Genomic DNA, 230,686 nt, shown 5'->3' on the forward strand with positions numbered 1-230,686 from the left:
ATTAAATATATAGCTGTTTTTATTTTCAAGAAGATCTTTACTCAGTGCCTGAAGTTCCGGTTCTTTGAACCATTCTTTTACGGAAGCTGCGAAACCGTTCTTGTGGCGTTTTGCAATTTCCTCTGTCCATGCCTGGGAGTAGGCTTTTCTCAATATAATTTTATCTTCGGTGGAATTTACTTTGTACTGCCATGGCATCTGAATACAGAATTCAGCGAAATCAATATCCAAAAACGGAATCCTTACCTCCACAGAATTGTACATGGAAGTCCGGTCGCCTTTAAGAAGCATATTGCCGGGAACATATTTTTCAAGGTCTATCCTCATCAGATCATTAAAATCCTCATTGGTAGGCTTAAAACTGAAATCCTGTCCGGGAATTTCATCATTGATTCCTAGTTTTCTGATTTCAGCGACAGAAAAATAATTCCGGACTTTATTCTGATGATAATCTATTGTGTCGCTGGATTCCGCTCTTAAACGTCTTTCCGAGCCAATATCCTTAAATTTTCCAGCCAGAAGCAACATCTTTGAGAGATAGAACGGATAATAGCCTTTTTGGGAAAGATTGATGTTGTATTTATAGAAAGTGTATCCTCCAAACAGTTCATCACCCACATCTCCTGAAAGGATTACCTTCAGGTCTTTGGAAGCTTCCTTGAAAATAAGATGGGTAGGAAGAAGGGAAGAGTCCATTAGCGGCTCATCCATGTAGGAATATACTTCCTGCAGTGTTTCGGAAATCTTCTGCTTTTTATCTAAAAGAATGTGGTGGTCTGTTTTGTATTTATCTGCAATGGCCTGTGCATAGGGCATTTCATTCAGATCGCCGCTTTCGTAGCCGTAAACCAGTGTTTTGATATTTTCTTTATATTTTGATGCAACCGCAACAATGGTACTGGAATCCAGGCCTCCTGAAAGAAAAGATCCTACGGGAACGTCTGCTACCAATTGTTTTTTTACGGCATTGTCCAAAAGGTGTTTAAATTTCTCAATACTTTCATCCAGGCTCAGTTTTGAGGTCTCTGTAGGAATCGTCCAGTAAGGCTTTTCGTCTATTTTACCATCTTTAAATACCAGTGTATGGGCAGGTTTAAGATTAAAAATGTTTTTATAAATCGTTTTGTGAGGGTGGATGTATCCGTTTTTCAGATAATAGGCGATCTGTGCTTTGTCAATTTCAGGTTTTATAAGTCCTGATGCCAAGATAGCCTTGATTTCGGAAGCGAAGATAAATTCACCGTTTTTTCCGATGGTATAATAAAATGGCTTTTCCCCGAAACGGTCTCTCGCACAGAACAGCTCCTGTTTTTCTTCATCCCAAATGGCAAAAGCAAACATTCCGGGAAGGTCATGGATAAGGTTTTTCCCTTTTTCTGATACATGGCAAGAACTACTTCAGTATCTGAACTTCCGCGGTAAGGATAATCGGAGTACTGATCTTTTATCTCCTGATAGCCATAAATTTCACCGTTCAGCACAATACATTCCTTTTTTGTGCTGGAAAACATGGGCTGTTTCCCGTTTTCGGAAAGATCTATAATAGAAAGCCTTCGATGGCCTAAAGCGGCATTAGCATAAAATTCGTGATGGGAAGAATCGGGACCGCGGTAGGCAATGGCATCCGTCATCCTTTGTATCTCATTCTGATAATTTCTGGCATTATGGGTTATAATTCCGGCTATTCCGCACATAACTTATAATTTATTTATTTTTTTGATTCTCTTTTGCAAATCATATTTTATTTTAATGGCATAGATTGCTTTGAAAAAATTTCTTTGATTAATATAAATTTTACTGAAATTTAAATTAATATCAAAACCGTTTCTCCATATAATCTCGCGGTATTTCTTTAATAGTAATTCAATGAAATTTTCAGGGAATATTTGGGCATAATTTTTAATAATATGCTCACAAAACAAGTAAGTTGCCAATTGCTTATCTCTTGTAGAATTATCCATTCCTGAGATGCTGTCAGCTGAAATTCTTACCCCTACTTTTGCATCGTTTATGAATAAGAAATCCTTCAGATCTGAAAATTCTAGGATTGCCAGATCATCTGAGTGCCATGCCAAAGGAAATTTTTTAAACTTATATTTCTCATATATTTTTTTACTGAAAATATTTTCTGACAGGCTATTGGGAAACCGACTGCTTATTTTTTTGACCAAAAAATCTTTTGAAGAAACAATATTTTCCATATGAGTAGGATTTCTTGTTTGAAATCCATTTTCATCTATTATATATTGAGAGAATTTTACTAAAGAAATTTTATTTTCCTGAATTTTTTTTAAATTTTTATAAAACATTTCCACTACATTATTCTCCAATATATCATCGTCTCCCAGTATCATTATCCATTCCTCAAGTTTGGCTTCATCAATGACTCTTTCCCATTGTAAAGCCAGGTTTTTGCCTCCCAGATTTTCTTTGTATGAAAAATATTTATAATGGGTATTTTTTAGTATTTCATTGATAAGATCTTCAGGATCTTCCGGACTAGCATCATTTCCTATATATACATTAAATCTTTTATCGGTTTGTGCTTCAATAGATTTTAGTGTTTCCGAAAAAAATTTTTTCTTGTAATAAGGAACTACAATTGCTAACATATAAAAAACGATTTAAATTTATCAAAAGAAACTAGATTCAGGCTTTCTTTTCTATACTTGTCAAAGGTATGGTATTCAAAAAAGGATTTTCAATTTTATTGGAAGGTCCAAAATTTACTTTTCTTGAAATAACTCCAATACCCCAGTCTGTATCAATGCAGCAAGAATAAATATCTTCTCTTTTTCTGTTTTTAACAAATGCTTTCCATGTTGTACCATTCCAAAGGGTTGAAGCCGGGGACAAAAGATAATCATAATTTTCTGAAGCATGAAATTCCGTAGGAGGATTACAATCGTGCATCACAATAAACCCATCTTCTTTAAGATAATTTAAAGAGTTTTGTATGTCTTTTTCCACCTGTTCTGCAAGGTGAGAGCCATCAATGAAAATAACGTCAAATTTTATATCACTTCTAAGGGCTTTTCCGGTTTTCAGCATTTCAAAAAATTCATCGCTGGTGACTTTAAAATCTACATTGTTTTCAGAATTTTCATATCCAGGGTCAACACTGTATTTTTCTTTAGCAGAAATCTTATTGAAGTTGTCATTAGGATTTCTTACACCTATTTCCAAATAGACTGTCTGTGTAGTAAATTGTTCCAAAAGAAAACGGATAATGTCAGTTCTTAAAGGAGTTTTTTCGATTTCTTCAACAAACTTCTGCTTAGCATGGATGTGATATTTATTATTAAGATATTTGTTGGCTAGTTCTAATTTTCTAAATTGATACTTAATAGCATTTACTCCGGGTATTTTCATAATTTTAGTGTTTAATTGTGTATTTATTTAATTTTTTATTTGAGAGGGAATGTATAGAAGTAAATCTGTCTGTTTTTATTATTTTATATTGTTCAGGATGGTTTAAATTTTAAAGGTACGAATTCTTTTGACTGAAAAGCTAGTCGTTACTTTCAATATAATCATCCCGTGTTTTATTCAACTTTTTGGTTCATATTAATCAATAAATACTTTTTTAAATTTGTCCATCACCGGATCAGGTAAGAATTTCTCATATAGTTCCCTGGCAGACAAACTTAAATCCGAATCCAGGAGTATATTTTTAAGCTCCTTTGCATCTTTATAGTAATAAGCCTGATCTTCCAGATGATTGTTATGGGCTTTTTCAGGAGAATCTGCAAAAGTGATAACAGGTTTTCCCTTGATGGCAAATTCCGCAACAGTAATCCCGAATGTTTCCCCTCTTTCGCGGGCGTGAAGTAAAGCATTGCATGTATTGATGAATTTGAGCTTCATCAGCACATCCGAGCTTGGTGGTAAAAATTTAATATTGGACGGGACAGATTTCCACCATCTTTTTTCACAAACGGATCAACTCCCATGAAGATAAAATAAATGTCTTTGTATGCGGAGGCAATCTTTTCCACGATTTTCTGTACAAAACCGATATTGAAGCTTTGTCCGCCTCCGTAATATCCAAATACTTTGGCATTTTTAGGAATATGAAGTTCAGCTCTGAGATCTTCATGGGTTTCGTTTTCAAAATTGACCATATGGGGAACAAACGGAGATTTACTCTGGGTCATTTCCTCGCTGAGCCATTGTGATACATAAGCATAAACATCCCCGTGAGGTTCAAAATATTTGAAAACACTGTGAACAACTGTTTTACATTCTTTAGTTTCTATATCATCATAAAAACCGTTTTTAATAGCATAAAACAAGTCAATATTATTGTTTTTTATAATAGTATCTACCTCTTTGAAATCCGAATAACCGAATACCTGGAATCTTTTTTCAAATTTTTCAATTCCGAGTGGATGGTTGGTAGGCAGGGTCTTATTGTATACGATAACAGATTCATTTCCCAGATATCTTTCATTGAAATCTGCGTAGTCATATAATGCGATGGAAGTCCCTCTGTAATTGAGTTCATTCTCATGGAAAAGGATTCTCATTCGTCTTTATTTTAATTTATTTTTTAATCGGTTAAGTATTTTCCGGAACAGGCTTTTCTTTGGATATTTTACAAGGTCCTTATGCGTGAAAAGTCCTTCACCCTGTGCTATTTTAAAATCTTGTTTCACCCACCATGAAGCAATATTTCTCTCCAGTGAAACGGACTCTCCTGCGAAAGGCAGAATTTTTTCAAGAAGGAAGTTTTTTCGGACCAGATAAGGATTATTCGTCCAGTTGGCCCATCTCGATGTGGTTACAAAAAAAGCTCCCTGTTTCTGTATCTTATCTGGGAATTCTGTTGCCGGATCTAGCCAATGCAGGGATTCCAGCAGGTGAGGGAGGTGCATTCGTGCCAGTCGTCATAATAATCCAGCTCTTTGCCTTTATTTCTAATGGATATCAATGGGTAGCCGGGATTTTTTCTGCTTCTGAAACGTACGACATCAAATCCATTATTTAATAGATCCAATCCTCCTTTAAGTTCGAAAAACAGTGTGTTTTGATCTTCAATAAGCTCCCAGTCATGTTCAAGGAAAAGTATATTTTGGGTAGATGCATTTTCAGCAAGCATTTTCATCCCTTTACCAATTCCTACATTTTCCTTTAAACCGATATATTTAATCTTATATTTTTCGGCTATTTTTTTATCATCATCATTCACTTCCTGAAACAGAATCGTAATATCATCCACCATATCCAGAAGACCGTACTTTTTGTATGATCTTAAAGTGTTTTTCAGATTGGAAGCACTTTTCCAAGAGAGGATGCAGATGCTTACGGGTAACTTTTCCATTTTAAATGTTTTAAATATTCAAATAAGGGTGGTTACCACTCATGGATTGTTTCCTGTAAGCGTCGATCTCATCAAATCTTTTTGAAAAGAATTTGTATTGGTCTTTGTAGAATTTATATTCGCTGGTATTTCTCTGAATACCGTGCTTCATAAGAGAGGTGATAAAAGCTTTTTTCTCCCGGCCGATATTGTAATCAAAATTGGGATTCATATACCTTGTTTCCCTTTGCATCTGCATGGAAAGTCTTTTCATTGCCAGTGCTTCAGCGGGATCTTTTATTTCATCTTTCTGGAAATCCTGGACTTTGGCATCGTGCACCACTTTACTTTTCGGGCAAACAAGGATCTTTAACCCGAAATAAGTAATTCTGTTAATGTAATCGTAATCTTCGGCACCATGAAAGAAATAAGGATTAAATCCGCCCACTTTTTCCAGCACTTTTCTGGGAATAAACCAATGAGCAGCATTCACAAACTTTATTTCATAAAAAGGCTTTACTTCATGAAGGAAAACATCGGATAGGAATCTGTTGTTCTTACAGTCCTGTGCAAGATAGTTTTCAAAATGAAGGTCAAATTTTTTCCGGTCCCATCCATATGCATCGGGCTTAAAATCCCAATTTTGTCCTGATCCGGATAATGATTGTAAACTTCCAGTAATTGTTCTACACTGTCAGGGAAAATCCAGGCATCCTGATTCATAAGATATACAAAATCAGCTCCTTCTTTATAAGCTTTTTCTATTCCCAGATTATTGGCTTTTCCGAAGCCGGAATTTTCGGAAGACTGTATAAAATCTACTTCAGGAAAATTATTTTTAATGTATTCCTGGGTTCCGTCGCCGGAGCCATTATCAATAACTATTGATTTTACGGGAATGGTGGAGTTCCTTAAGCTTGTAAAACATCTTTCCGCCCATTTCATGGCATTGTATGTAACAATAATAAAATAGATCTTCATTTTTTTGCAGCTTATATATACTTATTGGCCAAAGATTCTATATAGTCTTCAGGATTGATACCGGAGAAGAACTGATTGACATTTTCTTCAAAGGAAACCTGGTAGAAATCTCCTTCGTCTATAGTATCGTAAACGGCTTTTTTATTTACTTTTTTCTCAATAGCTCCTATGATTTCCTGTAAATTATAATAGTACGGAAAAGCATAGCTGATAATTTTATTCTGTATAGAAGGGCAGATTTCCACTAAAAATTTGTTGATATCGTCCATATCAATCAGCAGCCTTCTGGCATGGCTATGAACATTAAATTTATGATCGTGGGTAATCTGAGTCTTTAAATAGTTGAATAATGTATTGGGATTTCCTCCTTTCCCTACAATATTTCCAATCCGGAGAATAAGATAGTTCTGGGAATTATCTTTGATGTAATCCTCCATTTTAAGTTTATGCAAGATATAAGGACTGTCCTGTTTGGATTGGTCATGTATGCTTAATGTTGAAAAATAGATGAATTTACTTTGGCTGTGTTCTTCCAAAGTATTTTTAATAAGGCTGAATTCTCTTTCAAATTCGGAGTTTTTGGTTTCGAGGGAATTTGAAACACCGGAAGCAAAGAACAAATAGTCCTTTGAATCAATATTTCTTAATGAATTAGCAATAAGTCCGTTTCCTATAATCATTTATGTATGTTTTTTTGGGAGTGTTTATGCTCCCTTGTGTTTTTTATTTATTTGTGATGAGTATTTAATATAGCTCATATATTTTTTTGCGATGGAGAAATAATCTCTAAAAATAAGGCTTTTCATTGGAAAGAATTGTAATGTGAATCCAATATTTTTGAGGGTAACCGGATAGTATCTGAAATATGCGTGCAGGAAAGACAAGAAAATTTTTTTTCGGTCTCCCGGTCCTTTTTTTCTGAAAATCAGCGCCTAGTTTTTGTTTTATCAGGATATTGGTATCAAACCAATTTTTATCCGGACTTCCTTTTGAAAAATGTTCTACCAAGATATCATCAATAATGAAATTTTGCCGTTTTTTGGAAACTCTGAGGCTGAAATCCAAGTCATATCCATGAAATCCGGTTATATTTTCATCGAATCTAAACTGATGATACACTTCTTTTTTATGGCGAGAAATACTCCGTCTACTGCAAATACAGGATTAATATTTGCCGGGGTCCTATTGAGTAAAACAACCTCCTGATTGTCTTTATTTCCTTGAAGAATATTGATGAAGTTATACTTCTCAGTTACTGTCCAGCTACAAGGTGCAGCAGGAACATAATTGGATCCTGCCAATCCTAAAATTCCCACATTAGGAATTGAAAAATGTTGTAAAAGTTTTGCACCCCAGTCTTTTGTGTGAAAAACAAGGTCTTCGTGAAGGAACAAAAGATTTTCAAATTGTGCTTTTTCGGCTCCGAGGTTATATGCTTTCGTAATACTCATCGTATTAGGATTCCAGATTTGAATAATTTCATATCGAAAGTCCTCACCAATGGTCTCGCTAATATTTTTAACGAGCTGATCATAGTAATGTTGTTGATATGATGAGATAACGATGGATATCATAATTAAAGAAAACTGTCAATTAGTGTAAAAATCTTATTGGTAAGTTCTTTATCGGAATATTCATTTTCCAGTCTGTTATTGATACTTTTTCCATAAGTTTCTCTTAGTCCGGAATCTTTCATAAGTTTTATAACTTCATCTGCCATTGCATCAAGATCAAGATAAGGAGCCAGAATTCCATGACCGTTTTCTAAAAATTCTACGGCGCCACCGCTTTTGTCAAAAGCAACAATAGGCTTCTGAAGTTTTGCCGCAGTCAACATTACCAAGGGAAAAGGATCTTCTCTTGATAACAAAAGAAAAATGTCAAAAATATTGATGTAATCGTTTGGGGTTTTATTGTGATCTACATATATTATTTTATCTTCAACGCCTAATTTTTCAGCATCAATTTTAGAGCATTTTACAGGGCCGCTTTTGGATGAACCACCCAGATTGATAAATTTAAAATTGATATCTGTTTTATCTGAAATCTTTTTTACTAAAAGTGGAACAAGATCGGTTCCTTTTCTTAATTCCTGAGAACTTGCAATACCCAGAATTATATCGGATTCAGGGATATGTAATTCCTTTTTTATTTGTTCCTTATTCTTCTGGATCTCTAACTTTTCATCTACAAAAGAATGAATGGCGGTTACTTTTTTCGGATCGGCGTTGTATCTGTTGATGAGGTTGTCTGCCACAGCGTTTGAACCTGCAATAATCATAGAAACATTGGAAATGTTTTTTAAAATAAAATCTTTCGGATAAGAACTTTCCATACCAAAAGTAAGCTCATGAATAGCAACAATGGTAGGAATGTTTTTCTTGTAAAACGGGATGGTCCATTCCAAAGATTCTGCCGTATTGGCGTACACCAGGTCATAATTATTTTCAAGAAGTTTCCCTGTTACTTTTTCAATTTGTTCTTCCTTGCTTTCCTGTTTTGGGAAGAAAGCATTCTGTAATTTTTTAAAATTTCTGTTTACAAAAGATAAGGACTGGTTGAAGTGATTGGCGACAACAATTTTATTATCAGAAAGCTTTGCAAAATCTTCGTACAACTGCCCCGGTCTTAATAGCAGAACATCAATTTTATAGTCTTTTCTTTGCTGCTTCAGTTTCTTTAACAAGCTTAGGACCAGAATAGGCGCTCCTGATAAAGATGCTTCATGGGATATTAATAATATCTTTTTTGTTTCACTCATTTTTGTAAAGATTCAGGGATTAAATTTTGACTGTTTTTTATAATTGTGTTGGCAGGTACTGATTTATGGATCACACATCCTGCTCCAATGATGCAGTTGTCTCCGATTTCCACGCCTTTCAGAATGACTGTATTACTGCCAATCCAGCAATTTTTACCGATGATGACCGGTGCTTTTGTATAATCATTTTTGAAGACTGAAAAATCAGGAATAAATCCGTATTTATGGTTGTGATCGTATATTTTTACACCTTCTCCAAAGATAGAATTATCTCCGATAGTTATACTTTCCAGACAGTTAATAGAAGAATAATTGTTGAAAAAACTCCCTTTCCAATGTTTAGTGTAGCACCCGGTAGAACTGAAATATTGCAGCAATCTCTCACAAAAAAGTTTCATCAATACTAATATTTCCAAATTCTCCTTCGTTTCCTTTAAATATATTTACATCTTTAGGAGCAAAGGTGTGATGAATGTTGATATTCGGTTTCGAGGTAAATCGCCACCAACTTTTTTCTTTTCAAGCTCTTCAAAATCTTTAACCATCTTGAAGAGTTTTTTATGCAGATAATTTTTTATTTTTTGGAACATCTGATAATTCGAGTTTCTATTTTTTAAACTTCTTAACAATCTTAATTTTTGCCATTTTTAAAAGGCAGCTAAAAGATGTTATACTTTCAAGATAGTTATAATCTTTAATTTTTGTCTCCAATAATTTTTTTCATCAAAAGGTCTTACAAGTGCTTTTTGAAAATTAGTATATTGTAGTTTAAGATGATCAAAAACTTCTTTATTATTTTTAAAATGCTGTAATAAAAATCTTAATGAAAACATTGTATTTACAATTTGATCTACAGTATTTTGAGTGCTCCACATTCCGCTTCCTACTCTGTAAACTGCCATTTCATCGGGGAAATATTTTATAAGGCCGTGTGAAGCATTCAACAAATGCAGTGGATAATCTCCGATGGGGGAGTATTGCAGCCAGTCCGGCAGTGTTTCTATATTTTTTTGAAAACTACAGAAACAGTTATGATAAAATTCTCTTTTGAAAGATCACCAATGGTATATGTCTTTTCTTCATCGGGATTGGGATATGTAAATTTTTCTTTTCTGTCTGTAAGCTCTTTGATTTTATGAAATGTAAGACTGTACTCAGGATTTTTCTCCAAAAAATCGACCTGTTTTTTTAATTTTAAGGGATCGATCCAGTAATCATCCCCTTCGCATAAAGCAATATATTTACCTCTCGCCTGAGAAAGTGCCCAGACAAAATTCGGAATAGCCCCTTTGTTTTCTTTATGCCTAATATATTTTATCCAATGGCCATTTGGGTGATTGGCAATTATATTTTTTACTACATTTTCAGTGTTGTCGGGAGAACAGTCATCGGAAATGATAAGTTCTATTTCAGCATCAAAATTCTGAACTAAAACGCTGTTAATGCTTTCTTCGATATAATTTTCATGACCATAAGTGATCATTACAACACTTACCAAGGGATTCATCATTTAATTCTGTTTTATAATTTTTGAAGGAATTCCCACTGCAGTACAATTATCTGGTAAATCTTTCGTAACAACTGTTCCTGCACCTATTATTACATTGTTTCCAATTTTTATGTCAGGGAGAATAATTGTACCTGCTCCGAGCTGACAAAAGTTTCCAATTGTTGCCCTGCCCAATATTTTTACATCTGGAGAAATTTCTACAAAATCTCCAATTTTTACATCGTGAGTTATAATTGAATTATAATAAATAATTGGTGCACAGCCAATCACTACATCATTTGAAATTTTTACTCCATCCATGATATTGGCACCTTCTCCGATTTTTATTTCGTAAGATCCAATATCTGCTTTTGTACTGATTGTAGAGGCAAGTTCACCTCCAATATTTATAAATTTGTCAACTAATTTTTTTCTTAAATATGGATTTCCGAGGCCTAAAGTAAATCTTTGGTCTATCGTTCTGAAATATTTTTCTGCAGCATCTATACTCTTTAGAATAAGGAATTTTTCATAAAGAAAGTCAGCACTTTCATTAACATCATCATAGAAAACAAGATTTTCCAATTCGTTTTTCTGATGACAAATCTCCAGAATTTCTTTAGCGAAGCCTTTAGCACCTACGATTAGCATGATTAATTATTTTGTATTCTTAACATTAATCTTGCAATATATTCAACCTCTTCAAAAGTGAGGTCATAATAAAACGGAAGACATAAAACCCGTTTGGCGATATCTTCAGTAATAGGAAGTTCCAGTTTTGGCAAATATGGCAATGCCGAAGCTAAGCTTGGATAAAAATATCTTCTTGTAAAAATTTCCTGTTTATCCATTTCCTTTCTTAATTTAAGTAATAATTCTTCACTTTCCAGAACAACAGGATAATAAGAATGATTATTATTAGCTTTTGAATGCCAGAGAGGTTTTACAGCGTGTAAATTCTTAAGTTTTTCATCGTAGAGCTCAGCAAGTGCTTTTCTTTTTTCATGTATCTGGGAAATGTATTTGAGATTAACAAGTCCCATTGCAGCATGAAATTCTGAGTTTTTTCCATTAAGACCCAACTCTGAGAATGAATCAAAGCCTGAAATTCCGAAGTTTCTGATGTAAGCCAGTTTTTTTAGTAATTCAGGGTCTTTTGTTACCACTAAACCACCTTCAACTGTATGATAAAGTTTGGTAGCATGAAGGGAGCAGGTGGAAATGTCGCCATATTCAAAGATAGACTTTCCGTTCACTTCTATACCAAATGCATGTGCAGCATCGTAAATTACCTTAAGGTTATGTTTTTTAGCAATGGCTTCTATGGCGACCACATCACAAGGGTTTCCATAGACATGAGTCGCAAGAATAGCGGTTGTTTTCTCCGTAATCGCTTCTTCTATTTTGTTTGCATCGATGCACAGAGTTTTATCATCTATATCAACAAAAACGGGCGTACATCCTTCCCAAACAATTGTGCTGGTGGTTGCAATAAAAGAAAACGGAGTAGTAATGACTTCACCTGAAATTTCCAATGCTTTTATTGCCATCTGGATGGCAACAGTTCCGTTGGTTACAAACAGCAGATGATTGAGCTTTAAATGATCTTTGAGCTCCATTTCAAGCTGGCTGGCCAGTGGCCCCATATTGGTAAGCCAGTTTCTTTTCCAGATGCCGTCTATATATTTTTCATATTCTTCCTGAGGTGGAAGAAAGGGTTGTGTTACGGGAATCATAAATAAATTTTTATTGTAAAGTTATGATATTTTCGCTATCAAGCTCAAGCGGGATCCATTGTTCTTTTTCTCCACCTACCGTAAACTCCAGAACATTATTGATCCGAAGATAAGGGGATTCTGTGGCAGGGTTATATAATCCTACATCCATAATATATTTTCCTAAGGTGAAAAGAGGATTTTTTACAGTCGTTTTGTAAACAATTTTTGCAGATTGGTTTACATCTTCCCGGTATTCCTGAACGGAAATTCCGGCAATTGGTTTTTGCTCTTTATCTTTAAATTCCAGATATAAAGTTGGTAATTCGTCAATTGGTTTATTGATTTTGAATTCAAAAGTAAGGTTAAAGTCCTGATGACGGTGTATTTCATTATTCATAAGATCCGTTTGTACGGAAATCAATTCTAGCATACCATTATCATATACTTTATTTTCGCTATTGTTTGAGAACTTGTTGTAGTAAAGTTGTATTCCTTTTCCTATTTCTTTTCCCTGATATTCAACTTTACCATGATCCATTAAGATTATTTCGTTGCAGATGCGGGAAACCATAGGCATACTGTGAGAAACAAAGATTACGGCTGTATTAGGAAGTAGTTCGTCAATTTTACTAAAGCATTTTAAGACAAAGCCTAAATCTCCCACTGCCAATACTTCATCAATAATCAGAATATCCGGCTCAAGATGAGCCGCAACAGCAAAGCCTAAACGCACCTTCATCCCTGAAGAATAGTTTTGTACGGGGGTATCTATAAAATCATTTATTTCCGAAAAATCGATTATAGATTGTATTTTTTCTTCAACTTCCTTTTTAGTAAATCCTAAAATGGAGGCGTTGTTATATATATTCTCCCGACCCGTAAGTATCGGATTAAAACCGGCACCTAATTCTATCAGTGCTCCTATTTTCCCTTTCATGACAATCTGGCCCTTATCCGGAGCATATAATCCGTTTAGAACCTTTAAAAGAGACGATTTTCCGGCACCGTTATGGCCAATTAAGCCAATGCATTCTCCTCTTGCTAATTCAAAGCTGACATCTTTTACAGCCCAGAATTCCTGAGGGCGTAGTTCTTTATTTATTGATAAGCCAAATGTACTGCGGATAATATCTGAGGCTCCATACTTAAGTGAACTCCTCAGGTTTTTGCTGAATTTTTTAGATACATTCTGTACCGAAACTAATACCTCTCTGTCTTTTTTCATTATCCTGCAATTTTTTCAATAACTATTGGCATTGATTTTCTAAAAATAACCAGGCCGATTAATAAAACAATAAAACTGACAACCGTTATAACAATTGTGAACATCAAAGAATGTATTTCTGCTCCTACCAAAGTATTTCGGGTATCATTAATTAAATAGGTTAATGGGTTAAGTTTAAATAAAAATTTAAAAATTCCTATTGTAGGTACAGCGTATACTACAGGCGTAACATACATTAAAAAAGGAATACCTGTAATGAGTAGTTTGCTTATATCGGTGTAGATTAATCCCAGTGGAGTAATAATTAGTCCTATGGTAAAAGCGAAGAGGGTCAGAGCCAAAATATAAAAAGGAAAAAGAAGCAGATTCCAGGAAGGAGAGATTTTATAAATTATTAAGATACCTATAATAGGCACCATTTTTATAATTAAATTGAAAAGGGAAGTATACAAACCTTTCATTAACAATGCTTCTTTGGGAAAATTGATTTTTGAAATAATGGTTCTTCCTGTATTTACCGCAAGAATAGGGCTTTGGATGGCTTCAGAGAAGATACTCCATATAGTGGTTCCTAAAATAACAAAAACAGGATAAGGTGTTCCGTCGGGAGTGCTTACTTTTACTACGCCTGAACCATTCAGGAATAGCCAAACCAGGGAATTTATAATGACAGGGGCCAGGATCCAAAAGAAACCCAGCAAAGATTGTCTGTGCTGAGATTGTATATCTCTTTTGGTCATTTGATAGGCTAAAAAATTAGAGGATTTAATATCCCGCCAAATTGCCTTAAGCTCCTGGAAAAAATGTGTTTTTTTATCAGATGTATATACTACGGTTTTCAAAGTAGATTTTTTTACAAATTTATAATAATTAAATATCTTCACATTTTCAGGCTTATGAATTATTATTTATATAAGCCAGAAAACAACAACTACAGTATCGGTATTTGTTGTTATAGGTGGAAACTATTAATCATAACGATAAATGGTTTGTAAATATTTAAAATAGAATTGCTGTTTATTGATGATTTTAGCTATTCATCCTATTCGCTTTCCAACTTTTCGGCTGTTTCAAGCAGCTGGTTTCATTGATTAATGAATTGTACAACCAATTTAAATCCTTGTATTTTTTCTTGATTTTCTGGAAAAATGGTTTTCTTATCTGAAGTACAAGTTAAATTGCGTGTATTTCATAAATTAATTATGCTGTTATATTGAAAAGCGTGGGAATCAGATGAGAAGGCTACATTCGTAGGGATTTTTGAAAGATTCTGAAATAATTATGTAGCCCATCGGTTTTATCCAACTTTTGTTGTGTTTCATTCATTTGTAATGTTTTTGCAAATTTAAAATATTTAATTCTTATTCAACTTTTTTGGGAGTGAAAAATTGTTCACATTAAATAGAAAATAACAACTAATATATTAATATTTGTTATTATGAACAAAAAACTATTAGCCATAAAGCCAATAGTTTTTTTAATTTATAATACGAATTATTATTTTGTAGACAGATTTTCGAATATTCCGTGATAACCAATGCGGGATTATTCACTTAACCTAGAAGTTGTTAACCGCTTCTATGATTGCCTGGATCTCTTTTTCCTCTAAAACAGAAGAAATGGGAAGGCTCAGTACTTCTTCATGCATTTTTTCGGTAACAGGGAATGAAAGATGGTTATATTCTTTGTAAGCCTCCTGTTTATGTGGCGGAATAGGGTAGTGAATGATCGTGCTGATCCCTTTTTCAGTTAAATAGGCCTGAAGTTCGTCTCTTTTTTCCGTTCTTACCACAAAAACATGCCACACGTGTTCATTTTCATCGGCAGGATTTTCGGGAAGAATGATTTTCGGGTTTTTGATTTCAGCAATAAAACGCTTTGCGACTTCTCTTCGGGTCCCGTTTTCGTGGCCTATATGTTTCAGCTTCACATCCAGAACGGCAGCCTGAATTTCATCCAGTCTGGAATTTAATCCTTTATAAATATTAACATATTTCTGATTGGATCCGTAGTTGGCGATAGCCCGTATGGCCTCAAACAATTCCTTATCATTCGTGGTTACAGCGCCTGCATCACCTATTGCTCCCAGGTTTTTTCCAGGGTAAAAGCTGAAACCAGCAGCATCACCGAGATTTCCTGATTTGATTCCTTTCCATTCTGCGCCAATAGCCTGGGCATTATCTTCTACGATTTTAAGGTTATGTTTTGCCGCTATATTTTTAAGCTCTTCTGAAAAAACAATCCTTCCCTGAAGGTGAACAATCAGGATGGCTTTTGTTTTAGGCGTTATTTTCTCTTCAATTTTTGAAATGTCGATATTATAAGTGCTGGCATCAGGCTCTACAAATACAGGAACCAGTCCGTTATCTGATAAAGCCAGTACTGAAGCGATATAGGTGTTGGCCGGTACTATGACCTCATCACCCGGCTGCATGAACCCTAATTCTATATAAGCTCTGAAGATAAGGCGTAAGGCATCCAGTCCGTTGGCTACTCCCAAAGCGTATTCCGAACCGATATATGAAGCCAGATTAGTTTCAAAGTTTTTAAGTTCGCTTCCCAGCAGATACCATCCGCTTCGGAAAACACTTAAAAGCCTGTTTTCAATTTCTTCCTGATGCTGTAAATTGACCTTTTGAAGATCAAGGAATTTTATCATAATAATATTTTTTAACGCTCAATTATTTTTTTCTCAAACAGACTGCTCCCCAGGAGTAGCCTACGCCAAAACCTACAAGCATTACATTTTTGGAATCTCTTGTTGCAAATGAATTTTTAAAAGCAATAGGAATGGTGGATGATACGGTATTGCCATAATCCAGCATATCGATCACGAAGTTTTCCTGTGGAATATTAATTCTTTTTCTCAGGAAATCCAGCATGAAAGTATTGGCCTGGTGGAAAATGAAAGTATCAATATCACTTTTTTCAAATCCGTTTTTTTCAGGTTGTCTTCTACAAGACCGGGAATAGCTTTTGAGGTAAAATCGAAAATCTTCGGACCGTTCATGTAAAGATAGTTGTCTTTATCCTGTTTGTCTTCTGTTTTTTGATTTCTGACGGCACCGTTTTTAACGATCAGGTTTTTAGCTCCCTCACCATCGGTTCCCACAGAGAATTTCAGGATTTCATAATCTCCGTCTTCAGAGATCAGGGTTGCAGTGGCTGCATCTCCGAAAAGACTGATATTACCTTTGTCATCTTCGTGAATGTGTTTTGAGTAGGTTTCTGCCGTTATCAGAACTACATTTTTCATCATTTTGGAATCGATAAGGGCATTGGCTAAGGATAATCCGTAAATATATCCTGAGCATCCCTGGTTGATATCTATTGCCCCGCAAGTGGTATTTAACCCGGCCTGAGCCTGTACAATACAAGCTGTAGCAGGAAGAAAATAGTCAGGGCTCTGTGTGCAGACGATGAGGTAATCTATGGCAGATTTGTCAAGCTGGTATTCTTCAACGAGTTGATTGAGGGCTTTAACAGCTATATCTGAGGTGAATTCATCTTCACCGGTGATATTTCTGTTTCTGATTCCTATTTTTTCCAGAATTTTATCACTTTCCCAGTCAGGAAATTTTTTGGAGATCTCCTCATTGGAAATAACTTTTTCAGGAATATATGTTGAAATATGTTTTATAAAAGCCATTGTCTGATGTTACTGTTTTTTCTCAACAATAAAAGCGTAAAGTTCATTGATGTCTTTGAACGATGTGATCTGCTCGGGCTCAATATCTACTCCATATTCATCCTCGATCATTACTTTGATGACCATTGCGGTAAGGGAGTCCCAGTAACTTTCCTGGCTGTATGCAGTTTCAGGTTCTATTACTGTATCTGTATTTTCCAGCTGAGACTGGAAATTTTTGATAAATTCATTGATTGACATAAGTTTATATTTTAAATTTTTTAAGAATATCCGGAAGTATCCTGTTAAAAGTATCTCTTTTCAGCAGGTAATAATTGTTTTCGTCATCACTTCTTACCAGTTCCGGCTGGAAAAGTTTATGATAGCTGTTGACTGATGTGTTCTGTTTTCTTACTTCAAACTGAAGAGTGTCGAATTTCAATTCATTCAGGACAAAGTCTTTTACAGCAACATCTACTTTTATCGAATTCTTGATGTTTGAGTAATCAGGTTTTGAAACCCAGCTTCCTATTTCAGGCAGTCCGGAGTCTATTTTGTAAACCCTGTACGTGGCATAATCCTCATTTTTTTCATCAACTGCAATAAAATAGTATTCTTTTTCCTGCTGTTCACGTTCTTTATAATCCGAGATCCATTGCTTCTGAGCGTCCACATCCTGAGAAGTTTTTGAAATAAATCTTGATTTTTTTTCATCGTTTCTGATGGATACTATAAATTCGGCATCATCAGCCTCAACAAATCTTAGTTTAATTCCTTTATATTCAATTATCATTTTCTGCTATTTTATGAAAATTATTTTTGTTGAGTAGCCTCCTTAAAGCTTTCATAATCCCTGAAATAATCTTCCTCATCATATACTTCCGAAGCCAGGCAGAGCAAAACTGCATTATGAGAAAACTGGATGTCTCTCCATACCAGTTTAGGAATATATAAACCTTTTGTAGGATGGTCTAAGGTAAAAGTTTCTTTATGACCGTTTTCATCTTCCGTATTAAAAGTGATGGTTCCTGAGACTGCAAATATCATCTGCTGCAGAGCCTTGTGGGCGTGCCCGCCTCGGGTTACATCGTGAGGGGTATAGTACGTCCAGTAGACCCGTTTGATCTCAAAGGGGACATTGTTCTGCGTTTCGGCAATAGTAATATAGCCCAGCTGAGATGATCCTATTTTATCGAATGTGATGATTTTTGGTTTATTGTATTCCATTAATGTGATAAAAAATTCTTTAAAGCCTCAAAGTTAATTATAAAATTACTATCGGACTACTTCTGCTGCTATTATCTATCTATGCGTGGAAGATATATGTCATATGTTCGGACCAGAAAGGTGTTATATTAAAAACAACTATTAGCCAGAAAGCCAATAGTTGCTGAAATTTTATAAATTATAATTTTTTATTTTCTGACAAGTTGTTTCAGGTATTCCCCGTAACCGCTTTTGCCGTACTTTTCAGCTGTTTCAAGCAGCTTTTCTTCATTGATGAATTTATTTCTGAATGCAATTTCTTCAATACATCCAATCTTGAAGCCCTGTCTTTTTTCAATAACGCTTACAAATTCAGAGGCGTCATTCAAGGAATCAAATGTTCCGGTGTCAAGCCAGGCAGTACCTCTGTCCAGAACCCCTACCTCAAGTTTCCCTTTGCTTAGATACACATTATTGACATCCGTAATCTCCAGCTCTCCTCTTGCGGAAGGCTTGATGTTTTTGGCTATTTCAACTACTTCATTATCATAAAAATATAAGCCGGGAACCGCATAATTCGATTTTGGGTTTGAAGGTTTTTCTTCAATAGAAACTGCTTTAAAGTTATCATCGAACTCTACAACCCCATATCTTTCAGGATCGGTAACATGATAAGCGAAAACAACTCCGCCATTAGGGTTAGTTTTGTTTTTTAGCAGGGTGCCCATTTCAGAACCATAGAAGATATTGTCTCCCAATACCAGAGCCGCAGGATCATTGCCGATAAATTGATCACCTAAAATGAAGGCCTGAGCTAGTCCGTCTGGGCTTGGCTGCACTACATATTCAATGTTGCATCCGATCTGGGAGCCGTCACCTAAAAGCTTAATGAACCCCGGCTGATCGTGAGGGGTTGTAATGATCAGAATATCTTTAATCCCTGCCAGCAGTAAAGTTGAAAGAGGATAATAAATCATTGGTTTGTCGTAAACAGGCATCAGCTGCTTGCTTACGGCAATGGTAAGAGGGTAAAGTCTTGTTCCGGAGCCTCCGGCTAATATAATTCCTTTCATTTTTTGTGTTGTTAATTATATTGCTTTTCGTAATATTTCTGATAGTCACCGCTGGTCACATTCTCAAGCCATTCTTTATTCTCAAGATACCAGTCAATGGTTTTAGAAAGTCCTTCTTCGAAAGTTACAGACGGTTTCCAGCCTAAATCTTTATTAAGCTTAGTGGCATCAATAGCATAACGCTTGTCGTGTCCCGGTCTGTCTTTTACAAACGTGATTAATTTTTCAGAATATCCTTCAGGTTTTCCAAGTTTGGAATCCATTTGCTTGATCAGTTCTTTCACCAGATCAATATTCTGCCATTCGTTGAACCCTCCGATGTTATAGGTCTCACCGGTCCTGGCTTCATTAAATATTTGATGAATACCTTTTGCGTGATCAATTACAAATAACCAGTCTCTTGTATATTTTCCGTCACCGTAAATTGGCAGCGGTCTTTCGTTAATAATATTTGAAATACAAAGGGGAATTAATTTTTCCGGGAAATGATTCGGACCGTAATTGTTTGAACAATTGGATATAATAAATGGCATTCCATAAGTATTCCCATATGCTCTTACTAAATGGTCGGAGGCTGCTTTGGAAGCAGAATAAGGTGATTGCGGATCATAAGCAGTAGTTTCCAGAAAGAATCCGGTTTCACCAAGACTCCCATATACTTCGTCCGTAGAAACATGATAAAATAAATTGGTTCTCTTTTCGTCAGGGAATCTCCCGTGTGTATGATCTGGGTTAAGAGTCCAGAATTCTTTGCATAAATTAAGAAGATTCGCAGTTCCGTTTACATTGGTATTAATGAATGCCATCGGGTCTGTAATACTTCTGTCCACATGGCTTTCTGCTGCCAGGTGAACTATAGCATCTGGATTATATTTTTCGAATATCTTTCTTAGTTCTTCAGGTTTTGTGATATCTGCCTTTTCAAAAACATAATTAGGCTCATTTTCAATGTCCTTAAGGTTCTCTAAATTTCCTGCATAGGTGAGAGCATCAAGGTTGATGATTTTGGTGTCCGGATTATTTTTTACAAATTCTCTTACAACATGGGAACCTATGAATCCGGCTCCTCCGGTAATAATTATATTTTTCATCTGTTAATTTTCTATGGTTTTTCTTCCGATACTTTTATAATGAAATCCGTTTTGTTCCGGGATTTCAAGCGGATACATATTTCTTCCGTCAAAAATGACTTTGTTTTTCATTTTTTTAGCCATCATTTCAAAATTCGGATTTTTAAACTCGGGCCATTCTGTGGCAATAAATAAGGCGTCTGCATCTTCAAGAGCATCATACATTCCTTTTGCATATTGTATCTTATCACCCAGCAGCTTTTTTACATTGCTTTCTGCTACCGCGTCATACGCAGCAATTTTTGCGCCTTTTTCTAATAAAAGGGCAATATTGTCCAGAGAAGAGGCCTCCCGGATGTCGTCTGTGTTAGCTTTGAAGGCCAATCCCCACATTGCAATTTTTTTCCGCTGATACTTCCTCCGAAATATTTTTCGATCTCTGAAACAAGAATTACTTTCTGTGCCGTATTTACTTTTTCCGTAGCTTCCAGAATCTGAAAATTGAAATCTTCCTGTATTCCGGACTTTATAAGTGCTTTCACATCTTTAGGAAAACAGCTTCCGCCGTATCCTATTCCGGGGAATAAAAATCGGTGCCCAATTCTGTCGTCACTTCCCATTCCTAATCTTACCTTATCTACATCAGCGCCTACTTTTTCACAGTAGTTGGCTATTTCATTCATAAAGGTAATTTTTACGGCAAGGAATGAATTGGCAGCATATTTTGTAAGTTCCGACGATTTTTCGTCCATGAAAATAATCGGGATTCCCGTATTGGTAAATGGCTGGTAAATCTGGGCCATTATATTTTTTGCCTTTTCGGAGCTAGCTCCTACAACGACTCTGGAGGGATTCATGGAATCTTCCACAGCAAAGCCTTCTCTTAAAAATTCCGGGTTGGAAACCACATCAAAAGGGATGTTTGTTTTAGAAGCGATTACTTCCCTTACCTTGTCTGCCGTTCCTACGGGAACTGTACTTTTATTTACGATGACCTTGTATTCTGTCATCATTTCTCCGATATTATTGGCAACCTGGATAACGTATGAAAGATCTGCAGAGCCGTCTTCTCCCGGCGGCGTTGGAAGCGCAAGGTATATGACTTCACTTTTGTCCAGGGCTTCTTTAAGATTGGTGGTGAAAAATAATCTTTCAGATTGAATGTTTCTCAAAAACATTTCTTCAAGGTTCGGCTCATAGATGGGAACTACGCCGTTTTTCATACCTTCTACTTTCTTTTCATCAATGTCAACACAGTATACTGAATTGCCAAGTTCTGCCAGGGTAGTACCTGTTACCAGCCCTACATAACCTGTTCCTACAATTGTTATATTCACAATGTCTGTTTTTAAATTTTAAGGCAAAAATAATAAAAATACTTTCACCCGCCTGTTTAATTTACCTTAATGAAAATTTTAGGGTATTTGCTTGATAACGAAGTAGATTTTGCTTTTTTAGAAAAAATGCGTATATTTGCAGTGGATTTACAGGAAAAAATGGGAAGGCTTCGGAAGAAAGCCTTTTTTCGTACTGGTAAATCAAGATAATTAATGTATGGAGTTTAAAAAAAGAATTGAAGAATTATTAAATGAATTTCTGGAGAGCAGAAAGGATTTATTTCTTGTGGATCTGAAGATTTCTGCAGGAGATGATATTACTGTGATCCTGGATGGTGATAATGGGGTGACTCTTCAGGACTGCCTTGATGCAAGCCGTGCCGTAGAGTTTAATATGGATCGTGAAGAGCATGATTTCAGCCTTCAGGTGATGTCTGCAGGACTAAGCGAGCCGCTTTCTTCTCCAAGACAGTACAGAAAAAATATAGGAAGAGAGATTGAAATATTGCTGAACGATTCTTCCAAAATTGAAGGAGAGCTGGCAAAAGTAGATGATGAAAAGATCACACTTGTTTTACGCTACCGTAAGCCGAAAGATATCGGAAAAGGGAAAGTGGATGTGGAGGAGGAAAAGGAAATTCCTTACTCTGAGATAAAAAAGGCATTAGTAATAATTAAATTTTAAAAGAAAAAAGAATAGATGGATAATATAGCGTTGATTGAATCCTTTGGTGATTTTAAAGACGAAAAAGGGATCAGTAAGATTGATCTTATGGCGATTATTGAAGATTCACTGAAAACTCTTCTTAGAAAGAGATATGATTCGGATGATCATTTTGATGTAATTGTGAACCCTGATAAAGGAGATTTTCAGATATTTTTAAATAAAACGATTGTAGAAGACGAAATGTCTGAAGATGATGATCTGGAAATTGAACTTTCTGAAGCTAAAAAAATTGACCCTACTTTTGAGGTAGGTGAAGATTTCACAATGGAAATTCCTGTTGCCCAATTGGGAAGAAGGAATATTCTTACCTTAAAGCAGATTCTGGCTACCAAGCTTCAGGAGCATAACAATGCCATGCTTTATGAGCAGTTCAGAGATAAAATCGGGGAAATTGTTATCGGTGAGATCCACCACATCCGTCACAAACATGTGATTTTACTGGATGATGAGGAGAATGAATTTATTTTACCGAAAGAAAACCAGATTCCGTCCGACTTCTTTAAAAAGGGCGAAAATATCAGAGCTATTGTTGAAACAGTAGATTTTAAAGGTTCAAAACCACAGATTATTATTTCCAGAACTGCACCTAAATTCCTCGAGAAGTTATTGGAGCTGGAAATTCCTGAGATCCAGGACGGAACGATTATGCTTAAAAAAGTAGTGAGAATTCCTGGTGAGAAGGCAAAGATTGCAGTAGATGCTTATGACGACAGAATAGATCCTGTAGGTGCTTGTGTGGGAGTAAAAGGATCCAGAATTCATGGGGTTGTAAGAGAGTTGAGAAATGAAAACATCGATGTGATTCAGTGGTCTAAAAACCCTGAAATTATGGTGAAGAGAGCTTTAGGAAATGTTACCATCAATAAAATTGATATCAATGAGGAGGCGAACTATGCATTGGTTTATACTCCGGTTGAAGAAATTTCCAAAGTAATCGGAAAGCAGGGACAAAATATCAGACTGGCTTCTTGGCTGTCCGGATATGAAATTGATGTTTATAGAGAATCCAGCGAGGATGACGATGTTGATTTAAGAGAATTCAATGACGATATTGAGCAGTGGATTTTGGATGAATTTAAGAAAGTAGGTCTTACTACTGCGAAATCGGTATTGGATAAAGATACCGAGAGTCTTTTAAATATGGTAGATCTTGAAGAAGAAACCATTGAAGATGTAAAACGAATTCTGAGAGAAGAATTCGAAGATTAAGATTTTAATGAATTTTAATAAACAGTAAAAAAGAAATACTTTAATTTTAAGAATTAAAAAATAGTAAATAATATAGATGCCAAAAATAAGATTAAATAAAGCGGTTAAGGAATTCAATATTTCGATGTCCAGATTAGTAGAATTTTTACAATCCAAAGACTTCGTTGTTGAAAGCAATCCTAACGCTCAATTAGAAGAAGCGGCATATTCTGCATTGGAGGCTGAGTTTGCCAAAGACGGCGAACAGCGAAAAGCTTCCCATGAGGTGGTGATCACCAAAGTTCCGGAAGAAAAGCTGGAAATTGAGGAAAAGAAAACCCCTGAAGTAATAAGAGCTAAAGCAAATAAACCAGAAACTAAAATTTTAGGTAAAATAGATCTTGAATCTAAAGCGCCTGAAGTTGAGGAGGCTCCTGCGGCGCCAGCGCCTGTAGCAGCACCGGTTGAAGAAAAGAAAGAAGAAGTTGTGGCTGAACCGGAAGTTAAAGCAGCTCCTGAAAAACAGGAATTCAAAGTTCTGGATAAAATAGATCTGTCCCAAATAGAATCCAGAAATAGACCTGTAAAAAAAGATAAACCCAAAATGGAGGAGAAAAAAGAAGAGGAAAAACCGGCAGAACCTGTGAAAGAAACTCCAAAGCAGCCTGAGCCTGCAGAAAATAAGACAGAAGCTCAACAATCTACTGAGTCTGATTCTCAGGAACCTCAGAAAATAGAAACTGTTTATCAGAAGCTGGATGGTCCTAAGATCGTAGGTGAAAAAATTGACTTGACGCAATTTGCACCAAAACCTGGTTCAGGGGCTAAAAAGAAAAGAAAGAGAATTGAGAAACCTGGTGGCCCGAATAGCCAACAAGGCCAGGGAAATAACCAAAACTCAGGAAATAATAACAACCAAGGTGGCCAAGGAAACCGTCCTCACAATAACGGAGGCCCTGGAGGAAACCGTCCGCAGGGACAAGGAGGTCCTGGAGGGAACCGTCCGCCAGGTCAGGGAGGTCAAGGTGGAAACCGCTTTGGAAATAACCAAGGAAACCGTCCGCCAGGTCAGGGAGGCGGATTCAAAAAGGTCCTGGAGGAAACAACAACAGACCTGGACAAAGAACAATGCCTGTGGAGCTTACTGATGAGCAGGTTAAAAACCAGATCAAGGAAACTCTTGAAAAGCTTACCAATAAAGGAGGTAAATCTAAATCTGCAAAACACAGAAAAGACAAGAGAACTTACCGTAGAGAACAGGACGAACGTCAGCAGGAAATTGATGCTCAGGACAGAACTCTAAAAGTAACCGAATTTATCACAGTAGGTGAATTGGCGAGCTTAATGAACGTTTCTCCTACAGAAGTTATTTCTGCCTGTTTCTCCCTTGGTGTAATGGTAACCATGAACCAAAGACTGGAAGCTGATACCTTATTATTGGTTGCTGACGAATTTGGATTTAAAATTGAATTCTCAGATGCTGATCTGGAAGAAGTAGAGTCTGAAGAAGATATGGATAGCGAGGAGGATCTTTCTCCAAGAGCACCGATCGTTACAGTAATGGGTCACGTAGACCACGGTAAAACATCTTTACTTGACTACATCAGAAAAACCAATGTTATTGCTGGTGAGTCAGGAGGTATTACCCAGCACATTGGAGCTTACAATGTGAAATTGGAAAACGGACAAAGAATTACATTCCTGGATACACCGGGTCACGAAGCGTTTACCGCGATGAGAGCCAGAGGTGCCCAGATCACCGATATCGCAATTATTGTAATTGCTGCCGATGATGATGTAATGCCTCAGACGAGAGAAGCAATTTCTCACGCACAGGCGGCGGGAGTACCAATGATTATTGCATTAAACAAAGTGGATAGACCCAATGCCAATCCTGATAATATCCGTCAGCAACTTTCTGGGATGAATATCCTGGTGGAAGAATGGGGTGGAAATGTTCAGTCACAGGAAATTTCTGCTAAGTTTGGTAATAATATGGATATTCTTTTGGAAAAAGTATTGCTTCAGGCAGAAATGCTTGATCTTAAGGCCAATCCGAACAGAGCGGCTCAGGGAGTTGTTATCGAAGCATCACTGGATAAAGGAAGAGGATATGTTGCTACGATGTTAGTACAAACCGGAACTTTAAGAGTAGGAGATTATGTAGTGGCAGGTAAAAACCACGGTAAGGTAAAAGCAATGCTTGATGAAAGAGGAAGAAACCTTAAAGAAGCAGGTCCTTCAATTCCGGTAACTATTCTTGGATTGGATGGCGCTCCTACGGCAGGTGATAAATTCAAGGTATATGCAGATGAAAGTGAGGCTAAAACTATTGCCAATAAGAGAGAACAGTTACAAAGAGAACTTTCGATCAGAACGAAGAAGCATACTACGCTTGAAGAACTTGGAAGAAGAATTGCTCTGGGTGAATTCAAAGAATTGAACATTATCCTTAAAGGTGACGTGGATGGTTCCGTAGAAGCATTATCTGATCAGCTACAGAGATTATCTACAGCAGAAATCAATGTAAATATTCTTCACAAAGGAGTTGGGCAGATCACTGAATCTGACGTTAACCTGGCTACTGCATCTGATGCAATTATCATTGGATTTAACGTAAGGGCAGGTGCTAATGCTAAAGAACTGGCTGAGAAGGAAGAAATCGAGATCAGAACCTATTCGGTAATTTATGCTGCCATTGATGAGGTTAAAGAAGCGATGGAAGGTATGCTTTCTCCTGAAATTAAAGAACAGGTAATTGGTAACGTAGAGATCAGAGAGGTATTCAAGATTTCTAAAGTAGGTACAATTGCCGGATGTATGGTTCTTTCAGGTAAGGTAACAAGAAGCTCGAAAGTAAGAGTATTGAGAGACGGTATTGTTAAATTCGATGGCGAACTTGAAAGCTTGAAACGTTTCAAAGATGATGTAAGAGAAGTAACAAAAGGTTATGAATGTGGATTAAACCTTAAGGGGTATAACGATATTGAAATCGGAGATATTCTTGAAGTCTACGAAGAAGTAGCTGTTAAGAAAAAACTAAAATAAAATTTTTAGTATAAATATAAAAACCACTTTCCTAGGAAAGTGGTTTTTTTGTTAAATTTTTTCTTTTTGATTTATGTAATCTTCAGAGATTTCTATAAATATTTTTTTTATTGATAATTTAAATATGTAAAGACTTATAATGTTTCAGAGTTGTGGTTTGGATCTTATCATCAAAAACAAGACGCAATGCTGCGCTGAATAAGGCTTAGAACACTAAAAAGTGTCTAAATTTAAAGCTATAAATATGCCGTTTTAAATGCAATGGGAATGTGAAATAAGAGTATGAGAATTGTAAAAAATTAGAATATATTATTAATTTGAAATTTTTAGGTCTATCGAAATCATCTTTTTTGTAGTTTTTTCAAGTTATTATTTTGCTTTATTGTAATTTATATGCATTCTAAATAATATTTTATAAATTAATAATAATTTGTTAAAAAAAAGACATATGTGAAAAAAAATATTTATACAATAATGAGGGATGTTTTTACTTAATGTAGTTTATTTCACGCAATAGTTAAAAACAATATGGAAAATAAAGCTAAAGCTTACGAGGTAACTATATTTGTGAGTGTTAATATTTATTAACATATTTGCTAATTAAATATATTAAAATTTGTTAATATGAATGTTAAACTACGTGTATTAAGTGTTGGGGCATTGTTCTTTATTGGAACTACTGCTTTTGCACAAAAAACGAAAAAAGACACAGCTACTACAGAAATTGATGAAGTAGTAATGGTTGGATTCGGGCAGAAAAAAACAGTAAAAGAATTAACTGGAGCTGTAGGTACAATGAAAAGTGACGCAATAAAGGATGTTCCCGTTGCGTCAGTGGATAAAATGCTTCAAGGTAGAGTTTCCGGTGTTCAGACGGGGAATGCGTCGGGACAACCTGGAGGTTTTGCATCAGTTCGTGTAAGAGGTATAACTTCAGTAAATGGAGGTGTTAACCCTATTTATGTAGTTGATGGTATCAGAGTACAAAGTGGTGACTTAACAAGCGGGGCTACAACTGCTAACATTTTAGCCAATCTAAACAGTGATGATATTGAAAGTGTAACTGTACTTAAGGATGCAGCTTCAACAGCTGTATATGGAGCAGATGCTGGTGCTGGGGTAATCGTTATTACAACAAAATCAGGTAAGAAAGGCAAGCCAACAATTTCATTAAATTTCGAATCGGGAACAAACTCTCGTGCTATTGAAGGTATGAAAGGCTTAAATACAGAGCAATATAGATACCTTTTAACACATGTTTTTGGTAATTATTATGGTGACACTCCAGAGCAGGTTTATGCAGATATGGTAGCTGGAGAGTATGGAGCTACACCTCAGCAGATATTTACTACTACTAATAATACAAATTGGAGAGATGTAACTAGTAGAAGTGGATACCAGAACTCGGTAAATGCATCAATCAGTGGGGGAAATGATAAAATTACTTATTACAATTCTGCTAACTATTTCCTTCAGGAAAGTGAATTGAAAGGATCTGATTTCAAACGTTTGGGTTTTACTACAAAAGTTGATTACAAGGCTACAGATAAATTTAAGTTAGGAACTGACATACAGCTTTCATACAGTAGAATTAATACTCTTCCAAATGGAGGAGGATTTGCAAATCCTATTTTATTTGAATTATTTGGAAGACCCACAGATCAGGCATATAATGCAGATGGGACTTATTATTTAGGAACTAGTGGTAGATTAAGCAATAACTTATTTAACTCTGGATATGTACAGGAGAATAACTACTTCAGAGCTTCTACTGCAAGGGTTTTTGGTAACTTATATGGAGAATATCAAATCTTAAAGAATTTGTCATATAAAGTAGTTTTTGGAGCTGAATATAACAATATTGAAAACGACACTTACTATAACCCGATTCATGGTGACGGATATCAGGTAAATGGTAGAAAAACTGAATCTACTTCAAGATACTTTAACTGGAATTTACAGAATATTGTTAATTATAACTTTAAAATCGGCGACAAAAACAGATTCAATATTTCTGCTATTCAAGAGGCTTATCAAAGAAACTATAGATTTGTTGCAGGACAAGGTGTAAATGTAGGTTCTCCAAACTTGGAATCATTAAGTAATTTCATAAAGCCTATTTATGCACAAGGAGATAGATCTATGAGTTCAAGAAATGGTTATGCTGGAGTATTAAACTATGATTATGATAAGTTTATCTTAATTGATCTCTCAATAAGAAGAGATGCATTATCAAATTTTGTACCTGGTCAAAAATGGGGAACTTTTTATTCAGTTGGGGCTGGAGTTGATTTAGCGAGACTTCAATTCGTAAAAGAGTGGGATATGATTTCCCAATTTAAATTTAGAGGATCTTATGGTAAAGTAGGTAACACAATTTCAAGTATTCCATATTCTTTATACCAATATACAGGAAACTATAATGATGCACCTGCTGCTGCACCAAGATATGTTTATAACCCAGACCTAAGATGGGAAACTGTAAAGCCTTTGAGTTTTGGTCTTGATATGGGCTTCTTCAAAAACAGACTTACCATTACAGCAGAATATTATAACAAAAAGACTGAAGATTTAGTATTCAGTGTACCGTTACAATTGTCTCAAGGATTACCTGCTGAAACTACTCCAACATATCCTTATAAAGATATTAACGTAGGATCACTAGTAAATAAAGGATTTGAATTTACTGTAAATTATGATGTAGTAAGAAAAGAAGATTTCACTCTTAGTATTGGAGGTAACTTAAGTACCCTGAAAAATGAAATTACATCATTATATGGTGGGCAGGACGTGATTACAGGTTCTACAATTCTTAGAGAAGGGGAAGGCATTGGTACTTTTTATATCAGAAAATGGGCTGGGGTAGATCCTACAAACGGTGATCCATTATGGTATAAAAATGGAATGGATGGAGAAACGACTAACAAATATGCTGATGCAGCTCTTGCTGTACAAGGAAGATCTTATTCAAATGTATTTGGTGGTGTAAACCTTAATGTATTTTACAAAAACTTTACTTTATCTGCATTAGGTACATTCGGATTTGGTGGTAAGGTTCTAAATGATTGGGGCTCATATACTCAATCTGATGGTCAGTATACTTATTCTTATCCTGGTTCTACAGATGCTCTTGATTTTTGGACTCCTTCAAATCCGAATGCAGCAAACCCTAAACCAGTATATAATAATGCAACTAACTCGAATAGAACTTCAACAAGATTTTTAGCTAAGACAGATTATTTAAGACTAAGCAATGTCAGAGTTGGATATAAATTTAATGCTAAAATGTTAAAAGGAACAGGACTTCAAGGATTCGAAGTGTATGCTCAAGGAAATAATATCTTGACACATCGTTATGATAAGAATCTTAAGTTTGATCCTGAAAACAACTTGAACGCAACTAACAACCTTAACTTACCAGTTCAAAAGACTTATTCACTAGGGTTTAATATTCAATTTTAATTAGTAAAAAATGAAAAAATATATTTTAAAATATGGAATGCTAGCAGTTTTATCAACTGCTGCATTAACGTCTTGTAGTGATGATTTCATCGAAACTGAATTCTTTCAGCAGGTTCAACAGGGACCATTAAATACCATTGAAGAATTGGATGCGTTTGTAAAAGGACAATATCTTTCAATGAGAAGCGCCTCTTATTATGGATGTGATTTTTTAATGATTGGAGAACTTAGAAGTAACAATATGTATTCTGACTTTGCTAACGGTGCGGGTTATTATCAGACAGTTGCCTCATATTCTATGACTGCAGGAGATCAATATTCTTCTGGTCCATATGCAGAAATGTATAAGGTGATTGCAAAGGCTAATATTGTAATTAATAATGTGCCTTCAGGACAATTAACATGGAAACAATCTCAGGACCCTGCAGTGATTCAGGCAAGAGCTAATTACCTTAAAGGTCAGGCATATGCTTCTAGAGCTTTAGCTTTATTTGACCTATTGAGAATGTTTGGACAGGAGTATGCAGGAGGTACTACAGGAGTAGTTATTCCTACAGTGTACAATCCTGAAGCCAAGCAGGCTCGTTCTACAGTAGCTGAAACAAGAGCTCAGATAGAAGCAGATTTTGATAAGGCACTTTCCCTAATGGGAGCTCCAACAGCCAATATACATCTTACAAGAACAGAAATTAACCAATATGGAGTGAAAGCACTTATGTCAAGATATTATCTTTACAAAGGTGATTATGCAAAAGTTAGAACTTTGGTAGCTGATTTGGTTGCTTCAGGTAAATATTCTGTGATTGGTGCATCTGATTTCTCCGGAAGTTTTTCAAAACCGGATTCTTCGGTTAACTCAATTTTTGAAATTGCTGTAGGTTCCACTAACGACCTTGGAACAACATCTACTTCTAACAAACTAAACCTTGCTCCAAAAGGATACGGAAATATGAAGGTTGTTCCTGCATTAAGACTGTCTTATGTTGCGGATGATGTGAGAGGAGCAGTTATTTCATCAACAAACGTTCTTAATGGTAAATATGTGAATAGTTTTGATAATATTCGTGTTGTAAGATACGAAGAAGTATTATTAAACGGTGCTGAAGCTGAACTTCAAGCAGGAGGAAATGCTGCAACTGCATTGACTTACTACAATATGATTCAGGCTAAACGTGGAAAAGCTACAGGAGCTTTAACACCTGCAGTGACACTTACATTAAACGATGTTTACACTGAAAGACAGAAAGAACTTGTAGGAGAAGGATTTGGATATTGGGATTTATTAAGAAGAAATCAACCAATTATTCAAAGAAGCTCTAGCGGTGTTGCAGGTACTGTTAGAAACGTTGGAAACCAATTGTTAACTTTCCCTATCCCTAGAACAGAAATTAATGTTCCCGGAACATTAGTAACGCCTAACCCAGGGTTTGGTAATTAATACAAAAAAAGCCGCTCTAAGAGCGGCTTTTTAAATTAAAGATTAATATTAATATGAAAAAAAATACTTTTATTATCACAATACTTGTAGGGCAGAGTCTCTTTTCCCAAAACAGCGATATCCTGAATGTTGTTACAACACCAGACGGTTTCTATAGTAAACCCGGAAGAGTACATAAGGAGGATCGTAAAATCGATGGATCTCCATATTTAAATGGAGACAACTTCGAAAAAGTTATTATAAAGGATTATAGCAAAAATGTTCAGAATCTCCGTTATAATGCTTATGAGGATGAAATGGAATTCAAGATGGGGGAAGAGTTATATAATGCCAATAAAACAGAAGGACTTATAATTCATTTTCCAGCTCTTAAAAAAACGTATGAGTCTCTTACATACTCTTATGAAGGTAAAACAAAAGTTGGATATCTGGTAATATTAGTAGATAATCCTAAATTCTCTTTATATAAAAGAGAAAAAATGGAGCTTATGGGAGGGACGAAAAGTAATAATGGTTTTACTAAAGACGCTAATGACTACTATGAAAAAGATAAGGATCTTTATCTAATAGCTAAAGACAAAAAGTTCTCCAAATTCCCTAAAAACTCAGCAGATGCCGCTGCAATTTTTTCAGTAGATAAGAAAGATCTGGATAATTTTGTGAAATCTAATAAAATCAATTTCAACAAAGAACCAGACATGATAAAACTGGTAGAATTCATAAACAAGTAAACACCATATCTTGACCCCTGCTTCAAGCAGGGGTTTTTGTTTCCTTTTATTTCTTATTTTTGCTGTACCAAAATCAAGAATGAGCCTTTAGGGTCCAGGTGATTTTTGAACAATATAAATGAACACATGAAGTATATCCTTATTATAATCATCTTCTTTGGCTGCGTCGCAAAGGCGCAGGTCGTTAATAAAACAGATGTTAATCAACCCAAAAAGAAGAAGATACCCTTGTTATAGATACCGGGAAAAAAGATTCTTTGAAGATTTTTAAGCCTACCATTAATGATTACCAGTATCAGACCCAGTTTTCTGAAAAGAAGATTTTTGATACGGTAATGACTTTTGACAAAACCCATATCTTTTCACAATATAATAATACGGATAACTTCGGCAGAGCTCAGGTTGCCAATATAGGGGCAGGATTTAATCCTCTCGTTTATGAAGTTAATCCCGAACAGAACCTTTCTCTGCTTCCTTCCAACAAGGCATACATGATCATCGGTGCTGATGATGTAAAATATTACGATGTAAAAACCCCTACAGCTGCTTTCATTTACCATACGGCTATGAAGAATGGAGCTGCATTAAAATCTACCTATACCCAGAATATCGGGAAAAGATTCAACTTTGCATTGGAGTATATGGGACTTCGTTCTCAGGGATTTTACAGAAACTCCTTAGCTTCCAATAACAATACTTTATTTTCAGGACATTATGTGTCCAAAAGCGGGAACTATGAATTGTTTGCCCACTATCTCCATCAGAATGTAAACAATCAGGAAAGTGGGGGAATAACGGAAGATGATCTCTTTCAGAGTGGTGACAGCAATTACAGTAACAGACAGAACGCTCAGGTGAATCTGGCTTCATCAAGCTCACAGTTTTCGTACAGAAGGTATTATCTGAGTCACCAGTTTACACCTTTTAATTCGGAAAAATTCCCTTTTAGCATACGACATACCTTGTCCCATCAGGGGAATAAATATTTCTATAATCAAGGGACGGTAGAATCTTATTGGTATGATGATGCTGCCACAGAACTGACCAGTGGTTTTCCTCTTACAACAAAAAATATTCTGATAACTTCAGCAATACGGTAAGTCTTGTTTTTAATAATGAAAAATTCAAGCTTGATGGTGGAGTACGTTATCAGATGTTGAAATTTGGCGTTAGAGATCTTATGACAATAAATGGAATAACTCTTCCTACTGAACTTAAAGAAAACAGAATAGGGGCGGTAGGAAATCTTCAGGTAAAGCTTTGGGACAAATTTCAGTTGAAATCCTTTTTGGAATTTTCCAACGGAAGCCAATTCGGAAGCTACCTTAGAACAGCTAACAACATAAAATTTGAACCCGTAAAAGATTATTTTGTAAATGCAAAAGTAAACTTCCAAAGTGCTTATCCTTCATTTAATTATCTTCTGAACACTTCCGTTTACAACAAATATAATTATTACCTTGAAAATGCTAAGAACCAAACGGTAACGGAAATTGGAGGGAGTGTTAATCTAAAATGGTTTAAAACCGAAATTTTCGCCAACTATTTCAGAATAGATAATTACACCTATTTCAATGCTGACGGAGCGCCGCAACAAAGCAGCAGCTCACTCAATATCTCTCAGATCGGGGGTGATGCCACATTCAGCTTCGGGAAATTCCATCTGAATACAAGAGTTCATTTCCAGAATGCACTCACCAATAAAGAACTTCTGCCAATGCCAGGTTTCATCGGAAGAGCCAATTTCTTCTTCCAGAGCCAGGCGTTTAAAAAAGCGGCAGAAATCCAGGCCGGATTGAAAGTTTATTACTTCTCAAAATTTGCCTCAAGAGATTACTTCCCTATCTTAAACGAATATATTCTGCCTAATGCAGATTCATTTTCTATCGGCGGACAGCCTATCGCAGATCTTTATATCAATATGAAGGTTAAAAAAATGTTCTTCTATGTAGAAGGCCAGCAGATAGGAACAGTTCTTTCCAACAATAAAGCATATGCATTTCCACACTATCCGGTTTACGATTTCAGGTTAAATATTGGTATTGTGTGGTATTTGTTCAACTAAAAGCAAAACAAAGTTGAAAACAATAAATAAAATATCATTTAACGATATAGAAAGCATTCCTCAGCTGGTAAAAGATTTTCTGAATCAAAAAATTGAGGGCTTTGAAAAAAATACCTTTTCTCTGGATCACTTTAAAGATCAGATCCATCTCAAGCAAAACGCTTTTGCACAGGATCAGAGAAATGTTCTGTCTGAAGTATTGGAAGAACAGCTTTCAGAGCTTATCCTTTCATCAAAACAGAAAGAAAACCTGGAAGATCTGAAGTTGCCCAATACATTTACTATTACCACCGGGCATCAGCTGAATCTTTTTTCAGGACCTGTTTTTTTTGTTTACAAAATTTTGCAGACCATTAAAACATGTACTTATCTGAAAGAGAACTTCCCGGATTTTAATTTTGTGCCCCTGTACTGGATGGCTTCTGAAGACCACGATTTTGCCGAAATCAATCATTTTAAAACAGAACACAATTATTACGAGATCAACGAGAAGTCTGGCGGACCGGTAGGTAAGATCACCATCAGCGATACCTTTTTTATTTCAGAATTTGAAAAAGAATTCAAGGATTCTGTGTTCGGAACGGAGCTGATCCTGATGATGAAAGAAGCGTATAAAGCAGGAAATACACTTACACAGGCTATCAAAATATTAGTAAACAGACTTTTCTCTGAATTTGGATTACTGATTATAGACGGGAATTCCAGAGAACTCAAAAATCAGGTTAAAGATATTTTCAAAGATGAGCTGCTGAATTTCAGTTTACAGAAGAACTCAAAACAGAAAGTAGATTTTCTGACAGAGAAATATGGAAAGGTACAGGTCAATCCAAGGGATATCAACCTATTTTACCTTTCCGGAACAAGAGACAGAATCGATTTTGACGGTGAAAGATACATTGTAGTAGATACAGACATAAAATTTACAAAGGAAGAAATCCTTCGGGAACTTGAAAACCATCCGGAGAAATTCAGCCCGAATGCATTAATGCGGCCGGTTTATCAGGAAAAAGTACTTCCTAACCTCGCTTATATCGGAGGAAATGCTGAAATTATGTACTGGCTGGAGCTTAAAGACTATTTCAAAGCGGTCAATATCCCTTTCCCCGTTTTGATCCCAAGAAATTCAATGCTTTTCATCAAAGAAAAAACAATTGGAAAAATTGAGAAACTGGACCTTAATATTCAGGACTTCTTTGGAAACTTTACAGCAATTACCAATCAGAAAATTTTACAAGACAGCAGGGTATTGTCATTGCTTGAAGAGAAAGAGCTTCTTTTGGAGAAAAACTTCTCCGAGCTGAAAGCAATTGCTGAAACCACAGAACGCTCTTTCGGAAATATGGTAAAAGCAGAAGAAGTAAGACAACTGAAATCATTTAAAAGAATGAAAAAACGTCTGCTTCATGCAGAAAAAATAAAACAGGGCGAGCTGCTTGAAAGACTCGAAAAACTGTTTTTAGATGTTCACCCTTCAAAAACCTGGCAGGAAAGAGTCTATAACTTTAGCGTATTCTTTTCAGACTATGGCTATTCATGGCTTGAAAATTGTTGGGAAGAAATGGTGGTTCAAGAATCCAAATTAATAATTGTTGCCATTTAATTTTAAAGAAGTATTTTTGTAAATTATAATTATCGAGTATGATAAAGAGGTTTTTTATTTTGTCCAGTTTATGTATGGTTTTGGGGGTATCTGCCCAGAACTCTCACACCGTTGTAAAAGGAGATAATCCCTATAATATTGCAAAAAAATACGGAATTACTGTAGATGAATTGTTAAAGCTGAATCCTAAATATAAAGACGGTAAGCTGGCAATAGGCGATGTTGTTACGGTGAGAGCTGAGAAACATACAGCTCCTGCTTCCAAACCTGCCGTTACTGAAAAAGTAAAATCCAGTTCAGTAGGTCAGGTTGGAAAAATAATCCTTCAGCCTAAGCAGACTATTTACGGAATTACCAAACAATACCGTATCTCTGAGACCGATTTAAGAAAGCTGAACCCTGAGCTCGATTCCCATATGAAAATAGGAGACGAGATCGCTTTACCTCTTGAAAGCATTAAAAAATACGGCGGAGAACAGCAGGCGACTCCAGCCGCTGTAGTTACTAAATCTACAGAAACCCATACGGAAACATCCGCAGCAGTGACAACACCTGCAGAAGGAGAAGCGTATGTGATCCAGTCAAAAGATAATTATTACAGAATTACAAAACAGTTTGGAATCAGCCAGCAGGAACTTTTTGCCCTGAATCCGGGATTGGAAGAAAAAGGTCTTAAACCGGGTGAAACCATCAGAGTAAAAAAATCAAATACGGATACAGATGTGGTTTCCGAACCCGTAAATCCGAAAACAAAAATAGAATCCGGAAACGAAAAATCATCTGCAGGAACTGTAACTACAGTAGTTGATGATTACGTTACCTATACCGTTCAGCAGGGAGATACTGTGTTCTCCATTGTTAATAAGTTCGGAGTTTCGATTGATGAGCTGATCGCTTTGAATCCTGAACTTTCCAAAGGACTGAAAACAGGGATGGTCTTAAAGATCAAAAAACAGGATCCTGCTTATGTTAAGAAAAACGGAGATGCATTGAGCGTTGTTTTAATGCTGCCTTTTGGGTACAGCACCAACGAAACTCAGTATAGATCTATGGCACTGGATTTCCTTACCGGAGCTAAACTGGCCATTGAAAGAAATGCCAGTGGCGGACAGAAGCTTGACATTAAAATAGTAGATTCAGGGAACGAAGCCTCATTTAAAAATTCAATGGCCCAGATCAATCCTGAAAATACGGACCTGATCATCGGCCCATTCTTCAAATCCAATGTGATTGATGTCCTTGATTTTACAAGAAATCAGAAAATACCGGTAGTAGCACCATTTGCCAACTCACCGGAGCTATACAACTACAGCAACCTGATCATTGTTGAAACCAATGACCAGACCTACGCAGATAAAATTGTTGATGAAGTAAAAGCTGTTTATTCAGATCAGAAAATATATGTAGTGGCAGACAGCAAAAAAGAGATTGCGAGCTATATTAAAGGCGGTCTCGAAAAAGCAGTTAAAAATCCAAATATCATTATCGTTAATTCACCTTCAGAAATCCAGCTGGATAAGAACATGATGACCGGGCAGTCCGCTCCTGTTATTGCGATACTTGCCAGTGATAATGATGCTGCCGGAGAAGCTTTTGCCAACAAGACCATTGCTCTTTCCAAAGAAGTGCAGGGAGTAAAAGCCTTCAGCATGTATTATTCTCCTGTTTTCGAGAAGAAAGTGGATGAACTGAGCCAGGCAAGCCTTGTGTACCTGATGGACAGAAAGATTAATGCAGAAGGTAGTTTTGAGAAAGAAATCCTGGCTGCTTATAAAAGCAAATACTGTAAGACGCCTCCAAAATATGCTATCGTAGGGTTTGATGTTGTGAACGACATGCTGACGAGAGAAAATAAAAAAGGAGAGATCTTTAAACAAATGAATAAGGTTCAGACTCAGCTTGCTACCAAGTTTGAATTTGTAAAATCCAAAGCAAACGGAGCTTATGTAAACACCGGATACCGTGTGATCAGACTAGTTCCTTAACCGATTTATGCCTTTTTAAAGGAATATTTTTAACATTATCTTTATATTTGCATAATATTTAATTCAATACATGAAAGCACTTGTATTTCCTGGGCAGGGTTCTCAGTTCGTAGGAATGGGAAAAGAATTGTACGATTCTAGAAAAGACATTAAGGACTTAATGGAATCTGCCAATGAAATTTTAGGTTTTGATATTCTTTCCCTGATGTTCAACGGGACAGATGAAGATCTTAAAAAAACAGAGGTTACCCAGCCTTCAATCTTTATACATTCAGTTGCTGCTTTAAAAGCAGTGAACGGTCTTGGAGCCGAAATGGTGGCAGGACATTCTTTAGGCGAATTTTCAGCTTTAGTGGCCAATGGAGTTTTATCCTTTGACGACGGTTTGAAGCTGGTTTTCGAAAGAGCAAAAGCCATGCAGGAAGCATGTGATGCCAATCCAAGCTCTATGGCTGCAATTTTAGGTCTTGAAGATGCTAAAGTTGAAGAAATCTGTGCACAGATCAGTGGAATTGTAGTGCCTGCCAATTACAACTGCCCCGGGCAATTGGTAATTTCAGGAGAAACACCTGCTGTAGAAGAAGCCTGCATAAAGCTTAAAGAAGCAGGAGCAAAAAGAGCCCTGTTACTTCCTGTAAACGGAGCGTTCCATTCTCCATTGATGCAGCCGGCACAAGAAAGACTGGCCGCAGCTATAGAAAAAACAAAATTCAGAAAAGCAACTATTCCGGTTTATCAGAATATTACGACTACAGCGGTAATTAATCCTGAGGAAATCAAGCAAAACCTGATCGCCCAGCTTACCGGTCCTGTAAAATGGACGCAGTCTGTTCAGAATATGATCAAGGACGGCGCTTCTAATTTCGTGGAAGTAGGTCCTGGAAAAACACTTCAGGGACTGATCAAGAAAATTGACCCTTCTGTAGACGTTGCCTCTGCAATATAAATAAACAACGATGAGCGGAATATTTTCACCGGGAAAGCTTATGCTTACTTCAGAATATTTCGCAATAGACGGAGCTCTTGTCCTGGCGGTACCCACTAAGCTTGGACAAGAGTTTTTTTTTGAGGAAAAAGACGATGGAAAATCATTGATCTTTTGGGAAGCCTACCATCAGAACAAATTATGGCTGAAAGCTGTCATTGATTATAAAAACTGGCAGATCCTCGAAACCAACCTTCCTTCAAGCGCTGAATTTATTCTGAAAACCTTAAAAGACGTTCAGCAGCTTTCGGAAACCAGATTCAAAAATCATTTTACTTACCATCTGAAGACCAACCTCCAGTTTCCCGCAGACTACGGACTGGGGAGCAGCTCTACTTTAATGACCAACCTTGCAGAGTGGGCAGGCATTGATCCTTTCTACCTTAACAGCATCAGCCTGGGAGGAAGCGGCTATGATATTGCAGTTGCAAAAGAAAAATCTGCTGTTCTTTTTCAAAGCCAACCACAGATCAGTTATGAAAAGGTAGATTTCAATCCTCCATTCAAAAATGAACTGATTTTTATTCATCTGAATCAGAAGCAGGATAGCAGGGAAGGGATCAGTTTTTACAAGTCCAGATCGAAGTCCCAAATTTTGGTTGACGAATTTTCGGATATCACAAGAAAAGTTTTGTTATGCAGCGAATTGGAAAATTTTTCTGAGCTGATGATGATTCATGAGCAAAAGATTTCGAAATTCCTTGAAATTCCCACAGTTAAAGAAAGGTTTTTTGCAGACTGTCCTGTTTTCGTTAAAAGTTTGGGAGCATGGGGTGGGGATTTTGTGATGAGTGCCAAATTTCACGGCTATAAGGACTATTTTTGGGGAAAAGGTTTCAATACTGTTTTTGAATGGTCTGATATAATTAATTTATAATCAGTAATTTACAATCCTGTTTTTTTATTTGTCATTCTGACTTATATCATTATATTTAAACCACCTTTAACAAATAATTAATATTAATTTTGTTGAACCCAATAAAGAAATAGAAAATATAAGTAAAATGAAACACGCTAAAATCATCCAGGATTTAGAAAAATTAGGGATTAAAGGAAATTATGAAGTCGTCTATAACCCTTCTTATGAAGAGTTATATCAGGCTGAAATAGCTCCTGAAAATCAAGGCTTTGAGAAAGCTGAGCTTACAGAATCCGGTGCAGTATCAGTAAAAACCGGAGTTTTCACAGGTCGTTCACCTAAAGACAGATATATCGTTCAGGATGATGTTACAAAAGACACAATTTTCTGGGACGGAAAAGTAAACCTTCCTACAACAGCGGAAAATTTTGATTTTTGTAAAGGATTAGTGCTGAACCAGCTTTCTGAAGCTAAGAAAATTTATGTAGTTGATGCTTTTTGTGGTACCAACACAGATACAAGACTAAAAGTAAGGTTCATCGTTGAAGTAGCGTGGCAGGCGCATTTCGTTACCAATATGTTTATCCGTCCGTCTCACTATGAGCTTGAAAACTTCGGAGAGCCGGATTTCACAGTAATCAACGGTTCCAAAACAACCAACCCAAATTGGGAAGCTCAAGGGCTTAATTCTGAGAACTTTATCATGTTCAACCTTACTGAAAAACTACAGATCATTGGAGGTACATGGTATGGTGGTGAAATGAAGAAAGGGATGTTTGCCATGATGAATTACTATCTACCTTTAAAAGGAATGGCTTCCATGCACTGCTCTGCTAACGTAGGTGAGGATGGTGATGTGGCGCTTTTCTTCGGTCTTTCAGGGACTGGAAAAACAACTTTATCTGCAGATCCTAAAAGATACCTGATCGGTGACGATGAGCATGGTTGGGATAACAATGGGGTTTTCAACTATGAAGGAGGTTGCTATGCTAAAGTTATTGATCTTTCAGAAGAAAAAGAACCCGATATTTTCAGAGCGATCAAAAGAGATGCACTTCTTGAAAACGTAGTGGTGCACAACGGAATCGCTGATTATAAAGACGGATCTATCACAGAAAATACAAGAGTATCTTACCCGATTTATCATATCAACAAAATTGTTCTTCCTTCCAAGGCAGGGCATGCTAAAAAAATCGTTTATCTTTCTGCCGATGCATTTGGAGTATTGCCTCCGGTTTCTATTTTGGATGAAAACCAGGCACAGTATCACTTCCTTTGTGGGTACACTTCAAAACTGGCGGGTACAGAAAGAGGAATCACTGAGCCGGAACCATCTTTCTCTCCTGCTTTCGGAGAAGCTTTCCTTACCCTTCACCCAACCATGTATTCTAAAACATTGATCGGGAAAATGAAAGAACATGGAGCTAAAGCTTATCTGGTGAATACAGGATGGAACGGAACCGGAAAGAGAATCTCTCTTAAAGATACCAGAGCGATTATTGATGCGATCATTGACGGTTCTATCGAAAATGCTCCTAAAACTCAGGTTCCGATTATGAACCTTGAAATTCCTACACAGCTTCCGAATGTTTCCGAAGGTATCCTGGATCCTAGAGAAACATACAGCACTGCTGCGGAATGGGAAGAAAAAGCAAAAGATCTTGCTGCAAGATATATCAAAAACTTTGAACAGTATTGTAATACTGAAGAAGGGAAGAAGCTAGTTGCTTCAGGACCGCAGCTTCAGCAGCAGACTACTTAATAAAACAAAAAGCCTCATCAAGTGATGAGGCTTTTTTTATTTTAATAGTATCAGAAATGTTTTGCTGAGCGGAGTCGAAGCATATTCTTCAACGTTTATTATCATTTCAAACTTAAAATTGCCAGCCTGTACCCGTCCATTCCAAAACCGGACAACACAGCATCCGTATTGGCTGCCGTAACAGATTTCTGACGGAATTCCTCTCTTTTGTAAATATTACTGATATGAACTTCTACTTTCGGTTTTCTGATGTTTTTAAGGCAATCCGAGATAGCATACGAATAATGAGTATAAGCTCCGGGGTTAATTACCAGTGCATCAAAATCATCTTCCTGAAGTCTGTTAATAATCTCTCCTTCAATATTGGACTGATAATATTTTAATTCATAAGAAGGAAACTCAGTCTTTAATTTTTCCAAATAATCCTCCATGGAAAGGGTTCCATAGATTTCCGGTTCTCTTGTACCGAGCAGATTGAGATTGGGGCCGTTAATAATAAGGACTTTCATTGAAAATAATTTATTCAAAGATAATATTTTTTAAATACTGTTTTCGCTGTTGTTTTTCAGATTTTTCTGGAAATATTCTGATGGTGTGATTCCTTCAATTTGCTTGAAAACCCTGTTGAATGTCGATTGGTTTGAAAATCCGGCCTCAGTGTAAACATACATGAGTGTTGTTTTCTGAAAATCAACCTCTGTAAATAGTCTTTTTATATAATTTATCCTGTAGGTATTCAGATAGCTGTTAAAGTTCGGAAATCCCTTGTGTCGGATGGCTTTCGAAATATAGCTGCTGTTGACGTCCATTGCTACGCTTAAAGAAGACAGATTGAATTTTACATCTTTAAAAAGCATATTTTCTGTCATGGATTCCTCAATTTTATTGAAAAGATTTTCCATGTTTTCATTGTCTGTCTCAATATCTTCCGGAGCGGGTTTTGTGATGGTTATTTTCTCTTTTTCTGTTTTTTCAGCCTGGGAAAACCGTGACAGGATTTCAACTTTTCTGATTTTATCATTGTAATGAATTAATAACGCAACTACCAGAACATTTGAAATAATTAAAATCGTATCTGTGAAGATGATTTCTTTTTGAGTATGTTTTGGAAAGTTAAAAGCCACGTTGTTTGCTAAAAAATAGCCGGTTAAGATAATAAGGATAATATAAAAGGTATAGAATAATACTTCTTTTTCGTGAAAAAGATATAGGCTCCCAGTGGGACGGGCAGCAACCAGCAAAAACTTGCGACCGAGTTGTCCCAAAAAGCAAGCATGATGTAGAAATTATACAGAGTAGCAGTAATTAGATACAAATGAACGAGAGTACGGGTAGAAAACCTTTTTCGCATGATTGAATAGCTGTATCCTAAAAAAGCAATCCTCCGGTTAAATACCAGGGCATTACTTCATCATGAATATAAAACGTAAAGATAGCAGCATAAATTCCTAAAATAATAATCATAAGGAAGATATATCTGTCCATCAGCTCATGCTTTAATTTTTCTATTTGTTCATGTGTTGTGCTCATTTGTGGACGTAGGAAAGTTTATTTAAATGAAGGATCAATGAATTTCTGAAAATGATTTTGATAACTGATTGTTTTTCAGTGCTCTATTTAATTTAAGTCATTTTCGTGATTATCATTAATCTGATCTTTTTTTGATTTATCGTCAGCAATATTTTTGCAAATAGTTTTAAATCAAAAAATATTTCAAGAATGTTCTCTTTTCACTTTACAAAATTATTGAAAAAAGGGAACATATCTAAAAGTTTTTATTGAATAGATATCAGTAAAAAATTATGGAGATATTGAAATATCAAATGGTTTTGAAGCATAAGACGAAATTTAAAATTGTCTCAGAAATACACAAATGAATCTCAGGGAGAAGATTTCCCTCTTTAACTAAAAAAATTATCATGAAGAAAATTATTTTACTCATTACAGGCTTCGGCTTTGTGTCCATGTATTCACAAGTAGGTATTAATACTGCAAATCCACAAGGAACTTTCCATGTTGACGGTTCAAAAGATAATAATGCAACTGGTACCCCAACAGCTGTACAGCAATCCAATGATTTTACGGTGACATCATCCGGAAGTGTGGGAGTTGGCACTACAGTACCTGATGCATCTGCAATTTTGGACATTAATGTGGATGGGCTTGCGGTTGGAAGTAAAAAGGGCTTCTGGGACCAAAAGCAGCATTGACCTCTCAGACTGATCAGGTAACAATACCTTCACCTGCTGCGGGACTGCTTGTGTATAATGTAGGAACCGGAGGACTCGGTTATGTAGGCTATGTATTCTGGAACGGTACAGAATGGAGAACATTTAACAATGGCTCTCTTGCTCCCGGAACTTTAGGCTCTATTACCTGTAACGGGGTGACGCTTTCACCGGGAACTTATACTGCCGGAACACCTTATACGGGAACAATGACTGTTCCCTATACCGGAGGGAACGGTGGAGTTTATGCGGCACAGACTGTGGGACCTGTAAACGGGCTTACTGCAACACTGGCTGCCGGAAATTTCAATGTAGGTTCGGGAATTCTTAGCTATACAGTATCGGGTGTGCCTACTGTTTCCAGTCCTACACTTACCACCTTTGCAATCAACATCGGTGGACAGAGCTGTAGTGCAACGGTGGGAGCAGGAGCAGTAATTGCTCCTGGGGAGCTGGTATATTACCATTCTTCAATTCCGCGCAAAACAGCATCATTTCTTTTAAGCCAGTTTCTTAATGATCTTCCGGTAATCAACAATACTTTCAGGGTCGATGCTTTTATTACTGCTCCCAATGCATTTGATTCCAGTGGCGCGAGTACGAATTTTGATCCCCGTCTCTACAATATCACTGCAGCCAATGCAAAAGTATGGGTTTCTGAAGTATCTACCCATACCGGTGACTCACATGGAGCCAATCTGTTAGTCTTTCCAAATAATTATGCTCAGTTTGATGATGGCGTATATCTTACTTATGGTAGAAACGAAACGGTAACTTTTGACATTACTACTGCGGATAACAAATGGTATAGAGTTTATTATGCACTGCGTATAGATAATAAATCTTTCACCAGTGCTGGTAATGGTAATACTACTACAGATTCAAACAACTTAGATAATACATTGGAAGTCTTCGTATCCATTCAGAGACTGTATTAAATGATTTAAATTTGATTGCAACATAGAATGACGCTAACAGCGTCATTTTTTATTTTCCGATACTTATTAGAATAAAATATTAATTCAAGTATTATTAATGATATTTCTCATATTTAACAATTATGTAATATTTGTAAGTGCTTATTTATTGGGGTTTTAGATGAAATTTAAGTTAATTTTTGAAAATATTTCATAATAAAATTTAAAGTCTACTTGTTTTGTGGACTAATTGTTTTTAGATTTGCAGACATATTTCGATCGGCTTATAAAGAAAGATGGAGGGAACTGACCCTGTGAAATCTTAACAACCTGCCCAGAGCAAGGTGTTACATTCAGCCTATAAAGGAAAAATAAGCACTTGGTTTATCGTATTGAGCGATGCCCTTTGCTGTCTTTTCCGCAAAGGGTATTTTTTAAATATATGATAAATAAAATTGATTATGATTAGTAAAAATTTAATTAATTCTAAGGTTTGGGTTCCACCTGTTGCTATATTTTTCTTAGGAATAATGGGCGTACAGGCTCAGACCCAAACTAAGAAAGATACGGTTAACGAAAAGGAAATCGATGAAGTGGTTGTCATTGCTTATGGTAAGGCTAAAAGAACAAGTTATACCGGTTCAGTAGCTACCATATCCAGTGATAAAATCAACAATAGGCCGGTTACCAATATTACAAAAGCGCTGGAAGGGCAGGTTCCGGGGATCCAGGCAGTAAGTGCCTCCGGACAGCCGGGTTCTACCGCTTCTGTACGAATAAGAGGAATTGGCTCTATAAGTGCTTCAAGTGATCCATTGTATGTGGTAGACGGGATTCCTTTTGACGGAAACATCAATTCCATCAGCCCTAATGATATTGAATCCATCAGTGTTTTGAAAGATGCCACCGCAAGTTCATTATACGGTTCAAGGGGAGCTAACGGAATTATTATCATCACAACAAAATCCGGTAAGAAAGGAGAATCCAGGATCAATTTTAATATCAGCCAGGGATTTTCCAACAGAGCGGTAAAGGATTATAAGCAGGTAAGCACCGATCAGTATTTCCAGCTTTATTGGGAAGCATTGAGAAACGGTTATAAATCGGGGCAGATCAGCTCACAGCAGGCAGCACAGATGGCGAGTGATAACCTGACAACTGCTTTGGGAATCAATCCTTACGGAGCCGGTTTTCCCAACCCGGTAGGGACAGACGGAAAGCTTGTTCCTGGAGCAAAAGCTTTGTGGAATGATGACTGGAGAGATATTCTTCAGAGAACAGCTTCCAGAAGCCAGGTAGATTTTGATATCAGCGGAGGCAGTGAGAAAAGCAATTATTTCTTTTCGTTAGGATATCTTGACGATAAAGGAATTGCCATTGAATCCGGATTTCAGAAATTTTCCACGAGGTTAAAAATTAATTCAGAAGTAAAGAAATGGCTGAATGCAGGGGCCAATTTAAGCTATACCAACAGTATCCAGAATGCGCCGCCATCTTCAGACTCGAGAACTGACAATATCATCAATGCAGCCAGGGTTATTCCGTCTTTCTATCCGTATTATGAAAGAAATGCAGATGGAAGTTATGTGTTGGATGCAGAAGGAAACCGGGTTTATGATTTCGGGAAATACAGACCTACCAGCGCATTGCAGAACCAGAATGCTGCAGCAACATTACCTTTGGACAAGAACGAAAATAAAGAGGACAACTTCTCCGGGAAGGGTTTTCTAGAGTTTATTTTCCTTCCGGAACTGAAATTTAAAACCAGCTTTTCCGTTGATCTGGTGAATTATAACGGTCATTACTACTCTAATCCGCTTCTCGGGGAAGGAAGTGAAATTGGAGGTTCTGTAACGAAATCCAACAGCAGAACATTATCTTATACCACCAGTAATATTCTGACTTTTGATAAAAAGTTCGGAAAACACCACTTGAATGTTCTGGGAGGGCAGGAGTTCTACAAATATGATTATCAGACGATATCCGGCTCCAGAAGCCAGTTTTCTCTTCCTTATTATTATGAGCCTGATGCAGCTGCTTTATTGGGGAGCTTTAGTGGTAACAGTGACAAATTTTCTTTGTTGAGTTTTCTGGGAAGAGCGGAATATGATTTTAATAATACTTACTTTTTATCATTATCCGGAAGGGCAGACGGTTCTTCAAGGTTCTTTGCTGATAACAGATGGGGGAAGTTCTGGTCAGTGGGAGGTTCATGGAAAATTTCAAATGAAGATTTTATTAAGGATTTAAATATATTCAATCAGCTGACTCTGCGTGCCAGCTATGGTGGCCAGGGGAATGATAAATTACGAAGACCTAACGGATCCTCTCTGTACTATGCCTACCAGGAATTGTATAAATTTTATAATAACCTGGGTGAGCCGGGAACAGTCCTGGAAAAAGTACAGACCAATGATGTGAAATGGGAAACCAATCTTAATTTAAACGTAGGTCTTGAATTTGCTGTTCTTAATAACAGAGTGAAAGGGAATGTAGAATATTTTAAACGTAAGAGTCAGGATCTTTTGTTTAATATGCCGGTTGCCCCATCCCTGGGAATCAGTGACTTTCCTTTTAATGTGGGAACAATACAGAACACCGGTTTTGAATTTTCACTCTTCACAACGCCTATCAAAAATGATAATTTCCAATGGAATGTGGATGTCAACCTGAGTACTCTGACCAATAAAATAACAAAGCTGCCCAAAGGATCCGTGATCACAGGAACAAAACGTCTTGAAGTAGGAGGTTCTATTTATGATTTCTTTATTCCTGAATGGGTAGGAGTAGATCCTTCCAACGGAAAACCTCTCTGGAGATACATTTACCAGGATGCCAACGGAAATACAGTAGACGGAACCACTTCCGAGTATGCCAAAGCAACCAAAACAGTACAGGGATCCGCATTGCCTAAAGTAATGGGAGGGGTTACCACAAGTATTGCTTATAAAAACTTTGATCTTTCAGGATTGCTGACATTCAGCATCGGTGGGAAGATCCTTGATACGGATTATACATCATTAATGTCGAACGGAAGCGCCGGAGGACGTGCATGGAGTGCAGAAATGCTGAATAGATGGACTCCTGAAAATCCAAATACCGATGTTCCTGCGTTAAGCACAACAACGAATAACTGGACTTCCACGTCTTCAAGATTCTTATATTCCGGAACGTATGCCAGACTTAAAAATGTGAGCCTGGGCTATACACTTCCTTCCGATTATTTTGAAAAATTAGGATTAAAAAAATTCAGGATTTATGTTCAGGCAGAAAATTTCCTGACTTTCTACAAGCATAAAGGAATGGACCCGGAACAGGCACTGGATGGAACAACCTATTACAGATATCCTGCCATGAGAACGATAACTTTCGGTCTTCAGGCAACTCTTTAACCTATTTAAAATTGAAATAATGAAACAATTAAAATATATATCTTTTGCCCTGATCGCAGCATGGTCATTGACCAGCTGTGCAAACGAACTGGAAACGGCTCCTACAGACCAGGCTAACGGTGCAGAAGTTTTCAAAACGGCTGAAAGCGCAGAAACAGTGATCAATGGTGCCTGGGCAAAACTGAATGATGACGGTCCGACTTACGCCAATATCGGTTACTCAACAGTCTTGAGGACAAGTGATGCCATGGGAAGCGATGTAGCGGTTCTGACCAATAAATACGGGTTTCCGTCTGCCTATGCTTTTACGGAAATGATCAATAGTACAGCTTCGAGACCGCAGTTCATATGGTCGACATTATATTCAACCATTAATAATATGAATAATGTGATCACCCGTATTGACCAGACCGAGGGCAGCCAGGAAAAAAGAACCAGGTAAAAGGACAAGCTAAAGCATTGCGGGCCTTCTGTTATCTGAACCTGGTCAGCTTTTACCAGTTCAGTTATTTAAAAGATAAAACAGCTCTTACAGCACCCATCTATACGGAACCTTCAACCATCAGTTCAGTTCCAAAGAAAAGGGCTAGCCTGGAGGAAATCTATAACTTAATTAAAAGTGATCTTACGGAAGCAGATAATTTATTGGTCAATTATACCAGAAATAATAAAGATAAGATCGACAAAGCTGTGGTAAACGGACTTTTAGCAAGAACTTACCTGAATACCGGTGAATGGAGTAAAGCGGCTGCAGCGGCAAAAATTGCCAGAGGCGGTTATCCCCTCATGACAGCTGAAAAATATAAGGAAGGTTTCAACGACATCAGCAATGGCGAATGGATCTGGGGACATGGGCAGACCCAGGAACAGTCGGGGGCAAGCTATGCTTTTCACTATCTGGATGTGTCTTCTTCGGGAAGTTATTATTACAGTTTTATGGCAGATCCATTTTTCAAAAATTTATTTGACACCAATGATATCAGATCCCAGCTGTTCCAGTGGGATGGTCTTCCAGGTAGAGAAGGTCTGCTGAGGTATTCTAAATTTAAATTTAAAGCCGGTCTTATCGCAGATATCGTATTGATGAGAGCTGCAGAGATGTACCTGATCGAGGCCGAAGCTGAAGCAAGAAACGGAAATATCACCAATGCTGTGGCGGTTTTAAACCAGTTGAAAACGGCAAGAAATGCCAATCCTTACACTGGATCTCTTGCCCAGGATGAGGTAGTAAAAGAAATCCTGATCGAAAGAAGAAAAGAACTTTTCGGGGAAGGATTCTCTCTTTCAGATATTATCAGAACACAAGGTATAGTAGTAAGAAAGCCTTACGTAGATGCCAGCGGCCAGCCGATAAAAGTACAAGTCACCACTCCGGACGGAACGATAAAAACAGTAAATGGAAGAGGACACTCGGTCTTTAATTTCCCGGATCAGACTGCTTTTGCACCGAACAGTAAGTATTATCTGTTTAGTATTCCGCAGAAGGAGGTGGAGAATAACCCGAATTTATAGTTTTATTTAGATTTGATTTTTTTAGCCATCGTGTTTGCGGTGGCTTTTTTATCATTTTCTCTGCACAAAATAAACAATCTTCTCCTTTCTATTCTTATCCTTAAAACCGATCTTAATACTGTCTAAACTATTCCTTTTACTGATATCATTATAATATAAAACAATATTATCGTTGTTAATACCTCCGCAGAAATCACAGTGAAAATCAAGGAATTGACTGTGATCACTGTCTTCAAGGGAAAGACCTGCCTTACCTGTTTTTAGATTTTTAATTCTTACACTGAAGGCGAAGAAATTTTTATTGATTGTTTGATCATTTTTTGAATTAAACTTGAAAGCAGTAAAGGCTTCTACAATCTCATATTCTCCCTGGTTGATGATCACCTTATTTTCTGTGGGAAGATATTCTTTAATAAAAAGGTGTCTGCTCTTAGCTTCAGAAACAGTCTGAGGTAGAAACTCAGTATCAGATCCTACACAGGAGAATAAAGCTAAGCATAAAGAAATTAAAAAAGTTTTTTCATAGGTTATTTTGGATATAATCCATATCTCAAAAATAAAGAAAATACACATCCCTTTTTAAAAAATCAATTTGATGTTAAGAATATAATAAATGCTTAGATAAACTTTTCGTTATAGAAAAAAACTTTACCTTTGTCCATATGAATCTGTTAAGATGGATACTTGCATTCTATTTCATGGCTTTATCATTAATGCCCTGTGAAGATGTGCACCGTCCTGCAGGAGCAACAGTTACCAAACTTTCATTCAGTATTCAGGAGTCCCATTCAAAAGATAAAGGAGATATATGCTCGCCATTGTGTACGTGCAGCTGTTGTCAGATGACTGTATCTTCTTTCAAAATGGATCCGTTGTTTCAAGTTCAGAGCCATGTTCAGGCTTATTTTTCAAAGAAAATTCTTTTTCATAACAACAATTTTGCTTACCAGATGTACGACCATATCTGGCAACCTCCTAAAATTTAATTTTATTGATTATTAGAAAGTTATGCTTTCTGATCTATTGAACTTTGCAATTTTATTGCAGAGGTCTTCGTGATATTTTTGCATCGGCATTACCGCCGTATGCAGTAATTACCAATTAAAATTAAATACAGATTGTGTTAGATAAAATCATAAAATTCAGTATCAAAAACAAGGTGGTCGTCGGTATTATGACCTTGCTTTTGATCATGTGGGGAGTATGGAGTGCTACAAAACTTCCCATAGATGCCGTTCCCGACATCACCAACAATCAGGTGCAGATCATTACCGCATGTCCTACACTGGCAGGACAGGAAGTGGAACAGCTTGTAACTTTCCCTATAGAACAGAGTATTGCAAACATTCCGGATATCCAGGAAACGAGGAGTATTTCCAGGTTTGGGCTTTCCGTAATCACTGTGGTATTTAAAGAAAATGTGGATGTTTATTTTGCCAGACAGCTAATCAATGAACAGCTGAAACTGGCCGTGGAAGAAATTCCCAAAGGAGTAGGAACACCAGAACTAGCTCCTGTAAGTACCGGTCTAGGGGAAGTATACCAGTACATCCTTCATCCCAAAAAGGGCAGCGAAAAAAATATTCAGCCAAAGAACTCCGTACCATGCAGGACTGGATCGTCCGCAGACAGCTGAACGGAACTCCGGGCGTGGCGGAAATCAACAGCTTTGGAGGAGAATTGAAACAATATGAAGTCGGTATAAACCCGGACCGCCTTAAAGCGATGGGAGTAAGCATTACTGATATTTTTACAGCGTTAGAAAAAAATAACCAGAATACCGGAGGAGCTTATATCGACAAAAAACCAAATGCCTATTTTATCCGGGGAATTGGCCTTGTGGCTTCACTGGAAGACATTAAAAATATTTCCGTAAAAAATGAAACAGGAAGTGTTCCTATATTTATAAAAGATGTCGCAGATGTTCGTCTCGGGAATGCTGTACGTTACGGGGCATTGACTTACGATGGAAAAGTAGATGCAGTAGGTGGCGTAGTCATGATGCTGAAAGGAGCCAACAGTAACGAAGTGGTCAGCCGTATTAAAGCTAAAATCCCGACTATTCAGAAGTCCCTTCCGGATGATGTGGTCATAGAGCCTTTTCTGGACAGAACAGATCTTGTCGGAAGAGCAATTAACACCGTAGAAAAGAATCTTATTGAAGGTGCCTTAATTGTCATTTTTGTACTGGTAGTTTTCCTTGGGAATCTTAGGGCAGGACTTATTGTGGCTTCAGCCATTCCATTGTCACTGCTTTTTGCTTTGGGAATGATGAATGTTTTTGGAGTGAGTGCCAATTTGATGAGCCTTGGAGCAATAGACTTCGGCTTGATCGTAGATGGTGCAGTAATTATTGTGGAAGCCACCTTACATCATTTAGGACTGAGAAAATCCATGCGGACCCTTACCCAAAGTGAAATGGACGAAGAAGTTTTTCTCTCCGCATCGAAGATCAGGAGCAGTGCCGCTTTTGGAGAAATCATCATTCTGATTGTTTACATCCCGATCCTTACTTTAGCCGGTGTGGAAGGTAAAATGTTTACGCCAATGGCTAAAACAGTAGGATTTGCCATTTTAGGAGCATTGATTCTTTCATTGACCTATATTCCGATGATGAGCGCATTGTTCCTGTCTAAAAAGATTTCGCATAAAGAAACTTTCTCAGACAAGATGATGAATTTTCTGCAGAAAATCTATCAGCCTTTGCTTAAGAAAGCAGTTAAAGTAAAATACGTCATTGTATCTGCTACGATTTTCATTTTTATCGTTAGTGCTTTCATTTTCAAAAATATGGGTGGCGAATTTATCCCGCAGCTGCAGGAAGGAGATTATGCATTTCACTGTATCCTGCCACAGGGAAGCTCCCTCAGCCAGAGTATCGAAACCTCTATGCAGGCGTCAAGAATGATCAAACAGTTTGATGAGGTAAAAATGGTTGTCGGGAAAACAGGCTCTGCTGAGGTTCCTACCGATCCTATGCCTCCTGAGGCCTCCGACCTGATCGTTGTTTTAAAACCGCAAAGCGAATGGAAATCCAAAAAGTCATATACAGAACTGGCCGATGAGATCAGTGAAAAATTAGAAGCCATTCCGGGGGTGTTTTTTGAAAAGAACCAGCCGATCCAGATGCGTTTTAATGAGTTGATGACAGGGATCAGACAGGATGTTGCCGTTAAAATTTTTGGCGAAAACCTCGATTCACTGTCTATTTATGCGGATAAAGTTGGAAAAGTAATCCAGACCGTTGATGGTGCAACTGCTCCACAGATTGAAAGAGTAAGCGGGCTTCCACAGATTAACGTAGAATACGACAGAACGAGAATGGCCAATTACGGATTAAATATAGAAGATGTAAACAATGCCGTAAGTACTGCCTTTGCAGGTAAAACGGCCGGCCAGGTTTTTGAAAACGAAAGACGCTTCGACCTTGTGGTCCGTCTCGACAGTCTTCACAGAACCAATATCGATGATGTGAATAATCTAATGATTGCAACAGGAACAGGTACGCAGATTCCGCTTTCCCAGGTAGCTAATGTCAGCTATAAACTGGGGCCGGCACAGATCAGCCGTGAAGAAGGAAAAAGAAGAATTGTAATCGGTTTTAATGTAAAAGGCCGCGATGTACAAAGTGTGGTCAAAGATATTCAGACCAAACTGGACCAGCAGATTAAACTGCCTTCAGGATATTATTTTACGTATGGAGGGCAGTTCGAAAACCTGCAGGAAGCCAGCAAACGCCTCATGATCGCAGTCCCGGTTTCCCTGTTCCTTATTTTTATGCTTTTATATTTCACTTTTCACTCATTTAAACAAGCTGCATTAATTTTTACAGCGATCCCGATGAGTGCCATCGGAGGTATATTTGCCCTTCTTTTGAGGGGTATGCCGTTCAGTATCAGTGCAGGGATCGGATTTATCGCTCTTTTTGGTGTGGCAGTTCTCAACGGAATTGTTTTGATCGGAACCTTTAACCAATTGGAGAAAGATGGCGAAACCAATGTACTGAAAAGAGTATATGAAGGAACAAAGACCAGACTAAGACCCGTTCTCATGACTGCAACAGTAGCTTCATTGGGCTTTCTGCCCATGGCAATTTCTACAGGAGCCGGAGCAGAAGTACAGAAACCTTTGGCCACAGTGGTCATAGGAGGGCTGGTAACTGCTACATTTCTTACCTTATTTGTCCTGCCGATGCTGTATATCATTTTTAATACAAAGATTCCGCGAAAGATGAATAAAATTAAACCGATCATTACAGTTATTGTTCTTGGATTTCTGATGTTAGGACAGACCTTTAAGGCACAGGCCAGGCAGATTTCCGTGGATCAGGCAGTAGAAATGGCTATAGAAAATAATTTGTGGTTAAAATCAAAAGATCTCAGTATAAAATCTGCAGAAGCTCTGAAAGGCACAGCAAAAGAACTTCCCAAATTAAATTTTGAAGCCCAGCTGGGGCAATACAACAGTCCGAAATTCGACCAGTCATTTGCCATCTCGCAAAGCATTCCCTTTCCAACATTATTTAAAGCAAGGAGAGAATTGATTGCAGAAAATATCAAAAGCCGGGAGATCGATAAGGAAATCTCTGTCCATGAACTGACAAAGCAGGTTCGATCCTATTACTACCAGATCGAATATCTTCAGTATAATAAATTCAAACTCAAAGATCTTGACAGCCTTTACCAGGATTTTATCAGAATTGCAACCGTAAGATTTAAAGCGGGAGATATCAAGAAAATTGAAATTAATACAGCAGAAACCCAGAAAGGAGAGATCAGCCTGCTGCTGAGACAGAACGAAGTCTATCTGAATAATGCCTATAAAAACCTGAAGACATTGCTGAATACTTCTGAGGATATTGAAGTTCCTTTAAAAAGTAATTATGAACCTTTGAAATCAGAAAATATTCTCGACAGTTCATCTGTTGCCAATAATCCTTTAGTCAGAGCTTTCTATAACGAGATGGAAATTGCTGAAAAGAATAAAAAAGTTGAAAAATCACAGGGGCTTCCTGAATTCAGCATTGGACTGACCAGCCAGTCACTAATTGGTTTCCATACCAAAAACGGACAGGAGAAATTCTATAATGCCGGTGATCGTTTCAATTCGTTTTCTGTAGGCGTTGCCATTCCTTTGACATTTGGAGCGACAAAAGCAAGAATGCAGTCCCTGGAATATGAAAAACTGGCCGCCGAAACCAATGCAAAAATGAAGCAGAACCAGCTTTCAGCACAGCTTGAAAATGCTTTTGAACAATACCGGCAGGATACACAGCAGTATGAATATTATGTCAGCCAGGCTATTCCTAATGCTGAAAAAATTGTCAAAGCAGCCCAATTAGGCTATAAAACAGGGGAGATTTCTTATGTAGAATATCTTTTTGCCTTGCAGACTGCTACCAATATTCAGTTAAAGTACTTAGAATCCATTCAGCAGGTCAATCAGTCTGTCGTTACCATTAATTCAATCATCAATAAATAACATGAAAATAAAGCACAATATCATATATCTTACCGTCACGGCACTTTTACTTGTAAGCTGTGGAAAAAAGAGGTCCAGACCGGAACGTCCGAAGTAAAAACTGAAAAGTCAGAATCCGGTCATGAAGAAGCTCCTCAGACGATTGCTTCATTAACGGAAGAACAAATCAAATCAGTCGGGATATCCTTAGGACCAGTGGAGATGAAAGAACTGACCTCCACCGTTAAAGCGAACGGCCTTCTGAGGGTTCCCAATAATAATAAGGCAACCATCACTTCCCTGTATGGCGGAGTAATTAAAACCCTGAATGTACAGGTAGGAAGCATCGTAAAAAAAGGGCAGATAATTGCAACTATCGCGAACCCTGAATTTATCCGGTTACAGGAAGAATACTTAACGACAAACAGCAGAATTACCTATGCAGAGCAGGAGTACAGGAGACAGCGTGAGCTTTTTGACAACGATGCCGGAGCAAAGAAAAACCTGCAGAGTTCAGATGCCGAGCTTAAAACCCTGAGAACGAAAAAAGCCTCCCTTCTGAGACAGCTTCAGATGATGGGGATCAGTCCGGGAAAAGTGAATAATGGTAATATGAGATCAGGACTGGTGATTACAGCACCGATCAGCGGAACGGTCAGCAGCATTTCAGCACAGATCGGAAGCTATGTAGATGTTTCGTCACCCGTGGCAGAAATTATTGATAACAATTCTATCCATCTGGATCTTCAGGTTTTTGAAAAAGATCTTCCTAGAATGAGAGTAGGGCAGATCGTCCATTTCAAACTGACCAACAATCCTGAAACCGAATATGATGCAATGGTTTACAGTGTGGGCTCCTCATTTGAAAACGAAAGCAAAACTGTTTCGGTGCATGGTACAGTGACCGGGAATAAAGCAGGCCTTATCGATGGAATGAATATTACCGGAATTGTCAGTTTAGATAAAAATACCACACCCGCCGTTCCCAATGAAGCCATTGTAGAAGCAGACGGGAAATATTATGTGTTTGTTCAGACAGATAAAAAAGCGGAAGTACATGAAGAAGAGGAAGAGGCTGCATATGATAAAAAAGAGGGAAAGGAACCTAAACACGAACAAAAGACCATCAATTTTGAAAAGGTAGAAGTGGTAAAAGGAACTTCAGATATGGGGTACACGGCAATTACTCCTGTAAAAGCAATTCCTGCCGGTGCTAAAATAGTAGTGAAAGGAGCGTTTTTTGTTAATGCTAAGCTTTCCAATTCTGGGGATCACGGGCATTAACAGGAAATGATAAGCAATTTATAAGAACAGGCCGGAAGAGGTGCCGATTTTTATGCCTAAATTAGAGGGGTTTACGGTACATTTTCAGAGTCAGAATAAGAAACATTCTAATATATCATTCAGTTATGCTGCTAAACAAGAAAATATCCATCTGGTATTTCATCCGTGAAATAAGATCTCAGATCCTGTTTATGGCAATATTTGCTGTATCCATAGGACTATTAGACCTGCTCCCATGGTTTCGGAAAATTTCGCTTCCCCTTAATATTCCGGCACTGTTGGGAACAGCCGTATCATTACTGCTGGCATTCCGTACTTCCCAATCCTACGAAAGATGGTGGGAAGCCAGAACAGTCTGGGGTGCGATAGTGAATGATTCCAGAACACTGATGAGGCTCGTTATCCAGTTTTTTCCGGCAGGAGAAGATAAAATTATAAAAGAATTTGCACAAAGACAGATCATCTGGACCTATGCCCTTGGTGAATCTCTGAGAAGACTGCCTTTTTCAGATAAGGTTCAAAACTATCTGGATCAGCATCAGATCAAAGCTGCCAATGTTCCGAATGCACTTCTTGATGCCCATTCCCAACAACTTAAAGAGACTACATCTTCAAAAGGATTAACAGACTTTCAGCAAATGCAGCTGAATGACATCATCACCAGACTCTGTGACAGTATGGGAAAATGTGAAAGACTTAAGAATACGGTTTTCCCAAGATCTTACAGTATTTTGCTGCATACCCTGATCTATGTTTTTGCCGCCATCCTTCCTTTTGGTCTGGATGATTCCCAGCTGGTTGTTGAAATATTAATAACTTTCCTTATTCCGGTCATGTTTCTTGCGATAGAAAAAACATCCATCATCATGCAGGATCCTTTTGAAAACGGACCTGTAGATACCCCTGTGACCGCATTGGCGCAGACCATTGAAATCAATATTAAACAAATGACAGGAGATCAGAATATACCTGTTAAAAAAGAAAATGCTTTGTATTACGAAATGTAATCACTTAAAATTCAGAAAACATGGAAGAAATAAAAATACAAACGGGTTCACCGGCCAGCAGACACAAAAAGAACTTACTCTTTGTCCTGTTGTTAAGCGGAGCCTATATGGTCGCTGAGGTGATTGGCGGTCTTATTACCCAAAGTCTTGCCCTGATGGCAGATGCAGCGCATATGCTGACTGATGTTGTGGGATTGCTTCTGGCATTTATCGCCATCAAAATAGGAGAAAGAAAAGCAGATGCTTCCAAAACATTCGGGTATTACCGGACAGAGATATTGGCAGCAGTCATCAATGCAGTGGTATTATTGGGAATTTCGCTTTACGTATTGTATGAAGCTTACCAAAGATTTCAGAATCCTCCGGCTGTTCAGAGTAAAACCATGCTGATTGTAGCCGGAATAGGACTGGTAGTGAACCTTATCGGAATGATGATCCTGAGAAAAGATTCAGAAGGAAGTCTGAACATGAAAGGCGCCTATTTTGAAGTACTTTCTGATATGCTTACCTCTGTTGGAGTGATGATTGCAGGTGTTATTATGCTGACGACAGGCTGGTATTACGCAGACCCGATTATTTCTGCGGTTATCGGGCTTTTGATTTTTCCAAGAACATGGCGTTTGTTGAAAGAAGCTGTCAATGTTCTGCTGGAAGGAACTCCAAAAGATGTTGATATTCATCAGCTCCGTCGGTCATTAGAAAAAATTCCGGGTGTAGAAGGAGTTCATGATCTTCACGTATGGTCGCTGACCTCAAGTGTAAATGCAATGAGCGCTCACATCGTGAAAGATAAGGATACAGGGCAGAATCAGTTGCTTAAAACCTTAACGGAAGTTACAACAGAAAATTTTAAAATTTCTCATACCACTTTTCAGATTGAAGAAGAAGGTTATGAAGAACAGGAAGTACACCTTTAAAAATAATGATAAACATGAAAAAAGATATAGAAACCAAACTCATCGATAAAAATACCAAGCCAACAAGCATGAGGATTCTGGTATATGATTTTTTAAGTACACAGGAAGCTGCCCTTTCACTCTCGGAAGTTGAAAGCCATTTTGACAATGCGGACAGAACAACCATTTACCGTACTTTGAAAACTTTCGAAGAAAAAGGAATAGTCCACAGCATCCAGGAAAATACCACTACAAAATATAAATTATGTGATGACGGCTGTGATGAGAAAACACACAAAGACTGGCACCTGCATTTTTACTGCAAAATATGCAAACAGACCACCTGCCAGGAAGATATTTCCTTCCCTGAAAATGTTCAGACCAATTTCAGAATAGATGAAATAAGGCTCTTTGCCAAAGGAATCTGTGAGAACTGCCTTGAAAGTTTGCAATAGTATTGCATTGAGTATACCCTTAATTTTACATCAAAATAGTATTTATGGAAGAATGTTGTAGCACAAAACCTAAAAATAAAGAACCTCATAAACATCATCATTCCGAAGGAGACGGTCACGACCACTCCCATGATACAGGAGATAAAACAACCTTTCAGCTGTTTCTTCCTGCTATAATATCTTTCGTGCTGTTGCTGATAGGAATAGCATTAGACAATTATATAAAAACCGAATGGTTTACAGGGTGGGTACGATTAGTATGGTATCTGGCAGCTTATGTTCCTGTAGGTCTTCCGGTTTTGAAGGAAGCTTATGAAAGTATTCTCCAGGGAGATGTCTTTTCCGAATTTTTCCTGATGGGAATTGCCACAGTAGGAGCATTTGCAATCGGTGAATATCCCGAAGGTGTGGCTGTGATGCTCTTTTACTCTGTGGGAGAAGTATTTCAGGGAATGGCTGTTACAAGAGCCAAAGGAAACATTAAAGCATTGCTGGATCAGCGGCCTGATGAGGTAACTGTAATGGAAGGCAGCCAGCCAAGAACCATTAAAGCCAAAGAAACCAAAATAGGAGATATTATTCAGCTGAAGCCTGGTGAGAAATTGGCTCTTGATGGCGAACTGATCACTGAATCTGCGTCATTCAATACCGCTGCTCTTACCGGTGAAAGTAAACCGGACACTAAAACAAAAGGCGAAATCGTACTGGCCGGGATGATCAATATGAACAGCATGGCTCTAGTAAAAGTGACTACAGCCTATGAAGACAGCAAGCTGAGCAAAATTTTGGAAATGGTCCAGAATGCTACTGCTCAAAAAGCCCCGACTGAATTATTCATCAGAAAATTTGCAAAAGTATATACGCCAATTGTTGTATTTCTGGCGATAGGAATCTGTCTGCTGCCTTTCTTTTTTGTAGATGATTATGTGTTCAGAGATTGGTTGTACAGAGCCTTGATCTTCCTGGTGATTTCATGTCCCTGTGCATTGGTGATCTCCATTCCGTTGGGATATTTCGGGGGAATTGGGGCAGCGAGCAGAAACGGGATTTTATTTAAAGGAAGTAATTTCTTAGACAGCATCGCGGAAATCCGGAATGTGGTGATGGATAAAACCGGAACTATGACGGAAGGCGTGTTCAAGGTACAGGAAGTAAGCATTAAACCTGAATTCAATAAAGACGAAATCCTGAAACTGGTCAATACCCTCGAAAGCAAAAGTACCCACCCTGTAGCCACAGCGATCCACAATTACGCAGGTGAGATCGATCATTCTGTTCCCCTGGAAAATGTGGAAGAAATTGCAGGACATGGTTTAAAAGCCTCCGTTAATGGAAAAGAATTGCTGATAGGTAATTTTAAGCTGATGGATAAATTCAGTATCACCTATGATATCAACCATGCTAATATTGTGTATACACTCATCGCCATAGCTTATGATAAAAAGTTTGCAGGCTATATCACCATTGCAGACAGTATTAAAACAGATGCAAAAGAAACCGTTGAAAGTCTTCACAGAATGGGTGTAAAAGCCACCATGCTCAGCGGGGATAAAAGTACCGTTGTCAAATATGTGGCAGATCAACTGGGTATAGACAATGCTTTCGGAGATCTTTTACCCGAAGACAAAGTGAATAAAGTAAAAGAGATCAAAGCAAAAAATCAAACCGTTGCCTTTGTAGGAGATGGTGTGAATGATGCCCCGGTAGTTGCGCTCAGCGACGTAGGAATTGCCATGGGCGGGCTCGGAAGCGATGCCACGATTGAAACCGCAGATGTCGTTATTCAGGACGATAAACCAAGCAAAATCCCAATGGCGATCAATATCGGTAAACAGACCAAAAAGATCGTTTGGCAGAATATTGTTCTGGCCTTTGCGGTAAAAGCTGTTGTTTTAGTCCTTGGAGCCGGAGGCCTAGCAACCATGTGGGAAGCTGTATTCGCGGATGTCGGAGTAGCGATGCTGGCCATCTTAAATGCGGTGAGGATTCAAAGTATGAAGTTTAATTAGGGGGCAGATGGTAGGTTGCAGGTAGCAGGTGCCTAAAAATAAAACACCCAAACCTTATAGATTTCCAAAATCTATAAGGTTTTTCATTTAAAAAAACTGCACAACCACCACAATCCGGAAGAGAAAGAAAAACTCAAAACCTCGTATCCCGAAATCCGTATTCGCTCAATGAAAAATAATCAATGACATTCATCATAAATAATGCATAAACCCAATTTGAGTAGTATATTTGTAAAACAGAACTGATCATTGAGATTTTTAATTTCCATATTCATCATTTTTACCATTGCATTACGTCCGGTTTTGCCATTGATCAACTATGCGGTGAATTATGATTATATTGTGAAAAACCTCTGTGAGAACAGAAAGATTCCTCAGTCTACTTGTAAAGGGAAATGCTATGTCAGCAAAGAACTGGCTAAAACGGAAAAGCAATCCAATAATTCCCAAACAATAAAAATAGGAGGACTGGATGTTTTCGTTTCCAACGATATCCTTTCTTTTTAGGACAGGAAGAATCTGATCCTGAAAGAGAAGTCAAATATTCAGATTACACCAATGATCATCACTCAGAATATTTTGCACGGATATTCCATCCTCCGTTGGTGTAATTTTTCAACTATTCTTTTAGTTTTTTCTCAAAGTGTCTTCGTTTTTATGACCACATGTTGTTTTTAAAGCAATGGATGGTAAAAACGGTGTTTATCTTTGTGTTAAAAATTAATTTACACATTTATAATATTATCAATTTCAATTTACCATCAAAATGAAATCAAAAATTATTTTGACTGCATTATTGTCAGTTTCATTATTCGCCTGTGGCCAGGAAACCCCTAAAGTAAAGCATAAAAAGAGTACTGCCTCTTCAAAATTGACAGCTAAGAAAGTAAAATTTGCTAATGCGGAAGATCCTATCTGCCACATGAAAACAGAAGATGATATGAAAGATACTGTAGTTTATAAAAATAAAACGTACGGTTTTTGCAGTAGCTACTGTAAGGACGAGTTCAAGAAAAATCCTGAGAAATATGCCCAAAAATAACAAGACCAAAAACGGAGCAAAGAGAAAGGTAATTATTCCGATTGCGGTTTTTGCTCTGCTGTTTCTGGGAATAGGGGTTGGAATGGGATATTTTAAGAAAAACCTGTACACCGTAATGAAGGTTCCCGATTTTGAACTCACCGACCAGAACAATAAAAAAATCACCAATAAAGATATGCTGGGAAAAGTATATCTGGTAGAGTTTTTCTTTAGCAGATGTCCTACGATTTGTCCTGTGATGAACCGTAACATGAGATTTATCGAAGATGAGATAAACAGCCCGGAATTCGGGATCATTTCCATTAGCATTGATCCGGAAAACGATACTCCTGCCGCATTGAAAGAACATGCTAAAAGCGTAGGGGCAAAATCCCCGGACTGGCATTTTCTTACAGGAAACAGAGATTATATCGGGAAACTGGCAGACCAGTTCAATATCTATGTAGGTGATAAGGAAGACGACAGCGAAAGCCTGAACCACAGCGGAATGATCGCTTTGGTAGATAAGGAAGGAAACATCCGTTGCCGATACAATAAAGATCATATGCCGATCCTGTATTATTCCGGATTGAATTATGAAGATCCAGAGGGAAAACTCCGAAGCTTAACGGAAAATACCATCCTGACCGGGAAATCCTGATCGAGGATATTAAAAAATTGTTGAAATAGAATAAAGATTGGGTGATGGAAGGTTGAAGCTGGAAGTTACTGATGAGGTAATTATTGGTGGCAGCCATTTATTTTAAATGGAGTAGAGCAGTTTTGACTTAATAGCTTCCTCCTCCCATCCTCCATCTTCCTTTCTGTAATTAAAAAAATATTGTTAAACCATAAAAACAAAACGTTATGAAGATTTTGAAAATAGCAGCTTTAAGTGCTGTATTTGCCGCACAGTTCGCTTTTGCACAGTTTAAGCAGACACCGCTTCCTTATGCATACAATGCGCTGGAAGGTTCGATAGATGCACAGACTATGGAAATTCACTATTCAAAGCATGCAGCTGCCTACGTAGCCAATTTGAATAAAGCCATTGCAGGTACACCTCAGGAGAAGCAGACCTTGTTCCAGATCCTTTCAGGAGTTTCTAAACTTACACCGGCGGTAAGAAACAATGCGGGTGGACATTACAACCACGAGCTTTTCTGGACGGTTCTTACCCCTGTAAAAGATACCAAGCCTTCTGAAAAACTGGCTAAAGCCATTACTGAAACTTTCGGAAGCATGGATGCATTCAAAGAAAAGATCAGCAAAGCAGGTGCAGACCGTTTCGGTTCAGGATGGGCATGGCTTTCTGTGGATAAGAACGGGAAACTGTTTGTATCTTCTACCCCTAATCAGGATAATCCTTTAATGGATGTGGTGGAAGAAAAAGGAACACCCATCTTAGGAATTGACGTTTGGGAACACGCTTATTACCTGAAATACCAGAACAAAAGAGCAGACTATCTTACTGCTATCTGGAATGTGCTTAACTGGAAAGAAGTAAGCAGAAGATATGATGAAGCGATAAGCAAAAAATAACATGAACTTAGTTTGCAGCATATTCCTCACCCTTTACATGGTATTCAGACCTCTGGTTCCATTGATGGAGTATGCTGTAAATTATGATTATATTTCCACCGTTCTCTGTATCAACAAAAGCAAGCCGGAACTCCGTTGCAACGGGAAATGCTACCTAAGTAAAGAGCTTGCAAAGACGAACGATTCCGATTCTTCGCCTTTAAACAAAACCAAAAACTCAGGACAGAAAATTCTTGACATCTGTACCCTTCCTGAAATTACATCGGTTCAAAATACAGAAAGATTTTCTTTGCTCCATTTCGATTTTCTCTACGAAACAGCCTATTCTTTTCTGTTTCTGAAACACATTTTTAAACCACCGGTTTTTTAAGTCCAATTTTAATCATTACAAAACCACAAAGAAAAGTTCATATAATTTGAAAATCAAAGATTTTCAAAACTTAAGTGTTCTTCTATGCAGTTTTCAATACACTTTAAATAACTAAAGTGTTAAAAAACTTTTGCCCCTTTTGTGGTTAAAAAATTTGAATGTTCAGTCATTCAAAAACATTTCTATTTCAAAAATTCAACTTAAAAAATCAAAATGAAAATCTATAAATTTTTATCATTATTCTTTATTGCCTTTAGCATATTTACTTTATCCTCATGTCAAAACAGCGATGACGATGATCCACAGGATACTTCAACAGGAAATCTTCAGATCAAATTTGAAAACGGATTCAATAATTTGGGTGACATTGTATTAAACCAAACGGTACAAACCTCAGCAGCCGGGCAGAAGCATAACTTTTCAGACCTGAAATATATTATCAGCAATATCACACTGATTGACGAGAGCGGAAAAGAATTCAAATACAATGAAAATAATCCCGACAAAGGTGCTTTCATCATAGATCAGGCCGATGCCGTTGCAGGTATTGTCTACATCGATCTTAATGGTATTCCTAAAAACAATTATAAGAAAGTGAAATTCGGACTGGGAATCAGCCAGAATGCTTACCTGCTGGGGCAGGAAGGGCAGGCGGAATTCTGGACAAAAGCCAAACAGAAAGGAATGTCCTGGTCTTGGGCAGCCGGATATGTTTTTGTAAAACTGGAAGGGAAGTATGGCAATAATGCAGCAGATACAGAATTCATGAATCATACCGGAAACATGGGAAATGTTACGGCTAATAATACCCCGGACCTTTACCGTGAAATTACGTTGAATCTCCCTACAACGGCCAGAGTAACATCTCAGATAAAACCTTCCATCCACATTCTTGCAGATCTTAACCAGTTTCTGAGCGGAAGCAAGACCCTTTCTCTTACTACAGAAAATAACATGATGATGGGCTCCAGCCAGCATCTGGTGGATGTTACCAATAACCTTACAGCCATGTTTAAAGTAGATCATGTTCACAATGACTAGGATTGTATTAAAAATAATGTTGGTTGTCATTCCCTTGTGGGCTTGCCCGTCCTGTTCAGATGAGGTCATCCAGCCACTGGAAAAAGATGAGGCCTATTCCCTCAGTTTTCCCTCCTATTTCCCTGAAATGACCTTTGATGCCTCCGGTAATCCCGTAACCAAAAATGGGGTAGAGTTGGGCAGAAAATTGTTTTATGAAGGAAGACTTTCCAGGAACAATACCATCTCATGCGGTTTCTGCCATATTCAGGAAAATGCTTTTACGCATCATGGTCATACAGTAAGCCACGGAGTGGATGACAGGATTGGAATCCGTAATGCACCGCCCATTCAAAATATGGCATTTCTCAAAAGGTATATGTGGGACGGAGTGATCCATAACCTGAACGAACAACCCATCAGCCCGATCACAGACGTAAATGAAATGGATAGTTCAATGCCTGAAATCATTTCAAAACTGAAAGCAGATCAGAAGTATAAAAAGCTTTTCGCAGCGGCTTATGGTGATGAGAATATAACGGGGGAAAGAGTACTGAAAGCGCTGTCACAGTTTATGGCAAGTATGATCTCTGCAGATTCCAAATATGACAGGGTTAAACAGGGAAAGGAAATATTTACTTCGGAAGAATCCAAGGGAATGGAGCTTTTTCAGCAGAAATGCAGCTCATGCCACAGTGGGGAACTATTTACCGATGAGAGTTTCAGGAATACAGGAATGTATTACAACACCCAGTTTAAAGATGCGGGACGTTACCGGGTAACCCTTGATCAGAAGGACTGGATGAAATTTCGTGTGCCAAGCCTGAGAAATATAGAATATACGGCTCCATACATGCACGATGGAAGATTTTATACACTCGAAGCAGTTCTTAATTTCTATTCGGATCAAGTAGAAGATAATCCCAACCTTGATCCGCAGCTGAAACAGAACGGACATACCGGAATTGCGATGAATACACAGGAAAAGCAGTTTATCATTGCTTTCTTGAAAACCTTATCCGATAAAACCTTTATTTCTAATCCAAAATTTGCAGAATGAACATTATGAATCTGAAAAAAATAATTTTTATACTAAGTTTAGCTGTATCGGTTGTCTGTCAGGCTAAAACCATTAATGACAGCCTTTACATTGCACCTGATATTAACAGAATTCTGCTGTATGACTGTGATGCCTGCGGGTGTGCAGCAGGAAACGGTTCCTCCGGCTTTGAGTCCTTACTGAATCCCCAGTTTATAGGGATCAAATATTTTGCACAGCACTATAAAGCCAAAGAAAACCTTTTTGTAAAAGATCATACACAGGATCAGTACTTCAATACCCTGCAGGTTTGGGGTAAAATTCCATTGACTGAAAAACTGAGTGTCTACGCCAGTCTGCCATTTCATTTTCATGAAAAGAAAACCATGCAGGGTGATATTAATATCAGCGGTATCGGAGATCTGAACCTGATGGGAATCTACCGGATCATAAGTTCAAAAGATAATTTTCATCAGCTTAATGGCGGTTTAGGGGTGAAAATTCCTTTGGGGAAATTTGATGAGAAAGGAGCCTCCGGTGTCAATCCAAGTTTTCAGCTCGGAACAGGAAGCTGGGATTATCAGGCTGCTCTGAACTATAAATTCCAGAAAAACAAACTGGCTGTACTCGTCAATACAGATTATACCATAAAAACTGAAAACAAAAAAAACTACCGGTTCGGAAACCAATGGAATTATGCAGCAACAGGTTTTTACCAGCTTACAGGAAATAAAAATACTATTTTTTCTGCCAAAGCCGGACTTCAGGGTGAAGTTTATGATCAGAACAAACAGTTTGACGAAGTTTTACCCAACACGGCAGGAAGTGCTTTGTATGGAAAACTCGGTTTTGAGGCATCCTATAAAAAATTCAGTCTGGGAAGTGAAGTAATGCTCCCTGTTTACTCCCATCTGGCCGGTGGCGATATTGAAGCGAAATCCAGGTTCAGTGTCTTTATCAATTTTGGAATTTAAGGAATGGTGGCTTCGAGAGCCTCAGCCACCATTGCCGGAAAAATAAGTATATGTTATAATTTGAAATATTGTTTTTTTATTATCCTTAAGGTTTATAGTTTCTTTATTCTTAAGATCGAATAGCTTCCATGTGGTGGCTGAGGTTCTCGAAGCCACCGTTAGCCAATCAACCCAGCGACTGAAATTCTGAAGTTGCTGGGTTTTGTTGCTGAAAATCATTTTGTTGAATCGATTTTGATTCTATGAAGAATTTTCTATCTTTGCCGCAATCTGGTGCGCTGTAAAAAGCACTTAAAAGGGAATCCGGTGAAAATCCGGAACAGACCCGCTGCTGTAAGCTCCACATCAAAGTTTTTGAAGAGTATATCCACTGTTTTTTTTAATGGGAAGGATTTCAAAAACGGAGTAAGTCAGAAGACCTGCCGGAGGATGAACGTTTGATGCTTTCGTGGAATAAAGCTTAGGACAACAAGGATTCTGTGCAGTGACAGCTGTGCTTTATCTTTGCTATCTTATATCCATTAGCGTCTACATTATTCTAAACGAGCTAATGGTCAGAAAACTTAGTTTTTCACAGTTTCAGAAAGTTGTTATCACAATATTTGTGGCAGCATTTCAGCTTCTGTTCTCACAATCCGGCGACAGTATCCGGGAAAAAACGATTCTTCCGATTCAGATTTACAAAAAAGATTTTAAAGAAATTCTTCCTGCCCAGATCCTTTCCGGCGAACAGCTGGAAAGACTGAACAGCCAGTCGGTGGCCGATGCTTTACGGTATTTCTCAGGAGTTCAGATCAAAGATTATGGGGGAATGGGCGGTCTGAAAACGGTGAATATCCGGAGTATGGGTAGCCAGCATGTGGGCGTTTTCTACGATGGGATACAGCTTGGGAATGTTCAGAACGGAATTGTGGATCTTGGAAAGTTTTCACTGGACGATCTTGAAGCTATTTCTTTATACAACGGCCAGAAAAGTGAAATTTTTCAGCCGGCAAAAGACTTCGGATCTTCAGGATCTATTTATCTTCAGCCTAAAATACCTGTTTTTAAAGGAGATATTAAAACGAACTTAACGCTAAAATTAAAATTAGGCTCTATCAGTTTATTTAATCCTTCCTTTCGTTTGGAACAGAAGATTTCGGATAAAGTCTCGGCAAGTTTCAGTTCGGAGTTTGTGCAGAGTGACGGATTGTATAAGTTTAAATACGAAAAGAAAAATTCTGACGGATCTGTTGCCAATGATACCATTGCCAGAAGATATGATTCTTACATCCGTGCGAAACGTTTTGAAACTGCTTTAAACGGGACCATTAATGACGGAAGCTGGAGTGTACGGGGTTACGGCTATATTTCCGATCGTGGAGTTCCCACTGCTATTGTTAATAATAACTTCGGGCCGAAAGGTCAGCAGATGCTGGATGAAAACTATTTTGTTCAGGCCGGTTTCCGAAAAAAGCTGTTCCCCAAATTCGAAACCCAGTTCAAGGCTAAATTTGCTTACGACTATACCCGGTTTTTAGATACGGTGAATGTGGCAACAACCGTTCTGCCGATAGATAATTCTTATGTTCAGAGGGAACTCTATTTTTCCAATTCAAATATTTATTCTATTCATAAAAACTGGGATGTAAGTGCAAGTTTTGATTTCCAGTATAATAATCTGAATGCCAGTCTGAGGGATTTCTCTTTTCCTACCCGCTATACTTCACTCATTGCCTTTGCTTCAACCTATCAGTGGAACCGGTTGAAATTTTTAGGAAGCGTTCTGGGAACTTTCGTACATGAAGAAGTAAAAATGAATGCAAAATCTCCGGATAAAACCGAATGGACACCTTCAGCCTTCCTGAGTTATCAGCCTTTTGAATCCAAAGACCTTACCGTGAGGGCCTTCTACAAAAGAGTGTTCAGGATGCCTACTTTCAATGATCTCTATTACACAATGATCGGCAATGTAATGCTGAAACCTGAATACACCAACCAATATGATGTAGGCTTTACCTACCAGAAACTTTATGACCGTAAATTTTTTAAAGGAATATATATCAAAGTGGATGGCTATTATAATGAAGTAGAAAACAAGATTATTGCTGTTCCTACCACCAATCTGTTCAGATGGATGATGACCAATTTAGGCGAAGTAAAAATCATCGGGGCAGATGTGAATCTTCAGGCTGAGTTTGATATCCATAATGTGAGGCTGAAACCCTTGGTGAGCTATACTTATCAGCGTGCCGGAGATTATACCGATAAAAAAGAAGATTACTACGGTGACCAGATTTCCTATGTGCCGTGGCATGCTGCAACCTTTACCATGATGGCGGATTATAAAGACTGGAGCTTCAATTACAGCTTTGTATACACCGGAGAACGTTACGATGCACAGCTGAATAATATCCGGGCCAATTATCTGCAGCCCTGGTACACCCATGATTTATCCGTTCAGAAAAAATTCAACTGGCATTCCCATCAGTTCAAAGCCAGTTTTGAGGTCAATAACGTGCTTGATCAATATTATGACGTGGTCAGGAATTATCCGATGCCCGGAAGAAATTTTAAACTTATTGTAAGCTTTACATTATGAAAAAACTAAACTTTTGCCTGCTGGCATTTGCTCTTTTGATTCTGTTCTCGTGCCGGACAGACGATTATGTGGTTCCTTCGGAAACGAAAGGCGTAAGTAGCGGTGAAGATACTCCCGTTAAAGGATTTTATCTTCTGAATGAAGGAAATATGGGCAGCAACAAATGTACGCTCGATTATTTCGATTATGCTACAGGAACTTACCGCAAGAATATTTATGGAGAAATCAATCCGAATGTGGTAAAGGAGCTTGGAGATGTGGGAAATCATATCATGATCTACGGAAGCAAAATGTACGTCGTTGTCAATGTTTCCAATAAAATTGAAGTGCTGGAAGCAAAAACAGCCAAACGGATCAAAACCATACAGCTTCAGAACTGTCGTTATCTTGCTTTTAAAGGCAATAAAGTCTATGCCAGCAGCTATGCAGGACCTGTTGAGCTGAATCCCAACTCCCCACCCGGAAAAGTAGTGGAAATAGATACAACTTCACTTGCTATTGAAAGACAGGTAGTGGTAGGTTATCAGCCTGAGGAAATAGAAGTGATGGGAGATCAGCTTTTTGTCGCTAATTCCGGAGGATACAGGTTCCCGAATTATGATAAAACGGTCTCTGTTATCAACCTTAATACATTCACGGAAACCAAAAAAATTGATGTAGCTATTAATCTTCACCGTATTAAAAAGGATAACTATGGAGATCTGTATGTGAGTTCCAGAGGAGATTATTACAATATTCCATCAAGCCTGTTTCTGGTGGATGCCGCTACAGGAACAGTGAAAAAAGATTTCCATGTTGCAGTGAGCGGAATGACGATCGTAAAGGACAAACTGTACTATTACGGGAATGAATTTAATTACAATACCCATACTTACGTCAAAACCTTCGGAATCATCGATGTCAAGACAGAGCAGGTCATTGCGAATAAAATCATAGACCAGCAATATGCTGATGAGATTAAAGCTCCTTACGGAATTGCAGTAAACCCTTACACCGAAGATATCTATCTGACGGATGCAAAAAACTACGTGACAACCGGTTACGTATACTGCTTCGATAAAACCGGAAAATTCAAATGGAAAACGGAAGGCGGAAATATCCCTGCTCATTTTGCTTTTTTATATAAATAATCAGATCAGAAAAAAATGGAAAGAAAAACCAGACGTATTTTAAAAAACATATTGCTCTGTTCAATTCTACTGGGCGTTGCAGCTTGTAAGAGCGATACTGAGGAAGTAGCAGAAGAAGTGGTTTTCCCTGCGGAAGTTCTTAAAGAATCTTATACGGTTGACAGGCTCAAGCTTTTGAATGTAGATCCGAAAATTGAAGGGAAGCTGACCTGGAGCATCAATGATTCTGTCATTTCTGATCATCTCCAGCTGGATTTTGTAAGTTCTCATGCGAAAACGTATCCCCTGACATTAAAAGTGGAGGTGAAGGGAATTGTGAAAATTTATCAATCATCTATCATTGTTAATAAAGAGCTAACCCCTTATAGCAGATACATATCCAATGTTTTCGATTTCCGTCCGGCCACAGGTCAGTTCATGAATGAGATCCCTGAATATGTCAACGGAAACACTGAGGCCGACATGATCAAAAGAGCCAAAGAATCCTTGGTAGGCGAAAATTCTACCATGATTACGCTGGGAGGTTTCGGAGGTTATGTTTCATTTGGTTTCGATCATACCATTCCCAACCTTGAAGGAAGAGATTTTAAAATCCTTGGAAATGCTTTTTGGGGAAACAGTGCCAATACCACCCGGTCAGGATCATGTGAGCCCGGCATTATCATGGTGGGTTACGACAAAAATAAAAATGGCAAACCGGATGAAGATGAATGGTATGAAATTGCTGGCAGTGAATACTTTAAAAATTCAACAACTAAAAACTATACGATAACTTACTTCAAACCCAATGAAAACAAGCCCCTGTTCCCGGAAGTGAGTTTTGGCAGACTGATGTGGAGTACATCAAATGGCAGGATAATTTTGGGAATTCAGGATTTAGAACGAAAAATACCTTCCATGCACAAAGCTATTATCCTTTGTGGCTTTCCGGTGCTTCTTACAGCCTTACGGGAACCAGACTGAAGGATAATTTTTACGACCAGAGCGGAACGGGGGCTTATTGGGTAGGAACATCCTACGATTACGGTTATGCAGACAATGCGCCGAACAACGATGAGGCTTCCAACATCGATATTTCCTGGGCGGTAGATAAAAGCGGAAAATATGTAAAGCTTCCCGGCATCGATTTTATCAAGGTATATACCGGAATCAATCAGGAAGCAGGATGGCTTGGAGAAGTTTCTACAGAAGTAGCAGGAGCTTACGATCTGCATCTTAAATAAAATAAATCTTAATATATAATTCGAAAAAATGAAAAAGTTTTACCTTTTGACCATGCTGTTCCTTTTTGCGTTCTTTACGAATGCACAGGTGACAGTACAGGGAGTACCCAGAAATGATATTCAGGGTAGCAGCAATCAGCTGAATACAACAGTAACCACCAATATCAACTTTTCCGATATTCAGTATTGGGTGGGAAGCGGAACAAATGAAGCGGCTTTTGTGGTACAGTGGAACGACAGCAAAAATCCGGATGCTCTGGTATGGGGATTCCGATGGAACGGAAATGCAACCGGTGAAGATATGCTGAGAGCAATTGCCCAGGCAGATCACAGATTTTTTACTTTACTTTATCCGGGAACCCAGTTCGGAACAGCAATCGGAGGATTTGGTTTTGACCTGAACGGGCAGAATACCAATGCTCTTTACAAAAACGGCAATACAACCTATCCTCTTTATCCTGTAAGTGGTGTTTTAAATACTTCGGCCTATGATTTTGATGATTATACTGCGGCAGATGCTGCGGATCATTGGGGATCAGGATGGTACAACAGCTATTGGTCTTATTGGGTAAAAGATCCTGCAGATGCTGATTTCGGATATTCAGGGGTAGGAGCTAGTTCCCGTGTGCTTCAGAACGGTTCATGGGATGTGTGGAACTTTAATCCCGGAATGAATTCTTTCCCTGTTTCTTCTACGTTAACACCGGTTTCGGCTTATGTTGCAGCTACTAATTTTACCAGTGGCTATTTTATGGTGAATGAAGAATGGTACGGGCATACCAACGGTTCTGTCAATTTTATTGATAATAACGGGCAGGTTAATTACCGTGTTTACAGCAATGCGAATAACAACCATGCCTTTGGTGCTACTACCCAATACGGGACGATCTATGGTGATAAGTTTTATTTTATCTCGAAACAGGCTGCTGATGGCGGAGATACTCAGTATACGCCTGGTGGAAGGCTGGTGGTAGCTAATGCGCATACCATGCAGAAAATTGCAGGATTTAATAATATTGGCGGTGGCGACGGAAGATCTTTTGTAGGAGTTAACGAAAATAAAGGCTACATCGGTGCTTCCAATGGTGTTTATGTATTTGATATTGCCAATTTACAGGTTGGAAGTCTGATTGCCGGAACAGGCGGCGGTGGTCAGTATGCCGGCCAGATCGGAAATATGATCCGTTCTTCCAAATATGTATTTGCAGTAAAGCAATCTGCTGGAATTTTAGTCATTGATCCTGCTACGGATACTTTGATCAGTATGATTCCCGGAGCATTCCATTCTGTGGTACAGGCTAAAGATGGAAGTATCTGGGCCATTCAGGATCAGAAAGTGGTGAATATTCATCCTACGACTTTTGCAACCACTTCTTACAATATTCCTACGACCAAATATTTAGGTTCATGGGGAGCATGGAATGCAGGAAGCTTTTCAGCGAGCAGCAAACAGAATGTTTTATACTGGATCAATTCGCTTAACAGTTTTGTTTCAGGAACACAGATCGTAAGATTTGATGTGACAACCAAAGCATTTAACGAAAGCTTTGCAACCATTCCGGGACAGACAGGTACTTACAAACAGATTCCTTACGGGGCAGGACTCCGCGTGAACCCAACTACTGATGAGCTGATCCTGAACACAACAGAAAGCGGTTATGGTGCGCATTATCAAAAAAACTGGATCCATACTTTTGACGTTAACGGAGCACTTATCAATACGAAAACCCTTAATGATTATTACTGGTTTCCGGCTATGGCCGTATTCCCGGATAATAGCCTTCCGGCTGTAAGCAGTACATTCCCGTCACAGGTTAACGTAAGTAATGCTTCTGTGATTGACCTGAAAACGGTAGTTTCTGATGAGGATAATCTTTCATCTGCCATTGTAAAATCGATTAAATTGAATTCCAACCCGGCGGCTGTTTCTGCCGTGATCAATGCCAATGATGAACTTGTTTTGACTCCTCTAGCTTCAGGAACAGCTGATATTAAGATCAGTTTTAATTCAAACGGAAAAGTAGTTGAAAAAGTGCTTACGGTTAATAGTACAACTTCTACTTTGGCTACGGCAGAAGTGAAGAAAATTGAGTTCAGCATTTATCCGAACCCGGTTACAGATATTCTGACTCTTAAAACTCAGGAGAAAATCCAGAATGTTTCCATATATGATGCTTCGGGAAGAGCTGTCAATGCACAGTTGAACAATGGGCAGATCAATGTTAGTGCCCTTCCAAAAGGTATTTATATTTTAAAAGCTGTAACAGATAAAGCAGTATATCAGCAAAAGTTGATCAAGAAATAAACCTTATCACATCTTTATATTTCAATGAATCGGCGGCCCGAACGGGCCGCCGATTTTTTAGGCATTATCAGAATGTTTTAAAATTCGATAGACTGAAAGCCTGCTTGATCTGATCTGTTATGTTTCTTTTATTATTTGATAATCACCTTTTTAGAGTATGTTTTTCCTTCTTTTGTCGTAATGTTCATGATGTATACTCCCTGTGGCTGTTTTGTTTCAAATGTGCTTGAAGTCAGCCTGGAACGGAATACCTCTTTTCCTGAAGCATTGGTTAAAGTAACCTCCGAACCTGCTGCAGTAATATTTTTGTCAAGAGTAAACTGCCCGTTCTCATTGTGAGCCATGAAATTGATATACGGATCTTTGTACTGATAAGCATAATATACTCTAAGCTCACCGCCTATATTCAATAATCCTGAATTCACATTGATTTTGACACGGTCAAAAGGAATATTCATGGTAAGCTCAATCTCACCTTTGCTTGGGTCTCCGGCTCCGAGGTTGAGCAATCCACTGTTAAGACTTTGGTAATCGTTGTTGGAAACATTGCCGTTAAATGTTTCAATGGATACTCCTCCCAACAGCTGAGCAGATATTGGAGTGCCATTTGAACCAATTCCAATCACAAGCTTGTTGGTATTATTGGCAATATTGGTCGTTGGAAAGATTAAGGTCTGTTCTGTTCTCGCCAGAAGGCCTACTGAAACCTGAAGAGTTGAGTAGTCATTTTCGTTGCTTCCTACTGCATTTTGAGGATTCAATACTCCGCAGCCTAAGCATACTCCCAATACCTGATTGGTTTGGCTGCTTGCATAGGTCTTCACAATCTGTGCAAAAGTCATCGTGCTTGTTAAAAGTAGAAATGCTGCCAGAAATGCTGCTTTCATCGTGCGTTGAGCCTGTAATAAATAAGTTTTCATATGTATAAAATTTTGGGTTTTAGTTTTCTATAAATTTATAAATAAAATGATTATGTTGTTTATTTTATTTCATATTTATGTGAATTGTTAATAATTTGTTGATATTTATGATTATGACTTATTTCCATTTAATAAATTATTGTTTTGTGTATTTCTCCGAAAATGAGTACAAAAAACGGCAGACTTAAAAATCTACCGCATTTATTTTTCTGTTTATTTAATTATTTGATTGAAATTTTTCTGGAATATGTTTTTCCTTCTTTAGTTTGTATATTCATGATATAAACACCTTCAGACTGTCTGGGTTCAAATGTGTTTGATTTTAATGTAGAACGAAAGACTTCTTTTCCGTAGGTATTGAACAATGTTACTTCTGAACCTTCTACCGGAACATTTCCTCCAAGAGTAACCTGACCGTTCTGGCTGTGAGCCATTATGCTGATCAGTGGATCCTGGTAAGCATAATAAATCCTGAATCCGCCACCCAGACTGAGTACACCTCCGCTCAGTCTTATTTTAACTGCGTTATAGGAGCTGGCAGGAATCAGTTCTATCGTTGCTCTGGATGGATTATCTGCCAGCTTCAGCAGATTACCGGTGATCATCTGACTGTCATTGTTTGATGTCGTTCCGCTCATCGTTTCTATGTAAACTCCGCTTAAAAGCTGAACGGTAAGAGGGATATTATTGGTTCCGATGCCGATCACCAGTTTAGTATTGAGTCTTACTTCCGGGAATCTCAGGGTTTGCTCAACACCTCCCAGTAAAACGGTACCCATGACCATGGTGGAGTAGTTATCTTCATTATCTCCCACGGCATTCAGGGGATTCTGTACGGCACATCCAAGGCATACGCCATATACATTGGAAAGCTGGTCGTTCGCATAGATTCTGCTTTGTGCCTGCGCGTTATTGAATTGAAATAAAAAAGCCATAAATAAAGCAGCCTGAAAAAGACAGCCTTTTGAAAGTAAAATAGATTTCATATTGTAATAAAGTTTGGTTAATGTTTTATCCAAATTTAAACATAAAAGTATATGTAAACAATATTATTTCTACTTAATGTGAATTATGTAAAATTTCTTAATTCAATATAACTGCCGGAACTATTAAGTTTTTATAAGATTAAATTATTTTTTCTTTCCTTTAATATTAGGTAAAAACGCAGTTATTATACCCATAAGAGGTAAGAAAGCACAGATTTTAAATACATATTCAATGCTGGTATCATCTGCTAATGCTCCCAGGACAGCAGAACCAATACCACCCATCCCAAACATAAATCCGAAAAATAAGCCTGCTACCAATCCGATTTTGTTAGGCATAAGATCCGTGGCATACACAAGAATGGCAGAAAATGCAGATGCGATGATTAAACCAATTAAAACAGCGAATATTATAGTCCATACCAAAGGAAGATAGGGAAGGCAAAGCGTAAAAGGTGCGGCTCCCAAAATGGAGATCCAGATAATTTTCTTTCTGCCGTATTTATCACCCAGCTTCCCGCCAAGGATTGTGCCTACAGCAACTGCTGCAAGAAACATAAATAAATATAACTGGGAATCCTTTACAGAAATGTGAAACTTATCAATAAGAAAAAAAGTAAAATAATTAGTCATTGAGGCCAGGTAGATGTATTTGGAGAATACCAGAGCCAGCAGAATTGTGACAGAAAATATAATTTTTTTCTGGACAGCTGAATTTCAATAATATCATTCGGATGTTTAGCAGATTTTTTTAATGAAAGTCTTTCTGCATACCAGTTTCCGATTCGCCATAATAATAAGATGCCGATAAAAGCTGCAATAGCAAAGAGTCCCACATAGCCTTGTCCTAAAGGAAGTACAATTAATGCTACAAGCAAAGGACCAATAGCACTCCCGGAGTTTCCTCCTACCTGGAAAATGGACTGGGCAAGTCCTTTCTGACCGCCCGATGCCAGCTGAGCCACCCGGGAAGCTTCGGGATGGAAAACGGAAGATCCCATACCAATTAAAGCTACTGCGACCAGAATCATATAATATTGATGGGCTGCTGCCAGAAGGAGAAGTCCAGCCATCGATAGTCCCATTCCTATAGCCAAAGATCTCGGATTGGGTCTTTTATCAGTATAAATCCCAACAAAGGGCTGTAAAATGGAAGCCGTAAGCTGGAAGACCAGAGTAATGATACCGATCTGGGCAAAGGATAGACTGAACTCACCCTTTAAAATCGGATATAATGAAGGAATAGTAGATTGGATCAGATCATTTAAGAAATGAGAAAAGCTGATCATAAACAGGATGGGGTAAACAATTTTAGTAGTATCAATTGTTGGTTTCTGAATAGTTTCCATGAATCGTAATTTTAAAATTCATCATGTCATCTGATGAATTTTGTTAAAAAATTATTTATTAATATACTTTATCGACAATAAGCTGTGCGATGCGGGCAGCATTTTCGGGATCTTTATTTTCAATACACTGATAAAGATCCGTATGTATTTTTTGTGAAATTTTAAAAGAGTCTGTATTGTTGTTGTGACTGCTCTCAAAAGTTCTGAGAATATGCTTGCTGGTTATTTTATATATTTCTTTCAGCAATGCATTACCACAGGCTTCTGCAATGGATATGTGAAAATTGATATCAGCCTGATAGCATTCCAGTGCCTGGTTTTCTCCGGCAAGTTTTTCCCGGAGATCCAGATACATTTTCATGGTTTTCAAATCTTTTTCGCTACGATGGATGGCTGCCTTCGCTGCAATCTTAGAGTCCAGAACAGAGCGTACTTCATAAACTTCCTCTATTTCAGCTTTGTCGATCTTTGTTTCTAGAGATTCCTGTACATTTTTGGAAGTTACAAATGTTCCCACCCCTTGCTGGACATTCAGCACGCCTTTTATAGATAATATTTTTATGGCTTCGCGAATGCTGGAACGTCCTACACCATAAATTTTCATCAGTTCCGGTTCAATAGGAAGCTTTTCACCAATGGCATACTCATCGTTGATTATACCTTGAATCAATCGATCTGCAACTTCCTGGGCTAATGTTCTTCTTTGAATCTGCATAAATACATCTTATCATCTGATGAATGCAAAGGTAGAGCTTTTTCAGAATATAGCCTAAAAATTCAGGCAAAGATTAAAATGGGCAGATAACAAAGAGAGAGATCTCAATGAAAATCTCTCTTTGTTTTTTTGACAGAATATTATTCAATAGCGTTGATAGCCTGGAAAATTTTCTGTTTTGACTGTTCAAATATTTCTCCTCCGAACTCTTCGTTATCCAGTGAGATTACAGTAACATCTTTAACTCCCATGATTCCGAAAATAAACTTTAAATAAGTTGTCTGGAAATTCATATGCTCGTTTTTTTCACCTTCGCCATAACCTGTATCGCCTCTGCTCGAAAGAATGAAGAGTTTCTTATTTTCAAGCAATCCAATATAATCTCCATCGGGTTTTCCGGAACGGAACTTCCAGGTTTCATTGATTCTCATTACCTGATCTATATAAGCTTTTAATCCGCTTGGTACAGACCAGTTGTACATAGGGGTTCCAATGATATACATATTATTTTCCTTTAATTCCCTGACCAGTTCATTGCTCAACTGTAAGGCTTGCTGATCTTCTTCAGTTCTGGTTTCCGGCTTTGCAAATGCTCCGGCAATCCATTTTTCATTAACAGGGTTGATCATTTCGAGTCCTGTTTCTCTGAAAGTAAAACGATCCTCAGGATGTTTACTCATCCAGTTATCAACAAATAGCTGCGTCAGTTTTCTGCTGTAGGATCTTTCATTTCTAATGCTTGCATTAATGATAAGTAATTTGTTCATCTTTTTGAATTATGAATACAAAGGTCTGAACTTAAAAAAAGGAGAATATTGATCTAGTTCAATGGATTTTGTTTTTCTTCCGGATCCTGCTCAGGAATTCTGGTGAAATACCAAGATAGGAGGCAATGAGATACTGTGGTACTTTGGCCGCAATTTGCGGATAGTTTTGCAAAAAGTCAAGATAACGGTATTCTGCGTTATAAATATGGGTATAGATTATTCTTTTCTGCAGAGCTCCAAGGTAGCTCTCTAAAATGATGCGGAAATATCTTTCAAGAGAAGGGATTTGCTTCAGCATATTTTGAAAAGCATGAAAATTAATCTGTAGGATTTCCGTTTTTTCCAGTGCCTGGATATTGTAAATCGAAGGCTCCTGTTTACGGAAACTTTCCATATCTGTTGCCCACCATTCATCAATGGCAAAATACAGGATCTCTTCATTGCCGGTATTGACATTGATGCAGAATGCCTTCAGGGTTCCGGAGACAATATAATTATCCGTACGGCAAATTTCACCGTTCCTGAGCAGATAATCGCCTTTTTCTAAAATCTTTTGTGACCATAAAGTACCGAAAAGCACCTTTTCCTCTTGGGTAAGTGTAACGTGTTTTGAAATGGTATCAATTAATTTTTGCAAACCTTTCAATGGATCTAGTCTGGTTTAATGAATTATCTGAATGCAATTTAATAAAAGGGATTGTAAATAAAGCGACTGAAACTTTATTTTGTATTCTGAGTCTCCTGAAATGATCTTTATAGAGTATGCCTAAAAAGAAAACAGGAAAAACGAAATGAATCATTTTTCCTGTTTAGTAGCCCGTAGGGGAATCGAACCCCTCTTACCAGAATGAAAATCTGAGGTCCTAACCGATAGACGAACGGGCCCTCTATCTTCCACTATCATATAGTGTGTTAGATTTTTGTTTTTATAAGTTTACAACTCTTATTATTAACCACTTGGTTAGCAGTGATTAAATTAGTAGCCCGTAGGGGAATCGAACCCCTCTTACCAGAATGAAAATCTGAGGTCCTAACCGATAGACGAACGGGCCAACTATACTTTTACGCTAATTTATTAACGTGCTTTGTTAATTTGCTTTTCAAGTTAGCCGCTTTGTTTTTGTGGATAATGTTTTTCTTAGCTAATTTATCCAATAAAGCGATAACTTTTGGCAGTTGCTCTGTAGCAGCAGCTTTGTTTTCTTCATTTCTCAAAACTTTAAGAGCAGTTCTTGCAGTCTTGTGATAATATCTGTTACGAACTCTTCTAACTTCGTTCTGTCTAATTCTCTTTAATGCTGATTTATGATTTGCCATATCGTTCAAATGTGAGTGCAAAACTATAAACTTTTTTTGAATCTGCCAAATTATTTTTTAAAATTTTTTAATTTTCTTCGGACAGGTATTTTCTGAGTTTATCTATTGCTTGTTCTATTTTTAAATTCTCTTGTTCTCGTTCTATTTTCTTGATTGTGCTGCTAAGCATAATCATCGCATTGTTCCATTCTCCCGTAGTATTGGTAAAGGAAAGTCCGTCAATTGTTACTTCAAAGGCAAACCTTTCTCCCGTCCTGTAAAGTCTGAAACTTATTTTATCATCCCTGCCTGTAATCCCGTCTTCATTGATCTGTAAATCATAACTTTTTGGGTTAGAGTGGATTTTCTTAAAAAGCAATTTTGCTTCTTGTATTTTTAAATCCGGCATGATATCAAATTTGGTAGCCTATAGGGGAATCGAACCCCTGTTGCAAGAATGAAAATCTTGAGTCCTAACCACTAGACGAATAGGCCAAATTTTGAGGTTGCAAAAGTAATGATTAACTTTTTAACTTCAAAATTATTTTTCACGTTATTTAAAAACTTTTTGGATAACGGTATTCTTGATTCCTTTGGATTCAAGGTCTTTTTGAAGCTTTACAGCATCTTCTAAAGTATATACCTTGCCATAGGTGTAATAGAACACCCCATTGTCTTTATTTCTTTCTACATCTTTCAATGTCTGAAGAATAAACGAATTGCCATTCAGTTTTTCACCCGTATAAACCTCTATGGTATAATAACCGGTCAGCAGTTTCTGATTCGGCATAAATCCTACCGCATAAGCATTCCTGAAGCCTGCATCTTTGGCAGTTTTAAGATTAATATCCTTAATGGAAGCCATATTGGTTACTCCGTAGTAATATTTATACTGGCCATTGTCTTTGATAGGGAGAATATAATTTAAGCCCTTTAAAGCAGGATCTCCGTCATTATATTTGGTAGGGGAGCTCAACAGTAAAATTCTGAAGTCATTTTTTAAAGGAGTTTCAGCCGGTTTTTCAGGTTCCGGTTTTCTGGTGGCAATGGAAGACCCTCCTGTTTTCCTGTCAATGGCTTTTTTATAATCGATAATGGCGTTATAAATACTTTCCGCAATTTCATTCTGTCCTTTTTCGGAGGCCAGGTAGTGGCTCTCTTCAGGATGGTTGATGAATCCTGTTTCAATAAGTACTGATGGCATGGCATTCATACGCAGTACGTGAAGGTTCTTCTGAAATACACCTCTTGAAAATCTTTTGTCTTTATTAACAAAGTTACCTTCTACCAGCCCGCCAAGCAGTAAACTGGATTCCAGATATTTGTTCTGCTGCAGCTTCAGCGCTATAAGAGATTCCGGAGAACTCGGATTGTAGGACCCGAAGGTCTGTCTGTCTTTTTCATCCAGAAAGATCACATCGTTCTCTCTTTTGGCTACTTCAAGATTCTCGTCATTCTGGTTGGGTCCCTGTACATAGGTTTCAGTTCCGTAAGCCGTAGGTCTTTGTGAAGAATTACAGTGGATGGAGACAAAAAGATCAGCTTTGCTCCTGTTCGCCAGATTGGTTCTGTCCGAAAGGGAAGGATATTCGTCGTACTTACGGGTATATATCACTTTGAAATCTCTGTTTTTTTCCAACATTGCCCCTACTTTTAAAGTAACGGCAAGCGTAACGTCTTTTTCGGCAACTCTTCCGATGTCCGCATAAGTTCTGTTCGCCCCGTGATCACTTCCCCCATGTCCGGCATCCAAAACGATTGTAAATTTCTTTTGCGAAAAAATTAAAATGCTGGAGAGGATGAAGAGAAATGATAAAATTATTTTAAATTTTTGTTTGTACATCTTACAGTTTTAAAAATTATACTAATTTTGAGCCATAATTATAGAATAAAATTGGCCAAAACCGTCCTCAAAAATATATTACAAATTTTAATTATCCTAATTTTTAACAATTTTTTAGCACAGAAAACGCCTGAAAAATTGCCTAAAAATGCGGTTAATGATACTATTTCCAAAAAGGATACCATTGTCGTAAAAAAGGAAGCTCTGGATGATGTTCTCCGCACAAAAGCAGATGACCAGCGAAGAGATGTTCCGAAGAAAATGACGTTCCTGAATAAAAATGCCCAGGTAAAATACCAGGACATGCAGATCGATGCAGATTATATTTCTATTGATGATAACAAAAATCTCATCTATGCCCGTGGAAAACTGGATTCATTAGGTAAGATTATTGAACCTGTCATTACCACTCAGGCCGGAAAAAATACGAAACCAACGAATTCAGCTACAATACAAAAACCAAGCAGGCTATAGCTTTCAATGCAAGGACAGAAGAAAGTGAAGGCGTCATCACTGCACAGAAAACCAAGAAGTATAATGATTCCGTTTTTGCCATGAGAAATGCGGATTATACCACGGATGAATATTATATCAAGAAAAAAGATACAGCTGCGGATTACTTTATGAGGGCATCCAACATCAAGCTGATCAAAACCAAAAATAAATCACAGATTGTTACGGGGCCTATTCAGATGTATATAGAAAGGGTTCCTACGCCTCTTATTCTTCCGTTTGCCATCCTTCCGTTCTCAGAAAAGAGGGCAGCCGGGATCCTTATTCCAAGTTTTGGGGAAAGGGAAGATGTAGGTTTTTTCCTCAACGGGTTGGGGTATTACCAGCCGATAGGGGAGCATTTTGATCTTAAAATACTTGCCGATATTTATACCAAAGGAAGCTGGAACCTGAGGCCACAGATGAATTATCTGAAGAAATACCGCTATTCCGGAACATTTACAGCAGATGTGGGAACAATGGTAAGAGGGATCAAAGGATTGGATGATTATACTAAAAACAGTACCTACAGAATTGCATGGACCCACACACAGGATACCAAGGCAAATCCTTTCCTGACTTTCAGTGCTTCTGTGGATGTTGTAAGTACCAAATTTTATAACAACCCGCTTAATAATAACTATATTTTCAACCAGAACGTTCTGAATACGCAGCAGAGTTCAGCGGTAACGGTTACGAAAAGATTCCTAAAGCTGCCTGCAACGATTACGGGAACGGCATCATACTCCCAAAATTTTGCGACCGGGCTTGCAGATCTTCGTCTTCCTCAATTGAACGTAGCCATCAACCAGTTCTATCTGTTTAAATCGAAAACGGGAGTAAGACAGGGTCTTCTTGAAAATATTACGGTAAATACAGGCTTTAACCTGACCAATTTTGTAACGACACAGGAAAATGAGCTTTTCACAAAAGCTATGTGGGACAAGATGCAGACAGGACTTAAAAATAATATTGCCCTGGGAACCAATACAACGGTAGCCAAATATTTTACATTCAGTTTAAATGCAACTGTAGACAATGCTTTAACAACTAAAACTCTAAGGAAATATTACGATCCTGTAAAAAATGTGGATGTGGATGAAATCCAGAAAAACATTGCGGGATATTCTACGTTCTCATCATCTGCCAGTCTTCAGACTACCCTTTATGGGATGTTGAAATTTAAAAAAGGATCTGCGGTAGAAGCGGTAAGACATATGATGACGCCAAGCCTTAGCTTTACTTATTCTCCGGATTTTTCGAGTCCCGGGTTTGGATATTACAGGAATTATTATAACGCAGAAGGTGCGCTGACCCCTTATTCTATTTTTGAAAAAGGAATTGTAGGAAGCCCGTCAAGCGGGGTAGTAGGAGCCTTAGGTTTTAATATCGGGAATAATATTGAAATGAAGGTAAAGTCTAAAAGTGATTCTACCGGCGTGAAGAAAATAAAGATCTTCGAATCCCTTAACCTTTCCGGAAATTACAATTTCGCAGCCAAAGACCATCCATGGTCTGTATTCAGTATCAACGGACAGTCTTCATTCTTTAATAATAAATTAAACGTTAATACCAGCCTTTCACTGGAGCCTTATAAAATTGTTTTTGAGCCGGGTGCCACACAGGGAATAAGAACAGAACAGTTTGGCCACTTCAGTGTGCAGGGATTCAATGTACAGTTATCCTATCCTTTAAGCAGCGAGCTCTTTGGCGAAAAAACAGACTATGCTAAAAAATATCCTGCCAAAGGAGAAATAAGGAATGAAAATTATTATTTTGATGATGATAATTATGCCCATTTCGATCAGGCATGGACTTTGAATATCAATGCCAACTATGCCTATTCAAAAGGTCTGTCTGCATTGGGTACCAAAATTGCTTCTATAGGTCTGGATGGCAGTATTAAACTTACTCCGTACTGGAATATCAACGGAAGTACGCATTTTGACCTGGTAACGAAAGATCTTGCCTACACAAGAATCGGGTTCTCCAGAGATCAGCGAAGTTTCACGATCAATTTCAACTGGGTGCCTTTCGGGCAGTATAAAGTATATGACTTCTTTATCGGTATCAAAGCCAACATCTTAAGCGATGCGCTGAAATATAAAGACAGAAGTTTTACACAGCCGGGCGCACCTTTCTAATATCAGATTGACAATTGTAAATATAAATTTTATATTTGCAACCAAAATAAATTCTAATGAAATCGCTGTTGATGAAATTTTACGGCAGATAGTGATTACATAAGAAATTGAAAAAAATAAATATCCACTTATGAAACAAATAATTAACACAGTTAATGCACCTGCGGCTATCGGGCCTTATTCACAAGCTAATCTGGCTAACGGAATTTTATACATTTCCGGACAGATCCCTGTAGACCCTGCAACGGGCAAACTGGTAGAAGGAATTGAGAAAGAAACCCATCAGGTAATGAAAAACCTTGAAGCCATTCTTACGGAAGCAGGATTAACCTTCAAAAATGTAGTGAAGGCTACGATCTTCCTTAAAAGCATGGACGATTTTGCAGTAATGAATGATATTTATGCTTCATATCTTGATGCAGACAGCTACCCGGCACGTGAAACAGTACAGGTTTCATGCCTGCCTAAGAATGTTGATATCGAAATTTCTATGATTGCACATCAGGATTAATGAATTTTATAAGAAATACAATTGCGGTTCTTGTAGGTCTTGCTATAGCGGGGCTTACTATTACTCTTGGTATAAGGGTTTTTCCGCAATGGATCACTTTCGAAGCTTTTGCCCCTTTTGAGCACTGGCAGAGATTTCTTTACAGCATGAGAGGCGATAATGCTTTTTTCGGGTTTCTGCTGTTTATTTCGGGTCTTGGGACCACGATAGGAGGAGTCGCTACTGCGCTTATTGTGAAGTATGCCAAGGTGGCCTATGCTATTCTTATCGGATTTATTATGCTTTTCATAGCCATGCTGGATGTTATTGTATTTCCATACCATCCAACGTTTTATAAGATCTCTATTTTTCTTACCTTTTTCCCGTTTTCGTGGATAGGAGGAAAAATCGTAGCGGTCATTTATGAACGGAAAAATAAAAGGAGAATTGCTGAGAAAATGAACAAATCCAAATAAAAAAACGCTGCAGATTTCTGCAGCGTTTTTGTTATATAAAAGACTATTGCCTGTATTAATTAAGGCATTTTAAATCCTTTGGTATAAATTCTTCCGTAGTCATCTACAAATTTCACCTGTACATTGCCCTGGTATTTATCAAGGATTTTCTCAACATCTTTCTGTGAATTAACAGGTTTACCATTTACTTCTATAATGATGTAATTGTCTACAATTCCGATCTTGGCCATCTCGCTTCCTTCACTTACATTTTTAGCAACGACACCGCTGTTCAGTCCGTATTCTGTTTTGAATTTGTCACTAAGCGGATCAAAATCTGCTCCTATTTTTTCAGAAACGCTCAGATCAGCTTTTGTTCTTGTTGAAGTTCCTCCTTTCTGATCTTTCAGGGTTACTGTAGTGGTGTTTTCCTTACCGTTTCTTAAGTAAGTTACCTGAACTTTATCACCAGGACGCTTGCTTCCGATAGACATGGAAAGGTCCGCAAAATCAGTAATATCATAAGTGTCTATCTTAGTAATGATATCACCTTTTTTAAGTCCTGCATCTTCTGCACCGCTGTTATCACCGAATCCGGTTACATAAACCCCTGATCCTGCTTTAATGTTGGTTTTAAACTGCTGATTGTATGCAGCTACCTGCTGATCATTGGAAAGGTCTAATGATGATACGCCTAAGAATCCTCTCTGTACAATTCCGAATTTCTTGATATCTTCAACAATCTTTCTTGCCAGATTGGAAGGAACGGCAAATCCGTATCCCTGATAATATCCTGTAGTAGACTGGATCGCAGAGTTGATCCCGATAAGGTCTCCGTTTACGTTAACCAGTGCACCTCCTGAGTTACCAGGGTTGATGGCTGCATCGGTCTGGATGAAGCTTTCAATCGGGTTGGTTGCTTTCCCCTGACCTCCAAGAATTCCGATTCCTCTGCCTTTGGCTGAAACAATTCCCGCAGTAACCGTTGAATTTAATCCAAGCGGGTTTCCTACTGCAAGTACCCATTGACCTACTTCAATATTATCTGAATTGGCAAAATTTAAGTAAGGAAGTCCTTTTTCTTCAATCTTCAATAAAGAGATATCGGTATTCGGATCGGTTCCTACCAGCGTTGCGATATAGGATTTCTTGTTGCTTAACACAACTTCCAGTTTGTTGGCTCCTGCTACAACGTGGTTGTTAGATATGATGTATCCGTCCGGCGAAATGATCACCCCGGAACCCATTCCTGAAGGCATATTGTCCGGTGCCTGCTGCTTCGGTCTCTGCTGTCCTCTTCCTCCTCCGAAAGGGTCTCCGAAGAAGAAATCAAAAAGATCCTGCTCTGAAGCTCTGCTTGTTGATCTGCTCTGGTAATTTTTAATGGTAACCACAGCCGGAACTGTTGTTTTCGACGCTTTTACGAAATCGTCGCCTACAGCTCCCGTATTCATTCCTACGAATGACGCATTAGGTGCGGTGGCTGTAAAATAAGACTGGTCGCCGTTATTGGAATGTTGACCGAAATATTGTATTGTCCCAACGGTAGTAGCTCCTGAGACAACTCCCACTACTGCAAATGGTAATAGTTTTTTTAAAGTACTCTTCATTGTATATCTTTCTTTTTATTTATTGATTTTTTTGTTTAACCGTAAACAAATTTAATGCTAAATAAGTATGCAATTAGTATGCTGTGTTTCAATTTTAACTAAAATTTAACGGCTATTATGTCATTTTATACATTATGTCATAATCTTAAATACCGGCATTAACAAAACTTAAAATATTATTAAAGAAAAACTGACATTTTTACAAATGCACAGCGTCAAATGATTGCAATAAGATACGAAATTTTTTTAAGTCCTGTGAATGATTATTGCACTGATCAGTCTGTTCATCGAACCATGACATTGCTCATGCACACACTCATTTGAAAAATGATTATATTTGCAGAAATATTTTTCTCACTTAAAACGTTTATAGCATGCAACTGTACAACACCTTAAGCGCAGAAGAAAGAGCTCAGCTTATTGATGAAGCCGGTAAGGAACGCCTTACATTGTCTTTCTATGCGTATGCCAAAATTGAAGATCCCAAAAAATTTCGCGACGAATTATTTATAGCCTGGAATGCCCTTGATGCGCTTGGCCGTATCTATGTTGCCCATGAAGGAATTAATGCTCAGATGAGTGTACCTGCAGATCAGTTTGAGGCCTTTAGGGATACGCTGGAAGTGTACGATTTTATGAAGGGAATCCGTTTGAATGTAGCGGTTGAGCAAGACAATCACTCCTTTTTAAAACTGACCATAAAAGTTAGACACAAGATTGTTGCTGACGGACTGAATGACGATTCTTTTGATGTAACCAATAAAGGAATCCATTTAAAAGCGCAGGAATTTAATAATATGCTTGAAGATCCGAATACGATTGTAGTGGATTTCAGAAATCATTATGAAAGTGAAGTAGGGCATTTTGAAGGAGCCATCACCCCTGATGTGGAAAACTTCAGAGAAAGTTTACCGATTATAAACGAGCAGCTGCAGGATTTTAAAGAAGATAAAAACCTGTTGATGTATTGTACAGGTGGAATCCGTTGCGAAAAGGCCAGCGCTTATTTCAAACACCAGGGTTTTAAAAATGTTTACCAGCTTGAAGGCGGAATTATTGAATACACCCGTCAGATCAAAGAAGAAGGTATAAAAAGTAAATTTATCGGAAAGAATTTTGTGTTTGACCACCGTTTGGGAGAACGAATTACAGATGATATTATTTCCCAGTGCCACCAGTGTGGAAAGCCTTGTGATAACCATACCAATTGTGCTAATGATGCCTGTCACTTACTGTTCATTCAGTGTGATGAATGTAAAGCAGCTATGGAAAACTGCTGTTCTACAGAATGTCTGGAAACAATCCATTTACCTTTAGAAGAGCAACTAAAACTTAGAAAAGGCTTACAGGTCGGAAATAAAGTTTTCAGAAAAGGGAAATCCGAAGCTTTGAAATTTAAAAAATCAGGAGATTTACCCGCTCAGCCTTTAGGAAAAGTAGCTAAGGCAGAAACAAAAGATATTCGCCAGAAAATCAAAATTAAAAAGACACTGATCGGAAAGGCGGAACACTATTATTCGAAATCAAAAATTGCCCAGTTCTTAATTGAAAATAATGAACTTTCAATTGGAGATAAAGTTTTGATTTCCGGACCTACAACCGGTGAGCAGGAAGTTACCATTACACAGATTTATGCCAATGGAGGGCCTTGCGAAACAGCAAAAGTGGGAGATCAGATTACTTTTGAACTTCCATTCAGAGTTCGTTTGTCTGATAAACTATATAAAATATTGCAGCCTGAAAACGGATAAGCTATGTTAAAAGCTGAGCTTAGAAAAGAATATATGCAAAAAAGAAAAGCCTTGTCAACTGATGAGGCTTTCCTGTTATCTAAGAAGATCATGGCTAACTTCCTAGCTTATTTTAAACCTGGAAGAGGGCAGAAGGTTCATATTTTTATGCCTATAAAAAAGTTTAAGGAAATTGACACAGGAATTTTTATTGATGCTCTTTTAAAGGCAGATATCCGTGTTTTTGTCCCTAAGGTTGTTGAAGATCAACTGATTTCTGTAGAGATCAATAAAGATACCGTATTCGAGACCAGCAGCTGGGGGATTTCAGAACCTCTTTCCAACGAAGATGCGCAGGAACTGCATTTTGATTATGTGATTACTCCATTGCTTTACTGCGATCATAAAGGGAACAGGATAGGCTATGGGAAAGGTTTTTATGATGCCTTTTTTCAAAGCATTTCTGTTGCATCCAAAAAAATTGGGGTCAATTACTTTAGTCCCGATGAAGCAATCGATGATGTCTGGGAAAATGATATTCCTTTAGATTATTTGGTTACGCCTACAGAAGTACTGTCTTTTTTTAACGGATCGGAATAGAAATCTAGGAAATAAAACTTAAATTCTTTTTTAATCATCGGAGTTGAAAGCAGGATATACTGGGCGTTTTTCTCAAAAGTTCCCAGGGATTTATTTTTTGCGTCAAAATATTCCAGATTGAATTTGGCGTAATCCAGAGTATCCTTTTTATAGAATTCTTTATAAACACTCAGGTTATTTACTTTTACCGATTTCACTTTAAGGCTGTCCAGTTCATGGAAAAGTTTTTTAAACGTCGTAGAGTCGGGCTTATGAAAATAGCTTTCCATTTGGGAATAGATAAAAGTGTCTACTTCTGTATTTCTGTTGCCGGATAGGTATAGGGTAGAGAGGTCCAGGAGTTCCTGTACTTTCTGTTTGGTAATGGAATTAATGGCCTGCATACTGTCCATCTGTACCGCAGGATAGCTTTTTATATTGTTGCTGTTTCTCAGCATATCCAGATCGCTTACTTCTTTATTTTTATTATTGCAGGATACAAATGCTAAAAAAAGTACTGCGAAGATTAGAAATTTATTTATTTTTTTCATCTGTAGATGCGATTTTAAATTTAATGGAGACTATTTTTCCTTTATTGTCCTTTTTCATCTCAATAACATTAAGATTTTTAAGAGATGTGGTAGGGGTTGTAACGAGTGTAATATATTTCTGCTTATCAAGCCTTTCTATACCGTATGTATTATTATCGTATACCTGATAAATCACTGCATTATTGCTGATAAGACTTTCCAGCTGATTTCTTTTCTGCTTAATAAGAGCGACCTGCTCTGCGGAATTACCACCTTTTACGTCTTTAATAGAGAAATAATAGGCAGCCATTTTGTAATCGTCAGGTTTCAGCTCTATCATTTCCTCTTCCGGAGCATTTTCCAGGTTTCTGTTCACTTCCAGGTACTCATAGAAAGGAGCGCTGATCTGCATTTTGATATTTTTATCTTTGGTAGAATAATAAAAGCACTCGCCGGGCTTTATTTTATACAGTAGCGGAGATTCATTTTCCTTGATGACCCTTATCTCCAGCGTATTGATCACAGAAACACCACGGTCTTTATCGGTAAAACAATATTTATAAGTTTTTGAAAAAATTTCATCTTTAAAACCAAGAACCCCGGTAACGGCTATTAAAATGGAGGTAATAATGGCCCAGGCATTTTTTTTGAGGATATTTTTTCTTGGTGTTTTCGGTTGTATTTCTGTATGAGCTTGTGTTTTTAAATTTTCTTTAATCTCTTGATTATCAGTTATTGATTTTTGTAAATCGTCATTTTCCTGAGCCTGATATTCGATTTTTTTAGTAGAAATCTCAGTTTTAGGAAGTTCAGGGGATAAAGAGACTGTTTTTTCCAGTTCTTTTACTTCTTCCGGTTCAGGATCTTCATTTTCCTGAAGCAATTCTCCGGCAAAAAGATGCTGTTTCTTGAAATCGTACCAGGATTCGTATCCCGCATAAACACTCAGTAAATTGAGCATATCAATACGAGGCAATTTGGTCACCGGGGAAGTTTTAAAATAAGTGTAAAAAGATTTTTCGCTGATGTTGCCTTTGGCTTTTTTGCGTAAGTCTTCCTGGAAATATATAATATCTATTCCCTTCCATTTTGAAATTTCATCATGGGAGGGAGTAGATTTTTTTAAATATTCTGTTTGAACATCTTTTTTTAACTGTTCAAAATGCAATAGATCTAAATCTGTCAATTTTATAAAATAATTAAATTGTTGATTATCAGTATTGTTTTTTTGTAAAACAATTTTACAAATGTATTACAATTATTTTTCATAAACAACTTTTGTATCTGCTCTACCTTTGTCTTGTTCAAATAACAGAACAGAAGAAAATTTATAAAAACAATATTAACAAAATTAAATTTAATTTATTATGAAAAAGTCATTATTCGTAGCTGCTATCGCTGCAATCTCTCTAGTTGCTTGTAAAAAAACTGAAACTACTTCTACTGAAGGAGCTACTGATTCTGCTGCTGCTAACGTAGCTGATTCTGCTGCTGTAGTTACTGATTCTGCTGCTAAAGTAATTGATTCAGCTGCTAACGTTGCTGTTGACGCTACTAAAGATGCTGCTGCTGCTACAACTGCTGCTGGTGCTGATGCTGCTAAAGCTACAACTGAAGCTGCTGCTGACGCTGCTAAAGGTGCTGCTGATGCTGCTAAAGGTGCTGCAAAAGACGCTGCTAAAGAAGTTAAAGACGCTGCTAAGAAATAATTCTAGCATAAGCTTAACAATAAAAGAACCGTTTCACCCTGTGAGACGGTTTTTTTATGCCTTATTGTTTTGTAAGAGGTGGAAGATTTGAAGATGGATGATGGATGTTACTAAATAAGTACTACTTAGACTTTAAAAGCTTCCCTCTTCCGGCATCAGACTTCCTTTCCCTTATCCTTTCTTTTGTTTCAATGACTCATAGCACGTAATGGCTACAGCATTACTCAGGTTTAAAGAATCAATACTTCCAGCCATAGGAATCAGGGTGTTTTTTCCTTTCCCGATCCAGAAATCGCTTAAACCGGAATGCTCCGTCCCGAATAATACGGCGGAACGCCTGGTAAAATCTCTTTTATAAAGATCTTCAGCAGTCTCGTCCATCAGGGTTGTGTAGATATTGAACTTATTTTTCTGCAGAAATTCAAGGGTTTCTTCATTTTCAGCATCATAAACTTCCATTCCGAACAGGCATCCGACGCTTGAGCGTATTACATTAGGGTTGTAAAAGTCAGCTTTTCCATTGGCAACGATCAGGGCATCAATTCCAAAAGCTTCGCAGCTTCTCAGGATTGCCCCAAGATTACCGGGTTTTTCTACTCCTTCTACAATAATGACAGTTGAATTTTCTTTAGGGATAAAAGATGAAAGAAGACTTTCCTTGGTGTTATAAATACCTATAATTCCTTCAGAGCTTCCCCTGTAGGCTATTTTTTCGTATACTTTTTCACTTACATAATGAATTCTGCCTTCCGGAAGTTTTCCTTTGAAGATATTTTCACAGATAAAAAACTCTACAGGTTCAAAATCATATTGTAAAGCCCTTTCGTTTTCCTGCTGTCCCTCAACAACAAAAACTTTGGCTTTTTTACGGAATCTGTTGTCTGCCAAAAGCTTGGTGACATTTTTTATTTTATCGTTTTGAAAACTTTCTATCAACATGCTGCAAAATTATGCAAAAATTGTGATTAGGCATGCTTTAGTTTTCCGTTTCCAGAAAGTTGCTGTTGTCAATAAGGCTTTGTGGCAGGTCTTTTTTGTTTTTAATTCCCAGGGATTTAAGCTTCTGGGTTTGGATCACGAGATTGTCATTTCCGGTAGAAAGCTGTTTGTAGGCATCATTGTACACATTTTTAGCCTGATCAAGGTTTTTTCCTACTTTCTCAAGGTTCTCCACAAACCCGACAAATTTATCATAGAGCTTTGCTCCACGGTCAGCAATTTCCATGGAATTTCTGTTCTGGTATTCACGTTTCCAGAGATCTGCAATAAGCTTCAGGGAAGTGATCAGGTTACTTGGATTTAGCAGAAGGATTCTTCTTTCGTACGCAAAGTTCCAAAGGTTCTGGTCTGCCTGCATAGCTGCAATATAAGCAGGTTCACTGGGAATAAACATCATGACGAAATCCAATGATTTTCCATAGTCGTCATAAGCCTTCTGGCTCAGCTGGAGGATATGGTTCTTGATAGAGCCTAAATGCTGGTTAAGCTTCATGGCATAAACATCCTGGTTGTTTTCATCCACCAATTCTGTGAAGGCGGTAAGGGATACTTTGGAATCAATAATGACATTTCTTTCGTCAGGGTATTTGACAACAGCATCCGGACGCATTTTTTTACCGGAAAATTCGGAGAAAAGGGCTTTATTGTCCTCATCACGAAGTTCATGTTCAAGGAAATATTCTCTTCCTTTTACTAATCCCGATTTTTCAAGGATGCTTTCAAGGATCATTTCACCCCAGTTTCCTTGTGTTTTGCTTTCTCCTTTTAAAGCTCTGGTCAGTTTTTTGGCGTCTTCAGAAATCTGCTGATTCAGTTCGGCAAGTTCCTTTACTTTTTCCGCAAGGGAGAAGCGTTCCTTATTTTCCTTTTCGTAAGCTTCGTTGACCCTGTTTTTAAGATCTGCAATCTTTTCCTGGAAAGGTTCAAGGATGGTTTTTAAATTATTCTGATTTAAAGTGGTAAACTTTTCCGTCTTTTCTTCTAAAATTTTATTGGCCAGGTTCTCAAACTGCAGTTTTGATTCTTCCTGAATTTTGGCAATTTCCTCCTTTTGGGTATCAAGTGACTTCTGCATGCTGTCATTTTTTGCAGAGAGCTCGGAATTTTTGGCAAAAATATGCTGCTTTTCGGAAATCAGATTTTCGATTTGAGAAGTCTGCTTGGCATTAAGCTGCTTCTGCTCCAAAAACTGAGAGTTCAGGGAAGCATATTCGGCAGAAATTTTGGCATATTCATTTTTCAGGTCATTCAGCAGATCGGTTTGCTGCTGGTTCAGTTCTTTTTCTTTGGTGATATTTTGGTTCAGCTCCTGAACTTTCAGATTGAGATTTTCAAGATCTGAATGATTTTTGATGTGCAGATTATTTAGTTCATCATAAGAACTTCTTGAAACCGTAGACGATTTTAAGGCAAAATATAAAATAACGGCTCCCAGAATTCCGCCGGCAATACATCCGATAATTAAATAGGTCATCTCCATGCTTCAAAATTACGAAAAGAAAAGTTGATTTCTTTTACGGAAAACCGTTAAAATTTTTTGGTTTCAATGTCTTAATTCAATTTTGTACCAGATAAAATCTCAATATTTTTCACTACATCATTGCTCTCACATTTTTTCAGTTCTTTTGTTAATGAAGGAGTAAGGATCTTCGGATTTAAAATTTGTGATGCTACTTTTGCTGCAGCATAATCTACAATATTGATAACGGATTCTCTTAAAAAGTTTGGAGTATTGGAAGCAATAACTGCTGTAGCCCAGGAAGTTTCCCTTGCTTTGGAAATGGCGAAATCCAGAATAGCATTGTCTTTTCCATTGGAAATCTTGTCGATGAGATCTACCGGATAACAAATTTTATTTAAGGAGTCCTGAACTTTTTGGTTGATGGAGGCAATTACATTATTAATATTTTCAAAATCTCTTTTAAGCGGATTGATTTTCCGGTAGGGCATTATTGAAGCAGCAGAAATTCCAAGATCCAGATTGATGTGAGCATTCATTCCTAAGAAAATATGCTGTAAAATCAGAAGATTCTTATTTTTGGTCGCTTCAAAGGCGAGATACCAGGAATAGGTACACTTTTTCCCTTTGCTATAGCTTTCCCAGGCTTCGAGATATCTTTGTGCAAAAGCAATATCCAGTAAAATCATTCTTGGGTTATCTTCAAATTTCTTTTGCTGAATACCTTTCAGTACTTGTGCTGTCATGATTCTGTAAGTGCAGGCAAAATAGCCGGCCGGGCTTTGATTTTCTTTACACCAGATAATGATCTCATCCAGTTTTTTCAGAACTTCTTCGATGGTTTTCATTGGGATTTTAGTTTCTTTAAATGTAATAAAAATCGCGCTGTTGGCGTCAAAAAAATCACCATGAAATTTCATAGTGACTTTTGAATTCGAGAATGTTTTTATTATGTTTCAGAACTTTGATACAATAAGATGAAATATATACAATTCAGTAAAGTAGCTATAAATGAGCCTAGAAATACAGCTAAATTATCTCTTGTTTTACCGGTAATCAATCTTATAATCCAATAGTTGATGATATAAACAGGTATCAGTAAAAAGAAATTAAAAACTACTAAAAAGTTAAACTTATAAAGAAGAATGAAAATGACAACTGAGCTGACGGCGGAAGAGACAAACGTTCCGAAGATTACTTTAATTACCGTTTCCGAATCAACTTTTAAATTTTCAACATTTTTATGTATTTGATTGTACTTTGTCTCTATTAGAAAGTTAATAGTTTTATCAGTGAGTAAATCAGAATGTATTAATTGTAAGCATTCTTGTTTTGATAATTTGTTCATGTAGTAACCATGAATTTCTCTTATAACCCTGTTTTGTTCATTTAAAATTAACTTTTGAATATTAATTTTAGCCTGAAACTTTTCTAAAGAGCCTCTGCTTACAATTTCGGCTAAGATTTCTTTATCTGCTTTCCCCTGATAATCTATTTGATTAGTATAAGATTCAATCAGGTCTTTTTCTGAAAAATTATTGTAAAACCCCATTCCTATGGATTTTCCTTAGCTATTTCCCCATGGTGTTTTAAATACATTGGCAATGCAGCAGATCCATACCACGGAAAAATTTCATAGCTGAAGACTCCGGCTTGTACTGCAGGATCAGTTTTTACCCATTGTTCAGCTTCTTCTTTAGATTGGGTATTGAAAATAAACATGCCCCGGTAATTTTCTTTGTTTTTCTCTAAAAATGGTCCGGCTACGACTATTTTTCCTTCGTCGGCAAGCTTGCCGATATTAGCCATATGGCCTTTCATCAGCTCACCCATTTTGGCTTTATCATCTACTTTTGTGTTTCCAGTGGTGAGCATGACAATAGTATAGGCTTTCATTCCGTACTTATCGGCACCAAGGGAGGTCGCCAGTTCCTGGTTGAATGCCCGCTTTTCTGCTTTTTTTCCTGGGCGAAAGACAAGACTCCCGCCAGAAGAGTAAGGGATAAATAAATTTTTAATCTCATAATATATGTTTTAAAAGTCTAATGCGAAGCGATATCTAGTATCTTAAATTTACTCTCAATCTTTTATTCTTAGAAATTCTTTGGCGAGCTCAATCATTTTAGGATCACCAGTGTATTTTCCATGCTCGTCGGATAATTTTACCGTTGGAATCCATTCTTTGTTCGGAGCCTGTACACCGATCAGTTTCATAACGATATTCATTGGTTTCAGGCCGACATCATTGGTAAGATTAGTTCCGATTCCGAATGATACCCCGATTTTTCCTTTGCAGTAGTTGGTGATTTCTTCTACTTTTTCCAGATTTAAGGCATCAGAAAAGATAATATATTTAAATAAAGGATTGATTCCGTTATTTTTATAATGCGCTATTGTTTTATCTGCAAACTCCAGAGGATCACCACTGTCGTGGCGTACACCATCAAACAGTTTGGCGAATTTTTTATCAAACTGCTGGAAGAAAACATCGGTAGTGTAAGTATCAGACAGGGCAACTCCCAAGTCACCTCTGTAAACATCCACCCAATGTTCAAGGGCAAGTTCGTTGGCCATTTTAAATCCGTATTCTGCGGCATGAAACATAAACCATTCGTGTGCATGGGTGCCGATAGGTTTTACTCCGTACTTCATCGCAAAATGAACATTGGAGCTTCCTATGAATGTGGATTCCTTATTTTGCGTTAAAGCTTCCATCACCAGATTCTGTACCTTATAAGAATGTCTTCTTCTGGTTCCGAACTCAGCGAAATTAACTCCAAGCCTTGCCAGTGAATCTGCCTTTTCTAAAGTTCTTTTCATTACAATTTCATTGGAGTCTCTTTCCATATGGTTCATTTCATAATGTAGCTCGCTGATCAAGGCAAGAAGAGGAACTTCCCAAAGGATTGTTCTGTACCAAAGCCCTTCAACGATTACGGAAAGGTCGCTGCCTTCCTGATGAATCTTTACTTCGGACGGATCATAATGGTAGCCTTCTAAAAAATCTAAATAAGGTAAGTCTATATAAGGACAGGTTCTTGCCATGAATTTTTTTCTTCTTTGGTAAGTTTCAGTTCTGCCATTTTGTTGACTGCTTCCTTTAAAGCTGCATCGAAACCTTCTGGAAACTGGTGCTTTCCTCTGTTGATGAATTCGTATTTTACAATGGAGCTTGGAAATAATTTCACCACTGCATTTTGCATTGTTATTTTATAGAAATCGTTATCCAGAATAGAATTTAATCGAACATCGTGCATAATATGTGTAATTTTAACGCAAATATAGTTATTTAAAATAAAAATCGCCTAAATGTAAGACGATTTTTTTATCAAGATGATTTTTATCTTTTACTTTCCTAAATAAGAATTGTACATCCATACTTCTTTTTCCTGCTCGGTAATATAGTCGCTCATTTGGGAATTGGTTCCTTCGTCTCCTGCTGCATCTGTAATGTCCAGAAGTTCTCGCTGCAGGTCAATAACTACTTTGAAAGAGCTCAGAATAAGCTCTACGCTTTTATTAGCATCGGTAACCTCTTTACTTTCTTTAATGGTAGCTACTTTCAGATAGTCTGAATAGTTATGGGCAGGAGTTGCGCCTAGTGTAAGAATTCTTTCCGCGATCTCGTCTATTTTCAATACAAGGCTATTGTATAATTCTTCAAATTTAGGATGAAGAGTGAAAAACTGATCTCCTTTAATATTCCAGTGGGAGCCCCTTGTGTTTTGGTAAAATACTGAATAGTTGGCTAATAAAATATTTAATTTTTCTGAGATATTTTTACAGTCGGCTTCTTTCAGGCCAATAATGCTTGCGTTTTTCATATGTTTATTTTTTATGTAAACAAATTTAGAAAATATTGTGCCGAAAAGGCTTTAAACTCAATAGAAGATAACTATGAGGAAATTTTTTAAAATAGTTTGGAATTATTAATATTGCCAGATTATAAACTTACAGCCAGAAATTAAATAGATATGCTTTTTGAAACCACCATAACCACTCCCGAAAATAAAAGAAAATCTCTGGTTCAGTATTTCTGTATAGGAGTTGTATTGGTTTATATAAGTGTTTTTATAGCTTTATATGTCAAAGCAGAGGATCCTGTTTCAGGTTGGACTATTTCAGATTGGCTAATTAATTATAGTGACGGGGGTTCAAAAGAAGGGGTCTTTTGGGAGATGTATTATTTTATATACAGGATGAGACGGGATTGAGGTTGCAGTATCAAATCCTTATTTTTCAAATTCTGGCTCTTTCTGGGATTGTATATGGTACATTATTGTATTTAAAGAAATATAAGGTTGATATATTTTACATGTGTATAATGGCTTCCCCTTATATTTTGCTTTTTCCGGCACTGACTGTCAGGAATGCGGGTAGGAGAGAGATTATATTAATTTTTATCATACTTTGGTATTCTTTTGCCAAGAAATCTAAGTTTAATGATGGTGTTTTATGGGTACTTTATATTGTTTTTTTATTTATCCATGAACTTGGGTTTTTCTTTTTGCCCTTTATAATTTGGATTAATTACTCGAAGTGGCAGAGTATTAATTTTAAGTATATAGTTTCTATATTTATTGCTGCTTTTATCTCTATCGGGATTATTTATTTTCTAGGAGGAAATGTAAATGGAGGGAAAGCTTGTCTATTCTAAAAAATAGAGGAGTGGCTTTTCAAAGAGAAAATATTTTTGATATGGAATATTCCTTTGATTTTAATTTTGTTCTCCAGCATAAATTATCTTTTCTTATCCACGGTATTGAATTGTTTGTTACAATTTTTCAAATAGGCTTGTACGTTTATCTTTTTAAGAGAAAATCTTTCTATGCCTATATCTGCTGCAATATAATTTGTGTCCTTTGGGTAGCTCCTTTGTTTTATCTTGGAATTGATTGGATGAGATGGAATTATATTTATTCTACATTGTTATTTATTGTTTTTACATCCTTATTAACTACAAATGAATCTAATGATATATTGTTTAATAATAATCTTGTAAAGTCTTGCTATCTAATCTTATCGGTAATTTTTTATTTGCTTGTTATTCTGCACCTTCAGCATGATTTGATGATTGAATGGGCTAAGAGTTTTATTAATTAAAATTATATGTTGAGATAATAAATATTATATGTTGAGATAATAAATACAGCTGTAATATTGCAGTCAGAAAAACTCTCCACATAGTAAAATTTATATAATAATTGAAGATGCTTACTTATTTAGAAATAGATTAGGACCTTATTTATTTTCTTAATCGAGAAATCAAAGACTTGAATGAAACAGACTTGACCTTCGGAACTAATTACTTGACTTTACAATTATTTAATATACTGTTTTTAAGAAAAAAATGACATTCATTCTGTGTGTTTTTTCAATGCCGGTCAGCGGTACGTTATTCAACCCTTCAAAGACATCTGCTTTTTTATGTAAGTGTTTGATTTTAATTTTTATATAAGTATTTGTAGATTAAAAAAATATTCCTATTTTTGCACCCTAAAATAAAAAGCAATTAAATGCCTACTATTCAACAATTAGTAAGAAAAGGAAGAGCCACGCTTGCCAAGAAGAGCAAATCGGCTGCCCTTGATTCTTGTCCACAAAGACGAGGTGTATGTACGAGAGTATATACTACCACTCCAAAGAAACCTAACTCTGCACTTAGAAAAGTAGCAAGGGTAAGACTTTCTAACGGGAAAGAAGTCAACGCCTACATCCCGGGCGAAGGACATAATCTTCAAGAGCACTCGATAGTATTGGTAAGAGGCGGAAGGGTGAAAGACCTACCGGGAGTACGTTACCACATCGTAAGAGGTGCATTAGACACTGCAGGTGTAAATGGAAGAACACAGAGAAGATCGAAGTATGGAGCTAAGAGACCTAAACCAGGTCAGGCAGCTGCTGCACCAGCAAAAGGAAAGAAAAAATAATCATTAAATAAGGTACAAGACAATGAGAAAGACAAAAGCTAAAAAAAGAGCGTTGTTACCAGATCCGAAGTTTAATGATCAATTGGTAACCAGATTCGTAAATAACCTGATGCTTGACGGTAAGAAGTCAATCGCATTCAAAATTTTCTATGATGCATTGGATATCGTAGAAACTAAAAAAGGAGACAACGAAAAAACTGCACTTGAAATCTGGAAAGATGCACTTACTAATGTAATGCCTCACGTAGAAGTACGTTCTAGAAGAGTAGGTGGAGCTAACTTCCAAATCCCTATGCCAATCAGAGCCGACAGAAAAATTTCTATGGCAATGAAATGGTTAATCAAATATTCAAAAGCTAGAAATGATAAGTCAATGGCTTTGAAATTAGCTAACGAAGTAGTAGCTGCTTCGAGAGAAGAAGGTGCTGCTTATAAGAAAAAGAGTGATACTCACAAAATGGCGGAAGCTAACAAAGCGTTTTCACACTTTAAATTCTAATCTGAAATGGGAAGAGATCTTAAATTTACAAGAAATATTGGTATTGCTGCGCATATTGATGCCGGTAAAACTACCACTACAGAAAGAATTTTATTCTATACAGGGGTAAACCACAAAATTGGAGAAGTTCACGATGGTGCTTCTACAATGGACTGGATGGAGCAGGAAGCAGAAAGAGGTATTACTATTACTTCTGCTGCAACTACTTGTTCTTGGAACTTTCCAACAGATCAAGGTAAACCTGTTGCTGAAACTAAACCTTACCACTTCAACATCATCGATACACCGGGACACGTTGACTTCACTGTAGAAGTAAACAGATCTTTAAGAGTATTGGATGGATTGGTATTCCTTTTCTCTGCAGTAGATGGAGTAGAACCTCAGTCTGAAACAAACTGGAGACTTGCTGACAACTACAAAGTGGCAAGAATGGGATTCGTAAACAAAATGGACAGACAAGGTGCTGACTTCTTGAACGTTGTAAAACAAGTAAAAGAAATGTTAGGATCTAATGCAGTTCCAATCGTTTTACCAATCGGTGCTGAAGAAGATTTCAAAGGAGTTGTAGACTTAATTAAAAACAGAGCGATCATCTGGGATGAAGCTGGACAAGGTGCTACTTTCGAGGTAGTTCCAATTCCAGAAGATATGAAGGATGAAGTTCTTGAATACAGAGAGAAATTAGTAGAAGCTGTTTCTGAATATGACGAAACTTTGATGGAGAAATTCTTTGAAGATCCGGATTCAATTACAGAAGAAGAAATCAATGCTGCATTGAGAGCTGCTACTATTGATTTATCTATTATCCCAATGACTTGTGGTTCTTCATTCAAGAACAAAGGAGTACAGTTTATGTTGGATGCAGTATGTAAATACCTTCCTTCTCCATTGGATAAAGATGATATCAAAGGTACTGACCCAAGAACAGACGCTGAAATTACAAGAAAGCCATCTGTAGATGAGCCTTTCTCTGCTCTAGCATTTAAGATTGCTACTGACCCGTTCGTGGGAAGATTAGCATTCTTCAGAGCATACTCTGGAAGACTTGATGCTGGTTCTTATATCTTGAACACCCGTTCAGGAGATAAAGAAAGAATCTCAAGAATCTATCAGATGCACGCTAACAAGCAAAACCCGGTAGAATATATTGAAGCTGGTGATATTGGTGCTGCTGTTGGATTCAAGTCTATCAAAACCGGTGATACTATGTGTGATGAGAAAAACCCAATCGTTCTAGAATCGATGGTATTCCCTGATCCGGTAATTGGTATCGCTGTTGAGCCTAAAACTAAAGCTGACCAGGATAAAATGGGTAACGCTCTAGCTAAACTGGCTGAAGAAGATCCAACGTTTACAGTGAGAACTGACGAAGCTTCTGGACAAACGATCATCTCTGGTATGGGTGAGCTTCACCTGGATATCATTGTAGACCGTATGAAGAGAGAATTCAAGGTTGAAGTAAACCAAGGACAACCTCAGGTAGAGTACAAAGAGAACTTAACAAAAGTTGCCAGCCACAGAGAAGTTTACAAAAAGCAATCTGGAGGTAAAGGTAAATTTGCTGACATTGTATTCGATCTAGGTCCTGCTGACGAAGGTAAAATTGGTTTAGAATTCATCAATGAGATCAAAGGAGGTAACGTTCCTAGAGAATTTATTCCTGCTATTGAAAAAGGCTTTAAAGCTGCAATGAAGAACGGTCCTTTGGCTGGTTTCGAAGTTGAAGGTATTAAAGTTACTCTTAAAGACGGATCTTTCCACGCAGTGGATTCTGATGCCCTTTCTTTCGAATTAGCTGCGAAGCTTGGTTTCAAAGAAGCAGGTAAAGCTGCTAAGCCAGTGATCATGGAGCCTATTATGAAACTGGAGGTTGTAACTCCGGAAGAGTATATGGGTAACATTATCGGTGACCTTAACAAGAGAAGAGGTACGATCAGCGGTCAGGAAGAGAAAAACGGAGCTGTTGTAATCAAAGGTTCTGTTCCACTTTCTGAAATGTTTGGATATGTAACAACTCTAAGAACACTTTCATCAGGAAGAGCTACTTCTTCTATGGAATTAGAGAAATACGCACAAACTCCACAAAACGTTGCTGAAGAAATCATTGCTAAAGCAAAAGGTTAATTTTTAAATTAAAGAAATGTCACAAAGAATCAGAATAAAACTAAAATCTTACGATTACAACTTGGTAGACAAGTCTGCTGAGAAAATCGTAAAAACGGTAAAGGCTACTGGTGCTGTTGTAAACGGACCAATTCCATTGCCAACGAATAAGAGAATCTTCACAGTGTTGAGATCTCCGCACGTAAACAAGAAAGCAAGAGAGCAGTTCCAGCTTTCAGCTCACAAGAGACTGATGGATATCTACTCTTCTTCTTCTAAAACTGTTGATGCTCTAATGAAATTAGAGTTACCAAGCGGTGTAGACGTTGAAATTAAAGTGTGATAACTGCATACTTTGCAATGATTATAGATCCGTTCCTTTTTAGGAACGGATTTTTTTGTTTATAAAAACTTGAAATGCCTAATACGATCGGCAATAAAGTATACACAATGCATCTTTTGTCATTTTCTCCCTTATACCTTTGAACCTGTTTTACTTTGGTACCTATAATGGGTTTAGCTGATCATTAAGAGATCCTCACCTCACTTTAAAGCTCATTTATAATCTGATAATGCCCAGTCATGACAGGTGAGATATGTCAGTACGTTTTATTTATTTAGAATTAATAAAAATAATAATTTTGTAAAAAATTATCAGATGAATAAAGTAGTATCCTTTTCTCTGCTTGTATTGGGTGGGGTTTTTGTAAACGCACAGCAAGTAAATGATTCTATTAAAAAATCAAAGGAAATTGATGAAGTAGAGTTATTTGGTGAAAAAAAGAAACAGCCTGCAGGACTTGAAGCCATTACCAGATTACCCTTGAAGACCAGAGACCAGATTCAGAGTATCTCCGTGATCTCTCATAAAGCAATCGAAGAATTGGGAAGCCTTACTGTAACAGATGTGGCTAAAAATGTACCCGGTGTTACACTATTCTCAAGCTACGGCGGCGGAAACGAAAGTATGTCCATCCGGGGGTACCGTGGAGTACCTGTCCTGAAGAATGGAGTTCAGATGGATTCCGATTTCCGTACTGCCGGAATGATCACCGATATGCAGGGAGTTGAAAGCATTCAGGTTCTGAAAGGTTCAGCAGCAGTGACACAGGGCATAGGAAACGGTCTGGGCTCAGCAGGTGGAGTCATCAACGTGGTAACGAAAAAGCCTCAGTTTGTCAACAAAAGTAATGTTGGTTTCAGATATGGAAGCTGGGATTTTTACAGGCCAACCGTAGATTTGCAGAGAGTTTTGGACTCCCAGGGGAAAGTTGCTGTACGATTTAATGGTGCTTACCAGAACAACAATTCTTTCAGGTCCCATGTAGAAGGTGAAAGAATTTATATCAATCCATCCGTAGCTTACCGTCACGACGATAAAACACAGATTGTTGTTGAAATGGATTACCTTCAGGACAAGCGGACTCCGGACAGAGGAACAATCAATCTTGCAGAAGGAAATGTAGAGGCACTTTACACAATGCCAAAAGGAGCTTTTCTGGGATACACTTCCGATTTTACAAAAGTAAAGTCATTCAACTTTTCTACTTTGGTAGAAAGAAAGCTTACCGATAAATTGAAATTAAGAGCAGCCTATATTTCCGGAGAAAGAGAAGTAAACAGTGAGGCATCATCTATAGCCCATGCTAAAAATACTCCCTGGACCGAACGCTACCGAACAATAGGAAAAAGCAGAAGTATAGATGCGAACAGGGTATTCCAGGCAGATTTTATTGGAGAAAATATTCAGACCGGATTCATCAGGCATACGTTTCAGGTAGGGGTAGACTGGAAAGAAAGCGAAGTGACGACCTATGCTTTTAATGCCTACAAAAATTCTATTTCCCAGGCAAACCTTATCAATGCAAATAACCCGCTGGATTCATTTGATGTGATGAAGGGAATTTCAAACATATTACCGGTAAATGTAGTATACGATCAGTCTAAAGAGCCCGGAGTGGTAAGAACGCCTACTTTCGGTGCTATGGCACAGGATGTAATGTCTTTTGGGAAATATGTAAAAGCACATGCCGGTGTTCGTTACAGCAGAGTAAACGGAGCGGGCGACAATGTAAGTGATGCATGGAATCCTTCATTTGGATTGATGCTGTTCCCTGTAGAAAACGTCAATGTTTTTGGGTCTTACACTACAACCACTTCATTGAGATCAGCCAATAATGTTCTTTTAGCAGGAGGAAATGTAGGAGCTTCCACAACCAAACAGTGGGAGGCAGGTATTAAATCCGATTGGTTCAATGAGCGTTTGAGATTCAACATCACATTGTTCGATATTAAAACAGACCACTTGTCTTTTACCATCCTTGATGAAAACTATAACCCTGTTGTGATCAATAAGCAGACCATGTACGGTCTTGCCGGAGAGCTAAGGAGAAAAGGAATTGAAGTAGAATTAATCGGTAGAATCCTTCCAAACTTACAGGTAATGTCAGGATGGGCTTATCTGGATGCTCAGTACCAGAACAGTCCTGCATACGTGAACGGATCAGCACCGATGAATGCGCCTAAACATACGGCAAACGGCTGGTTAAATTATAAATTTAATACAGGAGCCTTAACAGGTCTTGATATAGGAGCCGGAATTTATTACGTAGGAAAAAGGCCGGTTGATGAATGGACCCAGAAAACATTCACTGCAGGCCATGCCAATAGTGTAAGTCCGGGAACGAAACCGTTTAACATGCCGGAATATACAACCGTAGATGCCCAGGCAGGATATACCCTGAAAAATGGTTTGGGATTAAGGGTATTCTTAAACAACATCTTCGATTCGGTGGGATACAGTTCTTATTTCAGAGGAGGATACATCGATCAGATCCAGCCGAGAAACTTCGCCGTACAGGTTAATTATAAATTCTAACAAGTAAAAATGATAATAAAAAACATTAAAGCAATAGCCTGTGCTATAGTTTTTGGAACAGCCATAGTATCCTGTGCTTCCGATACGGAACTTTCAGAAGAAGAACTTAAGGCTGCCAATGAGGCAATGAGATTTAATACCATCAACAATCTATATCAGTGGAATAACTGGAATAATCCTTGGTTGAATAACGGAATGCCTCCGGGAATAAAACCGATCCGATTCGGAAAAGATCTGCCTTCCATGCAGACGTACAGCCCATCTGAAGAAATTACTTTCGGAAAGAAATAATAAAAGACAACATTCATATCAAATTTTAATTAGAAAACATTAAGGTAGGACTTCTGTCTTAATGTTTTTGCTTTTAAGAAGGGTCGGAAAAATCATTTTTCACGTTGTTCTTTCCAATTTTCTCTCCCCAATTCAAGTTAATTCAATACATTTAGTCATTAAAAGAATTGACGCTATGAGCCATAAAAATCATAACCTTTTTGAGAGATTTTCAGATTGGGCAACCAAATTTACAGGAAGTTCACACGCATTTATCGGAGCCGTACTCATTGTTATTGTCTGGGCAGCTTCAGGACCTGTTTTCAATTATTCTGAAACCTGGCAGCTGGTTATTAATACCGGAACTACAATTATTACTTTTTTAATGGTTTTCCTGATCCAGAAAGCACAGAACAAAGATTCAAAAGCAATACAGATCAAGCTTAATGAGCTTATCGCAGCCCATGAAAAAGCAAGTAACAGGATTGTAGATATCGAAGACCTGACCGAAAAAGAGCTCGATCAGCTTCACTGTTATTATGAGGAACTCGCTAAGTTTGCCAAAAAGGATGCAGATATCCACACCTCCCATTCCATAGATGCAGCTCAGAGAAACCAGAATTACAAACATGAATTTTTTAAGCATAAACATGCAGAGTGGCTTCAGAAACAGCAAGAAAAAAAGGAATCGTAATGATTCCTTTTTTCTTTTTATTAATAAATACTGAAACTATTTTCTCAGAAAGTATCCGAAATAACTACAGCTTCCGGAAAGCCCCTTTAATGTTTCAGTATCCGCATACTGAGATTTCAGCTGGGCAAAATAAGTTCTGTATTTCTGATTTCTGATATTGTCCAGTTCAGCCTGATGAGCCTGTTCCTTTTCAGAATACTGAGGATCCGAGTAACTTATATTAGATGCGTTTTTAGCTTCATACTGGTAATATTTTCCCTGTTCTGCACTGGCCATCTGGAAAAGAACTCTGGCTCTCTGCTCCTTGTTCTTTGATAGCTTCAGTGTTTTTTGATAATAATTAATGGCCAGATCAAAATTATCGGGTTCAATGTAAGTGGTATCAAGGAAATTCTTGTAATAATATTTGTAAGGATTTTTTCGGTCCGTATTCCAGAAATCATACTTACCTCCGTTGCTGTTATCAATATCCATCACGAAAAGCTGGCGGTAATATCCGAGGCTTGAAGTATTGTACAGTAGATTTCCGATCAGCTGGCTGGCTGCAGCGGCTTTTTCATCTGTTCCATTGCTGATCTTTTTAAGCTGGATCAGGGCATCTGCCAGTTCCAGTTTATTCATACTGCTTTTAATGAAAGGGAATGCGGAGTAATCTTCAGCTTCCATACTTTCAGTTTCCGCACTTCCGAAGCTTTCCCATACATTATGCCCGAAGACAAGGTTCGAAATATCCCTGAATCCGTTATATTCACCGGCTGCGTATTGTTTCGGGGTTATTTTCTCCCTTTATCGGTCCAGTCATAATTCATTCGTGGAATTCCTGCAAATCCCTGGGCTTTTTCATAATACGATTTCGCTTTTTCAAAATCTGCCAGCTTCATGGCTCTGTCTCCATAAATCATATTGAAGAAAGCATCAATATTTCCTACATTGTCCATGTTTTTGGCGATGATTTGCTGTTCAAACTGGGTTTTATTCGGTTTTTTGTAGAAGTCTTCAACGCTTTTTACCAGGCTTGAATTCGGGTTATACTGAAGATCCGAAAGCTTATTGTTCATCAGGAACGATTTTCCGTCTTCACCCTGAAGGAAGTAGCGGTTGGCAAGAACATCTTTCAGGAAGTCTGCCGTAGACGGAGTTTCACCATAATAATCGTAATCTGTATTCGTGCTGTCTTTTTTTACTTCTTTTTTCACGAAATAATCAGCATAATCTTTCATTAAATGATCTTCGTATTCCGCATCAATCTTAGGATGCGAAACAATATCATTCAGAACCTTCATTCTTTTGATCTCTTCCAGATATTCCGGGTTTGTTGTTTTAATGTCTTCCAGAACTTCAGAACTTGCTTTATAGTCTTTTTTCAGAAATTTCAGATAAGCATCGGCGATCTGCCAGTATTCATCCTTAGATACTTTTTTGGTTTTCTCCGTAAATTTTTCAAGGTCGTTCAGGTAGTCCTGGGTCTTTTCATCATAGCCATAACCTGTTTTGGTATAGAAAGGAATCCTGTCCGGATTGTTGAGCAATTCGTCGTCACTCTGATCATTTTTATCTCCATTCTTGCTTTCAGATTTTGATCCCCCGAAAAGATTTTTAAAGAACCTTACGATCTTTTGCCAGAATGAAAGCTTCTCTTCTTTTTTACTTCTGCAGGCTCAGAGGTGGAAGTGGTAGCTGTTTTATCGTGATCATCTGCATTTCCTCTCTGTATATATACATTGTCTGCAGCATCGGATGTATAGTAATAAATCGGGAGATAGCTTCTTTCCAGCTCGTTGATGCTTCTTACCGCCATTACTTTCAGGATCTCGGAATCAGGATTGATGTCATACATCTTTTCCATAATAGGAATTGGATTCGTGAAACCTTCATAGCCCAGTAAAAAATAGGCCATGTTTTTCTCATCATTGGTTCCGGCCCGCTTCATAATATTGCTGAAAGAAGCCGTATCCGACAGTTTCATTGAGACAAAAGCAGATTCCTTACGGTCCTTGCTGTGCATAAATACCTGGAAGAAATTCCAGTTGGCATCCGCATTCATTGATTTCCCTCTCTGTGCACCCGCAAGCTGATCCAGTGCCATAAAATAGACTGTTCCTTTTAGTTTGACAGGTTCTATATAAGTTTTGAAAGCTTCCAGGGCTGCATCATAATTTCTCGTATAATGATTGAAACGCACCAGTTGATAACCATAACGCTGCTTGATTTCGGGATTTCTTGCTGCATTATATAAAGAAGTCAGGGCATTTACTGTCTTAGCATAATCAATGGATGTGGCATTCACATTGCTTGAAGGACCATTGCTGTAAAATGAGTCCTTACTTTCCACATAGTTGATGCTCATATAGGGCTCCAGATATTTGGCTTCAATTAAATAATCAATGCCTTCTTTGTATTTCTGATAGAATCCGGTACCCAGTTTCTGCAGCAACGGATTGGTAGGGGTTCCATTTTTCAATGCGTTCAGATCATTCATACTGATCTTGTAAACCAGATTCTCTGTTTCCGCATAATTCAGTTGGTTATTGAAGAACTTTTTCCAGGTTTCTATATTATCATCCGGAATCTGCATTCCCTTATAGTCACCATAGAACCTGTTTGAATAGGTAAGCAGGAAAGGAAGATAAGATTTATCCTTAATGATGCTCTGGGTAAACAGGTTGAAATATTCATAATCAGGATCCGACCACGCGCAGGCGTCAGATTTCGTATAGAAAAGCGATAGAACCGCCAATGAAAGAATGTACTTTTTCATATAGTTGATAGGTGTTTTTAGTTTTTAAACTGAATTTCAGTGAAGCTTAAATTCTTAAAGTTGCGTAAACAAGAAGTTTGACCTTAAAAAATTCTGTTACTTACAAATTTACTATCTAATTGATAATAAATGATATTAAAATGTGGTATTTTTTTCTCAAGGAAACGGGTAACGTCCTGCAGCTGATCATCGGATATTTCTTCAATCCTGATCCTGAAACCTTTGCTCAGGAAACTCCCGAAATAAAAACCGTCTTTTATGATTTCTACTTCGTTATCAGAGATCCTTTTAAACCCGGGATTTTTCAAATCTTTTTCGGATAGGGCATTAATTAATTTATGCTTTTCAAGATGATTCGTCACAATTCCCCAGGAATAAATCGGTAAGGCCACCTCCATTTTTTTTATCGGATAATCCTCCAGTCCGGAAAGATAGCTTTTTAAAACAGTTACATCCAGAATAGAATTTTTAGTAGATTTTTCAAGTGGGGATGAAGTGGAGTAGCACATCAGGTAAACTTTTTCTACAGGTGGAATTCCCGTTTCGTTTTTATCTTTAACCTGATGAAGCCGAAGTGTGCAGGTGATCTCTTTTCCCGAAACCCTTTTCAGTTCCTTTAGAAATTTAAAATAATCATCACGTGTTCCAGCAGTCCAGTCACAATCGATCTGAATTTCATTACTTATCTTCAAATGATATTCTGCTGCTTTTTTCTGGACCAGATCATGAATATTTTTAGCAAGAAACCTGATCTCTTCAGCTGAAATATGGTACATAGACTGATTGGTAATGAAAACAGCCGGTACGATTTGTTTGTCGGTCTTAAAACTATTGTCCCGGGTAATAACAGCAACCGGCTGGAATTTTCCACCGGCTTTATCGATATCAAAAAACCGGGTGTACAGATAAGGAACTGATGCCTGATCCAGTACTTTTTTTCTTCCTGATCCAGTTTTAGATGGGTTTTCCAGTAATAGAAAGTATAGGGATGTTTCTCTTTCCCGTTGCATGAGGCCAGAATAAAGAGAATGAGCAGAATTTTTAGTGCTTTCATCGAGAGAGTTCACTTTCGCAGGTACAGATATCTTGCGTTAAGCTTTCCATACTGGAACAGCAGTCTTCGGATTTCTGAATATTTCCATCCTTATCGGTCAGGTAGATTTTATTCTTGTCAAATTTCACGTAAAAAGTTTCTTTGTACTTTTTGAAGGCTACCTTCATTACTTTTGGATTGTATTTTCCGGCATTCATTTCCTCTTTAGTTTCAGTCCGGTCTGCCTGGTTTACCTGAACATATCCGAAATGAACATCTCCGTTTTTCTGTACCTCAAGATAATAATGAGGAGTTCCGGATCCGCTGTATCCCTGAACAATATCAAAACTTCTGTATCCGGTAAAAGGAGTTTTTGTCTGTGCAAAGCACAAAATACCGATGCAGAGGATCATTAAGCTAAAAATGTTTCTCATGTATTTTTTTCAAAAGTAATAAGATTTTGGCAGAAACTAAACCGTAAAATCCCGGTGATTACTTGTTTGAAGTAATTCCGATAGATTGTTAACCACAAAAGTCACAAAAGTTTTGAGACTGTTTAGTTATTTTAAGTTGCCAGCTTTGCGGGTAATAAGTACACTTAAGTTTTATGAAAATCTTCGATTTTCTACTTATGGGATATTACTGTTTTCAGTATCGTTAAACTTTTAAAAGCTAAAGTGTTCTTAAGTGTTTAAATAAACCAAAAACTTTTGTGGCTTTTGTGGTTGAATTCTTTCCATTAGTATAAAAACAGAAAAACCATTCCAAAACGGAATGGCTTTATATAATTTAAGTTAAAAATTCAGATTAGAATACAGTAGCGGCCAGCTGGATCCTTGCATATTTATTGGAAGGATTCCACATAGCCATCATAGCAACCGGCAGGCTGTAATGGTCTGTAATTTTTAAGGTCTTGCTGGCTTTTAGCCCAACATTTACAATGTCAAAATTATTGGTTCCGTTTCCATAAAGAAAGCGGCTGTCGTTGAGGGCAAACCCGGCCCCTACAAAAGCGTCCAGATTCACTTTCTGTCCTGAAATCACAGGATAACTTGCCTGAACATAGGTGGAGTACCTGTTCTTTTTGTAGCTTCCATCAGGTTCCAATACCACTTCACCGGCGTTGGCACCACCATACAGTATAATATCAGCTTCAATATTTAGCGGGAATGATGGTCCGAAAGTATAATTGGTTCTAAGATCAATGATGTGCGCGGTTCTTCTCTGTGAATAACTGAAGATATCATCCGCAGCTACAGCCGTATTAATGTTTCTTGAATTATACAGATCCCATAGTCCGATATAAAAACGGTTATGGGAGTACTGGATGTAATAGTTGATCTCTTTGTAATGAGTGCCGTCTTTATCGTCAGCTAATGCCGAGGCACCCCAGATACCAATTTTCCATTTTTTTCAGCATCCAAAGCGTAAGACAGGTTTCCCATTACCACAGGCTTGTCTGTAATAATCAACCCTCTCCAAAGGTGGTTGTTCTGAAGATTGACTGTGAAATCCAGCCTGTTGTTTTCTTTAGCTTCGTGGTTCTCCTGAGAGAATAGCTTTCCTGTGCCCAAAATCATCAGGCATACAATTTTTAAAATTTTCATCGGGTATTTTTAATGTATTATTCCAAAAAGAACGGCTGCGATCACAGCTCCGAGAACAGGACCTGCTACAGGAATCCAGGCATAGCTCCAGTCACTGCTGCCTTTTACGGGAAGTATGGCATGCATGATTCTTGGTGCCAGGTCTCTTGCAGGATTAATGGCATAACCCGTAGTTCCACCAAGAGATAAACCGATAGCCCAAACCAGTAGCGTGACCGGAAGTGCTCCTACAGAACCTAATCCCACTTTGGCAGTCGGGTCAGCATTCAGAGAAATGCTTGGGTCAGAGAAATGAAATATCACAAACACGAGTACAAACGTACCGATAATCTCACTGATCAGGTTTGAAAATGTATTCCTAATAGCCGGGCTGGTACTGAAACATGCGAGTTTGGCACCTTCATCTTCTGTAATAGCGAAATGATCTTTGTTAAACAGCCAGACCAGGAATGCACCAATCATTCCGCCAAGCATCTGTGCTGCGATGTAAGTAGGAACAAGGTCCCATGAAAATTTTCCTGCAACTGCCAGTCCGATGGTCACGGCCGGATTCAGATGGGCCCCGCTTGCCGGGCCTGCTACGGTAACGCCTACGAAAACAGCCAATGCCCAGGCCGTCGTAATGACGATCCATCCTGAGTTGTTTCCTTTGGTATCTTTTAAAACAACATTAGCTACAACGCCGTTGCCTAATAATATAAGAAGCATGGTTCCTATAAGTTCTGCGGTAAATGGGGTCATGAGTAGTTTTTTTAGTTAGAATTTAATCTTCGATCCAGTCTTGTGAACGCTTTACGGCTTTGTTCCAGAAATGGATCATCTTATCTGCTTTCTCCTTGTCAAGTTGAGGGTGGAAGTCTTTATCCACAATCCATTGTGACTGGATCTCATTAATATCTTTCCAGTATCCCACTGCTAAGCCGGCCAGGTAAGCCGCTCCTAAAGCTGTTGTTTCAAGTGTTTTTGGTCTTGTGATTTTAAACCCGAAAAGATCAGACTGTATCTGCATCAGGAGATCACTGGCAGAAGCTCCGCCGTCTACTCTCAGCTCTAAACCGGGTCTTCCGGAATCTGCCTCCATAGATTTTACGATATCATATACTTGGAATGCTATTCCTTCCAGGGTAGCTCTTGCAATATGTCCGTTAGTGGTTCCGCGGGTAACCCCTACAATTGTTCCTCTGGCATACTGATCCCAGTAAGGAGCGCCAAGTCCTGTTAATGCAGGGACAAAATAAACTCCACCGTTATCTTCAACACTTGCGGCAAGATCATTCACTTCTTCCGATGAATGGATAAGTTTAAGACCGTCTCTCAGCCACTGTATAGCTGCTCCGCCTACAAATACACTTCCTTCCAGTGCATAATTTACTTCTCCGTTAATCTTCCATGCAACCGTAGTCAGAAGGTTGTTTTTAGACGAAACGGCTTCTTTTCCTGTATTCATTAATAAGAAGCACCCTGTTCCGTAAGTATTTTTTACCATTCCGGGAGTGATGCACATCTGCCCGAATAAAGCAGCCTGCTGATCTCCTGCAATTCCCGCAATTGGAATTTTGGTAGAAAATAAAGTGGTTGCAGTTTCCCCGTAGATTTCACTGCTTTGCTTTACTTCTGGAAGTACAGATCTTGGAATGTCAAACAAATCCAGAAGATCCTGATCCCATTCTAAAGTATGAATGTTGAGAAGCATCGTTCTGCTGGCATTAGAAACATCGGTAATGAACATCTTTCCGCGGGTAAGCTTCCATACCAGCCATGTATCTACAGTTCCGAAGCATATTTTCCCTTCCGCTGCTTTTTCCCTTGCACCTTCTACATTGTCAAGGATCCATTTTAACTTGGTTGCTGAAAAGTAAGCGTCCAGGACAAGTCCGGTTTTTTCTTTGATTTTTTCAGCGTGACCCTGTTCTTTTAATTCATCGCAGTATTTTGCGGTTCTTCTGTCCTGCCAGACAATGGCGTTGTAGATGGGTTCTCCGGTTTCTTTATCCCAAACAACGGTTGTTTCACGCTGATTGGTGATACCAATGGCAGCTACTTCCAATCCGGAAATGCCAGCTTTAGCGATAACCTCTGCGGCTACAGATATCTGGGATGACCATATTTCGTTAGGATCATGCTCTACCCATCCCGGAGTAGGGAAGATCTGTTCAAAGTTTTTCTGGGAGACATATTCTATAGCTCCGCTGTGGTTAAATAAAATGGCTCTGGAGGATGTGGTCCCCTGGTCCAGAGCGAGAATCAGTTTTTCCTTCATACTGCAAATTTTTAGTTATGAGTAATAGTTTTTGGGGTATATGGTGTTAACAAATATCCTTTTGCCAGTTCAATAAATTCTTTTTCCTGTTCTGCGGCCCATTCCTGAGAATGTCCTTTTTCTTTGGCGATGAGCTGTGCAATGGTGTGCGCGCTGTCAATTGCGGCTCTTGCATCTAAAAATAAGAGACGTACTCTTCGGGCAAGAATATCTTCTATGGTTTCCGCCATCTCGTGTCTTATGGCCCAAACTGCTTCTGCAATAGTGAAAGCATGGTCAGGATGAATTTTTTGGAAATATTGAGGATCACTGCTCTGCAATGATTTTATAGCCGGGATATCTGACCCGTAAACGTAAAGATGGCTGGTACGGTCTACAAGCTCTGCCTTCATGTTGCCATGAATGGAAAGATTTTCTGTTTGAGAAGGTCCTCCGTTTAAATGAAGAATTTCTACTGCTTTATCAATGGTATCCTGTGCCATTTTACGGTAAGTAGTCCATTTTCCTCCAATGATGGAAACCAAACCGGTATCAGAAGCGATAACCTTATGGCTTCGGGAAACTTCCTTGGTGCTTTTGCCTCCTTCTTTTGGAGCGGCAAGCGGCCTCAGTCCTGCGAACATGGATTTTACATCTTCTCTTGTTGGCTTTTTAGCTAAATACTGTCTGGCTGTATTCAAAACGAAACTGATTTCGGATTCCAAAGCATGCGGTTCAAAGCTTGGATTTTCCAGAAGGGTATCTGTTGTTCCCACCAATGCCCTGTCATGCCATGGAACTACAAATAGAACCCTGCCGTCAGAAGTTTTCGGAATCATGATGGCATCATCACTTTTCAGGAAAGATTTATCCAGAACCAGGTGGATACCCTGGCTTGGAACAACAAATTTACCATGCTTAGGGTTATTCATATTCAGAATATCATTGGTAAATACACCTGTTGCATTAATTACAGCTTTTGCACGGAGCTCATATTGCTGGCCGGAGAACTGGTCTTCTGCTTTTACCCCGTTTATTTTTCCGGAATCATTTTTCAGGAGCCCGGTTACTTTCATATAATTAATGGCACTGCCTCCTTTTTCTATAAGAGTCTGGGTTAAATTAATAGCTAGCCTTGCATCGTCAAATTGCCCATCCTGATACACTACACCGCTTGCAAGATTGTGCTGTTCAATAGTAGGAAGCTTTTTAACGGTTTTAGCCTTACTGATGTATTTTGTTTTACCAAGGCTCAGTTTTCCTGCAAGGAAATCATAAATAGAGAGTCCTATTTTATAGTAGATTCCTCCCCACCATGTATAGTTGGGGATAATGAACGACTGGTTTTTTACTACATGTGCTGCATTTTGAGCAAGAAGCCCTCTTTCTTTCAATGCCTCTTTTACAAGGCCTACATCTCCCTGGGCAAGATATCTTACACCGCCGTGTACCAGTTTGGTGCTTCGGCTGGATGTTGCTTTTGCGAAATCGTATGATTCCAGAAGAAGGGTTTTAAATCCTCTGCTGGCTGCATCCAAGGCTGATCCTAAACCGCTGGCGCCTCCGCCAATCACGATGAAGTCCCATTCCTGAATACCTGTTAATTTACTTATTTCTTCGTTTCGTTTCATAAATGTTTCGTTTATGTTTCGTTTTCAAATGTATAAATTAAAAATGAAACTAAAAAGAAAATAAGTGAAATTTTATCGGTCTCGAAAAAAATGGTATTTTTGATGAAAGAATCAAAATGGAAAAGTTAATACCAAGGCATAATGATATATTAAAAGAGCTGGATGAAAAAGGGCATGTTCTTGTACAGGATCTGTGCGAGAAATTCAATGTTTCGTCAGTTACGGTCCGAAAGGATCTGAATTATCTCGAAAGCCTGGGACTGCTTTTCCGTAATCATGGGGGAGCAAGCAAGCATGTAAGGTATGCTTATGAAAGAAATGTGGATGAGAAGGAAAATATCAATGTAGAAGCGAAACAGAGCATAGCCAAGGGTGCCCTGCAGCTTATACAGGAGAATGATTGTATTATTCTGGCTTCCGGAACAACCATGCATTATCTTGCCAGAATGCTGGTGAACTTTGGGCCGCTTACGGTTCTGACTTCTTCTTTAAGGGTGGCTATAGAGCTGTGCAATAATCCTAATATTAATATTATACAGTTAGGAGGAGAAGTAAGGAAGAGTTCAACTTCTATTGTGGGTTCCATTTCCGAGGGAATTCTCAAACAGTTTTCTTGCAATAAGCTTTTCCTGGGGGTAGATGGGATTGATATTGATTTCGGGATCAGTACTTCCAATGCTGCAGAGGCTCACCTTAATCAGCTTATGATAGAATGTTCCGAAAAGGTGGTTATTCTTGGTGATTCCTCAAAACTGAATAAAAAAGGCTTTGGAAAAATTGCTTCTTTGGATGAAGTGGACTATCTGATTACCGATAACGGGATTAGTGAGGAAGATCAGTCTGCGTTGGAGGAAAGGGGGTTACGGTCATTGTAAAATAAGCTGCTTTCTAATTCATTTTTTCAAAATCCAAATAATTCCACTGAAAATTTCGTCTGAAATTTTTCAAAATTGTCTAATTGATTAAAAATCAAAATATTTTGCTGTAAATATTTGCCAGTTATAAAATTATTCATAAATTTGCACACTCATTTTAGGGGCGTAGTATGCCTATATCAAAAGTAGAAATTACTTCAGACCTCCGGAAAATGATGATAAATAAAGGATAAATTTTATTATAACATAAACAATGTCAGGTATTATTGGTAAAAAAATCGGTATGACGTCTTTGTTTAACGAAGAAGGAAAAAACATTCCTTGTACAGTTATTCAGGCTGGTCCATGCTCGGTTTTACAGGTCAGAACCATTGAAAAGGACGGCTACAAGTCAGTTCAGTTAGGTTTCGATGACAAGAGTGAAAAGAACGTAGGTAAAGCGTTAGCTGGCCATTTCAAAAAGGCTGGTTCTGCTCCAAAAGCTAAGTTGGTAGAATTCTACAGAGAATTCGTAGACGAAGTGAAAGTAGGAGAAGAAGTAAAAGTTGATCTATTCGCTGAAGGTGAATATGTTGACGTAACAGGAACTTCAAAAGGTAAAGGTTTCCAGGGTGTTGTTAAAAGACATGGCTTTGGAGGTGTAATGCAAGCTACTCATGGTCAGCACAACAGACTTAGAGCTCCAGGTTCTATCGGTGCTGGATCGGATCCTTCAAGAGTATTCAAAGGAATGAGAATGGCGGGTAGAATGGGAGGTAAGCAGGTAACTGTACAAAACCTTCAAGTATTAAAAGTGGATCAAGAACAAAATCTTTTAGTAGTAAAAGGTGCTGTTCCGGGAGCTAAAAATTCTTATGTAATTATCAGAAAATGGAACTAGTAGTATTAAATACATCAGGAAAAGAGACCGGAAGAAAAGTAACTCTAGACGAAACAGTATTCGGAATTGAGCCAAATCAGCACGCGGTTTACTTAGAAGTTAAACAGTACCTTGCTGCACAAAGACAAGGGACTCATAAAGCAAAAGAAAGAAGCGAAATTACTGCTTCTACTAAAAAACTTAAGAAGCAAAAAGGATCTGGTTCTGCTAGATATGGTGATATCAAATCTCCAACTTTCAGAGGCGGAGGTAGAGTATTCGGACCAAAACCAAGAGACTACAGATTCAAATTGAACAAAGCTCTTAAGAGATTAGCGAAAAAATCTGTTCTTTCTCAGAAACTGAGAGACAACAGCATTAAAGTATTAGAGGCTTTCAATTTCGAAACTCCTAAAACTAAAGAGTTTATCAATATCAATAACGCTTTAGGATTCGAAGGTAAAAAATCTCTTTATATCTTAGATGAAGTAAACAAAAATGTTTATTTATCTTCAAGAAACTTACCTAAGACTAAAGTTCTTACTTACAACGAAATTAGCTCTTATGATCTAATCAATGCAGGTGAGATTGTATTCTTAGAAGGTGCTATCGAGAAATTCCAAGAAAATTTAAAGAAATAAATCATGTCTATTATTATTAAACCAGTTATCTCAGAAAAGGCTAATTACCTTACAGATTTAAGAGGTTCTTATTCTTTCTTAGTAGATACTAAAGCGAATAAAATCCAGATTAAAAAAGCTGTAGAAGCGGCTTACGGTGTAAAAGTAGCAGACGTTAACACAATGATTTATGCTCCGAAGGTTTCTTCGAAATACACTAAAAAAGGTCTTCAAGTAGGAAAGACAAACAAATTGAAAAAAGCGGTTATCACTCTTGCTGAAGGGGAAGTAATCGATATTTTTGCTGTAAATTAATTATAATTATAAATAATAGTAATGTCTGTTAGAAAATTAAAACCTATCACCCCAGGACAGAGATTCAGAATTGTAAACAATTTTGAGGAAATTACTACCAACAAACCAGAGAAATCTCTTACAGTTGGTATTAAAAAGTCAGGTGGACGTAACCAAACTGGTAAAATGACCATGCGTTACACCGGAGGTGGACACAAAAAGAAATACAGAATTATCGACTTCAAAAGAAACAAGCATGACGTTGAAGCTACCGTTAAAACTGTAGAATACGATCCAAACAGAACTGCATTTATCGCTTTATTAGAGTATGCTGACGGAGAGAAGAGATACATCATCGCTCCAAACGGTATCAAAGTAGATCAGAAAGTAGTTTCAGGAGAAAGCGTTGAACCAAACGTAGGTAACGCAATGAAATTGAAAAACATTCCATTGGGTACTGTAATCTCTTGTGTTGAAATGAAGCCTGGACAAGGTGCTATTTTAGCAAGAAGTGCTGGTTCTTCAGCTCAATTAACTTCAAGAGACGGAAAATACGCAATCATCAAATTGCCTTCAGGAGAATCAAGAATGATCCTTACTGAATGTTTCGCAATGATTGGATCAGTTTCTAACTCTGACCACCAATTGACTGTATCAGGTAAGGCTGGTAGAAGCAGATGGTTAGGTAGAAGACCAAGAACAAGAGCCGTTGTAATGAACCCTGTAGATCACCCAATGGGAGGTGGTGAAGGACGTTCTTCCGGAGGTCACCCAAGATCTAGAAACGGTAAACCAGCTAAAGGTTACAAAACTAGAAAGAAAAACAAAGTGTCTAACCGTTACATCGTATCTAAAAGAAAATAATTATGGCAAGATCACTTAAAAAAGGACCGTTCATTCATCATACTTTAGATAAGAAGGTTCAGGCAAATATAGAGTCTGGTAAGAAGACAGTTATCAAAACTTGGTCTAGAGCATCGATGATCTCTCCGGACTTCGTAGGACAAACTATTGCTGTACACAACGGGAAATCTTTTATCCCTGTATATGTTACAGAAAACATGGTAGGTCACAAGTTAGGCGAATTTTCTCCAACAAGATCTTTCAGAGGTCATGGTGGTAACAAAAACAAAGGAAGCAGATAATCATGGGATCAAGAAAACAAGATAGCGCAATCGCAAGAAAAGAAGCTAACAAAGACGTTGTAAAAGCTTCATTAAATGACTGCCCATCATCTCCAAGAAAAATGAGATTAGTTGCTGATATCATTAGAGGAGAGCAGGTAGATAAAGCTCTTTATATCCTAAAATATTCTAAAAAGAAGCCTCTAACAAATTAGAGAAATTACTTCTTTCTGCTATGGCAAACTGGCAGGTGAAAAATGAGGGTGCTGATATCGAAGAAGCAAACCTTATCATTAAAGAAATCTTCGTGGATAGTGCAAGACAATTGAAGAGACTAAGACCAGCTCCGCAAGGTAGAGGGTACAGAATCAGAAAAAGATCTAACCACGTTACATTAATCTTAGGTAATAAAGAAAATTAATCAAGGTATGGGACAGAAGACAAATCCAATTGGTAACAGACTAGGTATCATCAGAGGATGGGATTCTAACTGGTTTGGCGGAAACGATTATGGAGACAGAATCGCGGAAGACTACAAAATCAGAAGATACCTTGAGGCTAGATTATCTAAAGGTGGTATTTCAAAAATTTATATTGAAAGAACACTAAAATTAGTAACAGTGACAATCACTACTGCCAGACCGGGACTTATCATCGGTAAAGGAGGTCAGGAAGTTGATAAATTGAAAGAAGAATTGAAGAAACTTACTGGTAAGGATATTCAAATCAACATTTTCGAAATCAAAAGACCTGAACTTGACGCAGTATTAGTTGCTGACAGCATCTCTAAGCAGATCGAAAACAGAATTTCTTACAGAAGAGCTGTTAAAATGGCGATGGCAAGTACAATGAGAATGGGTGCTGAAGGTATCAAAGTTCAGATCTCTGGTAGATTGAACGGAGCTGAAATGGCAAGAAGTGAATCTTTCAAAGAAGGAAGAATCCCATTGTCTACTTTCAGAGCTGATATCGATTATCACTGGGCAGAAGCTCACACTACTTACGGTAGATTAGGAGTAAAAGTTTGGATCATGAAAGGGGAAGTTTACGGTAAAAGAGAACTTGCTCCACTAGTGGGACAACAGAAAAAAGGAGGTCCTTCAGGAGGCGGAAACAGAGGAGACAGAGACAACAGAAGACCTAGAAAAAATAACAATAATAACAATAATAATTAAAAATTTTAGGTTAGAAATTTTGAATTTTAAATTACCGTTACTTTTTTAAAATATAAAAAATCTAAAATCTAAAATCTAAAATCTAAAATTTAGAAATTATGTTACAACCAAAAAGAACCAAATTCCGTAGAGTTCATAAGATGAAGATGAAGGGGATTGCTCAGAGAGGTAATCAACTGGCTTACGGAACATTTGGAATCAAAGCTATAGAAGGTGCTTGGATCACTGCAAGACAAATTGAAGCTGCCCGTATCGCTGCGACAAGATATATGAAGAGAGAAGGTCAGCTATGGATCAAAATCTTTCCGGATAAACCAATTACTAAGAAACCAGCCGAAGTACGTATGGGTAAAGGTAAAGGTGCCGTGGAATATTGGGTAGCTGTAGTAAAACCAGGTAAAATCATGTTCGAAGTTGGAGGTGTTCCTTACGAAGTAGCTAAGGAAGCTTTAAGACTAGCAGCTCAGAAATTACCGGTAGTTACTAAATTCGTAGTTGCTAACGATTTTGTTAAACCTCTTTAATCTTTGATATAATGAAACAAGCTGATATTAAAAATTTAAGCGCGGGTGATATTCAAGCAAAACTTGCTGAATTGAAAGCTCAATATTCAAAACTGAAATTGGCTCACAAAATCAGTCCAATTGAAAACCCGATTCAAATCAGAGATTTGAGAAGAACAATCGCAAGATTAAACACTGAGTTAACCACTAAACAACAATAAGATTTTCATACATTATGGAAAGAAACTTAAGAAAAGAAAGAATCGGAATAGTTTCCAGCAATAAAATGGAAAAGACCATTGTTGTAAGTGAGACTACGAGAGTAAAACACCCGATGTACGGTAAATTCGTTCTAAAAACGAAAAAATATACTGCACACGACGAGAACAACGAATGCACAGAAGGTGATACAGTTCTTATCCAGGAAACTAGACCTTTGAGCAAGAACAAGAGATGGAGATTAGTAAGAATCATTGAAAAAGCTAAGTAATAATGTTACAAACAGAATCAAGATTAAAAGTTGCTGATAACACAGGTGCTAAAGAAGTATTGGTTATCAGAGTTCTGGGAGGAACCAGAAGAAGATATGCTTCAGTTGGTGATAAAATCGTTGTTACTATCAAAGATTCTACACCATCAGGGAACGCTAAAAAAGGTCAGGTATCTAAAGCTGTAGTAGTAAGAACTAAAAAAGCAGTAAGAAGAAAAGATGGTTCATACATCAAATTCGAAGACAATGCTTGTGTATTACTAAACGCAGCGGGAGAAATGAGAGGAACACGTGTTTTCGGACCGGTTGCTCGTGAGTTGAGAGACAAAGAATATATGAAAATCATTTCATTAGCTCCTGAAGTACTTTAATTTTTAAAATTTTTAAAAGAAAATGTCAAAGTTAAAAATAAAAAGAGGAGATAACGTCATCATTACTACTGGTAAGAAAGATATCAAAGGTAAAACAGGTGAAGTTATTGAAGTGATCAAAAAGAAGGAAAAGACCCTAGAGTTATCGTTGCAGGACTTAACATCGTTAAAAAACACGTTAAACCTTCAGCTTCCAACCCTCAAGGTGGAATTACTGAAAAAGAAGCTTCTATTCATATCTCAAACGTAGCTTTAGTTGGTAAAGACGGAAAAGCTATCAAAATCGGTTACAAAATCGAAGGAGATAAGAAAGTAAGAATCAACAAAAAAACGGGTGAAACTTTATAATTTGAATTAACACATGGAATTTATAGCAAGACCCAAAAAAATATACAACGAGAAAATTGTTCCTGCAATGATGGAAGAATTTGGGTACAAATCTGTAATGCAGGTACCTAGATTGGAAAAAATCGTTATCTCTCAGGGATTAGGTGATGCCACTGCAGACAAGAAAATCATTGACTATGCTGTAGAAGAATTAACAATGATTACAGGTCAGAAAGCAGTAGGTACAATCTCTAAGAAAGACGAAGCAGCTTTCAAATTGAGAAAAGGAATGCCTGTAGGTGCAAAAGTAACGTTGAGAGCTGAAAGAATGTACGAATTCTTAGACAGACTTACTTCTTCTGCTTTACCACGTATCAGAGATTTCTCTGGTATCAAGGCAGACGGGTTCGATGGTAGAGGTAATTATAACTTAGGTATTACTGAGCAGATTATCTTCCCTGAAATCGTAATTGACAAAGTGAAAAAAATCCAGGGTATGGATATCACTTTCGTTACTACTGCGAAAACAGATAAAGAAGCGAAAGCATTATTAACTCACTTCGGTTTACCATTTAAAAAGAACTAAGAAATGGCTAAAGAATCAATGAAAGCGCGTGAGCGCAAAAGAGAAGCACTAGTTGCTAAATACGCTGACAAAAGAAAAGCTTTAAAAGAAGCTGGTGATTATGAAGCTCTTCAGAAATTACCTAAAAATGCTTCTCCTGTAAGATTACACAACAGATGTAAACTAACAGGTAGACCTAGAGGATACATGAGAACGTTTGGTATTTCCAGAGTAACTTTCAGAGAAATGGCAAACAACGGTCTTATCCCGGGAGTAAGAAAAGCCAGTTGGTAATAATTACTAATTAATCGGGACAATTAAGTTGTTCAGATACTAAAGATCAAAAATATCAGACCTAAGAAATTCTGAAGTCTGATATTTTATTCTTCAAGTCTTTGCAATACTGATTGTCTTTAACCAATAATTTTAAAATAGAAAAATGGTAACAGATCCAATTTCAGATTTCCTAACAAGAGTAAGGAACGCACAAAGCGCAGGCCACAAAGTGGTGGAAATTCCTGCATCGAAAATCAAAAAGGAGATTACTAAGATCTTATTTGATCAAGGGTATATCTTAAACTACAAGTTTGAAGATAACGCTGTTCAAGGTACGATCAAAATCGCTTTAAAGTATGACAAGCAAACTAACAAACCGGCTATCAAGTCTATTCAAAGAGCTTCTAGACCAGGTTTGAGACAGTACAAAGGTTCTGCTGAACTTCCAAGAGTACTGAACGGGTTAGGTATAGCTGTTATCTCTACTTCTAAAGGAGTAATGACTGACAAGAAAGCTAGAGAAGAAAAAGTAGGCGGTGAAGTAATCTGCTATGTTTATTAATTTTTAATCAGAGGAAAATGTCAAGAATTGGTAAAGCAATTATAACAATTCCAGCTGGAGTTACGATCACTGAAAATAACGGTGTTGTAACTGTAAAAGGACCTAAAGGAGAACTTTCTCAGGAACTTACGGCAGGAATTACTTTAGAACAAAAAGATGGCGAACTTAACGTTAACAGACCATCTGATTCTAAACAACACAAAGCACTTCACGGTCTTTACAGAGCGTTGATCAACAACATGATCACTGGTGTTAATACAGGTTTCGAAAAGAAACTGGAACTAGTAGGAGTAGGATACAGAGCTTCACACGCAGGTCAAAAACTTGAGTTAGCTTTAGGATTCTCTCACGGTATCGTATTAGAGCTTCCAAGCGAAGTAAAAGTAGATACATTGACTGAAAAAGGTAAAAACCCAATTATTACTTTAACGTCTCACGACAACCAACTTCTAGGAATGGTAGCTGCAAAGATCCGTTCTTTCAGAAAGCCTGAGCCATACAAAGGAAAAGGTGTAAGATTCGTAGGAGAAATTGTTAGACGTAAAGCTGGTAAATCTGCTTAATAAATTATAAGTATTATGGCATTAAGTAAATTAGAAAAAAGAATAAGAATCAAAAGAAGAGTAAGAGGGAAAATCTCTGGATCTTCTGAATTGCCAAGATTATCTGTATACAAAAGTAATAAGGAAATTTACGCTCAGTTAATCGATGATAAAAATGGTACAACTTTAGTTTCCGCTTCTTCAAGAGAAAAAGGTGTTGACGCTAATGGTACCAAGACTGAAGTTTCTGCTGCTGTAGGTAAAGCTATCGCTGCTAAAGCTATCGCTGCAGGAATCGAAAGTATTGTATTTGACAGAAACGGATTCGTGTACCACGGTAGAGTGAAAGCTCTTGCTGACGGTGCTAGAGAAGGTGGACTTAAATTCTAATCATAAAAATTTCGGAAAATATGTTAGGACTAGATAATATAGAAAGAGTAAAACCGGGAGGATTAGAATTAAAAGATCGTCTCGTAGCTGTTAACAGAGTAACAAAAGTAACCAAAGGAGGTAGAGCTTTCGGATTTTCTGCTATCGTAGTAGTAGGTAACGAAGACGGAGTAATCGGTCACGGTCTTGGAAAATCTAAAGAAGTAGCTTCTGCAATCGCTAAAGCTGTTGAAGATGCTAAGAAAAACCTTGTGAAAGTTCCTGTAATGAACCACACCATTCCTCACCAAACTACTGCTAGATACGGTGGTGCAGATATCTTCTTAAGACCTGCTTCTCACGGTACAGGACTTATCGCCGGTGGTGCGGTAAGAGCGGTACTTGAGTCTGCTGGTATTCATGATATCCTTTCAAAATCTAAAGGATCTTCTAACCCTCACAACGTGGTGAAAGCTACTTTCAAAGCGTTATTGGATATCAGAAGACCTGAAGAGATCGCTAGAATGAGAGGAGTTTCTCTAAGTAAAGTGTTTAACGGTTAATATTAGAACAATGGCAACAATTAAAGTAAAACAAGTAAGAAGCGCTATTGGAAGAACAAAAACCCAAAAGAGAACGCTTGAAGCATTAGGATTTAAGAAACTTCACCAAGTTGTAGAGCATGAAGCTACACCTTCCATTTTAGGGATGATAGCTGCAGTTAGTCACTTACTTGAAGTTCAGAAATAATTAAAAATTCAAAGATTAAAAGATTAAAATTTTCTTTCTATCTTAGCCGGAATTTTTTAATCTTTAAATTATTTAATCTTTAAATCAATAAAAAAATGAATTTAAACAATATAAAGCCTGCTGCAGGTTCTACTTTCAATTCAAAAAGAATTGGTAGAGGACAAGGTACAGGAAAAGGAGGTACTGCTACGAAAGGACATAAAGGTCAGAAAGCTAGAGCTGGTTATTCTCAGAAAATCGGTTTCGAAGGTGGACAAATGCCTTTACAAAGGAGATTACCTAAATTTGGTTTCAAAAACGTAAACAGAAAAGAGTTTAGAGGAGTAAACCTTGATACTATCCAAACATTAATCGAGAACAAATCCATCACCGGAGATATCACGAAAGAAGTTTTAGTAGAAAACGGTTTAGTTTCTAAAAACGAATTAGTGAAAATTATGGGTAGAGGAGAATTGAAATCTGCGGTTTCAATCTCTGCTGACAAGTTCACTAAATCTGCTGAAGAGCTTATTGCTAAAGCAGGTGGAAAAGCAATTACCTTATAATACTTACTAATGAAAGAATTTATACAAACCCTTAAAAATATTTGGAGCCTAAAGGAATTAAGAGATAAAATTCTCTTTACGTTAGGTATTATCCTTGTGTATAGATTCGCATCTTATATCTCACTTCCCGCAATTAACCTTGCAGAAGTGGGAGATCTCTTAGAGCATTATAAAAATCAAGGCGGTAACAAGCAAGGAGCAGGTCTCCTTGGCTTGCTTTCGTCGTTTACGGGGGAGCTTTCAGCCACGCTTCCGTAATGGCGTTGGGAATCATGCCTTATATTTCTGCTTCTATTATTGTTCAGTTGATGGGGATGGCTATTCCTTATCTTCAGAAACTTCAGAAGGATGGAGAGTCAGGTAGAAATACATTGAATCAAATTACAAGATGGTTAACTATCGGAGTTTGTTTAGTACAGGCACCTTCTTATTTAACTTCAATTACTCAATTATTCTTACCATATGCTCAGTTCTCATCTGCATATTATGTAGAGCCGAATTCCATCATGTTCTGGCTTCCAAGTATTGTTATCCTGGTTGCCGGTTCAGTATTCGCAATGTGGTTGGGTGAGAAAATCACCGACAAAGGTATCGGGAACGGTATCTCTATCCTGATTATGGTGGGGATCCTTTCAAGATTACCTGAAGCATTCGTACAGGAAATGGCAGTGCAGAACGGAAAAGGAGGAATGGGATCTATCATGATCCTTATTGAAGTAATATTCTGGATGCTGGTAGTTCTTTTGGCTGTAGTATTATCTGTAGCTGTAAGAAAAATCCCTATTCAGTATGTAAGCAGAGCTCAAGCAAGAGGAGGTGTAAACAGAAATCTTATGCAGGGAGCAAGACAATGGATTCCATTGAAGGTAAATGCTGCTGGTGTAATGCCGATTATCTTTGCTCAGGCATTGATGTTCGTACCAGGATTATTGACCAAATTCGATGAGTCCAATACTTTTCTTGCAGGTTTCAAGAATGTTTTTAGCTGGCAGTACAACGTATTGTTCGCGCTATTAATTATTATCTTCTCATTTTTCTATACTGCAATTACAATTCCGGTAAACCAAATGGCTGATGATTTGAAGAGAAACGGAGGTTTAGTACCGAAAGTAAGACCCGGTAAAGAGACAGCTGATTATTTAGATGATATTTTATCAAAAATTACCTTGCCAGGTGCAATATTTTTGTCTATCTTTGCAGTCCTTCCAGCAATAGTGCATGGAAGCTTTGTTCAGACAGATGCGTTTGCCCTATTTTTCGGGGGAACATCATTATTGATTATGGTGGGCGTAATTTTAGATACCGTTCAACAGATTAATACATATCTGCTGAACCATCATTATGATGGCTTAATGCAGTCTAAATTGTCAAGAACGACTGGATATTAATTTATGGCAAAACAAAAACATATTGAACAAGACGGCGTTATAACGGAAGCACTTTCGAACGCCCAGTTCCGTGTAGAGCTGGAGAATGGGCATATACTTATTGCTCATATTTCAGGTAAAATGAGAATGCATTATATTAAACTTTTACCTGGAGACAAGGTAAAACTAGAAATGTCTCCCTATGATTTAACCAAGGGGAGAATCACATTTAGATATTAAAACAAACGCCAAATGGAATGTATGTTCCGTTTGGCTCTTGTTGAAAATAAATACTATCACAATGAAGCCGCAAGGTTCCATTGGTCAGTAAAAAAAATAAATATTTCAAATGAAAGTTAGAGCATCAATTAAAAAAGAAGTGCTGATTGCAAGATCGTACGCAGAAAAGGTGTACTGTTCGTAATCAACAAGAAGAACCCAAAATTTAAACAAAGACAAGGCTAACATTAAATTATGGCGAGAATTGCAGGTATTGATTTACCAAAAAACAAAAGAGGTGTTATCGGTTTAACTTACATCTACGGAGTTGGAAGAAGTACTTCTTCCGAAATCCTTAAAGCTGCCGGTATCAGCGAAGACAAGAAAGTCAACGAATGGAATGACGATGAATTGGCTGCAATCAGAACATATATCTCTGAGAACGTAAAAGTAGAAGGAGAATTAAGATCTGAAGTGCAATTGAACATCAAGAGATTGATGGACATAGGATGCCAACGAGGAATACGTCACAGACTAGGACTACCTTTAAGAGGCCAGAGAACGAAAAACAACTCTAGAACCCGTAAAGGAAAGAGAAAAACTGTTGCTAACAAGAAAAAGGCAAGTAAATAATCGTTAGGAATTATGGCAAAACAAACTAAAGTAGTTAAAAAAAGAAAAGTAAAAGTTGAAGCTATTGGTGAAGCACACATTCAGGCTTCTTTCAATAACATCATCATTTCTTTAACAAATAAAAACGGAGAAGTTATCTCTTGGGCGTCTGCCGGTAAAATGGGTTTCAGAGGTTCTAAAAAGAATACTCCATTTGCTGCTCAAATGGCAGCTGAAAATTGCTCTGCTGTAGCTCACGAAGCTGGATTAAGAAGAGTGAAGGTGTATGTGAAAGGTCCTGGTGCAGGTAGAGAATCTGCAATCAGAACTATCCACAATTCAGGAATTGAAGTTAGCGAAATCGTAGATGTGACTCCTATGCCACACAACGGTTGTAGACCACCAAAAAGAAGAAGAGTTTAATTTTTAGAATTTACCCATTATGGCAAGATATATTGGACCTAAAACTAAGATTGCTAGAAAGTTTGGTGCTGCAATCTACGGAGATGACAAAAACTTCGAGAAAAGAAAAAACCAACCGCCAGGACAACACGGTCCTAACAAAAGAAGAGGTGCTAAGAAATCAGAATATGCAATTCAGCTAGCTGAAAAACAAAAAGCTAAATATACTTACGGTATTTTAGAAAGACAGTTTGCTAACTTATTTGAAAAAGCACACAGAAGCAAAGGAGTAACCGGTGAAGTACTATTACAACTTTGCGAATCTAGATTGGATAACGTAGTATACAGATTAGGTTTCGCTAAAACAAGATCTGCTGCTAGACAACTTGTTTCTCACAGACACATCACTGTGAACGGAGAACTGGTAAACATTCCATCTTATTTGCTTAAAGCTGGTGATGTAATCGCTGTAAGAGAAAAGTCTAAGTCTCTTGAAGTGGTTACCAACGCATTAGCTTCTAAAGCAAATTATGAGTGGTTACAATTCAACGATGAGAAGAAAGAAGGTACTTTCGTTTCTGCTCCTGACAGAATCCAGATTCCGGAGGAAATCAAGGAACAGCTTATCGTCGAACTTTACTCTAAATAATTTTTTAATCAAATTTTTGCTCAACCCAATAATATGGCAATTTTACAATTCATAAAACCCGATAAAGTAATTTTACTTAACTCTGATGAATTTAAAGGTCAATTCGAATTCAGACCTCTAGAACCAGGTTTCGGGCTTACAATCGGTAATGCTTTGAGAAGAGTGTTGCTTTCTTCTCTGGAAGGATATGCTATTTCATCTATCAAAATAGAAGGTGTAGAGCACGAATTTTCAACCATTCCAGGAGTAATCGAAGATGTTACCGAAATTATTCTTAACCTTAAGCAGGTAAGACTAAAAGCTTCAGCAGAAGGACAGGCCAACGAGCAGGTAGTTGCTAAAGTTTCGGGCCAGACGGTTATTACTGCTGGTGATTTAGGTAAATCTATCAACGGATTTGAGGTGCTGAACCCGGATCTTTTGATCTGTAACCTAAACAGTGATGTAACTTTCGAAATTACTTTCAACATTGAAAAAGGAAGAGGGTATGTTCCTTCAGAACAGAATAAGTCAAACAATGCACCGGTAGGTACTATTGCTATCGACTCTATTTTCACGCCAATTAAGAAAGTACAATACAGCATTGAAAATTATCGTGTAGAGCAAAAAACAGACTACGAAAAACTTGTATTAGATATAGAAACTGATGGTTCCATCAGTCCTCAAAATGCTTTAACTGAAGCTTCCAAGATATTAATTTATCACTTCATGTTATTCTCCGATGAGAGAATCACTCTTGAAACTGAAGCTGTAAAAGCATCTATCCAATATGACGAGGAAACTCTTCACACAAGACAACTACTTAAGTCTAAATTAGCAGATATGGATCTTTCCGTAAGAGCCCTTAACTGTCTGAAAGCAGCTGAAGTAGAAACTCTTGGAGAACTGGTTTCTTACAGTAAGTCTGATTTGATGAAATTCAGAAATTTTGGTAAAAAATCTTTGACAGAACTAGAAGAATTAGTGCATTCAAAAGGTCTTAACTTCGGTTTCGACGTTGCAAAATATAAGTTAGACGCTGATAAATAATTAATAATGAGACACGGTAAAAAATTCAATCACTTAGGAAGAACAGCTTCTCACAGAAGTGCTTTACTTTCTAATATGGCTTGTTCTCTAATTGAGCATAAAAGAATCAACACTACTGTAGCTAAAGCTAAAGCTTTAAGAGTATATGTTGAGCCTCTATTAACAAAAGCAAAAGAAGATACTACACACAACAGAAGAATAGTATTCTCTTACCTTCAAAATAAATTTGCGGTTGCTGAATTATTCAGAACTGTAGCTCCAAAAATCGCTGAAAGAAACGGTGGTTATACAAGAATCATCAAGACAGGATTCAGACCAGGTGATGCTGCTGATACTGCTCTTATCGAATTGGTAGATTTCAACGAGCTTTACAACCCGAATGCAGAGGAGAAAAAAGCTACAAGAAGAAGCAGAAGATCTACAACTGCTAAAAAAGCTGAAACAGTAGTTGCTGAAGCTCCAAAAGCAGAAGAGAAAGCTGAAGAGCCTAAGGCTGCAGCAGCTGACTCTGCTGAAGAGAAAACTGAAGAATAATATTCATTCAGATATAAATGAAAAGCCATCCAAATTTTGGATGGCTTTTTTATTATCACAGCTCCGAATTAAATTCGGATCCCGAAACCGGAAAACCGGTCTAAATCTTCGTTCTCTTCAGTTCGATCACATTATTCCCTTGTTCCAGATGCAGGCTGTCTCCTTTTACCCTTGCAGTCATATCATCTTTTTTATAAATAATTTCACCATCTTTTGTTTCCGTTTTAGGCAATGTAAATGTTTTTTTATTGCTCGTAATGGCAACATTACTTTCCTTAGGATCATTTTTGAATACTACTTTTACTAACGATCCGTCTGTGGCTTTGTAAACAAAATCAGTTTTTTCTGTCTTCTGGCCATTCACTTCAGTGGTTGAAGAACTTTGGGTCACAGAATCAATTTTTCCATTGTTATCTGTAATTACAGTTTCTGAACTGTCGGTTTGGATAATGTTTTTGTTTCCGCTTTCGCTTTTTTTGCAGCTTGTTAGCAGTAATGCCCCAGCTGAAATGGCGATTAAAAGGCTTTTTCTCATGATATTTATTTTTTAATAGATGGGATATAATTGTTGTTTTATGGTAACAAAAATTTAAGTAAATTAATAGAAACAAAAAACAAACCAATAACCCTGAACTCAAGCCCCTAAATTACACAAAAGTGTAATTGATTCCGTCTTGTTTTCTGCTGAAATTTGTCTTAAACAAAAAACAATGAGCATTTCCATCGCCATAGTAGAAGACGAAAAGAACTACAACAATGCGTTGAAGAAAGTTATCAATTATCAGGATGACATGAAAGTAGTTGCCCAGTTCTTTGATGGGAACGAAGCCCTGAAAAACCTACCCGATACTTCCCCGGATGTAGTGATGATGGATATTCAGCTGCAGGACATGCTGGGTATTGAAATTATTGAAAAGCTCAGGAAAGAAATGCCTGAAACACAGTTCATCATGTGTACCAGCTTTGAAGACGACGAGAAAATATTCAATTCCTTAAAAGCAGGCGCTATGGGATATCTCATCAAAGGGGAAAGTATGGACAAGATTCTTTCTTCCATCCGTGATGTATACAATGGCGGAGCACCTATGAGCCTTTCCATTGCCCGGAAAGTTTTAAGCCATTTTGAAAAAAACTTCCAGAAATCAAAGGTTTTGATGAACTCACCGACAGGGAAAAAGAAATTCTCGAACTTCTTTCACAGGGACTCCTCTATAAAGAAATTGCCGATAAAAAATTCATCAGCATTGATACCGTAAAAAAACATGTTGGAAACATCTACCGAAAGCTGCATGTCAGCAATAAAGTAGAGGCAATCAATAAATTTAACCATTTTAAAAACTAAGAAAGTATGAGAACAATTTTAAAAAAACAACTATTTTGGTACTTAATAGTATTTTTATCAGTAATAAACTGTAAAGATAAGGTAGAATCACCATCTGTTGACGATGAAAGCGGTGTAACTGCAGCTCAAGTACATATGCGTCCTGAATTTTTGTTTAGGATTACTACCGAAGAGGTTGAACATGGTAAGGCAAATTTTAAAGTTAAAATGGCTAATACTAAACCTGAAATTAGTTTGGATTATTCTGATTTTGAAAAAATTGTAAATCAAGATAAAAAAACATATGCAAAATTTTTCTTTCTTTTAAATACTGATAAATCTCTAAACTTGGGGTTGGCCATGTCAGAGGACAGCTTGCAAAATAAAAAAGATGTCTTTTATGTCTTGTCAGGAAATAAGTTTGTATTGGATTCTACTAAATTTAAAGCCCAAAAAAAGAATTTGATAGCTTTAAAAGTACATTGGTTGATCCTGTTAGTAAAAATGATCCGTGCGATATGATTCTTTACAAAGTTGACGATATTAATAATTACTTAAATATTACAAAATTGATTTCAGGCTTAGGATATAAAATTTTAGATCTGCAGTTTGATTATATCCTTTTTAAAGATTTTATAAGAAAAGATGGAACTAAAGTAGATTATCTTAAAAACCGTGAATCCCGAATTTCATTTGCCGTAAAAACTAATTTTAATGCAATTACCGCGAAAAAAGTTTGCCAAGTGACATTATTGATTTTTATTACGATGCCGGAGACTTAAAACCATAAATATGTTAGTAGGAATTATTTACAAGATCGTATTATTTTTTCCTTTAATAAAATCCTTTTATTTGGGTAGAAAATATTTTTTTCTGCCCAAAATTATATTTTTATATATCTTTTAGTAACTTTTGCCAATGAATGCGTTGCGTTTATAAGAAATCAAATTGATTCTGATGTTAAAGTAGGGCTTCAATATAATTTGTATTTTATATTCTGTGTAGTATTTTTTTATTTTTTTTATTCTTTTGTATTTAAAAATGTTTTACAGAAAATTTCTTTATTATCAGCAATTTTATCATTAGGTTATATTTTTCTTTTCACAAATTTTTCTAATAGTGATTTTGATAAGCGGATAGGGATATTAATTACATTATTTTACATCATTAACTCTATGCTATGGTTTTATCAGAAAATCTCTTTTTTTGACGAAAACAAAATGACGGATGATCCTGTTTTCTGGATTTCCACGGGGTTATTAATGTGGAGCTGTTTTTTTATTTTTAGAGTTACCCCAATGTTTTTCTTTGCTAAAAATGACAATGAATTTCTTGAATTTTTAAAGATTGGACAGAATATTATCAACATAGTAATGTATATTATGTTTTATATCTCATTAATAAAATATGAAAAGCAACTGAAACCATGACCCATATTCAGGATGATATAAAATTGGCTTACATTATTGCAATTTCAATAATGATGCTGTTTGTCTGCTTTATTGTTTTTGTGGTCCTTATGTACAATAAAAGACAGCTTCTGTATCTTAAAGAACAACAGCTCAAAGAAGCCGAACACCAAAATCAGCTCCTACAAAAAGAGCTCGAAAAACAAAAGCTCTTAGAACAAGAACGTGAACGTATTTCCCACGATATGCATGATGACCTTGGGGCAGGGATTTCAGCACTAAAATTGCAGGCAGAATTTTTAAAGCAAAAAGCAGAAGATGATGACCTGCAAAATGATATAGATGAACTTCTTAAAACCTCAGAAGAAATGAACCTTTCAATGCGAGAAATGCTCTGGAGTCTGAACTCTGGAAACGATACCTTGGGAAGTTTTGTAGATTACGCCATACAGTATACGAGTAACTTTTTGAAGAAAACGAAAATAAAATTCTGGTCAGAAAGCGAAGATATTATATCTGAAAATCCAATTTCCACAGAATTGAGACGGAATATGTTTTTATGCCTCAAAGAAGCTGTTAATAATGTTTATAAACATAGTCACGCAAATAAACTAAATCTTTCGTTTTTGCAGGAGGGAAATGTTTTTACGATGAAAATTTCTGATGACGGTGATGGTATTCCGGAAGAGCATCCCGAAGGAAACGGCCTTCGGAATATGAAAAGAAGAATGGAGGAACAGAAAGGGGAGTGTCATATCTTAAAAGATGGTCCCGGAACTCAGATTGTTTTTAAAACTACAATATAAAAGTCTGAACTATAAAAATTGATGTAAATATTTGCTGTAAATCGTAAGAAAAGTGATGGTTTAGCCAGGTAAAATACCATTTAAATTGAAAATTAAACTAGAATTCTTCAATGTCATAAAAAACACCGAAAAATTTTTATTTATTACCAAATATTAAAGCCCAGTTTTTTCATCAGGTTAGTTTTTTCATTAAATTTGTGATCAAGTATAATTATTAATAAAACAGCCTGAAGCTTTTGCAGAAGGTTTAAAACTAAACAATATGAGTGCAATTTCTTTCATAGAAGCAAGACAAATTTTGGATTCCAGAGGTAATCCTACCATTGAAGTAGATGTATTTACAGAAAGCGGAGCCATGGGGCGTGCTGCTGTTCCCTCAGGAGCATCTACGGGTGAACATGAAGCAGTGGAATTACGTGACGGTGGTTCCGATTATATGGGGAAAGGGGTCCTGAAAGCTGTTGAAAATGTAAAAGAAATAATTGCAGAAAACTTAATCGGCCAGCCTATTTTTGAGCAGAACTTTATTGATCAGATTATGATCGATCTAGATGGAACTCCAAACAAAGGAAATCTTGGTGCTAATGCAATTTTGGGGGTTTCTTTAGCTGTAGCCAGAGCAGCAGCAGCTGAATTGGGAATGCCTTTATACAAATATGTGGGTGGTGTTAACGCCAATACACTTCCTGTTCCTATGATGAATGTAATTAACGGAGGATCTCACTCTGATGCGCCTATTGCATTCCAGGAATTTATGATCATGCCGGTAAAAGCAGATTCTTTCTCTCATGCTTTGAGAAAAGGAACTGAAATTTTCCATAACCTTAAATCTATTCTTCACTCAAGAGGACTTTCTACGGCAGTAGGGGATGAAGGAGGTTTTGCACCTACTTTCAAAGGAACGGAAGATGCTTTGGATACCTTACTTCAGGCTATTGAAAAAGCAGGATACAAACCTGGTGATGATATTATGCTGGCTCTTGACTGTGCCGCTTCTGAATTTTACAAAGACGGAATCTACGATTACAGAAAATTCCAGACTCCGGATGCAGCTCAGTTTTCCAGCAGCGAGCAGGTTTCTTACCTTGCTGAATTAGCAGCTAAATATCCAATCATTTCCATCGAAGACGGAATGCAGGAAAACGACTGGGAAGGCTGGAAAATGCTTACCGATAAAATTGGTGACAGAGTACAGCTTGTAGGGGACGATTTATTCGTAACCAACGTTGAAAGACTTTCAAGAGGAGTAAAAGAGGGTATCGCCAATTCAATCCTTGTAAAAGTAAACCAGATCGGTTCTCTTTCTGAAACAATGGATGCTGTACAGATGGCTCAGAATAACAAATTCACTTCAGTAATGTCTCACAGATCAGGAGAAACTGAAGACTCTACAATTGCTGACCTGGCAGTAGCAATGAACTGCGGACAGATCAAAACAGGATCTGCTTCAAGATCAGACAGAATGGCGAAATATAACCAGCTGTTAAGAATTGAAGAAGCGTTGGGTGATACAGCTTTTTTCCCAGGTTTAGACGCATTTAAAATCAAAAGATAATTGAAATTATAAATAACGGCAAGCGATAATTTTTGTTTGCCGTATTTTGTAATAAGTAGTATATTTAGAAAAAAAATAAATAATGTCAGACAACAAAGTAATATTGAATTACGACGGTAATTCATATGAATATCCAATCGTGGATAGTACTATCGGAGACAGAGGAATTGATATTTCAAAATTAAGAGACCAGACAGGTTTAATCACTCTGGATTTAGGGTACAAAAATACTGGAGCTACCATTAGCGACATCACTTACTTAGACGGAGATAAAGGAGAATTATTCTACAGAGGTTATCCAATCGAGCAGATTGCTGAGAAATCCAACTTCACAGAAGTAATGTACCTTTTACTACATGGTGAATTGCCTACTCAGGACCAATTCAGTTCTTTCAACAACAACATTAAAAAATATAACTTTATAGCAGATGAGATGAAAAAGATCATTGATGTTTTCCCTCGTTCTGCTCACCCTATGGGAGTTTTATCTTCTTTAACTTCCGCTTTAACTGCTTTCAATCCTAAAGCTGTTAACGTAAACTCTAAAGAAGAAATGGACCATGCAGCAGAATTAATGATTGCTAAATTCTCTCACCTTTGCGCATGGACCTACAGAAAAACACAAGGCCTTCCGCTTAACCACGGAGACAACAGCCTTAACTACGTAGAAAACTTCTACAAAATGGCATTCAGATTACCAAATGAAGAATTCGAAGTGAATCCGGTAGTTGTAGATGCCTTAGATAAATTATTAATCCTTCACGCTGACCACGAACAAAACTGTTCTACTTCTACTGTAAGAATGGTAGGTTCTGCCCATACAGGTCTTTTCGCTTCTATTTCTGCAGGTGTTTCTGCACTTTGGGGCCCGCTTCACGGTGGTGCTAACCAGGCTGTGATCGAGATGCTTGAGCTGATTGAAAAAGATGGAGGAGATGTTAATAAATGGGTAGCAAAAGCTAAAGATAAAAATGACAGCTTCCGTTTAATGGGCTTCGGACACAGAGTATACAAAAACTTTGACCCAAGAGCGAAGATCATTAAGAAAGCAGCTGATGATATCCTTAACGCATTAGGGATCCAGGATAAAGCTCTTGATGTTGCTATGCAGTTAGAAAAAGTAGCGCTTGAAGACGAATACTTCGTAGAAAGAAAGCTATATCCAAACGTAGATTTCTATTCTGGTATTATCTACAGAGCATTAGGAATTCCTACAGAAATGTTCACGGTAATGTTTGCATTAGGAAGACTTCCGGGATGGATTTCTCAATGGAAAGAAATGAGACTGAAAGGAGACCCTATCGGAAGACCAAGACAGGTTTACCAAGGCGCTCAGAAAAGAGATTACATTGATATTACAAACAGATAATATTCTGTTTTTATCATACACAAAATCCCAAAGCTTGCTTTGGGATTTTTATTTTTATGTACTTTGAGATTAATCTTCTTTAGTTATGTCTACTAAAGTTTTTACACCATTAATCATAATCATTGATGCCTTGCCGGTTTCTACAAAATATTTTAATTTTTCACCTGTATACAATTCAACTTCTCCTAAAGTATACATATCTGTTTTGCTTTTAAATTCTCCATACCATTTGTTTTTAGCATTGGTCAAGCTTCCTGATTCTATCTTTCCATTATTATTTGTAAAAAGTTTTCTTGTCGTTAAAATACTGTAATTGTCCGGATCAATGATCGTAGAACAAATAATTAATTCTTGTTCTGCAAATTCAATTGGGAAATTTTGAAATAATAATCTTGAATCAGAATCATATAATTGAGTCCATCTAAAATCATACGGTTTAATCGTTTTCCTTTTTATTGAGGCAATACAGATACTATAAAGTGATTTGTCAGACTTTTTCATTGAATTAAATAATAGTCTAAAATACAAAAAATTAAAGGGGTAATCTTTTATTATAGAATATGAATCTGAAAACAATAATTTTATTAAATTTACTTTCCTAACTTAATAGCAGTCAATACTATGACTTTCGGACAGCAGATGTTATTTTTCTTTAGTACGGTAGGAGCCTTTAATGGGCTGCTGCTTGGGATTTATCTTCTGTTTGTAAAAAGCTCAAATATATCCCGGACTTCTTTTTAGGCTTGATTTTATTAACCTTAAGCATCAGAGTTGGGATTTCAGTTTGTATTTATTTCTATCCGGACTGGCCGCGAATCATTCCGCACCTCGGGATGTCGGCGCTATTTTTTACGGGACCTGCATTATATTTCTACATCCGGTCATCATTCCAGAAAGAAGAATTTGATTTAAAACAATGCAGAACATCTTTTGGTGCATTGACATTGGTTCTTGGCGGATTTGGTTTACTCTATCTGTTCTTTCCGGTTACCTGGGAAAAATATTTCGGGACCTTTATTTATACCGTTTGGTCTGTATTTGTACTGCTTGCAGTGTATCAGTATTATATTTCTTCAAAACAGGCAGAGGGAAATCCAAATAAGTTTATCTTTCCCGTACTGATCAGTAACGTGATCATTTTCATGGTATATCAACTAATTTCTACAGGTTGGGTAAAGGTGTATTGTGCAGGCGGAAGTCTTGTATTTTCATTTGTATTGTATGCCAATTTTTTAATTCTCTTCAGCAAAAAATATGGTCAGGATTCTGTAAAGGACATCCCTAAATATACCAATAAAAAGATTGCGGGAGAGCTTGCAGACAGTTTTGCCTCAAAACTTGAAAGGCTGATGAATTCGGAAGAATTGTACAAGAATCCGAACCTGAAGTTAAATGATCTTGCAGTTAAAATGAACATGTCTGCCCATCAGCTTTCCCAACTGCTGAATGATAACTTAGGTAAAAACTTTTCCACCTATATCAATGAGTACAGAATCAATGAAGCCTGTCAGAAAATAGAAGAAGGTTCTTTTCTCAAAATTGAGGAGATCGGATATGAGGTTGGCTTTAATTCGAAATCTACATTTTTTTCTACCTTCAAAAAAATTAAAAATACAACACCGCTTTTGTACAGGCAATCCCAAATCCCTTCTGAAGTACGGTTCCAGAGTTCAGAATTATAATTTCGTACTGCGGAATTTAAACTTCAGAACCTGATTTTTCATACAGTCCAATACTTTTGGTCTCATAAAATTTAAAATTTATGATGATCAAGTTTTGGGTTTTCCTGTTTCTTTTATTAATGTCCTGTTTCATGGAAGGGCAGCAGCAGATTCAGGGAAAAGTAATAGATTCGGAGACAAAAAAGCTTTAGCAGGAGCTGAAATTTCTTTACTGGATAATAAGCCGGGCCGGCAGATCATTCAAAAAACTCTGACTGATTCCTTAGGTTCTTTTCAGTTCGTGAATATACCGGCCGGATCAGTTTTTATTGTTGAGAAAAAAGAATATGATCGAAAGGAGCTGGATAAAATAGAAAGCCTTATTTTGGTTGAATTAAAGCCTGTTGCAGAAAATATTTCCGAGGTTGTGATCCGTTCACCTACCAAAAGTATGAAACTCAGTGATGGAAATATTGTCATGAGTGTTTCGGGGAATAAAGACTTTAAAACTTCTGCCAATCTTCTGGAAGTTTTAAGGAAGATACCCGGAATTTCTGTAGATCAGGAAGGCGGTATTTTGATGGGTGGAAGGATAAGTCCCGCAGTATTTATTGATGGAAGACCTGTTACCATGAGCAGCCTTGAATTACAGGCCTATCTGAGATCATTATCCCCGGATATGGTAGAATCGCTGGAGGTGAATGCCAATCCTTCTTCAAAATATGATGCTGAATTTAAAGGAATCATTGACATCCGGTTGAAAAAGAACAGCAACCTCGGCTGGAAAGGGAACTATAATGGAAGCATACATACCAACAGATTCAGCTACAGGGAAAATGCTTTAAATCTTTCCTATAACACCGAAAAAGTAGCATATAGTCTGCAAACCGGTTATAACAACGGTATTTCTACCTATCGCTATCATGCATTACAAAAGCTTGCTAATACGAACATTATGCGGACCGATACCTATCAGGAAGATGAAGGGAAAGTATACAGCCTGACAGGAGGAGCTGATTTTAGGCTGAACGATAAAAACAGGCTGAGCGTTAATGTGAGAGGGAATTTCCGGGATAATGAACGGATTCGCTCAGGATCCCTTTATACCACCAATAAAGATGAAACACAGCTTGTCTTTAATACGGAAAGTAAAAATCCTACAGAATATTCCCAAGAAAATTATGGATTGACAGTTGACTATGCATTCCGGAATAAGGGTTTTAATCTCAGTTTTTTAGGAAACTATCTCTCTGTCAAAAACAAGCAGAAAGATGATTTTATAAACAGGGATCAACCAACATCTCAACTCTTATCTTACTGGAAGTCAGATCTGCTTAATAAAATTGAGATCCAGACTGCGCAGATCGATATCTCTCAAAAAATTGGAAATGCAGACCTGGAAGCAGGATTAAAATACAGCCGCTCCGATACCAATAATAATATCCGGTACGATACACTCTCTGCCAGCAACCATTTTATTTACGATCCTGAACGGAGCAACAGGTTTTCATACAAAGAAAAAATAGCAGCAGGTTATATTTCATACGGCCGGAAGTTTGGAAAGCTGCAGGTAAAAGCAGGGCTAAGACTAGAGAATACTGAAAGTATTTCAGATGCCGTTACCAAAGATTCCGTGGTGGCAAGAAATTATCTGGAATGGCTGCCTTCTTTCAGCGCATCATACCCGTTCGATCCTTCAAATGAATTATCATTTTCGTACAGCAGAAAAATTACAAGACCTGTATTTTCACAGCTCAATCCGTTCCGGTTTTATTTCAGTCCGCTGAATTACTGGATTGGCAATCCTTATCTTCAGCCCTCTTTCACCAGCCAGTTCAAACTTACTTACAGGTATAAGAACTGGATAACCAGCCTTATTGTTGGAAAAGAAGAAGATGTAATGACCCGATATCCGCTTTACAACCCCGAAACGAATGTTCTGGAATATCTGGGAACCAACCTCCCTTACCGGAAATTCGCTTCAATAGAAACCAGTTTCCCGGTGAAAATTACAAAATGGTGGAATATTACCACGCAGATTAACGGATACTACAATGATGAATTCAGACCTTATCTCGGTGATGTTTATGCGCTGAAAATTTATAACTATGAGGTCAGGGCCAGCCAGACATTTACTTTGCCGAAAGGATATACTGTTAATTTGTTTGCCAATTATGAGTCCAGAACCGGAAACAGCCTGTATATTATAAAGCCAAGATATACCGTTGATCTATCCGTACAGAAATCCTGGTTCGGGAACGCCCTGAATACAAAGATCAGCTACAATAATATTTTTGATTCTTATGATCAGAGGCTGGAATTCAGGCATAAGCAAATCATGGACAACCGTTTTACCCATTGGTGGGACAGCAGCCGTCTGATCTTTTCGGTAGGATACAGTTTTGGAAGTTCGAAATACCAGACCCGTGAAATTCAGAGAACAGAAGAGGAAAGCAGGACCCGATAAAAAGAAAACCTGCTTTTCAAAAGCAGGTTCAGTAGTTTGTTGGTTATGGGCAAACGCAGTTTCCGCAAGTCCAGATTCTGCAGCTACCGTCATCGTTCCATTCGCAGCAGTATCTTGGTTTAATTGGGCCAACACCTCCTACGATTGATTTTTGCTCGTTTCTTCCTAGTTTTTGTGCATTTTTAAGCACTGGATTTTTCTTGTTCATGATTTTGATTTTTTGGTGTTAATAATAAGTTTAGTTTTATAATTTAAATAAATTATATCACTAAGGTATGAATTTATTTTGTAAAACAGAATGTTTTTTATGACTTATGTAGATGAAAAATAGTTAGTTGTAAATAGATAATAAAGGAAATTTAATGTGTTTATATGGCTAAAAATAAAATTTCATCCTGAAATATAGAGCCAAGGGTTGAAAATAAACATCCTTAAAAGTCAAATTTATGCATAAAACAAAGCAAAAGTTTTCCAGATAGAGACCTTTACTTATATTTGTAGTATTGCATAAATCTTTATGAAACTAAACATTAAAAACGAAACGGGCAGGCTGAAATCAGTTGTTTTAGGCCAGCCTAATTCAATGGGTCCCGTCCCAACACTTGAGGAAAGCTACGATGCCAAATCGTATTACTCCATCGAACACAACATGTATCCTAAAGAAGAGGATATTATCAACGAAATGAATGCCTTTGAAGCGGTATTGAAAAAATATGACGTAGAAGTGCTTCGGCCAAGCATCATCAAAGATTATAACCAGGTTTTTTCAAGAGATGTCGCTTTTGTGATTGACGATAAAATGATCATTTCAAATGTAATCGCAGACAGGGCCGATGAACAGGATGCATATAAAAAAGTTTTTGAAAAAGTAGCATGGAGAAAAATCATCAACCTTCCGGAAACTGCCCATATTGAAGGCGGGGATGTGATCGTATGGGACGACTTCCTTTTCATTGGGACATGCTTCAGCGAAGATTACAGAAACTATAAAACAGCAAGAACCAACGAATACGCCATTGAAATTCTGAAAGAATATTTTCCGAAGAAAAGAATTATCGATCTTGAATTAAAAAAGAATGATAAGGTTCCGTTCGAAGGTATCCTGCATCTGGACTGTACTTTCAATCCGGTAGGAAAGGATAAATGCCTGATTTATAAAAACGGATTTGTAGACGAAAGCGATTATCGCCTGATCGTGGATATTTTCGGTGAAGAAAACTGTTTCCATCTTAATGATGAAGAAATGTTTGAAATGTTCCCGAATATTTTCTCTATTTCCCCTGAAGTAGTAGTGTCAGACAAAACATTTACAAGAATGAATAACCACCTGAGAAACGAATGGGGAATGACCGTAGAAGAAATTCCTTATCGCGAAATCTCTAAAATGGGCGGTTTGTTGAGATGCTCTACAATGCCGCTTGTGAGGGAGTAAATTGATGTGGAAATGAGATGATTTGCTGATTCGGTAATTACCCAATCTTTTAATCTTTCAATCTTTTAATTTTTAAATCTAAAAAATGCAGACAACAGATACAGTACTTATGATAGAGCCGGTTGCATTCGGTTATAATGCAGAAACGGCAGAAAACAATTATTTTCAGGTAGAACAGACAGGTTCCGACATCCAGTCGAAAGCTTTGGCAGAATTCAACACCTTTGTTGGAAAACTCAGAAGCAAAGGCGTGAATGTCATCACTATAAAAGATACGCTGGATCCGCATACGCCGGATTCCATTTTCCCGAATAACTGGGTAAGCTTCCATAAAGACGGAAAAGTGGTTTTATACCCGATGTTCGCTTCCAACAGAAGAGTGGAAAGAAGAGAGGATATTATTGAAAGCATCGAAAACCAGGGATTTGAAGTGGCTGAAATCGATGACTGGTCATTTTCTGAAACTCAGGGGCATTTCCTGGAAGGAACCGGAAGTATGATCTTTGACCACGACAATAAGATTGCTTATGGTTCTGTTTCTTTAAGACTTGACGAAAATTTATTCAGGGAATTTTGCAAAAAATATGGTTTTACACCGATCGTTTTCCATTCTTATCAGACAGTAGGCACAGAAAGGCTTCCCATTTATCATACCAATGTGATGATGTGTGTGGCAGATAAGTTTGTGGTAATCTGCCTGGATTGTATTGATGATGAGCTGGAAAGAGAAAAAGTAATTGAAACCATCAAAAATTCCGGAAAAGAAATCGTTGAAATTTCAGAAGAGCAGATGCAGCAGTTTGCCGGAAACATGCTTCAGGTTCAGAATAAAGAAGGCCAGAAATTCCTGGTGATGAGCCAGACTGCTTACCAATCTCTAAGTCCGGAGCAGGTTGCCGCGATAGAAAAATACTGTGAGATCATCTATTCAGACCTGAATACCATTGAAGTGAATGGAGGTGGAAGTGCAAGATGTATGCTTGCAGAAGTTTTCCTTCCGAAAAAATAATATTTATCCATTTATTTGGATTAGAATTCCGGCCCTGGAACAGGGCCGGAATTTTTTTGAGAGGTTTCATTTCTTCAATTTGAGACAAAAGACAAAAAAGTTGCCTAAATTTGTGACTTAAGCAAAAACTATGAAGATACAGCAGTACTTTTTAACATTCGCTGTTTTGCTGGGAATATGCGTTGGTGCCCAGCAGAAAACATTTTGTAACCCTATTAATATTGATTACGGCTATACGCCTTTCGAAGTGTTTTCAAAACAAGGGAAACACCGCGCTACGGCTGATCCCGTAATCGTTAATTTTAAAAATAAACTCTTTCTTTTTTCCACCAATCAGGAAGGATACTGGTACAGCGATGATATGCTGGACTGGAAGTTTGTGAAAAGAAAATTCCTGAGAGACAATAAATACATCCATGACCTGAATGCTCCGGCAGTCTGGGCCATGAAAGATACTCTTTACGTTTACGGATCTACCTGGGAACAGGATTTTCCGATCTGGAAAAGTACCAATCCTACCAAAGACGACTGGAAAATAGCGGTGGATACTTTAAAAGTCGGCGCATGGGATCCTGCATTCCATTATGATGAGGATAAAAATAAATTGTATCTGTACTGGGGATCCAGTAATGAATGGCCATTGCTGGGAACTGAAGTGAAGGTTAAAAACCTGCAGTCAGAAGGTTTCGTAAAGCCTATTATAAAGCTAAAGCCTGAAGACCACGGTTGGGAAAGGTTCGGGGAATACAATGATAATGTTTTTCTCCAGCCGTTTGTAGAAGGGGCATGGATGACCAAGCACAACGGAAAATATTATATGCAGTACGGAGCTCCCGCCACTGAATTCAGCGGATATTCTGATGGAGTGTATGTCAGCAAAAATCCTTTGGAAGGTTTTGAATATCAGCAGCACAATCCTTTTTCCTATAAACCCGGAGGTTTTGCAAGAGGAGCAGGACACGGGGCCACTTTTGAAGACAATTACAAAAACTGGTGGCATGTTTCAACCATCTTCATTTCCACTAAAAACAATTTTGAAAGAAGGCTTGGGATCTGGCCGGCAGGATTTGATAAAGATGATGTGATGTATACCAATACGGCCTACGGAGATTATCCGACTTTACTTCCGCAGTATGCGCAGGGAAAAGATTTCTCGAAAGGCCTTTTTGCAGGCTGGATGCTGTTAAATTATAACAAGCCTGTTCAGGTTTCCTCTACACTGGGAGGCTACCAGCCAAACCTAGCGGTAGATGAAGATATTAAAACCTATTGGAGTGCAAAAACAGGCAATTCAGGGGAGTGGTTCCAGACGGATCTTGGGGAGGTTTCCACTATCAATGCTATTCAGATTAATTATGCTGATCAGGATGCGGAATTTATGGGTAAAACCTTGGGTAAAATGCATCAGTACAAGATCTATGGTTCAAATGACGGAAAAAAATGGACAGTAATTGTTGATAAAAGCAAAAATACCAAAGACGTTCCCCATGATTATGTTGAACTGGAAAAACCAGCCAAAGCCCGTTTCCTGAAAATGGAAAATCTGAAAATGCCTACCGGAAAATTTGCACTGAGCGGTTTCAGGGTATTTGGGAAAGGAGCAGGAGAAAAACCAAAGAAAGTGGAAGGATTTGTTCCTTTAAGGGCTGATCCTAAAAAATATGGGGAAAGAAGAAGTATCTGGATGAAATGGCAGCAGAACCAGGATGCTGACGGATATGTGATCTATTGGGGCAAATCTCCGGATAAATTATACGGAAGCATTATGGTGTATGGAAAAAATGAGTATTTCTTCACCGGTGCAGACAGAACTGATGCTTACTATTTCCAGATCGAAGCTTTCAATGCGAATGGAATTTCAGAGAGAACGGAAATCGTAAAGTCTGAATAAATAAAATAGAAAATCTGCAATACAGCTGAATCTTCGGAAATTTTTTTAACGCAAAGATTTATTTTCTTTCGCTGGATTTAAGATAGCAAAGAAGAATCAATTTTTCAAATTGATTGATGAAGCTGACTTAAAATACTACTATATATAAACGCTTTGATAACCTCAAAGCGTTTATTTTTTCTCCAGCTGTTTCAGGAAAGCATTAATTTTATCAATCAGGAATTGGTCATTAGGCGATTTGTCCCAATCTAAGTGCCCTCCATTGAATTCATACGTTTCATGAAGAACTTTATTCCGGATCAGAGCAGAATTCAGCTTTTTCATTTGAGATAGAGGAATAACCTGATCCCTGTTTCCATAATAAGAAATCGTAGGAGGAGAGGTTTGGTTAATCCAGAAAACGGGATTAGGGATATCCTGCTTTGTAATATCCGTTGGAGTCGGTTTTGAAGAATCAATCATATGTTTTTCAACAAAAGAATAGTCGGAATATTTCCTGAAATCATTACTGGTTAAATCTGCAGGTCCTACAATATTGACAATAGCCTTGACCTTTGTCCTGTGCTTATGATCAAAAATGCTGTTATATCCGTATAACATGGATAAATGGGCACCGGCACTGTTTCCAAGCAAAATAAATTCAGGCTTACATTTCATTTCGGCAGATTTTTTAACCAACAAATCTAAAACACTGTCAATGTCATTGGTCTGATTGGGAAGAATAAATGAATGATCAGTTGCCAGCCTGTAATTCATATTGGCAAAAACATAATCCGGAAATTTCTTCATCATTGAAAGGGCAAAAAATGTCAGATTCGATTTATCTCCGCCTCTCCAGCCTCCTCCATGAATGATCACAAAGATCCCTTTTATTGAATCCCTGTTTTCAGGAACATAGAGATCCAGTTTTTGTTGAATATCATTTCCATAAGACACGTTTTCCTCCACATTAAAAGAAGTGTTTTTTCCAAGGTTGACTGTTTTTTCTTTACAGCCTGCCGCGAGAAGGCTTATTAAAAGAAGGAATAGAAATGTTACAAAACTTTTATTCATACTCATAAAGATAGGAAAAACCCGCCGGAAATTCCGGCGGGCTTTACCACAAAAAATAATTGAATATGAAGAAATGATTGTTCTATCTTGTTCTGCTTTTAATAGCGTCGGAAGCGCCTTCGATGTCTCTTACCTTTTTCACTTTCTGGTTTCCGAAATTGTAGGTAATGCTTAGCGTCATGCCTCTGTTATATCTGTTCTGGTGGATATAGTTGTAGTTTCCGTTGTCCTGGTAATCTTCAATTTCAATGATATTGGTTTTTAATACATCATTTACATTCAGGGCAAATGTCCAGTCGTTCCAGATTTTTTAAGACTCAGATCCAGGCTCATCAGGTTTCTTAATACCCCAAGCTCAATCTGCTGCTTGTCTACAAAGAAGTAATTAACTCCGGCAAACCATGTTTTCTTTTTATCCAGACGGATGGTGTTGTTGGTTTGGATAACAATGCTTGTTGACCTTCTTTTGTTTTCATAAGTCGGGAAAACATCTCCTGAAGTAGGATCTATACTTAAGCTTCCGTTGTTGATATTATGCTGTACGCCAATATTAAAGTTAGTCGTCCAGTATTGTTTGAAAAGGGATTTCTGTATGCCTACCATTGCAGACATCTCCTGTTTGTCTCCAAAATTGGTACGGATATATCTCAACTGGGTGTGAGGATCCATAATCGGGTTTCCATCTGGACCAGTGACAGGATTTCCCTGGGCATCAATTCTCGGTTTCAGAATGTCTCTCTGCAATGGAACCTGGGTAATCACATCTTTAAAATAGGAATGATTTAAAATCAGGAAATATGAATTTTTATACATATACGTCAGCTCCTGGTTGTAAGTGGATGAGGCTTTTACAAAAGGGTTGTTCTGCGTATAATTATCCTCAGTCAAAATATTTCTTACCGGGTTGATTTCCCAGAAGCTTGGTCTTCTCATCCTGCTTGAAAAGGCATAGGAAATATTATTTTTATCATTGATTGCATAATTTAAACTCAGATAAGGTAAAAGGTTGTTGTAATTTCTCTCAATTCTTTGCAGGTCAGCAGTTGGAGCATTGTCTGAAGTTCCTAAACTGTGTGTGATCTCATATCGGGTTCCTACTTTTCCTGAAAACTTATCAGAGAACTTTTTTTCAAGAGTTAAATAAACCCCGTAAATGCTTTCATCATAGATAAAATGGTTTGGCTCCGGTTTTTGTTTTACCAACTGACCATTTTTGTCGAATTCATAGGTAAAGTTTTTAGTATCGTTGTCTGTTTTTGTTTTATTGTAGTTTCCTCCTACAGATACAGTGAAATCATTTTTAAACTTTTGAATATAATCAGCCATTCCCGAAAAGTTATTAATAATCTGAGGCAGATCCTGGATCACCTGCCTGCCCGGCAGAGTATAATTTCCGAAAGTATCCGGAAGAAGAGTCCTGTTGTCGGTATATTGGAATCTCTTATAATTCAGATAGGCTGCGTTAAGATTTAATTTACTTCCCAAAGAATCTGTTTTCAGCTCGTAGTTCAGGTTGAATGAGTTGTTGTAAGAACGGGCATTCTCGTTATTCTTTGAATTGCTGTAATTATAAATATAATCTTTGCTTTCTGCATCGTAGGAACGGATGGTATTGTACAGATCTACGGTAGAATTATAGCTTCTGTTGGCCCAGGTATTCCATGTTAGAGCCAGGTTGCTGTTTTCTGTAAGCTGATAATCAATGTTGAGGTAACCGCCTAAATTTTTATTCGGGTCATTGATATCTCCTTTGGACTCGTTGGAAGAAAGACTGTTTCCGTTCCTTAACGTATAGGTCTGAGCTTCTATATTTTCACCACCGTTAAGATTGGCACTGATTCCCAGTTTATCCTTCCTGTAATTGATGGAAAAGGCTGCAGAACTTGCATTGTATTTGTTTTGTGAATTGGACATTCTCATGTTCCCGCTTAGGCCGTCGCTCATTTTTTTCTTTAAAACGATATTGATGATCCCATCCGAAGATTCTACCTGATACTCACTTCCGGGAACCGTAATCACTTCAATTTTCTGAATATTTTCTGCCGGTGTATTTTTCAGGAACTGAACCAGAGATTCAGCATCCATATTGGTTTTTCTTCCGTTGATATAGATCAGGGCATTATTTTTTCCCGCGATCTTTAATGTTTTATCATCTGTTGAAGAAAGAAGAGGAGTTTGTTTCAACAGGTCAAAAGTAGTATTTCCTTTGGCTACCGGAGAAGCAGCAACGTCGTATACAAAACGGTCGCTTTGCTTTTTAAAAACCTGCTTGGTAAGGGTAATTCCTTCTATGGATTTTGTTTTTACGGTGTCGGATTTTTTCTCCTGAGCGAAAACTACGCTTCCTGAGATGGCTGCTGCCAGTATGATGATCTTTTTCATGATTCTTCTTATTTAAGTGTGGCTGTGGGTGTAGATTTTTATAATGGCTTATGTTCTTGATTTTATGGCATCGTTTGCTGATTTCATTTCTCTGGCCTTTTTAAGCTTCTGGTTTCCGAAGTTGTAGGTTACCCCGATGTTCAGGATTCTTGGATATTCGAAGTTGACCACGTTGTTGTAGCTTCCGTTAGGCTGTATACCCTGAATGCTATTGAAATTCTGATTAAACAGATCATATACTTCCGCTACAAATGTCCAGTTGCCCATGATTTTCTTTAAGCTAACATCAAAGCTCTGTCTTACCCCAAGAGTTCCGCTTTCAATTTTTACCTTGCTTCCATAGTAATAATTAACTCCCAGGAACCAGTCTTTATTAGAAGACAGACGAATGGTGTTGTTGATATTACCGGATATATTAAAGTTTTTGAAGTCAATTACATAAGGATTCACTACCTCTGTTTGTCCCGGAACCGGAACCGAAGTCGGATCTTCAGATACGGTTCCTTTATAGATGCTGTATCCTAAATTCACAGAATAATTGGTTGTCCAGATCTCTTTGAACCAGGATTTGTTCATTCCCAGGGTAAGTCCGAACTGCTTGTTATTTCCATAATTGGTTCTGATGTATCTTAAGAATTTTGTAGTAACCATTACAGGATTTCCATTGGCATCTTTTTCCGGTTTGGTTACTGTTCCCTGAAGCGGTATCTGGTTGGAAGCGTCCTCTACATAATTAAAGCTCAGATTGGCAAAAAATGCATTTTTGTACATATAGCTGATTTCCTGATTGTAAAACTTGGAAGCCAGTACGAACGGGTTATTCTGAGTGTAATTATTGGGAGTAAAATAGGTTCTCGAAGGGTTCAGTTCCCAGAATCTAGGTCTTCTGATCCTGCTGGAGAAGCTATAGCTAAGGTTATGATCTGAGTTGATGGCGTAATTCAGATTAAGATAGGGAAGAAGGTTATTATAGTTTCTGTCAAAACTTGTTTTATCTAAAATTTCGCCGCTGCTTCTCGTCATTTCATAACGGGCACCTACTTTACCTGAAAACTTTTCACTCAGTTTTCTTTCATAAGTAAGATAAGCCCCCAGGATTCTTTCCTTATAAATAAAGTGATTTGTTTGGTTGACGTCATTAATGATCACATTATCTACAATATCGTCCTGTCTGGTATCATTATCTGTATTCGTATGATTATAGCTAAGCCCCATCAGCCATGTACTGCCTTTGGAAGTTTTCTTCAGATAGTCGATATTCGCAGCATAATTATTAATGATTTGCGGTACCGATTGCTGTAAAGCACTGTATTCGTTTTTAGGATCATTGTTTAATGGAAAACTTTCGTTGATGCTCATCTTATCCCTGTTGAACCACAAATAAGATACATTGGAAGTAATTTTGCTGCCGATAGAATCTGTTTTTATTTCATAGTTCAGATTAAAAGAGTGATTTCTTGTCTGGGCATTTTCGTTGTTGATGGTTCTGTCGACAAGGGTGCCATTCTGCCAGTTAGTCACGTCAAGGATTGAGTTGAAACTTTTATTGTATCTCATATTATACGTAAACCCTAAACTGTGATTCTTATTGATCTCATAATCAATATTCACGCTTCCGCCTACATTTTTATTAGGATCATCATTGTAACCAAGAGATTCATTTCTGAATGTGGAATCACCATTGGAAAGTGTATATCTTTCTCTGTCTGTCCAGCTTCCTGTATTAAAGTTGGAGTTCACAGACCATTTGTTTTTTCTGAAATTAAAGGAAACTCCTGCAGAAGGATTATTGTAGTAAGCCTGCTCGTTGTTCATTTTCAGGGTTCCGTTGTAGCCGTCATTTTTTTCTTTTTCATCACAATATTGATGACGCCTTCATTGGATTCTACCTGGAATTCACTTCCCGGCGTAGTAATTACTTCAATTTTCTGGATATCTTCAGATGGAGTACCCTTCAGCATTTCTATAAGAGCTTCAGCATCCATATTGGTTTTTTTGTTGTTGATGTAAACCACTACATCCGATTTTCCCATGATCTTCAATGATTTTCCATCGATGCTTGAAATCATTGGAGTTTGTTTCAAGAGATTGAAAGTATTCGTTCCCTTTGCGATCGGGGAAGAAGCTACATCGTAAATGAAACGGTCACTCTGTTTTTTGAAAACCTGTTTCTTGATATTGACAGCTTCAATGTTTTTTACTTTCAGGGTATCTTTTGACTGCTGGGCAGCTGCCAGTCCACTGAAAAATAAGGCGGCAATAAAGATTTGAGTTTTCATGATTATTTTATTTTAGTTGTTTAATAGCTTGTATTTGTTATTATTTAACATAGCAAAGATATATAATAAAAACAGTATCATGCAATACAAAGTACTTAAAATGTTTTTAAATTAAATTTAAAGTATTGATTATCAGTTAATAAAATTTTAAATTAAAATTTCAGTTTGTCTTTAACTTTCTATAATTAGACAATTCAACAGGATATTTTGTTACACTAAAGATTAAAATTTGATCAAAATTTAATAAGAAGTAGGGAGAGGTTAAGTAAAAGAAGCTGATGGTACGGATATCCAGAGTATCACCAATTAAATAAAAAAAGGACCATTGAGGTCCTTTTTAATATTATAATGTTATTCCCGGTCGAATCGGGCTAATTGTTTGTCTATCCAAATGGTGGCAAATGGGAAAAAAGCAGCAATTAAAGCAAAAACGCTGTCTTCATCATCCCATTCATATATTTTTCTTATGGCAGGAAGAAATATCAGGTATAGTGTAAAGAAAAATCCGTGAATACTGCCGATAGTACTGATGTAAACAATCGGAAGAACTCCTTCCGGATCAATACGTATCCAGGTCATCGCTGTAAATAGAAAAAACCACGAAATTGCTTCAGCCAAACAGATCAGCTTAAACCATTTGATGACTTTTTCCTGAGGATATTTTGAGAAAAATTTTTCGATGAATTCCATTACAGTTATTTATAATATATTTTAAAGTGTGTTTTTACACCATTGTATAAAACCTCTCTTTTTGAAAACACAAAGTTATGAGATTTAATAAACTTACTCACCTCTTTTTCAAAATAAGGGATGAATTTCTTATTATGTTTGTTATCAATATGATGATTAAAACTTTCAAGTTTTAAAGTATATGTTGATTCATCTAATTCTAAATTTACTTTAGTAAAAGATTGTTCTTTAGTTAAAACTTTATAATCTTTTGGATAAATAAAACTTTTAAAGAAAAGCTTATTAATTATTGAGTCTGCAATAGCATCGTTATTTTCATAAATCCAATCGAGATGATCATTATGCTCGAAAATAATTGCGGGATTTTTATAAATGTATTCTAAAAGAGATTTCTGTACAAGATTTTCCATGAAATTTTCACCAAACTTCTGTTCTGTAAAAATGTTCATGAAACTATTATAGCATTTATCGGAAGTATAAGCGTGGGGTATATCACTGTTCATAGCTATTCCTCCCCAGATAATATTATGGTTTTTTAAAATAGCTTTCAATTCTTCTTTTGCAGGAAAATCACTTCCGGCGGGAGCTATATTATAAATGAAATACTTATTTTGTGTTTTAGAATCAATACTCGCTCTCAGGGAATCACGGGTACACCTTTCATGATAGTATTTCATCATGTTCTGATATTTTAACTCTAAAGAATCATTGTTAGAAAGAACAGTGTTTTGTCCGGATAAAGAAATTTGAATAAAGGTGAAAAACAAAAATAAATAGAATTTCATAGTCAAAAATTACTTATAAAAACTGCTTCCATCCAAATAATCAAAAACTTCCGGTGGAAGCATCGGACGTACATTTTTTCCATCTCTGATCATATTTCTGATCTCTGTGGCAGAAAGTTCAATCACGGGAGCTTTGATCATAGAAATGTTTTCATGCTGCAGGTATTCGGAATCTTTCTTTTCCCCTTCAAAAACCCTTGGATATACAATAATATGGTGGTTTTTAATCAGCAGATCAGAGTTTTTCCATTTGTAAAGACTGCTTAAATTGTCTTCCCCCATAATCAGACTGAAAGAATAATCCGGGTATTTTTCATGAAGATAGGTAAGCGTATCTATTGTATAGCTCGGTTTAGGAAGTGAAAATTCCACATTCGAAGCCCTCATATTCGGATAGCTTTTCACGGCAAGCTGTACCATATCCAGCCTGTTGTGATCTTTTAGAAGAGATTTTTTATCCTTAAATGGGTTCTGTGGGCTTACTACAAACCACAATTCATCCATATCAGAATTTTCCAGAATATAATTAGCCAGAATTAAATGTCCGATATGTATAGGATTAAAAGAACCGAAAAATAAACCGATTTTTTTCATTGGTTGTCAGGTAGTAGATGATAGTTTGCAGGTAGCAGTAATTAATCCCTGAATTTTACATCCTTTATATTTAAGTAATGCGTTACATTGCCTTTCCAGTGGTTTTCTTCTAAAGTAAAGGCAAGATCAAAGTTTTTATTTTTAAAATCTTCCACATACTGTCCGAGTTTAAAACCGACACATTCTATATTTCTGCCGGTGGATTCCTGCTTGATGTAAAATTTCAGGTGATTGTTGTCTTTTCCCATTGTTTTTACATAGCCGGATAGTTTCTGGTCAGTTAGTGTCAGGATAGGTTTCATATTATGAGGTCCGAACGGTGCCAGCTTTCTGTGGAAATTGATAAATTCCCGGTTGATCTCATCAATTTTAATCTCGGAATCAATCGTGATGGAAGGTTCCTGCTGGTGTTCCTGGATTTTTTCAGAGACGATTTTCTCAAATTTTATTTTGAAAGCTTCAAATTTGTCTTTTTCCATCGAAAGTCCTGCTGCAGCATGATGTCCGCCGAACTTCAGAAAGAATTCAGAACACATATCCAATGCTTCGTGCACGTCAAAATCCGAAACGGATCTGGCAGAAGCTACCATCTCCCCATTATTACCGTCAGTAAATACAAGTGTAGGCTTATAATAAGTTTCAATAAGTCTTGAAGCTACAATTCCGATTACCCCTTTATTCCATTCAGGGTGGTAAACAATGGTGGAATATTTTGTCTGCTGCTGGGATTCAACGATTTGATTCAAAGCGGAAAGTGTGGAGTTCATATCCAGTTCACGCCTTTCATCATTAAGATTCATAATATCGCTGACGATCTGGTTGGCATGTTTGAGGTTGTCCGAAACCATAAGTTCCACTGCAGCTTTTCCCTGTGAAATTCTTCCGGCAGCATTGATTTTTGGAGCAATTTCAAAAACAATATTTGAAATTTCAAAGTGAGAAAGCTTATCTTCAGGAATCAGAAGTCTCAATCCAAGGTTTCTGGTTTTTCTGAGAACTTTTAAGCCCATTTTGGCCAGAACCCTGTTTTCGCCGGTCATCGAAACAATATCTGCGGCAATGGAAATAGCCAGAAGATCGGTAAGTTCAAATAATTCGGCTTCAGGAATTTTATAGATGGTATTCAGTCCCTGGCAAAGCTTAAAGCCTACACCACATCCTGAAAGTTCTTTAAAAGGATATCTGCAGTCATTTCTTTTCGGATCCAGAACAGCTACTGCATTGGGAATTTCTTCACCCGGCAGGTGGTGATCACAGATAATAAAATCAATCCCTTTGTCCTGGGCATACTTTACCATGTCGGTTGCTTTGATCCCGCAGTCTAAAGCGATAATCAGGGAGAAACCGTTTTCTTTGGCAAAATCAATCCCTTCGGTAGAAATTCCGTATCCTTCAGAATTCCTGTCCGGGATGTAATAATCTAAATATTTTTCTCAACAATTTTGCTGAGGTAAAGGTACATGAGGGCAACGGCTGTGGTTCCGTCTACATCGTAATCTCCATAAACCAGTATTTTCTCACCGTTTTCAATGGCTGTGGCAATGCGCTCTACAGCTTTCTGCATATCTGCCATTAAGAACGGGTTGTGTATATCGTTGAGGTTCGGTTTGAAGAATTCTCTGGCCTTTTGATAATTGTCAATTCCCCTTAGAACGAGGAGTTTAGATTCAAAAGTACCAAAACCAAGTGACGAACTTAATCTGTCCACAACTTCCTCATCGGGTTCGGGCTTGTAAATCCATTTCTGACTCATTTCACAAAAATAGGGAAAAAAATAGCATTTTGAAATGATTAAGGATGAACTTGACTTTCTGATTATTGAAAAAATATTTATCTTCGCGGACCAAATTAAAAATGATCATGAAAAAAATCACACTCTGCCTTTTATTCTTAGGGGCTATGAATGCTGTATCGGCACAGAAAATCAATCTTGGAAAAGCGGCAGGCGTTGTTTCGAAAGGAGCAAAAGCCCTTACTTTTACCAATGAAGATGCCGTAAAACTTTCAAAAGAGTCCGTTGACTGGATGGATAAAAATAACTCTGTGGCCGGACCAAAGGATCCTTATACCGTAAGACTTAACAAGCTTTTCGGAAAGCATAAATCTCAGGACGGGCTGGCCCTGAATTACAAAGTTTACAAAGTGAAGGATATCAATGCTTTTGCCTGTGCAGACGGAAGTGTACGTGTTTTTTCTTCGTTAATGGATATCATGACGGACGATGAGCTTTTGGCAGTAATTGGTCATGAAATCGGTCACGTTAAAAATCAGGATACTAAAGATGCGATTAAATCTGCTTATCTAAAGGCAGCAGCATTGGATGCAGCATCGTCAGCTTCAGGAACTGTAGCCGCATTAAATGACAGTCAGGTAGGAAAAATGGCTAACGAATTCCTGGATGCTTCTCACAGCAAGAAGCAGGAGTCCGAAGCGGATACTTACTCTTATGATTTCATGAAAGCGAATAATTATAATGTAGTAGGAGCTTATTCAGCATTCAAAAAGCTGGCATTGCTTTCTGAAGGAAGTACACAGACCGGTTTTGAAAAAATGTTCAATTCCCACCCGGACAGTGAAAAAAGAGCTCAGGCTATTAAGAAAAGAGCTGAAAAAGACGGATTATGGAAAGATCCGGGAACAGTGGCTCTTCCTAAAACGAAGCTTACGAAATAAAATAAGTATTTAATAAAAAAAATTCCTCAAAGGCTACTTTGAGGAATTTTTTTATAATGAATTTTAATGTTGTTTCAGAAATTAAGAATACATTTTCTCTCTAAGTTCTTTCACTTTTTTATCAGCAAGATATTCATCGTAAGTCATTTCTCTGTCGATGATTCCTGTTGGAGTCAGTTCAATGATTCTGTTACAGACAGTTGAAAGCATTTCGTGGTCATGAGAAGCCAATAAAAGGTTACCTTTAAAGTTAGACAATGAATTGTTCAATGTTGTGATACTTTCAAGGTCCAAGTGGTTGGTAGGTTCGTCTAACAAAAGAACGTTGGCCTTCTGAAGCATCATTCTGCTGAACATACATCTCATTTTTTCACCTCCGGAAAGCACTTTGCAGGATTTTAAAGCTTCATCACCTGAGAAAAGCATTCTTCCTAAGAATCCTCTTACGAATTCCTCGTGACGCTCTTCGTCGTTTTTAGTGAATTGTCTCAACCAGTCAACCAGGCTTAGATCTTCCTGGAAGAAATTGGTGTTATCCAAAGGCATGTAAGATTGGTTGGTGGTAACTCCCAAGCCACTGTTCCTTTATCAGCTTCAACATTTCCTGCAAGAATTTCGAAAAATTCAGTAATAGCAAGAGAGTTTTTGGAAAGAACGGCAACTTTATCTCCTTTCTTAAGATTTAAGTCGATGTTTGAGAATAACAATTCCCCGTCTTTTGTTTTTTCAAGACCTTTTACATCAAGGATCTGATCTCCTGCTTCTCTTTCCATTTCGAAAATAATAGCCGGATATCTTCTTGAAGAAGGCTTGATATCATCAATGTTCAGTTTGTCGATCATTTTCTTTCTTGCAGTAGCCTGTTTCGCTTTTGCGACGTTGGAGCTGAATCTTGCGATGAAATCCTGAAGTTCTTTCTTCTTTTCTTCTGCTTTTTTATTTGCCTGAGCTCTTTGTCTTGTTGCTAACTGTGAAGCCTGGTACCAGAAAGAGTAGTTACCTGTATAAAGGTTAAGTTTAGCATAATCCAGATCCCCGATATGCGTACAAACCGTATCCAGGAAGTGACGGTCGTGAGAAACCACAATTACTGTATTCTCATAATCGGCAAGGAAATCTTCTAACCATGAAATAGTATCAATATCAAGGTCGTTGGTAGGCTCATCCAGAATCAGCACATCAGGATTTCCGAAAAGAGCCTGAGCCAAAAGAACTTTTACTTTGTCTTTGTTCTCAAGTTCACTCATCATCTGCCAGTGCATATCATCTTTAATACCTACATTGGATAACATGGTCTGTGCATCGGATTCTGCAGTCCATCCACCCATTTCATCATAAATGACACCCAGCTCACCCGCCTTGATTCCGTCTTCATCGGAAAAGTCTTCTTTAGCATATAAAGAATCCATTTCCTCTTTTATTTCAAATAATTTTTTGTTTCCTCTTAAAACAGCCTCAAGAACAGTAAATTGATCGTAAGCAAAGTGATCCTGCTCCAATACTGACATTCTTTTCCCCGGCTCCAAAGATACATGCCCTGTAGTAGGATCCTGCTTTCCCGTTAATATTTTAAGGAATGTAGATTTCCCCGCACCGTTTGCTCCGATAATCCCGTAGCAGTTTCCTTTGGTAAACATAATATTTACCTCGTCAAAAAGAACTCTTTTCCCGAATTGTAAAGATAAGTTAGATACTGTTAACATATAGTTTTGTAAATTTGGCGCAAAAATACGAAAAGAATTTGGGTATTTCGTAATAATGTAATAGTCAAGTTTTTAAATATGGGGTATTTTTTCTATATTTCATTAACGAAATAAATAAAGAGCAGTCCATAAAGACCACTTTAATAAAGATTGGCACAAAATTCAATCTATTTAATCACGAATTTTTTACAATGAAGATCGAAAAAACAGTAAATATATTAAACAGAAGAGCCCGTTTTGAATACGAAATCCTTGAAGAATTTGAAGCAGGAATGGTTTTAACGGGTACGGAAATAAAATCTTTGCGTTCCTCCAAAGCGTCTATCACAGAATCCTTCTGTCAGTTTATTGATGGGGAATTATACATTATTAATATGATGATTGATGAGTATAAATTAGGAACTTTTTACAATCACAAAACAAAAAGGGAACGGAAATTGCTGTTGCACAAAAAAGAATTGCAGAAACTTGAAAAAAGTTAAAGGATGCTGGAAACACAATTATACCTCTTAAATTATATATCACAGACAAGGGTAAAGCAAAGGTGCTCATTGCGCTTGGTAGAGGTAAAAAACTCTTTGATAAAAGGGAAGCGATAAAAGATAGAGAAAATAAACGTAACCTGGACAGAATATTAAAGAAAAGTTAAAAATCATTCAAAAAACTTTGTATATAAAGAAAAATTATATTTATTTTGCATTATCAATTATTTAATCATTTAATTCTATGAAAAATCTAAAATTAGGAATTTCAGCATTGGCGCTTACGGTTGCCTCTACTGTCTTTGCCCAGACTACCAATAACCCGTGGTTGATCGGAGTTGGTGCTCATGCGGAAAACCATAAGGCACAAAGAGACAACTTTAGTAATACGTTCTCTGCTAATAATTTAACGAAGACAATGTTCAATGTGAACAACTTCTCTATTACACCTCCATTATCTAAATTAACAGTTGCTAGAAACATCGGTAAAGGTTTAGTTATCGACTGGCAGACTTCCGTAGGTAATGTAGATAACAAGAGATTTAACATGGGAAAAGAATTTTTCCTAATGACAGGTCTTGGTTTCCAGGCTAAAGCAGCTGGTCTTTTATGGGATGAAGAATCTTGGTTCGATCCGTATTTAAGAGTTGGTGCTAACTACCTGAGACATGATTACACTGCTCTTACTTTCCCTAGATATGATTATAGAGGAGAGCTTGTTGCTAACGGAGACGGTGGTAACGAAAACGGTAAAGCTAATCACTTTACAGTTTCTACAGGTGCTGGTGCTAACTTCTGGGTAACTAAGAACTTCGGTCTTGGTATCCAAGGTGATTATGTATCAACTCCAGGTGATAAATCTACAGTTGCTAACTTCTGGCAAGCTTCTGCATCAATCTTATTCAGATTTGGTAACAGAGATAGAGATAAGGATGGTATCCTAGATAAAGATGACCTTTGTCCAGATACTCCAGGTCTACCAGAATTCCAAGGATGTCCTGATACTGACGGTGACGGAGTTCCAGATAAAGACGATCAATGTCCAGAAGTAGCTGGTCCAGTTGAAAACAACGGTTGTCCTTGGCCAGATACAGATGGTGACGGTGTTATCGATAAAGATGATGCTTGTCCTACAGTAGCAGGTCCTGCTGAAAACAACGGTTGTCCTTGGCCAGATACAGACGGTGACGGAATCCTAGATAAAGATGACGCTTGTCCTACAGTTCCAGGTCTTCCAGAATACAACGGATGTCCTAAGCCTAAGAAACAAACTGCTATTGAAACTACAGAAGCTCTTAAAGGTATCTTCTTCGACTTCAATAAAGCGACTATCAGACCAGAATCTAGCGCTAAACTAGATAACGCTGCTAAGATCATCAAAACTGACGGTGGTAACTACCTAGTTGAAGGTCAAACTGATGCTAAAGGTGCTGCTGAGTACAACTTGAAACTTTCTAGACAAAGAGCTGCTTCAGTAGTTGCTGCTTTAGAAGCTAGAGGAGTTGATGTAAATGCTCTTAAGTCAATCGGTGTTGGTGAAACTAAAGCTACAGTTTCTGAAAAAGCTTCTGACGCTGAAAGACAAGCTGATAGAAAAGTTGTTGTAACTGCTATCGAAGATGCTAACGAGTGGAACGCAATCAAGAAAAAAGATTACGAAGATGCTCCAGTAAAAAAAGCTACTAAAAAAGCTCCGGCTAAGAAAAAAGTAGTTAAAAAGAAAAAATAATTAATTTTTCTAAATAATAAATACCTCCGATTATTCGGGGGTATTTTTTTTGTTGACTTTTAGTTAATTTTGTTGAAATTTAAAAATTAAAATGGGAAGAGCATTTGAATATAGAAAAGCTTCTAAAATGGCCAGATGGGATAAAATGGCCAAAACTTTCTCCAAAATTGGTAAAGACATAGCACTGGCAGTAAAAGCTGGTGGTGCAGACCCTGAAGCCAACCCGGCTTTAAGAAGATGTATCCAGAATGCCAAAGGTGCGAATATGCCTAAAGATAACGTAGAAAGAGCTATCAAAAAAGCAAGTGGTGCGGATGCGGAAAACTACGAAGAAGTTACTTACGAAGGATATGGGCAGGGTGGTGTTGCTTTCTTTGTTGAATGTACTACCAATAATACAACCAGAACCGTTGCCAATGTAAGAGCTATCTTCAATAAATTTGACGGTAACCTTGGGAAGAACGGCGAGCTGGCTTTTATCTTCGACAGAAAAGGAATTTTTACAATCGATTTGGCCCAAATAAAGATGGATTGGGATGATTTTGAAATGGAAATGATCGACGGTGGTGCAGAAGATGTGGAAAAGGATGAAGAGGAAGTAATGATTACTACAGCTTTTGAAGACTTCGGATCATTGTCACACAAATTAGATGAATTGGGGATCGAAGCAAAAAGCGCCGAACTTCAGAGAATTCCGAACAATACCAAAGAAGTCAATGAAGAACAGTTCAAAGCCAATATGAAAATGCTTGAACGTTTCGAAGATGATGATGACGTGCAGAACGTTTACCACAATATGGAGATCACAGATGAATTGATGGATTCACTGTAAAAAAATAATATAGCATTCATATACAGTTAACTTTCAATTAGTTTCTTTGCATAAAACTATGAAAAGAAACGTTGAATTAGTTGTCATATCGGATGTTCATTTGGGTACTTATGGATGTAAGGCTAAAGAGCTGTTGCGGTATCTCAATTCTATCCAGCCTAAAACATTAGTTTTGAACGGTGATATTATTGATATCTGGCAGTTTAAAAAGTCTTACTTCCCTAAACCTCATTTGAAAGTGATCAAAAAGATCATTTCATTTGCGACCAAAAATACACAGGTTTATTACATAACGGGCAATCACGATGAAATGTTCCGTAAGTTTACCGATTTTGAATTGGGTAAACTAAAGGTTTGTAATAAGATCTGTCTTGATATTGATCAGAAGAAAACCTGGATATTTCATGGAGATGTTTTTGATGCCTCTGTTCAGCATTCCAAATGGATTGCCAAGCTTGGCGGGAAAGGGTATGATCTCCTGATTGTCATTAACAATATTGTGAACTGGTTTTTAGAGAAAATGGGCAGAGAAAAATATTCATTTTCCAAAAAGATCAAAAACAATGTAAAAAAAGCAGTAAAGTATATCGGGGATTTTGAACTTACTGCTTCCGAACTGGCTATTGATAATCATTACGATTATGTAATCTGTGGACACATCCACCAGCCTCAGATCCGTGAAGTTGTCACTAAAAAAGGATCGTGTACTTATCTGAACTCCGGAGACTGGATCGAAAATCTCTCCGCACTTGAATATCATGATAAAGAATGGAAAGTATTTTATTATGATGACCACAAGGACTCACTTAAAGATGACGAAGCAGAAGAGATTCAGGACATGGACAGTTCCGAACTTCTGAAAATAGTAACTAATTTTTCTTAAATGAAAGTATTGTATGCATTTCAGGGAACAGGGAACGGACACGTTGCCAGAGCGCAGGAAATTATTCCTATTCTCAAAAAGTATGCTTCGGTCAATACATTGATCAGCGGTCATCAGTCGCAATTAAAGGCTGATTTCGACATTAACTTTCAATATAGGGGGATTTCTCTTCTTTACAACAAAACAGGCGGTTTATCCTATCGCAAAACATTTACTGATAATAAATTTCTTGAAGCGGTAAAAACCATCAAGGAATTAGAGCTTTCTCAATATGATCTGATCATCAACGATTATGAACCTTTGACCGGATGGGCAGCAAAGCTGAAAAAACTACCGATGATCGAGCTGAGCCATCAGGCATCAATGAGCTTTGCTGAAACTCCAAAGCCTGAAAAGAAAGATTTTCTCGGGGAAATGATTCTTAAATATTATGTTCCCAGCGAAAGAAAAATCGGATTTCATTTTGAAAATTACCACCCTCAGATCAAAAAACCGGTGATCAGGCATAAGATTCGGAATCTTAATCCGGATAAAAAAGGATATTATCTTGTGTATCTTCCCAGCTTTGCAGACGAAAATATCATCAAGGTCCTGAAGCAGATTCCTGTTCAATGGAAAGTTTTTTCAAAGTACAGTAAAGTTCAGGTCAAAATAAAAAATGTAGAAGTTTTTCCTATTGATGATTTGCAGTATCTGAAATACTTTGAAAGCTGTGACGGTATTTTATGCAATGCCGGCTTTGAAACTCCTGCAGAAGCACTTTTTTAGATAAAAAGCTGTTTGTGATTCCCATTCATAACCAGTACGAGCAGGAATGTAATGCGAGCGCTTTAAACCTTATGGGAATTCCAAATTCTAAAGTGCTAAACCCTCAGGAGATTATGGAATGGGTTGCTTCAGATCATCACCTGAAAGTAGATTATCCGGACGATATTGAAAAGATTCTGGTCAATGAAGTTCTAGTTTTTTAAAAAACATCATCTACATCACTCATTCTTGTCATTACCGCTCTTGCGTAAGAGCAATGAGGATATACTTTCCAGTTGTTTTCTCTGGCAAACTTTATAGCTTCCTCAACCAGGTATTTCCCCATTCCCCGGCCTTCAAATTCCGGATGTACCAGTACAAAAGAGATAATGAATTTGTTGTCTTCCGGGAAAATAGTATACGTCAGTCTTCCCACTTCTTTGATTTCATTATTCAGCGTAATCACTCCGCCGTTTCCTGATTTATTGTTTTCAAATTTCATAATTAAAACCTTTGTTTTTAAAGATGCAAAAACTGCACCGACGGGTTATTATAAGTGATGAATGATAAGTAATGGGGCAATGGTTGATCGTGAACTGTCAATATTGAATTTGCTTCACAGTCAATTTTTTTACTTCGACAAAATTGAAAAATGATTTCCAAACAAGTTCAATTGAGTATTTACTTGCGCAGCAAAATTGACCATTGACAACAACACTTCATCAATTATCTTTCCCGGTATAGTAGTTATAATCTTTGATCACTACATTAATAAACTGCCTTTCCGTCATTTTTGCCGGGTCTATTTCAAGCTTGAGAATGCTTTTAATCTTGTCAGAAAGCCTGCTGATGATCTGGCGGTCGTCAACTTTCAGTGCTTTGGTGTAATTATCCTTGATGATCCGCATATCATTATCGCTTAATGCAATGACCTGGGGAAATGATGGAACATAACTTTCGTGAATATTTTCCAAAATGGTATGGGAAATATTAATGTTGTTTTTTAAAGAAATTACGGCAGTGCCGGAAGCAATATCTCCCAGACGTTGATTATTTTTAGAAACAATCATAGAAATAAGGCCTATGACCCCAACGAATGAAGTATCAATCAGCCTGAACATCCAGCGGATCAGATAATCACCAAAACTGGCCTGGTAACCATCAATTTTCACTACCCGGATTTTCATAAGTTTTTTTCCGGGAGTCTGCCCTTCCATAAGGCTTTCCAGAACGACCGGATAAATATAAACAGGAAATGTAAGAACAATATAAACAGCCATTACGGACCATTGATCAAGCCCGGTTAATAAATACCCAAAATCAAAAATATTGAAGAAAAGATAGAATATAATTACCACATAAGCGACCTTTATCAAAAGATCGATAATGAAGGCGAGCATTCTTTCTCCAACACTTGCAATAGTAAAGTTAATATTTACATTTTGTGAGGTATTTATCGCAATTTGAGACATAATTTTTATTATTTTAGCCTTACAATTATGAGAGAAGTTTATTTCATTAAACAAAATAAAGAAAAATGGTTGGGAATTGAACAGGTTATTCAAGGGAAAATAAAAAAAATCCTGATGACCTGTCTTCGTTGTATATCAACCTGATCAATGATCTTTCATTTGCACAGACCTATTACCCTAAAAGCAATACTACAGTATACCTGAACCATCTGTCTTCACAAATATTCCAGAAGATTTATAAAACTAAAAGAGTAGAGGAGAACAGGCTGTTTTATTTTTTCAGGACAGAAGTTCCCCTGCTGATCTATCAGTACAGGAGATATCTAATGTATGCTTTTCTGTTTTTTATTCTGTTTACCTCAATAGGAGTGCTTTCCGGGGCTTATGATAAAGATTTTGCCAATATCATTCTTGGGGAAGACTATGTAAATGAAACCATAGAGAACATCAAAAAAGGAAATGCTGTAGGAATTTACCAGAGTGGTTCCACATGGGGAAGTACAATCGGGATTATTTTCAATAACATCGGAGTGGGAGCGAAATTGTATATCTATGGCATCACCGGAGGGGTAGGAACTTTGTTTGCCCTGCTTTCCAATAGTGTGATGTTGGGATCCTTTCAATATTTTTTCTACGATTACGGTGCTTTGAAGGACAGCGCAAGAGGAATCTGGCTTCACGGGGTTTTTGAGATCTTTGCAATGGTTGTGGAAGCCATGTGCGGGCTGATCCTTGGAGCGAGCATTCTGTTTCCCAGGACATTTTCAAGATTTAATTCTTTCAAAACCGGGTTTAAGGACTCTTTTAAAATTTTCCTAAGTACCATTCCCTTTACCATCTGTGCAGGAATTATCGAAGGTTATGTAACAAGACATGCTTTGAAAATGCCGCTGGTGGTAAATTTAGCTATTATAATCAGTTCACTTGCCATTATAGGATTTTACTATTTTGTTTATCCTTGGGTGGTTTATAAAAAAATTAATAACCAGATCGATCATGCAGTTTTATAAAAAAAGAGAGTTTGGAGCTTTCATCAGTGACAGCTTTAATTTTTTCAAATTATACGGAAAAAATTATTTTAAGAATTACCTTCTCATTAACGGGCTGCTGTTAATTTTAACAGTTGCGGTAGTGATTTTCGGGTTCAGAGAAATCTTCGGACAGCTTATCGGTTCCAATGTAGGAGGAGAAAGTTATTATTTTGAAAGATATTTTTCAGAAAACGCCGGCCTGCTTATTGTTTCCGCAATACTTATTTTTATCCTTTTTGCCATTCTGATGATCATTAATTACCTGTATCCGGTTTTCTATCTGAAAAGAATTACTGAAGGGGCTCAAAAGGTAAAAACAGATGAGATACTGGGAGATTTTAAGAGAAACGCCGGAAGAATTGCCAAAATGTGCATAGGAATGCTCTTTATTGTAGTGCCTGTAATGATGATCCTTTTAGGGTTTACCTATTTGCTGATGATCATCATCATTGGTTTCTTCCTGATGCTGCTTTTTTATCCCACGGCATTCAATGTTTCGGCATTTCTGATGTATGACTATTTTAATACAAAAAGAGGCTTTATAGAAAGCTTAAGTTATTCCATAAGATCCCAGTTTTCCTATCCGAACGGAAACGAAAAATCCCCTTACTGGAAATACTGGGGAGCATCCATTATCATGTTCATCATTATGTATATGATCACTTCAGTATTTACGTTGATACCGATGTTCTTTTTTTACGGATCATTAATGACATCCACTCCAAACGGAAACTTTGAAGAGAATCCTTTTACAGGGGTTGCCGGAGTCATTTTCTTTATATTTTATGGATTTTCAATGCTTGCTTCATTATTGCTTTCCAACCTGATGTACATCAATGCGGGGCTGATGTATTATGACAGCAGGACGGATCTTCACCAGAAAGTTGAACTTGAAGAAATAGAAACCATAGGCATCAATGAATAGAATTCTTCTTTTTCTGCTGCTTTTTTTCTCTGTTTGTCCTGTTCGTGCACAGGATGAGCATGAGCCTGCAACAGTAGAAGACTATATTTTTGACTCGCTGGGGACAGGACATTACCGGAATATGCTTCGTGCAGATTCTGTGCTGATCCGGAAACCGGTTTCGGAAAATAAGATTTATCCCAAGACATTTAAAGAAAATCTTCAGTCAAGATATAAGGGAAATGAATTTGATTATTCGGTTTCGAAGCCGAGAGAATCTTTTTTCCAAAAGCTGATGAAAAGGATAGATAAGATTCTGCAAAGCATTTTTGGCGAAACGGCTTTTACCAATTCTGCTAAAATTACCATGATTCTTATTCGTCTGTTTGCCATTACCCTGGTAGGATTTCTTCTTTATTTTATCATTAAATATTTGATGGACAAAGAAGGAAATTTCTTGTTTGGCAAGAAAAATAGAAAAGTAGAGATCAATGCGGAAGAGCTTCATGAAAATATTCATGAGATCAATTTTCTGGAAAGTATTTCAAAATTTGAAAGGCAGGGAGATTTCCGTTCGGCGGTCCGTTATCAGTTCTTATTTGTTCTGAAAAAGCTGAGTGATAAAAAGCAGATCAGCTGGAACCCGGAAAAGACCAATAAGGATTACCTGATGGAACTTAAAGCAGAACATCTTAAAAACGAATTTTCTGAGCTGTCTTATATCTTCGATTATGTCTGGTACGGAGAATTCAGCATTGATGAACAAGCTTACCTGAAATTTAAAAATCAGTACCAGGCATTTAAACCTTAATTAAACCACTGACTTACCATGAAAAAACCTTCAAAATATATGCTGTGATATTCATCGTTGTGATGCTTATTCTGGCGTTGCTTGAAGTCAATAAAAAAGAAACGGTAAACTGGCGCAAGAACTTCAGTATTAATGAGAAATCTCCTTTCGGACTGTTTGTCTTTAATAATGAAGCCAAAGATTTGTTTAAAAATAATCTGAAAAGAACTGAAGAGTCACCTTACGATTATTATAGTCAAAGGAAAAAGGATCCTCATAATATCCTCATTATAGAAAAAGACTTGGATAATCAATCATGGAGAAAAATCCTGGAACAGGTATCAAACGGTTCGGATGCTATGATCCTGGTAGGCAATACTCCAAAAGATATTTCAGACAGTATCGGTTACCATAGCTCGGATATTTCTTTTGCTGAGGAAAATGTATTGAAATTTACGGATAAACAATACCAGAACGATTTTATTAAGCTGGATAAATTCCCTTCCGGCAGAGGATTTTCATACATTAAGCCCCGGGTGGAGGTTTTGGGAAAAACAGTGGAAAAAGATAATTCAGACCAGGTAAATTTTATTAAGACAAAATTTGGGAAAGGAACGATCTATGTACACAGCGAACCGCTTTTCCTCACCAATTACTATCTTTTGAAGCCGGGCAGCTTAAAATATGCCCAGGATGTTTTTTCTTACCTTCAGGACAGAGAAACCATCTGGTTTGTAGAAAATGATACTAAGGTTTCGCGGTTCTTTATGAGATTTATCCTCTCAAACCCTGCCCTCAAATATGCCTGGTGGGTGTTTTTAGGCGGACTGGTCCTGTTTATTTTCTTTAATGCAAAAAGAAAACAGCGGATAGTGCCTGTTTTGGAACCGCTGAGAAATACTTCGGTAGATTTTGTGAAAAGCATTGGGAATCTTTATCTTCAGGAAGGAAATTTCCATGATATGATGGCTAAAAAAGCTCAGTATTTCCTGAACAAAATAAGAATGGATCTATTGATAGATACCCGAAATCTGGATGCGGAATTTGCCAATAAACTGCATCTGAAAACAGGAAAGCCGATAGAAATGATTGATGAAGCAATAGCCCTGATTAAGAAAGGACAGGATCCCTATGCAAGTGTGATGAAAGAAGATCTTATAAGGATGAATAAAATTCTTGATGAAATATTGATATAAATGTAACAATGCTTTTTTGTAAAGTTCAGTTAGGAAACAGACAAACGGAACGATTTAGCAAAAGACCGGATATAACCGGTAGTATTAAAATTTATTAAAAAAACCGGATGAAACCGGCTCCCATAAAAAACAAAGACAAAAATTATGGAAAACCTTGAAAATGAAAATGTAGAAAACCAAAGTTCTATTAATTTAAATAAAAAAGAAGACCAGTTTCAATCCAGAATTGATATGATTGAGCTCCGTGCCAGCCTGGAAAAAGTAAAAGCTGAAATAGCCAAAGTTATTGTAGGGCAGGAAAGCATGGTTGAGCATCTTATTGCCGCCCTTTTATCCAACGGTCATGTCCTGATCGAAGGTGTTCCCGGTGTTGCCAAAACCATTACGGCTAAACTTCTGGCCAGAACCATTGATGTTGGCTTTAGCAGGATCCAGTTTACGCCGGACCTTATGCCTTCCGATATTTTGGGAACCTCTGTTTTCAGTGTGAAAAATTCCGAATTTGAATTTAAAAAAGGTCCCATTTTCTCTAATTTTATCCTGATTGATGAGATCAACAGGTCCCCTGCCAAAACACAGGCCGCATTATTTGAGGTGATGGAAGAAAGGCAGATCACCATGGACGGAACCCGCTATATGATGGACGAGCCATTCCTGGTAGTAGCAACCCAGAATCCTATAGAGCACGAAGGAACTTACAGGCTTCCTGAAGCACAATTGGACCGTTTTCTCTTCAAAATTAATGTCGGGTATCCTAATCTTGAACAGGAGATTGCCATTATAAGAAACCAGCACGAAAGTAAAAAAGAAGATAAGACGGAAGGAGTAAACCGTGTCATTACCGCAGAACAGCTGAAAAATTATCAGCATTTGGTAAAAGAGATCATTGTAGAATCTCAGCTTATGGAATATATTGCTAAAATTATAGTCAATACACGGGAAAACCAGTTTTTATATCTGGGTGCCTCTCCGAGAGCTTCACTGGCTCTGCTTACAGCTTCCAAATCTTTTGCTGCGCTCAGAGGAAGAGATTTTGTAACTCCGGAAGACATCAAGGAAGCCAGTTATGCAGTATTAAGACACAGAGTAATCGTTTCTCCGGAAAGAGAGATGGAAGGCCTTACTGCAGATGAAATTATACGTCAGATCCTGGAGGGAATAGAAATTCCTAGATAGGTTGCAGATATTAGGTAAAAGTTTGCAGGTGCTAAATGCAGAATGATGTACTTACAATTGTTTTTTATTAAAATGATGAGACTTTATGGCTAATTTTAAGGAGCTTTTGGTTTGGCAGAGATCTATTGATTTTGTTACGGATATTTATAGAAGTACAGGTTCTTTTCCGAAAGATGAAATGTATGGGCTTATTTCGCAGATCAGAAGAGCTTCGGTTTCTATACCATCAAATATTGCTGAAGGCAACTCCCGAAGAAGCAAACCAGACTATTTGCAATTTCTGAAAATAGCCAGAGGAAGCTGTGCTGAAGTAGAAACTCAGTTAATGATTTCCAAAAATCTTAATTATTTAAATGAAGAAAATTATCAAAAATTAAATAACAATATTATAGAGATTTCAAAAATGCTGAATGGTTTAATAAATTCACTGCAACCAGTTTAACCCCAAACCTATCACCTACGATCTACCACCTGCTACCTTAAAAATATGAAAAACCTATACATCAATACACGATTTTTCTTTTCGCTCATCGGAGTGGGGATTGTGTATGTCCTTGCATTTTTCTTTCCGGTCCTGATGTGGGTTGCTCACATTTTGGTGTTATTGTGTTTTCTTGCGGTAATGGTAGACTATCTTTTGCTGTTTAATCAAAAGAGTGCATTGCTGGCCCAAAGGATACTTCCCGAAAAGTTGTCCAACGGAGATGAAAATTTTGTAAAAATTGATATTAAAAATAATTACAGTTTTAAGATCAACACCAAGATCATTGATGAAATTCCCTTTCAATTCCAGAAAAGAGATTTCCTGATTACAAAGAACATCGAGCCGGGCAAAAATACCTATTTCCAATACAGTTTGGTACCCAAAGAAAGAGGAGAGTATAGTTTCGGAAACCTGAATGTGTTTGCTTCTTCACCGTTAGGATTTGTAGCCAGAAGGTTCAGCTTCCAGAAAGATGCCATGTTGCCAGCTTATCCGTCCTTTGTTCATCTCAGAAAATATGAGTTGATGGCACTACAGAGTGAATTTATGCTGGGTGGGATCAAAAAAATCAGGAAACTGGGGCATACGATGGAATTTGAACAGATCAAAGAATATGTTCCCGGTGATGATATCAGAACCATCAACTGGAAAGCGACTTCCAAAACAAACCGATTGATGGTCAATCAGTTTCAGGATGAAAAGTCACAGCGTATCTTTATTCTGATCGATAAAGGAAGGACGATGAAAATGCCTTTCAACGGATTGAGTCTTCTCGATTACTCCATTAATGCGGCTATGGCCTTGTCTCATATTATTTTGAAAAAAGGGGATCGTGCCGGAATGATGACGTTCTCCAAAAAAACTGAAAATAAAGTAGCTGCTGAAAACAAATCAGGCCAGCTAAAAAAGATTTCCGAGGCATTATACAATATTAAAACCGATTTTTTTGAAAGTGATTTTAACCGTCTGTATCAGGATGTAAAATATTCTCTGAACCAACGGAGCCTTATTTTACTTTTTACCAATTTTGAAACCCTGGATGGATTAAACCGTCAATTAAAATACCTTCGAGGCATTGCCAAGAATCATATGCTGGTCGTTATATTTTTTAAAAATTCAGAATTACAGACTCTTATTCATAAAAACCCTGAAAGTATGCAGGAAATTTATGATGAGGTTATCGCTGAAAAATTTGAATTTGAAAAGAAACTGATCATTCAGGAACTCCGGAAATATGGGATCTATACCGTATATACGCTTCCTGAAAATTTAAATATTGACGTTATCAATAAATATCTTGAGATAAAAGCGCGAGGAATTTTATAATTTTGAATAAGCAATAAGCAATAAGCAATAAGCAATAAGCAATAAGCAATAAGCAATAAGCAATAAGCAATGAAAATTACACTGAACAGAATAAACGACGATTTTTTATTTGAATGTACCAACTCCCAGGGGAACTCAATCCTTTTGGACAATACCTCACAGCCGGGAGCTAAAGGAGTTTCTCCTATGGAAAGCGTATTGATGGCAGTGGCCGGATGTAGCGGGATAGATGTAGTTTCAATTCTGAAAAAACAACGCCAGGAAATCACAGGTTTTCAGGCAGAAGTAGAAGGGGAAAGAGTTCAGGTAGAAGATGCAAAACCTTTTAAATCGATCAAAGTGAAATTTCTTCTGGAAGGCAATATAGATCCTAAAAAAGCATTGAAAGCGGCTGAATTATCCTTTGAAAAATATTGTTCCGTATCAAAAACCTTAGAGCCGAATGTAGAAATTGGGTATGAAGTTCTTGTTAACGGAGAGAAAGTTTAATAGTTGTAAGAAATTAAAAGCTTCCGGCCCATTCGGGCCGGAAGCTTCATTTATACTGTTAATCTTGGTTTCATAAGCTTTGCAACCGTTGCCGTCCATCCTGTCTGATGGGAAGCTCCTACACCTCGGCCGTTGTCTCCGTGGAAATATTCAAAGAAAGTAATATAATCTTTAAAATGTTCATCATAATTAAACTTGGCATTGCCCCCATTGAAAGGCCTTTGCCCATCCTCATCCTTCAAAAACAGGGAACATAGCCTTCTGCTGATATTTTGTGCTACTTCATCCAGGTTTTTTTCTCACCGCTTCCTGTAGGAAATTCAACTTTTAAGCTGTTGCCATAGTAAAAGTGAAAACGCTGTAAGCTTTCCACGATCAGGAAATTGATCGGAAACCAGATCGGTCCCCGCCAGTTGCTGTTACCTCCAAACATCCTGCTGTCGCTCTCCGCAGGAGTATAATAAACTACGTTTTCCGTACCGTGAACAGAAAATACAAACGGATTTTCCTCGTATACTTTAGACATGGCGCGTATTCCGTAAGAGCTCAGGAATTCATTCTCGTCAAGCATTCTTCTTAGAACCTTTGTCAGCCTGTTTTTGCGTAAAATACTCATCAGGTGCTTTCTGCCTTGTCCTTCCTCGTCCCAGTGAGAAACCAGTTTTGTAAGTTCCGGCTTGTTCTTTAAGACCCAATCCATCCTTGCCTGGAAATTCGGCATCTTTTCCAATAATTTGTGATCTACAATTTCTACGGCAAACATAGGAATCAACCCTACAATGCTTCTCAGCTTCAAAGACACACTGTCCCCGTTACCAAGCTGCAGAACATCATAGAAAAAGCCATCCTCTTCATTCCATAAACCTTCTTTACCGTCACCTAAGTTTTCCATAGCTTCTGCGATGTACAGATAATGCTCAAAAAACTTGATCGCCATATCTTCATATACCTGATAATACTGGGCAAGTTCCATAGCAATGCGCATCATATTGAGAGCATACATTGCCATCCAGCTCGTTCCGTCAGCCTGCTCAAGATGCTGGCCGTCCTTCAGTACCATATTTCGGTCGAAAGCCCCGATATTATCCAGACCAAGAAAACCGCCGCCAAAAATATTTTTACCGTTTTTATCCTTCCGGTTCACCCACCATGTAAAATTCAGGAGAAGCTTCTGGAATACTTTTTCAAGGAATAAAAGATCAGGCTTGCCATTTTGTTTTTCATCAATTTTGAAAACCCTGAAGCAGGACCATGCGTGTACCGGTGGATTCACATCGCTCAGATTCCATTCATAGGCAGGAAGTTGGCCGTTCGGATGCATATACCATTCTTTGGTTAAAAGTAAAAGCTGACCTTTGGCAAATTCCGCATCAATGATAGAAAAAGGAACACAGTGAAATGCCAGATCCCAGGTCGCATACCAGGGATATTCCCACTTATCGGGCATAGAAATAATGTCCTTGTTGTGAAGGTGGTTCCACTCTGTATTTCTTACATACTCATTAAAATTTCTCGGAGCTTCATGATTCGGATCACCTTTAAGCCATTTTCCTACGTTGTAATGATAAAACTGCTTATTCCACAGAAGGCCTGCAAATGCCTGCCGCTGAACATTCCTTTCATCCTCATTCGTTGTTTCGCTCTGGACTTCGCTGTAGAATTCATCTGCTTCGGCAATTCTTGTGCTGAAAATTTCGTCAAAATTTTCAAAAGGCTCATCAGTTTCATCAGGACACAGCCTGAAATCAAAAACTTTGGATTGTCCTGCGCCTACCATTTCATCAATGATAAAAGAAGCTTTGGTACCTCTTTTTTCCGGATTTACCGTATTGCTTCCATAAATGATATAGTCATTGATTCCGTCTTTAAAATAGGTATTACCCGGATAAGGAGCGCCATATAGTTTAGGTGTATTGGTTTCATTTTCGCAGAAAGCACTCTGGGCAGCCCTGTTTCTTGAATAGAACTTTTTGATTGAAATACTGTCATGGTTAACATCTATGCATCCGTCATACGCAGCATTCATCTGGCCTTTATAGGTGTTATATCCCCATTTCCAGTTATTTCTGAACCAGGCAGTTGGTGCTAGGACAATGGGAGCATCCTCATTACTCCTGTTATGAACAGTTACCCTTGCAAGAATATCATTGTGGTCGCCTTTACAGTATTCAATGAAAATATCAAAATATTCATCATTGTCAAAAATTCCTGTATCAAACAGCTCATATTCAGGTTCCTTTTTGCTTCTTCTGCCGTTCTCCGCAACAATATCATCATAAGGAAATGCATTGATAGGGTATTTGTACACCATTTTCATATAACTATGCGTAGGTGTATTATCTAAATAATAAAAGATTTCTTTGATGTCTTCCCCGTGGTTACCCTGAGGATTGCTTAATCCAAAAAAACGCTCTTTTATGATCTTATCTTTTTTGTTCCAAAAGGAAAAGGCAAAACAGAAAATCTGTTTCACATCGGAAATCCCCGCAATCCCTTCTTCACCCCATCGGTAAGTATAACTTTCTGCGGTATTGTGGTTGGCATAATTCCAGGCATTTCCGTTCGGGCTGTAATCTTCACGTACATTTCCCCATTGCCGGTTACTGACGTATGGCCCCCAGTTTTTCCATTTGGAATCTTGTAATCTTTCTTTTTCAACAGTCATATTTCATCACTTTTCAAATACGAAGTTAGTTTTTTTGAAAAAAAATTCCAATTCTTTCCATCTGAATAATTATTAATATACTATTGGAACACTTACTATTACTGGTTTTTTTGATATTAAATATTTTTTTTGAAAAAATTAAAAGAAAAAACATATCTTTGCAGTGCGTTCATTCAAATATTGAAAATGTTATCAAGAAAGGTTGAGGGATTAGACCCTATGAAACCTTAGCAACCCTTTGTGCAAGCAGAGAAGGTGCTACGTTCTACCAATTTATTTTGGACAGATAACTCACTGAAGTTCTTTTCAGCCATTTCCTGTGGCATTTTCAATTGTATTAAAATAATAGAATTGAAAACAGAACTAAACTATATTAATCTTTCGTATCAAACCCATTCCCAAAAGGAATACCATATCCCGCTGACTTATCAGATCTTCGGGCCAGACTTGTTTTCAGCTCCCGTTATACTGGTCAATCATGCTTTGACCGGAAATTCAAATGTTTCCGGAGAAAAAGGATGGTGGAAGCAGTTGATCGGAGAAAATCAGGTCATTGATACCAATAAGTATACTGTTCTGTGTTTCAATATCCCCGGAAACGGATTTGATGACTTTTTAATTGACGAATACGAAGATTTCACCCCTTCGGATATTGCTGAAATATTCCTGAAAGGTCTTGAAACTTTATATATCAAAAATTTATACGCCATTATCGGAGGCTCTCTCGGAGGTGGAATTGCATGGGAAATGCTTGCCAAGCAGCCGCAGCTGGCGGAAATTTTTATTCCCATTGCCTGCGATTCCAAAACCCACGACTGGCTTCATGCACAGTGCCTGGTTCAGAAATTCCTCTTAAACGGAAATGATGAACCTCTGCAGAAAGCAAGAATCCATGCGATGCTGTGCTACAGAACTCCTCAATCTTTAAACGACAGATTTCAAAATAGATACGATCCGGAAAAACAGAGATTAGAATCTGAAGACTGGCTCGTTTATCACGGAAATTCATTAAACGAAAGATTTAGTTTGAAAGCTTATAAGCTAATGAATCATTTGCTGATGAATATCAATACCGAAAAAAGCAACAAGAAAAGATCAGCGCCCGAATGCACCTTATTGCTGTAGACACCGATCTGTTTTTCCCGGCATCAGAAATCCGAATGTGCTTTCAGCAGCTGAAAGAGGAAAACAAAGAGGTTTTTTACCACGAAATACAGTCAATTCACGGGCATGATGCCTTCCTGATGGAATATAAACAATTAAATACAATCATAAAAAATATTTTGTAGAATGAGAAATGCTAACGAAATAAAGTTTTTAAAGAACAGATCAATTATCAAATTTGAAGGAGAAGATTTCCTGGGTGAAATCGGGATCGACGGAAGAATTTTTAAGGCGCTTACTTTGGCACGCATAAGTGTGGGAGTGATCTCTCAGCAGGCTATTGAAAACGGGATATCTATCCTGGTGAATGAAGCGGATGCAGAAAAAGCAGTTACCTGCCTGATTGATGAATTTGAAGCCGAAAGAAAGTCAGGCAAAGTTTCACAGATTTACAGCATTAATAATGTTTCCGTGCTTGGATTCGTAGCGGAAGATTTCAATAAAGTCCTTGCAGAGCTGGCAAGAAACAATGTATTCCCACTGCTTTTAAACCAGGTGGCAGCAGAAAAAAGAGTCAATATCGTAGTAACCTCTTCGCAGGACGAGAAAACAAAAAATATCATCGAATCTGAAATTTTCAAAAAACCTAAAACCGTTCATTTAGCGATCATAGGTCATGGAAATGTAGGAAAAACTCTGATAGAACAGGTTTTACAGTCTTCCGAAGAAATCAGGAGACGTAAGAAAATCGATCTTAAAGTAGTTGCAGTAGCCAACTCAAGAAAAATTGCCTTCAATAAAAAAGGATTTAATACGAATTGGAGTGATGAGGTTTTAACGGCAGAACACCCGTCCAATGTTGAGGAACTGATCAGCTTTTCCAAAGAAAACCAGCTGGAAAACCTGATCGTAGTAGATAATACAGCAAGCAAAGATTTTGTGAAAAACTATCATGCACTTGCTGAGAACGGCTTTGACTTGGTTTCATCCAATAAAATTTTCAATACCCTTCCCATTGAAGAATACCGTAAACTAAGATATACGTTGAACAAAAACAACAGACGTTATCTGTATGAAACCAACGTTGGAGCAGGGCTTCCGCTAATCGATACGATAAAACTTTTACACCTTTCAGGAGAAAATATTACAAGAATTAAAGGAGTATTTTCCGGAACATTGAGTTACGTTTTCAATAATTTTTCTTTGAGAGATGATAAGTTTTCCACAATTGTCAATGAAGCCTTGGAAAAAGGCTATACAGAGCCAGACCCACGGGAAGATTTATCAGGAAATGATGTGGCCAGAAAATTATTAATTCTGGCGAGAGAACTGGATTTAATCAATGAATTTGATGATATCAACATTCAGAATCTGGTTCCTGAAAGTTTACTTTCTGTTTCAAAATCAGAATTCCTTTCAAGATTACATGAACTGGATGAAGAATACCAGAAAATTAAAGAAAGCCAGGAACCGGGGCATGTACTTCGTTATGTAGGTGATCTTCACGGTGATCTTCAGAAAGATAAAGGACAGCTTGATGTAAAACTGGTTTCCGTACCGGGGAACTCAGCTTTAGGACAGTTGAAAGGTTCAGATTCTATTTTTGAAATTTATACGGAAAGTTATGGTGAAAATCCTATTGTGATTATGGGAGCCGGAGCTGGAGCCCAGGTAACGGCAAGAGGAGTTTTCGGAGATATTCTGAGAGTAAGTGAAACAAAATAATTTAATATAACAATTTAACAATGTACCGGTTGACCAATAATCTCATTGTTACATTGCCCAACTGATACATTGCTACATTTTAAAACTATATGGAAAATTTTGAAACATCTGCGATAAGAACCCAGACTGAAAGAACCCAGTTTGATGAGCATACAACCCCTTTATACCTTACATCCAGCTTTATTTTTCAGGATGCGGAAGATATGAGGGCCAGCTTCGCTGAAGAGAAGCCTAAAAATCTCTACAGCCGTTTTTCAAACCCGAACGTAACCGAATTCACGGATAAAATTGCAAAAATGGAAGGAGCAGAAGCCGGATATGCTTTTGCCACAGGAATGGCCGCTATTTATTCAACTTTTGCGGCTTTATTGAATGCCGGTGACCACATCGTAAGCTGCCAGTCGGTATTTGGATCTACCCATACCTTATTTACCAAGTATTTTCCGAAATGGAACATAGAAACTACTTATTTTAAGGCTGGAGATGCTGAAAATGTTGAGCAATATATTAAACCCAATACAAAAATTCTATACCTAGAGACTCCTACCAATCCGGCCATTGAAATCCTGGATCTTGAGTTTTTCGGACAGATTGCGAAAAAGCATAACCTGATCTTTATTGTAGATAATTGTTTTGCAACACCTTACCTGCAGCAGCCCATTAAATATGGTGCAGATGTTGTTGTACATTCTGCAACGAAGCTTATTGACGGCCAGGGAAGAGTACTGGGTGGAGTAGCTGTGGGAAAAGCAGATTTAATCAGAGAAATTTACCTTTTCGCAAGAAATACAGGGCCTGCCATGTCTCCTTTCAATGCATGGGTATTATCGAAAAGTCTTGAAACGCTTGCTATCCGTGTTGAAAAACATTGCGAAAACGCTTTGAAAGTAGCAGAGTTTTTAGAAAGTCATCCCAATGTAGAGCTGGTGAAATATCCGTTCCTTGCCTCCCATCCAAGTTATGAAATCGCTAAAAAGCAGATGAAACTGGGCGGGAATATCGTAGCCTTCGAAATTAAAGGCGGAATAGAAGGCGGAAGAAACTTTCTGGATAAAATAAAATTATGCTCACTTTCTGCCAACCTTGGAGATACCAGAACTATTGTAACCCATCCTGCATCCACAACCCATTCAAAACTGACCGATGAGGAAAGAAATGAAGTAGGCATTACCGCAGGGCTGGTACGTTGCTCCGTAGGTCTTGAGCATGTTGATGATATTATTGCAGATTTGAAGCAGGCTTTGGATTAATTCTATAGCCGTTTAATGGAATAAAATACACATGGCTTTAACCAAAATTTATACAATGAAAAATTCAGAACAATTATACAAGGCAATTTCCGAAAGAATTTTAATTCTTGACGGAGCTATGGGAACTATGCTTCAGCGTTACAAATTTGAGGAAGAAGATTACCGTGGCGAACGTTTCAAAAACTGGGAACATCCGGTAAAAGGAAATAACGACCTGCTTTCTCTCACACAGCCCCAGGCTATTGAGGAAGTTCATAAGAAATATCTTGAGGCAGGAGCAGACATTATAGAAACCAATACCTTTTCCGGGACTACTATTGCAATGGCAGATTATCATATGGAAGATCTGGTGTATGAACTGAACTTCGAGTCTGCAAAGATTGCCAGAAAAGCATGTGATGAATATACTGCTCAAAATCCGGATAAACCCAGGTTCGTGGCCGGTTCCATAGGACCTACAAACAGAACGGCAAGCTTAAGTCCGGATGTGAATGATCCGGGATACAGGGCCATTACCTTTGAAGAGCTGAGAGTAGCCTATAAGCAGCAGTGTGAAGCTTTGCTGGATGGCGGTTCAGATATTCTTCTGGTAGAAACGATCTTCGATACATTGAATGCAAAAGCTGCTTTGTTTGCGATTGATGAAATTCAGGATGAGAGAAATATAAAGATCCCGATTATGGTTTCAGGGACAATTACGGATGCTTCAGGAAGAACCTTAAGCGGGCAGACTGCGGAAGCATTCCTGATTTCAGTTTCACACCTGAATTTACTGAGTGTAGGTTTCAACTGTGCTCTGGGTGCCGATCAGCTAACGCCTTATCTGGAAACTTTAGCCCATAATTCAGAATTCTATGTCTCCGCTTACCCTAATGCCGGACTTCCCAATGCTTTCGGGAAATATGATGAAACGCCGGAAGATATGGCAAGACAGATCAAGGAATATGTGGAAAAAGGATTAATCAATATCATAGGCGGATGCTGCGGAACCACTCCGGATCACATCAAAGCCATAGCAGATCTTGTTGCGGAATATTCTCCAAGAAAATTGCAAAAATTTGCCTGATTGATAAGGATTAATAGATTTTTTTAATTGAATATGGGGTAAGTGCTTGATTATAAAATGTTAACTTTAAGTGAATCACAAAATTTAACATCATGGAAAAGCCCAGTTACTTAAAAAACTCAGATGATATTAAACTTTTTAATGAACTAAGAAACAGAGTGAATCAAAGGATAGAGAACATTTCAGAAAACAGGGATATCTATATTCAGATCAAAGCGGTAATCCTGCCTTTGATCTATTTTGCTTTGTATTTTATTGCTTTATTCAATGCAGACAAGCCCTGGATGTATATTGGAAGTTTCGTTCTGATGGGAATTTTTTTGGTACTGATTTATCTGAATCTGATCCATGAAGCTGCTCACAATAACATTTATAAAAGTAAAAAATTAAACTCGCTGGTACTGCATATGTTTGATCTTGTAGGAGCCAATTCATACATCTGGAAAAAAGACATATTGCCAGCCATCATGCCTATCCGAACGTTGACGGATGGGATACCGATATAGAACAGAGCGGTCTTCTTTTAATCGTTCCATGGATTAAAGCAAAAGGAGTACAGAAATTTCAGCACAGGTTTTTCTTCCTGGTATATCCTCTTTATCTGTTTAATTGGATGTTTATCAGGGATTTCAGGGATTTTTTGATCATGAAAGAGTGATCTTAAAGACCCAGGGCTCAATTCCCCTATTGAAAAAGTAAAAATGGTGAGCTACAAACTCTTCTATTTCTTTTATCAGATTGCAGTTCCTGTCCTGTTTTTTAAAGTATCCCTGGGATTGGCTTTGGGAGCATGGTTTCTTCAGGTAATAGCGGCAAGTATTTTTGCGCTGTTTGTACTGTTGCCTCTGCATCCGCTTCCCGATAATGCTTTTCCGAAACTGGATGCTAAAAATGGTCTTCCGTTCAGCTGGCTTCGCCATCAGTTTGAGGTAACCAATGATTTGAAGGAAAACAACTGGTTCGTGAGAAATGTTTTAGGAAACTTTAATTTCCATGTCGCCCATCATCTTTTTCCGAACTACAGCTATATGTATTATAATGAGATCACGGAAGAGATCGAAGAATTTGCAAAAGAACACCATTTGGCTTACAAAAGATTTCCAATTTTTACTGCTTTAGGCAAACATGTGGATCTGCTCCGGCAGAATGCGAACAATGCCTATTATATTTTAGAAGAATAGACAAATAATGAAATATTTAAGATTATCCGGCCTTGAGCCCCTTATTATAACCCCGGAGAGTAATTTCATCAACGTTGGTGAAAGAACCAATGTTGCCGGATCCAAAAAATTTTTAAGACTCATCAAAGAGGAGAAATTCTCTGAAGCACTCGATATTGCCCGCCACCAGGTAGAAGGAGGAGCACAGATTCTTGATGTTAATTTCGACGATGGATTGATCGATGGAAAAGCTTCCATGATTAAATTCCTGAATTTAATAGCTTCAGAACCGGATATTTCAAGAATCCCAATCATGATAGACTCCTCCAAGTGGGAGATTCTTGAAGCAGGGCTACAGGTAGCGCAAGGTAAATGCGTAGTCAATTCCATCAGTCTGAAAGGAGGCGAAGGAGAATTCATCAAACAGGCAAAAGCTGTTAAAAGGTATGGCGCTGCGGTTATTGTAATGGCATTTGACGAAACAGGCCAGGCGGATAATTTTGAACGCAGAACTGAAATTTCAAAACGCTCCTATGATATCCTGGTTAATCAGGTTGGTTTTCCTGCTGAGGATATTATTTTTGACCTTAATATTTTCCCTGTAGCAACGGGAATGGAAGAACACCGAAGAAACGCAATTGATTTCATTGAGGCTACAAGATGGGTAAGACAGAACCTTCCTTATGCTTCCGTAAGTGGGGGTGTAAGTAATGTTTCCTTTTCGTTTCGTGGAAATGATACGGTAAGAGAAGCGATGCACTCCGTATTCCTTTACCATGCTATTCAGGCGGGAATGAATATCGGGATTGTAAACCCGTCCATGCTGGAAGTATACGATGAAATCAATAAAGAGCTTCTGGAGCTTGTAGAAGATGTGATCCTTGATAAAAGAGATGACGCTACGGAAAGGCTTTTGGACTACTCTGAAAAACATAAATCCGTCAAAAAAGAAATAGTTGAAGACCTGGAATGGAGAACGAAGCCTTTGCAGGAAAGAATTACCCATGCGTTGGTAAAAGGAATTGACCGATTCATTGAAGAAGATGTAGAAGAAGCCAGACAACAAGCAGAAAAACCTCTTCACGTGATTGAAGTTAACCTGATGACCGGAATGGGAGTGGTAGGAGACTTATTCGGAAGCGGAAAAATGTTCCTTCCCCAGGTTGTAAAATCTGCAAGAGTAATGAAAAAAGCCGTTGCTTACCTGCAGCCTTTTATTGAAGCAGAAAAAGACGGTTCAAGGCCTGCCAACGGAAAAATTCTGATGGCTACGGTAAAAGGAGATGTTCATGATATCGGTAAGAATATTGTGAGCGTTGTACTGGGCTGTAACAATTATGAGATTGTTGACCTTGGAGTGATGGTGCCTGCTGAAAAAATTATTCAGACTGCTATTGAAGAAAAAGTTGATGTCATTGGATTAAGCGGATTGATTACACCAAGTCTTGATGAGATGGTATATATTGCTTCCGAGCTGGAAAGGCAAAACCTGGATTTTCCTTTATTGATCGGTGGTGCTACCACTTCAAAAGCACATACCGCTGTAAAGATTGATTTAAAATATAAAAATGCTGTAGTTCACGTTAATGATGCTTCAAGAGCGGTAAATGTAGTAAGCTCATTATTGGGCGACAGAAACAAAGATTATGTTTCAGAACTGAAAGATGAATACTCCGATTTCCGGGAGAAATTCCTGAACAGACAGGTTGATAAAGACTATGTTTCCATCGAAGAGGCAAGGCAGAATCACTTTTCTATTGACTGGGCAAACGAGGAGATCTTTACACCCAATAATTTAGGGGTGACTGTAATTGAAAATCAGGATTTGAGAGAATTACTTCCTTTTATCGACTGGTCACCATTTTTCAGAAGCTGGGATCTCCACGGGAAGTATCCGAATATTTTAGAAGATGAGGTGGTAGGAGCACAGGCCAAAGAATTATTTAAAGATGCTCAGGTTATCCTGAAAAGAATCCTCGACGAAAAACTGTTGAAGGCAAAAGCGGTCTTTGGTATTTTCAAAGCCAATTCCAATGAAACGGATGATATTTTAATTTTTGACGAAAATAATCAGGAACAGGCAAAATTCCTGACGCTAAGGCAGCAGGCTCAAAGATCCAAAGGAAAAGATTACCTGGCATTGAGTGACTTTATCGCTCCGCAGAATTCAGGAAAAACAGATTACGTAGGTGCTTTCTGCGTGACGACCGGTTTTGGAACAGATGAACTTGCAGAAGAATACGAAAAAGCCAATGACGATTACAACGCCATTATGGTAAAAGCCCTTGCCGACAGATTTGCAGAAGCGTATGCCGAATTTTTGCACAAAAAGTAAGAACAGAATACTGGGGTTATGCCAATCAGGAAAATTTAAGCAATGAAGAACTGATTGCAGAAAAATATAAGGGAATCCGTCCTGCACCGGGATATCCTGCATGTCCTGATCATTTGGAAAAGAAAACCATCTGGGATCTTTTAAAAGTAGAAGAGAATACCGGGGTTTTCCTTACTGAAAGTCTGGCGATGTTCCCTACAGCATCAGTTTCCGGATACTATTTCGGAAGCCCTCATGCCAAATATTTCGGCCTGGGGAAAATTACAGAAGATCAGCTTAAAGATTATGCCGAAAGAAGAGGCTGTAGCATTCAGGAAGCAAGAAAGTGGCTGTCTCCTAATCTGGCAGATTAAAAACATCAGCAACTATTAAAGCTAAAAAAATAATTAAACTATAAAATGAAGATCACTGAACACATAAAAAACGCAAATGGTAAAACTTTGTTCTCTTTGGAGGTAGTTCCGCCCCAGAAAGGAATCGGAATTGAAGATCTCTATACGAATATAGATCCGCTGATGGAGTTTAAGCCGCCCTTTATAGATGTGACGACTTCCAGGGAAGAATATATTTACATTGATAAAGGCAACGGACTCATGGAACGCCGTATCACCAGAATGCGCCCCGGAACCCTGGGGATCTGTGCCGCCATCCAGCATAAATATAATGTAGATACTGTTCCGCACTTACTTTGCGGTGGATTTACCAAAGAAGAAACCGAATATCTTCTGGTAGACTGTATGTATCTGGGAATAGACAACATCATGGCTTTGAGAGGCGATGCGATGAAAGGACATCAGTACTTTGAACCTACACCTGGAGGTCATGCCAGTGCGATGGATCTTGTGCATCAGATCAATGATCTGGGAAGAGGGAAGTATCTTCACAATGATGAAACAGTCTGTGACGAACTGAACAAATTCTGCATAGGGGTAGCCGGTTACCCGGAAAAACATATGGAAGCTCCTTCCATGAATTATGACCTGAAATGGCTGAAGCAAAAAGTAGACGCCGGAGCAGATTATATCGTTACACAGATGTTTTTTGACAATAAAAGATTTATAGAATTCGTAAAAAAGGCCAGGGAGATGGGAATCACAGTTCCTATTATTCCGGGAATCAAACCTATTGCTACGAAAAAACACCTTAAAATTCTTCCGCAGGTATTCAAGATTGACCTTCCCGAAGAACTCATCAACGAAGTGGAAAATGCAAAGAATAATGAAGCTGTAAAGCAGATCGGGATAGAGTGGGCTATTGCCCAATGCAAGGAACTTCTGGATTTTGGAGTTCCTGTGCTGCACTTTTACTCCATGGGGAAAAGTGATAATATTAAAAAAGTAGCCGGTGAGCTATTCTAATAGAGTATCAATGAAAGGAATCCTGCTGTGAAACAGCAGGATTTTTTATTTTAAAGAATAGGATGTCTTTCAAATTCCTTGCTACGGTCAAATAAATACCGGTAAGTCACCAGTTTTCTCGTCACAGTGGTATCAAGGCTTTCCGCTATTTTGATCATTTTGGGATTAAAGTCACCAATCCACTGAAGTTCTGTCGTTTTAAAATCCGTATGCTTTCTCAGATGCTGGGTACCTTCCCAGATCATATAACCATCAATCCCCTTTTTTGCCATTCCGGGACGACACCAAATACCAGTCCCACCATTTTCTCATTCCTGACGAATTGTTTTATCCATAAAAATTTCAGCTTTTCCAGGATTCCGAATTTACCGTTGAGGTATTTGAACCACTGGTTCACATCCGGAAGATTCATCCACATGGCAATAGGCTTTTCATTCTCATACACAAACCAGGAAATATGTTCGTTGATAATAGGCTTCATCGTATTGAACATTTTCAGAACCTTGACTTCCTCAAGCTGCTTTCCCTCGCCGTGAGCTGCCCATGCCCGGTTATAGATCTCTGTGAAATCCTTTGCAAATTTAGGCAGGGCATTTTTTTCATCGGTCTTGCAGAGATAGCGGGATTTCTGCTGTGTTTCGTATGCATGAGTGTAAAAATCCTTGAAACATCAGCGAAAATAGGTCTCGAAAAGCAAAGTTGTTCAAAATATAGCTTAAAGCCATAGTTTTCAAACAGTTGCTTGTAGTAAGGGAAATTGTAATTCATCCCAAACAGAGGTTCCTCGAAACCTTCCGTCAGAAGTCCCCAGAACTTATCCCTTTCTCCAAAATTAATAGGTCCGTCCATAGCCTCCATCTTTCTTTCCTTAAACCAACCTACGCAATGTTCAAAAATAAAATCTGCCGTTTTCTGGTCATTAATACAGTCGAAAAAGCCAATTCCTCCGGTGGGATGCTTTTGTTCATAAAGATCGGAGATGAAGACGGCAACTTTTCCTACCGTTTCATTCTGTTGATTTTTAAACAGAAACCGTGTACATTCTCCATTCTGGAATGATTTATTTTTTTCAGGATCAAAAATATCCTCAATATCCTGATTTCGAGGTCTTATGTAGTTTTTATCTTGCCGGTAAAGTCTTGCAGGAAATTCTAAAAATTCCTTTTTCTGGTTTTTGTTCTGTACTTCTTCGACGATAATCATAGGCTAAGTTGAGAAAGGATAATGTTTTTCGTTCAAAATGAAATTAATGAACAGATTTTATCCGTATTTTTGTTGCAAATTAAATAAAAATGGTTGATTTTACCGATAACGATGATGATATTTTCACAGGAAAAGAACATACGCCTATTAGGAAGGATGCATTTGATAAATCACCACAGGAAAAAATAGAAAAAATTACCGAACTTTTCGGTGAAATTATGGAAACGCTGGGGATGGACATGACGGATGATTCTCTGAAGGATTCACCGAGACGTGTTGCCAAAATGTATGTGAATGAAATTTTTGGAGGGCTTCTTCCCGAAAACAAACCGGGAATTTCCACCTTTTCCAATAAGTATAAATACCGTCAAATGCTGGTGGAAAAGGATATTACCGTATATTCTTTCTGCGAGCACCACTTTCTGCCGATCATCGGAAGAGCCCACGTAGCCTATATCTCAAACGGTGAAGTGATTGGCCTTTCCAAGATCAACAGGATTGTGGATTATTATGCAAAAAGACCACAGGTTCAGGAAAGACTGACCATGCAGATTGTAGACGCTCTGAAAGAAGCACTGGGTACTAAAGATGTGGCATGTATTATTGATGCAAAACATTTATGTGTAAACTGCAGAGGAATAAAAGATACGGCAAGTTCTACCATCACGGCAGAATTAAGCGGAATTTTCAGAACCAACCCGATCACCAGACAGGAATTCCTTCATTATGTGGGAAGCCATGCAAAACTTGATTATTAATAAATGAATTACCAAATCCTAAAAAATATTGTTGATGCCGAACTTCAGAGATTTAATACCATTTCTGAAGAAGAATGGTCATATAAACCTTCTCCGGAAAAATGGTCAAAAAAAGAAATTTTAGGCCATCTTTGCGACAGTGCCTTTACGAATATCCGTAGATTTGTGGTTACACAATATAAAGAGAACGACAATATTGTTTATGATCAGGATTTCTGGGTGAAAGCACAGAATTATCAGAATATTCCGGTTTCAGAAGTGATTATTCTCTGGAAATCTTTGAATTTTCAGATCGTTCATACGGTAGAAAATATTCCTGATGAAGCTTTGCAGAGAACCTGTGATACTACAAAAACAGTTCCTCAGACTTTCACATTAGAATACATTATTCAGGATTATATTGATCATCTGCAGTATCATTTAAAAGCAATTTAATAATGGTTATATTTAAAAAAGTTTCAAATAAAATTTTTCTCACAACAATTATCTGTTGTGGTTAAAATTATTTTAACTAATTTTTAAATCCTTTAATCATTGAATCTTTTAATTTAAAAAAATGCAATTAAAACTATACAACTCTCTTACAGGAGAGAAAGAAATATTTAAGCCTATTTTAGAAGGAAACGTAGGGATGTATGTCTGCGGACCTACCGTGTACAGCAATGTGCATCTGGGAAACGTAAGAACTTTCCTTTCCTTTGATTTTATCTACCGTACCCTGATGCATCTGGGGTATAAAGTAAGGTATGTAAGAAATATTACCGATGCAGGGCACCTTACCGACGACGGAAATGTCGAAAATGACAGATTCGTGAAACAAACCCGTCTGGAAAAGCTGGAGCCTATGGAAATCGTACAGAAGTATACCGTAGATTTTCATAAAGTACTGGAAATGTTCAATCTTCTTCCTCCCAATATTGAGCCTACGGCTACAGGCCACATCGTAGAGCAGATCGAGCTGACCCAAAAGCTTATCGAAAGAGGTTTTGCTTACGAAAGTAACGGTTCCGTATATTTTGATGTCCTTGAATATAATAAAAGAGGACTGAACTACGGAGAACTTTCAAAACGTAACATTGAAGAACTTTTTGCCAATACCCGCGACCTTGACGGGCAGGGTGAAAAGAAAAACCCTCAGGATTTTGCACTTTGGAAAAAAGCGTCTCCTGCTCACATCATGAGATGGAATTCTCCATGGGGCGAAGGTTTCCCGGGATGGCACCTTGAATGTACCGCAATGAGTACTAAATATTTAGGTGAAAGATTTGATATTCATGGCGGCGGAATGGATTTGAAATTCCCACACCATGAATGTGAAATTGCACAGGGAAAAGCCTGCAATGATGTTGCTCCGGTTAATTACTGGATGCACGCCAATATGCTGACAATGAACTCCCAGCGTATGAGTAAATCTACAGGGAACTATATTCTTCCTATGCAGTTGGTTACCGGAGAAAACGACTTCTTTGAAAAACCTTTTCATCCTACCATTGTGCGTTTTTGCTTCCTTCAGGCACATTACAGAAGTGTGCTGGATATTTCCAATGATGCAATGATCGCGAGCGAAAAAGGGTTTATCAGATTAATGGAAGCCATTAAAGTATTAAACTCAATCACTCCGGATAACGAAAAGCAGTCCGGTTTTGATCTTAAAGAGTGGAAGGCTAAGTCTTATGATGCCCTGACCGATGATTTTAATTCTCCGATTCTTATCGCCCATTTATTTGAAGCTGTAAAATATATTTTTGCTTTAAATGACGGAAAAGAAACGATAACTGCTGAAGATCTTGAAGACTTAAAATCGACAATGAATGCCTTTGTATTCGATGTTTTAGGGCTTCAGAATGTTGAAGAAAACAATAATGAGAAGCTTGACCAGACTTTGAAAGTTTTAATAGAACTGAGAAACCAGGCCAGGAAATCGAAAAACTTTGACCTTTCGGATCAGATCAGAGATAAACTTCTTGCCGAAGGTATTGAATTAAAAGACGGAAGAGACGGAACAACTTACGTTCTGAATTAAACCCCCAATAAAAAGAACAGGCTCCCGCCGGTCATGTGGATTCTGCAGATTAATCTGTTGTAATCTGTATGATCTGCGGGAGTTTTTATATGAGGGATAATAGAATTTAAATTATTATTATTTTAAATATTGCATTAAATGATTGTAAATATTATGTAAATGCTAATATTTTTTTATCATTTAATTGGTAAAATGTGTAACTTAGTTATAACTAAAATGATCACGAATCTAAATTCTACATTGTATGAAGAAACATTTATTCCCTCTTTTTCTGCTTGTGCTTGGTGCTAATGTCCAGGCACAGCAGGACTTTTTGCTATTGCCGGAAAAGATACCTCCAGCATAGTGTTTAGCGATTTCCGTGTCATGGATGCGGCAAACGGGACTTCCGGAGAAAAAGTATTTTCATCCGAAGAGGCAGCCAAAGTATTTTCCCAGGATAGAAAAGGTTTTGTAGCAGAAGATAAAAATTCTTACAGCCATTCCCAGGCAGTAACAATGGCAGCCCTGGCCTACGACCCGTCAAACAATAACCTCGTGTATATGCCCATGTTTTCATCAAACATTTATGTTTTGAATGCGAAAACAAAGGAAATTACTTTGGTGGAGAATACCGTTTCAAAAGTAACTTCCTGTGACATCAATTCACATATAACGAGAATGACTACAGGGTACGACGGAAACATTTATGCGCTCAATAATGCAGGAACCCAGTTATTACAGATCAGTAAAAAAGGCGGTCAATACAGCGTCCGTGATCTTGGAATTATTACAGATGATGCTTCCAATGGGAAAAACTCATTTACAGCCGTTGAAACAGGTTTTGGTGGCGATATGATCGCAGATGCTGAAAATAATTTTTATGTTTTTTCCGCTTCAGGAAATGTTTTCAAAGTAACTGCCAAGGAACTGAAAGCAAAATTTGTGGGTAAAATTTCCGGTATTGCGGATAATTACTCGGTGAACGGATCTGCAGTGAATTCCAAAGGAAAAGTAGTTATTGCAAGTGCTAAAGGAGATAATCTATATGAAGTAGATTTACGGACATTGCAGGCAAAAGCTCTTCCGGGCGGAGAAAAACCGCATATTTATGATCTGGCGAGCAGATATTTTGCCAACGACAGAACTTCTTCAGTCAATGCCATGGCCAATATTGATATTTTCCCGACCAGAGTCAATGAGCATTTCATCAATGTTAATGTAAATGACAAGTCTGTAAAAGGGAACCTAAAGCTTAGTGTTTTTGATATTTCCGGGAAAAATGTGAGTAAACACGATCTTTCTGTTAAAGAGGGTTCACTCAGCCAGCAGGTACTCCTTAAAAATTTAATAAACGGAGCTTATATTGTCAACATTACAGATGAATCCGGCAAAATATTATTAAGTAAAAAAATTATAGTTACCCAATAACAGGTTATATTATTGATGTAAATTCTTTTAACTCTAATAAAATATAAACCTTTTCAAAGTTATTTTGGAAAGGTTTTTTTAATGATTATTTGATCTTCAATAAGTTTTATTTTTCGATATTATAATGTATTTTTATAAAAAAATATAGATGAAGCTATACTTTAATGTAGGATATAATGCAATGGCCGGACAGAATCTGCAGCTTATGACTGTAGATGGTGAAGGTGCTGTTATCCAGACTCATACCATGTTCAATGCGGAAAAAGGTATTTGGAAATGTGAAGTGGATTATTTCTCAAAATCAATCTCATATAAATATCAGGTTGCCGACGAAAAAGGCAATATTCTCAGAGAAGAATTTGTGCTGCACAATCTTAATTTTTCCCACAACTATAAGGAATTTATTATTTTCGACGAATGGAACAACAAAAACTTTCCTGAAAATTATTTAAACAATAAAATTCTTTACAATAAGCTTAATCAGTTTGTTCCGGAAAAAGCGGCCATTTTAAAGAAGCATACCCACTTATTCAGAATTGAGGCGCCTGTTTACAATCCGGACTGGGAAATTGCCCTGTTTGGAAGCACGGCATCTTTAGGAAACTGGGATTATAATAAGGCGATCCGCCTTTCGCAGACCGATTTTGGAATCTGGGAGACTTCCGTTGAAATTCCTGAAAACGAATTTATTCAGTTTAAATATTGCATTTACAGCAAAAAAGAAGGAAGAATTATTGATGTGGAGACCGGGGAGAACAGGTTTACGGTTGCCAATCAGCTTAAGGATGTGCTCCAGATTGTTTCCAATCATTACTTTAAATTTAAGTCTTACCAGATGTATCATGACGCTGGTGTGGCAGTTCCTGTTTTTTCTCTGAGAAGCGAAAATGGCTTTGGAGTAGGAGAATTTTCCGATCTTAAAAAACTGGCAGACTGGACGAAGGAAACCAACCTGGGAATTATCCAGATCCTTCCGATTAATGATACTACAGCCAACTATTCATGGACAGACTCTTACCCATATGCTGCAGTATCCGTTTATGCGCTGCATCCGCAGTATATTTCACTGGAAAATCTTGATTTTGCTTTACCGGAAGAAGTAGTTTCTGAATACCAGGCTGAAAAAGAAGCCTTAAACGCTCTTGACCTGATTGATTATGAAAGGATGATTTCCGGTAAATGGAAGTTTTTAAAAGCAGTTTTCAATGCGGAAAAAGATAAAATCTATAAAGACAGAAACTTTAAGAAATTTATCAAAGACAACGATTACTGGCTGACTCCTTATGCTGCTTTCTGCGTACTGAGAGATAAATATAAAACTCCTAATTTTAACGACTGGAAGACCCATAAAAAATATATTGCAGGTAAAATATCACAGTTTTTCACGACGAAAAGTAAGGATTATGATGCTTCCATGCTTCATGCCTGGGTGCAGTATCAGCTACATTTGCAATTAAAAGACGCTGTAGATTACACGCACAGTCTGGGAGTTTCTTTAAAAGGAGATCTTCCGATTGGTATTTACAGGTATTCTGTAGAAGCATGGACCGAACCCGAACTTTTCGGGATGGATTTCCAGGCCGGAGCACCGCCGGATCAGTTTACAGAGCTGGGTCAGAACTGGGAATTCCCTACCTACAACTGGGAAGCCATGAAAGAGGATGATTATCGCTGGTGGAAAAACAGGTTCAAAGCACTTGAACAGTATTTCGATGCCATGAGAATCGATCATATTTTAGGGTTTTTCAGGATATGGAGGATGCCGATTTCTGCTACACAGGGAATTTTAGGGTACTTTTATCCTGCAGTTCCTATAGTTCTGGATGAATTTAAAGCGAGACACATTCCTTTTGACTTCAACAGGTACTGCAAACCTTTCATCAATGATAGGATTTTGTGGAAATATTTCAGAGAAGATAGCAATAAAGTATTTGAATTCATTGACAACAATAACAATGGAACTTACTCCTTCAAAGAAGAATTTGATACCCAGAGAAAACTGTCGGAATATTTCAAAAAGAATCCCAGAGGTTCTTTGGAAGATCAGCTTATTTCTTTGTGTGCCAATGTATTGTTTCTTCCTGAAGAAAGGAATGGTGAAACGGTTTATCACCCAAGATTTAATGTATTCAATACTGACTCCTATGCCTATCTTTCGGAATGGGAAAGAAAGGCGATCTATGACCTTTACCATGATTATTTCTTCAAAAGACAGGATTATCTCTGGTATGAAAAAGCAATGGAAAAACTTCCGGTCATCCTTAACGCAACAAAAATGCTCATTTGCGGAGAAGACCTTGGAATGGTTCCTGCCTGCGTGCCGGTTGTAATGGATGAGCTGGCTATCATAGCTTTAAAAGTACAAAGGATGCCGTCTGAAAATATTCCGTTTTATAATCCTAAAAAAGCAGATTATATGAATGTGGTAACGGCTTCTTCACACGACAGCTCAACCCTGAGACAGTGGTGGAAAGAAGACTTTGGGTTGACACAAAAATATTTTAACCAACAGCTGATTCAGTACGGAAAAGCTCCTGATGAAATGGATTCCTATATTGCCGAGATTATTATGAAGCAGCACCTTTACACGGAGGCTATGCTGGCTGTTTTCCCGATCCAGGAATTTCTGGCTACTGACCCTGAGCTCACCAATCCGTATATAGATAACGAAAGGATCAATAATCCCGCAGTTTTCCCACATTACTGGCGCTACAGAATGCATTTAAAGCTTGAAGATCTGAAAGAGAAAGAATCTTTCAATAAAAAGATTGCTTATTGGATAAAAGATAGTGGAAGAATGTAAATTTAACATTTGATTATCAATTAGTTAACTTTAAATTAAAAGAAGTTTAATCTTAGGATTTAACTTCTTTTTGTATTGATATCCAAAAGATAGAATAGAGATATTCTGCTATATATTAACCAATTAACGACTATAAAGATGAAAAAAATATTTTTGGGATTTGCTTTGGGACTGGCAGTTTTATCTTCCGCCCAGCAGTATCCGAATAATGGGTGGGGAGATGACGGATATCAGAATGGAAATGGCTACGGAAACGACGGATACTATAATGATGAGGATGACAGGAATTATTTTCCGGACGATTATTATTACAACTATCCTCAGGATTATTATCCTAGTGATTATTACCAGGGATACTATAACGACTACAGAAACAGTATTGTCAATATCAACTGGAATGTATTCTTCAGAGACAACAGGCTGAACCGATGGCAGATCGATCAGATCTTAAGTCTTAATAACCTGTATGTAAGTTTTTCCACATGGAATAATTTTTACAGATATAACCCGGACAGATGGTACTATGACAGATTTTATGCGTTAGAAAGAATTTTAGGACCAAGAGTATTTGTTGTTTTCCAGAACAATTATTACAGAGGAATGAGTCCGGTGGTCTACTTCCAGAACTATAGAAGAACGTATTATGCACCAAGATATGCAGTAATGCCTAGATACAGGAATGTAAATATTAATGTGTATAGAGTAGACAGATCCAGGTTCCGCAGAATGGACAATCCAACCTTCAATGTAATCCGAACCAGCAGCAGATCAAATAATGGATTCAGAAATTCAGGAAGAGGAAACAGTACAGAAGGTTTCCGCGGGCAAGCTGGTAACAACGGATACCGTAATGATAATAATGGAGTAAGAAATAATGATGGTTTCAGAGGTAATTCTGAGAATAACGGAACCCGTGGATATGGAAATAACGGAGGTTTCAGAGGAAATAATGAAGGAAACAGAGAAAGAGCCCAAAGAGAAAATAACGGCGGTGGATTCAGGGGAAACAATGAAATGAACAGAGAAAGAGCTCCGCAAAGAGAAAATAATGGAGGAGGATTCAGAGGAAATGGCGGAGGCTTCAGATCCGAAAGTTCATCTCCAAGACCGCAACAGAACAACCGTGGCAGTGAAAACAGAGGCGGAGGTGGTTTCAGAAGCCGGTTAGCAAGCAGATAATAATTTTCATATATTATATTTAAGTGGTGTGAAGGGCAGATTTTAGGATCTGTCCTTTTTTTATTTTCATTTTATTATTTTGATATTTAAATTTAACATTTTTTATGAATATTTCCATTTAACTTATGTTTTAACTAATAATCAAAAAGATGTATAACAATTAATTAAATATTTTTTAAGATGAAAAAATTAGTTTTAGCAATAGCATTTATCGGAATAGGAGGTTTTGCAATGGCACAACAAACAACAACTCCACAGGACAAGCAGGCAAGAAGAGCAGAGATGCAGCAAAAAATGCAGCAGAGAGAACAGGAACATCTGGATCAGATGCAGAAAGACCTTAACCTGAACCAGTCTCAGGTAGCTCAGATCAAAAGCCTTCACGAAAAAGAAAAGCTGAAATGAAAGCTGAATTTGATAACAATAAGGAAGCCAGACAAGCGAAGATGGAAGCAATGAAAGCTAAAAAAGCGCAAATGGATGCCGATATGAAGAAAATCCTGACTCCGGAACAATATGATAAATGGCAGGCTGACAGACAAGCTAAAATGGAGCAGAGAAAAACAGCAATGAAAGATAGAAAAATGATGAGGAAGCCTATAAATACTGCTGCTCAGGAAGCAAAATAGTTATTCATAATTTTGATTTTTTAATGTGTGAAGGACGGGTTTTTTCCCGTCCTTTTTGTATTAATTTTCATTAAAACTTTTGATTTCGGGCTTTTATTGCGTATTTTTGACTATAAATTTATACTTATGATCAGCGAAAAAATTGCAACATTAATTAACGAACAAATTGCTCACGAACAATATGCCGCACAATATTACCTTTCCATGTCTGCTTGGTTTTCAGGAAAAGACCTTGACGGAATTGCGAATTACTTCAGGGTTCAGAGCAAAGAAGAATTGATGCACGCAGATAAAATGTTCGATTTTTTAAATGACGTAGGCGGGGAAATCATCATCGGAGAAATTGCAAAACCTCCTCATGAGTTCGAAAATGCTATCGATATTTTTGAAAAAGCACTGGAGCACGAGAAAAAAGTAACCAAAAGTATTTTCAATATTGTAAAAAATGCTAACGATGAAGGAGATTTCGCAACAACTTCTTTCCTTCAGTGGTTCATTAACGAACAGGTAGAGGAAGAGGCAAGTGCCTCTCAATTGGTAACAAAGATCAAGATGGTGTCTGATAACCCATCTGCATTATATCTTTTCGATCAGGAGCTGGCTCAGAGAGTTTTTACCCCTGATCCTACAGCTTAATTAATTTATATTGTAAGAAACATCCCCGCCGTTCTCCGAACGGCGGGGATGTTTTATTCTGATGATTATCCACAAAGTTATCCACATTAGTTTGTGGAAAACTCTGTGGATAAAATTTTTAAAGATAAATAAGCTGAGTCTTTAGAACCTTCCTTCCCAGACTTTCCAGAACATTTTTATACCTCTCGATCTGACGTTCGTTTTTCTCACTTTGTTCTCCTGTTTTGAAATCAACAATAATATAACCGTCTTTTCCCTTCAAAATACGGTCAGGACGCAGCATGTGACTTTGCCCTCTCTCGGAGATCATAATATCCTTTTCATTGATCACTTCCCACTTTTCATCGAAGAATTCAGCATACTTTCGGATAATTTGCACCAGTGTTTCCTCAATTTCGTTTTTCTCCTCCAAAGTAATCTGCCCATCCAGTACATAGCTTTCCAGAACTTTGGCAATATCTTTTTCTGTATTGATTTTCGACAAGAGTTCATGGACGAAAAGCCCGATTCTTACCTTTTCATTCCGTACCTGATAATTTTTGGATGGAGTGGCAATTTTTATGGAAGACCTGTTTTCATTAATGTTTTTAAGATTTTGAATATTCTTGGTCTTGAATAATGATATTTTATCGCTGGAATTTTTTTCAGCATTTCAGGATGCACCTCATACAGGTCGAATTCATCAGCTCCCTCGGTGTTTTTTTCATTAAAGAATTCCAGCAGCTCAAGATTATTGGATGTTTTATTCGCCTTTTGAATATAGAAAAACAGCTGTTCCACAGGCCGGGTAGTGGCTACATATTGCAGACATAACCTGTCAATAAGATTCTTGTATGAATTTTTTTGTTAAATGCTTCTATTTCTTCATCGTAGACTTCCAGATTTTTACTGAACTGGTTAATGTTTACAGATTTCAGGGCATCATCATTATTCGTATCAAACCAGTTGGTGAATTCACTGTCACGGTTTTTGTTCATCATCGGGATAAATACAATCGGGAATTCCAGTCCTTTCGATTTATGGATTGTCATGATCTGTACCGCATCAATGTTTTCCGAAGCCTGAATTGTGTAAGCAGAAGCCTCTTCATCCCAGTATTTTAAAAACTCTTTGGTGCTGGCACCTGCATTCTGAGTGAAATTAAAAAGCATTTCAAGGAAATTCAGGAGAAAATCCGTTTCCTTGTTTTCCACAGCAAATTCATTGATATAATACTCCACAAAATTATAAAGATTAAATCTCGGGAAATTTTCCTGTTTCAGCTTAAGAGAATATTTGTTCTGAATGAACTGCAGAATCTCCTCATGAGTTTCTATATCCAGAATCTCTTTCATTTCCAGCGTGAAATCTGCCATGTGGATTCTTCCCAGAGTATTCAGGTAATACATCATCATGATCAGATTCGGTTTGTTCTTGGGATTAATTTCCCACCGCAGAAATTCGACAACCGCTTTCAAAGTATTGGAAAGTTCCAGGGTCAGACCTTTATCAGAAATGGTTTTAATATTGGTTTCCTCTCCCCGGTAATTCACTTTAAGACTTCCCAGTTTTTGGGAATAGCTGAAAATATCGAAGTTTCCACGGCATAAGATCGTAATATCCGAAAACTTAAAACCATTATCCAGACTTTCCTGAATATCCTTCCGCATTTTCTCTGAGGTGTCATTATAAAAATCCTCATTCGTAAGATTTTCTATCAGATTAACCTTCACACGGCCATCAATCCGGGATTTTGAGCTCTGCTCAGCATCTTCCCCGAATATATTCCGGTGTTCTTCCTCAAGCCTTGCCGAATGATACCGGTATAGCTCATTATTGAACTGAACAATATTTTTAGCACTTCGCCAGTTGTCCTTTAATACAAGAAGATCTGCTTCCTTTGGAGAAAATTCTTTCTTGTTGATAATATCCAGCATCAGCTTGCTTTCCCCGCCACGAAACCTGTAGATACTCTGTTTAGGGTCACCCACAAGCGTGAAAGAAGTATTCTCCGTAGAAACACTGTGGTCACGCAAGGGAACAAAATTCTGCCACTGCAGTTCAGAAGTATCCTGAAATTCATCAAAAAAATAATGCTGAAACTGCGAGCCTACTTTCTCATAAATAAAAGCCGAAGGTTCATTTTTAAGATTTTCATTGATCAGGATATTAAATTTTGAAAGCAAAACAAGGTCATTTTCCTCTTCAATTTTTTTAATTCGTCCTGGATATCTTTATTTACTTTTAGTGGAAGAAGGGCTGATAATATTTTTTCTTTCTTCTGGGTCTCAATATACAAAAGAATCAGCTGCATTCTGTTGTCAAGAAGCTGATCCAGAATTTCCAGAATATCAGGTTCTTTACTTTTGGATTTTGAAGAAGCTCCTTTCCTGTAATTATTAACAACCGATTCTTCAAGGGTGGTTGGAAAAGGAAAACTCGGCCTTTTCTGATTGTAAAAATCCTGTACTTTAGTGAAAAATCCTCCGATTCCGTTTTTACCCTGCGCAAAATCCTCGATTTCTATATTTCTCGACCGGAACAGCTCAATAGATGTTGCGGCAATTTCTGCAGACCGTTTCTTATTTTGTACAATTTCCTTTCTGAGCGTATTTTTTATATTCTCGTAGTTCGTATCATCAAAGCTTTTATTGCTTTTCAGGTGCTCATAGTGAATATCCTTTACAAATTCTTTGGCGGAATCATAAAGGTTCTTGTTAAGATTGATTCTTTCATTGTTTTCCAGGCTGTAATCTACATAATCCATGAAAGAATTGGAGATATTTTCATTCTCGCCGATCTGATCAAGCATTTTATCCACAGCTTCGATCAGGAACGGTTCAGCTTCTATTTCAAGATTGAAATTTTTGGCTAAGCCCAATTCATAGGAAAAGCTTCTTACCAGTCTTGAATTAAAACGGTCAATTGTTCCGATATTTAAGGTAGAATAATTGTGAAGTACATAATCCAGTAATTTTTTTGAGCGGACATGAAGTTCATCAATGGTAATTTTCAGTCCTTCAGCTTCAAAGGCCTTCTGAATATTTTTCAGATCATTATTTTCAGCAAAATTATCTGCAGAGAAATTTCCAAGCCAGGATAAAATTCTCTCCTTCATCTCATTAGCCGCTTTATTGGTAAAAGTAAGGGCTAAAATATTCCGGATCGACTGCTGCTGGTTGGGATAGCGCAGACAGATCATCAAAAGCCTCTGGACAAGGGCATAGGTTTTCCCTGAACCGGCTGAAGCATTGATGACTGTATAAGAATTTTGCATTGCTGAATTTAGAATTGAGACTGCAAGTTAGCTAATTTTTAAGTGAAATTTTAACAATTCGGAGTAGCGATTTAACAGTTTACCCGGCAAAAATCAAAAAGAAATGCTAAAACGCGTTAACTGTGGTTAAACTTGCCATTTGGATTGAAAATAATTTTAGCTTTGCTCTATAAAAAACTGTCCGTGAAATTTAAACTACTCTTTCTTTTAACTTCCTTTCTTTTCATCAATAGCAATGCCCAGAATTATATTTTTGGAAAAATAACTTCAGAAGATCATTCGGAAATGCCGGATGTTACAGTCATTAATATCAGAACGGATGAAAGAACGTTGACCAACCGGGACGGTCACTTCATGATTTCCGGAAGAGCAGGTGATGAGCTGCGGTTTGTAAAACTGGGCTACGAACGTCTGGTTAAAAAAGTTTCCGGTGAAAATATAGAATCGCCCCTCAATATTACTTTAACAAGAGAAACAATACTGATCCCTGAAGTAGAAGTGAAGCAGGGAATTACCGGCGATCTTAAGATTGATGCTAAGAATCTCAACAGGCCTAAAAAAGTAGAGAAACTGAACAGAGATATTGACCGCTATATTGCACAGAAATCAGATCCGAGAATACTTGCTGCAAAACCTGGTGAGTTTGTACAGCCAAAAGGTCAGGGCTTTTCTATAGGTAAGGTTAAAAATAAATGGGATGATATTGATTTCGGCAGTTATCTGAAAACAGCTCTCGGAGAAGAATATTTCACGGATCTGAAAATTGATAAATCTCAGATTGACCATTTTATTGGCTATGTTCTGGCTGGTGGTTTTGAAAGAAAAACCATCCTGAAATACGGCTTCTGCAGCGATGCTGACCTCCATAGATTCCAGCGGTTTGTATTGACAAGAATTTCTTCTTACCGGGCACCACAGACTCAAAGATAAACACGGTGAGAACTTACATCAGAGAAAGCATTTTTGCAGTTGTGACAGATAGCAGCAATAGAGACTTCAATGCAGTTTTGATCATTAACTGGAAAAAAATTTCGTTTTTTCTTATTTTCATGTTTAGTCATTGTTTCTCGCAGGAAACCGTTACAGGTCATATTACTGATGACAGTGGGGCAGATCTTAATTCTGTTATTGTAATTAATATGTCCAGTGACCAAAAAGTTTACTCTAATTCTATGGGGATGTTCTCTATTGAAGCAGCTCCGAATGATGAGCTGAGATTTGTAAGGGTAGATTTCAGGAGGGTTTCCGTCATTGTACCTGCTGGTGGATTCAATGCACAGCTTTTGATAACCCTCATCCCAATCCCCAAAGAAATTGAAGAAGTGCAAGTTGTTAAAAAGCCAACCGGTGATCTTGAAACGGATTCCAGATTGGCAGCAAAGGTAAATAAAGGTGAGATCGTACAGGAGGCAATAGGCTTACCACAACCTGTAGGAAAGATGAGGGAAAAACCGGCAGAAGTGAAGCAGGTACTTCTCCCGATACTTTTGGGCGGCCTGGATGTTCAGGGAGCTTATGACCTGATAAGCGGAAAAGCCAGGCGCCAGAAAAGACAGTACAGATATGATGATCTCCAGGAACATATTGCATGGGTAAGGAACAGGGTGGATAATGAATATTTTACCAAAGCAGGTATTCCGGAAGAAAGGATTTCAGAGTTCATCCAATATTCATTTGAAGTGAAACCGCAGGTCCGGACCTATGTAAAAGCAAGAAACCTTTCCGGAGTCCTTTTAAGAATGGAAGAAACCATGCCTGCTTATCTGGAGCGATTAAAGCAGAAACAATTACAGGAATAAATGTTAATAAATTCTTAAAATTCGGAATGAAAATTGATGTATTGCTATACAATATCAATCAATCACAAACCAATTTATGAATAAAAATATTATTGCAGTAGCAGTCGGAGCACTGGGTTTTGTCCTTGGACTCGGATTATTGGGAAATGCGGTAAAAAACAGGAACAGATCTGAAAATACCATTTCCGTCACAGGATTAGGTACGAAACAGTTTACTTCCGATCTGATTACATGGTCCGGAAGCTTTTCAAAAAATAATTCCGATCTGAAAGCGGCTTATGACGAGCTGGCGATAGACAGAAAGGTAATTAACGATTATCTTCTTTCAAAAGGTATTAAGCAGGCTGAGATTGTATTCTCTTCTGTAGATATTCAAAAACAATTCAGAAGTTATAACGACTCTAACGGAAATTATGTGCAGGGTGAATTCTCAGGGTATAATCTTACCCAAAAGGTTTCTATTGAAAGCAAGGAAGTGGTGAAAATCGAGAATCTTTCCAGAAACATCACAGAAATTATCAATCGCGGGATTGAGTTCACTTCTTCAGCACCTTCTTATTTTTATACTAAACTGGCTACTGTAAAGCAGGAAATGATAGCCAGTGCAACCAAGGATGCCAAAGAAAGAGCAGAAAAGATCGCAGAAAATTCCGGAAGCAGCCTTGGAAACCTTAAAAAAGCAACAATGGGAGTTATTCAGATTACAGAGCCCAATTCCAATGAAGATTATTCCTATGGCGGAACATTCAATACTTCCTCCAAAGAAAAAGAAGCAAATATTACCATAAAACTGGAATACGAAGTCAACTAAAACCCTCTACAATACTACAATAGTTGTCTATCCATTCCCCTCCTCCGGAGGGGTGGCAGATCGAAGATCTGACGGGGTGGTCAAAAAATAAACCGCCGGAATCTCTTTCCGGCGGTTTAGTATTTTAATGATACACAATGTCATAAATTTCTTCTTTCACACTGTTCAAATTTTCAGGGGTATAATTGGCCAGCAGCCAAAGGTCTAAAGTTTTTTTCCTTCACCATAGCTTGGCTGTACGTACATTTCGTCGATCAGGGTAAATCCGTTTTTCTGATAGAAGGAATAACGCCTTTTTGCATCGTCGCCCAGATGATTAGGTTCTATCTCCAAAATAATTCTGGGATAGGTTTTAAAAAGATATCCTGTAATATGTGATCCCAGTTTCTGGCTTCTGAATGCTTCGAAAACTTCAAAATGCTCTACAAAAACATAAGAGCTCAGTTCCCATAGGATAAGATAGCCAACGGCCTGAGATTCATGAAGCACAGAAATCACCTTCACATGAGGGTTTGAAAATAAAGCGGTAAATTGTTTCCAGTCCCTTTGTTCATCTGCGGGAAATGTACTGGAATAAGACGAATAGATATCCTGGACTCTATAGTCTTCAGCAGAAGTAATCGGTAAAAATTCCATAATTATAAATCAAAAACGCTTGGTCTTCTGGTAATAAAAATATCTTTGATCCAAAGCGTGAAAGCCAGCCCCAGATAAATCAAAAAGAAAAAGCCGGCAGTTGCAAAAGTAGAATAGATAAAGAAAACCCTTAATTTGGATACGGGAATCCCCAGCTTAGCACCCATTCTCGTAAGGACACCAAACCATTCTCTTTCCATTTTGTGGCGGATATTATCAAACATGAGAAGATTCTTTTAAAAGTTTAAATCCAATACTGCAATTTAAGCAATTTTTTTCTTCACATGAAGTTTTATGATGATAAATCAGGCTCTGGCTGTCCAAAGCATTTTCTACCTTCAGGCCAAGTTTCTTCCATCCTGAAATTACAGTGTTTTTTTCAGACGGGCTGTTCCTGTACAATTCCAGTATTTCATCCGTAATTTCTTCACTGTGGTATTTGTGATAAGTGTATTTCAATGGAAGTACAGTATTAAGTATAACCAATTCAATAAAGTCACGACTCAGCGTTTTAGGCTGAAATTTAGAAACGGTCCCGAAATTATAATGAAAATCCCAATATTCCGATGCCTGTACCGGAGCAAAGACTTCGTACAGGTCATTCATATTGTTGGCTTTAATAATCTTTGAAAATAGATTCTGGTGCCTGTAATAAAGATCGGCAAGCTGGGAAAGACGGAGTGTAGGAAAGTTAGGAGGTCGCAGTCTTAAAAATTTAGGATGAAATGTAAGGTTCGGGATGTTAAACTTTTTACGCAAAAATTCAAACTCTCTTTTCCATATCTTCATTCTGCTGTCTTTAGGATGTTCCAGCCATCCGGAAATACCGAACAGCAAAGCTTCCAGCTGGGAGTCATTCTGGCGGATCCTGTTAACGATACTGAAGTCTATACTCTCCGCAATCTGCCTGAAAATATGGGCATTTACCTTTAATCCGAAAGAATAGGCCAGGCTATGAAAAAGCACAGCTTCAAAATTGTTTTTATACTTTTCCAGGCTTGTTTCCAGTTCCAGAGATTTTTCATCCAGCTTTTTAAGGATATTGGCTTCATGAAAACCCGGAGGAATTTGAGCAGGATCAAAAATGGTTTCACAGGGAATAAAAAGGGTTCCGTTAATAAGCTTTTCGTATTTCCAAAGAAGGTTGGTGTCAATATGGTTTTTCAGTTCCAGCGTAGGAACATTTTTAAAGATGAGGTCGCTGATCTCGACATTATTTTCATAAACAACATGAAGAATAATGTTTTGATAATTGGGATCCTGGGAATGGTTGTGAAAAACCCAGTCGGAAGAACGGACGTGCAGCTCAATATGCCCGGCAATGACAAGGTCCTTTATCTTAATTTTAGCATCAAGGAAATCCGGACCTGCATTCGTATTCCATTTTCCAAAGCTGATGATCTCAACAGGTTGCCCTTCAATATCCTTGAAGTCGAAATGTTTGAAAACCTTATAGTTCCAAAGATATTGAAGCAGCTTTTCCGTCATAGTGTGACGATAAATATAAGAGAAATATCAGGCTTTTGTTAGCCTGACATTAAAGTTTTCTGCGAACATTCTAAACATTTTCTGAATTATAGGAAAAATGTTTTCCAAATGAAATTTATAGCGAATTTATTATACCATTTTCTTCCATTTTGCAACTGTATTTCTGCTGATCCTGAAATGCTTGGCCAGCTGACTATCACTTAAGCGGTTTTTATTTTGATAATTCAGGATTTCTGTAATAGTTTCAGGATCATAAGATTTGTGAACCTGGCTTTTAATAGTGGACTCTTTCCCAAAAATGATCTCATTTAGATGAACCACATCCAGGGAATTCAAATTTGATTTTTGAAGGATGACCATGCATCGGTCCAGCTTTTCGGGGTATTTTTTCTTTAAAATATCAAGATAAATTTCCTTATAGTTTGGCGGACTTATTTGGTGTATTTGTTTTTCCATTTATGCAGAGTGTTTTTAGGGATCCTGTAATCTTCAATGATCTGTGAGGCTGTTTTTTCACCGGTTTCCAACTGTTCCAGGACAAATTCTATTATTTCTTTTGTGTAAATGTTTTTGATACTTTTCTTTTTTGTCTTCTGTTTTTCCGTTTCATTGATTTTGGCAGGAGGGGAGTAAAGGATGAGATGCTGGCTGTAAATCCTGAAGAAATCATAGTTTAAAAACCTGCTCCATTCCAAAAGCTTTTCAGCATCAAGACTTTGAGAATTATAAATGTTGTTTAGCTCATTTTCGGAAATTTTAAAATGAGTGGAAATATCATTCGGAGTTATTTCGTTTTCATCAATCAATAGCTTGATCAGAGAACCTATTTTGATATTTTTATAATTCATGGTAATTTAAAATGAAAGGTGGTGTGTAAAAAACAGCATCACCTTTCAAATACATAGCGGTTAATATTGGTGCCCCCTTGCCTCTAACCTAAGACTATTGTAATTGTGTTTTTTTAGACACCGGGATTGAAAATTGTATATTGTTACATGCTGAAAATCATATTTTTATCTTATCAGTGGAATGTAAAGTGCATATAGTTTTTTTGGTAAAAAATGATTCAATAATTGTTAAAATAATAGATCAATATAGAAACCAGTATCAGGAGTAGGAGATATATTAGTATTTTAAACCGGTCAAGTATTTTAAGACATTTATAGCTTCTGACATTTTTCTTTAATTCATTATCTGTGTAATTCATCGTTATCTTTAATAGAAATATTTATTTTTTTATAGCCTTTTTAAGCTCGTTTTCTGATTGCCCATGATTTTTTTTCGAGAACTGAATTTTGCATATTTCTAATAGATTACATTTTTTGGTTTTTTTATAGTTGTAGTTTTTTATTTATTAAATAGATATGAGAATTGTTTATTTTACATTCAAAAATATCGGATGGAGAAAATATTACCTTATAGATACAAATATGTAATTCTCAACTTCTATTGATAAGAAATATGGGAAACAATTTATTTACAAACTTAAATTGTGGTATGTACAAAGTATGTACATAATATAATAAGGGTTTGATTTATAGTATTTTATATATAATTCTATGAGCAGTATAAAACCGTACTTTATTTTATTTATAAAAAGCGCAGGTATATATTTGTACAGCACAGCAAAAAAACACACACATAACCGTTAACGTAATTGTATTGAGGGTGAATAAAAAAAATATTTTGATTTTTGTTTTTACTTGCTTCAGTCATTTGTATTTTTCACAAAGTGATTTTGACAAAAACCAGCAGCTGATTTTTACCTATTTATTTAGTAATGAACTTGTAAAAGCAAAGGATCTTATCTATTCAGACTGCCTGGCTTCAAAGAATGATTCCAGAAGAGTAATAGGCTATGTTTATCTTTCCTATTATTATTCAACGATTAAGGACAGGAGCAAAAGAGCGGAAATGTTAAACCAGGCAGAGCTTATTGCTCAGAAAACCAAGAGGCCGTTAGATAATGCTTACGTCAATTACGGCTATGCAGGATATTTTATGGAGTCGAGTGACGATGAACTTTTCCTGAATTTCTTCAATAAAAGCTTCAATACTTTCAGGAAGTCTCCCAACGAGAATTTTATGCTCACCTTGCTGTATTTTTTGAAACAGATGTATAACAGTGATTTTTCAGGTTATCATGAAACACGCAGTTATGCGCTTAAAACAGGTAATCCGGTTCTGATAAGCTGGGCTCTGAGCAGGTTGGGAAATTCGTTTTTAAGTAAATTTGGCCGTTCAGGTCATAAGAAAGATATTGATGCTGCCCTTGGTTTTTACAATCAGTCTTACCAGTATGCAAAGCTTGTAAAAGAAACTGCTGCAAGGGAAAAATTATTTATGGTATATTATATCAACTATTCATATGCATTAAATCTGGTGACCCCGGCACAATACGAAAAAGCAATGGAGCTGAATGCTCTGGCTGAAAAGGTTGTTAATAACAATAAAACACTTGAAAAATACCGGAGCGATATGTACGGTAATATCGGCTTTACCTATGAAGGAATGAAGAACTATAAAAAAGCCGAAGAATATTACCTTAAAGCCTATCAATATTATGATGCCGACAATTATTATAAACTGATTAATAAGATTGCGGTTTTTGAAAATTTGTCCAATATCTATCAAAAACTGAATGATTATAAAAAAGCACTGGCCTTTGAAAGACAGATAAAAAATGTCATCAAGGAAGATGGTAAAAAAAGGTTAAGCAATAATGTGGGAAGCATGAAATTCTTTTATAATGCAGAACAGAAAAACCAGCAGATAACCGAGCTGAGAAAAAGACAGATCCTTTATATTGTTATCATCTTCCTTATCATTGTTGCCGGTGTTTCCCTGTACTATACTTTCAACAATAAATATGAGCTCAATAAGAAAAATATAGCCCTTCTTGAAGCAGAACAGAAGATCCTTATGATCCAGCAGGAGAAGCTGAAGAAGCATGCCCTGGCCATATCACTCCGGCTCGATTACAAGAATAACTTTATCAAAGGTCTTAAATCCAGAATGACCGATAAAACGGAAACCAGCCTGGATAAAATCTGGAAAGAAGACCTGCTGAATGAAAATGAATTTAATGAAATCCAGAACATTGTAGAAAAAGTTCACCCTGATTTTTTTAAATCCCTGGCCAGTAAATCAAAGGCAAAATTATCCAATCTTGATATGAAATATGCAGCGTATATTTACATGAATATGGATAATCAGCAGATCGCAAATATCCTTAAAGCAGACCCGAATACTGTACGGGTTGCCAAATACAGACTAAAACAGAAAATGGGGTTGGGCAAAAATGATGACCTGAGAAGCTTTATCCAGAATATGGACTTATAAAAATTCATTTTGGCCTAAAATAAAACCCTTCCGCATTGCAGAAGGGTTTTAAGGATTAGAAAAGAGCTGATTATGCCTTTGCAAGCTCCTTTTTAAAGTTTTCTATAGTCGTTTTATACATTTCCTCATAGATAGGAAGAATGTTTTTCAAATCGAATTTTATAGCCTGATCTTTCGCATTTTTCTTCATTTGGGTTAAAAGATCATCATTGCTCAATAGCTTGATCGTATAGTTGCTCATTGCCTCCACATTTCCGATCTCTGCCAGGAAACCGGTTTCTCCCTGGATGTTTACCTCAGGAATTCCGCCTGCGTTAGAACTTATTACCGGAGTATTGGCTGCCATAGCTTCAAGAGCTGCAAGACCAAAACTTTCCTGTTCGGAAGGAAGCAGGAATACATCGGAAAGCTGTAAAATTTTGTACAGGTCATTTACTTTTCCTAAAAGACGGATCTTTGAAATAAGTTCAGGATTTTCTTCCAGAAACTGGTTCACCTTTTCCATATCCGGGCCTTCGCCTATGATAATCAGTTTAGATTTTACCTTTTTCTCCACATTTTTGAAGATCTGAAGAACTTCATCTACACGCTTCACCGGACGAAGGTTGGAAACGTGAATCAGGATTTTCTCATCCGGATTGGCAAACTGTGTTCTCTGGCATTCCGTACAGTCATCGAATTCAGAATTATCAATAAAGTTGGTAATCACCTGTATTTCCTTTTTGATATTGAAAAACTGAAGCGTATCCTTTTTCAGGCTTTCAGAAACGGAAGTAATGGCATCCGACTGGTTGATGGAAAATTCTACAGCATGCTTGTAACTCGGATGCTGGCCTACGAGGGTAATATCTGTTCCGTGAAGTGTAGTCACCAGAGGAATATCATTATTATCTTCTTTAAGCATCTGTTTGGCCGTAAACGCTGCGTACGCATACGGGATGGCATAATGAGCGTGCAGGAGATCCAGTTTGTAGAGGTTCACAACACGGTAGATCATCGAGCTTAATGCAATATCATAAGGCTGATATTGGAAAAGAGGATAGGTTTGTACATTTACCCGGTGAAAGAAAATATTGGGATTTGTAATGTCTAATCTTGCGGGGAGCGCAGAACTTATAAAATGAACTTCATAGCCTTTATTGGCCAGGGACATTCCCAGTTCTGTTGCTACGATTCCGCTTCCGCCGTATGTTGGATAGCAAAGTATGCCTATTTTCATTAGATTATTGTTGTTTTGATGTTGTAGAAACTGTTGTATTCGTATTCAAAGCAGAAACCGGAATACTGTCGATTCCCATACCTGCTTTCAGCTGATCATTGACAAGGACAGGCAGTCTGCCCCATATTTTTGTTTTTCCGTTCAGGGCATTGGCTGCTGCAGTCATGGAATCGTCATTGTTTTCATAAGATACAAGGACTGTAGATACTTTTGAAATATCTATGTCTTTTAAAGCATAAGCACTGCCGAAAACATTTAAAATAACGTTTTGGTTTCTGGTAAGATCAGCAAGGATTTTTTGGATTCTGCTGAGATTTTATAAGGTTTGTATGCTGTTGAATTATCCTTGTGAAGTCCTACGATTACTGTAGAGCTTGCAGGAATTGTGCTGATCTCATTTGCTTTTTTTACGGTCACATTAGCGCCAAGCTGATTAGCAAATGTCTGGTAAGGAGCTTCTTCCAGCGGAACGTAATAAACCTGTTTTCCGGCAACAGGAAGTAATTTCTGATCGTCTTTCAGTAAGGTCAGGGCATTGGCATAAAGATTCTGTACCAGGGCTTTATGGGAATCATTATTCAGGTCGCTGTTGATATTGACAGGATCTTTTGGAGTGTATTTATCGAGGCCAAGGAAATATTTTGTCAATAAAATTTTCTTTACACTTTCCTCCACTCTGGATTGTGAGATTTCACCTTTTTCAATAGCTTTCTGAATTAATTTTTTACCTTCTGAAACTCCCTGTGAGAATAGCATGATATCATTTCCTGCTTTAAAAGCAAGCGCGTCCAGTTCCCCGGGTTTATATTTATTAGCAACAGCCCCCATATTCAGGGCATCAGTAATGATCAGGCCTTTGTATCCTAGTTTATCTTTCAGCACGCCAGTAATTATATTTTTGGACACTGAGGCAGGAATTCCTTTTCCAGATTCAAGGCTTGGAACATACAGGTGAGCTACCATCACACCGCCAATTCCTTTATCCATTAACGCCTTAAATGGAGCAAGTTCAACAGTATTTAGCCTGTCTAAATTATGGGGAACTACCGGCAGATCCAGGTGAGAATCTGTACTGGTGTCGCCATGTCCCGGGAAATGCTTGATTGCCGCAAGAATAGTATTGTCCTGAAGACCTTTAGAGTAAGACAAGGCAGAACTGATCACATTATCGACTTCCGAGCCGAAGCTTCTGTTTCCGATAATAGGATTGTTCGGATTGGTATTTACATCAACAACCGGTGCAAAATCCCAGTTGATTCCCATTCTGTGGCAATCTTCCGCTATTTTGGCGGACATCTGGTAAATGAGGCTCTTATCCTGTATTGCTCCAAGGGTCATCGCCCATGGAAATTTGTGAGCTGTGGCAATCCTTTGAAACAATCCCCATTCCGCATCCATTCCGATCATCATCGGAACTTTTGACTTCTGCTGAAATTCATTAACCAGATTGATTTCTCTCGCGGCATCATCCTGCATCAAAATCAATCCCCCGATTTTATCATTTACCACAATATTCCGGATCTGATTAATGTAATCTTCCCCTTTGTTTGTATAAAGCGCTACAATAAACAGCTGGCCCAGCTTTTCATCCTGGGAAAGCGATCTGTAAGTCTTGTCTACCCAGTGATGAGCCTTCTTAAGGTCTTCTTTGGAAATGTCTTTAGGCTGATACTGAGCTTTGGCTGTAAAGCTTATTAATGAAAAAATAAAGAGGGAAGTATATAGCAATTTCTTCATGATCTTTTGAATAAGAACAAAAATACAATTAAAAAAATGATGAAAACAAAGTTTTTGCAATTTTTGGTATATGATTTGAATACGCTTTATAAATAATAACTAAACTTTTCTAAAAATGAAAAAAATACTTCTCTTTTTATTTCTGGGCGCTGTAGGTTTTACTGCTTATAGCTGCGATAATGATGATGATACTGTTGTACAAGGACAAGACTATGATACTATAAGCCAGGCATTTGATATAACCCCTAGTTTCACAAAGGTTAGTGACAATCTTTACAGATGGAGTGATGATTTTAATAGTCCGTTAGTACAGTCCGATATGGTACTTATTTATATGCAGACCGGTACTGATGGGGATGCTCCTATCTGGAAACTTCTGCCATACACTTATTATGTAGGTAATTTAGCTAACGACGCTGTAGATTATGTTTATGAATTCAGTAAATATGGAGCTACCATTAATATCAATTCTACTTCTACATTCAGTTTAACGGCTAACCCTTCATACTATCAGAATAAGAAGTTCAGAGTACTTGTTGTTCCGGCTAACGGATCAGGAACAGGTGGCGGTGCAAAAACGGCTAAAAGTGCAGTGGATTATAGCGACTATAACAGCGTAATCAAATATTACAATATTAACGAGTCTAAAATTCAGACTAAAGTTAGCAAGTAGAACAAAATATCTTTTCAGTTTTTTATAATTAAAAAAGCTCCGGGAGAAATTCCGGGGCTTTTGATTTATTTTAAACTGAATATCTTTTGTGGATGATAAAAAAGTTTAATTTTATTGTTATAAATAATAAGATATAATTTCATGATCAGAAAGCTTTATTTTCAATTTTTAATCATTGTCCCATTATCTCTTTTATCATGCATTGACGCCGGTGAAATTGTGAATAATATAGATCAGAATAATGCGGAAGAAAATTATACGTCTCCTTATATGGGAAAGTGGGTGGGAACCTACTCGGGAGATGCCGTCAACGGAACTTTGATTTTAAATGTAAGCAAAAGTGGTAGTATTGAGGTAACAAGGGGTGAAAACGGTAGTACGGTGGAAGTATACTACACAGGACTGCAGGGATCGAGTGGTGCTTTAAATCCTGTACCTTCCCCTAAAAGTTTTGTATTATACGGAAGCTTGCATACCAAGTCCGGAACATGGAATTTTCAACATTGGAGTGGCAGCTGGTCTGTTTCCAAGCAGTAATCTGGCTATTCTATCATCTATAAAAAAAGCTCCGGAGATTCTCCGGAGCTTTTAATTTTTTATCTAATTGTCATTATCATCGAGTAAATGACCGAAGAAATCTTTTTTTGTCTGCAAATAGCCTTTACTGATCTCATTGGCAGGAATCTGTAAGGGAATCCTTGAATTAAGATGAATATTGCTGTCTACAACATATTTTACTTTTTCAGGGTTATTGGTAAGAAGATTAATATCTTTCACCCCTAAAAGGTTAAGGATTTCAATAGCTACGCCGAAGTTTCTGTCATCAGCGGGAAGTCCCAGTTCCAGATTGGCCTGTACGGTGTCCAGACCTTTTTCCTGAAGGGAATAAGCTTTAAGTTTATTGATGATCCCTATATTTCTCCCTTCCTGACGAAGATATACGATGATTCCTCCGTGCTCATGGGTATATTTCATTGCGGCATCCAGTTGCTGCCCGCATTCACATTTTTTTGAATGGAAAACTTCTCCGGTAATGCATTCGGAATGGAAACGTACGTTCACCGGTTTTGAGAAATCTGTATTTTCTGCTACGATGGCCATATGCGGCATCCAGTCGTTTTCGTTTTCGGAGAAAGCGATCATTCGGAAAGAGCCGTGCTCTGTAGGAACATTGGCTTCTGCCTGAATTTTAATCATTAATAATGGTTCGTTTTTAATTTCCTTTTAAAGAATCTTCGATTACAGAAATATTGGTTTTTAGACGAACCAGGTATCTGTTAAGAACTTCATCATCATCTTTGTCAAGCTGCTGTCTGAGTTTTTGAATTTTCTTGTACGATTTTTCGAAACTTTTAATGGATCTGCTTTTTCCCGCAGGGTTATTGGCATCAATGGCGTAAAGATAATTCTGAAGGCTGTATTTCAAGCTGGTTATTTCATCATTCAAACCATTATTCTTAAACTTTGGAAAAGTAGAGATCAGATTTGAAATTTCAGAAGCGTTTACATTTTCTTTCAGGTTGATATCAAAGCCTTTTTTGCTCCTCTGTCGGAATCAGAACCTTTGGTTTCGCTATAAAAATTATTAGACAACGGGGAAAGATTAAGCTTCTCCGTTGCACAGGAAGTTATGATTAATAGTAGTACTCCAAAAAAAATTGTTTTCTCATTTCTGTTGCCCCTTTTGATAAAGGATCGGGTTAAGACTATCATCATTATACATTTTCATTTGTTTGTATACTTTCATCTTAACGTTACCGGATTCAATATCAGCAAGCAACTGATCTATAGAAGTTGATAGGTCTTCTTTCTGAGTAAGCAGTACATCCAGTTTAGCCTGGCAATTGGCACGGTGCTCTTCAGAAGCGGATTCTCTATTGGCCTCTAACGACATATGATAAACCTTTAATGCAAGAATTGATAATCTGTCTACAGCCCAAGCGGGAGTTTCTGTATTGATTTTTGCATCAGGTTTCGGAGTTATATTTTCAAACTTTGTAAGGAACCAGCTGTCGATAAATTCTACCAGATCAGTTCTTTTCTGGTTAGATGCATCTATCGTTCTCTTCAGCTTCAGAGCTTCAGCGGGATCAATATTTTCATCTCTAATAATATCTTCCAAATGCCATTGAACGGTATCAATCCAGTTCTTTGCATACAAAATCCGTTCCAAACTGTCTTTTTCAAACGGGTTATTAATTAGAGAGTTAACGTCATCGGACACGTGATAATCTTCAATAGATTGATTGAAGACTTTCCATGCAGTCTCGGTAAAATTCATTAATTCTGAGGAATTTTAGTTGCTGGTAGTGTTATTGTTATTGGTAGAAGAGGTTTTGTTTTCAGAACCTGGTTTGTCTTCTTCCTTCACTGCATCTTTAAATTCCTTAATTCCTGAACCAACTCCTCTCATTAATTCCGGAATTTTCTTTCCTCCGAACAGCAATACCAAAAGAATTGCTACGATAAGGATGTGCTGCCAAGATAAGGCAAGTATTGTTAGTGTGTTCATCTCTTAAGATTTTTGCAAAGTTACGCTTTTTTAATATGAAATCCAACCTAACGGATCAACTGGTGTATTTCCGTTCCATACCTGGAAATCAAGGGTATAAGAACCGTCGAAATCCTGGGCTACCGTACCTACCGGAGTACCGGAGGAAACCTGCTGCCCTTTGGATACGCTTACACTTCCCAGATTGGAATAAATTGTGAAATAGTTTCCATGTTTCACCATTACGGTTTTTGTTCCGTCACTGTTTGCCAATACAGAAGAGACTGACCCCGGGTATACGGATTTGGCACGGGTGCCTGAAGGGACAGCGATTTTAATTCCTGTATTTTCTTCAACAATATTTTTGAAAACAGGGTGGGGCTGTCTACCGAATCTGTGGGTAATCTGTCCGGCTCTGTCTGCAGGATAGCCAAGCCTTCCTCTGCTGTCTGCGAAACTGCTACCGGTAGTTGTGGTCACTCCATAGCTGGTCATTGCTTTGGTTTCAGCGGCTTTTTCTCTTCTTCTTTTTCTTGTTCAGTGCGGCTTCTGCTGCTCTTGCTGCGATAAGTTTGTCAGATGCTTCTTTTGCTCTGGCATTAGCTTCGTCAGATGCCTTTTTCGCAGCCAATCTTCTGGCTTCATCTTTTGCATTGGCTTCTGCCCTTGCTGCCTCTTCATTGCGTTTTCGTTCTTCTTCAGCTCTTTTTGCGGCAAGATCTGCTGCTTTTTTAGCTTCAATTTCTGCAAGTTTTCTTTCTCTTTCCAGTGCTTCAGCTCTGGCTTTGGCTTCTGCTTCGATTCTTGCTTTTTCTCTGTCTGCAATAATTTTAGCCATACGGATCTTTTCCGCCTCGGCTTTTTTCTTGCTTCTTCTTCCGCTTTGGCTATCCTGATTTCTTCAGCAATAATGGCTCTGATCTGCCCTTCCAAAGCTTTGGACTGAACCTGCTTCTGCTTAAGCTCTACCGTAAGTTTAGCCTCATTTTTCTTGAAATCTGCCAGCAATTGCTCTTTCTGTGCTCTTTCAGCATTGATGGTGGCCAGATCTTTCTGCTGATTGATCAGAAGGTTTTCTTTTTCTCTTGCAGAATTCTGTTTTTGTGCGATTGATTTTTTGATCTGGGCAGCCGCATTGCTTATTTCTGCCGCTTTTTTATCCTGATAGTCAGCATATTGTTTCAGATACTGAACCCTTCTTATAGCTTCCCCTAAATTTTTGGATGAAAGAATGAAGGTTACTTTGTTTTGTACCCCTTTATTTTTGTAAGCATTAACGAGAACTTCGGCATAGTTCTTTCTGAGAACTGCCAGTTCTTTGTTTTGACGGTTGATTTCCAGCTGGCGCAGATAGATCTCATCTTCAATAAATCTTTTCTCTTTCTGAGTATTGGTGTAGACCTTTTCTCTCAGAACGAGCTTTTTATTGACATTATTAAGATACGCGACTGAAAGTTTAGATTCAGTTCTCGTTTTCGCCAGGTCTGTATTTATCTGTACAATTTGTTTTTTAAGATCGGCATTCTGTTTCTGAAGCTGTTCCTTGCTCTGCTGTCCCTGATGAATTCCGAACAGAAGAATACCTATTAAAAAGCTAAATTTTTTAATCATTTAATCTCAATTTTCTTATAACTGGATGGTACAGAATAAGGTGTTTCCATCCTCGAAAAGTCAAATTTCGTGTTTTCCAGTAAAATTTGGCTAGATTTTGATCCTTTTATAATTATTTTAACATTTTTCGGAAGGCGGATTCCATTGTATTCATTCCAGTTGCTGTAAGAGATTTCCAGTTCATCAGGAGATAGAACATCTTTTAAATTAACGCTTAAAAGATCATAATTGTTATCGTACTGAAGAGCAATTTTGTATTCCCTGGTTTTTTCATTTGTTACAATCTTCTGGCTGGTATTGGAAACCATTTTAAAGCCCTGCATATTTTTGGTCAGGGTAAACTGGGAATCACTGATTTTAACAAAGGTTCTTCCCATCAGTATTTTTTCCAGCGATTTGTAATCGATGAAATTGACATTAAGAAGATTATTTAAATAATCAAAATCCGAATCTATATAGGTTTTGCTGGTTTTGTCCTGTCCTTTGATCCCTTCAGGGGTGGCAATCCCTTTGGCAACGGTAAAGAAAAATGCCTGAAGATTCATCCATACCTTCTGGTTATTTTCAATATAAATTACAGCATCAAGGGTTGGGATGAAGTTTCCTGTTTCTACATTAACTTTACTATTAATCTTTACCTGATCGAATTTCAGTGGAGTAACTACATGCTCGTAGAAGGTAAGTTTATCTCTTACCGGTTCATTGACATCTTTGGGATTTCCGTTGTTATCTGCTACGATGGTGCTGTCCTTGGTATTACCGTTGTTGTTTTTGGCGGCATTTCTTGTTTTACAAGAGGATAGGGTAAGCAATATAAGAAGTATCGGGATCCAGTTTTTCATGTATTTATCTTTCAATTAAAAAAATACGCTGCAATATTAACGCCAAACCACACAAGAAATATTGTGTGGTCCGGACGTATGTTGTTTTATATTAAATATTTCTGATCTTATTTAGATAAAAAATCTAAAACAGAATAGTCTCCTAAAGAAATCTCTCTGGAAACTCCAAAGTACTGTGCAGAATTTCCGATCATGGAATTGGAAAGGTTTCCGTGATTGATCCTTGTATTTTCCTGGATCAGAGAGTTTTCGATATTGGAATTCACAATGATCGTATTATTTCCCAACGAAACTCCCGGACCAATTTTAGAATTGGAAATCTTTACATTTTCCCCAATAAAACATGGCTGAATGATCAATGAATTTTCAATAACCGCAGTTGCCGGGTAGTTAAGCATCTCTTCTCTTTCATACTCAAGGATTTTGCTGTTGGTTTCTACGGTGGCATTTTTGTTACCGCAGTCCATCCAGTCGTTTACTTTTCCTAAAGTGAATTTGGCTCCTTTTGCTCTGAGGTTTTCCAATGCGGTCGTCAACTGATATTCACCTCCGTTTTTAATATCATTATCCATAATATAGTTGATCTCGTTCATCAGTTTTTCAGCACTGTTGAAGTAATAAATACCGATGATGGCAAGATCTGATACAAAAGTCTGAGGTTTTTCAACGAAATCTGTAATAAAACCGTAGTTATCTAATTTTACAACTCCGAAAGCAGACGGATCTTCCACGCTTTTTACCCAGATTACTCCGTCGGAATTTTTGTCAAGCTGGAAATCTGCACGGAAAAGTGTATCTGCAAAAGCGATCACTACATCTCCCTGCATGGAATCTTCTGCACATTTAATAGCATGTGCGGTACCAAGTGGGTCGTTCTGGTAGTATATGCTGCCCTTTGCTCCCAGCTTTTCAGCGATCTGAAGCAGAGATTTTTCAATCTCCGGTCCGAAATCCCCAATGATAAATGCTACTTCCTCAATTTTTTCACCTGCCACTTTAGCAATATCTTCCACCAGTCTCTGTACGATAGGTTTTCCTGCAATCGGAATAAGAGGTTTTGGAACTGTCAGAGTATGTGGACGTAATCTGGAACCACGTCCAGCCATAGGAACAATTATTTTCATAGATTATATGACAATGTTTTATTTGTTATTTTATAATTTGTTTAGGCTTAAAGTTAATCATAAAAATCATTGCTGATCCTAATAATTATCATCTTTAATTCATCACCTGATTAATTTTTTTTAAAGAATTCAGTAGTATCAAATTAGAGGCCATAATTAGTTTTTCCTGATTCTTGACAGCAGCATATCTTTTTCTGAGTAGATTAAAACTCCTGCATACACAAGAAATAAAAGATTTCCTACCCAGAAATTATAATCGAACAGATAAACAATTACAAAGCTGAAGAGCATCAGCAATCCAAGGAATAAGGTCATTTTTTTGATACGGTAAGGGATAGGGTAATATTTCTGCCCTAACAGATAAGAAGTGATCATCATCACGAAATACGCAATAAAGGTTACCCATGCAGAAACCATAAACCCATATTTGCTCAGGAACAGTAGATTTAAGGCAATGGTAAGGATGGCTCCCAGCCAGGAAATCACAGTTCCTACTTTAGTTCTGTCTGTTACTTTATACCATGTGGAAAAGTTATAGTAAATTCCAAAGCAGAGATTGGCGATAACAATAATCGGGATAATGTCGATAGCGGTCCAGTAGCTGCTGTTAGGAATAAGGATCTGCTTCAGCCAGGAAATGTTGGCGATAATTCCCATGGCCACTGTTGAGGCAAAGAATGTGAAATATTCTGTTACTTTAGCATAGGTATTTTTCGCATTGTTATTATTCATCTGCTTGAAAAAGAACGGTTCGATTCCCATTCTGTATGCAGTAACAAATAATGTCATTAAAACAGCTAATTTATAGCATCCGCCATAGGCTCCGGCATCTTCACTCGGAATATTGTAGATCTGGATAGCTTTATCGAAATTTTCATTGACCATAAAGGCCATTCCTGCAATCATCACCGGCCAGGAATATTTGATCATGTTTTTGAAAAGTTCAGTGGAAAACTGAAATCTTACTTTGAAAACAACAGGAAGCAGGAGCAGAAAGCCTAGGAAGCTTGCAGCAAGATTACTGTAAAAAGGAAACGATACCTTTTCTTTCAGTCCGAAACCCTGAGAAATGCTCAGAGGAATGTATAAGAATAAAGCAACGGTGATCACAGTTTGAAAAAGAGACTGTAAAACCCTTACCAAAGAATATTTTATAGGTTTGTTATTGAACCTGAGCCATGCAAAAGGAATAACACACAGGTTATCGAAAAAGGCAATCCATGCAAACCACCGGATATATTCCGGATTGGATGAGTATCCCAGCTGGTCTGCCACCGGCTGACTGAAAATCAGTAAGCTTAAAAGGAAAACAGTAGATAAACCGAATAAGAACCAGAATGAAGTATTAAATGTTTTCTTTTCATTGTCTTTATCCGCCGAAAAACGGAAAAACGCAGTTTCAAAACCGAAGGAAAGCATAATATTCACAAAAGAAATAAGAGCATACAGGTTTGAAAATATGGCGAAATCCTTATTGTTAATTTGATTAATATATAAAGGGTTAAGAATGAACAGGATAACTCTTGGCATGATCGCCCCAATTCCATATATAATAGTCTCGTTGAGAAGTTTTTTCAATGTGTGAAATTTTATGCAAATGTAAATATTTAGAAATTGATTTGTAATCGGCAACATTAAAATTCATTCATAAACCTTAATTTTGCTATTTATAGAGGTTAGATATTAGAAGTTAGAAATTATTGGTTTGTTATTTAGACCATAATTCATCTTTTCTAACTTCTTATGTTTAGCCTCTAATTTCTATAAAAAGTAAAAAATGAAGACCCTAATCAAAAATGTAAAGATCGTCAATGAAGGTAAAATCTTTGAAAGCGATATCTTAATAGAAAATGACCTGATTTCCAGGATAGATTCCGGTATTACTGAAGAAGCAGACCAGATTATTGACGGTTCCGGAAAATATCTTCTGCCGGGGGTAATTGATGACCAGGTGCATTTCAGGGATCCAGGCCTGACGCATAAAGGCGATATTGAAAGTGAATCAAAAGCAGCCATCGCAGGAGGGGTCACCAGTTTTATTGATCAGCCCAACACTGTTCCCAATGCAGTTACCCAGGAATTACTGTCCGATAAATACGAAATTGCCTCTCAAAAGGCGTATGCTAATTATGGCTTTATGATGGGAGGGACTAATGATAACCTGGGGGAAGTCTTAAAGACCAACCCGAGAAACGTTCCGGGAATTAAGTTATTCCTTGGGTCTTCTACCGGAAACATGCTTGTAGACAATCCCGAAACCCTTGAAAATATCTTCAGCAGTACCAAAATGCTGATCGCCGTTCACTGCGAAGACGAAGCAACCATCAAAGCCAATACCCAGAAATATATGGATGAATACGGGGAAGATATTCCGGTAAAATTCCATCATCTGATCAGAAGTGAAGAGGCATGCTATAAATCTTCTTCAAAGGCTATTGAACTGGCAGAGAAAACAGGGGCAAGGCTGCACGTCTTTCACCTTTCAACCGCTAAAGAAATGGAACTGTTCAGAAATGATATTCCGTTAAAAGATAAAAAAATTACCGCTGAAGTTTGTGTTCATCACCTCACATTTACTAATGAGGACTATGAAACCAAAGGTTCTCTGATCAAATGGAACCCTGCCGTAAAGACCCAGAAAGACAAAGATGCATTATGGGAAGCTCTTCTTGACGGAAGAATTGACGTGGTAGCTACCGACCATGCGCCCCATACGGCTGAAGAAAAACAGAATGTATATACAAAATGCCCTTCCGGAGCACCTTTGGTACAACATTCATTGCTGGTCATGCTGGAAAACTACAGAAACGGAAAAATTTCCCTGGAAAAAATCGTTGAAAAGATGAGCCACAATCCTGCGATACTTTTCAGAATCGAAAAAAGAGGATTTGTAAGAGAAGGTTATAAAGCGGATCTTCTTTTGGCTGATTTAAATACAGACTGGACCGTAGCCAAAGACAATATTCTTTACAAATGCGGATGGAGCCCTCTGGAAGGGATGAACCTGCATTCTAAAGTGACGCATACCTTTGTGAACGGACATCTTGTTTATGACAACGGAAAAATAAACGAGCAAAAATTCGGAGAGCGTTTGCTTTTTGAAGTTCAGGAATAAATAAAAACAAAGCCCTTTCAAATTTTGAAAGGGCTTTGTTTTTCTAACAATTCGTTTTCAAAAATTAATCAATAGTAATTCCTTCAATGGCCTTTTCCAGGGAAGTTTCCTGAATTCCCGGGATAGCTAAGCCTTCTGCACGGAAAACACTTACATCTGTAACGCCATAAAAACCAAAAATGTTTTTAATGTAAGGTACATTAGAATCATAGATCTGGTACGGACCTTCCGAATAAATATTTCCTGAAGTAAAAGCAATGTATAATTTTTTGTTGTTTAAAAGCCCTTTAGGACCATTTTCGTCGTATCTGAACGTATATCCTGCTCTTGAAGTAAAGTCAAAATAAGCTTTAAGGGTAGCAGGAATCGAAAAATTATACATAGGAGAATCGATCACGATAATATCTGCCTCCTTCAATTCTGAAATTAATTCCTGGGAATATCTGTTGATTTCCTGCTGCTCAGAAGAATGACTCTCTTCAGGTGAAAAAAAGTATTAATGTGTACTTCTTCTAAAAGTGGAACCTGATTTTTGGTAAGGTCACGTTCTTTTACGACGGCATCAGAATATTTTTCCTGAATTTTTTTGATAACGGCATTGCCCAGTTTTCTGCTTGCAGATATTTCAGTTCTCGGACTTGAAATAATGTGAAGTATGTTTTTCATTTTTTTTAATTAAAATTTCTTTAGCAAAATTATGTACATTTGCTTATCAAAAGTTAGTAGTGAACAAAAGGTTAGTACTAACCTTTTTATTAGTTAAATTGAGTCGCTATGGAAAATTCTGCTGTTTTAGAAAAACATGTGTTTACTAGTAAATGTTCCGAAAATCTTTCTGCTGTGGAAGATGCAATTTACGTGATTGGTGGAAAGTGGAAGCTGAAGATCATTATTGTCTTGCAGGAAAACGGAAACATCCGTTTTAATGAATTGCAGAGAGCAATCAGTGGAATATCGGCTAGGGTGCTTTCCAATGAATTGAAAGATCTGGAATTGAACGGTTTTGTGAAAAGGGTGGTGCATGCCGAGCAGACACCGGTTGTTGTGGAATATATTTCGACAGATTACAGCCGTACCCTGAAACCCGTTATTATGTCTCTTTCGGAATGGGGGAGAACCCACAAGAGAAAACTTAAAGAAGATTTTTAACCGTATAAAAAACAAAGGCTGCGAATTGCAGCCTTTGTTTTTTATGTTTTTTATGTTTTTTAGATTTTATGATCATTCTGATGCAATCAGGAAATTATTTTTTCGCTTTGGCACTCATATAAAATGTTAGTTTCCCGCCATTCATGATTTCTGAATGTTTCAAGGTAAAGTTTTTAATTTCTTTACCATTCAGAAGGATCTTTTCAATATATACATTCTTTGGACTCTGATTCACAGTTTCAATTTCAAAGGTTTTGCCGTTTTCCAGGTTTAAAATTGCATAATCCACAGCCGGGCTTCCGATGGCATAATCCTCAGATCCCGGTGCTACAGGGTAAAAGCCGAGTGAACTTAAAATGTACCATGCACTCATCTGCCCTGCATCATCATTTCCTCCCAAGCCGTCGGGCGTTGCCTTGTACTGCATTTCAAGAATGCGTCTGATCTGAGCCTGGGTTTTCCATGGCTGTCCTGCCCAGTTATAAAAATAGGCAACATGGTGGGCCGGCTCGTTTCCGTGAACATAGCCGCCGATAATTCCTTCGCGGGTAATGTCTTCCGTATCTGCAAAAAATTCATCAGGAAGATGCATCGTAAACAGTTGATCCAGTTTTGAAGCGAATTTTTTCTTTCCGCCCATCGCCTGGATCAAACCATCAGGATTCTGTGGGACAAAAAAACTATAGTTCCAGGAATTTCCTTCAATGAAGCCCTGACCGTGAGTGCTTAATACATCAAAATCTTTTTTGAAGCTTCCGTCTGCTAGTCTTGGACGCATAAATCCTTCTTTCGGATCGAAATTATTTCTCCAGTTTTCAGAACGCTTGGTGAACTGGTTATAGATTTCCGTTTCACCCAAATGTTTTGCCAGCTGTGCAATAGCCCAGTCATCATAAGCATATTCCAGAGTGTTTGAAACTGAAGTTCCGTTTTTCTCTGCTGGAATATAGCCCATATCAATATAATATCCGATCCCTTCATAATCTCTTTTATTGGCTGTTGCAATGCAGGCTTTCAGCACTTCCTTCGGATCACCGGTGTAATTTCCTTTGATCACCGCATCAGCTGCCACACTTACACTATGATAACCGCTCATACACCAGTTGTCGTTGGCGTAATGGGACCATATCGGAAGCATTTTCATTGAAAACTGGTTATAATGCGCCATCATAGATTTAACCATATCGTTATTCCGTTTGGGCTGGATAATATTAAAGAAAGGATGAAGGGCCCGGTAAGTGTCCCAGATGGAGAATGTCGTATAATTCGTAAAACCTTCTGCTTTATGAATGTTCTGATCTAAACCTTTGTACTCGCCGTTAATGTCCATGTAGGTTGTAGGACTGATAAAGGTATGGTACATCGCGGTATAAAAGTTTGTTTTTTCTGTATCAGAACCTTTAATAACAATTTTATTCAGTTCTTTATTCCAGTCTTCCTGAGCTTTGGTTTTTACCTGGTCAAAAGATTGGTTCCCGGTTTCTTTTTCCAGATTTTCCAGTGCATTGGCCTGGCTTACGGGAGAAATGGCCAGTTTTACTTCAATAGCTTCGTTTTCCTGAGTATCAAAGTCAAAATACATTTTCAGGTTTTTGCCGGCAATTTCAGGGAAATTTTTGGTCTGGTCGAATTTTCTCCAGAATCCTTTGTAAGCCTGTTGACCGTCAAAATTTTTCTGGCCGTATGATTTAAAAGGCTTTGAAAATTTCATGGCAAAATAAACCGTTCTGGTTCTTGCCCAGCCGTTTGTTTGGCGGTATCCTGTGACTGTACCGTTATTTTCTACACGTACATAAGTCCAGATGTTCTTACCGTCATAGTTGTAAATTCCTGCAGTAAGGTCTAAAATAATATGTGCCTGGTCGGATTTTGGAAATGTATAGCGATGAACTCCGGTTCTCGTTGAAGTAGTAAGTTCTGCCAGAATATTATGATCGTCCAGTTTTACCCGGTAATATCCTGCTTCAGCTTTTTCATTCTGATGAGAAAACCTGCTTCTGTAACCGCTTTCAGGATTTGATGCAGTTCCGGGATTTAATTGCAGTTTTCCAACGGTTGGCATAATCAGAAAATCTCCAAGGTCAGAATGCCCGGTCCCGCTGAAGTGCGTTGAACTGAATCCTACAATAGTTTTGTCTTCATAACGGTAGCCTGCACAGTATTTATACACCTCACCGTTGTATTTTCCGTTAAGCTCGTAAGAAATGGTATCGGTTTCCGGGCTCAATTGTACCGCACCGAAAGGAACAGTTGCCCCAGGATACGTATGACCCATTTTTTCCGTCCCGATGAATGGATTGACGTATTGTATTAATTTTTCAAATTTTTGAGCTTTAAAATGTAAACTAAAAAAAGAAGGAATAGAAAAACAGTTGTTCCGTAATTTTTCATTAATGGCAAATTTTCAAAGGCTAAATTAATTAAAAATCAAGAAGTATCATTTATTGATTTAAGATTTGAAGAAATTCTTAATACCCTTAATAACTTAATATATTTTAATGATTCGGAAATAAATCAGATTCATCATAAACCCTTTTCCGAAAACCGGAAGCCAATTCCATGTAGATTTTCGATCAGGATGTTTTGCTCATCGGCCAATACTTTTCGCAGACGGGAAATAAATACATCCAGGCTTCGGCCCATAAAATAGTCATCATCGCCCCAGATCGCTTTAAGGATATCCTGTCTTTTCAGAACCATGTTCTTGTTCCGGATGAAATATAAAAGAAGTTCAGATTCCCTTTGGGTTAAAGTAATGCTGTTTTCTGCATCCTGAAGGGTATAGTTTTTAGGATCGAAATCATATCTTCCGACTTTGTATTTAAGCGGCGAGATATCTGTTCTTTTGGTGCGTTTCAGAAATACTTCAATTTTCAGGATTAATTCTTCTATGCTGAAAGGCTTTACCAGATAATCATCAGCCCCGAGTTTTAAGCCTTTGATCCTGTCTTCTTTTAAGGCTTTTGCAGAAATGAAAATAATGGGGATCTCCGAATTTTTATCGCGGATCTGCTGTGCCAGCTCAAAACCGTTCAGTTCCGGCATCATAATATCCAGCAGGCAGATGTCGAAATTCTGGCTGTTGAATGCTTCCAGTGCAGATCTTCCATCCGAATAGCAGTTGATGTCGTAATAACTTTCCAGGCTGTCCTGGATCAGGAAAGCGATGGTTTTGTCATCTTCTGCATATAAAATTTTAGATTTCTCCATACTTACACATTATTAAATTTAAACAGGAAAAAAGAGCGTTATGGTAATTCCTTTGTCTGCATTATTCTCAACTGAAATCTTCCAGTTATGCTGCTGTACCACTTTTTTTACATAAAACAATCCCAATCCGAAACCATTCACTTCATCATTCTTTTTGTTGGGTACCCGGTAAAATTTTTCAAAAATATGAGGAATATTTTTAGATGGAATTCCCATTCCGTTGTCTTTAAACTTTAAATATAAACCTTTTGAATCTTTATAGGATGAAATTTTCACAACAGGTTGGGTTTCACAATATTTAATTGAATTATCCAGGATGTTGTAGATGATATTGGTAAAGTGAAATTCATCTGCCATTACGGAGAGGTGGCTTTCAATTTCTATATCAATCGTCATGTTTTCATTCTTTTGCCTGATGGTATCGGCAATTTCCTGAATAAACGGCAGAAGTATTATTTTCTGAGGCTTTAACGACAGTCCGGAAGAATCGTTTTTGGCAATATTCAGTATTTTTTCAATATGGCTGTTGAGCTTGTAGCTCTGATTGATAATAATGGAAGTATAAGTCTGCAACCTGGAATTTTCCTGTACAATTGGCTGCTTGCTGAGAGATTCTGATGCTAAAAGGATGGAGGACAGCGGAGTTTTAAACTCATGGGTCATATTATTAATAAAATCACGCTGCAGTTCCGAGAATTTTTTCTGCTGAATGATAGTATAAATGGAATAGACATAGACCAGCAGAATAATAATAAGCGCAGCAGTAAGCACATACCAGAACCTTAATGAGCTGATGAGGTAAGAGGTTTTGTCGGGAAAACGTATGGAAAAATAATAAATCAGGTTTTTATGCTTGGGAAAATTAATGACTTTATCGCTGGGTTCTTCCTGGTTTTTAGACATATACTTTCCGTACATCATTTTATCGCTGTGGCAGTTGTATAAAGCATATACATAATCTGTATTGATCTGAAAACGGGTGAATTCTGTCCTGAGATAATGTTCCAGAACGACCGGATGAAATTCATTATTGATATTGACTACATAATAATCGTTTGCAATGGTCTGTACCGGATTTTCAGTAAAGGAGGTTTTTCCGCCGGACAGTTTTTCTGCCACCTCCATTAAAGCGATATTTACTTTTTGATTAAATTTCTGATCTTCAAGATTATAAGCCTGACGGGTCCAGAGCAGCTGGGCTATTAAAATTCCGATAATAGCAATGAATCCGAGTGTTATTATAATATTGAGCTTCTTTATTTTCATTTTCAGAAACAATATTATCCAAAAATATCTATTAATCTTTTATCATTAACAACTCGTTAACAAATGTTTGACAGCGGTTAACAAGTTGTATCTGTCATCCGCATTACATTTGTTATATCAAAACATAATAATTGTATCCTGTTATTTATTAACTATTAAAATTTGTATCATGAAAAAATTAAAAATTACAGCGCTTTTGGCCGTTTTAGCATTTTCCCCGTTCTATGCCAATGTATTTCCTTCCGAAAGCCATCCGGTAGTAAAAGGTATCGCTGATGCTATTAAATGGAAATCAGAATCTATAGATGTGGGAAATATTCCTCAGGGAAAACCCAAACTTATCAGATTTGAATTTACCAATACCTCTTCCAAGCCGATCGTTATAGAAAATGTAGCACCATCATGCGGCTGTACAACAGCAGATTATACCAAAACTCCGATTCTTCCGGGAAAAAAAGGATTTGTAGAAGCAAGCTATAATGCAGCAAGCAAAGGACCATTCATGAAAACGGTTAACGTTACGACCAGCGAAAGCAAAATTCCTAAAACACTTACTTTCAAAGGAGTAGTTGCCTAATAAAATTTTACAGTTATATAGTCTTAACAGACCTTCCATCCTTGTAATTCACTACAGGGATGTTTTTTTTGTATTTTTTTCTGATCTGCGGTTGATTTTTATCCTTTCTTATGAATAAGAGCACAGAAGATAGAAAACTATTTATGACATTATGATTTATCCTGTTATTTTAAATGGCATCAATTCAATATTTAGTATTTTTAGGAAAAAATAAAATCATATGAATTTATATACACAGCCTATGTTGCGCGAAGGTGCATTACAGGATAAGGTAGCCATTGTAACAGGAGGCGGAAGCGGTCTCGGAAAAGCGATGACCAGATATTTTCTTCAGCTGGGAGCGAAAGTGGTGATCACTTCCCGTAATCTGGAAAAATTACAGGGAACAGCGAAAGAACTCGAAGAGGAAACCGGCGGAAAAGTCCTGTGTGTTGCGTGTGACGTAAGAAACTGGGATGAGGTGGAAGCGATGAAAGAAGCAGCCTTAAAAGAATTCGGAAGAATTGATATTTTACTGAACAATGCAGCCGGAAATTTTATTTCGCCAACAGAAAGATTGACCCATTCTGCATTTGATTCTATTTTGGATATTGTTTTAAAAGGAACTAAAAACTGCACCCTTTCCGTTGGGAAACACTGGATAGATTCTAAAAGTCCGGGAACAGTTCTGAATATTGTAACCACTTATGCATGGACCGGATCTGCTTACGTAGTTCCTTCGGCATGCGCAAAAGCAGGCGTTCTGGCTATGACAAGATCTCTTGCGGTAGAGTGGGCAAAATACGGCATCCGCTTCAATGCCATTGCACCGGGACCTTTCCCTACCAAAGGGGCATGGGACCGATTGCTTCCGGGAGACCTTCAGGAAAAATTCGATATGAGGAAAAAAGTTCCTTTGAGAAGAGTGGGAGAGCACCAGGAGCTTGCCAACCTGGCGGCTTACCTGGTTTCAGATTACTCAGCTTATATGAATGGTGAGGTGGTAACCATAGACGGAGGAGAGTGGCTTCAGGGAGCTGGAGAATTCAATATGCTTGAAGATATTCCGAAAGAAATGTGGGATGCACTGGAGGCAATGATCAAAGCAAAGAAAACAAATTAAGAGAAGCGGGGAGCGGGAAGCTGTAAGAAAGAGGTTATTGAGAATCCGAAAAGTGATACTCTATTTATCTTGAATTGATTCATAATCATCAGAAATTACCGTCCAATAGTAACTTCCGTCATCTCTCTTCCAGCTTCCATCATCAGCCCCAACTCATATCAATTTAAATTTTTCATAAAATAATCCCGGATTTGTAACGATTCCGGGTTTTTTTATAACTTATCATAGAAATCTTATAAATTATTTCCAATGAATTATAAACTTCCACGTCTTATTGCAGCAGCGGCAGTATTCCTTTTTTCAGGAACTGTTTTAGCACAGGAAAGCCCGAAATACAGCTATGTAGAAGCGTTCAAGCCCTTCTTTTATCCCCAGACAGGCACGGAAACCCGTTCTGCAAGCGGACAGCCGGGCCATGCTTACTGGCAGAATTCAGCAGATTATAACCTGAATGTAAGCCTGAATGATGCTAAGAATGAAATTATAGGGACAGCTGATATTACCTATACCAATAACAGTCCGGACCAATTGAGCTTCTTATGGTTGCAGCTGGATCAGAATTTATTTGCAAAAGATTCCCGGGGTAATGCTGTAGTTCCGCCGTCGGGCAGCAGGAACGGAGCTCACGGAGAAGACTTGGACGGAGGTTATAAAATTAAATCAGTAAAGCTGGATGGTAAAGATGTGAAATATACCATCACGGATACCAGAATGCAGATTGACCTTCCTAAAGAGCTGAAAGCAAAAGGCGGTGTAGCTAAAATTAAAATTGAATATTCATTTATATCTCCTGAATATGGCTCTGACAGAATGGGCGTGAGCAAGACAAAAAACGGTAAAATATTTACCATTGCGCAATGGTATCCAAGAATGTGCGTGTACGATGATGTAATGGGATGGAATACTCTTCCTTATGTTGGTGCTTCTGAGTTTTACCTTGAATATGGTAATATCACCGCAAACATTACCGTTCCTGCCAATCATTATGTAGTGGCATCCGGAGAACTTCTGAATTCCAGAGAGGTCTATACCAAAGAAGAAAACAACCGTTGGGAACAAGCCAGAAACAGTGATAAGACAGTGATGATCCGTCCTGAATCTGAAATCGGGAAAAACCAGGCTTCCGGAACTAAAACATGGAAATTCAAAATAGACCAGACCCGTGACTTTGCCTGGGCGTCGTCACCTGCATTCATTCTGGATGCGGCCAGAATAAATCTTCCGAGTGGTAAAAAATCCGTTGCAATATCTGCCTATCCTGCAGAAAGTGCTGGAGAAAAGGCCTGGGGAAGATCTACGGAATACACAAAAGCCGCGATTGAACATTATTCCCAGAAATGGTATGAATATACTTATCCTGCAGCGACCAATGTAGCAGGAAATGAGGGCGGAATGGAATACCCGGGGATTGTATTCTGCCACATGGACTCTGCCGGTGAAGACCTTTGGGGAGTTACCGATCATGAATTCGGGCACAACTGGTTCCCGATGATCGTAGGTTCCAATGAAAGGCTGTTTGCGTGGATGGATGAGGGATTCAATACCTTTATCAATGAATTATCGACAAAGGCTTTCAACAATGGCGAATACTATCATAAGAAAGATCTTGCCAGAACCGGAAGCTTTATGATGAACGATAATATTGAGCCTATCATGGTAGGCCCCGATAATATGAAGGAAAGAAGCATCGGCGTTCTTGCTTACTTCAAGCCTGGAATGGGGTTGCAGATTTTGAGAGAATCTATTCTTGGCCCTGAAAAATTTGACAAAGCTTTCAGGACTTATGTTGACCGATGGGCTTTTAAACATCCTACACCCTGGGATTTCTTCCACACCATGGAAAATGTGTCGGGTGAAGAGCTGAACTGGTTCTGGAGAGGATGGTTTATCAATAAATGGAAGATCGATCAATCGGTTAAAGATGTGAAATACATCAATGGCGATTTTAAAAACGGTGCCCAGATCACCGTGGAAAATATTGGCCAGCTTCCGATGCCTACAACGGTTCAGGTGAAATTTAAAGATGGAACAAAACAGATTGTAAAAATCCCGATTGAGGTCTGGAAACGTAATACGGAATGGCTGCTCAAGTTGAATTCAAATAAAGAGATCGCTGAAGTAATGCTGGATCCGGATGCGATGGTTCCTGATGTAAATGCAAAAAACAATATCTGGCCTTCTGCAGAAACTAAACCGGTTGATAAGATCAATACAAAAGATTTTGCAGGGACTTACGTTACTAAAAGTGATCCGATTAAACTGACCTTTTTTGATAAAAACGGACAGCTTTTTGCCAAGGCAGGAAATCAGCAGGAATTTCCACTGCAATATGCAGGGAATAATGTCTTTACTTTTGAAGAGGCGGCTATAACGCTGGAATTCAGTAAGGATAAAAAGATTGTTACCTTTAAGCAGGCGGGAAGGGAGTTCCAGTTTACCAAGGAATAAACATAGCTTTAAGTGATATTGAGAGGCCTAAACTTCATATGCTGGAGTTTAGGTTTTTTGTTGGTGAAAGGGGAAGATGGAAGATTGAAGATGGAAGATGGATGCCCTGTGGTGTCTAAAGTTCAATGTTGTGATCATTAGAAGATAGATTATTAAAAAGATTAAAAAATTAAAATAAAAGTTAGACTTCGATTGCTTGTCCGGCTATTATAACCTCCATCCTCCCTCTTCCGGCTTCCCTCCTTAAATTAACAATAATGTATTTCCAAACCTTCATCATCTCTCGTAAAGATGTTTTATTTTTGTTACTTAATTTAAAATATGGTTATGAATTTCAGATTTTCAATCGTATCCCTGCTGTTCTTTGCTTTGGGATTCTCTCAGGACCTTAAAGTAATGAGCTTTAATATCAGGTTGCAGGTAACTTCAGATAAGGAAAATGCCTGGACGGAAAGAAAGCAGGATGTTGCAGATTTATTAAATTATTATCATCCCGATTATTTCGGCGTTCAGGAAGCACTTCCTGAGCAGATGAAAGATATTAAGACCGGCCTTAAGAATTATGATTATGTAGGAGTGGGACGGGACGACGGAAAAGAAAAAGGCGAATTTTCTGCCATTTTTTATGATACGAACAGACTTCAGGTCGTAAAATCAGGGACGTTCTGGCTTTCGGAAACGCCGGAAAAACCTTCGAGGGGATGGGATGCCGCCCTTAACAGAATTTGTACTTATGCCGTGTTCAAAGATAAAAAATCAAAGAAGGAATTTTTAGCGATGAACCTTCACTTCGATCATATCGGGAATATAGCAAGAGTAAAATCTGCTGACCTTATTCTGAAAAAAATCAAAGAGATCAATCCTGGAAACCTTCCGGTTACCTTAAGTGGAGATTTTAATTTAACAGATGATTCGGAACCGATAAAGATCCTTTCACAGAATTTAAATGACAGTTTCTATCATTCCGAAACAAAACCTTACGGACCAAAAGGTACATTCACAGGCTTTAATATCAATGAAATTCCTAAAGACAGAATCGATTATATTTTTGTAAAAGGCTTTAAGATAAAATCCCAGAGACATATTAATGACAGAAGAGAAAATCTGCTGTATCCATCAGATCATTTCCCGGTTCTTACAGAGCTTTCTTTTTAATGGGGTGATTTACATTAACCAAATAGCTTAACCAATTCCTTCCGGGAGTTGGTTTTTATTTTAGGTTCATTCATAAAACATTATTGTAAAAAGAAATGGTTGCCAGGTCTTACATTTTCGTTAATTTTGATATTTATTTTTAAAAATTAGATATGAAACGATTTCTTTATGTTCTGGCAATTGCTGTTTCTATGCAACAGGTTTCTGCACAGGAATTGTATATGCCAAGGAATATTAAAAAAGCCTATGAAAAAGGAACCCGTGATGCTTCCGGGGCGCCGGGTAAAAACTATTGGCAGAATAAAGGAATTTATAATGTAGAAGTAAAAGTGGATGCCGGAACCAAAACGGTTTCAGGAAAAGAAACAATCATGTATACCAATAACAGCCCGGATGCCCTTCAGGAACTGGCTATCAGGTTTGTGAATAACCTCCATAAGCCTCAGTCTCCGCGATCGGGTTTTGTATCTAAAGATTTTCTGTCTTCCGGCCTGCATATTAAATCATTTATTGTAAACGGAGAAAAATATCAGGTCAACAGCGACGACTGGGGAACCGTAGAGAAGGTAAAGCTGAATAAAGTGCTTAAGGCCGGAGCCAAAGCTGAGGTAAAGATAGAATGGGAATACCCTCTTTCTGTGCAGAGCGGAAGAGAAGGGCAGATAGATCCCGAAACTTTTTACGTCGCTTATTCTTTCCCAAGAATTTCCGTGTATGATGATTACAACGGATGGGATATGCTTCCTCATTCCGACCGACAGGAGTTTTATAATGATTTTAATGATTATAGTTTTGCCATTTCTGTCCCGAAGAATTTTGTCGTATGGGCAACCGGAGATTTTCTGAATCCTGATGCTGTGCTTCAGCCGGAATATTTAAAAAGGTATAAATCCTCTCTTAAAAGCGACAAAGTGGTTCATATTGCCTCCGAG

At 37.6% G+C, this 230,686-nt stretch carries 221 protein-coding genes, 3 tRNA genes, 21 pseudogenes and 3 riboswitches (2 of these 248 cut by a window edge); of the genes and pseudogenes, 139 read left to right on the plus strand and 106 right to left on the minus strand.

Features of this window, described 5'->3' with window-relative positions; translation table 11 throughout:
• The 28 genes and pseudogenes from asnB to N4G44_RS04140 all read right to left on the minus strand — a co-directional run.
• Positions 1 to 1,694: pseudogene (gene asnB / locus N4G44_RS04005) on the minus strand (asparagine synthase (glutamine-hydrolyzing)) (it extends 108 nt beyond the left edge of the window).
• Between the two features lie 3 nt (positions 1,695 to 1,697).
• Positions 1,698 to 2,612 carry a glycosyltransferase family 2 protein gene (locus tag N4G44_RS04010; protein WP_474924717.1) on the minus strand — a complete coding sequence of 305 codons (915 nt, stop codon included), beginning with the start codon at positions 2,610 to 2,612 and terminating at the stop codon, positions 1,698 to 1,700.
• 37 nt (positions 2,613 to 2,649) lie between these two features.
• Positions 2,650 to 3,372, minus strand: coding sequence for a class I SAM-dependent methyltransferase (locus N4G44_RS04015; protein WP_474924718.1), 723 nt, complete (start codon positions 3,370 to 3,372; stop codon positions 2,650 to 2,652).
• A gap of 195 nt (positions 3,373 to 3,567) precedes the next feature.
• The gene (locus tag N4G44_RS04020; RefSeq protein WP_474924719.1) at positions 3,568 to 3,867 is read right to left on the minus strand and encodes a hypothetical protein; all 300 of its coding nucleotides are present in this window, start codon (positions 3,865 to 3,867) and stop codon (positions 3,568 to 3,570) included.
• Entirely contained in the window at positions 3,867 to 4,529 is a 663-nt protein-coding gene (locus tag N4G44_RS04025; protein WP_474924720.1) for a hypothetical protein, read from the minus strand. Before N4G44_RS04025 ends, N4G44_RS04020 begins: the two co-directional genes overlap by 1 nt.
• A gap of 6 nt (positions 4,530 to 4,535) precedes the next feature.
• The gene (locus tag N4G44_RS04030) at positions 4,536 to 4,877 is read right to left on the minus strand and encodes a hypothetical protein (protein ID WP_474924721.1); all 342 of its coding nucleotides are present in this window, start codon (positions 4,875 to 4,877) and stop codon (positions 4,536 to 4,538) included.
• Positions 4,838 to 5,323, minus strand: a complete 486-nt coding sequence (locus N4G44_RS04035) for a glycosyltransferase family 2 protein (protein ID WP_474924722.1) — start codon at positions 5,321 to 5,323, stop codon at positions 4,838 to 4,840. Before N4G44_RS04035 ends, N4G44_RS04030 begins: the two co-directional genes overlap by 40 nt.
• Before the next feature lie 10 nt (positions 5,324 to 5,333).
• Complete coding sequence (locus N4G44_RS04040) at positions 5,334 to 5,795, minus strand: glycosyltransferase family 2 protein (protein WP_474924723.1); 462 nt, start codon at positions 5,793 to 5,795, stop codon at positions 5,334 to 5,336.
• Positions 5,796 to 5,818: 23 nt separating this feature from the next.
• A complete protein-coding gene (locus N4G44_RS04045) occupies positions 5,819 to 6,283 on the minus strand; it encodes a glycosyltransferase family 2 protein (protein WP_474924724.1) in 465 nt (154 codons plus the stop codon).
• A gap of 11 nt (positions 6,284 to 6,294) precedes the next feature.
• Positions 6,295 to 6,963 carry an NAD-dependent epimerase/dehydratase family protein gene (locus tag N4G44_RS04050; protein WP_474924725.1) on the minus strand — a complete coding sequence of 223 codons (669 nt, stop codon included), beginning with the start codon at positions 6,961 to 6,963 and terminating at the stop codon, positions 6,295 to 6,297.
• A 405-nt stretch (positions 6,964 to 7,368) separates the two neighbouring features.
• Positions 7,369 to 7,857, minus strand: coding sequence for a glycosyltransferase (locus N4G44_RS04055; protein ID WP_474924726.1), 489 nt, complete (start codon positions 7,855 to 7,857; stop codon positions 7,369 to 7,371).
• 2 nt (positions 7,858 to 7,859) lie between these two features.
• Positions 7,860 to 9,044, minus strand: coding sequence for a glycosyltransferase family 4 protein (locus N4G44_RS04060; RefSeq protein ID WP_474924727.1), 1,185 nt, complete (start codon positions 9,042 to 9,044; stop codon positions 7,860 to 7,862).
• The gene (locus N4G44_RS04065) at positions 9,041 to 9,442 is read right to left on the minus strand and encodes an acyltransferase (protein ID WP_474925047.1); all 402 of its coding nucleotides are present in this window, start codon (positions 9,440 to 9,442) and stop codon (positions 9,041 to 9,043) included. Before N4G44_RS04065 ends, N4G44_RS04060 begins: the two co-directional genes overlap by 4 nt.
• Positions 9,443 to 9,712: 270 nt before the next feature.
• Positions 9,713 to 9,946 carry a hypothetical protein gene (locus N4G44_RS04070; protein WP_474924728.1) on the minus strand — a complete coding sequence of 78 codons (234 nt, stop codon included), beginning with the start codon at positions 9,944 to 9,946 and terminating at the stop codon, positions 9,713 to 9,715.
• Positions 9,947 to 10,044: 98 nt separating this feature from the next.
• Complete coding sequence (locus N4G44_RS04075; protein WP_474924729.1) at positions 10,045 to 10,554, minus strand: glycosyltransferase family 2 protein; 510 nt, start codon at positions 10,552 to 10,554, stop codon at positions 10,045 to 10,047.
• Positions 10,555 to 11,184: an acetyltransferase gene (locus tag N4G44_RS04080; RefSeq protein WP_474924730.1), complete on the minus strand. Its 630-nt coding sequence runs from the start codon at positions 11,182 to 11,184 to the stop codon at positions 10,555 to 10,557.
• A 2-nt stretch (positions 11,185 to 11,186) separates the two neighbouring features.
• Positions 11,187 to 12,269, minus strand: coding sequence for a DegT/DnrJ/EryC1/StrS family aminotransferase (locus tag N4G44_RS04085; protein WP_474924731.1), 1,083 nt, complete (start codon positions 12,267 to 12,269; stop codon positions 11,187 to 11,189).
• Between the two features lie 10 nt (positions 12,270 to 12,279).
• Entirely contained in the window at positions 12,280 to 13,476 is a 1,197-nt protein-coding gene (locus N4G44_RS04090) for an ABC transporter ATP-binding protein (RefSeq protein WP_474924732.1), read from the minus strand.
• Complete coding sequence (locus N4G44_RS04095) at positions 13,476 to 14,216, minus strand: ABC transporter permease (protein ID WP_474924733.1); 741 nt, start codon at positions 14,214 to 14,216, stop codon at positions 13,476 to 13,478. Before N4G44_RS04095 ends, N4G44_RS04090 begins: the two co-directional genes overlap by 1 nt.
• 818 nt (positions 14,217 to 15,034) lie before the next feature.
• Positions 15,035 to 16,135 carry a DegT/DnrJ/EryC1/StrS family aminotransferase gene (locus N4G44_RS04100; protein WP_474924734.1) on the minus strand — a complete coding sequence of 367 codons (1,101 nt, stop codon included), beginning with the start codon at positions 16,133 to 16,135 and terminating at the stop codon, positions 15,035 to 15,037.
• A gap of 22 nt (positions 16,136 to 16,157) precedes the next feature.
• Positions 16,158 to 16,394: a 3-oxoacyl-[acyl-carrier-protein] synthase III C-terminal domain-containing protein gene (locus N4G44_RS04105; protein ID WP_474925049.1), complete on the minus strand. Its 237-nt coding sequence runs from the start codon at positions 16,392 to 16,394 to the stop codon at positions 16,158 to 16,160.
• Positions 16,343 to 17,125: a ketoacyl-ACP synthase III gene (locus tag N4G44_RS04110; protein ID WP_474924735.1), complete on the minus strand. Its 783-nt coding sequence runs from the start codon at positions 17,123 to 17,125 to the stop codon at positions 16,343 to 16,345. Before N4G44_RS04110 ends, N4G44_RS04105 begins: the two co-directional genes overlap by 52 nt.
• A gap of 9 nt (positions 17,126 to 17,134) precedes the next feature.
• Complete coding sequence (locus tag N4G44_RS04115) at positions 17,135 to 17,365, minus strand: acyl carrier protein (RefSeq protein ID WP_474924736.1); 231 nt, start codon at positions 17,363 to 17,365, stop codon at positions 17,135 to 17,137.
• Between the two features lie 4 nt (positions 17,366 to 17,369).
• Positions 17,370 to 17,897 (minus strand): GNAT family N-acetyltransferase, encoded by a 528-nt coding sequence (locus N4G44_RS04120; RefSeq protein ID WP_474924737.1) that lies wholly within the window; start codon positions 17,895 to 17,897, stop codon positions 17,370 to 17,372.
• A gap of 20 nt (positions 17,898 to 17,917) precedes the next feature.
• Positions 17,918 to 18,331: a sugar 3,4-ketoisomerase gene (locus N4G44_RS04125; RefSeq protein WP_048501221.1), complete on the minus strand. Its 414-nt coding sequence runs from the start codon at positions 18,329 to 18,331 to the stop codon at positions 17,918 to 17,920.
• A 188-nt stretch (positions 18,332 to 18,519) separates the two neighbouring features.
• On the minus strand, positions 18,520 to 19,383 hold the full coding sequence (rfbA, locus tag N4G44_RS04130) for a glucose-1-phosphate thymidylyltransferase RfbA (protein ID WP_474924738.1): 864 nt from the start codon (positions 19,381 to 19,383) through the stop codon (positions 18,520 to 18,522).
• Between the two features lie 11 nt (positions 19,384 to 19,394).
• A complete protein-coding gene (gene rfbB, locus N4G44_RS04135; RefSeq protein ID WP_474924739.1) occupies positions 19,395 to 20,474 on the minus strand; it encodes a dTDP-glucose 4,6-dehydratase in 1,080 nt (359 codons plus the stop codon).
• A gap of 3 nt (positions 20,475 to 20,477) precedes the next feature.
• A pseudogene (locus N4G44_RS04140) lies at positions 20,478 to 21,790 on the minus strand (UDP-glucose dehydrogenase family protein).
• A 69-nt stretch (positions 21,791 to 21,859) separates the two neighbouring features.
• Here N4G44_RS04140 and N4G44_RS04145 point away from each other — a divergent pair.
• The 14 genes and pseudogenes from N4G44_RS04145 (at position 21,860) to pckA (ending at position 41,640) form a co-directional block, all read left to right on the plus strand.
• Positions 21,860 to 22,000 carry a hypothetical protein gene (locus N4G44_RS04145; RefSeq protein WP_474924740.1) on the plus strand — a complete coding sequence of 47 codons (141 nt, stop codon included), beginning with the start codon at positions 21,860 to 21,862 and terminating at the stop codon, positions 21,998 to 22,000.
• Between the two features lie 7 nt (positions 22,001 to 22,007).
• A complete protein-coding gene (rimP, locus tag N4G44_RS04150) occupies positions 22,008 to 22,475 on the plus strand; it encodes a ribosome assembly cofactor RimP (RefSeq protein ID WP_474924741.1) in 468 nt (155 codons plus the stop codon).
• Between the two features lie 15 nt (positions 22,476 to 22,490).
• A complete protein-coding gene (gene nusA, locus N4G44_RS04155; protein WP_048501215.1) occupies positions 22,491 to 23,726 on the plus strand; it encodes a transcription termination factor NusA in 1,236 nt (411 codons plus the stop codon).
• Positions 23,727 to 23,802: 76 nt separating this feature from the next.
• Positions 23,803 to 26,753, plus strand: a pseudogene (infB, locus tag N4G44_RS04160) (translation initiation factor IF-2).
• A gap of 624 nt (positions 26,754 to 27,377) precedes the next feature.
• The gene (locus N4G44_RS04165) at positions 27,378 to 30,215 is read left to right on the plus strand and encodes a SusC/RagA family TonB-linked outer membrane protein (protein ID WP_474924742.1); all 2,838 of its coding nucleotides are present in this window, start codon (positions 27,378 to 27,380) and stop codon (positions 30,213 to 30,215) included.
• Positions 30,216 to 30,252: 37 nt separating this feature from the next.
• Positions 30,253 to 31,653, plus strand: coding sequence for a RagB/SusD family nutrient uptake outer membrane protein (locus tag N4G44_RS04170; RefSeq protein ID WP_474924743.1), 1,401 nt, complete (start codon positions 30,253 to 30,255; stop codon positions 31,651 to 31,653).
• Between the two features lie 53 nt (positions 31,654 to 31,706).
• The gene (locus tag N4G44_RS04175; protein ID WP_474924744.1) at positions 31,707 to 32,384 is read left to right on the plus strand and encodes a hypothetical protein; all 678 of its coding nucleotides are present in this window, start codon (positions 31,707 to 31,709) and stop codon (positions 32,382 to 32,384) included.
• Between the two features lie 257 nt (positions 32,385 to 32,641).
• Positions 32,642 to 33,484 carry a putative porin gene (locus N4G44_RS04180; protein WP_474924745.1) on the plus strand — a complete coding sequence of 281 codons (843 nt, stop codon included), beginning with the start codon at positions 32,642 to 32,644 and terminating at the stop codon, positions 33,482 to 33,484.
• A 14-nt stretch (positions 33,485 to 33,498) separates the two neighbouring features.
• A pseudogene (locus N4G44_RS04185) lies at positions 33,499 to 34,449 on the plus strand (putative porin); the annotation flags it as partial.
• A gap of 13 nt (positions 34,450 to 34,462) precedes the next feature.
• Positions 34,463 to 36,049, plus strand: coding sequence for a bacillithiol biosynthesis cysteine-adding enzyme BshC (gene bshC, locus N4G44_RS04190; protein WP_474924746.1), 1,587 nt, complete (start codon positions 34,463 to 34,465; stop codon positions 36,047 to 36,049).
• A gap of 74 nt (positions 36,050 to 36,123) precedes the next feature.
• Positions 36,124 to 38,034 carry a LysM peptidoglycan-binding domain-containing protein gene (locus N4G44_RS04195; RefSeq protein WP_474924747.1) on the plus strand — a complete coding sequence of 637 codons (1,911 nt, stop codon included), beginning with the start codon at positions 36,124 to 36,126 and terminating at the stop codon, positions 38,032 to 38,034.
• Positions 38,035 to 38,104: 70 nt separating this feature from the next.
• Positions 38,105 to 38,980, plus strand: coding sequence for an ACP S-malonyltransferase (fabD, locus tag N4G44_RS04200; RefSeq protein ID WP_040993469.1), 876 nt, complete (start codon positions 38,105 to 38,107; stop codon positions 38,978 to 38,980).
• Positions 38,981 to 38,990: 10 nt separating this feature from the next.
• Positions 38,991 to 39,896 (plus strand): GYDIA family GHMP kinase, encoded by a 906-nt coding sequence (locus N4G44_RS04205; RefSeq protein WP_474924748.1) that lies wholly within the window; start codon positions 38,991 to 38,993, stop codon positions 39,894 to 39,896.
• 127 nt (positions 39,897 to 40,023) lie between these two features.
• Positions 40,024 to 41,640, plus strand: coding sequence for a phosphoenolpyruvate carboxykinase (ATP) (gene pckA, locus N4G44_RS04210; protein WP_474924749.1), 1,617 nt, complete (start codon positions 40,024 to 40,026; stop codon positions 41,638 to 41,640).
• Between the two features lie 101 nt (positions 41,641 to 41,741).
• Here pckA and N4G44_RS04215 read toward each other — a convergent pair whose 3' ends face one another.
• From N4G44_RS04215 to N4G44_RS04225, 3 genes are all read right to left on the minus strand, one after another.
• A complete protein-coding gene (locus tag N4G44_RS04215) occupies positions 41,742 to 42,149 on the minus strand; it encodes a type II 3-dehydroquinate dehydratase (RefSeq protein ID WP_474924750.1) in 408 nt (135 codons plus the stop codon).
• Positions 42,150 to 42,179: 30 nt separating this feature from the next.
• Positions 42,180 to 42,764, minus strand: a complete 585-nt coding sequence (locus tag N4G44_RS04220; protein WP_474924751.1) for a helix-turn-helix domain-containing protein — start codon at positions 42,762 to 42,764, stop codon at positions 42,180 to 42,182.
• A gap of 244 nt (positions 42,765 to 43,008) precedes the next feature.
• Positions 43,009 to 43,170: a hypothetical protein gene (locus N4G44_RS04225; RefSeq protein WP_474924752.1), complete on the minus strand. Its 162-nt coding sequence runs from the start codon at positions 43,168 to 43,170 to the stop codon at positions 43,009 to 43,011.
• Between the two features lie 389 nt (positions 43,171 to 43,559).
• On the opposite strand from N4G44_RS04225, the gene N4G44_RS04230 reads away from it, so the two are divergent.
• The 5 genes from N4G44_RS04230 (at position 43,560) to N4G44_RS04250 (ending at position 49,689) form a co-directional block, all read left to right on the plus strand.
• Positions 43,560 to 43,850, plus strand: coding sequence for a hypothetical protein (locus N4G44_RS04230; RefSeq protein ID WP_474924753.1), 291 nt, complete (start codon positions 43,560 to 43,562; stop codon positions 43,848 to 43,850).
• Positions 43,847 to 44,806: a hypothetical protein gene (locus N4G44_RS04235; protein ID WP_474924754.1), complete on the plus strand. Its 960-nt coding sequence runs from the start codon at positions 43,847 to 43,849 to the stop codon at positions 44,804 to 44,806. Before N4G44_RS04230 ends, N4G44_RS04235 begins: the two co-directional genes overlap by 4 nt.
• A 260-nt stretch (positions 44,807 to 45,066) precedes the next feature.
• A riboswitch (SAM riboswitch) is annotated at positions 45,067 to 45,163 on the plus strand.
• Between the two features lie 83 nt (positions 45,164 to 45,246).
• The gene (locus tag N4G44_RS04240) at positions 45,247 to 48,177 is read left to right on the plus strand and encodes a SusC/RagA family TonB-linked outer membrane protein (RefSeq protein ID WP_474924755.1); all 2,931 of its coding nucleotides are present in this window, start codon (positions 45,247 to 45,249) and stop codon (positions 48,175 to 48,177) included.
• A gap of 19 nt (positions 48,178 to 48,196) precedes the next feature.
• Entirely contained in the window at positions 48,197 to 48,619 is a 423-nt protein-coding gene (locus N4G44_RS04245; RefSeq protein ID WP_474924756.1) for a hypothetical protein, read from the plus strand.
• A 17-nt stretch (positions 48,620 to 48,636) separates the two neighbouring features.
• Positions 48,637 to 49,689 (plus strand): RagB/SusD family nutrient uptake outer membrane protein, encoded by a 1,053-nt coding sequence (locus N4G44_RS04250; RefSeq protein ID WP_474924757.1) that lies wholly within the window; start codon positions 48,637 to 48,639, stop codon positions 49,687 to 49,689.
• 51 nt (positions 49,690 to 49,740) lie between these two features.
• On the opposite strand, the gene N4G44_RS04255 is transcribed toward N4G44_RS04250, so the two are convergent.
• Positions 49,741 to 50,262, minus strand: coding sequence for a hypothetical protein (locus tag N4G44_RS04255; protein WP_474924758.1), 522 nt, complete (start codon positions 50,260 to 50,262; stop codon positions 49,741 to 49,743).
• Positions 50,263 to 50,351: 89 nt separating this feature from the next.
• Here N4G44_RS04255 and N4G44_RS04260 point away from each other — a divergent pair, with 89 nt between their 5' ends.
• From N4G44_RS04260 to N4G44_RS04355, 20 genes and pseudogenes are all read left to right on the plus strand, one after another.
• Positions 50,352 to 50,675 carry a DUF6660 family protein gene (locus N4G44_RS04260; protein WP_474924759.1) on the plus strand — a complete coding sequence of 108 codons (324 nt, stop codon included), beginning with the start codon at positions 50,352 to 50,354 and terminating at the stop codon, positions 50,673 to 50,675.
• A gap of 134 nt (positions 50,676 to 50,809) precedes the next feature.
• Positions 50,810 to 55,170 (plus strand): annotated as a pseudogene (locus tag N4G44_RS04265) (CusA/CzcA family heavy metal efflux RND transporter).
• 201 nt (positions 55,171 to 55,371) lie between these two features.
• Positions 55,372 to 56,433 carry an efflux RND transporter periplasmic adaptor subunit gene (locus tag N4G44_RS04270; protein ID WP_474924760.1) on the plus strand — a complete coding sequence of 354 codons (1,062 nt, stop codon included), beginning with the start codon at positions 55,372 to 55,374 and terminating at the stop codon, positions 56,431 to 56,433.
• A 125-nt stretch (positions 56,434 to 56,558) separates the two neighbouring features.
• The gene (locus N4G44_RS04275; protein ID WP_474924761.1) at positions 56,559 to 57,440 is read left to right on the plus strand and encodes a bestrophin family protein; all 882 of its coding nucleotides are present in this window, start codon (positions 56,559 to 56,561) and stop codon (positions 57,438 to 57,440) included.
• 20 nt (positions 57,441 to 57,460) lie between these two features.
• Positions 57,461 to 58,357, plus strand: a complete 897-nt coding sequence (locus N4G44_RS04280; protein WP_474924762.1) for a cation diffusion facilitator family transporter — start codon at positions 57,461 to 57,463, stop codon at positions 58,355 to 58,357.
• A 14-nt stretch (positions 58,358 to 58,371) separates the two neighbouring features.
• Positions 58,372 to 58,791: a Fur family transcriptional regulator gene (locus N4G44_RS04285; RefSeq protein WP_474924763.1), complete on the plus strand. Its 420-nt coding sequence runs from the start codon at positions 58,372 to 58,374 to the stop codon at positions 58,789 to 58,791.
• 44 nt (positions 58,792 to 58,835) lie between these two features.
• Positions 58,836 to 60,800 (plus strand): heavy metal translocating P-type ATPase, encoded by a 1,965-nt coding sequence (locus tag N4G44_RS04290; protein ID WP_474924764.1) that lies wholly within the window; start codon positions 58,836 to 58,838, stop codon positions 60,798 to 60,800.
• A 249-nt stretch (positions 60,801 to 61,049) separates the two neighbouring features.
• Complete coding sequence (locus N4G44_RS04295; RefSeq protein ID WP_474924765.1) at positions 61,050 to 61,307, plus strand: hypothetical protein; 258 nt, start codon at positions 61,050 to 61,052, stop codon at positions 61,305 to 61,307.
• Between the two features lie 259 nt (positions 61,308 to 61,566).
• A complete protein-coding gene (locus N4G44_RS04300) occupies positions 61,567 to 61,842 on the plus strand; it encodes a YHS domain-containing protein (protein ID WP_474924766.1) in 276 nt (91 codons plus the stop codon).
• A pseudogene (locus tag N4G44_RS04305) lies at positions 61,829 to 62,511 on the plus strand (SCO family protein). The gene N4G44_RS04300 and the pseudogene N4G44_RS04305 overlap by 14 nt, the downstream one beginning before the upstream one ends.
• 177 nt (positions 62,512 to 62,688) lie before the next feature.
• Positions 62,689 to 63,363 (plus strand): superoxide dismutase, encoded by a 675-nt coding sequence (locus tag N4G44_RS04310; protein WP_474924767.1) that lies wholly within the window; start codon positions 62,689 to 62,691, stop codon positions 63,361 to 63,363.
• A gap of 1 nt (position 63,364) precedes the next feature.
• Positions 63,365 to 63,733, plus strand: a complete 369-nt coding sequence (locus tag N4G44_RS04315) for a hypothetical protein (RefSeq protein WP_474924768.1) — start codon at positions 63,365 to 63,367, stop codon at positions 63,731 to 63,733.
• Between the two features lie 213 nt (positions 63,734 to 63,946).
• Positions 63,947 to 64,774 (plus strand): MbnP family protein, encoded by an 828-nt coding sequence (locus N4G44_RS04320; RefSeq protein ID WP_474924769.1) that lies wholly within the window; start codon positions 63,947 to 63,949, stop codon positions 64,772 to 64,774.
• Between the two features lie 16 nt (positions 64,775 to 64,790).
• On the plus strand, positions 64,791 to 65,813 hold the full coding sequence (locus tag N4G44_RS04325) for a cytochrome-c peroxidase (protein ID WP_474924770.1): 1,023 nt from the start codon (positions 64,791 to 64,793) through the stop codon (positions 65,811 to 65,813).
• The gene (locus N4G44_RS04330; RefSeq protein WP_474924771.1) at positions 65,810 to 66,766 is read left to right on the plus strand and encodes a transporter; all 957 of its coding nucleotides are present in this window, start codon (positions 65,810 to 65,812) and stop codon (positions 66,764 to 66,766) included. Before N4G44_RS04325 ends, N4G44_RS04330 begins: the two co-directional genes overlap by 4 nt.
• A gap of 254 nt (positions 66,767 to 67,020) precedes the next feature.
• A riboswitch (cobalamin riboswitch) is annotated at positions 67,021 to 67,207 on the plus strand.
• Between the two features lie 109 nt (positions 67,208 to 67,316).
• Entirely contained in the window at positions 67,317 to 69,347 is a 2,031-nt protein-coding gene (locus tag N4G44_RS04335) for a TonB-dependent receptor (protein ID WP_474924772.1), read from the plus strand.
• Positions 69,344 to 70,477 (plus strand): YncE family protein, encoded by a 1,134-nt coding sequence (locus N4G44_RS04340; RefSeq protein ID WP_474924773.1) that lies wholly within the window; start codon positions 69,344 to 69,346, stop codon positions 70,475 to 70,477. The genes N4G44_RS04335 and N4G44_RS04340 overlap by 4 nt, the downstream gene beginning before the upstream one ends.
• A gap of 15 nt (positions 70,478 to 70,492) precedes the next feature.
• Positions 70,493 to 71,440, plus strand: a complete 948-nt coding sequence (locus N4G44_RS04345; protein WP_474924774.1) for a hypothetical protein — start codon at positions 70,493 to 70,495, stop codon at positions 71,438 to 71,440.
• Positions 71,395 to 71,700, plus strand: coding sequence for a hypothetical protein (locus N4G44_RS04350; RefSeq protein ID WP_474924775.1), 306 nt, complete (start codon positions 71,395 to 71,397; stop codon positions 71,698 to 71,700). Before N4G44_RS04345 ends, N4G44_RS04350 begins: the two co-directional genes overlap by 46 nt.
• Before the next feature lie 28 nt (positions 71,701 to 71,728).
• Positions 71,729 to 74,005: a DUF5074 domain-containing protein gene (locus N4G44_RS04355; protein WP_474924776.1), complete on the plus strand. Its 2,277-nt coding sequence runs from the start codon at positions 71,729 to 71,731 to the stop codon at positions 74,003 to 74,005.
• 131 nt (positions 74,006 to 74,136) lie between these two features.
• On the opposite strand, the gene N4G44_RS04360 is transcribed toward N4G44_RS04355, so the two are convergent.
• The 13 genes from N4G44_RS04360 to N4G44_RS04420 all read right to left on the minus strand — a co-directional run bounded on the left by N4G44_RS04360 (position 74,137) and on the right by N4G44_RS04420 (position 81,881).
• Positions 74,137 to 74,925: a T9SS type A sorting domain-containing protein gene (locus N4G44_RS04360; protein WP_474924777.1), complete on the minus strand. Its 789-nt coding sequence runs from the start codon at positions 74,923 to 74,925 to the stop codon at positions 74,137 to 74,139.
• Positions 74,926 to 75,146: 221 nt separating this feature from the next.
• Complete coding sequence (locus N4G44_RS04365; protein ID WP_474924778.1) at positions 75,147 to 75,911, minus strand: T9SS type A sorting domain-containing protein; 765 nt, start codon at positions 75,909 to 75,911, stop codon at positions 75,147 to 75,149.
• 144 nt (positions 75,912 to 76,055) lie between these two features.
• Positions 76,056 to 76,544, minus strand: coding sequence for an MFS transporter (locus tag N4G44_RS04370; RefSeq protein ID WP_474924779.1), 489 nt, complete (start codon positions 76,542 to 76,544; stop codon positions 76,056 to 76,058).
• Entirely contained in the window at positions 76,541 to 77,260 is a 720-nt protein-coding gene (locus tag N4G44_RS04375; RefSeq protein WP_474924780.1) for an MFS transporter, read from the minus strand. The genes N4G44_RS04370 and N4G44_RS04375 overlap by 4 nt, the downstream gene beginning before the upstream one ends.
• Positions 77,261 to 77,318: 58 nt before the next feature.
• Positions 77,319 to 77,975, minus strand: a complete 657-nt coding sequence (locus tag N4G44_RS04380; protein ID WP_474924781.1) for a FadR/GntR family transcriptional regulator — start codon at positions 77,973 to 77,975, stop codon at positions 77,319 to 77,321.
• A 140-nt stretch (positions 77,976 to 78,115) separates the two neighbouring features.
• On the minus strand, positions 78,116 to 78,742 hold the full coding sequence (locus tag N4G44_RS04385) for an FMN-dependent NADH-azoreductase (protein ID WP_474924782.1): 627 nt from the start codon (positions 78,740 to 78,742) through the stop codon (positions 78,116 to 78,118).
• Between the two features lie 58 nt (positions 78,743 to 78,800).
• The gene (locus N4G44_RS04390) at positions 78,801 to 79,379 is read right to left on the minus strand and encodes a Crp/Fnr family transcriptional regulator (RefSeq protein ID WP_474924783.1); all 579 of its coding nucleotides are present in this window, start codon (positions 79,377 to 79,379) and stop codon (positions 78,801 to 78,803) included.
• Positions 79,380 to 79,555: 176 nt separating this feature from the next.
• Positions 79,556 to 79,627, minus strand: a tRNA-Glu gene (locus tag N4G44_RS04395).
• 95 nt (positions 79,628 to 79,722) lie between these two features.
• Positions 79,723 to 79,794 (minus strand) — tRNA-Glu (locus N4G44_RS04400).
• Between the two features lie 10 nt (positions 79,795 to 79,804).
• Entirely contained in the window at positions 79,805 to 80,059 is a 255-nt protein-coding gene (gene rpsT / locus N4G44_RS04405) for a 30S ribosomal protein S20 (protein ID WP_066679876.1), read from the minus strand.
• A 67-nt stretch (positions 80,060 to 80,126) separates the two neighbouring features.
• On the minus strand, positions 80,127 to 80,447 hold the full coding sequence (locus N4G44_RS04410; protein ID WP_260540676.1) for a hypothetical protein: 321 nt from the start codon (positions 80,445 to 80,447) through the stop codon (positions 80,127 to 80,129).
• 11 nt (positions 80,448 to 80,458) lie between these two features.
• A tRNA-Glu gene (locus tag N4G44_RS04415) sits at positions 80,459 to 80,533 on the minus strand.
• A 58-nt stretch (positions 80,534 to 80,591) separates the two neighbouring features.
• On the minus strand, positions 80,592 to 81,881 hold the full coding sequence (locus N4G44_RS04420) for an N-acetylmuramoyl-L-alanine amidase family protein (RefSeq protein WP_474924784.1): 1,290 nt from the start codon (positions 81,879 to 81,881) through the stop codon (positions 80,592 to 80,594).
• Between the two features lie 51 nt (positions 81,882 to 81,932).
• Between N4G44_RS04420 and N4G44_RS04425 the strand changes: the two are divergent.
• From N4G44_RS04425 to N4G44_RS04435, 3 genes and pseudogenes are all read left to right on the plus strand, one after another.
• A pseudogene (locus N4G44_RS04425) lies at positions 81,933 to 84,517 on the plus strand (putative LPS assembly protein LptD).
• A gap of 130 nt (positions 84,518 to 84,647) precedes the next feature.
• The gene (locus tag N4G44_RS04430; protein WP_474924785.1) at positions 84,648 to 85,028 is read left to right on the plus strand and encodes a RidA family protein; all 381 of its coding nucleotides are present in this window, start codon (positions 84,648 to 84,650) and stop codon (positions 85,026 to 85,028) included.
• The gene (locus N4G44_RS04435; protein ID WP_474924786.1) at positions 85,028 to 85,483 is read left to right on the plus strand and encodes a hypothetical protein; all 456 of its coding nucleotides are present in this window, start codon (positions 85,028 to 85,030) and stop codon (positions 85,481 to 85,483) included. Before N4G44_RS04430 ends, N4G44_RS04435 begins: the two co-directional genes overlap by 1 nt.
• A 59-nt stretch (positions 85,484 to 85,542) precedes the next feature.
• Here the strand turns inward: N4G44_RS04435 and N4G44_RS04440 are convergent, their stop codons facing one another.
• Positions 85,543 to 87,072, minus strand: coding sequence for a trypsin-like peptidase domain-containing protein (locus N4G44_RS04440; protein ID WP_474924787.1), 1,530 nt, complete (start codon positions 87,070 to 87,072; stop codon positions 85,543 to 85,545).
• A gap of 374 nt (positions 87,073 to 87,446) precedes the next feature.
• On the opposite strand from N4G44_RS04440, the gene trhO reads away from it, so the two are divergent.
• Together trhO and N4G44_RS04450 are read left to right on the plus strand one after the other, a co-directional pair.
• On the plus strand, positions 87,447 to 88,823 hold the full coding sequence (gene trhO, locus N4G44_RS04445) for an oxygen-dependent tRNA uridine(34) hydroxylase TrhO (RefSeq protein ID WP_474924788.1): 1,377 nt from the start codon (positions 87,447 to 87,449) through the stop codon (positions 88,821 to 88,823).
• Positions 88,824 to 88,826: 3 nt separating this feature from the next.
• Positions 88,827 to 89,402, plus strand: coding sequence for a 5-formyltetrahydrofolate cyclo-ligase (locus tag N4G44_RS04450; protein ID WP_474924789.1), 576 nt, complete (start codon positions 88,827 to 88,829; stop codon positions 89,400 to 89,402).
• Here N4G44_RS04450 and N4G44_RS04455 read toward each other — a convergent pair.
• Both N4G44_RS04455 and N4G44_RS04460 read right to left on the minus strand, forming a co-directional pair.
• A complete protein-coding gene (locus N4G44_RS04455) occupies positions 89,351 to 89,932 on the minus strand; it encodes a hypothetical protein (RefSeq protein WP_040993507.1) in 582 nt (193 codons plus the stop codon). The genes N4G44_RS04450 and N4G44_RS04455 overlap by 52 nt on opposite strands.
• On the minus strand, positions 89,916 to 91,097 hold the full coding sequence (locus N4G44_RS04460; RefSeq protein WP_474924790.1) for a hypothetical protein: 1,182 nt from the start codon (positions 91,095 to 91,097) through the stop codon (positions 89,916 to 89,918). Before N4G44_RS04460 ends, N4G44_RS04455 begins: the two co-directional genes overlap by 17 nt.
• A gap of 181 nt (positions 91,098 to 91,278) precedes the next feature.
• On the opposite strand from N4G44_RS04460, the gene N4G44_RS04465 reads away from it, so the two are divergent.
• The gene (locus N4G44_RS04465; RefSeq protein ID WP_040993509.1) at positions 91,279 to 91,620 is read left to right on the plus strand and encodes a hypothetical protein; all 342 of its coding nucleotides are present in this window, start codon (positions 91,279 to 91,281) and stop codon (positions 91,618 to 91,620) included.
• Between the two features lie 171 nt (positions 91,621 to 91,791).
• Here the strand turns inward: N4G44_RS04465 and N4G44_RS04470 are convergent, their stop codons facing one another.
• From N4G44_RS04470 to N4G44_RS04500, 7 genes and pseudogenes are all read right to left on the minus strand, one after another.
• Positions 91,792 to 92,559: a TrmH family RNA methyltransferase gene (locus N4G44_RS04470; protein WP_474924791.1), complete on the minus strand. Its 768-nt coding sequence runs from the start codon at positions 92,557 to 92,559 to the stop codon at positions 91,792 to 91,794.
• Between the two features lie 37 nt (positions 92,560 to 92,596).
• The gene (locus N4G44_RS04475; protein ID WP_474924792.1) at positions 92,597 to 94,099 is read right to left on the minus strand and encodes a DNA recombination protein RmuC; all 1,503 of its coding nucleotides are present in this window, start codon (positions 94,097 to 94,099) and stop codon (positions 92,597 to 92,599) included.
• Between the two features lie 71 nt (positions 94,100 to 94,170).
• A complete protein-coding gene (locus N4G44_RS04480; protein ID WP_474924793.1) occupies positions 94,171 to 94,926 on the minus strand; it encodes a DUF5995 family protein in 756 nt (251 codons plus the stop codon).
• A gap of 101 nt (positions 94,927 to 95,027) precedes the next feature.
• Positions 95,028 to 95,630, minus strand: coding sequence for a hypothetical protein (locus tag N4G44_RS04485; protein WP_474924794.1), 603 nt, complete (start codon positions 95,628 to 95,630; stop codon positions 95,028 to 95,030).
• Between the two features lie 2 nt (positions 95,631 to 95,632).
• Entirely contained in the window at positions 95,633 to 95,974 is a 342-nt protein-coding gene (locus N4G44_RS04490) for a YciI family protein (protein WP_474924795.1), read from the minus strand.
• Between the two features lie 183 nt (positions 95,975 to 96,157).
• Positions 96,158 to 97,335 (minus strand): annotated as a pseudogene (gene pncB, locus N4G44_RS04495) (nicotinate phosphoribosyltransferase).
• Positions 97,336 to 97,425: 90 nt separating this feature from the next.
• Positions 97,426 to 97,902 carry a Dps family protein gene (locus N4G44_RS04500; protein ID WP_474924796.1) on the minus strand — a complete coding sequence of 159 codons (477 nt, stop codon included), beginning with the start codon at positions 97,900 to 97,902 and terminating at the stop codon, positions 97,426 to 97,428.
• Between the two features lie 347 nt (positions 97,903 to 98,249).
• Here N4G44_RS04500 and N4G44_RS04505 point away from each other — a divergent pair, with 347 nt between their 5' ends.
• The 8 genes from N4G44_RS04505 (at position 98,250) to N4G44_RS04540 (ending at position 106,452) form a co-directional block, all read left to right on the plus strand.
• Positions 98,250 to 98,735 carry a hypothetical protein gene (locus tag N4G44_RS04505; RefSeq protein ID WP_474924797.1) on the plus strand — a complete coding sequence of 162 codons (486 nt, stop codon included), beginning with the start codon at positions 98,250 to 98,252 and terminating at the stop codon, positions 98,733 to 98,735.
• 859 nt (positions 98,736 to 99,594) lie between these two features.
• Positions 99,595 to 100,008, plus strand: coding sequence for a 30S ribosomal protein S12 (gene rpsL / locus N4G44_RS04510; RefSeq protein WP_002983146.1), 414 nt, complete (start codon positions 99,595 to 99,597; stop codon positions 100,006 to 100,008).
• Positions 100,009 to 100,030: 22 nt separating this feature from the next.
• On the plus strand, positions 100,031 to 100,507 hold the full coding sequence (gene rpsG, locus N4G44_RS04515) for a 30S ribosomal protein S7 (RefSeq protein WP_040993517.1): 477 nt from the start codon (positions 100,031 to 100,033) through the stop codon (positions 100,505 to 100,507).
• Between the two features lie 6 nt (positions 100,508 to 100,513).
• The gene (fusA, locus tag N4G44_RS04520; protein WP_474924798.1) at positions 100,514 to 102,631 is read left to right on the plus strand and encodes an elongation factor G; all 2,118 of its coding nucleotides are present in this window, start codon (positions 100,514 to 100,516) and stop codon (positions 102,629 to 102,631) included.
• Positions 102,632 to 102,647: 16 nt separating this feature from the next.
• Positions 102,648 to 102,953, plus strand: coding sequence for a 30S ribosomal protein S10 (gene rpsJ, locus N4G44_RS04525; protein ID WP_002661363.1), 306 nt, complete (start codon positions 102,648 to 102,650; stop codon positions 102,951 to 102,953).
• Between the two features lie 315 nt (positions 102,954 to 103,268).
• A complete protein-coding gene (locus N4G44_RS04530; protein ID WP_474924799.1) occupies positions 103,269 to 105,488 on the plus strand; it encodes a TonB-dependent siderophore receptor in 2,220 nt (739 codons plus the stop codon).
• A 9-nt stretch (positions 105,489 to 105,497) separates the two neighbouring features.
• The gene (locus N4G44_RS04535) at positions 105,498 to 105,779 is read left to right on the plus strand and encodes a hypothetical protein (protein ID WP_474924800.1); all 282 of its coding nucleotides are present in this window, start codon (positions 105,498 to 105,500) and stop codon (positions 105,777 to 105,779) included.
• 175 nt (positions 105,780 to 105,954) lie between these two features.
• Positions 105,955 to 106,452 carry a low affinity iron permease family protein gene (locus N4G44_RS04540; protein ID WP_474924801.1) on the plus strand — a complete coding sequence of 166 codons (498 nt, stop codon included), beginning with the start codon at positions 105,955 to 105,957 and terminating at the stop codon, positions 106,450 to 106,452.
• A gap of 36 nt (positions 106,453 to 106,488) precedes the next feature.
• Here the strand turns inward: N4G44_RS04540 and N4G44_RS04545 are convergent, their stop codons facing one another.
• The 10 genes from N4G44_RS04545 to N4G44_RS04590 form a co-directional block, all read right to left on the minus strand.
• Entirely contained in the window at positions 106,489 to 107,118 is a 630-nt protein-coding gene (locus N4G44_RS04545; protein ID WP_474924802.1) for a hypothetical protein, read from the minus strand.
• Positions 107,119 to 107,225: 107 nt separating this feature from the next.
• Positions 107,226 to 107,981, minus strand: coding sequence for a hypothetical protein (locus tag N4G44_RS04550; RefSeq protein WP_474924803.1), 756 nt, complete (start codon positions 107,979 to 107,981; stop codon positions 107,226 to 107,228).
• Positions 107,982 to 108,058: 77 nt separating this feature from the next.
• Positions 108,059 to 109,210 carry a hypothetical protein gene (locus N4G44_RS04555; RefSeq protein ID WP_474924804.1) on the minus strand — a complete coding sequence of 384 codons (1,152 nt, stop codon included), beginning with the start codon at positions 109,208 to 109,210 and terminating at the stop codon, positions 108,059 to 108,061.
• Positions 109,211 to 109,293: 83 nt separating this feature from the next.
• Positions 109,294 to 110,220 carry a hypothetical protein gene (locus N4G44_RS04560; RefSeq protein WP_474924805.1) on the minus strand — a complete coding sequence of 309 codons (927 nt, stop codon included), beginning with the start codon at positions 110,218 to 110,220 and terminating at the stop codon, positions 109,294 to 109,296.
• Between the two features lie 40 nt (positions 110,221 to 110,260).
• Positions 110,261 to 110,677: a hypothetical protein gene (locus N4G44_RS04565; RefSeq protein WP_474924806.1), complete on the minus strand. Its 417-nt coding sequence runs from the start codon at positions 110,675 to 110,677 to the stop codon at positions 110,261 to 110,263.
• Between the two features lie 373 nt (positions 110,678 to 111,050).
• Positions 111,051 to 111,356 carry a hypothetical protein gene (locus tag N4G44_RS04570; RefSeq protein WP_474924807.1) on the minus strand — a complete coding sequence of 102 codons (306 nt, stop codon included), beginning with the start codon at positions 111,354 to 111,356 and terminating at the stop codon, positions 111,051 to 111,053.
• A 260-nt stretch (positions 111,357 to 111,616) separates the two neighbouring features.
• Positions 111,617 to 111,850, minus strand: a complete 234-nt coding sequence (locus N4G44_RS04575; RefSeq protein WP_474924808.1) for a hypothetical protein — start codon at positions 111,848 to 111,850, stop codon at positions 111,617 to 111,619.
• Positions 111,851 to 111,859: 9 nt separating this feature from the next.
• Positions 111,860 to 112,591 carry an MIP/aquaporin family protein gene (locus N4G44_RS04580; protein ID WP_474924809.1) on the minus strand — a complete coding sequence of 244 codons (732 nt, stop codon included), beginning with the start codon at positions 112,589 to 112,591 and terminating at the stop codon, positions 111,860 to 111,862.
• 22 nt (positions 112,592 to 112,613) lie between these two features.
• Positions 112,614 to 114,110 (minus strand): glycerol kinase GlpK, encoded by a 1,497-nt coding sequence (glpK, locus tag N4G44_RS04585; protein ID WP_474924810.1) that lies wholly within the window; start codon positions 114,108 to 114,110, stop codon positions 112,614 to 112,616.
• 11 nt (positions 114,111 to 114,121) lie between these two features.
• On the minus strand, positions 114,122 to 115,720 hold the full coding sequence (locus tag N4G44_RS04590; RefSeq protein ID WP_474924811.1) for a glycerol-3-phosphate dehydrogenase/oxidase: 1,599 nt from the start codon (positions 115,718 to 115,720) through the stop codon (positions 114,122 to 114,124).
• Positions 115,721 to 115,836: 116 nt separating this feature from the next.
• On the opposite strand from N4G44_RS04590, the gene N4G44_RS04595 reads away from it, so the two are divergent.
• The 29 genes and pseudogenes from N4G44_RS04595 (at position 115,837) to rplQ (ending at position 130,779) form a co-directional block, all read left to right on the plus strand.
• A complete protein-coding gene (locus N4G44_RS04595; protein ID WP_474924812.1) occupies positions 115,837 to 116,595 on the plus strand; it encodes a DeoR/GlpR family DNA-binding transcription regulator in 759 nt (252 codons plus the stop codon).
• Between the two features lie 253 nt (positions 116,596 to 116,848).
• Positions 116,849 to 117,475, plus strand: coding sequence for a 50S ribosomal protein L3 (gene rplC / locus N4G44_RS04600; RefSeq protein WP_007839520.1), 627 nt, complete (start codon positions 116,849 to 116,851; stop codon positions 117,473 to 117,475).
• Positions 117,466 to 118,095 (plus strand): 50S ribosomal protein L4, encoded by a 630-nt coding sequence (gene rplD / locus N4G44_RS04605; protein ID WP_474924813.1) that lies wholly within the window; start codon positions 117,466 to 117,468, stop codon positions 118,093 to 118,095. Before rplC ends, rplD begins: the two co-directional genes overlap by 10 nt.
• Before the next feature lie 3 nt (positions 118,096 to 118,098).
• Positions 118,099 to 118,389, plus strand: a complete 291-nt coding sequence (gene rplW / locus N4G44_RS04610) for a 50S ribosomal protein L23 (RefSeq protein ID WP_474924814.1) — start codon at positions 118,099 to 118,101, stop codon at positions 118,387 to 118,389.
• Between the two features lie 21 nt (positions 118,390 to 118,410).
• A complete protein-coding gene (gene rplB, locus N4G44_RS04615; RefSeq protein WP_040993528.1) occupies positions 118,411 to 119,232 on the plus strand; it encodes a 50S ribosomal protein L2 in 822 nt (273 codons plus the stop codon).
• 2 nt (positions 119,233 to 119,234) lie between these two features.
• Positions 119,235 to 119,513 carry a 30S ribosomal protein S19 gene (gene rpsS, locus N4G44_RS04620; protein ID WP_002983209.1) on the plus strand — a complete coding sequence of 93 codons (279 nt, stop codon included), beginning with the start codon at positions 119,235 to 119,237 and terminating at the stop codon, positions 119,511 to 119,513.
• Between the two features lie 2 nt (positions 119,514 to 119,515).
• Positions 119,516 to 119,913, plus strand: a pseudogene (gene rplV / locus N4G44_RS04625) (50S ribosomal protein L22).
• A 7-nt stretch (positions 119,914 to 119,920) separates the two neighbouring features.
• A complete protein-coding gene (rpsC, locus tag N4G44_RS04630; protein WP_040993530.1) occupies positions 119,921 to 120,667 on the plus strand; it encodes a 30S ribosomal protein S3 in 747 nt (248 codons plus the stop codon).
• A gap of 98 nt (positions 120,668 to 120,765) precedes the next feature.
• The gene (rplP, locus tag N4G44_RS04635) at positions 120,766 to 121,191 is read left to right on the plus strand and encodes a 50S ribosomal protein L16 (protein WP_040993531.1); all 426 of its coding nucleotides are present in this window, start codon (positions 120,766 to 120,768) and stop codon (positions 121,189 to 121,191) included.
• 11 nt (positions 121,192 to 121,202) lie between these two features.
• A complete protein-coding gene (gene rpmC / locus N4G44_RS04640; protein WP_040993532.1) occupies positions 121,203 to 121,391 on the plus strand; it encodes a 50S ribosomal protein L29 in 189 nt (62 codons plus the stop codon).
• An 11-nt stretch (positions 121,392 to 121,402) separates the two neighbouring features.
• Entirely contained in the window at positions 121,403 to 121,660 is a 258-nt protein-coding gene (rpsQ, locus tag N4G44_RS04645; protein ID WP_034669456.1) for a 30S ribosomal protein S17, read from the plus strand.
• A gap of 2 nt (positions 121,661 to 121,662) precedes the next feature.
• The gene (gene rplN / locus N4G44_RS04650; protein ID WP_007839504.1) at positions 121,663 to 122,031 is read left to right on the plus strand and encodes a 50S ribosomal protein L14; all 369 of its coding nucleotides are present in this window, start codon (positions 121,663 to 121,665) and stop codon (positions 122,029 to 122,031) included.
• A 22-nt stretch (positions 122,032 to 122,053) separates the two neighbouring features.
• Positions 122,054 to 122,379: pseudogene (gene rplX, locus N4G44_RS04655) on the plus strand (50S ribosomal protein L24).
• A 13-nt stretch (positions 122,380 to 122,392) separates the two neighbouring features.
• Positions 122,393 to 122,944 (plus strand): 50S ribosomal protein L5, encoded by a 552-nt coding sequence (gene rplE / locus N4G44_RS04660; RefSeq protein ID WP_040993534.1) that lies wholly within the window; start codon positions 122,393 to 122,395, stop codon positions 122,942 to 122,944.
• 3 nt (positions 122,945 to 122,947) lie between these two features.
• Positions 122,948 to 123,217, plus strand: a complete 270-nt coding sequence (gene rpsN, locus N4G44_RS04665; RefSeq protein ID WP_040993535.1) for a 30S ribosomal protein S14 — start codon at positions 122,948 to 122,950, stop codon at positions 123,215 to 123,217.
• A gap of 145 nt (positions 123,218 to 123,362) precedes the next feature.
• On the plus strand, positions 123,363 to 123,761 hold the full coding sequence (rpsH, locus tag N4G44_RS04670; RefSeq protein WP_040993536.1) for a 30S ribosomal protein S8: 399 nt from the start codon (positions 123,363 to 123,365) through the stop codon (positions 123,759 to 123,761).
• Between the two features lie 17 nt (positions 123,762 to 123,778).
• Entirely contained in the window at positions 123,779 to 124,324 is a 546-nt protein-coding gene (gene rplF / locus N4G44_RS04675) for a 50S ribosomal protein L6 (protein ID WP_474924815.1), read from the plus strand.
• A gap of 15 nt (positions 124,325 to 124,339) precedes the next feature.
• A complete protein-coding gene (gene rplR, locus N4G44_RS04680; protein ID WP_034725976.1) occupies positions 124,340 to 124,693 on the plus strand; it encodes a 50S ribosomal protein L18 in 354 nt (117 codons plus the stop codon).
• Positions 124,694 to 124,713: 20 nt separating this feature from the next.
• Positions 124,714 to 125,235 (plus strand): 30S ribosomal protein S5, encoded by a 522-nt coding sequence (gene rpsE, locus N4G44_RS04685; protein WP_034703137.1) that lies wholly within the window; start codon positions 124,714 to 124,716, stop codon positions 125,233 to 125,235.
• Positions 125,236 to 125,245: 10 nt separating this feature from the next.
• Positions 125,246 to 125,422, plus strand: a complete 177-nt coding sequence (gene rpmD, locus N4G44_RS04690) for a 50S ribosomal protein L30 (RefSeq protein WP_007839493.1) — start codon at positions 125,246 to 125,248, stop codon at positions 125,420 to 125,422.
• A gap of 95 nt (positions 125,423 to 125,517) precedes the next feature.
• On the plus strand, positions 125,518 to 125,967 hold the full coding sequence (rplO, locus tag N4G44_RS04695) for a 50S ribosomal protein L15 (RefSeq protein WP_040993538.1): 450 nt from the start codon (positions 125,518 to 125,520) through the stop codon (positions 125,965 to 125,967).
• 9 nt (positions 125,968 to 125,976) lie between these two features.
• Positions 125,977 to 127,355 (plus strand): annotated as a pseudogene (secY, locus tag N4G44_RS04700) (preprotein translocase subunit SecY).
• 3 nt (positions 127,356 to 127,358) lie between these two features.
• A complete protein-coding gene (gene infA, locus N4G44_RS04705; RefSeq protein WP_034684855.1) occupies positions 127,359 to 127,574 on the plus strand; it encodes a translation initiation factor IF-1 in 216 nt (71 codons plus the stop codon).
• Between the two features lie 109 nt (positions 127,575 to 127,683).
• A pseudogene (gene rpmJ, locus N4G44_RS04710) lies at positions 127,684 to 127,799 on the plus strand (50S ribosomal protein L36).
• Between the two features lie 9 nt (positions 127,800 to 127,808).
• On the plus strand, positions 127,809 to 128,186 hold the full coding sequence (gene rpsM, locus N4G44_RS04715) for a 30S ribosomal protein S13 (protein WP_002983260.1): 378 nt from the start codon (positions 127,809 to 127,811) through the stop codon (positions 128,184 to 128,186).
• 12 nt (positions 128,187 to 128,198) lie between these two features.
• Entirely contained in the window at positions 128,199 to 128,588 is a 390-nt protein-coding gene (gene rpsK, locus N4G44_RS04720; protein ID WP_040993541.1) for a 30S ribosomal protein S11, read from the plus strand.
• Positions 128,589 to 128,607: 19 nt separating this feature from the next.
• The gene (gene rpsD, locus N4G44_RS04725; RefSeq protein WP_474924816.1) at positions 128,608 to 129,216 is read left to right on the plus strand and encodes a 30S ribosomal protein S4; all 609 of its coding nucleotides are present in this window, start codon (positions 128,608 to 128,610) and stop codon (positions 129,214 to 129,216) included.
• 33 nt (positions 129,217 to 129,249) lie between these two features.
• Positions 129,250 to 130,245 (plus strand): DNA-directed RNA polymerase subunit alpha, encoded by a 996-nt coding sequence (locus N4G44_RS04730; RefSeq protein ID WP_040993543.1) that lies wholly within the window; start codon positions 129,250 to 129,252, stop codon positions 130,243 to 130,245.
• Positions 130,246 to 130,251: 6 nt separating this feature from the next.
• Positions 130,252 to 130,779: a 50S ribosomal protein L17 gene (rplQ, locus tag N4G44_RS04735; RefSeq protein ID WP_474924817.1), complete on the plus strand. Its 528-nt coding sequence runs from the start codon at positions 130,252 to 130,254 to the stop codon at positions 130,777 to 130,779.
• 100 nt (positions 130,780 to 130,879) lie between these two features.
• Here the strand turns inward: rplQ and N4G44_RS04740 are convergent, their stop codons facing one another.
• Positions 130,880 to 131,314: a hypothetical protein gene (locus tag N4G44_RS04740; RefSeq protein ID WP_474924818.1), complete on the minus strand. Its 435-nt coding sequence runs from the start codon at positions 131,312 to 131,314 to the stop codon at positions 130,880 to 130,882.
• A gap of 175 nt (positions 131,315 to 131,489) precedes the next feature.
• Between N4G44_RS04740 and N4G44_RS04745 the strand changes: the two genes are divergently transcribed.
• The 7 genes from N4G44_RS04745 to N4G44_RS04775 all read left to right on the plus strand — a co-directional run bounded on the left by N4G44_RS04745 (position 131,490) and on the right by N4G44_RS04775 (position 137,239).
• Entirely contained in the window at positions 131,490 to 132,035 is a 546-nt protein-coding gene (locus tag N4G44_RS04745) for a response regulator (RefSeq protein WP_474924819.1), read from the plus strand.
• On the plus strand, positions 131,960 to 132,121 hold the full coding sequence (locus N4G44_RS04750; RefSeq protein ID WP_474925051.1) for a response regulator transcription factor: 162 nt from the start codon (positions 131,960 to 131,962) through the stop codon (positions 132,119 to 132,121). Before N4G44_RS04745 ends, N4G44_RS04750 begins: the two co-directional genes overlap by 76 nt.
• Positions 132,122 to 132,127: 6 nt before the next feature.
• Positions 132,128 to 132,622, plus strand: coding sequence for a hypothetical protein (locus tag N4G44_RS04755; protein ID WP_474924820.1), 495 nt, complete (start codon positions 132,128 to 132,130; stop codon positions 132,620 to 132,622).
• Positions 132,619 to 132,882 (plus strand): hypothetical protein, encoded by a 264-nt coding sequence (locus N4G44_RS04760; RefSeq protein ID WP_474924821.1) that lies wholly within the window; start codon positions 132,619 to 132,621, stop codon positions 132,880 to 132,882. The genes N4G44_RS04755 and N4G44_RS04760 overlap by 4 nt, the downstream gene beginning before the upstream one ends.
• A 644-nt stretch (positions 132,883 to 133,526) precedes the next feature.
• Positions 133,527 to 134,315, plus strand: a complete 789-nt coding sequence (locus N4G44_RS04765; RefSeq protein ID WP_474924822.1) for a sensor histidine kinase — start codon at positions 133,527 to 133,529, stop codon at positions 134,313 to 134,315.
• Between the two features lie 262 nt (positions 134,316 to 134,577).
• Complete coding sequence (gene eno / locus N4G44_RS04770; protein ID WP_474924823.1) at positions 134,578 to 135,870, plus strand: phosphopyruvate hydratase; 1,293 nt, start codon at positions 134,578 to 134,580, stop codon at positions 135,868 to 135,870.
• 82 nt (positions 135,871 to 135,952) lie between these two features.
• On the plus strand, positions 135,953 to 137,239 hold the full coding sequence (locus tag N4G44_RS04775) for a citrate synthase (protein WP_474924824.1): 1,287 nt from the start codon (positions 135,953 to 135,955) through the stop codon (positions 137,237 to 137,239).
• 69 nt (positions 137,240 to 137,308) lie between these two features.
• On the opposite strand, the gene N4G44_RS04780 is transcribed toward N4G44_RS04775, so the two are convergent.
• Positions 137,309 to 137,740 (minus strand): hypothetical protein, encoded by a 432-nt coding sequence (locus N4G44_RS04780; RefSeq protein ID WP_474924825.1) that lies wholly within the window; start codon positions 137,738 to 137,740, stop codon positions 137,309 to 137,311.
• Between the two features lie 332 nt (positions 137,741 to 138,072).
• Between N4G44_RS04780 and N4G44_RS04785 the strand changes: the two genes are divergently transcribed.
• The 5 genes from N4G44_RS04785 to N4G44_RS04805 all read left to right on the plus strand — a co-directional run bounded on the left by N4G44_RS04785 (position 138,073) and on the right by N4G44_RS04805 (position 145,699).
• Entirely contained in the window at positions 138,073 to 138,921 is an 849-nt protein-coding gene (locus tag N4G44_RS04785; protein ID WP_474924826.1) for a helix-turn-helix domain-containing protein, read from the plus strand.
• A 94-nt stretch (positions 138,922 to 139,015) separates the two neighbouring features.
• Positions 139,016 to 141,367: a TonB-dependent receptor domain-containing protein gene (locus N4G44_RS04790; protein WP_474924827.1), complete on the plus strand. Its 2,352-nt coding sequence runs from the start codon at positions 139,016 to 139,018 to the stop codon at positions 141,365 to 141,367.
• A gap of 517 nt (positions 141,368 to 141,884) precedes the next feature.
• Positions 141,885 to 142,799, plus strand: coding sequence for a dimethylarginine dimethylaminohydrolase family protein (locus tag N4G44_RS04795; protein ID WP_040993558.1), 915 nt, complete (start codon positions 141,885 to 141,887; stop codon positions 142,797 to 142,799).
• Between the two features lie 85 nt (positions 142,800 to 142,884).
• Entirely contained in the window at positions 142,885 to 143,808 is a 924-nt protein-coding gene (gene ctlX, locus N4G44_RS04800; protein ID WP_474924828.1) for a citrulline utilization hydrolase CtlX, read from the plus strand.
• A gap of 130 nt (positions 143,809 to 143,938) precedes the next feature.
• On the plus strand, positions 143,939 to 145,699 hold the full coding sequence (locus N4G44_RS04805) for a discoidin domain-containing protein (protein ID WP_474924829.1): 1,761 nt from the start codon (positions 143,939 to 143,941) through the stop codon (positions 145,697 to 145,699).
• 171 nt (positions 145,700 to 145,870) lie between these two features.
• On the opposite strand, the gene N4G44_RS04810 is transcribed toward N4G44_RS04805, so the two are convergent.
• From N4G44_RS04810 to recJ, 8 genes and pseudogenes are all read right to left on the minus strand, one after another.
• Positions 145,871 to 146,752, minus strand: a complete 882-nt coding sequence (locus N4G44_RS04810; protein WP_474924830.1) for an alpha/beta hydrolase fold domain-containing protein — start codon at positions 146,750 to 146,752, stop codon at positions 145,871 to 145,873.
• Between the two features lie 279 nt (positions 146,753 to 147,031).
• Positions 147,032 to 149,134 carry a TonB-dependent receptor domain-containing protein gene (locus N4G44_RS04815; RefSeq protein WP_474924831.1) on the minus strand — a complete coding sequence of 701 codons (2,103 nt, stop codon included), beginning with the start codon at positions 149,132 to 149,134 and terminating at the stop codon, positions 147,032 to 147,034.
• 48 nt (positions 149,135 to 149,182) lie between these two features.
• Entirely contained in the window at positions 149,183 to 150,949 is a 1,767-nt protein-coding gene (locus N4G44_RS04820; RefSeq protein ID WP_474924832.1) for an outer membrane beta-barrel family protein, read from the minus strand.
• Between the two features lie 2 nt (positions 150,950 to 150,951).
• Positions 150,952 to 151,413 (minus strand): hypothetical protein, encoded by a 462-nt coding sequence (locus tag N4G44_RS04825; protein ID WP_474924833.1) that lies wholly within the window; start codon positions 151,411 to 151,413, stop codon positions 150,952 to 150,954.
• Between the two features lie 351 nt (positions 151,414 to 151,764).
• Complete coding sequence (locus N4G44_RS04830) at positions 151,765 to 152,103, minus strand: DUF3817 domain-containing protein (RefSeq protein ID WP_474924834.1); 339 nt, start codon at positions 152,101 to 152,103, stop codon at positions 151,765 to 151,767.
• 5 nt (positions 152,104 to 152,108) lie between these two features.
• A complete protein-coding gene (locus N4G44_RS04835; RefSeq protein ID WP_474924835.1) occupies positions 152,109 to 152,888 on the minus strand; it encodes a hypothetical protein in 780 nt (259 codons plus the stop codon).
• Between the two features lie 9 nt (positions 152,889 to 152,897).
• Entirely contained in the window at positions 152,898 to 153,482 is a 585-nt protein-coding gene (gene nadD / locus N4G44_RS04840; RefSeq protein WP_474924836.1) for a nicotinate (nicotinamide) nucleotide adenylyltransferase, read from the minus strand.
• Between the two features lie 41 nt (positions 153,483 to 153,523).
• Positions 153,524 to 155,235, minus strand: a pseudogene (recJ, locus tag N4G44_RS04845) (single-stranded-DNA-specific exonuclease RecJ).
• A 107-nt stretch (positions 155,236 to 155,342) separates the two neighbouring features.
• Between recJ and N4G44_RS04850 the strand changes: the two are divergent.
• Positions 155,343 to 156,155: a M48 family metallopeptidase gene (locus N4G44_RS04850; RefSeq protein ID WP_474924837.1), complete on the plus strand. Its 813-nt coding sequence runs from the start codon at positions 155,343 to 155,345 to the stop codon at positions 156,153 to 156,155.
• A gap of 81 nt (positions 156,156 to 156,236) precedes the next feature.
• On the opposite strand, the pseudogene N4G44_RS04855 reads toward N4G44_RS04850, so the two are convergent.
• Positions 156,237 to 157,858: pseudogene (locus N4G44_RS04855) on the minus strand (ABC-F family ATP-binding cassette domain-containing protein).
• A gap of 191 nt (positions 157,859 to 158,049) precedes the next feature.
• On the opposite strand from N4G44_RS04855, the pseudogene smpB reads away from it, so the two are divergent.
• The 6 genes and pseudogenes from smpB (at position 158,050) to N4G44_RS04885 (ending at position 162,755) form a co-directional block, all read left to right on the plus strand.
• A pseudogene (gene smpB, locus N4G44_RS04860) lies at positions 158,050 to 158,507 on the plus strand (SsrA-binding protein SmpB).
• 77 nt (positions 158,508 to 158,584) lie between these two features.
• A complete protein-coding gene (locus tag N4G44_RS04865) occupies positions 158,585 to 160,069 on the plus strand; it encodes an OmpA family protein (protein WP_474924838.1) in 1,485 nt (494 codons plus the stop codon).
• Positions 160,070 to 160,160: 91 nt separating this feature from the next.
• Entirely contained in the window at positions 160,161 to 160,901 is a 741-nt protein-coding gene (locus tag N4G44_RS04870) for a YebC/PmpR family DNA-binding transcriptional regulator (protein WP_474924839.1), read from the plus strand.
• A 58-nt stretch (positions 160,902 to 160,959) separates the two neighbouring features.
• Positions 160,960 to 161,784: a UDP-2,3-diacylglucosamine diphosphatase gene (locus N4G44_RS04875; protein WP_474924840.1), complete on the plus strand. Its 825-nt coding sequence runs from the start codon at positions 160,960 to 160,962 to the stop codon at positions 161,782 to 161,784.
• Positions 161,785 to 162,552 (plus strand): glycosyltransferase family protein, encoded by a 768-nt coding sequence (locus N4G44_RS04880; protein ID WP_474924841.1) that lies wholly within the window; start codon positions 161,785 to 161,787, stop codon positions 162,550 to 162,552.
• A 14-nt stretch (positions 162,553 to 162,566) separates the two neighbouring features.
• Entirely contained in the window at positions 162,567 to 162,755 is a 189-nt protein-coding gene (locus tag N4G44_RS04885) for a hypothetical protein (protein ID WP_474924842.1), read from the plus strand.
• On the opposite strand, the gene N4G44_RS04890 is transcribed toward N4G44_RS04885, so the two are convergent.
• Entirely contained in the window at positions 162,752 to 163,033 is a 282-nt protein-coding gene (locus N4G44_RS04890) for a GNAT family N-acetyltransferase (RefSeq protein WP_474924843.1), read from the minus strand. The two genes, N4G44_RS04885 and N4G44_RS04890, sit on opposite strands and share 4 nt — an antisense overlap.
• 220 nt (positions 163,034 to 163,253) lie before the next feature.
• Entirely contained in the window at positions 163,254 to 164,003 is a 750-nt protein-coding gene (locus tag N4G44_RS04895) for an RDD family protein (protein WP_474924844.1), read from the minus strand.
• Between the two features lie 27 nt (positions 164,004 to 164,030).
• On the opposite strand from N4G44_RS04895, the pseudogene N4G44_RS04900 reads away from it, so the two are divergent.
• The 8 genes and pseudogenes from N4G44_RS04900 to N4G44_RS04935 all read left to right on the plus strand — a co-directional run bounded on the left by N4G44_RS04900 (position 164,031) and on the right by N4G44_RS04935 (position 171,399).
• Positions 164,031 to 165,013: pseudogene (locus tag N4G44_RS04900) on the plus strand (stage II sporulation protein M).
• The gene (locus N4G44_RS04905) at positions 165,000 to 165,959 is read left to right on the plus strand and encodes a DUF4013 domain-containing protein (protein WP_474924845.1); all 960 of its coding nucleotides are present in this window, start codon (positions 165,000 to 165,002) and stop codon (positions 165,957 to 165,959) included. Before N4G44_RS04900 ends, N4G44_RS04905 begins: the two are co-directional and overlap by 14 nt.
• Positions 165,952 to 166,749: a DUF4129 domain-containing protein gene (locus tag N4G44_RS04910; RefSeq protein ID WP_474924846.1), complete on the plus strand. Its 798-nt coding sequence runs from the start codon at positions 165,952 to 165,954 to the stop codon at positions 166,747 to 166,749. The genes N4G44_RS04905 and N4G44_RS04910 overlap by 8 nt, the downstream gene beginning before the upstream one ends.
• Positions 166,750 to 166,793: 44 nt before the next feature.
• A complete protein-coding gene (locus tag N4G44_RS04915; RefSeq protein ID WP_474924847.1) occupies positions 166,794 to 167,924 on the plus strand; it encodes a hypothetical protein in 1,131 nt (376 codons plus the stop codon).
• Positions 167,925 to 168,068: 144 nt separating this feature from the next.
• Entirely contained in the window at positions 168,069 to 169,100 is a 1,032-nt protein-coding gene (locus tag N4G44_RS04920) for an AAA family ATPase (RefSeq protein WP_474924848.1), read from the plus strand.
• An 85-nt stretch (positions 169,101 to 169,185) separates the two neighbouring features.
• Entirely contained in the window at positions 169,186 to 169,542 is a 357-nt protein-coding gene (locus N4G44_RS04925) for a four helix bundle protein (protein WP_474924849.1), read from the plus strand.
• A gap of 45 nt (positions 169,543 to 169,587) precedes the next feature.
• A complete protein-coding gene (locus N4G44_RS04930; protein ID WP_474924850.1) occupies positions 169,588 to 170,910 on the plus strand; it encodes a DUF58 domain-containing protein in 1,323 nt (440 codons plus the stop codon).
• 69 nt (positions 170,911 to 170,979) lie between these two features.
• A complete protein-coding gene (locus tag N4G44_RS04935) occupies positions 170,980 to 171,399 on the plus strand; it encodes an OsmC family protein (protein ID WP_040993591.1) in 420 nt (139 codons plus the stop codon).
• Between the two features lie 50 nt (positions 171,400 to 171,449).
• Here the strand turns inward: N4G44_RS04935 and N4G44_RS04940 are convergent.
• A pseudogene (locus tag N4G44_RS04940) lies at positions 171,450 to 174,064 on the minus strand (MGH1-like glycoside hydrolase domain-containing protein).
• A 186-nt stretch (positions 174,065 to 174,250) separates the two neighbouring features.
• Positions 174,251 to 174,357, plus strand: a riboswitch (SAM riboswitch).
• A 58-nt stretch (positions 174,358 to 174,415) separates the two neighbouring features.
• Here N4G44_RS04940 and N4G44_RS04945 point away from each other — a divergent pair.
• From N4G44_RS04945 to metF, 8 genes and pseudogenes are all read left to right on the plus strand, one after another.
• Positions 174,416 to 175,353: pseudogene (locus tag N4G44_RS04945) on the plus strand (alpha/beta fold hydrolase).
• Between the two features lies 1 nt (position 175,354).
• Positions 175,355 to 176,893, plus strand: a complete 1,539-nt coding sequence (locus tag N4G44_RS04950) for an ACT domain-containing protein (RefSeq protein ID WP_474924851.1) — start codon at positions 175,355 to 175,357, stop codon at positions 176,891 to 176,893.
• Positions 176,894 to 176,982: 89 nt separating this feature from the next.
• Positions 176,983 to 178,143, plus strand: a complete 1,161-nt coding sequence (locus tag N4G44_RS04955; RefSeq protein ID WP_474924852.1) for an O-succinylhomoserine sulfhydrylase — start codon at positions 176,983 to 176,985, stop codon at positions 178,141 to 178,143.
• 55 nt (positions 178,144 to 178,198) lie between these two features.
• Positions 178,199 to 179,209, plus strand: a complete 1,011-nt coding sequence (locus N4G44_RS04960) for a homocysteine S-methyltransferase family protein (RefSeq protein ID WP_474924853.1) — start codon at positions 178,199 to 178,201, stop codon at positions 179,207 to 179,209.
• A 92-nt stretch (positions 179,210 to 179,301) separates the two neighbouring features.
• Entirely contained in the window at positions 179,302 to 179,715 is a 414-nt protein-coding gene (locus N4G44_RS04965; protein ID WP_474924854.1) for a hypothetical protein, read from the plus strand.
• Positions 179,716 to 179,910: 195 nt separating this feature from the next.
• Positions 179,911 to 180,390 (plus strand): fatty acid desaturase, encoded by a 480-nt coding sequence (locus tag N4G44_RS04970; RefSeq protein ID WP_474924855.1) that lies wholly within the window; start codon positions 179,911 to 179,913, stop codon positions 180,388 to 180,390.
• Between the two features lie 7 nt (positions 180,391 to 180,397).
• A pseudogene (gene metH, locus N4G44_RS04975) lies at positions 180,398 to 183,057 on the plus strand (methionine synthase).
• Positions 183,058 to 183,102: 45 nt separating this feature from the next.
• Positions 183,103 to 184,062 carry a methylenetetrahydrofolate reductase [NAD(P)H] gene (metF, locus tag N4G44_RS04980; RefSeq protein ID WP_260540543.1) on the plus strand — a complete coding sequence of 320 codons (960 nt, stop codon included), beginning with the start codon at positions 183,103 to 183,105 and terminating at the stop codon, positions 184,060 to 184,062.
• Positions 184,063 to 184,112: 50 nt separating this feature from the next.
• Here metF and N4G44_RS04985 read toward each other — a convergent pair whose 3' ends face one another.
• Genes N4G44_RS04985 through N4G44_RS04995 form a run of 3 tightly spaced genes read right to left on the minus strand, consistent with a single transcriptional unit; the run spans position 184,113 to position 185,265 of the window.
• A complete protein-coding gene (locus N4G44_RS04985; protein WP_474924856.1) occupies positions 184,113 to 184,307 on the minus strand; it encodes a hypothetical protein in 195 nt (64 codons plus the stop codon).
• Positions 184,304 to 184,543: a hypothetical protein gene (locus N4G44_RS04990; protein ID WP_474924857.1), complete on the minus strand. Its 240-nt coding sequence runs from the start codon at positions 184,541 to 184,543 to the stop codon at positions 184,304 to 184,306. The genes N4G44_RS04985 and N4G44_RS04990 overlap by 4 nt, the downstream gene beginning before the upstream one ends.
• A 14-nt stretch (positions 184,544 to 184,557) precedes the next feature.
• Positions 184,558 to 185,265, minus strand: a complete 708-nt coding sequence (locus N4G44_RS04995) for a hypothetical protein (protein WP_474924858.1) — start codon at positions 185,263 to 185,265, stop codon at positions 184,558 to 184,560.
• Positions 185,266 to 185,354: 89 nt separating this feature from the next.
• Here N4G44_RS04995 and folE point away from each other — a divergent pair, with 89 nt between their 5' ends.
• The 9 genes from folE (at position 185,355) to N4G44_RS05040 (ending at position 194,703) form a co-directional block, all read left to right on the plus strand.
• On the plus strand, positions 185,355 to 186,023 hold the full coding sequence (folE, locus tag N4G44_RS05000; RefSeq protein WP_047376638.1) for a GTP cyclohydrolase I FolE: 669 nt from the start codon (positions 185,355 to 185,357) through the stop codon (positions 186,021 to 186,023).
• 3 nt (positions 186,024 to 186,026) lie between these two features.
• Positions 186,027 to 186,458, plus strand: coding sequence for a DinB family protein (locus N4G44_RS05005; protein WP_474924859.1), 432 nt, complete (start codon positions 186,027 to 186,029; stop codon positions 186,456 to 186,458).
• A 121-nt stretch (positions 186,459 to 186,579) separates the two neighbouring features.
• Positions 186,580 to 188,046, plus strand: a complete 1,467-nt coding sequence (cysS, locus tag N4G44_RS05010; protein WP_474924860.1) for a cysteine--tRNA ligase — start codon at positions 186,580 to 186,582, stop codon at positions 188,044 to 188,046.
• A gap of 345 nt (positions 188,047 to 188,391) precedes the next feature.
• Entirely contained in the window at positions 188,392 to 189,456 is a 1,065-nt protein-coding gene (locus N4G44_RS05015; RefSeq protein WP_474924861.1) for a T9SS type A sorting domain-containing protein, read from the plus strand.
• Positions 189,457 to 189,604: 148 nt separating this feature from the next.
• A complete protein-coding gene (locus tag N4G44_RS05020) occupies positions 189,605 to 192,259 on the plus strand; it encodes a 4-alpha-glucanotransferase (protein ID WP_474924862.1) in 2,655 nt (884 codons plus the stop codon).
• A 138-nt stretch (positions 192,260 to 192,397) separates the two neighbouring features.
• The gene (locus tag N4G44_RS05025; protein ID WP_474924863.1) at positions 192,398 to 193,438 is read left to right on the plus strand and encodes a hypothetical protein; all 1,041 of its coding nucleotides are present in this window, start codon (positions 192,398 to 192,400) and stop codon (positions 193,436 to 193,438) included.
• A 180-nt stretch (positions 193,439 to 193,618) separates the two neighbouring features.
• Positions 193,619 to 193,843, plus strand: coding sequence for a hypothetical protein (locus N4G44_RS05030; protein ID WP_474924864.1), 225 nt, complete (start codon positions 193,619 to 193,621; stop codon positions 193,841 to 193,843).
• Positions 193,840 to 194,067, plus strand: coding sequence for a hypothetical protein (locus N4G44_RS05035; protein ID WP_474924865.1), 228 nt, complete (start codon positions 193,840 to 193,842; stop codon positions 194,065 to 194,067). Before N4G44_RS05030 ends, N4G44_RS05035 begins: the two co-directional genes overlap by 4 nt.
• A gap of 126 nt (positions 194,068 to 194,193) precedes the next feature.
• Entirely contained in the window at positions 194,194 to 194,703 is a 510-nt protein-coding gene (locus tag N4G44_RS05040) for a ferritin (RefSeq protein WP_474924866.1), read from the plus strand.
• 118 nt (positions 194,704 to 194,821) lie between these two features.
• On the opposite strand, the gene N4G44_RS05045 is transcribed toward N4G44_RS05040, so the two are convergent.
• From N4G44_RS05045 to N4G44_RS05060, 4 genes are read right to left on the minus strand one after another with little or no spacing between them, the layout of a single operon-like run.
• On the minus strand, positions 194,822 to 195,328 hold the full coding sequence (locus tag N4G44_RS05045; protein WP_474925052.1) for a PD-(D/E)XK nuclease family protein: 507 nt from the start codon (positions 195,326 to 195,328) through the stop codon (positions 194,822 to 194,824).
• Positions 195,262 to 195,483, minus strand: a complete 222-nt coding sequence (locus N4G44_RS05050) for a hypothetical protein (RefSeq protein ID WP_474924867.1) — start codon at positions 195,481 to 195,483, stop codon at positions 195,262 to 195,264. Before N4G44_RS05050 ends, N4G44_RS05045 begins: the two co-directional genes overlap by 67 nt.
• A 14-nt stretch (positions 195,484 to 195,497) precedes the next feature.
• A complete protein-coding gene (locus N4G44_RS05055; RefSeq protein WP_474924868.1) occupies positions 195,498 to 196,868 on the minus strand; it encodes a UvrD-helicase domain-containing protein in 1,371 nt (456 codons plus the stop codon).
• Positions 196,844 to 197,974: a UvrD-helicase domain-containing protein gene (locus N4G44_RS05060; RefSeq protein ID WP_474925054.1), complete on the minus strand. Its 1,131-nt coding sequence runs from the start codon at positions 197,972 to 197,974 to the stop codon at positions 196,844 to 196,846. Before N4G44_RS05060 ends, N4G44_RS05055 begins: the two co-directional genes overlap by 25 nt.
• A 168-nt stretch (positions 197,975 to 198,142) precedes the next feature.
• Here N4G44_RS05060 and N4G44_RS05065 point away from each other — a divergent pair, with 168 nt between their 5' ends.
• The 3 genes from N4G44_RS05065 (at position 198,143) to N4G44_RS05075 (ending at position 200,569) form a co-directional block, all read left to right on the plus strand.
• The gene (locus N4G44_RS05065; RefSeq protein ID WP_474924869.1) at positions 198,143 to 198,889 is read left to right on the plus strand and encodes a peptidase associated/transthyretin-like domain-containing protein; all 747 of its coding nucleotides are present in this window, start codon (positions 198,143 to 198,145) and stop codon (positions 198,887 to 198,889) included.
• Between the two features lie 5 nt (positions 198,890 to 198,894).
• The gene (locus N4G44_RS05070; RefSeq protein ID WP_474924870.1) at positions 198,895 to 199,758 is read left to right on the plus strand and encodes a carboxypeptidase regulatory-like domain-containing protein; all 864 of its coding nucleotides are present in this window, start codon (positions 198,895 to 198,897) and stop codon (positions 199,756 to 199,758) included.
• Positions 199,759 to 199,834: 76 nt separating this feature from the next.
• On the plus strand, positions 199,835 to 200,569 hold the full coding sequence (locus tag N4G44_RS05075) for an SIMPL domain-containing protein (protein ID WP_474924871.1): 735 nt from the start codon (positions 199,835 to 199,837) through the stop codon (positions 200,567 to 200,569).
• Positions 200,570 to 200,773: 204 nt separating this feature from the next.
• Here the strand turns inward: N4G44_RS05075 and N4G44_RS05080 are convergent, their stop codons facing one another.
• From N4G44_RS05080 to N4G44_RS05100, 5 genes are all read right to left on the minus strand, one after another.
• Complete coding sequence (locus N4G44_RS05080; RefSeq protein WP_474924872.1) at positions 200,774 to 201,205, minus strand: GNAT family N-acetyltransferase; 432 nt, start codon at positions 201,203 to 201,205, stop codon at positions 200,774 to 200,776.
• 2 nt (positions 201,206 to 201,207) lie between these two features.
• On the minus strand, positions 201,208 to 201,429 hold the full coding sequence (locus N4G44_RS05085; protein WP_034712816.1) for a PspC family transcriptional regulator: 222 nt from the start codon (positions 201,427 to 201,429) through the stop codon (positions 201,208 to 201,210).
• Complete coding sequence (locus N4G44_RS05090; protein WP_474924873.1) at positions 201,422 to 202,693, minus strand: DUF2851 family protein; 1,272 nt, start codon at positions 202,691 to 202,693, stop codon at positions 201,422 to 201,424. Before N4G44_RS05090 ends, N4G44_RS05085 begins: the two co-directional genes overlap by 8 nt.
• A gap of 129 nt (positions 202,694 to 202,822) precedes the next feature.
• The gene (locus tag N4G44_RS05095) at positions 202,823 to 203,149 is read right to left on the minus strand and encodes a helix-turn-helix domain-containing protein (protein WP_474924874.1); all 327 of its coding nucleotides are present in this window, start codon (positions 203,147 to 203,149) and stop codon (positions 202,823 to 202,825) included.
• The gene (locus N4G44_RS05100) at positions 203,125 to 203,541 is read right to left on the minus strand and encodes a transposase (protein ID WP_474924875.1); all 417 of its coding nucleotides are present in this window, start codon (positions 203,539 to 203,541) and stop codon (positions 203,125 to 203,127) included. The genes N4G44_RS05095 and N4G44_RS05100 overlap by 25 nt, the downstream gene beginning before the upstream one ends.
• Positions 203,542 to 204,379: 838 nt before the next feature.
• Between N4G44_RS05100 and N4G44_RS05105 the strand changes: the two genes are divergently transcribed.
• A complete protein-coding gene (locus N4G44_RS05105; RefSeq protein ID WP_474924876.1) occupies positions 204,380 to 206,035 on the plus strand; it encodes a tetratricopeptide repeat protein in 1,656 nt (551 codons plus the stop codon).
• Positions 206,036 to 206,105: 70 nt separating this feature from the next.
• Here the strand turns inward: N4G44_RS05105 and bshA are convergent, their stop codons facing one another.
• Both bshA and N4G44_RS05115 read right to left on the minus strand, forming a co-directional pair.
• Positions 206,106 to 207,254 (minus strand): N-acetyl-alpha-D-glucosaminyl L-malate synthase BshA, encoded by a 1,149-nt coding sequence (bshA, locus tag N4G44_RS05110; protein WP_474924878.1) that lies wholly within the window; start codon positions 207,252 to 207,254, stop codon positions 206,106 to 206,108.
• 4 nt (positions 207,255 to 207,258) lie between these two features.
• Positions 207,259 to 208,991: pseudogene (locus tag N4G44_RS05115) on the minus strand (glycoside hydrolase family 3 protein).
• A gap of 115 nt (positions 208,992 to 209,106) precedes the next feature.
• Between N4G44_RS05115 and N4G44_RS05120 the strand changes: the two are divergent.
• Together N4G44_RS05120 and N4G44_RS05125 are read left to right on the plus strand one after the other, a co-directional pair.
• Positions 209,107 to 209,664 carry a hypothetical protein gene (locus N4G44_RS05120; protein ID WP_474924879.1) on the plus strand — a complete coding sequence of 186 codons (558 nt, stop codon included), beginning with the start codon at positions 209,107 to 209,109 and terminating at the stop codon, positions 209,662 to 209,664.
• A 141-nt stretch (positions 209,665 to 209,805) separates the two neighbouring features.
• The gene (locus tag N4G44_RS05125; protein WP_474924880.1) at positions 209,806 to 210,201 is read left to right on the plus strand and encodes a hypothetical protein; all 396 of its coding nucleotides are present in this window, start codon (positions 209,806 to 209,808) and stop codon (positions 210,199 to 210,201) included.
• A 63-nt stretch (positions 210,202 to 210,264) separates the two neighbouring features.
• Here the strand turns inward: N4G44_RS05125 and ribA are convergent, their stop codons facing one another.
• The 8 genes and pseudogenes from ribA to N4G44_RS05165 form a co-directional block, all read right to left on the minus strand.
• Complete coding sequence (gene ribA / locus N4G44_RS05130) at positions 210,265 to 210,861, minus strand: GTP cyclohydrolase II (protein WP_474924881.1); 597 nt, start codon at positions 210,859 to 210,861, stop codon at positions 210,265 to 210,267.
• 16 nt (positions 210,862 to 210,877) lie between these two features.
• Positions 210,878 to 211,111, minus strand: coding sequence for a hypothetical protein (locus tag N4G44_RS05135; RefSeq protein WP_474924884.1), 234 nt, complete (start codon positions 211,109 to 211,111; stop codon positions 210,878 to 210,880).
• A gap of 219 nt (positions 211,112 to 211,330) precedes the next feature.
• Positions 211,331 to 211,945, minus strand: a complete 615-nt coding sequence (locus N4G44_RS05140) for a DUF4254 domain-containing protein (RefSeq protein WP_474924885.1) — start codon at positions 211,943 to 211,945, stop codon at positions 211,331 to 211,333.
• Positions 211,946 to 211,960: 15 nt separating this feature from the next.
• Complete coding sequence (locus N4G44_RS05145) at positions 211,961 to 212,176, minus strand: twin-arginine translocase TatA/TatE family subunit (protein WP_034702992.1); 216 nt, start codon at positions 212,174 to 212,176, stop codon at positions 211,961 to 211,963.
• Between the two features lie 30 nt (positions 212,177 to 212,206).
• Positions 212,207 to 213,766 (minus strand): annotated as a pseudogene (locus tag N4G44_RS05150) (murein hydrolase activator EnvC family protein).
• Positions 213,763 to 214,608, minus strand: a complete 846-nt coding sequence (gene lolB1, locus N4G44_RS05155; RefSeq protein WP_474924888.1) for a lipoprotein insertase outer membrane protein LolB1 — start codon at positions 214,606 to 214,608, stop codon at positions 213,763 to 213,765. The pseudogene N4G44_RS05150 and the gene lolB1 overlap by 4 nt, the downstream one beginning before the upstream one ends.
• Positions 214,609 to 214,715: 107 nt before the next feature.
• The gene (locus tag N4G44_RS05160) at positions 214,716 to 215,732 is read right to left on the minus strand and encodes a sugar phosphate nucleotidyltransferase (protein WP_474924890.1); all 1,017 of its coding nucleotides are present in this window, start codon (positions 215,730 to 215,732) and stop codon (positions 214,716 to 214,718) included.
• A 156-nt stretch (positions 215,733 to 215,888) separates the two neighbouring features.
• Positions 215,889 to 217,310 carry an oligosaccharide flippase family protein gene (locus N4G44_RS05165; protein WP_474924892.1) on the minus strand — a complete coding sequence of 474 codons (1,422 nt, stop codon included), beginning with the start codon at positions 217,308 to 217,310 and terminating at the stop codon, positions 215,889 to 215,891.
• A gap of 199 nt (positions 217,311 to 217,509) precedes the next feature.
• Between N4G44_RS05165 and N4G44_RS05170 the strand changes: the two genes are divergently transcribed.
• A complete protein-coding gene (locus N4G44_RS05170) occupies positions 217,510 to 218,847 on the plus strand; it encodes a dihydroorotase (protein WP_474924894.1) in 1,338 nt (445 codons plus the stop codon).
• Positions 218,848 to 218,911: 64 nt separating this feature from the next.
• Here N4G44_RS05170 and N4G44_RS05175 read toward each other — a convergent pair whose 3' ends face one another.
• Both N4G44_RS05175 and N4G44_RS05180 read right to left on the minus strand, forming a co-directional pair.
• Positions 218,912 to 219,265, minus strand: coding sequence for an FMN-dependent NADH-azoreductase (locus tag N4G44_RS05175; RefSeq protein WP_474924895.1), 354 nt, complete (start codon positions 219,263 to 219,265; stop codon positions 218,912 to 218,914).
• 8 nt (positions 219,266 to 219,273) lie between these two features.
• On the minus strand, positions 219,274 to 219,513 hold the full coding sequence (locus N4G44_RS05180; RefSeq protein ID WP_474924896.1) for an NAD(P)H-dependent oxidoreductase: 240 nt from the start codon (positions 219,511 to 219,513) through the stop codon (positions 219,274 to 219,276).
• Positions 219,514 to 219,687: 174 nt separating this feature from the next.
• On the opposite strand from N4G44_RS05180, the gene N4G44_RS05185 reads away from it, so the two are divergent.
• Positions 219,688 to 219,996, plus strand: a complete 309-nt coding sequence (locus tag N4G44_RS05185; RefSeq protein WP_474924898.1) for a winged helix-turn-helix transcriptional regulator — start codon at positions 219,688 to 219,690, stop codon at positions 219,994 to 219,996.
• Positions 219,997 to 220,090: 94 nt separating this feature from the next.
• Here the strand turns inward: N4G44_RS05185 and N4G44_RS05190 are convergent, their stop codons facing one another.
• The 3 genes from N4G44_RS05190 to N4G44_RS05200 form a co-directional block, all read right to left on the minus strand.
• Positions 220,091 to 222,271: a GH92 family glycosyl hydrolase gene (locus tag N4G44_RS05190; protein WP_474924899.1), complete on the minus strand. Its 2,181-nt coding sequence runs from the start codon at positions 222,269 to 222,271 to the stop codon at positions 220,091 to 220,093.
• Positions 222,272 to 222,519: 248 nt separating this feature from the next.
• The gene (locus N4G44_RS05195) at positions 222,520 to 223,206 is read right to left on the minus strand and encodes a response regulator transcription factor (RefSeq protein ID WP_474924902.1); all 687 of its coding nucleotides are present in this window, start codon (positions 223,204 to 223,206) and stop codon (positions 222,520 to 222,522) included.
• A gap of 18 nt (positions 223,207 to 223,224) precedes the next feature.
• Complete coding sequence (locus N4G44_RS05200) at positions 223,225 to 224,472, minus strand: sensor histidine kinase (RefSeq protein ID WP_474924905.1); 1,248 nt, start codon at positions 224,470 to 224,472, stop codon at positions 223,225 to 223,227.
• A 169-nt stretch (positions 224,473 to 224,641) separates the two neighbouring features.
• Here N4G44_RS05200 and N4G44_RS05205 point away from each other — a divergent pair, with 169 nt between their 5' ends.
• The 5 genes from N4G44_RS05205 to N4G44_RS05225 form a co-directional block, all read left to right on the plus strand.
• Entirely contained in the window at positions 224,642 to 225,049 is a 408-nt protein-coding gene (locus N4G44_RS05205; protein WP_474924906.1) for a DUF1573 domain-containing protein, read from the plus strand.
• Between the two features lie 220 nt (positions 225,050 to 225,269).
• Positions 225,270 to 226,151 carry an SDR family oxidoreductase gene (locus N4G44_RS05210; RefSeq protein WP_474924908.1) on the plus strand — a complete coding sequence of 294 codons (882 nt, stop codon included), beginning with the start codon at positions 225,270 to 225,272 and terminating at the stop codon, positions 226,149 to 226,151.
• 249 nt (positions 226,152 to 226,400) lie between these two features.
• The gene (locus N4G44_RS05215) at positions 226,401 to 228,599 is read left to right on the plus strand and encodes a M1 family metallopeptidase (protein WP_474924910.1); all 2,199 of its coding nucleotides are present in this window, start codon (positions 226,401 to 226,403) and stop codon (positions 228,597 to 228,599) included.
• 327 nt (positions 228,600 to 228,926) lie between these two features.
• Positions 228,927 to 229,754, plus strand: coding sequence for an endonuclease/exonuclease/phosphatase family protein (locus tag N4G44_RS05220; protein WP_474924912.1), 828 nt, complete (start codon positions 228,927 to 228,929; stop codon positions 229,752 to 229,754).
• Positions 229,755 to 229,906: 152 nt separating this feature from the next.
• Positions 229,907 to 230,686, plus strand: the start of a protein-coding gene (locus N4G44_RS05225) for a M1 family metallopeptidase (protein ID WP_474924915.1). Its footprint extends 1,089 nt past the window's final position; only the first 780 of its 1,869 coding nucleotides appear in the window; it begins with the start codon at positions 229,907 to 229,909; the stop codon falls past the right edge of the window.

Source organism: Chryseobacterium sp. GTID13, assembly GCF_056172655.1.

Bases quoted from the DNA above. Each gene is read 5' to 3' on its own strand.
- N4G44_RS04010 (WP_474924717.1), bottom strand. From the start codon at position 2,612: ATGTTAGCAATTGTAGTTCCTTATTACAAGAAAAAATTTTTTTCGGAA.
- N4G44_RS04015 (WP_474924718.1), bottom strand. From the start codon at position 3,372: ATGAAAATACCCGGAGTAAATGCTATTAAGTATCAATTTAGAAAATTA.
- N4G44_RS04020 (WP_474924719.1), bottom strand. From the start codon at position 3,867: ATGAAGCTCAAATTCATCAATACATGCAATGCTTTACTTCACGCCCGC.
- N4G44_RS04025 (WP_474924720.1), bottom strand. From the start codon at position 4,529: ATGAGAATCCTTTTCCATGAGAATGAACTCAATTACAGAGGGACTTCC.
- N4G44_RS04030 (WP_474924721.1), bottom strand. From the start codon at position 4,877: ATGCACCTCCCTCACCTGCTGGAATCCCTGCATTGGCTAGATCCGGCA.
- N4G44_RS04035 (WP_474924722.1), bottom strand. From the start codon at position 5,323: ATGGAAAAGTTACCCGTAAGCATCTGCATCCTCTCTTGGAAAAGTGCT.
- N4G44_RS04045 (WP_474924724.1), bottom strand. From the start codon at position 6,283: ATGAAGATCTATTTTATTATTGTTACATACAATGCCATGAAATGGGCG.
- N4G44_RS04050 (WP_474924725.1), bottom strand. From the start codon at position 6,963: ATGATTATAGGAAACGGACTTATTGCTAATTCATTAAGAAATATTGAT.
- N4G44_RS04055 (WP_474924726.1), bottom strand. From the start codon at position 7,857: ATGATATCCATCGTTATCTCATCATATCAACAACATTACTATGATCAG.
- N4G44_RS04060 (WP_474924727.1), bottom strand. From the start codon at position 9,044: ATGAGTGAAACAAAAAAGATATTATTAATATCCCATGAAGCATCTTTA.
- N4G44_RS04065 (WP_474925047.1), bottom strand. From the start codon at position 9,442: ATGAAACTTTTTTGTGAGAGATTGCTGCAATATTTCAGTTCTACCGGG.
- N4G44_RS04070 (WP_474924728.1), bottom strand. From the start codon at position 9,946: ATGGCAGTTTACAGAGTAGGAAGCGGAATGTGGAGCACTCAAAATACT.
- N4G44_RS04075 (WP_474924729.1), bottom strand. From the start codon at position 10,554: ATGATGAATCCCTTGGTAAGTGTTGTAATGATCACTTATGGTCATGAA.
- N4G44_RS04080 (WP_474924730.1), bottom strand. From the start codon at position 11,184: ATGCTAATCGTAGGTGCTAAAGGCTTCGCTAAAGAAATTCTGGAGATT.
- N4G44_RS04085 (WP_474924731.1), bottom strand. From the start codon at position 12,269: ATGATTCCCGTAACACAACCCTTTCTTCCACCTCAGGAAGAATATGAA.
- N4G44_RS04090 (WP_474924732.1), bottom strand. From the start codon at position 13,476: ATGAAAAAAGACAGAGAGGTATTAGTTTCGGTACAGAATGTATCTAAA.
- N4G44_RS04095 (WP_474924733.1), bottom strand. From the start codon at position 14,216: ATGACCAAAAGAGATATACAATCTCAGCACAGACAATCTTTGCTGGGT.
- N4G44_RS04100 (WP_474924734.1), bottom strand. From the start codon at position 16,135: ATGATAAAATTCCTTGATCTTCAAAAGGTCAATTTACAGCATCAGGAA.
- N4G44_RS04110 (WP_474924735.1), bottom strand. From the start codon at position 17,125: ATGGCTTTTATAAAACATATTTCAACATATATTCCTGAAAAAGTTATT.
- N4G44_RS04115 (WP_474924736.1), bottom strand. From the start codon at position 17,365: ATGTCAATCAATGAATTTATCAAAAATTTCCAGTCTCAGCTGGAAAAT.
- N4G44_RS04120 (WP_474924737.1), bottom strand. From the start codon at position 17,897: ATGATAATTGAATATAAAGGAATTAAACTAAGATTTGTTGAGGCTGAT.
- N4G44_RS04125 (WP_048501221.1), bottom strand. From the start codon at position 18,331: ATGGAATACAATAAACCAAAAATCATCACATTCGATAAAATAGGATCA.
- rfbA (WP_474924738.1), bottom strand. From the start codon at position 19,383: ATGAAAGGAATTATATTAGCCGGAGGCTCCGGAACAAGACTTTACCCT.
- rfbB (WP_474924739.1), bottom strand. From the start codon at position 20,474: ATGAAAAATATAATTATTACCGGAGGAGCCGGATTCATAGGTTCCCAT.
- N4G44_RS04145 (WP_474924740.1), top strand. From the start codon at position 21,860: ATGAAAATTTTAGGGTATTTGCTTGATAACGAAGTAGATTTTGCTTTT.
- rimP (WP_474924741.1), top strand. From the start codon at position 22,008: ATGGAGTTTAAAAAAAGAATTGAAGAATTATTAAATGAATTTCTGGAG.
- nusA (WP_048501215.1), top strand. From the start codon at position 22,491: ATGGATAATATAGCGTTGATTGAATCCTTTGGTGATTTTAAAGACGAA.
- N4G44_RS04165 (WP_474924742.1), top strand. From the start codon at position 27,378: ATGAATGTTAAACTACGTGTATTAAGTGTTGGGGCATTGTTCTTTATT.
- N4G44_RS04170 (WP_474924743.1), top strand. From the start codon at position 30,253: ATGCTAGCAGTTTTATCAACTGCTGCATTAACGTCTTGTAGTGATGAT.
- N4G44_RS04175 (WP_474924744.1), top strand. From the start codon at position 31,707: ATGAAAAAAAATACTTTTATTATCACAATACTTGTAGGGCAGAGTCTC.
- N4G44_RS04195 (WP_474924747.1), top strand. From the start codon at position 36,124: ATGGTTTTGGGGGTATCTGCCCAGAACTCTCACACCGTTGTAAAAGGA.
- fabD (WP_040993469.1), top strand. From the start codon at position 38,105: ATGAAAGCACTTGTATTTCCTGGGCAGGGTTCTCAGTTCGTAGGAATG.
- N4G44_RS04205 (WP_474924748.1), top strand. From the start codon at position 38,991: ATGAGCGGAATATTTTCACCGGGAAAGCTTATGCTTACTTCAGAATAT.
- pckA (WP_474924749.1), top strand. From the start codon at position 40,024: ATGAAACACGCTAAAATCATCCAGGATTTAGAAAAATTAGGGATTAAA.
- N4G44_RS04215 (WP_474924750.1), bottom strand. From the start codon at position 42,149: ATGAAAGTCCTTATTATTAACGGCCCCAATCTCAATCTGCTCGGTACA.
- N4G44_RS04225 (WP_474924752.1), bottom strand. From the start codon at position 43,170: ATGAGCACAACACATGAACAAATAGAAAAATTAAAGCATGAGCTGATG.
- N4G44_RS04230 (WP_474924753.1), top strand. From the start codon at position 43,560: ATGAAGAAAATTATTTTACTCATTACAGGCTTCGGCTTTGTGTCCATG.
- N4G44_RS04240 (WP_474924755.1), top strand. From the start codon at position 45,247: ATGATTAGTAAAAATTTAATTAATTCTAAGGTTTGGGTTCCACCTGTT.
- N4G44_RS04245 (WP_474924756.1), top strand. From the start codon at position 48,197: ATGAAACAATTAAAATATATATCTTTTGCCCTGATCGCAGCATGGTCA.
- N4G44_RS04255 (WP_474924758.1), bottom strand. From the start codon at position 50,262: ATGTGTATTTTCTTTATTTTTGAGATATGGATTATATCCAAAATAACC.
- N4G44_RS04260 (WP_474924759.1), top strand. From the start codon at position 50,352: ATGAATCTGTTAAGATGGATACTTGCATTCTATTTCATGGCTTTATCA.
- N4G44_RS04270 (WP_474924760.1), top strand. From the start codon at position 55,372: ATGAAAGAACTGACCTCCACCGTTAAAGCGAACGGCCTTCTGAGGGTT.
- N4G44_RS04275 (WP_474924761.1), top strand. From the start codon at position 56,559: ATGCTGCTAAACAAGAAAATATCCATCTGGTATTTCATCCGTGAAATA.
- N4G44_RS04280 (WP_474924762.1), top strand. From the start codon at position 57,461: ATGGAAGAAATAAAAATACAAACGGGTTCACCGGCCAGCAGACACAAA.
- N4G44_RS04285 (WP_474924763.1), top strand. From the start codon at position 58,372: ATGAAAAAAGATATAGAAACCAAACTCATCGATAAAAATACCAAGCCA.
- N4G44_RS04290 (WP_474924764.1), top strand. From the start codon at position 58,836: ATGGAAGAATGTTGTAGCACAAAACCTAAAAATAAAGAACCTCATAAA.
- N4G44_RS04300 (WP_474924766.1), top strand. From the start codon at position 61,567: ATGAAATCAAAAATTATTTTGACTGCATTATTGTCAGTTTCATTATTC.
- N4G44_RS04310 (WP_474924767.1), top strand. From the start codon at position 62,689: ATGAAGATTTTGAAAATAGCAGCTTTAAGTGCTGTATTTGCCGCACAG.
- N4G44_RS04315 (WP_474924768.1), top strand. From the start codon at position 63,365: ATGAACTTAGTTTGCAGCATATTCCTCACCCTTTACATGGTATTCAGA.
- N4G44_RS04320 (WP_474924769.1), top strand. From the start codon at position 63,947: ATGAAAATCTATAAATTTTTATCATTATTCTTTATTGCCTTTAGCATA.
- N4G44_RS04325 (WP_474924770.1), top strand. From the start codon at position 64,791: ATGTTGGTTGTCATTCCCTTGTGGGCTTGCCCGTCCTGTTCAGATGAG.
- N4G44_RS04330 (WP_474924771.1), top strand. From the start codon at position 65,810: ATGAACATTATGAATCTGAAAAAAATAATTTTTATACTAAGTTTAGCT.
- N4G44_RS04335 (WP_474924772.1), top strand. From the start codon at position 67,317: ATGGTCAGAAAACTTAGTTTTTCACAGTTTCAGAAAGTTGTTATCACA.
- N4G44_RS04340 (WP_474924773.1), top strand. From the start codon at position 69,344: ATGAAAAAACTAAACTTTTGCCTGCTGGCATTTGCTCTTTTGATTCTG.
- N4G44_RS04345 (WP_474924774.1), top strand. From the start codon at position 70,493: ATGGAAAGAAAAACCAGACGTATTTTAAAAAACATATTGCTCTGTTCA.
- N4G44_RS04355 (WP_474924776.1), top strand. From the start codon at position 71,729: ATGAAAAAGTTTTACCTTTTGACCATGCTGTTCCTTTTTGCGTTCTTT.
- N4G44_RS04360 (WP_474924777.1), bottom strand. From the start codon at position 74,925: ATGAAAACTTATTTATTACAGGCTCAACGCACGATGAAAGCAGCATTT.
- N4G44_RS04365 (WP_474924778.1), bottom strand. From the start codon at position 75,911: ATGAAATCTATTTTACTTTCAAAAGGCTGTCTTTTTCAGGCTGCTTTA.
- N4G44_RS04370 (WP_474924779.1), bottom strand. From the start codon at position 76,544: ATGACTAATTATTTTACTTTTTTTCTTATTGATAAGTTTCACATTTCT.
- N4G44_RS04375 (WP_474924780.1), bottom strand. From the start codon at position 77,260: ATGGAAACTATTCAGAAACCAACAATTGATACTACTAAAATTGTTTAC.
- N4G44_RS04380 (WP_474924781.1), bottom strand. From the start codon at position 77,975: ATGCAGATTCAAAGAAGAACATTAGCCCAGGAAGTTGCAGATCGATTG.
- N4G44_RS04385 (WP_474924782.1), bottom strand. From the start codon at position 78,742: ATGAACAAATTACTTATCATTAATGCAAGCATTAGAAATGAAAGATCC.
- rpsT (WP_066679876.1), bottom strand. From the start codon at position 80,059: ATGGCAAATCATAAATCAGCATTAAAGAGAATTAGACAGAACGAAGTT.
- N4G44_RS04410 (WP_260540676.1), bottom strand. From the start codon at position 80,447: ATGCCGGATTTAAAAATACAAGAAGCAAAATTGCTTTTTAAGAAAATC.
- N4G44_RS04420 (WP_474924784.1), bottom strand. From the start codon at position 81,881: ATGTACAAACAAAAATTTAAAATAATTTTATCATTTCTCTTCATCCTC.
- N4G44_RS04430 (WP_474924785.1), top strand. From the start codon at position 84,648: ATGAAACAAATAATTAACACAGTTAATGCACCTGCGGCTATCGGGCCT.
- N4G44_RS04435 (WP_474924786.1), top strand. From the start codon at position 85,028: ATGAATTTTATAAGAAATACAATTGCGGTTCTTGTAGGTCTTGCTATA.
- N4G44_RS04440 (WP_474924787.1), bottom strand. From the start codon at position 87,072: ATGAAGAGTACTTTAAAAAAACTATTACCATTTGCAGTAGTGGGAGTT.
- trhO (WP_474924788.1), top strand. From the start codon at position 87,447: ATGCAACTGTACAACACCTTAAGCGCAGAAGAAAGAGCTCAGCTTATT.
- N4G44_RS04450 (WP_474924789.1), top strand. From the start codon at position 88,827: ATGTTAAAAGCTGAGCTTAGAAAAGAATATATGCAAAAAAGAAAAGCC.
- N4G44_RS04455 (WP_040993507.1), bottom strand. From the start codon at position 89,932: ATGAAAAAAATAAATAAATTTCTAATCTTCGCAGTACTTTTTTTAGCA.
- N4G44_RS04465 (WP_040993509.1), top strand. From the start codon at position 91,279: ATGAAAAAGTCATTATTCGTAGCTGCTATCGCTGCAATCTCTCTAGTT.
- N4G44_RS04470 (WP_474924791.1), bottom strand. From the start codon at position 92,559: ATGTTGATAGAAAGTTTTCAAAACGATAAAATAAAAAATGTCACCAAG.
- N4G44_RS04475 (WP_474924792.1), bottom strand. From the start codon at position 94,099: ATGGAGATGACCTATTTAATTATCGGATGTATTGCCGGCGGAATTCTG.
- N4G44_RS04480 (WP_474924793.1), bottom strand. From the start codon at position 94,926: ATGAAAACCATCGAAGAAGTTCTGAAAAAACTGGATGAGATCATTATC.
- N4G44_RS04485 (WP_474924794.1), bottom strand. From the start codon at position 95,630: ATGGGGTTTTACAATAATTTTTCAGAAAAAGACCTGATTGAATCTTAT.
- N4G44_RS04490 (WP_474924795.1), bottom strand. From the start codon at position 95,974: ATGAAAGCCTATACTATTGTCATGCTCACCACTGGAAACACAAAAGTA.
- N4G44_RS04500 (WP_474924796.1), bottom strand. From the start codon at position 97,902: ATGAAAAACGCAAGCATTATTGGCCTGAAAGAAGCCGACTGTAAAAAT.
- rpsL (WP_002983146.1), top strand. From the start codon at position 99,595: ATGCCTACTATTCAACAATTAGTAAGAAAAGGAAGAGCCACGCTTGCC.
- rpsG (WP_040993517.1), top strand. From the start codon at position 100,031: ATGAGAAAGACAAAAGCTAAAAAAAGAGCGTTGTTACCAGATCCGAAG.
- fusA (WP_474924798.1), top strand. From the start codon at position 100,514: ATGGGAAGAGATCTTAAATTTACAAGAAATATTGGTATTGCTGCGCAT.
- rpsJ (WP_002661363.1), top strand. From the start codon at position 102,648: ATGTCACAAAGAATCAGAATAAAACTAAAATCTTACGATTACAACTTG.
- N4G44_RS04530 (WP_474924799.1), top strand. From the start codon at position 103,269: ATGAATAAAGTAGTATCCTTTTCTCTGCTTGTATTGGGTGGGGTTTTT.
- N4G44_RS04535 (WP_474924800.1), top strand. From the start codon at position 105,498: ATGATAATAAAAAACATTAAAGCAATAGCCTGTGCTATAGTTTTTGGA.
- N4G44_RS04540 (WP_474924801.1), top strand. From the start codon at position 105,955: ATGAGCCATAAAAATCATAACCTTTTTGAGAGATTTTCAGATTGGGCA.
- N4G44_RS04545 (WP_474924802.1), bottom strand. From the start codon at position 107,118: ATGGAAGCTGAAGATTACTCCGCATTCCCTTTCATTAAAAGCAGTATG.
- N4G44_RS04555 (WP_474924804.1), bottom strand. From the start codon at position 109,210: ATGAAAAAGTACATTCTTTCATTGGCGGTTCTATCGCTTTTCTATACG.
- N4G44_RS04560 (WP_474924805.1), bottom strand. From the start codon at position 110,220: ATGCAACGGGAAAGAGAAACATCCCTATACTTTCTATTACTGGAAAAC.
- N4G44_RS04565 (WP_474924806.1), bottom strand. From the start codon at position 110,677: ATGAGAAACATTTTTAGCTTAATGATCCTCTGCATCGGTATTTTGTGC.
- N4G44_RS04575 (WP_474924808.1), bottom strand. From the start codon at position 111,850: ATGAAAATTTTAAAAATTGTATGCCTGATGATTTTGGGCACAGGAAAG.
- N4G44_RS04580 (WP_474924809.1), bottom strand. From the start codon at position 112,591: ATGACCCCATTTACCGCAGAACTTATAGGAACCATGCTTCTTATATTA.
- glpK (WP_474924810.1), bottom strand. From the start codon at position 114,110: ATGAAGGAAAAACTGATTCTCGCTCTGGACCAGGGGACCACATCCTCC.
- N4G44_RS04590 (WP_474924811.1), bottom strand. From the start codon at position 115,720: ATGAAACGAAACGAAGAAATAAGTAAATTAACAGGTATTCAGGAATGG.
- N4G44_RS04595 (WP_474924812.1), top strand. From the start codon at position 115,837: ATGGAAAAGTTAATACCAAGGCATAATGATATATTAAAAGAGCTGGAT.
- rplC (WP_007839520.1), top strand. From the start codon at position 116,849: ATGTCAGGTATTATTGGTAAAAAAATCGGTATGACGTCTTTGTTTAAC.
- rplD (WP_474924813.1), top strand. From the start codon at position 117,466: ATGGAACTAGTAGTATTAAATACATCAGGAAAAGAGACCGGAAGAAAA.
- rplW (WP_474924814.1), top strand. From the start codon at position 118,099: ATGTCTATTATTATTAAACCAGTTATCTCAGAAAAGGCTAATTACCTT.
- rplB (WP_040993528.1), top strand. From the start codon at position 118,411: ATGTCTGTTAGAAAATTAAAACCTATCACCCCAGGACAGAGATTCAGA.
- rpsS (WP_002983209.1), top strand. From the start codon at position 119,235: ATGGCAAGATCACTTAAAAAAGGACCGTTCATTCATCATACTTTAGAT.
- rpsC (WP_040993530.1), top strand. From the start codon at position 119,921: ATGGGACAGAAGACAAATCCAATTGGTAACAGACTAGGTATCATCAGA.
- rplP (WP_040993531.1), top strand. From the start codon at position 120,766: ATGTTACAACCAAAAAGAACCAAATTCCGTAGAGTTCATAAGATGAAG.
- rpmC (WP_040993532.1), top strand. From the start codon at position 121,203: ATGAAACAAGCTGATATTAAAAATTTAAGCGCGGGTGATATTCAAGCA.
- rplN (WP_007839504.1), top strand. From the start codon at position 121,663: ATGTTACAAACAGAATCAAGATTAAAAGTTGCTGATAACACAGGTGCT.
- rplE (WP_040993534.1), top strand. From the start codon at position 122,393: ATGGAATTTATAGCAAGACCCAAAAAAATATACAACGAGAAAATTGTT.
- rpsN (WP_040993535.1), top strand. From the start codon at position 122,948: ATGGCTAAAGAATCAATGAAAGCGCGTGAGCGCAAAAGAGAAGCACTA.
- rpsH (WP_040993536.1), top strand. From the start codon at position 123,363: ATGGTAACAGATCCAATTTCAGATTTCCTAACAAGAGTAAGGAACGCA.
- rplF (WP_474924815.1), top strand. From the start codon at position 123,779: ATGTCAAGAATTGGTAAAGCAATTATAACAATTCCAGCTGGAGTTACG.
- rplR (WP_034725976.1), top strand. From the start codon at position 124,340: ATGGCATTAAGTAAATTAGAAAAAAGAATAAGAATCAAAAGAAGAGTA.
- rpsE (WP_034703137.1), top strand. From the start codon at position 124,714: ATGTTAGGACTAGATAATATAGAAAGAGTAAAACCGGGAGGATTAGAA.
- rpmD (WP_007839493.1), top strand. From the start codon at position 125,246: ATGGCAACAATTAAAGTAAAACAAGTAAGAAGCGCTATTGGAAGAACA.
- rplO (WP_040993538.1), top strand. From the start codon at position 125,518: ATGAATTTAAACAATATAAAGCCTGCTGCAGGTTCTACTTTCAATTCA.
- infA (WP_034684855.1), top strand. From the start codon at position 127,359: ATGGCAAAACAAAAACATATTGAACAAGACGGCGTTATAACGGAAGCA.
- rpsM (WP_002983260.1), top strand. From the start codon at position 127,809: ATGGCGAGAATTGCAGGTATTGATTTACCAAAAAACAAAAGAGGTGTT.
- rpsK (WP_040993541.1), top strand. From the start codon at position 128,199: ATGGCAAAACAAACTAAAGTAGTTAAAAAAAGAAAAGTAAAAGTTGAA.
- rpsD (WP_474924816.1), top strand. From the start codon at position 128,608: ATGGCAAGATATATTGGACCTAAAACTAAGATTGCTAGAAAGTTTGGT.
- N4G44_RS04730 (WP_040993543.1), top strand. From the start codon at position 129,250: ATGGCAATTTTACAATTCATAAAACCCGATAAAGTAATTTTACTTAAC.
- rplQ (WP_474924817.1), top strand. From the start codon at position 130,252: ATGAGACACGGTAAAAAATTCAATCACTTAGGAAGAACAGCTTCTCAC.
- N4G44_RS04740 (WP_474924818.1), bottom strand. From the start codon at position 131,314: ATGAGAAAAAGCCTTTTAATCGCCATTTCAGCTGGGGCATTACTGCTA.
- N4G44_RS04745 (WP_474924819.1), top strand. From the start codon at position 131,490: ATGAGCATTTCCATCGCCATAGTAGAAGACGAAAAGAACTACAACAAT.
- N4G44_RS04755 (WP_474924820.1), top strand. From the start codon at position 132,128: ATGAGAACAATTTTAAAAAAACAACTATTTTGGTACTTAATAGTATTT.
- N4G44_RS04760 (WP_474924821.1), top strand. From the start codon at position 132,619: ATGATTCTTTACAAAGTTGACGATATTAATAATTACTTAAATATTACA.
- N4G44_RS04765 (WP_474924822.1), top strand. From the start codon at position 133,527: ATGACCCATATTCAGGATGATATAAAATTGGCTTACATTATTGCAATT.
- eno (WP_474924823.1), top strand. From the start codon at position 134,578: ATGAGTGCAATTTCTTTCATAGAAGCAAGACAAATTTTGGATTCCAGA.
- N4G44_RS04775 (WP_474924824.1), top strand. From the start codon at position 135,953: ATGTCAGACAACAAAGTAATATTGAATTACGACGGTAATTCATATGAA.
- N4G44_RS04780 (WP_474924825.1), bottom strand. From the start codon at position 137,740: ATGAAAAAGTCTGACAAATCACTTTATAGTATCTGTATTGCCTCAATA.
- N4G44_RS04785 (WP_474924826.1), top strand. From the start codon at position 138,073: ATGTCGGCGCTATTTTTTACGGGACCTGCATTATATTTCTACATCCGG.
- N4G44_RS04795 (WP_040993558.1), top strand. From the start codon at position 141,885: ATGAAACTAAACATTAAAAACGAAACGGGCAGGCTGAAATCAGTTGTT.
- ctlX (WP_474924828.1), top strand. From the start codon at position 142,885: ATGCAGACAACAGATACAGTACTTATGATAGAGCCGGTTGCATTCGGT.
- N4G44_RS04805 (WP_474924829.1), top strand. From the start codon at position 143,939: ATGAAGATACAGCAGTACTTTTTAACATTCGCTGTTTTGCTGGGAATA.
- N4G44_RS04810 (WP_474924830.1), bottom strand. From the start codon at position 146,752: ATGAATAAAAGTTTTGTAACATTTCTATTCCTTCTTTTAATAAGCCTT.
- N4G44_RS04815 (WP_474924831.1), bottom strand. From the start codon at position 149,134: ATGAAAAAGATCATCATACTGGCAGCAGCCATCTCAGGAAGCGTAGTT.
- N4G44_RS04820 (WP_474924832.1), bottom strand. From the start codon at position 150,949: ATGAACAACGAGCAGGCTTACTACAATAATCCTTCTGCAGGAGTTTCC.
- N4G44_RS04825 (WP_474924833.1), bottom strand. From the start codon at position 151,413: ATGAAAACTCAAATCTTTATTGCCGCCTTATTTTTCAGTGGACTGGCA.
- N4G44_RS04830 (WP_474924834.1), bottom strand. From the start codon at position 152,103: ATGGAATTCATCGAAAAATTTTTCTCAAAATATCCTCAGGAAAAAGTC.
- N4G44_RS04835 (WP_474924835.1), bottom strand. From the start codon at position 152,888: ATGAAATTCTATTTATTTTTGTTTTTCACCTTTATTCAAATTTCTTTA.
- nadD (WP_474924836.1), bottom strand. From the start codon at position 153,482: ATGAAAAAAATCGGTTTATTTTTCGGTTCTTTTAATCCTATACATATC.
- N4G44_RS04850 (WP_474924837.1), top strand. From the start codon at position 155,343: ATGAAAAAAATCACACTCTGCCTTTTATTCTTAGGGGCTATGAATGCT.
- N4G44_RS04865 (WP_474924838.1), top strand. From the start codon at position 158,585: ATGAAAAATCTAAAATTAGGAATTTCAGCATTGGCGCTTACGGTTGCC.
- N4G44_RS04870 (WP_474924839.1), top strand. From the start codon at position 160,161: ATGGGAAGAGCATTTGAATATAGAAAAGCTTCTAAAATGGCCAGATGG.
- N4G44_RS04875 (WP_474924840.1), top strand. From the start codon at position 160,960: ATGAAAAGAAACGTTGAATTAGTTGTCATATCGGATGTTCATTTGGGT.
- N4G44_RS04880 (WP_474924841.1), top strand. From the start codon at position 161,785: ATGAAAGTATTGTATGCATTTCAGGGAACAGGGAACGGACACGTTGCC.
- N4G44_RS04890 (WP_474924843.1), bottom strand. From the start codon at position 163,033: ATGAAATTTGAAAACAATAAATCAGGAAACGGCGGAGTGATTACGCTG.
- N4G44_RS04895 (WP_474924844.1), bottom strand. From the start codon at position 164,003: ATGTCTCAAATTGCGATAAATACCTCACAAAATGTAAATATTAACTTT.
- N4G44_RS04905 (WP_474924845.1), top strand. From the start codon at position 165,000: ATGCAGTTTTATAAAAAAAGAGAGTTTGGAGCTTTCATCAGTGACAGC.
- N4G44_RS04910 (WP_474924846.1), top strand. From the start codon at position 165,952: ATGAATAGAATTCTTCTTTTTCTGCTGCTTTTTTTCTCTGTTTGTCCT.
- N4G44_RS04920 (WP_474924848.1), top strand. From the start codon at position 168,069: ATGGAAAACCTTGAAAATGAAAATGTAGAAAACCAAAGTTCTATTAAT.
- N4G44_RS04925 (WP_474924849.1), top strand. From the start codon at position 169,186: ATGGCTAATTTTAAGGAGCTTTTGGTTTGGCAGAGATCTATTGATTTT.
- N4G44_RS04930 (WP_474924850.1), top strand. From the start codon at position 169,588: ATGAAAAACCTATACATCAATACACGATTTTTCTTTTCGCTCATCGGA.
- N4G44_RS04935 (WP_040993591.1), top strand. From the start codon at position 170,980: ATGAAAATTACACTGAACAGAATAAACGACGATTTTTTATTTGAATGT.
- N4G44_RS04950 (WP_474924851.1), top strand. From the start codon at position 175,355: ATGAGAAATGCTAACGAAATAAAGTTTTTAAAGAACAGATCAATTATC.
- N4G44_RS04955 (WP_474924852.1), top strand. From the start codon at position 176,983: ATGGAAAATTTTGAAACATCTGCGATAAGAACCCAGACTGAAAGAACC.
- N4G44_RS04960 (WP_474924853.1), top strand. From the start codon at position 178,199: ATGAAAAATTCAGAACAATTATACAAGGCAATTTCCGAAAGAATTTTA.
- N4G44_RS04965 (WP_474924854.1), top strand. From the start codon at position 179,302: ATGGAAAAGCCCAGTTACTTAAAAAACTCAGATGATATTAAACTTTTT.
- N4G44_RS04970 (WP_474924855.1), top strand. From the start codon at position 179,911: ATGGTGAGCTACAAACTCTTCTATTTCTTTTATCAGATTGCAGTTCCT.
- metF (WP_260540543.1), top strand. From the start codon at position 183,103: ATGAAGATCACTGAACACATAAAAAACGCAAATGGTAAAACTTTGTTC.
- N4G44_RS04985 (WP_474924856.1), bottom strand. From the start codon at position 184,307: ATGATCTGGGAAGGTACCCAGCATCTGAGAAAGCATACGGATTTTAAA.
- N4G44_RS04990 (WP_474924857.1), bottom strand. From the start codon at position 184,543: ATGAAGCCTATTATCAACGAACATATTTCCTGGTTTGTGTATGAGAAT.
- N4G44_RS04995 (WP_474924858.1), bottom strand. From the start codon at position 185,265: ATGATTATCGTCGAAGAAGTACAGAACAAAAACCAGAAAAAGGAATTT.
- folE (WP_047376638.1), top strand. From the start codon at position 185,355: ATGGTTGATTTTACCGATAACGATGATGATATTTTCACAGGAAAAGAA.
- N4G44_RS05005 (WP_474924859.1), top strand. From the start codon at position 186,027: ATGAATTACCAAATCCTAAAAAATATTGTTGATGCCGAACTTCAGAGA.
- cysS (WP_474924860.1), top strand. From the start codon at position 186,580: ATGCAATTAAAACTATACAACTCTCTTACAGGAGAGAAAGAAATATTT.
- N4G44_RS05020 (WP_474924862.1), top strand. From the start codon at position 189,605: ATGAAGCTATACTTTAATGTAGGATATAATGCAATGGCCGGACAGAAT.
- N4G44_RS05025 (WP_474924863.1), top strand. From the start codon at position 192,398: ATGAAAAAAATATTTTTGGGATTTGCTTTGGGACTGGCAGTTTTATCT.
- N4G44_RS05030 (WP_474924864.1), top strand. From the start codon at position 193,619: ATGAAAAAATTAGTTTTAGCAATAGCATTTATCGGAATAGGAGGTTTT.
- N4G44_RS05035 (WP_474924865.1), top strand. From the start codon at position 193,840: ATGAAAGCTGAATTTGATAACAATAAGGAAGCCAGACAAGCGAAGATG.
- N4G44_RS05040 (WP_474924866.1), top strand. From the start codon at position 194,194: ATGATCAGCGAAAAAATTGCAACATTAATTAACGAACAAATTGCTCAC.
- N4G44_RS05075 (WP_474924871.1), top strand. From the start codon at position 199,835: ATGAATAAAAATATTATTGCAGTAGCAGTCGGAGCACTGGGTTTTGTC.
- N4G44_RS05080 (WP_474924872.1), bottom strand. From the start codon at position 201,205: ATGGAATTTTTACCGATTACTTCTGCTGAAGACTATAGAGTCCAGGAT.
- N4G44_RS05085 (WP_034712816.1), bottom strand. From the start codon at position 201,429: ATGTTTGATAATATCCGCCACAAAATGGAAAGAGAATGGTTTGGTGTC.
- N4G44_RS05090 (WP_474924873.1), bottom strand. From the start codon at position 202,693: ATGACGGAAAAGCTGCTTCAATATCTTTGGAACTATAAGGTTTTCAAA.
- N4G44_RS05095 (WP_474924874.1), bottom strand. From the start codon at position 203,149: ATGGAAAAACAAATACACCAAATAAGTCCGCCAAACTATAAGGAAATT.
- N4G44_RS05100 (WP_474924875.1), bottom strand. From the start codon at position 203,541: ATGAATTATAAAAATATCAAAATAGGTTCTCTGATCAAGCTATTGATT.
- bshA (WP_474924878.1), bottom strand. From the start codon at position 207,254: ATGAAAATAGGCATACTTTGCTATCCAACATACGGCGGAAGCGGAATC.
- N4G44_RS05120 (WP_474924879.1), top strand. From the start codon at position 209,107: ATGAAAAAAATACTTCTCTTTTTATTTCTGGGCGCTGTAGGTTTTACT.
- N4G44_RS05125 (WP_474924880.1), top strand. From the start codon at position 209,806: ATGATCAGAAAGCTTTATTTTCAATTTTTAATCATTGTCCCATTATCT.
- ribA (WP_474924881.1), bottom strand. From the start codon at position 210,861: ATGATTAAAATTCAGGCAGAAGCCAATGTTCCTACAGAGCACGGCTCT.
- N4G44_RS05140 (WP_474924885.1), bottom strand. From the start codon at position 211,945: ATGAATTTTACCGAGACTGCATGGAAAGTCTTCAATCAATCTATTGAA.
- N4G44_RS05145 (WP_034702992.1), bottom strand. From the start codon at position 212,176: ATGAACACACTAACAATACTTGCCTTATCTTGGCAGCACATCCTTATC.
- lolB1 (WP_474924888.1), bottom strand. From the start codon at position 214,608: ATGAAAAACTGGATCCCGATACTTCTTATATTGCTTACCCTATCCTCT.
- N4G44_RS05160 (WP_474924890.1), bottom strand. From the start codon at position 215,732: ATGAAAATAATTGTTCCTATGGCTGGACGTGGTTCCAGATTACGTCCA.
- N4G44_RS05170 (WP_474924894.1), top strand. From the start codon at position 217,510: ATGAAGACCCTAATCAAAAATGTAAAGATCGTCAATGAAGGTAAAATC.
- N4G44_RS05180 (WP_474924896.1), bottom strand. From the start codon at position 219,513: ATGAAAAACATACTTCACATTATTTCAAGTCCGAGAACTGAAATATCT.
- N4G44_RS05190 (WP_474924899.1), bottom strand. From the start codon at position 222,271: ATGGGTCATACGTATCCTGGGGCAACTGTTCCTTTCGGTGCGGTACAA.
- N4G44_RS05195 (WP_474924902.1), bottom strand. From the start codon at position 223,206: ATGGAGAAATCTAAAATTTTATATGCAGAAGATGACAAAACCATCGCT.
- N4G44_RS05200 (WP_474924905.1), bottom strand. From the start codon at position 224,472: ATGAAAATAAAGAAGCTCAATATTATAATAACACTCGGATTCATTGCT.
- N4G44_RS05205 (WP_474924906.1), top strand. From the start codon at position 224,642: ATGAAAAAATTAAAAATTACAGCGCTTTTGGCCGTTTTAGCATTTTCC.
- N4G44_RS05210 (WP_474924908.1), top strand. From the start codon at position 225,270: ATGAATTTATATACACAGCCTATGTTGCGCGAAGGTGCATTACAGGAT.
- N4G44_RS05215 (WP_474924910.1), top strand. From the start codon at position 226,401: ATGAATTATAAACTTCCACGTCTTATTGCAGCAGCGGCAGTATTCCTT.
- N4G44_RS05220 (WP_474924912.1), top strand. From the start codon at position 228,927: ATGAATTTCAGATTTTCAATCGTATCCCTGCTGTTCTTTGCTTTGGGA.